Source organism: Streptomyces olivaceoviridis (genome assembly GCF_014650115.1).
Classification (GTDB): Bacteria; Actinomycetota; Actinomycetes; order Streptomycetales; family Streptomycetaceae; genus Streptomyces; species Streptomyces olivaceoviridis.
In genome coordinates this window covers 228,653-459,338 of record NZ_BMUI01000002.1, presented here as the reverse complement: position 1 = coordinate 459,338, position 230,686 = coordinate 228,653, and the positions used below count along the sequence as shown (strand labels likewise).

The following is a 230,686-nucleotide window of genomic DNA, read 5'->3' as shown; positions in this document are numbered from 1 at the left end:
GCGGGACCTCGCCCGGCTCGGCGAGAGCGAGCTGCTCCGGCTGCGCCGGGACCGGGTCGGGTTCGTGTTCCAGTCCTTCGGGCTCATCCCGATCCTCAGCGCCGCCGAGAACGTCGGCGTACCGCTGCGGCTGCGTCGTGCCGACCCGCGTGAGCGCGAGGAACGGGTCGAGCTGCTGCTCTCCCTCGTGGGGCTCGCCGGGCACGCGGCCCAGCGGCCCGGCGAGCTGTCCGGCGGCCAGCAGCAGCGGGTCGCCATCGCGCGGGCCCTCGCCAACCGGCCCGCCCTGCTCATCGCGGACGAGCCCACCGGCCAGCTCGACGCCGAGACCGGGCACGCCGTCATGGAGCTGCTGCGGGCCGTCGTCCACAGCTGGGGGCACCTCCCAGGCCCTTTGGGGCACTGGGGGAGGGTCACGGCGCTGGTCGCCACGCACGACGCGACCCTGCTGGACCTGGCCGACCGGGTGCTGGAGCTGCGCGACGGGGAGATCACCGAGGACTGAGCGCGCCGCCCGGCGGGTTCTCATCAGGGTTCCGTCAAAGTTGCCCGCCGCTCCCGCTCCCCGTTCCGTTCGCCGTGATCGCGGGCCGTAGGGTCGACGCTGCGCAGGCGACATGCACGGGAAGACAATGGGGCCATGGCACGCGGCAAGCTTCGGATCTACCTCGGTGCGGCACCGGGCGTGGGCAAGACCTACGCGATGCTCTCCGAGGCGCACCGCCGGGTCGAGCGGGGCACCGACTGCGTGGTCGCGCTGGTGGAGAGCCACGGCCGGCCGCGCACCGAGGTGATGCTGCACGGTCTGGAGCAGGTGCCGCGCAGGCAGCTGGAGTACCGGGGTGCCGTCTTCGGTGAGATGGACGTCGAGGCCGTGCTGCGCCGGGCGCCCGCCGTCGCCCTCGTGGACGAGCTGGCCCACACCAACATCCCCGGCTCCCGCAACACCAAGCGCTGGCAGGACGTGGAGGAGCTGCTGGCCGCCGGCATCGACGTGGTCTCCACCGTCAACATCCAGCACCTGGAGTCACTCGGCGACGTGGTCGAGTCGATCACCGGGGTGCGGCAGCGGGAGACCGTCCCGGACGAGGTCGTACGGCGGGCCGACGACATCGAGCTGGTCGACATGTCCCCGCAGGCGCTGCGCCGCCGCATGGCCCACGGCAACATCTACCAGCCGGACAAGGTCGACGCGGCCCTGTCCAACTACTTCCGCCCCGGCAACCTCACCGCCCTGCGCGAGCTGGCGCTGCTGTGGGTGGCCGACCGGGTCGACGCGTACCTCAACGCCTACCGCAGCGAGCACCGGGTGTCGACGATATGGGGCTCCCGCGAGCGGATCGTGGTGGGCCTGACCGGCGGCCCCGAGGGGCGCACCCTGATCCGCCGGGCCACCCGGCTCGCCGAGAAGGGCGCCGGCGGCGAGGTCATGGCCGTCTACATCGCCCGTAGCGACGGGCTGACCTCGGCCTCCCCGAAGGAGCTGGCCGTCCAGCGCACCTTGGTCGAGGACCTCGGCGGAACGTTCCACCACGTGGTCGGCGACGACGTCCCGGCCGCCCTGCTCGACTTCGCGCGCGGGGTCAACGCCACCCAGATCGTGCTCGGCTCCTCCCGCCGCAAGGCCTGGCAGTACGTCTTCGGGCCCGGCGTCGGCGCCACCGTCGCCCGGGAATCCGGCCCCGACCTGGACGTGCACATCGTCACCCACGAAGAGGTCGCCAAGGGCCGGGGGCTGCCCGTGGCCCGGGGCGGCCGGCTCGGGCGGGCCCGGATCATCTGGGGCTGGGCGGTCGGTCTGGCCGGTCCCGCGATCCTCGCGGTGCTGCTGAACACCGTCGACCTCGGCCTCGCCAACGACATGCTGCTGTTCCTGGCCGTCACCGTCGCGGCGGCCCTGCTCGGCGGCCTGCTGCCCGCGCTGGCCTCCGCGGCCTTCGGCTCCCTGCTGCTGAACTACTTCTACACACCGCCGCTGCACCGGCTGACCGTCGCCGACCCCAAGAACATCGTCGCCATCGCGATCTTCTTCGGGGTGGGGATGGCGGTCGCCTCGGTGGTCGACCTCGCCGCCCGGCGCACCCACCAGGCCGCCCGGCTGCGCGCCGAGTCCGAGATCCTCTCCTTCCTGGCCGGGAACGTGCTGCGGGGCGAGACGAGCCTGGAGGAGCTGCTGGAGCGGGTCCGCGAGACCTTCGCCATGGAGTCGGCCGCCCTGCTGGAGCGCGCGAGCGACGTGGCGCCGTGGACGTGCGCGGGCCGCGCCGGTTTCGGGCCGCCGCTGGACCGCCCCGAGGACGCCGACGTCGACGTGCCCGTCGGCGACCACATGGCGCTCGCGCTCACCGGGCGGGTGCTGCCCGCGGCGGACCGCCGGGTGCTCGCCGCGTTCGCCGCCCAGGCCGCCGTCGTGCTCGACCGCAGGCGCCTGAAGGAGGAGGCCGACCGGGCCCGCACACTCGCCGAGGGCAACCGCATCCGCACCGCCCTGCTGGCCGCCGTCAGCCACGACCTGCGCACCCCGCTGGCTGGCATCAAGGCCGCCGTGTCGTCCCTGCGCTCCGACGACGTCGCCTGGTCCGAGGAGGACCAGGCGGAGCTGCTGGAGGGCATCGAGGAGGGCGCCGACCGGCTCGACCACCTCGTGGGCAACCTCCTGGACATGTCCCGCCTCCAGACGGGCACGGTCACCCCGCTGATCCGCGAGATCGACGTCGACGAGGTCGTGCCGATGGCGCTGGGCGGCGTACCCGAGGACAGCGTGGAGCTCGACGTGCCCGAGACGCTGCCCATGGTCGCCGTCGATCCCGGACTGCTGGAGCGCTCGGTGGCCAACCTGGTGGAGAACGCCGTCAAGTACAGCCCGCAGGGGCGGCGCGTCCTGGTGGCCGCGAGCGCCATCGCCGACCGCGTGGAGGTGCGCGTGGTGGACCGCGGCCCGGGCGTCCCGGACGAGGCCAAGGACCGCATCTTCGAGCCCTTCCAGCGGTACGGTGACGCTCCGCGCGGTGCCGGCGTCGGGCTCGGCCTCGCGGTCGCCCGGGGCTTCGCCGAGGCCATGGGCGGCACCCTCACCGCCGAGGACACGCCGGGCGGCGGGCTCACCATGGTGCTGAGCCTGCGCGCCGCAGGACCGCGTCCCGAGCCCCTCCCCGCCGGGGAGTCCCGTACCGAACCGGAAAGGCAGGCCACATGGTGAGCCCGGCTGGGGGGTCCCCCCAGACCTCCACGAGGGTGCTCGTGGTCGACGACGAGCCGCAGATCGTGCGCGCCCTCGTGATCAACCTCAAGGCACGCAAATACGAGGTCGACGCGGCCCCCGACGGCAGGACCGCGCTCGAACTCGCCGCCTCCCGCCACCCCGACGTGATCGTCCTCGACCTGGGCCTGCCCGACATGGACGGCGTCGAGGTGATCAGGGGGCTGCGCGGCTGGACCCGGGTGCCGATCCTGGTGCTGTCCGCCCGCCACTCCTCCGACGAGAAGGTCGAGGCGCTCGACGCGGGCGCCGACGACTACGTGACCAAGCCGTTCGGCATGGACGAGTTGCTGGCCCGGCTGCGGGCCGCCGTCCGCCGGGCCGAGCCGGCCGGGCCGGGCGAGGACGACGTGACGACCGTGGAGACCGAGGGCTTCACCGTCGACCTCGCCGCCAAGAAGGTCAACCGGGCCGGCAAAGACGTCCGGCTCACCCCGACCGAGTGGCACCTGCTGGAGGTGCTGGTCCGCAACACCGGCCGGCTGGTCAGCCAGAAGCAGCTGCTCCAGGAGGTGTGGGGACCGTCGTACGGGACCGAGAGCAACTACCTGCGGGTGTACATGGCCCAGCTGCGGCGGAAGCTGGAGTCGGACCCGTCGCACCCGAAGCACTTCATCACCGAGCCGGGGATGGGGTACCGGTTCGAGATGTGAACCGCCCGGCGGGGAAGAGCAGCCCCCGGGGAAGAGCCGCCGCTGCGGGAGTGAGCTGCGCTACGGCCCTGTCGGCGCACCCCGGTACGCTTCAGGTATGACTGCTGTTCCTCGTTCCGAAAAGCAGGCCGGCCGGTTCCGGCGCATGCTCGACCGGCTCTCCTCGTCGCAGGAGGACCTGGAGTCCGAGGAGCTGCGCGAGGACGCGGAGACGGCCGGGTGCACGAAGATCGGTGACTGTCACGACCGACAGATCGTCACCGTAACTGGTACCTTGCGCACGGTCACCCTGCGCCCGCGCGCCGGCGTCCCGGCCCTGGAGGCCGAGCTGTTCGACGGCTCCGCCGCGCTGGACGTGGTGTGGCTCGGCAGGCGCTCCATCGTGGGGATAGAACCGGGGCGCAAGCTGATCGCATCGGGCCGGATCTCGATGAGCCGGGGCCGCCGGGTGCTGTTCAACCCGAAATACGAACTGCGACCCCTCGGACGGGAGTAGCCGGTGACGTCCCTCGACAAGCCGACCCAAGACACCGACCAGACTCAGCCCGACGACGCCCGCGCGGTGACCGAGGCGGCGCTGTTCGAGGCCTTCGGCGGGGTCCGCGGCATGGTCGAGACGGTCCTGCCGGGCCTGCTCTTCGTCGCGATCTTCACGGTCAACAAGAACCTGCACATGGCGGCGATCGCCGCGCTGGCCCTGTCGCTGATCCTGGTCGTGGTCCGGCTGGCGATGAAGGACACCGTCAAGCACGCCTTCAGCGGTGTTTTCGGCGTGGCCTTCGGCGTCGTGTTCGCGATGTTCACCGGCAACGCCAAGGACTTCTACCTCCCCGGCATGCTGTACACGCTGGGCCTGGCGCTGGCCTACATCGTCACGACGCTGGCCGGTGTGCCCCTGATCGGTGTCGTCCTCGGCCCGGTCTTCAAGGAGAACCTCTCCTGGCGCACCCGCAATCCCGGCCGCAAGAAGGCGTACGCCAAGGCCAGTTGGGCCTGGGGCCTGATCCTGCTCGCCAAGTGCGCGATCCTCTTCCCGCTGTACTGGTGGGCCGACACCGCGCAGCTCGGCTGGGTCCTGGTCATCCTGAAGATCCCGCCGTTCCTGCTGGCGGTGTGGCTGACCTGGGTCTTCCTCGCCAAGGCGCCCGCGCCCATCGACGTGTTCGCGGAGATGGAGGCGGAGGAGAAGGCGGCCGAGGAGAGGAAGGCCGCTGCCGAGGCGGCCGGCGGCCGACACCGCCGGGAGAGCTAGGCCGGCCCCTCCGGCAACTTACGACGACGAAGGGCGCCCTTGGCGGCAAGGGCGCCCTTCGTCGTCGTGCGGTCAGTCCTCCCGCCGCACCGACAGCAGGTCCTCCAGCTGCTCCTCCCGGGCCTGCGCGGCCACGAAGAGGAGTTCGTCGCCCGGCTCCAGGGAGTCCTCCTTGGAGGGCGTCAGCACCCGGGTGCCGCGGATGATCGTGACCAGGGAGGTGTCCTCCGGCCACTGCACGTCCCCGACCTGGGTGCCGGCCAGCGCCGACTCCTCCGGCAGGGTGAGCTCGACGAGGTTGGCGTCGCCGTGGCTGAAGCGGAGCAGCCGGACCAGGTCGCCGACGCTCACCGCCTCCTCGACCAGGGCGGACATCAGACGCGGGGTGGAGACGGCGACGTCGACGCCCCAGGCCTCGTTGAACAGCCACTCGTTCTTCGGGTTGTTCACCCGGGCCACGACGCGCGGAACGCCGTACTCCGTCTTGGCGAGCAGCGAGACGACCAGGTTCACCTTGTCGTCGCCGGTCGCGGCGATCACGACGTTGCAGCGCTGCAACGCCGCCTCGTCCAGCGAGGTGATCTCGCAGGCGTCGGCGAGCAGCCACTCCGCCTGCGGGACGCGCTCGACCGAGATGGCGGTCGGCGCCTTGTCGATCAGCAGGACCTCGTGGCCGTTCTCCAGCAGCTCGCCCGCGATCGAGCGGCCGACGGCGCCGGCCCCGGCAATGGCGACCCTCATCAGTGACCGCCCTCCTCTTCCGGGCCACCGGCGAACGCCGCCTCGACCTTGTCCACGTCGTCCGTCCGCATCATCACGTGCACGAGGTCGCCCTCCTGCAACACCGTCTGCGAGGTGGGCAGGATCGCCTCGCCCAGGCGGGTCAGGAACGCCACCCGGACGCCCGTCTCCTCCTGGAGCTTGCTGATCTTGTGGCCGACCCACTTCGGGGAGGCGTGCACCTCGGCGAGCTGCACCCCACCGGTGGGATCGCGCCACAGCGGCTCGGCCCCGGAGGGCAGCAGCCGGCGCAGCATCTGGTCGGCGGTCCAGCGCACCGTGGCCACGGTGGGGATGCCCAGGCGCTGGTAGACCTCGGCACGGCGGGGGTCGTAGATGCGGGCGGCCACGTTCTCCACGCCGAACATCTCGCGTGCCACGCGCGCGGAGATGATGTTGGAGTTGTCGCCGCTGGAGACGGCGGCGAAGGCGCCGGCCTCCTCGATGCCCGCCTCGCGCAGGGTGTCCTGGTCGAAGCCGACACCGGTGACCCTGCGACCCCCGAATCCCGGGCCCAGCCGACGGAAGGCGGTGGGGTCCTGGTCGATCACGGCGACCGTGTGTCCCTGTTGCTCCAGGGTCTGGGCAAGAGCGGAACCCACTCTTCCACAGCCCATGATGACGATGTGCACGACCGTCCTTCCGGTGTCCAAAAGCTACTGCTCAGCATCAGGGTCTCAGACCGACGCCCAAAGCTACACACGGGCGCCGCGCGGTGGGCACCCCCGTGCCGCGGGTGGTGGCCGGAGCCGTCGGCGAGTGATGCTGCGCACGCTGCACAGGGTCAGGATTCCGAGGCCGCCGAGGGCGAGCAGCGCCCCGATCAGCTCCGCGGTCGCGGGCATGGAACCTCCGAAGTGCGATGACAGACGGGGTTTGCCATCTAGGCACGACGGGCACACGAAGCACGGATTCCGTAGTTCCGTGCGCCCCCGATTTCACTCGTGAGGCAGATCCAGCACGCCGGGTGGGCGGGTGCCAGTTCGAAGGCTTACGATCCTCTCTCGTGTCCAAACTGACCGACGTGCCCAAACGGATCCTGATCGGGCGCGCACTGCGCAGTGACCGGCTGGGCGAAACGCTCCTGCCGAAGCGCATCGCACTCCCCGTCTTCGCTTCCGACCCGCTGTCCTCCGTCGCCTACGCGCCGGGGGAGGTCCTGCTGGTCCTGTCCATCGCGGGCGTGTCGGCGTACCACTTCAGCCCCTGGATCGCCGTCGCGGTCGTCGTGCTGATGTTCACCGTGGTCGCCTCCTACCGGCAGAACGTGCACGCCTACCCGAGCGGCGGCGGCGACTACGAGGTCGCGACCACCAACCTCGGCCCCAAGGCCGGCCTCACCGTGGCCAGCGCCCTGCTCGTGGACTACGTCCTGACCGTCGCCGTCTCCATCTCCTCCGGCATCGAGAACCTCGGTTCCGCGATCCCCTTCGTGGTCGAGCACAAGGTGTTCTGCGCGGCCGCCGTGATCGTGCTGCTGACGCTGATGAACCTGCGGGGCGTGAAGGAGTCGGGCAAGCTCTTCGCGATCCCGACCTACGTCTTCGTCGGCGGCGTCTTCATCATGATCGCCTGGGGTGCCTTCCGGGGGCTGGTCCTCGGGGACACCATGCGGGCGCCGACGGCCGACTACCACATCAAGGCCGAGCACCAGGGTCTCGCGGGCTTCGCGCTCGTCTTCCTGCTGCTGCGCGCCTTCTCCTCCGGCTGTGCCGCCCTCACCGGCGTCGAGGCCATCTCCAACGGCGTCCCGGCCTTCCGCAAGCCCAAGTCGAAGAACGCGGCCACCACGCTCGCCATGATGGGCCTGCTGGCCGTCACCATGTTCTGCGGCATCATCGCGCTCGCCATGACCACCAAGGTCCGCATGGCCGAGAGGCCGGCCACCGACCTGCTGCACAACGGCGTCCCGCTCGGCTCCGGCTACGTCCAGAACCCGGTGATCTCCCAGGTCGCCGAGGCGGTCTTCGGCAAGGGCAGCTTCCTGTTCGTCCTCCTCGCCGCCGCCACCGCGCTCGTCCTGTTCCTGGCGGCCAACACGGCGTACAACGGCTTCCCGCTGCTCGGTTCGATCCTCGCGCAGGACCGCTACCTGCCGCGCCAGCTGCACACCCGCGGCGACCGGCTCGCCTTCTCCAACGGCATCGTGCTGCTCGCCGGCGCGGCGATGCTGCTGGTCTTCATCTACGGCGCCGACTCCACCCGCCTGATCCAGCTCTACATCGTCGGCGTGTTCGTGTCCTTCACGCTCAGCCAGACCGGCATGGTCCGGCACTGGAACCGCCACCTCCGGGTCGAGAAGGACCCGGCCAAGCGCAGCCACATGATCCGCTCCCGGGCCATCAACGCGTTCGGCGCCTTCTTCACCGGCCTGGTGCTCGTCGTCGTCCTGGTCACCAAGTTCACGCACGGCGCCTGGGTGGCCCTGCTCGGCATGTGCATCTTCTACGCGACGATGACCGCGATCCGGAAGCACTACGACCGGGTCGCCGAGGAGATCGCCGCGCCCGAGGGCCCGGCCGACGACATGGTCCGCCCGTCGCGGGTGCACTCGGTGGTGCTCATCTCGAAGATCCACCGTCCGACGCTGCGCGCCCTGGCCTACGCCAAGCTGATGCGCTCGGACACCCTGGAGGCGCTGACCGTCAACGTCGACCCGGCCGAGACCAAGGCGCTGCGCGAGGAGTGGGAGCGGCGTGGGATCGACGTACCGCTCAAGGTCCTGGACTCGCCGTACCGCGAGATCACGCGGCCGATCATCGAGTACGTCAAGGGCCTGCGCAAGGAGTCCCCGCGCGACGCGGTCTCCGTGATCATCCCCGAGTACGTGGTCGGCCACTGGTACGAGCACCTGCTGCACAACCAGAGCGCGCTGCGCCTCAAGGGCCGCCTGCTGTTCACGCCCGGCGTGATGGTCACCTCCGTCCCCTACCAGCTGGCCTCCTCCGAGGCCGCCCGGGCCCGCGCCCGCAAGCGGCAGGAGTGGAACGCACCGGGCGCCGTCCGGCGCGGTCCGGCGCTGGTACGGCCGAAGGAGCCGTCGGGCAAGGACTGAGCCGCCGGGAACCGGGGCCCTCGGCGAAGTCCGGGTCGGCGTCGTCCGAGCCGGCGACGACGGGGCCCTCGGGCGCGGTCCGAGGCGGGGCGGGAAGGCCGTAGACTGGTGGGCTGTTGTCGGGCCCGCCGGTGCGGGCCGCCCCCTTTCCCCGATTTCCCGGTCTGGAGTCACCCCACCATGCAGGCAGAACCGACCAAGTCTCTGGTGGGCGAGGAGCACGAGGTCGAGATCGGCCCCGTCGCCCACGGCGGCCACTGCATCGCCCGTACCCCCGAGGGACAGGTGCTGTTCGTCCGGCACGCGCTGCCCGGCGAGCGGGTGGTGGCGAGGGTGACCGAGGGGGAGGAAGGCGCCCGCTTCCTGCGCGCGGACGCCGTACGGATCCTGGAGGCGTCCAAGGACCGCATCGAGGCCCCCTGCCCCTTCGCCGGCCCCGGCCGCTGCGGCGGCTGCGACTGGCAGCACGCCAAGCCGGGCGCCCAGCGCCGGCTGAAGGCGGAGGTGATCGCCGAACAGCTCCAGCGGCTCGCCGGCCTCACCCCCGAGGAGGCGGGCTGGGACGGCACCGTGGTCCCGGCCGAGGGCGACAAGCTGCCCGCCGGACAGGTCCCGCAGTGGCGCACCCGCGTCCAGTACGCCGTCGACGCCGAGGGCCACGCCGGTCTGCGCCGGCACCGCTCGCACGAGGTCGAGCGCATCGACCACTGCATGATCGCGGCGGCGGGCGTCAGCGAGCTGGGCATCGAGAAGCGGGACTGGACCGGCATGGAATCGGTCGAGGCCGTCGCGGCGACCGGATCCCAGGACCGCCAGGTGATCCTCACCCCGCGTCCCGGCGCCCGCCTCCCGCTGGTCGAACTGGACCGGCCGGTGTCGGTCCTGCGGGTGGACGAGAAGTCCGGCGGAGTGCACCGCGTCCACGGCCGCCCCTTCGTCCGCGAACGCGCGGACGGCCGTACGCACCGGGTGGGCAACGGCGGCTTCTGGCAGGTCCACCCGAAGGCGGCGGACACGCTCGTCACCGCCGTCATGCAAGGCCTACTGCCCCGCAAGGGCGAGACGGCCCTGGACCTCTACTGCGGTGTCGGCCTCTTCGCCGGCGCGCTCGCCGACCGTCTCGGCGAGAAGGGCGCGGTCCTCGGCATCGAGTCCGGCAAGCGGGCGGTGGAGGACGCGCGGCACAACCTGGCCGACTTCCCGCGGGTCCGAGTCGAGCAGGGCAAGGTCGAGTCGGTCCTGCCGCGCACCGGCATCACCGAGGTGGACCTGATCGTCCTCGACCCGCCCCGCGCCGGCGCCGGCCGCGACACGGTCGCCCACCTGTCCTCCCTCGGGGCCCGCCGCATCGCCTACGTCGCCTGCGATCCCGCTGCGCTGGCCCGGGACCTGGGGTACTTCCGGGAGGGCGGCTACCGGGTGCGGACGCTTCGGGCGTTCGATCTGTTTCCTATGACGCATCATGTGGAGTGCGTGGCGATTTTGGAGCCTGCCGAAAAGAGGATCTGACCAGCGGTTTCTCCGACACTTCCCGAGCCCGGCCAGAGCGCTCGACCTCGACCTGATTTCCCGGTGGAAACAGACCGAGGCGTGATGGCTTGGCCCTATGGCCACTGGCTTGGGCTCTCCCGGTGCGGTGGCTGATTGTTGCCTGGTCTGCGGCCGGGCGCCCCGGAAGCCCTGGCGCTGGAACACTCGTTCCGATACGGCCGTCGGGTGGGGTTTGCGAGGGCGGCGGCTGAATCGCTTCCGCTCCGCCCTGACCGGGCCGATCGGTTCCCCGGCCTTCAGGCCGGTCCTGACGCAACTGCCGATCACACTCGACGAGAACGCTCCGGATCGCGTCGACGACCTGGTTCTGATGTGCTTGAGGCGGTTCATCGACGAGTGCAGTCCGGCCTCCACCGACCTCGCGACTCATGCCGCGGCCGGTGCCCATCACGTCAGTGGGTTACTGGTTCGTGCGTACGCCCAGACCGGTCAAGCCGGGAGCCGTTCGGAGGCCTTCGACCTCTTGGGCGAGTTGTTGCTCCTCGGGTCGTACGGAGTGGCAGAGCGGTCACGGGCGTCGACCGCAGAGAGCAGGGACGCCCGTGTGAGGTGCGGAGTGCCAAGGTCCAATTCCCCATGCCGTCTTGGACGCGATCTCATTTGGTGAGTGCGCGGTAGCAGGTGAGGGTGCAGGTGATGCTGGTGAAGGCCAGGAAGTGCTCGGCTTTGCGCCCAGATCAAGGCCAGTCTCGACGGCTCGCGTGCACTGGTCGTCGCCGGGCTCATCGGCGACGACGCGACCCAGGCCGAACGTATGCGGGAACGCAGGGGTGGCCCAACGGGCTGAGAGTGTGAGGGGTGGGGTCGACCGTGAACCGGTGGATCCGCCCTCATCAGGGCAAGAAGCTGACTTGAGCCACCGGTCCGGGGGAGACCGGCGGGGTACCGCCGCGCAGCCGGCTCGGTCAGCGCGCTTCGGTGGCCCGCTCGGTATGACGTCCGGGCTTCGGGGAGCAATTACCGGCCGCTCCGTGGGCTGGTGATGATACAAGAGACGGGTAATCAGGTCGGTGGCCGTGCGAGTACGGTGGAATGGCCTACCAGGATGGATTTGGGGGAATTCATGAAGTTCGAGCAGGAGTGGGCCGAACTGCGCGCGTCGGCGGCCGAACGAACTGCCCTGCGGATCGACAGTGTTCCGGCCGACGGCGGCGGAGGTGGTGGCGTCGGGGACCTGGTGGTCAATCGGGACGACCTCGGCGCTATCGGCAATGACGCGTACGACCTGCTGGGCCGGCTGGGGAAGGAGGGCGACATCGCCCGTTCTTCCACGTTCGACGCGGCGACGGCACTGACCAACGGAAACTTCGTGAGCGGTTCGGCCGTGCTGAAGGTGCACGATTTCTGGCAGACGCACCTGAAGACACTGTTGGATGCCTGCGCGCAGATTTCGAACCACCTCGATTACAGCAAGGCCCGGCACGCCGAGGACGAGGCGAAGATCGAGGGAGATCTGATGCGGGTTTCCGTGCTTACGGAATACCTGAAATAGGGCTCGGGGGAGCGCACAACGTGCTGAAGTACGAGGACATCATCGACGCCCCGGTGGCGAAGCTGAAGGCCGCCGCCGACGACTGGTCGGAGATGGCGGGGAAGCTGGACAAGCTCGCCACCGACGCCGCCGACGGGATGAAGGCGAAGGCGGACAGGGCGGCCTGGGAGGGCGTCAACGCAGGGGTCACCAGAGCGTTCATCGGTAAGACGGCCAAGGAGTTCGCGGACGCCGCGGCCGAGGCCAGGGGTGTGAAGCTGATCCTGGAAGAGGGTCACGCGGCCATCAAGAAGGCCAAGGACGACCTGGTCAACATCCGGGACCACGAGGGGCCCGCGGCCGGCATCCGCGTGGACGGCAAGGGCAGGGTCACGGCGCGGAACCCGTTGTCGGAGATCCCCGCGGCGCGGCACGACCCCGACTACAGCGAACTTCTGCAGCAGGAGAAGCGGAACATCGAGTCGTGGCAGAAGAGGATCGACCTCATCGTCGACAACTGCAACGACACCGACCTTGCCCTCAAGAACACCCTGGAGGCCAACGTCACCGACCGTAAGGACTTCGGCGCTCCGACGTATACGAAGCTGGACCAGGAGGAGGCCGCCCGCGCCGCCGCTCTGGCGGCCAAGGGCCGGGACATCACCCACGCCGAACTTCAGCAGCTCAACGAGCTGCTGAAGGACAACAGTTCGTCGGTGGAGTTCTCCAAGGACTTCTACGAGAAGCTCGGCCCCGAGAAGTCGCTCGCGTTCTTCGGCCAGCTCTCCACGGACACGTACGAGTACGACAAGGTCGACCCGGAGCGTCTCAAGGACGTCCAGGAGCTCCAGAAGAACCTCGGCCTCAACCTGGCCACCGCCTCCCACGACAAGCAATTCACCGACAAGTGGGGTCCGGAGCTGCGCAAGTTGGGTACGGAGCGCATTCCGCTGGCCAAGAACGACTACGGCGGGCCGTTCGGATACCAGCTGCTCGGCGGGATCATGCGGTACGGGAACTACGACGCGAAGTTCCTCAACCCGATCGCCGAACACGTGGCGCAGCTGCACGCGAAGGACCCGTACATGTTCGCCGACAACAAGGTGGTGAACAGTCCGTTCAAGAACCCGTTCAACCCCTCCGGCGTGAACGGAGCCGGCTACGACCCGGCCACCGCCATGCTGGAAGTGCTCGGCAACAGTCCCGATGCGGCGAAGAAGTTCTTCACCGATCCCCCGACCGCGTACAACGAGGACGGCACGGTCAACCACGGCGCCACGGCCGGCCTCGGCAAGGACAAGGACGGCAAGGCGATCGACAACTACCTCGACTTCTTCAGCAACGAGAAGTGGGAGTCCTTCCCCGACGTCAACTCGCTTGACGAGAAGGAATCCAAGGCTTCGCTCGACCAGATGCCCGACGCCCTCGGCCACGCCCTGGAGGCAGCGACTCTCGGCTACCCGGCCGGGCACCCGGACGCCGGCGTGGTGCGGGACGCGGACAACGCCGCGGTCATGCAGAAGGTCATGGAGAAGTACGGTGCGGACCCGGGTCTGCTCAAGAAGCACCACGAGGCGATGGCCGACAGCCTGGGCGTCATGGGCGCCGGCTACATCGACGACATCAACTGGGCGCTGGACAAGAACGATCCGGACAGCGTGTTCGCGCCGGGCAAGAATCCGGACGGGCACCTCGACTTCGCGGACGCCGCGGACGGGAACGGGCGGAGCGTCGTCCGGGGCTTCCTCAGCACCCTGGGCCAGCACCCGGACGCCTACGCGACGGTCTCGACCGCGGAGCAGGTCTACACCCGCAGCGCGCTGGAAGAGACGGTGGGCCCGGACGGAAGGATTCACGAGGGCGCTGCCAGGGCGACCGTGCGCGTGGGCGCCGAGGTGCAGGGCATGCTCGACCAGTCCCGGGCCGACCAGGTGGAGGCGACGAACCTCAAGACCCACGAGGACTACGAGAAGGCGGTCGCCAAGCGGTCGGGCTGGGTCGAGTTCGGGGCCACTGCGGGCATCGCGGCGGGCGTCGCCTTCCTGCCCGCGACCGCGGCCGTGGGAACGGCCGCGGTGCTCATTCCGCTGGCGACCGATACCGCCAGCGGTGCCGCCGAACAGCTCATCGGCCAGCTGGTCGGCGACGTCTCCGACAACTCGGTGGATGAGCACAAGGAGAAGATGGAGGACCTCACGAGGGAGGAGAAGACCAAGGTCTACTCCGCTGGTGAGGGCATGGCCGAGGCCCCGATGGAGGAGTTCCTGGAGCGTCGCGGTGTGGGAAAGGACAGCGTTTTCAGGCAGGACCTGCACGAATCGATGCTGATCGGCTACGGGGTCGGCAACGACCGGGAGAACCAGCAGGGAAACGACCCGGAGACGGGCTGAGGCCGGTAGACGGCCGAGGACACGTGAGGATGCGGACAGTGATCAGTCGTAGGTCGGTACGCGGGGGGCTTCTCCCGGCGGCCGTGGCCGGCTCGTTGCTTCTCGGGGCCACGGGTTGTGGAGGGGGCGGAGACATGGACGGAACTCCGAAAACTCCGAAGGACTACAAGGTCGTTGCGGGGACACAACTCTGCGGCGGCGATGCCATGTCCGCTGACGCGTCCAAGGCACTGAAGGTGATGACGGGGTCGTCGCGGTTCGAGGCGTCGGCGCAGAAGTACACCGTGGCGAAGGCCGCGGCGAGCCTTGTCGGAACGTTCCCGGGCTCCACCGTGCCCAGGGACGCCTGCCGTGTCTACACGCCCATCGGTACGCCGGGCTTCGAGCTCAGAATCACCTGGGACCTGGCCGACAACGCCCCGACGGGCCCCTCGGCCCCGCAGTTCACCAAGCTGAAGATGGGGGAGCGGGCCGTGGCTGCGCCGGACAAGGCGTACGTCTTCTTCGCGTGCCGGAGCGACAGGCTGTCCGACTCGTCGGAAGTGGCCCACATCATCATCGGCGTGGAGCGCGGGGGCATGCCGAAGCCACCCGAGGGCGACGTGGAGACGTTGAAGGACGCCTACGCGACCGTGGCCCATTCCTTCTCGCTGGCCATGGCCAAGGAACTGCGCTGCGAGAAGAACGGCGGGCTTCCCGCGAAGCCCGTGCTGAATCCCGCGTAGCCGCTGACGAACGCGGAAACAAGCGTGATCAGGCGGCCCTTCTCTGTCCGGAGGAGGCGCCGCCTGCCGCTGTCCCAGTCGGCCGGAACGGTCACGCTTGCAGTGCCGGCCTGGTCGGCCCGCATGGCGTACGACTCCTCCGTGCCCCTGATGGCACGGTCACCCCTCGGAAGCGGTGACGACCGCCAACGCCCTTGGTTCGTTCGAGCGCAGTGGGAGCAAATCCACGCGATCCGCCGTGCCACCGGCGCCTGGGGTGGCGGGAAACCCGTCTGACCTGCGAGTTCTCCCACATCCTTAGCTTGTGATGTGTTTCCGATGACGCACCATGTGGAGTGCGCGGCGATCCTCGAACCGGCGGCCAAGGGCTCCTGACCTGCGGCTTCGATCAGTGCCGGGAATGCGGGCGCGTGGTGATCCCGGTCCTGGCGGGGTCCGTGCCAGGCAGTTCTGACGCACCACGAAGCGGGCGATCCGGCCGAGGTCGGGGGTCGCTGCACGGGAACCCCGTGGGGGCGCCGGCTGGCTCCACCGTCGCCGCCTCGGCGGTGCCGGATTCACCGCGGCGAGCATGGCGATCCCCGGGTCGCCGCCACCACGGCGGCGACCCGGGACCATGACGATGTCCTACCGGAGGGGCGGAAGGGGCCGCACCGTAGGCCGTCGCCGCTTCACCCCTTCGTTTGTGGCAGGTTCCGTCAGGTGCGGGTCCAGCGTTGGTTGGTGCCGTTCGAGCAGGAGTAGAGCTGAATCAGGGTGCCGTTGGCGGTTCCGCTGCCGACGGCGTCGAGGCAGAGGCCGGACTGGACGCCGACGATGGATCCGTCGGAGTTGAGGCGCCATTTCTGGTTGTCGCCGCCCCAGCAGCTGTAGATCTGGACCTTGGTGCCGTTGCCGGTGCCGGCGGCGTCCAGACACTTGTCGCCGTAGACCCTGAGTTCGCCGGCGTCGGTGTACGTCCACTGCTGGTTGGTGCCGCTGTGGCAGTCGTACAACTGAAGCTGGGTGCCGTCGGTGGTGCTGGCGTTGGGCACGTCCAGGCAACGGCCCGAACCGACACCCTTGATCTGTCCGCCACCCGAAGGGGGCGGCGTGGAGGAGCCGCCGTTGAGTGCGTTGAGGACGGCGGTGTAGGCGGCCTTCTTGCTGCCGTCGCCGTTGAACAGCAGTGGCGTGTCCCCCGATCGCCAGGAGTCGGTGTCGCGCACGCCCCAGACGGTGATGCCGAGGCAGCGGGAGACGGCCAGGCAGTCGTTGGTCACGTTGGCGTAGGTCGAGGCCGAGGCGCCCTGGATGTCGAGTTCGGTGATGGCCACGTCGACACCGAGGGCGGCGAAGTTCTGGAGGGTGGTGCGGAAGTTGCTGTTGTAGGGGCTGCCGCTGTTGAAGTGCGACTGGAAGCCGACGCAGTCGATCGGCACACCGCGCTGCTTGAAGTCCCGGACCATGGAGTACACGGCCTGGGTCTTGGCCCAGGTCCAGTCCTCGATGTTGTAGTCGTTGTAGCAGAGCTTGGCCGCCGGGTCGGCGGCGCGCGCGGTCCGGAAGGCGACCTCGATCCAGTCGTTGCCGGTGCGTTGCAGGTTGGAGTCCCGCCGGGCTCCCGAACTGCCGTCGGCGTAGGCCTCGTTCACGACGTCCCACTGGGCGATCTTGCCCTTGTAGTGGCCCATCACGCCGTTGATGTGGTCGATCATCGCCTGGCGCAGTGTGCTGCCGCTGAGGCTCTGCATCCAGCCGGGCTGCTGGGAGTGCCAGGCCAGGGTGTGGCCGCGCACCTGCTTGCCGTTCTGCACCGCCCAGTTGTAGACGCGGTCGGCGGCGGAGAAGTTGAACTGGCCCCGCTGCGGTTCGGTGGCGTCGATCTTCATCTCGTTCTCGGCCGTCACCATGTTGAACTCACGGCTCGCGATCGTCGTGTACGCCGAGTCGCCCAGCTTGCCCGAGGCGATGGCGGTGCCGAAGTAGCGGCCGCTCTGTGCCGCCGCGGCGCCGAGCGTGCTTTCGGCGGCGTGTGCGGTCGGCGGCGCGGCCAGTGCGGTGACCGCACCGAGGACGCCGACGACCAGCGTCAGCAGCAGGCCGCGGATCGTCCGGCGAATACCGGATCTGGGAAGGGCGTACGAGCCCATGAGTGTGCCTCCGGGGTAGAAATCACGGATGGACTGAAGCGCTGGGGATTGCGTCGTCCGCTCCGATGCGGCAGACGGACGGGGCGGGCCGGAGCCCCGGCAGCACGGGATCACCGGACACCGCGGTCATGGGTCGACACAGGCATGGGCTACTCCATCGCGGCTCAGCCGGGGGACCGTCACGCGGCGTCGCGGACCTCTTCGACTGCGCGAAGAGCCAGGATGCGCGGGTGCGAACCTCACCGGAACGAAACGGGGTGGCGCAGGTGCTGTGGTGCGCGGATCTGTCGTGGATCTGTCGTGCGGCTGGTCGTGGATCTGCCGTGCGGCACGGATCGTCCAAGCCGATAGGGCACGGAATCACGAACCGGGGCCGGGTTCCCAGACAGGGATGATTGAGGTGGTGACCGTGGATCGTCAATACTCCCCGCAGAAGAAATTTCCGATTGTCGCCCGAAACTTTCGGGGTGGGGCGAGTCGGATGGCGAACCCCGGTGCCGCCGTCGGTGAGTATCGGAGGTCAGGTCCGGGACCAGGGTGACCGTGCGGATTCTGATCACTCGCGGCAGGGCCGACCGAGTGCTCGACGCCGTCGGCACCTCGCTCGGTCCCGGGTCAAGTGGCGTACCGGCCGACCATTTGACCGGTGTGGCGCGCGCCGTTCGACGCGTCGGGGTGCGAAGACTTTCGGCGTTGACAGCGATTCATGCGAGAGCTATTGACGCCGTCCACCGGCTCTTTATCATTCGGGTTGCTCGACGCTTCGACGGTTTCCGTCGCAGGCACCCGTCCGTGGTGTCCGTCGCCGCCCCGGCTCAGGCGGCCTTCAGTGGCGCCTTGGGCGGCACTGATTCCGGCCGGTGTCTCGATGTGCCCCTGCAATTCCAGTTCCTCTGTCAGGGCAAGTCCCCCACCGCGGGCGGCCCTGCGACCAGTTGCCGTGGCGGCCGGCGTCCTCACCCTCCAGCGCTGAACCGACCTGTGTACCCCGCCGACGGCCGGCCCCCTGATCGGGCCGGCCGTCGGGCAGGGGCGTGAAATGAACGCGTCATAGGATGGCTCGTCCCCAACTCACCGTTGAGCTGAAGGAAACAGATGGGTAGACAGATACGGCGCTCGGCGGCACTCGCCGCCCCTCTCGCGCTCGGTGCGGCACTGCTCGCCCCGGCCACCGCTCAGGCGGAGACCGTCGTCTCCGGGAACTACACCGCGGTGTTCAACTACCCGACGCCCACGACCTACGACTCCTCGATCAACACGTCGGTCGGCAGCCTCATCGATCTCGCGGCGCCCAACTCGACGCTGTACATGGGCATGTACTGGTTCAACAGCTCGGATCTCCAGGGGAAGCTCGCCGCCGCCCAGAGCCGCGGCGTCACGCTGCGCATCATCTCGGAGTCGGCGAACCGGGCCAGCAGCAACCTGGACGGCCTCACGCTGACGGGCAACTCCAGCCTCACCTGGTGCTCCCGCGGCTGCCTGGGCAACGGCTCGGGCGACACGAACGCGATCGACCACGACAAGTACATCGTGTTCGACGCGCTCACCGACGGCCGTACGAACGTCGTCTGGCAGAGCTCGCAGAACCTCGCGGGCGGCCAGGACGGCGAGATCAACAACGCGGTCGTCGTGTCCGACAACGCGACCCTCGCCTCCCGGTACCGCGCGCACTTCAACGACCAGATCAAGCACGCCGGCGACAGCCTGCACACCACGTACGACTACACCACGGGCGACCCGAACTCTCCCGTCGAGGCGTTCTTCTTCCCCCGTAACACCGCCTCGGACGCCACCCACTACGGCAACGCCGACATCCTCGCCTCGTTCATCGACAAGGTCGACTGCTCGATCGACGGCAAGATCAGGATCTCGGCCGCCGAACTCGACCAGCGGACCACCCGCCCGGCCGTCTACGACGCCCTCCAGGCGAAGCGGTCCCAGGGGTGCAGCGTCGACGCGAACGTCCGCGACCTCAGCAACGGCGGTGGCAACGACGGCGTCAACGACCTGACCGCGCTCGACGTCGCGGCCTACGGCAACCGCCCCGGCGGATGCCGCTACAAGTCCTCGGCGACCGCCTCCTGCAACCACGGCACGACCCACTCCAAGTACCTGCTGACGGAGTGGACGAAGTCCGACGGCACCAAGGTCCAGCACGTGTACACGGGCTCCCACAACTGGACCGCGGGATCGCTGAAGACGAACGACGAGACGTTGCTGCGCATCGACGACCCGACGGTCTACCAGGCCTACGTCGCCAACTTCAGCAAGGTGCGTTCGGGCGCGGTCGACATCGACGCGTCGAAGTACGGCTCGACGTCCCAGCACTACTCCCGGGTCAACGTGCAGACCGACGGCGACCAGCACTACAGCGCCATCGCCTCCGGCGGCACCTCGTCCGTCTACACCGCCGTGGTGTACGAGCAGGGCGACCGGCACGACTCCTCGGACACCGAGCTGGGCACCGACGTGTACATCCGCATGTACAAGGACGGCGTCGCGCTGTGGAACGAGAAGCTGCTGAGCAACGGCGGCACCGCCGGGAACACGACCTGGTCGCACCAGAAGCCCGACGTCGGCGTGGACGACCAGGGCAACGCGATCGTCGCGTGGGCCAAGGACGACGACGGCAACAAGTACGCCGACATCGCCGTGGTCAAGGTGGCCCCCGACGGCACGGTGACCGCCCTGCCGCGCCCGCACGCATCCGGTAGCGGGGACCAGCTGCGGCCGACGGTCGCGGTGGCCGGCGACGGCTCCTACACCGTGGCCTGGGAGAGCACGGCCGACGGCGCCACGCTCAACCAGGTCTACGCGAGCAGTTGGTCCGGGACCGGTGCGCTGCGCTACCAGGACGTCCAGGTCAGCACGATCAACTCGGGTGCTGCCGGGTCGAACCGCCGCCCGGACGCGGCGATCGACGACGCGGGGAACACCGCGATCGTCTGGGAGGAGGACGCGGACGGCAACGGCGGCCTCAACATCGGTCTCGCGAAGCTGAACACCGCGGGCGGCTTCGCCGTGGCCCGCAAGGTGGCCAACTCCCTCACCGACGGCCAGCAGACCGTTCCCGCGGTGGCGTCGGCGGGCGACGGCCGGTTCGTCGTGGCGTGGACGGACGAGTACACCACCGGCACCGGCACGCTGGTGCGCCCGCAGCGGATCTACGACCGCGTGTTCTCCGCGACCGGCGGTGCCGCGGCGGCCGAGCAGCGGACCACCGAGGACGGCACCAGCAGCGGCCCGTACGTCGACGGCCAGCGGCCGATCTCCGACCAGGACGTCGCCGACGTCGCGGTCGCCGACGACGGCAGCTTCGTGGTCGCGTGGAAGGAGGCCTTCGACGTGAACATCGGCGGGACCGTGTACGCGGGCAAGGACGACGTGTGGGCCCGCGGCTTCAACGCGGACGGCACGACGACCGGCAGGCTGCCCGCCTACCGGATGAACGTGGTGACCGGCGGCGGCCAGGGCGGCCCGGCCGTGACCCTCGCCCCGACCGGCCGGCTCGCGCTGACGTACTCGGACGACTACGACGGCAACGGCTTCAACGAGATGCGGCTGCGGGACGCCTTCGGCAACTCCTGAGTCCGGCCTGTTTTTGGCGGCCGGGATCCGATGTGCCCCGGCCGCCTTGTTGGTTAGGGTGGCCGGTGGCTCCCGCGCGGGCCGAGTCGGACACGACGGGGGGCTCGTTCGTGGGGAGTTGGCGTGTGACGGACCGGTCGGCGCCCGCGGTGCTGCCACCGTCGCTGCGCGTGCCGCTCGGGCCGGTCGCGGCCCTCGCCGCGCTGGTGGTCGTCGTCCTCGGGGTCCTGTACGCCGGCCACGGCGAGCCCGGCACGGTGGACAGGTGGGTCGTCCGGCCGACCGCGGACAGCGTGCGGCCACCGTGGCGGTACGCCGCCCTGGCCTTGGACTTCCTGGGGGAGCCCGGGGGAGCGGTGATGCTGGTCGGGGCCGCCGTGACCGGCTGCCTGCTGCTTCGGCGTCCTCGGGGAGCGCTGCTCGTCGTCGCCGGCGCCGGTGTGGCCGTGGGGACGGCGACGCTGCTCAAGCACGTGGTGGGACGCACCATCCACGGCGACGGCAACCTGTCCTACCCGAGCGGGCACACTGCCTTCGCCACCGCGCTCGCCTGCGCGGTGGCCCTGCTCGCGGCCGGCCGGCTCCGCCTCGGCAGAGCGGCCGGCACGTCACTCGTGCTCGCCGCGGCGCTGGTGGCCGGCGCCCCCATGGGCTGGGCGCAGGTCGCCCTGGGCGCGCACTACCCGACCGACGTCCTCGGCGGCTGGTGCACCGCGCTGGCGGTGACACCGGTGACCGCGTGGCTGGTCGACCGGACGGCCGACCGACTGGCCGACCGACTGGCCGAGCGGACGGCGGACGCCGGTCGACGAGAGCGTCGCTGACCCCACGTCAGTCCGCGTCAGCACAAGCCGCGTCAGCTCAAGCCGCGTCAGCTCAAGCCGCGTCACGCCAAGCCGCGTCACGCCAAGCGGCGGAACACCGGCTTCACCGGGCGTCCGCCCAGCCAGGGGGTGGGGTCACCGGCGTCCAGTGCCTTCCGGTACACCGCACACGCCTGGGCCACCACGTCGACGGTGTGGTCGATGTCCGCTTCGCTGAGCGCGCTGCTCACCACGAACGACGGGGCCAGCACCCCGCCCATGAGGAGCCGGCGCAGGAACAGGGTGCGGTACTGCTGTGACGGCTGCCCGTTCCCGTCGAGGGTGGCGAAGACCAGGTTGCTGGCCCGGCCCCGGACGACGACGTGGTCGCCGACGCCCAGGGCGGTGGCGGCCTCGCGGACTCCGGCGGCCAGCCGTTCGCCGAGGGCGTGCAGGCGCGCGGTGACGCCCTCCTCGACGTAGGTGGTGAGCACGGCCATCGCGGCGGCCAGGGAGTGGGTCTCCGCGCCGTGCGTGGTGGACAGCAGGAACACCCGGTCGCCGGAGTGGCGCAGCCCGCCCCGCTCCATCAGCTCCCGGCGCCCGGCCAGCGCGGAGACGGCGCACCCGTTGCCCAGCGCCTTGCCGAACGTGGAGAGGTCGGGGACGACGCCGTACAGACCCTGGGCGCCCGCCTCGGACCAGCGCAGACCGGTGATCATCTCGTCGAAGACCAGGACGCAGCCGTGCCGGTCGGCCAGCTCGCGCAGGCCGGCGAGGTACCCGGGCGGCGGCTCGGTGTGGGTGGCGGGTTCGAGGATCAGGCAGGCGACCTCGTCCTGGTACCGGGTGAGCAGCTCCTCCGTGGCGGCGAGGTCGCCGTAGGGGAACGCCACGGTGAGCTCGGTGGTCGACTCCGGGATGCCGGCGGACATCGGTGTGGTGCCGATGAACCAGTCGTCGACGGAGAAGAACGGGTGGTCGGCGCAGAGGGCCACCCGCGGGCGTCCGGTGACGGCGCGGGCGAGGCGCACCGCGGCGGTGGTGACGTCGGAGCCGTTCTTCGCGAACTTCACCATCTCGGCGGTCGGCACCGTCGCCAGGAAGCGTTCCGCGGCCTCGACCTCCACGACGGACGGCCGGACGAAGTTGCCGCCGCGGTCGAGTTGCCGCCGCACCGCCTCGGTCACGCGCGGGTGGGCGTGGCCGAGGCTCACCGACCGCAGCCCGGAGCCGTACTCGACGTAGCGGTTGCCGTCGACGTCCCACACGTGGGCACCGCGGCCGTGGCTGATGACCGGGGCCAGGTTCTCGGGGTACTGGTCGTCGCCCTTGGCGTAGGTGTGCGCGCCCCCGGGAACCAGGGCGTGCAGCCGCTCGTTCGCCGCCCGCGACCTGGGCAGGTGGAACTCTTCGCTCTCCAAGCCGGCTTCACCCTTCCGTGTGCTTCAGGACCTCGGCGAGGCTCGGCGCCTCCCGGTCCCGCCGGGACGTCGATGTGACCGGCAGCGGCCACGGAATGGCGAGCTCCGGGTCGTCGAAGGCGATCGTCACGTCCTCGGCCGGATCGTGCGGGCGGTCGATCCGGTACGAGGTGTCGGCGGTTTCGGTGAGCGCCTGGAAGCCGTGCGCGCACCCCGCCGGGACGTACACGGTCGCCTGCGTCTCGCCGGACAGCTCGAAGAAGGCCCGGCCCAGGTACGTCGGCGAGTGAGGCCGCAGGTCCACGACGACGTCGAAGATCCTCCCGTACGAGCACCGCACCAGCTTGGCCTCGCCGGCGCCGGAGCGCAGGTGCAGGCCGCGGAGCACGCCCCGGACCGAGCGGGACACGCTGTCCTGGACGAAGGCGCACGGGTCGAGGCCCACCGAGCGGACCACGTCGGCGTCGAAGGTGCGGCAGAAGAAGCCGCGCTCGTCGGCGTACGGCGTCGGCTCGAACAGGTACGCGCCGGCGATCTGGGGGACTTCGGTCGCCTTCATGGAGCCTCCTGCCGGGCGTGGGCGTGGGCGTGGGCGTGGGCGTGGCCGGTCGCCGGGAACAGGGCCGTGGCCAAAGCGGTGAACTGGTGGTCGAGTTGCCGGGCGGCGGCGAGGTTCCGCTCGACGAGGGTCCGCCGCAGCCCGGCCGACCGCTTCTCCAGCGCCCGGAACTGGGCGAGCAGCCGGTCGGCGTCGAGCTCGCGCGCCGGGTGGCAGTACGCGCCGAGGCCCATCCGTTCCATGAGCGCCTCGCTCTTCGCCGCGTAGGTCACGGCGAGCGTCGGCGTCCCGGTCTTCAGCGCGCAGATCAGGTTGTGGTACCGGATCGCCACCACGGTGTCGGCAGCCGCCGTCTCCTTCATCAGGTCGGCCAGCGAGGCCGCATCCGCGGCGGTGACCAGCGGCGAGCCGACCGCGTCGAGGATCGCGGCGACCACCGGCGCGTCGCACGCGTCGCCGGTGAGCAGCCGGACCGCCCTGCCCTCCTCGACCAGCGCGCGGACGAACCGGATCGTCCCGTCCAGGTAGCGCCGGTGGATCCGCTCGGCCCGGGAGCGGTCGTCGTCGCCGCCGTGGAAGTCCATGACGCCGACACAGACCGGTCCCGGCGCGCCCGAGGGCGCGTTCGCCCCCGGCGTCGGCAGGGCGAACGCGAGGTCCGGGTAGACCTCGTCGCGCGCGGTGTCCACGCCCATCGCCCGCATCGCGTCGCGGGACTGGGCGTCCCGGTACGACCGGTACGCCGCCAGCCGCGCCGACCAGCGCACCAGGGCCCGGGTCGGCCGGTTGCCGATCGTCGCGGCGCCGACGCTGACCAGCGCGACCCGGGTGCCCAGCAGCCGGCCGCTCGCGCAGAGCAGGAACAGCGCGTACGGGAAGCCCCACGGCCGCAGCGGCAGCGTCGCCTCCAGGACGCCCATGCCCGGCACGATCACCACGTCGTGCCGGCGCACCCAGGCGGCGGTGCGGAAGACGTCGACGAGTTTGCCCAGGCCCTTCGATGCGACCGCGCCCGCACGCGACGCGGTCCGGTACTCCCCGCGGTTCCAGTGCAGCCGGGTCGCGGGGATGCCGAACCGGGCCGTGACGGCCTCGGGCCCGCCGCACAGCGCGTCCACGACCGCCTCCGGGTGCTGGGAGCGGAGGTACCCGAGCACGGCCTCCAGCGACCCGTCGTTGCCGAGGTTGCCGGAGCCGAGCAGGCCGAACAGCCCCACGCGTGGCGCGGTCCTCACGCCGGCCTCCCCTCACGGCCGGCGACCAGGGCGTCGACCGAGACGGTGAGCCCCGCCGGGTCGACCGGGGCGCGGTCCTCGACCCGCTCGCCGGCGCCCGGCCGGGCCCGGCTGGCCATCCACGCGGCCAGGTGGCGGTAGCACGCGCGCCGGTCGGCCGGGGACAACGGCGCCCGCCGGATCGCCGAGACGAAGCCCCAGACGTACTCGGCGAGCAGCCGGGGCGTCGGGTGCAGCGGGCCGGCCCGGCGCGGGTCCAGGTTGACGCACCGGGAGCGCTTGGACGGGTTCGCCCGCTCGGCGCGGGTGGGGTGGTCGCGGCGGAAGTACAGCAGCTCCGGTACCTGGTGGAAGGGCCCGTGCAGGCCGATCTCGGCGACGAACGTGCGGTCCGCGTGGTGGTAGCTGTCCATCGGTCTCACCCGGCGCAGCACGTCGGCCCGGATCACCCCGTAGAAGTCGTCGCCGCCGGGTTCGAACAGCATGCTGCGGAAGCGCTCCGGCGCGTGCGGCGAGGCCGTGGCGAGCGTGTACTCGTAGGGGACCTTCACCTGGCCGTCGCCGTCGATGACCGCCTGGTCGGCGTGGGCGAGGATCACGTGCGGCCGCTCGTCCAGCGCCTCGACGCAGCGCCGCAGCAGGTCCCGGCCGTACAGGTCGTCGTGCGAGGCCCACTTGAACAGCTCGCCGCGGCACTCGGCGAACACATGGTTGTGGTTCGGGGTGGCGCCGATGTTCCGGGGCAGGCGGATGTACCGGATGCGGGAGTCCTTCGCGGCGTACGCGCGGCAGATGTCCCGGGTCCCGTCGGTCGAGGCGTTGTCGGAGACGACCAGCTCGAAGTCCTCGTAGGTCTGGCCGAGCAGGGCGTCGAGCGACTCGGCCAGGTACTCCTCGCCGTTGTACACGGGCAGGCCGATGCTCAGCCTGGGTCGGTCGGTCATGAGGTCCTCACTTCGGGAACGGAGTCGTGGTGCTGCTCGCGCAGGGCGGACCGCAGGTGCAGCCACCACACGGCCGAGCCGCTGACGGTCGCGGTGGCGACGCCCCAGGCCGAGCCGACCGTGCCCGCGACGGCCGCCCCGCCGAGCCCGCCGCCGACATAGCAGGCGGAGGCGAACAGCTGGGAGCGCAGGCTGCGCCGGGCCGCGCCGAGCGCGCGCAGCCCGGCCGCGGCACCGGTGCCGAGGCCGGCGCCCGCGACGCTGAGGGTGATCGGCGCGATGAGCTGCGAGGCGGAGTGCCAGACGCCGCCCAGCACGAGGCCGCCGAGCCGGTCCGGCACCAGCAGCAGCGACCCGCCCCAGAGCAGCGCGCCGGCGGCCTGCCCGCCGCCCAGCAGGAGGCAGAACGTGCCGAGGCGGTGCGGGGCCTGCCGCAGCACCCGTGCCGCCTCCGGGACGGTCACCAGAGACAGTCCCATCAGTACGGCGAGGAAGGGGCCCATCAGGAGCTCGGCGCCCCGCACCGCGCCCACCGCGCCGACACCGGCGATCGCGCCGAGCCCGTACGCCCGCAACTGGCTCGCGCCGCTGAGGCTCACGTTCTCGACCAGGTACCGGTAGCCGAGGTCGCGGTGCTCGCGCAGCCACGCGCGTGCTCCGCTCACCTCGGGCCGGATCCCGGACTGGAGGCAGCCGTACGCCGCGGCCACCGCGGCGGAGGCCCCCCAGGCGAGCACGAACGCGGCCACGCTGCCCACGTGGGCCGCCAGGACCATGGCCGGGACGAGCGCGACGCACCACACGAGGTCGTTGACGAAGGCCTTCCGCCCGGCGCCGGCGGCGAAGAACGAGAACCGCCAGGCGTCCTGCAACAGCAGCCCCGGCAGCAGGACGCCGAGGCAGGCGAACGCGGGCCCCACCCGGCCGCCGAGACCGAGCCCGACCACCAGGCACACCGCGCCGATGGCGGATCCCACGCCGAGCGCGGTACCCGACGACCGGGCCACCGCCCCGCGCCAGGACGCGTCCGGCACGCCGCTGAAGCGCACCACGAGAGGGTCGGTGGCAAGGCCGCGCGAGACGTTGAGCACGACGCCGTAGGTCACCCAGGCGAGGCTGAACACGCCGAACGCGGTCACCCCCAGCGAGCGGGCCACGTAGATGCCCACCGCGAAGTTGCTGATGCTGGAGGCCGCCTGGTCGGCGAGCCCCCAGGACAGCCGGCCGGCGACGGCCCGCCTGGCGGACCTCCGGGCGTGTCCGGCCCGGGTCGCCGGTGGCGCCGTTGTCTGCGGATTCTCCCCCTCGGTGGTCATCGGCGTCATGCCTTGATCAGCCCGGCGCCGTGCAGGGCGTCGGCCGCGGCGGCGACGGTGTCGAACGGCAGCCCGGACCGCTCGGCGACGTCCAGCAGACCGTGCTCGCCGTCGGAGAGGCTGAGCACCCAGAGCATGGCCAGCTGGGCCTGCTTGGTGTCGCTGCGCCCGCCGAGCGCGTCGTACAACCCCCGTCGGCCCAGCTGCGGTTCGCCGTGCGGGCTGAGGTTGACGTACCGCCGGTCGCGGTCGAGGACGGCGAACGCCTCGCGGCACACGGCGAGCGTGTCGGCCATCGCCTCCGGGGAGACGAAGTCCAGGTCGTCCGCCGAGGTGTGGTACTCGGGATAGCCCGCGTACGGGGTCCGGGTGAGCGAGCCCACGCCCAGGTTGAACCCGGGCGAGCAGTACTGCCGCTCGTCGTAGCCGTACGGAGTGAACTCGGTGACGCGGTGCGGGCGTTCGGAAGCGGTCAGGACGTGCCGCATCACCCGGTCGATCTCCGCGTCGCCGCGCCGGCTCTGCTTGTACGTCAGCTGCCCGGGGTCGCCGGCGCAGGCCAGCACCAGGCCGTGCCTGACCCGGTCCACCCGCTCCGCGTTGCGGGCCAGCCATGTGATCGCGCCGATGGTGCCGGGCGCGAAGACGAACCGGTAGGTGTGGTACGGCGTCTGCCGGGCCAGCGCCAGGGCCAGGAACGTCGCCACGGCGATGCCGGCCAGGTTGTCGTTGGCCAGCGACGGGTGGCAGACGTGGCAGGAGACGAGCACCTCGTCGGGTACCTGCCCGGGGACCACGTGCTCGGCGTAGGTGAGGTGGCCGTCCGCGAGGGTGGAGTCGATACGGACCTCGTAGTCGCCGTCCTCCATCGCGTCCAGGGTCTCCTGGGCCAGGCAGAACCCCCAGTCCGGCTTGTAGTAACTGGTGCGGTACGGCACCCAGCCCGGGTGCTCCGGCAGGGTGTGCAGATGTCCGCGCAGTTCGGCCAGCGGCATGGTCGCCGACACCGGCACGCTGTAGCCGAGCACGTGCAGGCTGGACGCGGCGAAGTCGACGACCCGGTTCCCGGCGGTGTCGGCGATGTACGCGTCGCGGATGTTCCACTCCTGCGGCACGGTCCAGTCGAGCACCTGCGTGCCGGTCGGCACCTCGTGCCTCCGGAGCGGGATGTACTCCCCGACGATGTCCAAGGTGGCGCGCACACCGTCGCCGGTGATGCTCCGGCACAGCGGGTACATCCGCTCCACCAGCGCGTACATCTCCTCGCCGGCCCCGGTCACGGGCGCCACCGCAGGGTGTCGTCGACGGCGCCGGACTCGGACGCCGCGCGCAGCACGGCGAGGCGGGTGAAGCGCTGCTCGAAGTCCTCCCGGGTCAGGCCGAACGCCCGGTACGCGTCGGCGAGTTCGAGCGCGCCCCGCTTCACCGTCCACTCGCAGTCGAAGCCGGGCACCGCGGCGCGGAACCGGGAGAAGTCCACCCGGTACGACCGCGGATCGGCACCGGTCTCCCCGGTGATCACCACCTTCGCGCCGGACACCGCCTCGGCGACCTGCGCGGCGATCTCGGCGACGGTGACGTTGTTGACCTCGCTGCCGATGTTGAACGCACGGTCGTGCACCGCTTCCCGGGGCGCGTCCAGCGCGGCCGTGAAGGCCCGTGCGATGTCGGCGGCGTGCACCAGCGGGCGCCAGGGGGTGCCGTCGGAGAGCACGAGGACCTCGCCGGACAGCAGCGCGTGGCCCACCAGGTTGTTGAGCACGATGTCGGCGCGCAGCCGGGGCGAGTAGCCGAAGGCGGTGGCGTTGCGCATGTACACCGGGGTGAAGTCGCCGTCGGCCAGGGAGTGCAGGTCGTCCTCCACCCGCACCTTGGACTCCGCGTACGGCGTCACCGGGCGCAGCGGGGCGTCCTCGGCCACCAGCTCGTCGCCGCCGGCGGCACCGTAGACGGAGCAGGTCGACGCGTACAGGAAGCGCGCCACCCCGGCGTCGCGGGCCAGCCGGGCCAGCCGTACGGACGCATGGTGGTTGATGTCGTAGGTGAGCTCCGGCGCCAGCGATCCCAGCGGGTCGTTGGAGAGCGCGGCCAGGTGGATCACGGCGTCCACCCCGGCCAGGTGGTCGGCCGTGACGTCGCGCAGGTCCACCCGGTGCCCCCGCGGGTCGGCGGGCGCCGGGCCGAGGACGCAGTCGGCGAACAGGCCGGCGTCGAGGCCGACGACCTCGTGTCCGGCGGCCGTGAGGACCGGGGCCATGACGGTGCCCAGGTAGCCCTGGTGTCCGGTGAGCAGTACGCGCAAGGTTCATTCCCCCAGGTCGAGCGTGAGTTTGGTGACGGCGAACGCCTCGGCGTAGCGCTCGTGGCATTCGATGCCGCGGATCCGGGCCAGGCCGAGGAAGGCCTCCCGGTCGTACCAGGGCCGGTGCCGCTGCGAGGGGTAGTGCTCCTGGAGCAGCCGTACCTTCCGTTCGGCGATCTCCGGCGACAGCGGCTGGTAGGCGGACGGCCGGCCGAGATCGCCGTCCCACTTGACGATCTCGTAGCCGAGGACCAGGTGGTCGCGGAACGCGGTCGGTACCAGCCGCGCCAGACCGCGGTGGTCCTGGTGCGCGTCGTCGGTGCGCGGGGCCAGGACCAGATCCGGGTCGGTCCGCTCGCGCAGTTCCTCGACGGCGGACTTGGCCTCGTCCCAGTGCACGGGCATCCGGCCGTCCGGCAGCTTGTGCACGGTCAGCCGCAGGTCGGCGCCGGGGCAGAAGGCGGCGAGCGCGGCCCGCTCCTCCTGCTCCCGCTCGCCGCCGCCACCGGAGAGCACCAGCGCGTCGACACGGACACCCGGCCGCGCGAGGCACAGCGTCAGCAGCGTGCCGCCGGCGCCGATGGCGATGTCGTCGCAGTGCGCGCCCACCGCGACGATCCTCTCCAGGCGCCCCGCCCCGAGCCGGATCACGCGGTCACCCCCGCGCCGTCCCGTTCCCACACGGCCCACGGACGGTCGCCCCGGGCATAGGCGGCGTCGAGCGCGGCCCGCTCCTTCACGGTGTCGGTCGGCTTCCAGAAGCCGCGGTGCTGGTGCGCCACCAGCCGTCCGCGCTTGGCCAGTTCGGCGCAGCCGTCGGCGACCAGGTCCCCGTCCTCGGGGATGTGGTCGAAGACCTCCTGGCGGAGCACGAAGTAGCCGCCGTTCTCCCACAGCGGCAGTTCGCTCACCGCCGTGATGCCCCCCACCAGGCCGCCCTCGCCCAGCTCCACGCAGTGGAACGACGACTGCGGCGGCACCACCATCATCGAGGCACCGGCGTCGCGCCGGGCGAAGTTCTCGACCATCTCGGGCAGCGGGGCGTCGGTGAGCACGTCGGCGTAGTTGGCGAGGAACATCTCGTCGCCGTCCAGGTGGTGCCGCACCCGGCGCAGCCGCTCACCGATCGGCGACTCGATGCCGGTCTGCGCGAACGTGATCGTCCAGTCCGAGATGTCGGTGGACAGCAGCTCGGTCCGCCCGCCCCGCAGCACGAAGTCGTTGGACGTCGTCTCCTCGTAGGTGAGGAAGAAGTTCTTGATGTGATGGGCCCCGTACCCGAGGCACAGGATGAACTCCGTGTGGCCGAAGTGCGCGTAGTAGCGCATGACGTGCCAGATCAGCGGTCTGGGGCCGACCATCGCCATCGGCTTGGGCACGTCGTCCGCGGCACCGCTGCGCATCCGCATCCCGTAACCGCCGCAGAACAGAACGACCTTCATGCTGTGACCTTTCGGGACGCGACCTCGACGACGCTCAGTTCCGGGATGGGAAAGACCAGCCGGCCGCCCCAGTCGTGCACGTAGGACAGCTGCTCGACGAGCTCGGCCCGCAGGTTCCACGGGAGGACGAGCACGTAGTCCGGCTTGTCGGCGGCGATCCGCTCGGGCGGCAGGATCGGGATGCGGGTGCCCGGGGTGAACCTGCCGTGCTTGTAGGGGTTGCGGTCGACCGTGTACGCGAGCAGGTCGGGGCGGATGCCGCAGTGGTTGAGCAGGGTGTTGCCCTTGCCCGGGGCCCCGTAGCCGACGACCGTCTCGCCGCGCTCGGCCGCCTCGATCAGGAACGTGAGGAGGTCCCGGCGCACCTTGGCCACCCGGGCGGAGAACTCGGCGTACCCGGACAGCTCCTGGAGCCCGGCGGCCTTCTCCCGGTCCAGCACGTCGGCCACCCGCCGGGCCGGCTCGCCGGCCACCTCGGCCGGCCGGGCCCACAGCCGGATGGAACCGCCGTGCGTGGGCAGCAACTCGACGTCCACGAGCGCGAGTCCGCCGCTCGCCAGGGCCCGGATCGCGGAGGCGACCGTGTAGTACTGGAAGTGCTCGTGGTAGATCGTGTCGTACTGGTTCTCCTCGATCAGGGTCAGCAGGTGCTGCACCTCGATGGAGACCCAGCCGTCGTCGGCGACCAGGGCGCGCAGCCCCCGGGTGAACCCGACGACGTCGGGGATGTGCGCGTACACGTTGTTGGCCACGACCAGGTTCGCCGGGCCGTGCTCGTCGCGCACGGCCGCGCCGGTGTCCGGGCTCAGGAACTCCGTGAGCGTGGGCACACCCGCGTCGCGTGCCGCGGCGCCGACGTTCTCCGACGGCTCGATGCCGAGGCAGCGGATCCCCCGGTCCACCACGTGCTTCAGCAGGTATCCGTCGTTGCTCGCGACCTCGACCACGAAGGCGTCCGGGCCGAGCCCCGCCCGCCGCACGGCATCGGCGACGAACGTGCGCGCGTGCTCCACCCAGGACGTCGAGTACGAGGAGAAGTACGCGTACTCCGTGAACGTCTCCTCCGGCGTGATCAGCGGCGGGATCTGCGCGAGCCAGCAGTCGGTGCAGACCCGCAGGTGCAGCGGGTACGCGGGCTCCGGCCGGTCCAGTTGGTCCGCGGCGAGAAAGCTCTCGCACGGCGGCGTCGCCCCCAGGTCGACGACGCTCGCCAGTGTCGCCGAGCCGCAGAGTCGGCATCGTGTCATCTAGTGCCCCCCATTGATTCCGTCCCCCCTTGGTTGCGTCCGCCCCGCGAGCGCGGCGCGGTACTCCTCCTCCAGGCGCTGAAGCCCGACGGCCGGGCTGAAGCCCTTCTCGTAACGGCGCCGGGCCGCCTCGCCCATCTCCCGGCCCAGCTCCGGCCGGGCCGCGATCCGGCGTACGCACTGCGCGAGCGAGGCGGACTCGCCCGGCCGGTGCAGCAGCCCGGTCACCCCGTCCTCCACGAGTTCGACGAAGGCGCCGTGACCGGCGGCGACAGCGGGCACCCCCGCCGCCATCGCCTCCGCGACCACCAGGCCGAACGTCTCCATGGCCACCGACGGAGCCACCACGGCGACCGACCGCGCGACGGCCTGCCGGACCTGGGCCGGGTCGAGCAGGCCGGCGTAGCGCACGTCGTCCCGGCCCGCCGCCCACGCGGTCACCTCCCGCTCCAGGGGCCCCGCGCCGGCGAGCACGAGCGGCACGCCCACACCGCCCTCCGCCGCGATGTCGTCCCACGCGGCCATGAGCAGCCGCACCCCCTTGGCCTCCGCGAGCCGGCCGAGGAAGAGCACCTGCTCCCCGTCGCCCACCCGGCGGGCGCCGGGGTCGGGGACGAAGTTGTGCTTCACCGTCAGCAGCCCGGCCGGCATACCCGCGCGCACCAGGACGTCGCGCTGCGCCTCGGAGATGCAGAAGAACCGCTCCACGCCCGACCACCACCGCCGCCGGTTGACCGACAGGCTCACCGCGAGCGGCACCGTCGCGAGACGGGAGCCCCGGTAGCAGCCGTGCCGGACGGCGGGCAGCGGCGCCGCCGGGCCGACGCACTCGGTGCACAGCCGGCCGTCCCGCCGCAGCGTGCCGGGCGGGCAGATCTGGGTGTAGTTGTGCAGCGTGGCGACCACGGGCACACCGGCGTCGGCGCAGGCGGCGAGGACCGCGGGCGACAGGAGCGGGAAGACGTTGTGGACGTGCACCACATCCGGCCGCTCGGCACGGAGCCTGGCGGTGAGCTCCCTGCGGACCGCTGGATTCCACGGCACGAGCAGCGGCACCGCGACCTTGCCGGGCAGGGACCGGCCGGCGATGTCGTCGCTGCGCCGCTCGAACACCTCGACCCGGTGGCCGGCCGAGCGCAGCAGTTCCACCTCCTCGTCGACGACCCGGTTCTCGCCGCTCGGCTGCGCCGAGGAGTAGCGGTTGTGCACCACGAGGACGTGCATGGTCAGCTCACCTCCCGGTCCCGGGCCCAGCGCGGGACACCTGGTCGGGGGAGTGGGGGTGCCGGCAGCGGTGTGGCGGCGGCGGGGGCCGCGAGCAGCGAGGCGGCCAGGGCCAGGTGCAGCAGGTACGGCGAGGCGTCGCCGAGGCCGGCCTCGGTGTACGACGAGATCGCGACGTAGCTGATCAGGAAGATCGCACAGGCCCTCGGCAGCGACGGCGGCCGGAGCAGAGCGACGCCGCCGAGCACGAGGAGGACGGCCGCCACGAGGCAGACGCCGATCAGTCCCTGCTCGTTGTAGACGGCCAGCCAGCTGTTGTCGATCGGCAGCCCGCCGAACGACTTGTCGCCCAGGCCCACGCCGAAGAACCGCTCCCCGGTCGTCCGGGGCGCCGCCAGCAGGGCGTCCCACACCTTGGCCCGGCCGGTGAGGCTGGAGAAGTTCTCCTTGCTCTGCCCGCGCAGGAACCACGCCTGGAGCGCGGAGGCGAACCCCACGGCGGCCACCGTGGCGGACAGCACCGCCCAGGTGAAGAAGCGGCGGGCGGCGGCGCTGGTCAGCAGGAGCGAGCCGACCGCCAGCGCCAGCCCGACGAGCAGGCCGACGGTGGCCGTGCGGGTGTGGGTGAGCGCGAGGAGGACGAGTGACGGGACGATGACCACCGCCGCGCTGGTCCTGTCGACCTGGCGGCCCAGGAGGAGCAGCACGGTCAGCCCGGTGATCACCGCCGTGTACTGCCCGATCTGCGGCGGGGTGAGCGGCCACAGCGCGCCGACGAGGCGCCCGCCGTAGAGGTCGGGCATGGCCGCGCCCGGTGAGATGGCGAGGCCCGCGGCCACCGACACGAGTACCGCGAAGTACATCCGGATGTGGTGGCGGACGAACGTCACACCGCCGTCCCACCAGCGGCTCACCAGCCACAGCGTGCCGACGAAGAGGGTCAGCCGGGTGCAGCGGAACAGCGCGCCGAACCCGGACTCCAGGTGCACGCTGGAGATCACGCTGGGCACCAGCAGCAGGGTGAGCAGGAACACGAAGGCGTTGGGTCTGATGCGCAGCCGCGCATTGAGCGCCAGCGCCAGCGCGAACGCGACGACGAGCGAGCCCATGGTGACCAGCTGGATGAGGGAGCGGGGCAGCTGGACGATGGTCTTCGCCCCGGCGGAGCCGAGCGTGTTGAGGCCGAGCAGCAGCCAGACGATCCCGACGGCCTTCGGTGGGGTGGCGGGGGAACGGTCCATCTCAACCACCGGCCCGTTTCGTCGCGAAGGTGCTGCCCGCGTCCTGCCGGTACGGCGGGCCCTGCCACTGCCACCGGTCGAGCACCTGGCCCGGGTCCTGGACGACGAACTGCCACGGTCCGCGGTAGGCGTTGTCGTGCCAGCGGTTGTGCTGCTCGAAGGTGATCGCCTCGGCCACCCGCTTGCCCTTGTACGGCGACCAGTCCGGATAGGTGCCGTAGTTGGCGAGCACCGCCATGCGGTCGCACTTCTCGGTGCACTTGACGACGGACTTGTCCAGGACGAAGCGGTTGTCGTGGATGTCCACGCGCTGCGTCTTCCACCGGCAGTCGGCGTACAGCGGTGCCTTGTCGATCGCCGGTTCCACGCACCGGTCCTTGTCCTTCACCAGCAGCGTGCAGTCGCCGGACGAGGTGTTGGCCGGGCTGTTGCAGAACCGGTCGGCGTTCTCCCAGAGGGTGATCCCGTTCCAGTTGTTCTCCAGCAGGTTCCGGTAGATGTCGATCTTGTCCGTGCGGGCCGCGACCCGTGGTTCGCCGCCGGCCTCGGACAGGTAGACGGTCGCGAACGGGAAGTCATCGCCGCGCGTCGCGGACCTGCGGCCCTCGACCCAGTTGTTCCGCCGGATCGTGTTGTTCCGGATGACCGCGTTGTAGCTGATCTCGTAGATCAGCGCGGCGCCGTCGTTCTCTTCGATGAGGTTGTCCTCGATGCGGAAGTCGTTGTTGTCGGTGTCCGCCCACAACCCGGCTCCGCGGTTGCCGTGCACCCAGTTGCCCCGGATCTCGGCGCCGTCGACGGCCCAGAACTTGACGCCCCCGGTGCAGCCGCAGCCGGGCTTGCGCCGCTCCCAGTCGCCGGTGTTGTTGCCGGCGATCTCGTTGCCCTCGACCACCAGGTCGCGGATGGTGTTGCCGGTCTTGTACGCGTTCATCCCGTACTGGCCGTTGTCGCGCAAGCAGTTGGCGCGGACCCGCTGGCGGGCACCGGCCATCAGTCCGGCGCCGTCGTTGTCCTGGATCGTGGCGTGCTCGATGACCCACCCGTCGGCCATGTCGTGGTTGACCACGCCCTCGTCGGTCGGTGCGACGAAGCGCTGCACGGTCAGGTAGCGGATGGTGACATCGGGGGCGGTGCCGCTGAACGCGTACGCGTTCTTCTTCCCGCCGTCGAGCACCGCGCCCGGAGCGCCGACGTAGCGGTCCCCCTTCTTGGGCATGACCTGGGCGTAGCGCTCCGGATCGAGCCGATGCGTGCCCGGTCGCAGCCAGAACGTGGTGCCCGGGGGGTTGTTCTTCGTCTTCTCGGCCAGGTCACCGACCACGTCGGGGTCGACCGTCACCGCGCCCGCCGGCGCCTTCGCGGGCCCGGCCGCGGGCCTGGCGCACACCCGGGCCACGGCGGACGCGGCCCCGGACCCGGACGGCGCGGCGGCCGGTTTCCCCGGTGCGTCCGGCGAGCTCGTACAGCCGGTCGCCGCCAGCAGGGCCAGCGCCAGCGGTGCCGCCGGTAACGCCCAACGCCGGCACGTGATCCCCACGGGTCCCCTCCCCCCTAGCCGCGGAACGTCAGTACGGTGGTGAACCCCCGCACGCCGTCGGCGACACCGCTGCCGACCAGCGTGGTGGTGGGTTCCTTGCGCCCGAATCCCGCGGAGTACCAGCCCAGCGGCGGCTCGGTCTCGCCGCGATGCGCGCGCCAGGACAGTTCCCCTGGCAGGACGAGCAGCGCGGAGCGGTCCTCGCCGTCCCGGCTCCAGGTGAGCTCCGCCCGGTTGCCCTCCAGGTCCGCGCTGATCGCCGGGCCGAGGTGGAACGCCAGCCGCACGGCCCGGCGCGGACCGCGCACCTCGTCGACCACCCTCAACTCCCGCGTGGCCGCCGTCAGTTCCACCCGGCGGCGGTGGGCGGAGGGCCGGTAACCGTCGTGCTCGGCACACCAGCGGGCCGTCCCCCCGGAGGAGGCGCCGGAGGTGTCCACGGCCAGGACGTGGCTCTTGGCATGCCGGGTCCACAGGAACGGGCCGCCGGAGACGGACTGGTCACCGCCGTCCAGCTGCACGGTGTTGTGGCCGAGCGTCGACCGGAAGTACCGCCGCCACTCGGGCTGCCCGTGGTAGCAGTACGTCCCCGGGTCGGCGAGCACGTCGACCCCGTCGTGCCGGACCTCCACGGACAGCGCGTCCGCGTGGGCGTGCGCGGCGATGGACAGGAAGCCGTGCGGACCGCCGTCGCAGCGGCACCAGATCTCCGCCGGACCGCGCAGGATCGTCATGCCCGCGTCGGCGAAGTGGGCCGGGCGGCTCGCCGGGCGGGACACGGACGGTTCGGCGGGTTCGAGGAGCGCGGCCAGCAGCGGGGTGCGCACATCGGTGCCGGTCACCACCGGCCACCAGGCGAGCCGGCCGAACACGGCGTCCCCGGTGGCCAGCAGCGAGGCCCAGCGGTCGGTGCCCGCGCCGTCCACGACCAGACCGTGCCCGTCGTCCGCGTCCCCCTGGCGCGGCGGTCGCAGCCGGCCGTCCACGACGGCCGCGAGCGCGTCGGTCATCCGCAGCAGCACCAGCCGGACGGACGCGGGCACCGGCACGCCCGCGGCGTCCGCCTCGGCGACCGCGGCCAGGCCGAGTTCCAGTACCAGGCCGTGGTACTCGGAGGCCAGCTCGCGGTTGAGACCGGAGGGGAAGGTGTTGCCGCGCAGGTGCCGCTGAAGCGACCGCAGCGCGTCGGCCCGCCAGCGCGCCGAGGAGGGGAACCAGCCGAACGCGCAGGCCGCGGCGAACTGCCCGGCGGCCTCGGCGATGACGTGGTTGTTCGCCGAGGACCCCCGGCTGGGGAAGGCCGCCAGCCAGCGCTGGTGGTGCCAGATCTGGTTCAGCGCCACCGGGTCGCCCTCGAACAGCCCGGCCGCGCCCGGCCAGCCGTCGAGCAGCCGGCGGACCCACACCCAGGACAGCAGCCGGATGCCCAGCTCGATGCCGCTGGTCCAGTGCACCCCGCGCAACGGCGGGTTGGCCGCCCACCACGACCGCAGGTGCCCGGCCACGCGCTCGGCGTACCGCTCGTTCCCGGTGATCGCGTAGGCGGCGGCGAGCACGGTGAGGTACTGGTGCCGGGACAGCTCCCAGATCTGCTTGATGTCCCCGACCGCGTCCTCGTCCCGGTAGGGCACGTCGAAGGCGTAGCCCCGCGGAGCGCGGCGCCCGGTCTTCGGGTCGTACCACCAGTCCGGGTCGGCCAGGTCGTCGCGGACCACCCCGAAATACTCGGCGTGCCCGTCCATCAGCCGGTCCGCCTCGGCGACGAGCCGCTTGGCGGCGTCCGGCGGCACCGCGGCGATCGTCCCCGCGGGCAGGACCGCGGTGAACCGGGCGCCGGTCACGCTCGGGCAGTCCGGCAGCGCCGAGCGCCACCGCCGTCTGCGCACCGCGTCGCCCGCCCGGCCCGCGACCTCCCGCGGTCCCATCCGGGACAGCCGCCGCAGGTACCAGCCCGCGCTCATGGTCATCGTGCCCGCTCCAACGCCACCGGCACACCGCCGGCCAGGCCGGTCCGGACGGCGAGGGTGGCCGCCGTGGTGGCCACCAGGGACTCAAGCGGCACCGGCATCGGCCCGCCGGTCCGCACGGCCCTGACGAACGCGGCCAGCTCGGCGTTCTGGCCCTTGTCACGGGCCTTGGGCAGCCGCGAACTGACCCACCGCTTGCGGTCGTACACCGTGGCCCGGACGAAGTCGTCGAGCCGCAGCGCCTTGCCGTCCGCGACCAGGTCCAGCGTCTCCTTGGGGAAGCCGGCCGGGCCGCTGGTGACGTAGCTGATGGCGGCGGTGGACCCGTCCGGGTAGCGCAGCACGACCTGGAGGTCCTCGTTGCCGGGCGAGGCGACCGCGTACACCGAGACCGGGTCGGCGTCGAGCAGCCAGCTCGCCGTGTCGATGAAGTGCCCGCCCTCGCCGGCGAACCGCGAGCCCTCGGTGCCCTGCTGGAGGTACCAGCTGGTGTGGTCGAGACGCCCCGCGTTGACCAGGTAACGCAGGTGCGCCGGACCGGTCCGGGCGCCGAACCGCGTCCTGGCCTCCCGCAGCAGCGGCGCGAACCGGCGGTTGAAGCCCACCTGCAACCGGTCGTTGCCGGACTCCTCCACCGCCGCGAGCACCCCGGCCAGCTCCTCCTCGGTGAGCGCCAACGGCTTCTCGACGAACACGGCCTTGCCGGCCAGCAGCGCCCTGCGGGTCAGTTCGGCGTGCGAGCTGTGCCGGGTGACGACGAACACCGCGTCGATGGACGTGTCGCCGAGCACGGCGTCGAGATCGGTCGTCGCCTCGGCGAAGCCGAACTTCCGCTGCGCGTTGGCCGCGGACAGCGCCGTCGTGGTGACGACGGTCGACAGCTCGACGCCGTCGCGCTGCGCCAGGTGCGGCAGCAGCATCGACGTCGCGTAGTTGCCCGCGCCGACGAACGCCAGCCGCACCGACGTGTTGGCCACCCGGGCCGGACTCCGCCGCACGTTCACCGCGGGCACGGCCACCACCGGGGCCGCCGATTTCGCCGCCTCCCCCTCCTGCCGGGGGTACCGGAACAGGACGGCCACCGCCTTCAGGTCGCCGTCCTTCAGGCGCTGGTACGTCTCGACGGCGTCGTCGAAGTCGGCGACGTGGGAGATCAAGGGCTCGACGTCGACGCTGCCGCGGGCGAGGAGATCGAGGAAGCACGCCAGGTTGCGGCGCTCGGTCCAGCGCACGTAGCCGATCGGGTAGTCCCGCCCCTGAAGCTCGTACTCCGGGTCGTAGCGCCCGGGCCCGTAACTGCGGGAGAACCGGACGTCCAGCTCCTTCTCGTAGTACGCGTTCCACGGCAGGTCCAGGCGGCACTTGCCGATGTCGACGACCCGGCCGCGGTCCCGGCAGAGCCGGGCGGCCAGCTCGACGGGCTGGTTGCTGCCGCCGCCCGCGGCCAGGTACACCTGGTCCACGCCCAGGCCGCCGGTGAGTTCGGCGACGGCGGCTTCCACGGCCGCGGACGCGGGGTCTCCGCAGGCCGCGGCGCCCAGACGCCCGGCCAGCTCGCAGCGCACCGGGTCGGGGTCGACCCCGACGACGCGCACGCCCGAGGCGGCCAGGAGCTGCACCACCAGCTGCCCGATCAGCCCGAGGCCGATGACCAGTGCCACTTCGCCGAGCTGGGGCCCGCCCTGGCGGACGCCCTGCATGGCGATCGACCCGACGGTGCCGAAGGCCGCGTGCCGGGGCGCGAGGCCGTCCGGCACCGGGACGTAGAGGTTCTTCGGCACCCAGTTCAGCTCGGCGTGCAACGCGTGCTCGTTGCCCGCGCAGGCCACGAGGTCGCCGACCTTCACCTCGTCTATCCCGGCGCCGACCTGCTCGACCACCCCGCACAGCGAGTAGCCCAGCGGCGTGTAGGAGTCCAGCTTGCCCATCACCTTGCGGTAGGTGGCGGGCACCCCGTTGGTGGCCACGCTCTGCATGACCTTGGCCACCTGGTCCGGCCGGGAGCGGGCCTTGCCCAGCATCGACATGCCGGCCTCGGACACCTTCATGAGCTCGGTCCCGGTGGAGATCAGCGAGTAGGCGCTGCGGACCAGCACACCGCCCGGCTTGCACTCCGGCACCGGCACGTCGAGCACCGCCAGCTCGCCGCTCTTGTAGTTCTGCACAACCTGTTTCACCCGAACTCCTCTGATTCCCAAGCCGTTTGCCGAGTGCTCTGGCCGGACCCAGAGATCGCGTCGCGATACCAGTACTCAAGCGTCAGCACGTGCCACAGATGCTTGGAGAAGTCCCGCTGCCCGGCGGCGTCCTCGGCGACCATCCGCGTCAGCGCGTCACGGCGCAGGAACCCGGAACGGACGAGCTCCCCGTCGTTGACCACCTCACGCACCAGCGGCGCCAGATCCCGGCTCATCCAGGCCCGCAGCGGGGCGCTGAACAGGCCCTTGGGCCGGTACACGATCTCCCGGGGCAGGACCGAGACGGCCGCTTCCTTGAGGACGGCCTTGCCCTGCCGTCCGACGATCTTGCGGTCGCCGGGCACGGCGAACGCCGCCTTGACCACCTCGACGTCGACGTACGGCACCCGCACCTCGGTCGACGCGGCCATGCTGGAGCGGTCCGTGTACGCGAGGTTCAGACCCGGCAGGAACATCCGGGCGTCGCCCAGGCACATGCGGTTGACGAAGTCGTCGAGCTCGTTGTCCTGGTAGATGTCCGCGTGCTCCGTCAGCACGTCCCCGACCGCCCCGGCCAGATCCGGATCGACCAGGGCGAGCAGCTCGTCCCGGTCGTACATCGTGTAGCTGCGCCGGAACGCGGTCTCCTCCGGCAGATCGGCGAAGGAGAGGAACCGCTTCGCGAAGCGCACCGAGCGGTACCCCCGGCGGCTCGTCGCGACCGGCAGCCGGTCCACGGCCGCGGACAGCCCGCGCCGCAGGGGCCGCGGGACGCGCTGGTAGCGCAGCGCGAGCAGGTTGGCCAGGTGCTTGCGGTACCCGGCGAACAGCTCGTCGGCGCCCATCCCCGAGAGCAGCACCTTGACCCCGGCCTCCCGGGCGGCCGAGCAGATCAGGAACGTGTTGATCGCGGCGGGGTCGCCGATCGGCTCGTCCAGGTGGTACGTCATCCGCGGCAGCAGGTCGAGCACGTCCGGGGCGATCTCGATCTCCCGCAGGTCGACGCCGAACCGCTCGGCCACCCGCCGGGCGTAGCGCAGGTCGTCCGGCATCGCCTCGAACCTGGCGTCCTCGGCGCGGAACCCGATCGTGTAAGCGGGGATCCCGGGCCGGTCGCGGGCCGCCAGCGCGGTCAGGTAGCTGGAGTCCAGCCCGCCGGAGAGGAAGGTCGCCACGGGTACGTCGGAGAGCAGGTGGCGCCGGGCCGACTCCTCGACGACGGCGGCGATGTCCGGCCGCTCGCCGGCCCGGGCCCGCTCCCGGCCCTCGGCGGCGACGTCCTTCAGGTTCCAGAACCGGCCGCGCCGCACCGAGCCGTCGGCCCGGCACCGCAGCCAGCTCCCCGGCGGCAGCTTCTCCGCCTCGCGGAACGCGCACCGCGAGTCCGGCACCCAGTAGTACAGCAGGGAGGCCACCAGCGCCGCATGGTCCACCTCCAGCGGGCCGCCGGTCACGGCGGCGAGCGCCTTGAGCTCGGAGGCGAACACCAGACCCTCGCCGCGCCGGAGCAGGAACAGCGGCTTGATGCCGAGCTGGTCCCGGGCGAGCACCAGGTCACCGGTGCGCTCGTCGAAGATGCCGAACGCGAACATGCCGCGCAGCCGGGGCAGGCAGTCGGTGCCCCAGCGCCGCCAGGCCTCCAGCAGCACCTCGGTGTCGGAGGTGCCGCGGAAGCGCACCCCGGCGGCTGCCAGTTCGGCGCGCAGCTCGGGCGCGTTGTACAGCTCGCCGTTGTACGTCAGGGCGAGGCCGCCCGAGACCATCGGCTGGGCGCCGGTCCCGGACAGGTCGATGACGGCCAGCCGGCGGTGCCCGAGGTGCACCTCGCCGTCACCGGCGGGGTGGCTGTACCGGCCCGCCGCGTCCGGACCGCGGTGGGCGAGGGTGTCGGTGAGCCGGTCGGTCACGATCTTGCCGTCCGGCCAGCGGTACGTACCTGCGATGCCACACATGTGCTACCGGGCCTCCTGGTCGTTGTCCGCGCCCCGTGCGGCCCACATCGGCTGCCGCTCCGTCCGCCGCCGGCCCGGCTGCTGGGCCGGCCGCTCGCTGCGTCCGCGGAGCGCGGTGTGCAGCCCGTCCCACAACGTGCCGTCGGTGCGGTCCCGTGGATCGGGGTCGATCAGCACCACACCGATCACCGCGATGTGCTGGTCCGCGAGCTGCCGCGCCACGGTGTGCAGCCATGCGGCACTGCCGTGGCCGGCACGCACGACGAGCACGGTCTGCGTGCCGAGGTACCGCAGGTCGGTCCACGCCGTGCCCGGCGCCACCGAACCGACGCCGAGCCGGCGCTCCTGGGGCGACACGGCCGCGGCACGCTCGCCGCCGACCACGGTCGGGTCCCCGGGCTTCGGGCGGCGGTCCGAGAGCTGCGGGCCGGGCAGACCGTCGATGACGGTCACCGTCCCCTCCGCCGCCATCGCCCTGGCGAGGTCGAGGGCGATCACGCTCGCGCCGCGCGCGCAGCCGAGTTCCAGCAGCGACACCGGTTCCGTGGAGCCGCGCACGGTGCGGGCGAGGTGCGCGGTGAGCCGTTCGCGTGCCACCCGGGTCCGCCGGCGCCTGCCCGACCGGCGGGGCAGCTCCGCGATGACCGAGGCGCCGAGGTTCGCCGCGATGTCCCGGCGCAGCACGGGGCGGTCCGCGACCACGACACCGACCGCGGCGAGGGCGAGCCCGAGGACGAGGCCGAGGACGAGCCCGATCGCGGCGTCGGTGGCGGCGGCCTTGGCCAGGGAGTGCTTCACCGGGCGCGGGGCGTCCACGATCTGTGTGCCGGCGACGACCTGGGGCGTGCCGACACGCGCCTCCTCGGCGCGCTGGTTGAAGTCGGCGACACGGGTGGTGAGTTCGGCCCGGCGGGCGAAGAGCGACTCGATGCCCGCCGACTCCTGCGGGTCGGTCTCCGTCTGCGGTGACCGGCCCCCGATGTCCTTGTTGACCTGGGCGAGCTCGTCCTTCATCCGGTCACGCTGGTCGAGCAGGGCCTTGGCCTCGGCGTCCGCGGTCGCCCGCATCCTTTGCACGTGGTCCGCGATGAACGCGTCGGCCAGCGCTTCGGCCCGGGACACCGCTTCCGCGTCGCTGCCACCCGTCACAGTGATCTTCAGCAGGTTGTTGGTGACGCCGGTGCCCCGGTAGTCCCGCAGGAAGTCCTCGGGGTCCGCGGAGGAGTGGAGGGACCGCAGGGCCTTCTCGGCGATCCGCGTGGTTCCCAACACCTCGACATCGGTGCGGATCAGCGTTCCGGTGTCGTTGGGCTGGTCCTCCTTGTGCGCGACCAGCACCTCGGTGACCGCGGTCGGCGGCGGTGGCATCAGGACCGCCACGGCCGCGCCGGCCAGCAGCCCGAGGAGCGCCATGGCGTACCACAGGCGGCGGCGCCTGCGGACCGCGACCACCAGCGCCTGTAGGTCGAGGAGCGGGGTGGTGGCCGACGAATCCGGTGTCGTGCTCGTCGTCACGCCGAGCCTCCCGTCGCGTGGCCGGGGACCGCGAGCGCCAACGTGGCCTCGTCCGGAGGACGGCCGTCCGTCCTCGTCGGACGGGTCCGGACCATGCCGGCGACGACGATGCCGACGACCTCGTGCATGCCGTCCGCGCACGCCTCGGCGAGGCCGGCGAGCTCCTCCGCGGTCCAGCTCCCCGCGCTGAGGACGACCAGGGCGCCGGACTCGGTGTCGCGGTCCGGCACGACCGGCCGGTCCACCGACACCTGCACCACCCGGAGCTGCGGGTCGCTCTTGGCCTCGGCGGCGAGCTGTTCGGCGGCCCGGCGGGCGATCTCGTCGCCGTCCGGTACGACGGCCAACAGTCGCCTCGGCGAGGGCAGTTGGGTGCGGAGTCGGGCGCACACCCGCCGGTAGCGGATCCGTCGGCCGGCCTCGTCGCCGGATGCCTGCGGGGCCGGGAGGTCCCACCGGGTGTCGATGCCGAGGAGCCGGCGCATCCGGGCCCGTGGGCCGCGGTCTGCCGGCCGGTGCCCGCCGCGCCGGTCGGCGGGCACGTCGACGGTGCCGAGAAGCGCCGAGCCCAGCGCCGCGGCGATCTCCGGTTCGGTGCGCAGCCGGCGGTTCGCCCGCGCGGCGACGAGATGGCCGATGACCGCGAGCAGGAAGAACAGCAGCGCCCCGGCGACGACGAGCTGCGTCCTGGTCGGCGGCGCCTCGCCGGTGGGGCGGGCCGCCGGCCCCATGACGACCATGCCGGCCACGGGGTCCGCCGGGTCGGCCTGCTCCAGCTTCGTCATGGCCTCTTCCAGCGATGTGCGCAGCTTCTCCAGCTCGGTGCGGGCCTGCACGCTCTCCACGGTCTGTCCCGGGTCGGCCGCACCGGCCAGTTCGCTGATGCGGCGGTTGGTCTCCTCGACCTTCTTCCGCAGCGCCTCGGGACCCGTGGCCGCCTTGGAGTCGGTGCTGCCGCCCGCGATCCGCGCCGCGAACCTGACGAACTGGTCGGCCACCTGGTCGGCGAGCCGCTGCGCGCGTTCCGGGGTGTCGGCCGTGCCCGAGATCTTGATGATGTTCCCGTCGGCTGCCTTGGCGGACACGTGGTCCCGCAGCTCGGCGCCGCTGACGCCCGGCCAGTCGAGCGCGGCGGCGGCGCGGTCGACCACCGTCGAACTGGTCGCGATGTCCACCTGGGTGAGCAGTTCGCGCTCTTCCCACTGTCCGGGCAGCAGGACCGAGGCGGACGTCGTGTACCGCGGCGGGAACAGCACGGAGGCGCCGTAGCCGACGAGTGCCCCCACCATGGCGAGGACGGCGAGGAACCGCCGCCGCCGCCGGAGTATCCGCCCGATCGTGACCAGGCGTATCGTGTCATCGCTCAACGGCGCGGCCTCTTCCTTGCCCGGCCCGGGTCGCCCGCCGACACCGGAGCGTGGTCGCGGCAGGCGGCGTCGTAGGCGGCGAGCAGTGACGCTTGTGAGTGCCGCCAGGAGAGCGGCCCGCTGATCCGCTCCTGGCCGAGCTTGCCCATCCGGGCCCGCTGCTCCGGATCGTCCAGCAGCAGCGCGATGAGCCCCGCGAACTCGGCCTCGTCGTTGGCGCGCGCGTAGACGGCGGCGTCACCGGCGGAGACCCGCGCCTCCTTCAGGTCGAACGAGACGATCGGCCGGCCCATCACCATGTACTCCAGGACCTTGTTCATGGTGGACACGTCGTTGAGCGGATTGAGCGGGTCGGGGGAGAGGCACACGTCCGCGGTGGACAGGTAGCGCACCAGGTCGGCGTCCGGAACGCGCCCGGTGAACTCCACATGCTCCGCGAGACCGAGCCGCCGGGACAGCTCCACCATCGCGTCGAAGGTGTCGCCGGCGCCGACGAACACCGCGTGCCAGTCGGTCCGTCCGAGCTCGTCGCGCAGCTTCGCCAGGGCCCGCAAGGCGTAGTCGACGCCGTCCTGCGGGCCCATGACGCCCAGGTAGCACAGCAGATGAGGCGCGCCGCGCTTCAGTTCCGGCTCGGGCGGTACGGGGTGGAACCGGTCGGTGTCGGGGGCGCTGCGCACCACGAAGACGTCCTCCGGCCGCCGGCCGCCACGGCGCACCGCGACGCCCCGGTAGCTCTCGTTCGTGGCGAGCACGACATCCGCGGCCCGGTACGTCAGCCGTTCCAGCGCGCACACGGCGCGGTAGAGCAGGTCCTTGCCCCGGTCGAACCGGGAGAGGTACAGCTCGGGTACCAGGTCGTGCTGGTCGAACACGAACCGCGCCCCGCGCCGCTTCAGCCACAGGGCCGGCAGGAACAGCAGGTCGGGCGGGTTGCAGGCGTGGACCACGTCCACCGGGCCCACCTTCCGGGCCAGCCGGACCGTGTGCCACAGCGCCGATCCGTACTCCCGCAGGTAGCCGGCCGGACCTCCGGTGGCCGCGCGCAACGGGTAGCGGTGGATCCGCACCCCGTCGATCACCGCCTCCGGCTCCGTGTCCCGCTTGGTCCCCCGGGGACAGATGACGTGCACCTCCCAGCCGGCGTCGCGCAGTGTCGTGCACTCCTGCCACACCCGCCGGTCGAACGGCACGGACAGGTTCTCCACCAGGATCAGCGCGCGCCGGGCCGGCCCGGCGTCGCCGGTCGCGTCACCACGCAAGGCCCACGTACCCCGGTTCGGCCCGGCGCGCCTCGGCGTCGGGGAGGCGGACGAGGTCCACGAGCACCGGGCCGTCGCCCTGGGGCAGCGCCGACAGCACGGCCGGATCCCTGGTCCCGACCAGGCACACCTCGGCGTGCTCCAGCACCTCGCCGACGGAGTTCGCGAGCAGCTGCGCGAGGTGCGGCAGCCGGTCCTCGATGTACTCGCGGTTCGCGCCGATCAGCCGGGAGAGGTTCACGTTGGCGTCGTAGATCCGCAGGTCGTACCCCTTGCCGAAGAGCCTCTCCGCCAGTTCGACGAGCGGGCTCTCGCGGAGGTCGTCGGTGCCGGGCTTGAACGAGAGCCCGAACATGCCTATGCGTCTCTTGCCGGTGCGCTCGACCAGGTCCACCGCGCGTTGCAGATGGTCGGAGTTGGAGGGCAGCACGTGGGCGAGGATGGGCACCGAGACGTCGGCCCGCTGCGCCGCGTGGACCAGGCTGCGCAGGTCCTTGGGCAGGCAGGAGCCCCCGAAGGCGAAGCCGGGCCGCAGGTAGGCGGGGCTGATGTTCAGCTTGCGGTCGGCCAGGAAGACGTCCATCACCTGGTGCGAGTCCACCCCGAGCGCCTGGCACACCGCGCCCAGCTCGTTCGCGAAGCCGATCTTGAGGCCGTGGAACGCGTTGTCCGCGTACTTGATCGCCTCGGCCGTCGGGACCGGGACCCGGAACACCTCCCCGGGCAGGCCGTCGTACAGCGCCAGCACCGCGTCGCCGCTCGCCGGGTCGAGCTCGCCGATGACCGTCTTGGGCGGGTCGAAGAAGTCCCGCACGCTCGTGCCCTCGCGCAGGAACTCCGGGTTGACCGCGACCCCGATGTCCACGCCGGCCGTGCCGCCGACGTACTTCTCCAGGATCGGCACCAGCAGGTTCAGACAGGTGCCCGGGAGCATGGTGCTGCGGAAGACGACGGTGTGCCGCCCGCCGCGCTCGGCCAGCGCCGCGCCGATCTGCTCGGTGACCCGCTCCAGGTACGTGGTGCACAGGCTGCCGTTGGGTTCCGACGGCGTGCCCACGCAGACCAGCGACACCTCGCTGTTCCCGATCGCCTCGCGGACGTCACCGGTGGCGCGCAACGCCCCGATCCGCACGACCTCGGCGGTGAGCTCGCCGATCCGTTCCTCGACCACCGGGGCCTTGCCGTCGTTGACCAGGTCGACCTTCACCTGGTTGACGTCCACCCCGATGACCTCGTGCCCCATGCTGGCCAGGCACGCGGCCGACACGCAGCCCACGTAGCCGAGCCCGAAAACGCTGACTCTCATGACGCGTTCCTCCCCCCAGGCAGGCCCCGTGGCCTGCGGTCCGCACGTCCGGCCGTACGACGGCCCCCGCGCATCAGTAGGCGCCCTGCCCGTAGAGCACCGCACGCAGCGTCTTCCACAAGATCACTGTGTCCAGGGCGAGCGACCAGTCCTCCACGTACCGCAGGTCCAGGCGGACCGCTTCCTCCCACGACAGGTCGCTGCGTCCGCTGATCTGCCACAGGCCGGTGAGACCGGGCTTGACCAGCAGCCGCCGCCGGATGTCCGGGTCGTACGCGGCGCACTCCTCCGGCAGCGGAGGCCGTGGACCGACGAGCGACATCGAGCCGGTGAGCACGTTGAACAGCTGCGGGAGCTCGTCGAGCGAGTACCGGCGCAGCACCGTTCCGACCCGGGTCACGCGCGGGTCCCGGCGGAGCTTGAACAGCGGGCCGGAGCCCTCGTTGCGGTGGGCCAGCTGGGCACGTGCCCCGTCGGCCCCGACGACCATGGTGCGGAACTTGTACATGGTGAACTCGTGGCCGTCCTTGCCGACCCGGCGCTGGCGGTAGAACGCCCCGCCCCGGCTGTCCGCCACCACGAGCAGCCCGACGAACACCATCAGCGGTGCGAACAGCAGCAGCAGGAGCGACGCTCCCATCCGGTCGACGACGCCCTTGACCGCCCGGCGGCCCCCGGTGAAAGTGGGCATGCTGACCCGCAGCAGCGGGATGCCGAGCACCGCGTCGACGTGCAGCCGCGGACCGGCCACCTCCATCAGCACGGGGGCCACGACCATCTCGGCGTCGCTGCCCTCAAGGTTCCAGGCCAGCCGCTGGAGCCGGTCCGGTGACCAGTGCGGGTCCGGTGTGACCGCGACGACACGGTAGCCGTCGTGGCTGACGTGCTTGGCGACGTCCGCCAGTTGGCCGACGACCGGCACTCCGTCCAGTTCGTCACCGTCGAGACCGAGACCGTCCGTCGTGCACACCGCGTCCACGCGCCAGCCGAGGTGCGGGAACTTGCGGGTCCGGTGGATCAGGTCGCGCACGGTGGCCACGCTCCCGGCGGCGAGCACCGGTCGCAGGCACCGCCCCTCCTTGCGCTGTTTGTGCAGCCACAGGCGCAGCAGGTACCGCGCGGTCATGGCGACGAGCGCGATCGCGGGGATCGCGACGAAGATCCAGAGCTTGATGTTGCGTGAGGTGAGGGCGATCCCGCCGAGCGCGAGTACGACGGTCGCCATGAACAGGGAGCGTCCGAGCCGCCGGAACTCCTCGGCTCCCTGGCCGAGCACGGCCGGGGCCCAGGCCCGGCTCACCGCGAGGGCCCCCAGCACCAGCACCTCGGTGCCGAAGGCGAGTATCCCCCACTTCTCGTGCCAGTTGGCCGCGTCCCGGGCCCCGAAGAAGTTGCCGATCGCCGCCACCACGAAGGCGGTGGCCAGGGTGTCGCTGATGATCACGGTACGGCGGTACCGCTGCTCCCAGTCGATCGTGGGCCGGCTGATCGCCCCGTTCGCCAGACGCTCGCGCGCCGACGGGAACGGGCTGACAAGTCCCCCTTGCCGCACAGAACCCCCCCAGGTCCCAGTGGTTCGACGTGTTCGCCCAACACTGTTCCTCCCCCTCGGGAGGCCCCCGCCTCCCGCACTGTTCCTCCCCCCGGGAGGCCCCCGCCCCCCCGTGCACGCCGTCCCGGCGCATGCCGTTCCGGCTGTTTCGGAACCCCCTGGTGCTCCCCGCGCCCAAGGCCCCGTTTCGGGCTCCCGGAATTGATCATGAATTCGTCTGGCACCGGGGACGCGACTGCCGGCTTTCCGTAGCGCCGGACTTGAAGATCGTTATTGGTCGCCTCATGCCCGAACAGCTGAAGCACGGTCAATCTAGACCATCGAAGCCGATCTGAAGAGAGGATGTGTGGAATTTGTGCTCAAGCTTTTGAGGCTTGGTCCATCGATCGGTGACCGCCCATGGGCGCCTTTGCGCCACCGCGCGCCCCAGCGGCTCATCCGGCCCCGGGTGCGGCTTCCACACGACGTGATCGTGTGCGTAGAGGTCCTCTGACCTGCGCTTCCGTCAGTGACTGGGGAAGGAGGGGGCTGCGCCGATCACCGCGACGGCGGCCATGGGTGCCGCCGGCTGGCCGCGCGACGGGCGGCCGGTGTGATCGAAACCCGCGTGCTGCGGTATGGCCGGTCCTTACCGGTTATCGGCAGCCCCACACACAACTTGAACAACTGACGTTCACATCTTCGCGCGCTTGTTCGCGTTGTGCCCTTCCCTCGATTCGCCGGACCGGACAACGCGAGTTCATTCCGCGGAAGGGATTCCCGGCGCCGTACGGCCTTCGAAAGCCGCCAGGATGCGTTCCGCCGCCAGTGTGGCCGTCAGGCGGCCCTCCCTGACCTGCTGTTCGAGGTCGGGCGCCGTCGCGCGGACCGCCGGGTCGGCGTGCAGTCGGCCGAGGAGTTCGTCGCGGACCATCGCCCAGGTCCAGCCGACCTGCTGGTCCCGGCGCTTGGCGGCCAGCCGGCCGGTGGAGTCGAGCAGGGTGCGGTGCTGTTCCAGACGCTCCCAGACCGTGTCGAGGCCGGTCGACTCGCGGGCGCTGCAATGCAGCACCGGCGGGGTCCAGAAGGCGTCCTTGCCGTGCATCAGGCGCAGCGCGCCCGCCAACTCCCGTGCCGCCGCCCGCGCGTCGCGCTCGTGCGGGCCGTCCGCCTTGTTGACGGCGATCACGTCGGCCAGCTCCAGGACGCCCTTCTTGATGCCCTGCAACTGGTCACCGGTGCGGGCCAGCGTCAGCAGCAGGAAGGAGTCGACCATCTCGGCGACCGTCGTCTCGGACTGGCCGACGCCGACGGTCTCGACCAGGATCACGTCGTAGCCCGCCGCCTCCATCACCACCATCGACTCCCGGGTGGCCTTCGCGACCCCGCCCAGCGTGCCCGCGCTGGGGGAGGGGCGGACGAAGGCCGCGGGGTCGACCGCCAGGCGCTCCATCCTGGTCTTGTCGCCCAGGATGGAGCCGCCCGTGCGGGTGGAGGACGGGTCGACGGCGAGGACCGCCACCCGGTGGCCCAGCGAGGTCAGCATCGTGCCGAACGCGTCGATGAACGTCGACTTGCCGACACCCGGCACCCCGCTGACGCCGATCCGCCGCGCCCGGCCGCTGTGCGGCAGCAGTTCGGTGAGCAACTGCTGTGCCAGCGCCCGGTGTTGCGGCCGGGTGGACTCGACGAGCGTGATGGCGCGGGCCACCAGGGCCCGCTTCCCGTCGAGCACACCCTTCACATAGGTGTCCAGATCGATCGCGGCCATCGCGGCCCTACAGCTCGTGGCCGAGGTCGGCCGACAGACGCTTCACCAGGTCGTGGGCGGCGTCCGGGATCACGGTCCCCGGCAGGAACACCTCCGCCGCGCCCATCTCCCGCAGGGCCGGCACGTCCTGCGGCGGGATCACCCCGCCGACCACGATCATGATGTCCTCGCGGCCCTCCTCGGCGAGCTTCTCGCGCAGCGCCGGGACGAGCGTGAGGTGACCGGCCGCCAGCGAGGAGACCCCGACCACGTGCACGTCCGCCTCGACGGCCTGCCGGGCGACCTCGTCCGGCGTCTGGAACAGCGGGCCGACGTCGACGTCGAACCCGAGGTCGGCGAAGGCGGTCGCGATCACCTTCTGGCCGCGGTCGTGGCCGTCCTGGCCCATCTTGGCGACCAGGATGCGCGGCCGGCGCCCCTCGGCCTCCTCGAACGCGTCCACCAGCGCCCGGGTGCGGTCCACGGACGGGGACTGGCCTGCTTCGTTGCGGTACACGCCGGAGATCGTACGGATCTGGCTCGCGTGCCGCCCGTACACCTTCTCCAGGGCGTCGGAGATCTCACCGACCGTCGCCTTGGCGCGGGCCGCGCGCACGGCCAGCTCCAGCAGGTTCTCCGTGCCGTCGGCCGCCCGGGTGAGCGCGTCCAGCGCGTCCCGGCAGGCCTGCTCGTCCCGCTCCGCCCGCAGCCGGCGCAGCTTCTCGATCTGCTGGGCGCGCACCGAGGAGTTGTCGACCTTGAGGACCTCGATCTGCTCGTCGCTGTCGACGCGGTACTTGTTGACGCCGATCACCGGCTGCCGACCGGAGTCGATGCGGGCCTGGGTGCGGGCCGCCGCCTCCTCCACGCGCAGCTTGGGGATGCCCGCGTCGATGGCCTGCGCCATGCCGCCCGCCTGCTCGACCTCCTGGATGTGCGCCCATGCCTTGCGGGCGAGGTCGTACGTCAGCCGCTCCACGTAGGCGCTGCCGCCCCACGGGTCGATGACCCGGGTGGTGCCCGACTCCTGCTGGATGAGCAGCTGGGTGTTGCGGGCGATGCGCGCCGAGAAGTCGGTCGGCAGCGCCAGGGCCTCGTCGAGGGCGTTGGTGTGCAGCGACTGGGTGTGGCCCTGGGTCGCCGCCATCGCCTCCACGGCCGTACGCGTGACGTTGTTGAACACGTCCTGCGCGGTCAGCGACCAGCCCGAGGTCTGCGAATGGGTGCGCAGGGAGAGGGACTTGGTGTTCTTCGGGTCGAACTGCCGCACCAGCTTCGCCCACAGCAGCCGGGCCGCGCGCAGCTTGGCGATCTCCATGAAGAAGTTCATGCCGATCGCCCAGAAGAACGACAGCCGGGGCGCGAACGCGTCGACGTCCAGGCCCGCTTCCCGGCCCGCGCGGATGTACTCGACGCCGTCCGCGAGCGTGTACGCCAGCTCCAGGTCGGCCGTCGCGCCCGCTTCCTGGATGTGGTAGCCGGAGATGGAGATGGAGTTGTAGCGGGGCATCCGCTGCGAGGTGTACGCGAAGATGTCGGAGATGATCCGCATCGACGGCTTCGGCGGATAGATGTAGGTGTTGCGGACCATGAACTCCTTCAGGATGTCGTTCTGAATGGTCCCGGCCAGCTTCTCGGGCGGTACGCCCTGTTCCTCCGCCGCCACGATGTACAGCGCCAGCACCGGCAGCACCGCGCCGTTCATCGTCATCGACACCGTCATCCTGTCCAGCGGGATGCCGTCGAAGAGCCGGCGCATGTCGTAGATCGAGTCGATGGCCACGCCCGCCATCCCGACATCCCCGGTCACGCGCGGGTGGTCGCTGTCGTAGCCCCGGTGCGTGGGCAGGTCGAAGGCGACCGACAGGCCCTTCTGGCCGGCCGCCAGATTGCGCCGGTAGAAGGCGTTGGACTCCTCGGCGGTGGAGAAGCCCGCGTACTGGCGGATCGTCCAGGGCTGGTTGACGTACATCGTCGGGTACGGGCCGCGCAGGTACGGCGCGATGCCCGGGTAGGTGCCCAGGAAGTCCAGGCCCTCCAGGTCACGGCCGGTGTACAGCGGCTTGACCCCGATGCCCTCCGGGGTCTCCCACAGCGGTTCGGCGCTCCCGGTGGCCCGCTCCAGGGCCGCACGCCACTCGCTCTCGGTGGCGCCGGCGGCCGGGGTCCCCAGCTCGATGCCGGAGAAGTCGGGGATTCCCATCAGGACACTCCCATGCGGTCGAGGGTCGCGGACAGGACGTCCACGGCGTCACAGCCCGCGAAGACGTACGAGTCGATGCCGGCGTGGTCGCCCCGGCCCGCCAGGAACACGTGCCGGGCACCGGCCGCGCGCAGCGCCTTCGCGGTCTCCTCGGCCTGTTCGGCGTAGAGCGCGTCGCTGGAGCACAGCACGGCCTCGGTGGCGCCGCTGTCCTCGAAGCGGCCCTCGGTGACCGGCTCGATGCCGCCGGCCTGGAAGAGGTTGGCGGCGAAGGACGAGCGGGCGGTGTACTCGGCGGCGGAGCCGATCGTGGCGAGGAAGACGCGCGGCCGGGCGCCGGTCGCCGCCAAGTGGGCGTCGGAGCGGGCGCGCAGCTCCTCGTACGCCTCGTCGCGGCGCACGCTCGGCAGCCCGCCGGACGGCGGCTCGGGCGCGGGCGCGCGCTCCACCGGCTTCTCGGCCAGCAGCGGGAACTCGCTGACGCCGGTGATGGGTTCGCGCCGCTTGGCGAGCCGCTTGGAGCGCTCGGCCCAGGTCGTCGCCAGGTCGGTGCGCAGCCGACCGGAGCGCAGGACGGCCGCCTGGCCGCCGTCGCGCTCGATCGACCGGAAGAACTGCCAGGCGGCCTCGGCGAGTTCGGCCGTCAGCCGCTCGACGTACCAGGAGCCGCCCGCCGGGTCGACGACCCGGGCCAGGTGGGACTCCTCGATCAGGATGGAGGAGGTGTTGCGGGCGATCCGGCGCGCGAACGCGTCCGGGAGGCCGAGCGCGTGGTCGAACGGCAGCACGGTCACGGAGTCCGCGCCGCCCACCCCCGCGGCGAGCGCCGCGACCGTCGTGCGCAGCATGTTCACCCAGGGGTCGCGGCGGGTCATCATCACCGGCGACGTCACCACGTGCTGCACCTGCGCGCCCGCGGCCGGCGCCCCGCACACCTCGGCGACCCGCGCCCACAGCCGGCGGGCCGCGCGCAGCTTGGCGATGGTCAGGAACTGGTCGGCGGTGGCCGCGTAGCGGAACTCCAGCTGGGCGGCGGCCCGGTCGACGCCGAGCCCGGCCTCGGTCAGCTCCCGCAGGTAGGCCACGCCGGTGGCCAGCGAGGCGCCCAGCTCCTGCGCGGCGGAGCCGCCCGCCTCGTGGTAGGGCAGCGCGTCCACGGTCAGCGCGCGCAGGCCCGGGTACCGCTCGGCGCAGCGGACCGCCAGGGCGGCGAAGGGGGTGAAGTCCAGGGCGGTGCCGGTGCGGGCCTCGTACCCGAGCGGGTCGCCGCCCAGGGTGCCGCGGGCGGCCTTCGGGTCGACGCCCTTGTCGTCGTACAGCCGCAGCAGTGCCTCGGCGGCGGCCTCGGTGTCGCGGCCCGCGTCCAGGGCGACCGGTGCCAGGTCGAGGTAGACGCCGTCGAGGGCGCGGCCCAGCTCGGAGACCGGGATGCCGCCCTCGCCCAGCACCAGCCACAGGGAGGTGCCGCCGTTCTCCAGGTCGGCGAGCACGGCGTCGGCCGTGCCGTCGGCGAGTGCCGTGTGCCGCTGCCGTACGTCCCAGCCGCTCGTGCTGGTGCCCTCCGGGCGGCTGCCCCGCACGAAGGGGGCGAAGCCCGGCAGGCCGGGGTCGGGCGCGCTGTCGCGCGCGGTGTACAGGGGCCGGGTGCGCAGCCCGTCCTCCAGCGTCGTGGACAGGGCGTCCTCGGCTGCCGCGCCGGTCAGTTCCTTGCCCGACTTGCGCAGGACGCCCTCGACCAGGCGTTGCCACTGCTCATGTGTCGCGTCAGGGAACTCGGCGGCCAGTGAGAGCCCGTCGTCAGGCAGGACCGTCATGGCTCGGATGCTAGGGCAGGGCGTCGGAGCCAGGGCGGAGCACGGGCTGTGAGGTTTCTCTTCTTGCGGTGGTGACCTGTGTCTCTCCGGGCCCGGCGGCTCAGCGGGTCTCGGTCTCCAGGTCCGGGACGAGCGAGCACATGGCGGCTCGCTGCTCGGGGCCCATGGAGTCGGCGAGGGCCTGGCGGACGGTTCCGGCGAGCAGGGCGGAGGTCTCGCGCAGCAGGTCGCGGGCCTTGTCGGTGAGGGCGACCTGCACACCCCGCTTGTCGCCGCACACGGATCTGCGGCTGACGAGACCGGCCCGCTGGAGACAGGCGATCTGGTAGGTGAGGCGGGTCTTGGGGCGGCCGAGGAGATCGGCGACCTGGGTCATCCGCAGTCCGGTACGCGGCTGCTCGGCCAGCAGGCACAGGATCAGGAACTCGTCGTGGGAGACGTCGAGGGTCTCCTTCACGACCGACCGCAGCCGCTGCTCCACGGCGCCGGTCGCGGCCAGCAGGACCATCCAGGCGCGCAGCTCGTCCGGGAGCAGCCCGTCGCCGTGCGCGAGGGGACAGGAGGGCTGGTCGGCGGTGTGCGCGTCGGAGGCGGACATGTGTCGAGTCTACCTGTTGTCCAAATTTGTACGAGTCGTGCGAGTGCGGGCAGGTGCTTGTTGTTCAAATTTGGATGAGGGGCTAGCGTGAGGTCATCCAGTCATCCAAATTTGAATCATCTGGAGTACGACCATGACCGTCGCCGTGGAAACAGGCCGCTGGCAGCTCGACCCGACCGCGTCCACCGTGGGCCTGCGGCACAAGACCATGTGGGGCCTGGTCACCGTGAAGGGCACCTTCACCGGCGTCGGCGGCACCGGCGAGGTCCGGCCCGACGGCACGGCCACCGGCACCGTGACCCTGGACGCGGCCTCCCTCGACACGAAGAACGCCAAGCGGGACGTGCACCTGCGCTCGGCCGATTTCTTCGACGCCGAGCGCCACCCGGAGATCACCTTCACCGTGCGCGGCGCGGACCGGCTCGACGGCGACACGGTCCGGGTCGCCGGACAGCTGACCGTCCGGGGCGTCAGCCGGCCCCTGTCCCTCACCGCCCGCCTGACCGGCGTGAGCGCCGGCGCGCTGACCCTGGAGACGGAGTTCGGCGTCGACCGCGAGCAGTTCGACATGGGCTGGAACCAACTCGGCATGATCCGCGGCCTGACCACGATCACGGCCGCGCTCCGCTTCACCCGCGCGGCGGACTGAGGCCCAGCTCCGCCCGGCGCACGTCCCGGGTGGACAGCGTCTGCGGGTCCGCCGTGAAGGCGCGCAGCCGGAGCCCGGCACCCGGCTTCGCCGGCACCTGGAAACCGCCGGTCGGCGCCCAGAGTTCGACGCTCACCGTGCGGTGTGCGGGAATCGTCGCCGGGCCGCGCGCCAGCGACCAGTACCGGCTCATGCCCTGGCCGACGCTGAGCATGTAGTGCGGGGTGAGCGCGGTGCCGCCCGTGTTGGTGACCCGCAGGGTCAGCCGGGACAGGGCCCGTGCCGAGGTGTGCCGGGCCGCCGTGACGTCCATCCGCAGCGGCGGGGTCCCCGTCGCCGCCAGGGCCGCGCTCACCAGCGCGGGCGTGATCAGCGCGACCGCGGCCACGGCCAGTGCCGCCCGGCGGCGCGGGCCGGTGAACGGGCGGGGCCGCGGTTGCCAGGCCTGGGCGAACTCCGGCAGGGGCGCGGTGATGGCCGCCGCCAGCCACAGCGGGGTCATCATCAGGTAGTAGCCGTCCTGGGAGCGGGTCGCCAGATAGAACGCGCACCAGGGCAGCACCGTCGCGGCCGGCCCGAGCCGCCGGACGAACAGCACGAACACCGCCAGCAGGGCGGCGGCGAGCAGCACGCTCGCCCGGCCGTACCAGCCGAGGCGGTCGCTGCCGTGGGTGAAGTACAGCGAGACGTCCACCAGTCCCTGGCCGTGCAGCACCGCGCCCTGGGTCAGCGGCAGGGCGATGCCCCGCAGCCACCGGCCGGGCTCGCTCACGACGAAGTACACGTTGATCAGCAGCCAGGTGAGCACCGCGGTCCCCGCGATCCGCAGCACCACCCGCGCCGCCGCCCGGCCGCCCATTTCCCCGCGCCGCACGGCGTAGATGCCGGCCAGCAGGAACGGCGTGACGAACCACGGCAGTTGCTGGGCGGCGCACGCGGCGCCGAGACACGCGGCCCGCGCGATCCCGGCCGCGCCCAGCCGGCCGCGCGCGCCGAGCCGGGGCCAGCGCACCACCACCGGCAGCAGCAGGGCCAGACCGATGATCGCCGGATAGCCCTGGCGGGCGTACGTCGGCAGGAAGCCGAAGCCGAGGCAGACCATCGTCGCCGCCGAGCGCCAGGGCACCGGGAGCAGCCGCCACAGCACCACCGCGCCCACGACCAGCGCGACCGTCGCCGCCGCCGTCGCCGGGGCGCCGCCGTGACCCAGCCACAGCAGGGGCGCGGTGAGCAGCGGGGCCAGTGGGGGATAGCCGTAGGTGAAGTCGTATCCGCCGTCCATCGTCGGTGTCAGCGCGACGCCCTCGGCGTGGAACAGCCAGGGCCAGGGCTGCTCGTACACCGGGTTCCCGGCGACGAGTTCCCGCGCGGCCTGGGTGGTGAGGACCGCCTCGTCGCCGCCGCCGTGGTTCAGCGCCCAGGCGCACAGGGCGAGGGTGACCGCGGTCGCCAGCACCACCAGGTCCAGGCGGGCCAGCGAGCGCGTCCGGCGGACGGTGAGGGCGAGCGCGCCGGTCACCAGGATCGAGGCGTAGCAGACCGAGATGACTCCCGCGAGGACCAGCCGGTGCGTGGCCGCCTGGGTCCACACCGAGCGCGTGCCGATGAACAGGCTCACGTCGGCGAGCAGCGTCAGTACGCGGTGCCACTGCGCGGGGCCGTCCGGCACCGCCGCGCGGGCCCCCGGATCGGCGGACACCACCGACGGTGTCCGCCGGCCGGGTGTCACCTGCTGTGTCTCTGCCAAGTGCACGGCACGCGACGCTAGCGGGGAGGGGTGAGCGGGGTGCGCAGGCCGATGAAGAGTCGGGTATGAGCCCGGTAAGAAGCGGATGTATCAGTGCATTTGGCGCGGGATGTGACGCGCGAGATACGGCTGGTGCGGTCGCGCACCGTGTCGTTGTTGGGCCGAACGGGTGACTTGGCGTAAGAATTGGCTGGTGCAGGGATTGAGTGCGAGTCAGATCAGGGGGAGCCGGTGAGCCGTTACGACGTCACCGATGAACAGTGGGAAGGGCTCGCCCAGGTCGTGCCGCTGCGGGGCCGGGACGCCTGGCCGTCCGCGGTGAACCACCGCTCGCTGCCCGACGCCGAGACCGAGACCCGGCGCCGGTTCGTGGTCCTGCGTGTCAACGTCTTCGCGGACGCCCGGGAAGTCGCCGAGACGCTGATGGCCGGGGCGCCGGTGCTGCTCGACCTGTCCGGTGCGGAGGGCGACGTCGCCAAGCGCGTCCTCGACTTCAGCACGGGCGTCGTCTTCGGCCTGGGCAGCGGCATGCACCGCGTGGACCGCAACGTCTTCCTCCTCACCCCGCCCGGGACGGAGGTCAGCGGACTCATGGAGGGCGCGGCGATCTCGGGCGGCTGAGCGCCCGCCACAAGGACGGGCAGCGGCGCCCAGGGCAGGATGGCGGGCAGATGGCGCGTGGGCACGGGGACGGCGCCGCGGGTGGCGGCAGCGGCGAAGAGCGAGAAGGCCGGACCGCCGGAGACGGCGCGCGCCCGGCCGCTGACGAGCAGCAGGCTCGGCGCGCTGGAGCAGATCACCCGGCAGCGCTCCGCTCCCGCGTCGGTCAGCCAGGGAACGTCCGCTTCCCACAGCGCCCGTATGTGCGCCAGCACCTCTTCGGGAGCCGCGTGTTCCAGCGCCCTGCGCACCGCCGGGAGGAGCGCCTCGCGGTCCGGCGCGCCGGTGGCCGCGGCCCGCAGCACGGCGCGCGGTTCCTCGGGCAGATCCGGTACGGCCGAGAGTTCGTCCAGCAGGCCGTGCACGGCGGTGACGGCATCCCCGGTCACGCCCAGCCAGGCTCACTTGCGGCGCAGGAAGCCGCTGACCGCCGTGCGGTCGCGGGACTCGCGCCGCTCACGGTCGCGGGCCAGCCGGTCCTTCTCCGCGGCGATCGCCGCACGCCTGCGCGCCGCGGGATCGCCCCTCTCGAACTGCTCGTACACCCCGGCAGAGTAACGGTGAGCACCGACAACGACCACAAGACCGTCATCTTCCGCGACATTCGTGGTCTGCGCGGGATGTCGGCTGCCGTCAGGTCCCCCGATCGTAGGAACGTCCCGGCAGTGAAACGGTTCGGCGTACGGGCGGAGCCCTACGGTCCGCATATGGCCGTGCCCTCCGTGTCCGCTGAGCCGCCGGCGGCCGACGCGTCCGCCGCCACCGTCCCCGCGCACTCCCGCCCGCCCCTCGACCGTCCGCCCCTCGACATCCGCTCCCGGATCACCGAACTGCGGCTGTCGGCCTTCGCCGGGCACCGGCGGGCCGGGTTCCCGCTCGGCGCGGTCACCGTGTTCGCGGGGCCCAGCGGGGCCGGCAAGACCACCGCGCTCACCGCGTACGAGGCGCTGGCACGGCTCGGCGGCGGTGCCCCGCTCGGTGAGGCGTTCCCGGACCCGGTCGCCTGCGTGCCGGAGCGGGCCCGCCCCGACGCCGAGGGGCGGCGGGGATTCCGGATCGGCTGTACGGCCGACGGCGCCGAGGGCCCGGTCCGGCTCGACCTCGCCGTCCAGGCCGAACCGTACCTGCGGATCGTGGGGGAGCGGCTGACCGCGCGCGGAGTCGTCCTGCTGGAGACCGCCCTGCGCGACCCCGGACGCCGGACCGTCCAGGCCGCCTGGCACACCGCCGGCTCCGCCCCGGTCACCCGCGCCCCGCTCCCCGACGACCTCCTGGGCACCGCCCTGCTGCCGCTGCGCGTGGCCGGCAAGACGGACGGTCAGCGCCATGTGCTCGCGGCGGCCGAGCAGATGGTCGTCGCCCTGCGCTCCGTCTTCCCCTGCGATCCGCGCCCCGAGCACATGCGCGCCCCCGTCCCCACCGGCTCGGGCCGGCTGCTGCGCGGCTGCGACAACCTCGCCGACGTGCTGTGGCGCACGCGCGCGGAGTGCGGCCGGCGGCACGGCCTGCTGGTCGAGACGCTGCGCGCGGGCTGCGCCGGGCGGGTGACCGACCTGGTCGCCGAGCCGCTGGCCGACGGCACGGTACGGGCGCTGCTCGACCGCGGCGACGGCTTCCGCAGCGAACTCGCCCGGCTGGGCGACGGCGAACTGCGCTACCTCGCGCTCACCCTGGTGCTGCTGACCGGGCCGGGCGTGCTCGACGTGGACACCCCCGGCGAGGTGCCCGACGCGCTGCGAACCCTCACCGTCCTCGCCGACGGCTTCGACCGCGGCCTGGATCCGTGCCAGCGCCGGGAGTTGCTGCGGACGGCCGCGCGGATGGGCGAGCGGGGGCACATCCGCTGTGTGGCCGCGGTGAGCGACGCCTCGTGGGCCGCCAGGACCCCCGGTGTCACGGTGGTACACCTGAACCCGTGACCGAACACCCCGATCCCGGCCTGGCCCGACTCCAGCGCAGACTCGCCGAGTTCGCCGCCGCGCGGAACTGGCAGCCCTACCACACGCCCAAGAATCTCGTCGCCGCCCTCTCGGTGGAGGCCTCCGAACTGGTCGAGATCTTCCAGTGGCTGACGCCCGAGGAGTCGGCCCGGGTCATGGACGATCCCGGGACCGCCCACCGCGTGACGGACGAGGTCGCCGACGTGCTGGCCTATCTGCTCCAGCTCTGCGAGGTCCTCGGCGTCGATCCGCTCGCCGCGCTGGCCGCGAAGATCGACCGCAACGAACGCCGGTTCCCGCTGCCCGGTGCGGAGGACCGGGACCGGGGCCGGGGCCGGGACCGGGGCCGGGATCAGGACCGGGGCCGGGACCAACAATCGGAGCACTGAGCTCCGTTATTACTCTCCGGAGTCAAACTCTCGGCCGAATCCGAATTGTTGTCCACAGATTTCGGTCTTCCTCTGGCTTTTCGCCCCAAGGTCCCTCACGCTGGGTAGTGAACAAGGGAGTTCGGGCAGCCGCGTGAGGTGACGCGGCGGAGGGACGGGGGCACGGTATGGATGCGGTACGGCTCATTCTCACGAGCAGGCGGGCCCTGGCGGGTGGCGCCGACGCGGCGGAGATGATGGCGGAGGTCTGGCAGGCGCAGGCCCTCGCGCAGGCGATCGGGAGCCGCCTCGCGGTCTCCGGGCCGCCGGAACTGCGCGGCGAGGCACTGGGGCTGACGGAGCTGGCGGGCCGGGGCTGCGGAGTCCTGGACCCGCCCGAACTCGACCTCGGCGACCTGCGCGCCGCCCAGCTCACGAAGCTGGACGACGCCCGCGAGACGCTGCTCTGCCTCGGCGGTCTGCTCGGCGAGGTCGGCATAGCCCTGGTCGGCATGGCCAGCGCCGCGGCCGACGAGACGACGTACTGGCAGTGCATGGAGGCGATCGACGCCGCCGACGAGTCCCGCGACCGCGTCCTGGAGATGCTGCGCAAGCTGGCGGCCCGGGAGGAGGTAATGCCGGGCGGCATCCAGGACAGCCCGTCGGGCGTGTGAGCGGGGTTCCCCTGCGGGGCGGCACGGCAGGGGCGGTGGGTGCGGGTGGACGCGTTCGGTTCGGCCCGCGTTCGGGTGAGGGCCGTGCGCGAGCGGCGGGTGGTGTGGTGCGCGTTGACGGCTGTTCGGTGCGGGGTGCGGCGGGGTGCCGTTGGCTGGGCTCGGCTCAGGGCGGGGGTGCCCGCCTCGGATCGGTCCTGTCCGCTGGTCGGCCGCGGCCGTGCGCGTGGTTCAGTGCTCGTGGCGGTCGGCGCGCTGAGGCGCCACCCCACGCGCTGCCCCGGCCGTCGGCCTCATTCCGTCTCGTCGGCCGCGCCCGGCGCCGGCCCCCCGGCCTGGAGGTCCGCCAGGGCCGACAGGTCCGCGTTCAGTGCCGCCATCAGCTCCTCCATCTGCTCCAGCAACCCCTTCGGCCGGCCGGCGGGGCCTCCCTGCTGGGGAACGGACTCTTCGGACATGACAGCCTCCTCGGCCCCCGGCCCGCCGGGGCCGGCGCGGGCGCCGGACGGTCCGGCTCCGACCGCCCAACGATCATCACCGGGGCCGGTCACCGGCCCGGAGCGACGCCCGCGCGCGGGGTGGAGGAATTTCACCCGACCGGGGACAGCCGTGCCGGACGGTACCGGCGCGATTGACGCGGGCGGCGCCGTGCAGGATAGATGTATGGACCTTCGAATCTTCACCGAGCCCCAGCAGGGTGCCACCTACGACACCCTGCTCGCCGTGGCCAAGGCCACCGAGGACCTGGGCTTCGACGCCTTCTTCCGTTCCGACCACTACCTCCGCATGGGCAGCGTGGACGGCCTTCCCGGCCCGACGGACGCCTGGATCACCCTGGCCGGCCTCGCCCGCGAGACCAAGCGCATCCGTCTCGGCACGCTGATGACCGCCGGCACCTTCCGCCTGCCCGGCGTGCTCGCCATCCAGGTCGCCCAGGTCGACCAGATGTCCGGCGGCCGGGTCGAACTCGGCCTCGGCGCGGGCTGGTTCGAGGAGGAGCACAAGGCGTACGGCATCCCCTTCCCGAAGGAGAAGTTCGCGCGGCTGGAGGAGCAGCTCGCGATCGTCACCGGGCTGTGGGCGACCGAGGCCGGCAAGACCTTCGACTTCCACGGCACGTTCTACGACCTCACCGACTCGCCGGCGCTGCCCAAGCCCGCCCAGAAGAAGGTCCCGGTGCTGATCGGCGGCCATGGCGCGACCCGGACCCCGCGGCTCGCCGCCCGGTACGCCGACGAGTTCAACATCCCGTTCGCCTCGATCGAGGACAGTGAGCGGCAGTTCGGCCGGGTGCGGGCCGCCGCGGTGGAGGCGGGCCGCGACGCGGACGACCTGACGTACTCCAACGCGCTCGTCGTCTGCGTCGGCAAGGACGACCAGGAGGTGGCGCGGCGCGCCGCCGCGATCGGCCGTGAGGCGGACGAGCTGAAGGCCAACGGGCTGGCCGGTTCCCCGGCGGAGGTCGTCGACAAGATCGGCCGGTACGCCGAGATCGGTTCCCAGCGGATCTACCTCCAGGTGCTGGACCTCGGCGATCTGGACCACCTGGAACTGATCTCCAGCCAGGTCCAGTCCCAGCTGTCGTAACCACCCGACGCCCCACCCCCGGTCCCGGGGCCCAGCCCCACGAGCCCCGGGACCCCGCCCCGGGCCCGCCCCGAAGCCCCGGCCGTGCGCTCCCGACGCCCAGCCCACCGGTCCCGCCCCACGGGTTCGGTCCAGCGGTCCACCCGCCCCGGGCCCCGGGTCCCGGCCATCGGTTCGCCCGCCCCGGGTTCCGGCCATCGGTCCACCTGCCCCGGTCCCAGGGTCCCGGCCATCGGTCGGCCGCTGTCTGGGGTGCTCGGCTCGCGGGGCCGGCCCGTCGGCCCACCCGTCCCGGGTTCCGGCCAGCGGCTCACCCGTCCCGGAGCCCGGCCATCGGTCCACCCGTCCGGGGTGCCAGGCCAGCGGGTCCCGCCCATCGGTCCCTCCTCCCGGCACCCGTCCCACGCGTCCCGGGGCCCAGCCCGCGAGCCACCACTCCCGAGGCCCGCCCAAGAACCGCGCCCCGCCTCCTTTCAGAGCCCGCCCCATAGCCCACCCCCCTCCCCAATCCCGCCTAATAGCGCCACCCCTCCCAAGGCCCCACGCCCTCCCAACACCCCGCCCCCAGCCCCCCCGTGACGAGGCTGTGACCGGAACTGTGGCTTCCGTCACGGTCGGGGTGGAGCGGTCCTGCTGGGATCAGCCGATGGACGACGACTCCGCGCTCGGCATCCTCTTCGGCTTCCTGCTCTTCCCGGCCGTTCTCGCGATTCCCGCCTGGGTGATCGCCGTCATCGTCAAGCTCCTGTCCGTGGCGATGCCCGGCAGGCGCCCGGACTGGCGGCTGGACCTGGTGCGCTGGTCGGCGTGGATGGCGGGCTGGGCCGCGGTGGTCCTCTATTTCCTGGGCGCGGGATCGGTCGCGCTCTCCGTGCACGAGTCCTCCTCCGGCGCGGACTCCACACCGGCCCACGAGTGCCGCGACGACTTCCCGCCCGGTGTGCTCGTCGGCCAGCAGGCCTCCTGGGTGCCGCTCCGCTTCGACTGCGTCCTGGCCGACGGCAGCACCCGCCCCAGCAGCCCCGGCTACTTCTGGGTCAACACCGGTGTCGTCGGTCTCGGCCTCGCCGCCGTGACCCTCGGCATCCTCGCCGGAGCGGTCTCCGAGCGCCGGCCGGAGCCGGGTGGGCCGGTCACAGATCCCGGGTCAGAAGACGCTCGCCGTCCGGGGTGAGGAGGAGCAGGTTCCAGGCGACGCCGGTCTCCCCGTCGTCGCCGTCCCACCACTCGGCGAACGCGTCGGCCAGGTCCGCCGCGCCCGCCGCGCGGTCGCCGGCGTCGTAGGCACCGGTCAGTTCGACGTCGTAGTCGCGGTCGCCGAGGTGGACCAGGACGACCCGGGTCGCCCTCGACGCGGAGTCCCGCGCGCCGTGCCGCGCGGCCCAGGAGCGGAAGTCGGCCAGGAGACCGGGATCCGGTTCACGGCGGGTCAGGGGGCGGGCGGGGCGCCGGTGCGGTGCGCCACGGACCCCGTGGCGGCAGCCGCGCACCCAGGCACCGCGGTCCCGGTCCACGACCTCCCGTGGCCGGGCCGTGAGCGAGCGGCGCACACAGCCGCCCCACACCACTTCGCGGATCGCCGCGCCCTTGCCGCCGGAGTCGTGGATCTCCTTACCGGTCCGCCAGCCGGCGTCATAGGCGGCGACCCGGGCCGGTGCGGTCGGGTGCGCGGCGGCCGCCGGCCGCCGCGCGCCGGCGTCGCAGGACACCGTCAGCAGCGCGAGCAGTCCCAGCGCGGCCGGCGCCCACGCCCGCCGTCCGCCCCTCCGGTCGGTCACGAGCACGGTGCGTCCCCCTTCACGGTCCCTGCCCGGCCTGTCCCTGCCCGGCCTGTCCGCCCGGTGAGAGGGTTCTCGTGCCGGAAGGGTTGCCCGCGTGGCCCGGACGGACCTGACCCGGCCGGGGTGCCGGGGGGACCCGTGGATCCCCCCGGGCCGGCTCAGCCGCGCTGGGTGAAGCCGTAGTCCAGGATCTTCGCCGCGTCCTTGAAGCGCTGGTCCGCCGACGTGTCCGCGAGAATCGTGCCCACGACCGTCCTCGCACCACGGGTGGCCGCGAACACCAGGCAGAACTTCGCCTCCGGACCGGAGCCGGTCTTCACGCCGAACGCGCCCCGGTAGGAGGTGAGGAGCTTGTTCGAGTTGTTCCACGGCTTCATGGCGTGCGTTCCGCCGCCGGGCCGGTACGACTGCATGTCGTCGTAGACCTTCGTGCCGACGACCTTCTTGAACGCCTTGTTCTTCAGCGCGACCCCGGCCAGCTTGGCCAGGTCGCGCGGCGAGGAGTAGTTCTTCCCGTTGGACACCCCGTCGAAGGAGTCGAAGTGGGTGTTCTTCAGGCCGAGTTCGCGCGCCTTGGCGTTCATCTTGCCGATGAACGACTTGGTCCGCTGGGCCGTCGTCGAGCCCGTGCCGTAGGTGTCCGCGAGCGCGTAGGCCGCGTCGCAGCCCGACGGCAGCAGCAGGCCGTACAGCAGGTCGCCCGTCTTCATCGAGTCGCCGAGGATCAGATTGGCGCTCGAATAGCGCTGGACGTGCGTCACCGGGTCGATGACGTAGTCGGTGTACTCCCTCTTGATCTTCACCTTCTTCCCGAGGTCCACGTTCCGCTGCGACAGCACCACGAGCGCCGTCATGATCTTCGTCGTGGAGCCGGTCCGCAGCCGTCCGTCCGGCGCCTTGCCGAAGAGCTGCTTGCCGGTCGCCGGGTTCATGGCGTACGCGCCCTGCGCCGACACCTGCGGCGCCGCGGCGGCGGAGCGCTGGGCGGTGGCCGCGGCCGGCGCCGTGGCCGCCTGGGCGGGAGCGGTCGCGAGGACGCCCGCACCGAGGACGGCACCGGCCGCCACGGCGACGGCGGCTCTGCCGTGTACCCGGGTTCCCTGGCCGTTGGTCATGGTTCCCCCTTCTGTCAGTGGTCAGTTGACGAGGGCTCACTCCATCAGACGTGCGGCCGGGGCGGCCGTAACGGAGATCACATGGGTCTCCTGTGAACACCGTGTGCCGGAACTGTGGCTTCCATCACAGCGCGCATGATCCGTGCCTGGTCATATGACGGCGTGCGTAAAATCCTCCCCCTTGCTCTCACCGGCCTGCTCGCCGTGTCGGCGTGCCAGTTCGTCGGCGACGACGACCCCGGCGACGAGGCCCGCCGCCTCAACACCATGAAGGCGTTCCCGCTGAACGCCTACATACCGGACGCGACGACCCGCGACGGCAAGGCCGTCGGCACGGCACAGTGGATCCTCGCCAAGCGGTGCATGGTCCGGCTCGGGTTCACCGGTTTCAAGACGCTCGACATCAGGACCGTCGAGTCGACCTACCCGGTGCGGCAGGGCACCCTCGCGGGCGGCAGCAAGGTCGGGGACGACAGCCCGTACGGCGTGGACGACCCCGACCTGGCGGCCGAGCACGGCTACCACAACGCGGTGCGGGACGAGTCCGACGACCAGCCCATGGAGTGGCCCGCCGACCAGTACGCGGCCCTCACCGGCACGTTCGAGTCCGGGGACAGCCACCAGTCGCACGGCCACCCCATTCCCGCGAAGGGGTGCATGGGCGAGGCGGTCCGGAAGATCTACGGCCCCGAGCCCAAGCCGACGAAGATCGGCGGCGTGCGGCTCAGCGGCTACTACTCGCTCCCCGTGCAGTACTGGTACCAGGCGCACAAGCAGGCGCGGAAGGACCCCGCGTGGAAGAAGGCCGAGCGCGCGTGGTCGGACTGCATGAAGGACGAGGGCTTCCGCTACTCCGACCCGGACCAGGCGTCCACCGACTCCGACTGGTTCCGCGGTGACGAGCCGTCGAAGAAGGAGAAGGAGACCGCCGCCGCGGACGCCCGGTGCAAGCTCGACACCGGCTTCATCCAGGCCGTGCACGCCGTCGAGAGCCGCGCGCAGAAGACCGCCATCAGCAAGAACAAGAAGGCACTGGACGCACGACGCGCCGACGACCGGCGGGCCATGGCGAAGGCGCGGAAGATCGTCGACGACGAGTCCTGAGCGGGCAGGCCCGGCCGCGCGGCCGGGCCGGGGTCCCGCAGGCCACCGTCGCACGGGTCGGGCCGGCCGCAGCCGCGCGGAAAACCTGTGGTCGGCGGGGTTCCGGCCGGGGAGACTCGACAGCATGTTCGTGACGATCTCCACCACCGGCACGGCCGGGAACCCGGCCACCGACCTGGGGTACCTGCTGCACAAGCACCCCGACAAGGCGCAGGCGTTCTCCACGTCGTACGGCACGGCGCACGTCTTCTACCCCGAGGCGGACGCCGAACGCTGCGCGGCCGCCCTGCTGCTGGAGACCGACACGCTCGCGCTGGTCCGCCGGGGCAAGGGCAAGGGCCGCGGCGGCGCCCCCGACGCGGCCCTCGCGCAGTACGTCAACGACCGCCCCTACGCGGCCTCCTCGCTCCTCGCGGTCGCGCTGAGCACCGTCTTCTCCAGCGCCCTGCGCGGGGTGTGCGATGCCCGCCCGGAGCGGGCGGCGGCCCCGCTGCCGCTGCGCGTCGAGGTCCCGGCGCTGCCCGCCCGCGGCGGGGCCGGCCTCGTACACCGGCTCTTCGCACCGCTCGGCTGGACGGTCACCGCCGACCCCGTCCCGCTCGACACCGCGTTCCCGGAATGGGGCGACTCGCGGTACGTCCGGCTCGTGCTGGAGTCGGACCGGCTGACCCTCGCCGAGGCGCTGCGCCACCTGTACGTCCTGCTGCCGGTGCTGGACGACGCCAAGCACTACTGGGTCTCCGCCGACGAGGTCGACAAGCTGCTGCGCGCCGGTGAGGGCTGGCTGGCCGGCCACCCGGAGCAGCAGCTGATCACCAGCCGCTATCTGTCCCGGCGCTGGTCGCTGACCCGGCAGGCGCGCGAGCGGCTGGAGCTGGTGCGGCTGGCCGAGGCCGACGACAGCGAGGTCGAGGACATCGACAACGCGGTCGCGGAGGAGACCGAGGCGGAGGAGAAGCCGACCCCGCTCGCCGAGCAGCGCCGGGCGGCGATCCTCACCGCGCTGCACGCGTCCGATGCCGCGCGCGTCCTCGACCTGGGCTGCGGGCAGGGCCAGTTGGTGCGGGCGCTGCTCAAGGACGCCCGGTTCACCGAGATCGTCGGCGTCGACGTGTCCGTACGGGCCCTGGCCATCGCGGAGCGGCGGCTCCGGCTCGACCGGATGGGGGAGCGGCAGGCGGCCCGCGTCCGGCTCGTCCAGGGCTCCCTCGCCTACGCCGACAACCGGCTCAAGGGGTACGACGCCGCCGTGCTCAGCGAGGTGATCGAACACCTCGACCTGCCCCGGCTGCCCGCCCTGGAGTACGCCGTGTTCGGGCACGCGCGCCCGCGCACGGTCGTCGTGACCACCCCGAACGTGGAGTACAACGTCCGCTGGGAGAGCCTGCCCGCCGGACACGCCCGGCACGGCGACCACCGCTTCGAGTGGACCCGCGAGGAGTTCCGCGCCTGGGCGGCGACCGTGGCCGGACGCCACGGCTACGACGTCGGGTTCGTCCCCGTCGGCCCGGACGACCCCGAGGTCGGCCCACCCACCCAGATGGCCGTGTTCCACCGCGACGACACCGAGAAGGAGGCGAAGGCCGCGTGAGCGGAACCCGCGAGCCGGGACGGGAACTCCCCGTCACCGACCTGTCCCTCGTCGTCCTCGTCGGTGCCTCCGGCTCCGGCAAGTCCACGTTCGCCCGGCGGCACTTCAAGCCCACCGAGGTGATCTCCTCCGACTTCTGCCGCGGTCTGGTCGCCGACGACGAGAACGACCAGAGCGCCAGCCGGGACGCCTTCGACGTCCTGCACTACATCGCCGGCAAGCGGCTGGCCGCCGGCCGCCGCACCGTCGTCGACGCCACCAGCGTGCAGCAGGACGGCCGGCGTCAGCTGATCGACCTGGCCAAGCGGTACGACGTGCTGCCCATCGCCATCGTGCTGGACGTGCCGGAGGAGGTGTGCGCCGAGCGCAACGCGGCCCGCACCGACCGCGCCGACATGCCCCGCCGGGTGATCCAGCGGCACATCCGCGAACTGCGCCGCTCGCTGCGCCACCTGGAGCGCGAGGGCTTCCGCAAGGTGCACGTCCTGCGCGGGGTGCGGGAGGTGGAGAACGCCACCGTCGTCACCGAGAAGCGCTACAACGACCTGACCCACCTCACCGGCCCGTTCGACATCGTCGGCGACATCCACGGCTGCTCCGCCGAACTGGAGGCGCTGCTCGCCGAGCTGGGCTACGTGGACGGGGTGCACCCGCGGGGCCGTACCGCCGTGTTCGTCGGCGACCTGGTCGACCGCGGCCCGGACAGCCCCGGCGTGCTGCGCCGGGTGATGTCCATGGTGAACTCGGGCAACGCCCTCTGCGTCCCCGGCAACCACGAGAACAAGTACGGCCGCCACCTCAAGGGCCGCAGGGTCCAGCCCACCCACGGGCTCGCCGAGACCATCGCGCAGATGGAGGGCGAGAGCGAGGAGTTCCGGGCCGAGGTGCGGGAGTTCATCGACGGACTGGTCAGCCACTACGTCCTGGACGGCGGCCGGCTCGTGGTCTGCCACGCCGGCCTGCCGGAGAAGTACCACGGCCGCACCTCCGGCCGGGTCCGCTCGCACGCCCTGTACGGGGAGACCACCGGCGAGACCGACGAGTTCGGGCTGCCGGTGCGCTACCCGTGGGCGGAGGACTACCGGGGCCGGGCCGCGGTGGTCTACGGCCACACGCCCGTGCCCGAGGCCACCTGGCTCAACAACACCATCTGTCTGGACACCGGTGCCGTCTTCGGCGGCAAGCTGACCGCGCTGCGCTGGCCGGAGCGCGAGCTGGTCGACGTACCGGCCGAGCGGGTCTGGTACGAGCCGGCGAAGCCGCTGCGCACCGAGGCGCCCGGTGGGCACGACGGCCGGCCGCTGGACCTGGCGGACGTGTACGGCCGCCGGGCCGTGGAGACCCGGCACGCGGGCAGGGTGGCCGTCCGCGAGGAGAACGCGGCGGCGGCCCTTGAGGTCATGAGCCGCTTCGCGACCGACCCGCGCCTGCTGCCGTACCTGCCGCCGACCATGGCGCCGACGGCCACCTCGCAGGCGGAGGCCCGTGGCGGAGCCGCTGATGGACACTTCCTGGAGCACCCTGAGGAGGCGTTCGCGCAGTACGCGCGGGACGGCGTCGCGCGGGTGGTGTGCGAGGAGAAGCACATGGGCTCCCGGGCGGTGGCCCTGGTCTGCCGGGACGCGGAGACGGCACGGAAGCGGTTCGGTGTGCAGGGCCCCACGGGTTCGCTCTACACCCGTACCGGGCGGCCGTTCTTCGACGACGCGGAGGTGACCGAGGAGATCCTCGGCCGGCTGCGCTCGGCGGTCGGGGACGCCGGTCTCTGGGACGAACTCGACACGGACTGGCTGCTGCTGGACGCCGAGCTGATGCCGTGGTCGCTGAAGGCCACGGGGCTGCTGCGCGGCCAGTACGCGGCCGTCGGTGCCGCGTCCGGCGCGGTGTTCCCGGGCGCGCTCGCCGCTCTGGAAGCCGCGGCTGCGCGCGGTGCCGACGTGGGCGGCCTGCTCACCCGGCAGCGTGAACGCGCCGCCGACGCCCGGGCGTTCACCGCCGCCTACCGCCGCTACTGCTGGACCACCGAGGGACTGGACGGGGTCCGGCTGGCCCCCTTCCAGCTCCTCGCCGTCCAGGGCCGCAGCCTCGCCGCGCTCCCGCACGACGAACAACTGGCCCTGATCGACCGGCTGGTGGAACACGACGGCACCGGACTGCTCCAGACCACCCGGCGGCTGTACGTCGACACCGGCGACCCGGAGTCGGTCCGCGCGGGCGTCGACTGGTGGCTGGAGATGACCGGCCGGGGCGGCGAGGGCATGGTCGTCAAGCCGGTGGACGCGCTGGTCCGCACCCCCGAGGGGCGGCTGGTGCAGCCCGGCATCAAGTGCCGGGGCCGCGAGTACCTGCGGATCATCTACGGTCCCGAGTACACCCGGCCGGACAACCTGGCCCGGCTGCGGCGGCGGTTCCTGAACCACAAGCGGTCCCTGGCGCTGCGCGAGTACGCCCTCGGCCTGGAGGCCCTGGACCGGCTGGCCGGCGGGGAGCCGCTGTGGCGGGTGCACGAGGCGGTGTTCGGCGTGCTGGCACTGGAGTCGGAGCCGGTGGACCCGCGGCTGTAGGCACCGCCGGGCCCACGCTCCTCGCGGCACCGGCACACGCCTTCTCGACGCGCCGGTCGCACAACGCCCTTGTGTCGCGCACACACCTGTCCATATGGTGGACAGCCGTGCGGCGCAAGGGCGTTGGCGTGCCATGAGGGGAGTGGCGAGCGTGGAGATCAAGAAGACCGTGGTCCGCGAGGACCAGGGGAGCACCACCCGCCGGCCGGCGATCCTGGAGAAGCGGCCGACCCGCTGAGCATGCGCGTCCACCTGGTCACGATGCCGTGGCACCCGCTCGACCTGCCCTCGCTGCAACTGGGCCTGCTCCGGGAGATCGTGCGGCGGGCCCGTCCCGGCGACGAGGTGAGCGAGTTCCACGGCTCGCTGCGCTGGGCGGAGTTCCTGCTGGAGCGCTCCGGCGGCCGGCTCCGGCCGGGCGACTACGTCGCGGTCGGCAGCGACGCCATCTTCCACGGCCTCGGCGACTGGGTCTTCTCCGGCGTCCTGTACGACGATCCCGGCTGGGGCGAGGCCCGGCTGAAGGAGTACGCGGCCGAGCGGGACGTCCCCCTCGACACGGCCCTCGCGATGCGCCCGTACGCGGCCGGCTTCATCGACGCCTGCGCCACCGAGATCCTGGCGGCCGGACCGGACGTGGTCGGGTTCACCAGCACCTTCATGCAGAACGTGCCGTCCCTCGCCCTCGCCCGCGAACTCAAGCGGAGGCGCCCCGAGGTGACGGTCGTCCTCGGCGGCAGCAACTGCGACGGCCCGATGGGTCACGCCCTGCACCGCAACCACCCCTTCGTCGACCACGTGGTCCGCGGCGAGGCCGAGTACGCCCTCCCCGCGCTCTTGCGCCACCTGGACGCCCGGACCGCCCCGGCGGACGTCCCCGGACTGTGCTGGTGGGACGGCACGGTGTCCCGGGCCAACACGGAAACCCGGCGGACCGTGGCCCCGGCCGACATACCCTCGCCCGACTACGACCAGTGGCAGGCCGCCCTGGACGCCTCCCCGGTCCAGGAGCACATCCATCCGAAGCTCGTCGTGGAGGGCGCCCGGGGCTGCTGGTGGGGCGAGAAGCACCACTGCACCTTCTGCGGGCTGAACGGCACGGCCATGGCCTTCCGCGCCAAGCCGGGGAAGCGGCTGTGGACGGAGGTCGACCGGCTGGTGCGCCGCCACCGCCTCCTCGACGTGGTCACCGTCGACAACATCATCGACATGGCCTACTTCCGTGACTTCCTGCCCCGCGTGAGTGAGAGCGGCTGGGACCTGCGGCTGCACTACGAGGTCAAGTCCAACCTCACCCCCGACCAGCTGGCACTCCTCGGCGCCTCCGGCACCGTGCACATCCAGCCCGGTATCGAGAGCCTGGGCAGCCGCGTCCTGGACCTCATGGACAAGGGCGTCACCGGCGCCCGTAACGTCCGGACCCTGCGCGAGTGCGAGAACCACGCCCTGACCTGCTCCTGGAACCTGCTGTACGGCTTCCCCGGCGAGAGCGCGGACGACTACACACCCGTCATCGACCAGCTGCCCGCGCTGGTCCACCTCCAGCCGCCGAGCGGCGCCCACCGCATCCAGCTGGAACGGTTCAGCCCGCACTTCACCGACCCCGGGCTCGGCTTCGGCGAGCGCCGCCCGGCCGCGATGTACCAGCACGTCTACGACCTGCCCGAGGCCGAACTCGCCGACCTGGTCTATCTGTTCGACACCGAGCCGGCCGGCATCGGCGGCCCGGTGGAGCGGCGGCTGAAGGAGGCGGTGGCCGCCTGGCGGGCCGGGCACGCGGACTCCCGGCTGCTGTTCGAGGAGGACGGCGCGGGGCTGCTGGTGCACGACCGCCGGTACGGCCGCCCGCCCGCCACCCACCGCTTCACCGGCTGGCGGGCCGCGGCCCTGCGCCGGCTGGAGGACGGCCGGACCGTTCCCGCGCTGCGCCGCCTGCTGACCACCGACGGCCACGCGGTGCCGGCGCGGGCCCTGGAGGCATGGGTCGACCACGCGTTCTCGCTGGGCCTGCTGTTCCGCGACGGCGCCACGTACGTCTCCCTGCCGACCTGGGGCGAGCCGGTCCGGCTGCCCGAGGGAGCCGGATGAGCGGGCCGACCGGGCTGTCCGGGCTGACCGGCACCGTTCCGCACCGGCGCGCCGGGCGCCGCGTCGAAGCCGCCGGGCCCCTGGATCTGAGCGGCACGGGCCGTGCGACGGCGGAGGCGGTGCGGTTCCTGCGCGAGTGCCAGGGCCTGGGCCTCGGTGTGAGCTGGCGGGCGACGGGCACACCGTCGTACGACCCCCGCCTGCTGCACCACCTCCCGCCGCCCACCGAACTGCCCGGCGGACCGGGCGTGTTGGCGTCCTGGCGGACCGGTCACGCCCACGGCACCCTCTACCACCGCCGCGGCCCGGACTTCGTCACCGTCCTGGACCGCAGGGAGCGGGGCACCGCCGTCCGCCTGACCCTGGACCACCCCGCGCTGCACGCCACGTTCCTCCGGCTGCTGGAGCCCACGCCCGTCGCCGAGCTGGACGCGACCGAGCGGGAGGCGCTGGGACTGCTCACGGCCGAGCGGCTGGTGCTCACCTGCGGTGGCTGGGCCGTGGCCCTGCCCCCGCGCATCCGGCAGTGGCCGGTGCCCTGCACCGCGATCTGAACACCTGTCCGACCCACCCGCCCGCGTGTCGGGATCGGAAGCGCATCGGAAGTGCGAAACCGGCGCCCGCCCGACGGATGTCGGGCAGAGTGACTGTCGTCATACCGACGGAACGAGCGAGGTCCCGGCCGTCTGCCGGGAGTTGCGAGGACCCATGAACCACACCTACGACCCGCCGAGCCTCTTACCCGCCGGCGGTAGGGAGCGGACGTACGCACTGCTCATCGGTGGTGTCCCCCTTCTGCTGATCCTGCTCATGGGCATCGTGCCCCACCTGGGCTCGGAGGACGGCGGCTACTCCGACAGCTACTCGGACGGCTACTCCGGCGGTTACGACCCGTCGTCCCCGGACACACCGGCGCCGGGCGTCGCCACGGCGTACGAGACGCCGACCGAGCTGTCCACCGACAGCGCCGACCCCACGGACACCGCTGCCGGCCCGGCCGGCACCGAGAGCCCCGAGGCGGCCGACAGCCCCTCCGGCACGGTGACGCGTTTCTTCGAGGCCATCAACGAACACGACTTCCAGACCGCCTGGGACCTGGGCGGCAAGAACCTCGACGCGTCCTACAGCTCCTTCGTGTCGGGCTTCGCCACCACCGAGCGGGACTACGTCACCATCCAGTCCGTCCAGGACGAGACGGTCTGGGTGGATCTCCTCGCCCGGCAGACCGACGGCACGCAGAAGTCGTACAGCGGCCGGTACACCGTGGTCGACGGTGTCATCACCGACGCCTCCATGAACCCCACCGGCTGAGCAGAGCGGAGCGAGAAGACAATGGCGAGCGACTTCCTCACCGTGCCCGCTCCGCCGCCGGAACCGGACCGGCCGGCCGGGGCCCGCCCGGCCGCGGACGCGACGAGCAACGCCACCCGGCTGCTGTGCGCGGGCACCTACCTCGACCCGGTCTACCGCGCCGGTGTCATCCGTGAGTTGCTGACCCACCGGTACCGGGTGGTGGCGCCGTCGTACGGGTACGACGCGGTGCCCGTGCTCGCGCACGCCCTGGCGGCGCGCCGGCTCCAGCGCATCCGGCTGGCCGTGTTCGCCGCGGGCGCCGCCCTCACGTTCGTCCTCCTGGTCACCGGCGCGCTCAGCGGGTTCACCGCGCTGCTGGCCGTGCTGTGGCTGCTGTGGGTCACCGCCTTCCTGCGGCGGGTCGTCACCCTCCAGACGCTGACGCGCCGGCTCGCCCCCGGGGCCGGCCGGGGGTTCGACGGTTCGTACCCCGAGCACCCGGAGCTGACCTCCCAACTGGTCGACAAGATCAAGCGGGAGCAGACCTCGGACGGCACGGTGGTCCGCTACGGCGGCTACAAGCCGTTCGTCGGCGCGGGCACGCCGGTGCGCCGCTGGTCCAACGCGGAACTGCTGATCGGCGCGCCGCTCGGGGTGTTCGACGGCCGGTCCGGCGCGGGCCCCTCCGCGGCACCCGGCGCCGCCGGCCAGGAGCCCAAGCGCAAGGAGGTCGTCCCCTTCACCGTCGAGGAGCTGACCGCCTACGTCGCCGACCGCATGACCGCCCGGCTGCGCGCCCAGGCCCGCCCGGCGCAGCGGATCGAGGGCCTCGCCGTCGAGCGCAGCACCTTCACCACGGCCGTCACGACGCTCCGGGGTGTGGCGGAGCCGACCCCCGAGCAGCTCGACGGCGACTGGCGGGACGTCCACGACACCGGACGCAACTACCTGTGCATCCGGGTGGGGTCCTGGGACCAGGAGCTGGTCACCACGGCGTTCGTGGGCTTCGACCTCAAGGGGAACACCCTGCACACCGAGTTCTACTCGTACGTGCTGGCGCCGATCCGGGCGAGCTTCCAGCTGGTGGACCGGCTCCCCGCCGCCCTGGACGAGCGGCTGCTGCTCAAGCTGGCCTGGCACACCCTGCGCGGCACGCCCCACTCCACGGTCCGGTCGGCCGCCGCCAAGGCGGCGGGGGCCCGGCTGCTCCCGCGGCTGCCGTGGACCAAGGAGCGGATCCGGGTGCCGCAGCCGGCCGACACCAGCGAGTTCGGCCTCGGCCGCTACGCGGACGCCCTGCTCAACCGCGGGGCGGTCACCAGCGTCCGGGAGATGGCGACCAGCCCCCACTTCCACGTCTTCTTCCAGGAGACCGACACCATCAAGTACACGCAGATCGTGGAGCGCCAGTTCCTCCACGTCGTCCGTGACTTCCTGTACGAGCACAACGTGGACCTCACGGAGCACGAGGCCCGCCAGACGAACATCCTCAACAACTACGGGCACAACAACAGCTTCGTGCACGGCGACAACAACACCACCAACTCGGGCACACAGAACTTCGGCGGCCCGAGCGGCGGTCAGGGGGCGGGATCCGCATGACGCACACCTCCACGGGCGGCAACAGCAGCGACTACGGGAGCCGGAACGACTTCGGGCGCCACAACAGCTTCGTCACGGGGAACAACAACACCACCAACTCGGGCACGCAGAACTACTACGGCGCCCCTCCCGCCGCCGCCCGCGACACCGGCCCGGACCAGGACGGCCCCGCCCCGGACCGCCGCCGCAACGTCTTCGTCGTCCACGGGCGGGACGAGGAGGTGCGCCTGCGGATGTTCGACCTGTTGCGCCTGCTCGATCTGCGTCCGCTGGAGTGGGAGGCCCTGGTCAACGCCACCGGCAAGACGGCGCCGTTCCTCGGCGAGGTCGTCGCCGGGGCCCCCGAGCTGGCCCAGGCGGCCCTCGTGCTGCTCACCCCGGACGACGTCGCCCAGCTCCACCCGGACCTGCGCGGCCGCAACGAACCGCCGTACGAGACCGAGCCCACCGGTCAGCCCCGGCCCAACGTGCTCATCGAGCTGGGCATGGTGCTGATGGCCTACCCGGAGCGCACCCTGATGGTGGAGGTCGGACAGCTGCGCCCGATCGCCGACATCGCCGGCCGGAACGTCATCCGGTTCGACGGCACGGAGACCGCCCTGCGCAAGATCGCCGAGCGGCTGAAGCTGGCGGGCTGCGCGGTCGACGACACCCGCTCCGACTGGCTCCAGACCTGGCCGTACCGCCATCTGCCGGCGTACGGCCGCACCGGGCGGGCGGCACCGCCGGCCCGCTGAGCCGCGGTACGGGCCCGGTGGTCGTCCACGGTCGGGGGACGGGCCCGTACCGCCCGGCGCCCGGCGTCAGACATGGCGCCGGGCGCCCGCCGCCAGGCCGGCCAGGAAGGCGCCGGTCTCCGGCAGGTCGATCCGCCCCAGCTCACCGGGGCGGACCAGCACGTGCAGTTCGCGGCAGACCGGCCGCTCCCAGGAGTGCACGACGAAGGACAGCAGGATCAGCCGCAGCAGGCTGTCCTCGTCCAGGTCGTGCAGCCGGGCCAGGCCCGCGCCGGTCAACGGCATGGTGAGGCGTTCGAGCTGGCCGTGCCGGTGGACGGCGTCCCACAGCCGGTCCAGGCCGAGCCACAGGTCCTGGACCTTGGAGGAGGCGACGCAGTCGTTGCCCATCCGGCTGTAGGCGACGGCGAAGACCAGGTCGGGCCGGGTGCCGAGGACGGCGACCGTGCCGACCGGGTACCGGGCGCGCTTGCCCCGCGGCTTGTCCCGCGCGCTCTCCCACGCCACCGGGGTCACCCCCGCGAGGGCGGCGGCCAGCTCCGCGTCCAGCCGCCGGGCGTCCCCGGCGTAGCGGCGCGCGAGCAACTGCCCTTGCACGCTTGCGTCGTTGATGACGACACCGTCGTCCACGACGGTGTCGAACGTGTCGGTGAACCCCACCACCAGCTGGCCGGGCTGCTCGAAGAGGTCGCCCTCCTCGACCACCACCGTCATCCCGGGACGGGTGAACTCCTGCCGTACGGCGGCCTGCGGACGCGCCCGGACGAGCCCCCAGGCCAGGCACAGGGCCACCGAGCCGGCCAGCACCAGTCCGGGCCGGGACACGGCGCGGGGGAAGAGCTGGCCGGCGAACTGCACGACGGCCGACACCCCGCCGAAGGCCGCCAGCACGCTGCCCGCGAACACCCGTCGTTCGCGCCACGACCGCAGCAGCCGCGGCCACCCGGGCCGTGGCGAAGGGCGGGGACCGGTCAACCGCATGCTTCCCTCCAGGCCACCTTGGTACGCTGACGGCACTGTCGACGGGACGTCACGCGGCGGAGGGGGCGAGGCGCGTGCAGACCCGTGCACCGTGCATACGGGTGAGCGTTCTGGGCCCCGTCCGGCTGGACGTGAACGGCGCCGCCGTACGCCTCACCCCGCTCACCGCCCGGCTGCTGCTCCGGCTGGTCGCCGCCGACGGCGAGGCCGTCACCGCGCGCCGGCTGTACGAGGACGTCTGGCAGCCGACCGTGGAACTGCCGCACCAGGACCTGCGCAACCGCAACGAGGTGCAGAAACGGATCCTGGAGCTGCGGCGCGCGTTCGACCGGGCCGGCCCCGGACACGGCGCCCGGATCGTGCGCACCGGCCGGCTGCCGACCGCGCGCGGCGCCGAGAGCACCTACCGGCTCGACCTCGCCGACGACGAGCTGGACAGCGCCGCCTTCACCCGCCTGGTGGGCGACGCGCTGCGCGCGGCACCGGCCTCCGCCGTCCGGCTGCTCACCGACGCCCTGCGGCTGTGGCGCGGCCGGCCGCTGACCGAGGTGCGGGACGAGGAGTTCGCGCGCGCCCCGGTCCGTCGGCTGACCCAGCTCAGGGAGACCGCGCTGCGGGAACTGATCGCCGGCCACACCGCGCTGGGCCGTTACGACCTCGCCCTGCCGGTGGCCGAGCAGACCGCCCGGGAACGCCCGGACGACCCGGAGGCCGCCGCCGCCCTCGCCCGTCTGAACGCCCGGCTGCGCGAGCGGCACGGCGACGAACTGCTGCGCCACACCCTGCGCGGGCTGCGGGTCGACGTCGTCGTGGTGCGCGGCGACCTGTTCGACCAGGAGGACGCCAACCTGGTCGTGGGGTTCTCCGACACCTTCGACACCTCCACCGACGACATCGTCATCAGCCGGGAGAGCGTGCAGGGGCAGCTCGTCGACCGTCTCTTCGAGGGCCGGCACCGGTTGCTGGACGACCAGCTGCGCCGCGGGCTCAGGGAGGTCACCCCGCTGGCCACCGAGAGCGTCCGGGCCAAGCCGCGCGGCCGGCGCACCCGCTACCCGATCGGCACGGCCGTGCCGGTCCCCGTGGGCAACCGCCGGGTCTTCGCCCTCGCCTACTCCCGGCTGGGCAACGACCTGCGCGCCCGGTCCGCCCCGGCCGACCTGCGGCTGAGCCTGGAGCGCCTGTGGCCGTCGGTCGCCCTGCACGGCCTGTTCAGACCGGTGGCGATACCGCTCATCGGCGCCGGCCTGTCCCGCATCGTCGAACTCGACCACACCCAGCTGCTGTCGCTGATCGTCGAGACCTTCACCGAGAGCCTGCGCCAGGACCCGGCCGTCTGCCCCGAGCTGCGGATCGTCGTCCGGGACGAGGAGCTGGGGCGGACCGACCTCTCGGCGGCCGAGGCGTTCCTGCGCGACGCGGACGAGCGGGGCCCGGTACTCCCGCCCGCCGGCACGGTCTGAGCTGTTCACGCCCCCAGCAAAGCTCCGCAGCCGCTTCCGCCGACAGTCACCGTCCGCTTCCGGAACGCTTCCGCCGGAGCGCCGGCCGCCGCCGGGCGCGGAAACCGGCGGGCGCGGAAACCGCCGAGCAGAGGGTGAAGCGGGGCCCCGGTGGTCAGGATGGAGGCATGGGATTCCATGTCGACTCCGAGGCCGGGCGGCTGCGCCGCGTCATCCTGCACCGGCCGGATCTGGAGCTCAAGAGGCTCACCCCCAGCAACAAGGACGCCCTGCTCTTCGACGACGTGCTCTGGGTGCGCCGGGCGCGCGCCGAGCACGACGGCTTCGCCGACGTCCTGCGCGACCGTGGGGTCGAGGTGCACCTCTTCGGGGACCTGCTCGCCGAGACCCTGGCGCTCCCCGAGGCCCGCGCGCTCGTCCTGGACCGGGTCTTCGACGAGAAGGAGTACGGCCCCCTCGCCACCGACCACCTGCGCGCCGCCTTCGACCGGATGACCCCGGGCGAGCTGGCCGAGGCCCTGGTCGGCGGCATGACCAAGCGGGAGTTCCTGGCGGAGCACGCGGAACCGGCCTCGGTCCGCTTCCACGTCATGGAACTGGACGACTTCCTGCTCCGCCCGCTGCCCAACCACCTCTTCACCCGCGACACCTCGGCGTGGATCTACGACGGCGTCTCCATCAACGCCATGCGCTGGCCCGCCCGGCAACGGGAGACCGTCCACTTCGAGGCGATCTACCGCCACCACCCGCTGTTCCGAGACGAAACGTTCCACGTGTGGTCCCGGGGGCAGGCCGACTACCCCTCCACCATCGAGGGCGGCGACGTGCTGGTGATCGGCAACGGCGCCGTGCTGATCGGCATGAGCGAGCGCACCACCCCGCAGGCCGTGGAGATGCTGGCGCACAAGCTGTTCGCGGCCGGTTCCGCGCGCACGATCGTCGCGCTCGACATGCCCAAGCGGCGCGCCTTCATGCACCTCGACACGGTGATGACCATGGTCGACGGCGACACCTTCACCCAGTACGCCGGCCTCGGCATGCTCCGGTCGTACACCATCGAACCGGGCGTCGGCGAACGCGAGCTGAAGGTCACCGACCATCCGCCGGAGCACATGCACCGCGCGATCGCCGCCGCGCTCGGCCTCGGGGAGATCCGGGTGCTGACCGCCACACAGGACGTGCACGCGGCCGAACGCGAGCAGTGGGACGACGGCTGCAACGTCCTCGCCGTCGAGCCCGGGGTCGTCGTCGCCTACGAACGCAACTCCACCACCAACACGCATCTGCGCAAGCAGGGCATCGAGGTGATCGAGATCCCGGGCAGCGAGCTGGGCAGGGGCCGGGGCGGCCCCCGGTGCATGAGCTGTCCGGTGGAGCGGGACCCCGTATGAGATCGCACAGCGAGGTGGACCGCATAGAAATGTGAAGGATCGTATAGACTTCCAGAGTCCCCTGTAGTCATACATCTGGAGCGCCCCCCATGGCGACAGTCCCGACCGCCCTCGCCGGCCGCCACTTCCTCAAGGAGCTCGACTTCACCGAGGAGGAGTTCCGCGGCCTGGTCGAGCTGGCCGCCGAGCTGAAGGCCGCCAAGAAGGCCGGGACCGAGACGCCGTACCTGCGGGGCAGGAACATCGCGCTGATCTTCGAGAAGACCTCGACGCGCACCCGCTGCGCGTTCGAGGTCGCCGCCGCCGACCAGGGCGCCCACACGACCTACCTCGACCCCTCGGGCTCGCAGATCGGGCACAAGGAGTCGGTCAAGGACACCGCGCGCGTGCTGGGCCGGATGTTCGACGGCATCGAGTACCGGGGCGACAGCCAGGCCAAGATCGAGGAGATGGCCGCGTACGCCGGCGTGCCCGTCTACAACGGCCTCACCGACGACTGGCACCCCACCCAGATGCTCGCCGACGTGCTCACCATGACCGAGCACAGCGCCAAGCCGCTGCGGAAGATCGCCTTCGCCTACCTCGGCGACGCCCGCTTCAACATGGGCAACTCCTACCTGGTCACCGGCGCCCTGCTCGGCATGGACGTACGGATCGTCGCCCCGAAGTCCTACTGGCCCGCCCCGGAGATCATCGAGCGCGCCCGCGCGCTCGCCGAGACCAGCGGTGCCCGCGTCACCCTCACCGAGGACATCGCCGAGGGCGTCCTGGGCGCGGACTTCGTCGCCACCGACGTCTGGGTCTCCATGGGGGAGCCCAAGGAGGTGTGGGACGAGCGGATCACGGCCCTCGCCCCCTACGCCGTGACCATGGACGTGCTCCACGCCACCGGCAACCCGGACGTGAAGTTCCTGCACTGCCTGCCGGCCTTCCACGACCTCGGCACCACCGTGGGGCAGCGGATCCACGAGACCCACGGCCTGGCGTCGCTGGAGGTGACGGACGAGGTCTTCGAGTCCGCCCACTCGATCGTCTTCGACGAGGCCGAGAACCGCCTGCACACCATCAAGGCCGTGCTGGTCGCAACCCTCGGCCGGGACATCCTTGCCTGACCCGCCTCACCAGGCCTTATCCTGACCGGCGGCCCGAGCCACCCCTTCTCGGAGCCGACGCCGCGCCCCTACGACGGGCGCCCGCACCACCAGAAACGAGCACCACCCGCATGCCCGCTCCCCGCATCAAGTCCCCGCACCTGCTCGTCGCCGAATCCGGAGCCGACCGCGAGGGACACGGCCTGAAGCGCACCATGGGCCTCTTCCAGCTCATCTGCTTCGGGGTCGGCGCCATCGTCGGCACCGGCATCTTCGTCGGTCTCTCCGACTCCGTCGCCCAGGCCGGTCCCGCCGTCGTCATCTCCTTCGTCCTCGCCGCGCTGACCTGCGTCTTCACCGCCTTCTCCTTCGCGGAGCTGGGCGGCGCCATCCCGGTCTCCGGCTCCTCGTACTCCTTCGCCTACGCGGGCCTCGGCGAGTCCACCGCCTTCCTGGTCGGCTGGTGCCTGCTGCTGGAGTACGGCATCTCCATCTCGGCCGTCGCGGTCGGCTGGAGCGAGTACGTCAACGAACTGCTGCACAGTCTCACCGGCCTCCAGCTTCCGGCCGCCCTGTCCGCCGGCCCCGGCGACGGCGGCCTCGTCAACCTCCCCGCCGTGCTCGTCATCGCCATGGCCTCCGTGCTGCTGGTGCGCGGGGTGCGGGAGAGCGCCCGGGCCACCGCGGCCATGGCCGCCGTGAAGCTCGCGATCCTCCTCGCCTTCTGCGCCATCGGCTACAGCGCCTTCAAGGACGGCAACCTCACCCCGTTCTCCCCGGCCGGCCTCGGCGGCATCGGCGCGGGCACCACCGCCGCGTTCTTCTCCTACATCGGCTTCGACGCGATCACCACCGCCGGCGAGGAGGCGAAGAACCCCCGCCGGGACATCCCGGTCGCGATCATGGTGTGCATGGGCCTGGTGACCCTGCTGTACTGCGCGGTCGCGCTCGCGGCGATCGGCGCCATCGGCGGCGACCGGGTCGCCGGGCACCCCGCCGCCCTCTCCTACGTCGTCAACGAGGTCACCGGCTCCACCGTCGGCGGCGGTGTCATCGCCTTCGGCGCGGTCGTCGCCATCGCCTCCGTGGTCCTCGCCGTGATGTACGGCCAGACCCGCATCCTGATGTCGATGTCCCGGGACGGCCTGATCCCGCGGGTCTTCGAGAAGGTCAGCCCGAAGACCTCCACACCGGTCGCCGGCACCCTGATCGTCGCGGTGGTCTTCGCGCTCCCGGCGGCCTTCGCCTCCCTGGACGCCGTGATGAACCTGTGCACCATCGGCACGCTCGCCATCATGGCCGTCGTCAACATCGTGGTGATCGCCCTGCGCCGGCGCGAACCGGGCCTCGCCCGCAGCTTCCGGGTGCCGCTGTACCCGGTGGCCCCGCTGCTCGGCGTCGCCTTCTGCCTGTACCTGATGTACGAGACGGGCTGGCGGACCTGGCTCCAGTTCGCCGTGTTCCTCGCGGTGGGCCTGCTGGTCTACGGCGTCTACGGCCGCCGGCACTCCACGCTGGCGCGGCCGGCCGCCGAGGTCACGCCGGCCGGCGCTGAGCGGGAATCACAGGCAGTCTGAACCACACCGCCTTGCCCGACGGGGTGGGGCGGTGCCCGCAGGACGAGCTGAGGGCGCGGATCAGCAGCAGCCCGCGCCCGCCCTCCTGCCAGACGTCGGGCTCCTCGATCACGGGCTGGGTCAGGTGCCCGGGCGGCGCCGGGTCCGGGTCGTGCACCTCGACCTGGCAACCGGTCGGCGCCAGCTCCACCACCAGCTCTATCGGGCCGCGCCCGGCGGTGTGCTCCACCGCGTTGGCCACCAGCTCGGCCGTGAGCAGTTCCGCCGTGTCGCAGTCGGCCACGTGCTCCACCTCGGTGAGGGCCGTGCGCACCAGGGCACGCGCCACGGGCACCGCCGCTGCGGTGTGCGGCAGCGCGATGCGCCAGGAGGCCGATTCGGCGGGGCGTTCGTGCAAGGCGAGTCCGTTCATGGAGCAGGCTGTCCTGCTTTCGACTGTACGAATGGTACGGGCCCGGCCATCCAAGGCCGTCGCCGGGCTTCGTCCGGGACCCCCTCGGGCCCCGGCACCAGGCGGCCTACCCAGGTGAACGGCCCGCCTCGCCCGCGCGTCCGCACTGTTACGGCGCTGTCGACAACCGGTGACCGATGCGATGGGATCCGGCCATCCGCGGCAGGCGTGTCGGCGGGCAGGCGGCGCCGATGTCGCGCCCTGGTGACGACAGTCACAAACAGGTGATAACTTCATGGGGTAGAGCAACGTACGGCACCGCCGCGCTAGGAGGCCGCACGTCATGAGTCCCTTCACCGGCTCCGCCCCCCGCACCGCCGACTGGGCCCACCTGCGGGTCGGGATCGCCGACGGGGTGGCCACCGTCACCCTCGCCCGCCCCGACAAACTCAACGCGCTCACCTTCGGCGCCTACGCCGACCTGCGCGACCTGCTCGCCGAGCTGTCCCGGGAGCGCTCGGTGCGCGCCCTCGTCCTGGCCGGCGAGGGCCGCGGCTTCTGCTCCGGCGGCGACGTGGACGAGATCATCGGCGCCACGCTGGCCATGGACACGGCCCAGCTGCTCGACTTCAACCGGATGACCGGCCAGGTCGTCCGGGCGATCCGCGAATGCCCGTTCCCGGTGATCGCGGCGGTGCACGGCGTGGCGGCCGGCGCGGGCGCGGTCCTCGCCCTGGCGGCCGACTTCCGGATCGCGGACCCCTCGGCCCGCTTCGCCTTCCTCTTCACCCGGGTCGGCCTGTCCGGCGGCGACATGGGCGCGGCCTACCTGCTGCCCCGGGTCGTCGGCCTCGGCCACGCCACCCGCCTGCTGATGCTGGGCGAGCCGGTGCGGGCCCCCGAGGCCGAGCGCATCGGCCTGATCAGCGAGCTGGCGGAGGAGGGCCGGGCGGACGAGACGGCCGCCGGGCTGGCCCGCCGCCTCGCCGACGGCCCGGCCCTCGCCCACGCCCAGACCAAGGCGCTGCTCACGGCCGAGCTCGACATGCCCCTGGCGGCGGCGGTGGAACTGGACGCCTCGACCCAGGCCCTGCTGATGAACGGCGAGGACTACGCGGAGTTCCACGCGGCCTTCACGGAGAAGCGCCCGCCGAAGTGGCGGGGGAGGTGAGGTCCGGTGCGCGTGGCGATCATCGGCGGAGGCCCCGGTGGCCTCTACGCCGCCGCCCTGCTGAAACGCCTCGACCCCGCCCGCCACGTCACCGTCTGGGAACGCAACGCCCCCGATGAGACCTTCGGCTTCGGCGTGGTCCTCTCCGACGAGACCCTCGGCGGCATCGAACACGCCGACCCCGTCGTCTACGAAGCCCTGCGGCGCGACTTCGTGCGCTGGGACGACATCGACATCGTGCGCCGCGGCATACGGCACCGCTCCGGCGGCCACGGATTCGCCGCGCTCGGCCGGCACCGGCTGCTGGAGATCCTGCACACCCGCTGCCGCTCCCTGGGCGTGGAACTGCGGTTCTCCACCGAGGCGCCGCCCGTCGACCGGCTCTCGGAGGACCACGACCTCGTCATCGCCGCCGACGGTGTCCACAGCACCACCCGCGAGACCTACTCGACCGTGTTCCGCCCCCAGGTGACCGAACACCGCTGCCGCTACATCTGGCTCGCCGCCGACTTCCCCTTCGACGCCTTCCGCTTCGAGATCGCCGAGACCGAACACGGCGTGATGCAACTGCACGGCTACCCCTACGCGGCGGATTCGTCCACCGTCATCATCGAGATGCGCGAGGAGGTCTGGCGGGCGGCGGGATACGACGCACTCACCCCCCAGGAGTCCGTCGAACGCTGCGCCAAGGTCTTCGCCGACGCGCTCGGCGGACGCCCCCTGCGCTCCAACAAGTCCGCCTGGACCACCTTCCGTACCGTGGTCAACGACCGCTGGTCGCACGGCAACGTCGTCCTCCTCGGCGACGCCGCCCACACCGCCCACTTCTCCATCGGCTCCGGCACCAAGCTCGCCGTCGAGGACGCCCTCGCCCTGGCCGCCTGCCTGACGGAACAGCCGGACGTGCCCGGCGCGCTGGCGGCCTACGAGGAGGAGCGCAAGCCGGTCGTCGCCTCCACCCAGCGGGCCGCCCGGGCCAGCCTGGAGTGGTTCGAGAACCTGCGGCTGTACCTGGGCCAGCCGCCCCGCCAGTTCGCCTTCAACCTGCTCACCCGCAGCCGCCGGGTCACCCACGACAACCTCCGGCTGCGCGACGCCCGCTTCACCGCGGCCGTGGAGCGCGAGTTCGGCTGCCCGCCCGGCACGCCCCCGATGTTCACGCCGTTCCGGCTGCGCGGCCTGACCCTGCGCAACCGGGTCGTCGTCTCACCGATGGACATGTACTCCGCCACCGACGGGGTCCCCGGCGACTTCCACCTCGTCCACCTGGGCGCACGGGCCCTCGGCGGGGCCGGCCTCGTGATGACCGAGATGGCGTGCGTCAGCGAGGAGGGCCGGATCACCCCCGGCTGCGCCGGCCTCTACGCCGGGCGGCAGGCCGAGGCGTGGCGGCGCGTCACCGACTTCGTGCACCGCCAGGCCCCGGGCGCCGCGATCGGCGTACAGCTCGGGCACTCCGGCCGCAAGGGCTCCACGAAGCTGATGTGGGAGGGCATCGACGAGCCGCTGCCCAGCGGCAACTGGCCCGTCCTCGCCCCCTCCCCGCTGCCGTACAAGCCGGGCAGCCAGATCCCGCGCCAACTCTCCCGCGCCCAGCTCACCGACATCCGCGAGCAGTTCGCGGCAGCCGCCTGGCGGGCCGCCCGGGCCGGCTTCGACCTGCTCGAACTGCACTGCGCCCACGGCTATCTGCTCTCCGGCTTCCTCTCCCCGCTCACCAACCACCGCACCGACGCCTACGGCGGCTCCCTGGACAAGCGGCTGCGGTTCCCGCTGGAGGTCTTCGACGCCGTCCGCGCGGTGTGGCCGGCCGAGCGGCCGATGACCGTCCGGATCTCGGCGACCGACTGGGCGGACGGCGGCACGACCGCCGAGGACGCCGTCGAGATCGCCCGCGCCTTCGCCGTGCACGGCGCCGACGCCATCGACGTCTCGACCGGGCAGGTGGTGGCCGAGGAGCGGCCGGAGTTCGGGCGGTCGTACCAGACCCCGTTCGCCGACCGGATCCGGCAGGAGGTCCGCGTCCCGGTGATCGCGGTCGGCGCGATCTCCTCGTGGGACGACGTCAACTCGCTGATCCTGGCGGGCCGCGTCGACCTGTGCGCGCTGGCCCGGCCGCACCTGTACGACCCGCACTGGACCCTGCACGCGGCGGCCGAACAGGGCTACGAGGGACCCGGCGCTCTCTGGCCCGCCCCCTACCGCGCGGGCAGCCGGCGCCCGCGCACCGGCCGCACGGACGCCCCACGCCCCCGGCTCTCCCTCAGCCTCGACCGCTAGGCACGCAGCGGGGTCACAGCCCCGCGAACTCCGCGCCCGCGTCGCGCAGCCGTTCGTGCAGGCGGCGGAAGACCTGGGCCGAGCGGACGCCCGGCCAGTTCGCCGGGAGGAGGTGGGTGGGCAGGCCCGGGTCGGTGTAGGGGAGGTGGCGCCAGGAGTCGAGGGCGAGGAGGTAGTCGTGGTACGCCTCCTGGGGCGGGGTGTCCGGCCGCCGTTCCCAGGTCTGGAGCACGGGCGCGTGCGCGTCCAGGAAACGTTCGTGCTCCTTGGCGATCGCGGCCAGGTCCCACCAGCGGCCCACCGCCTCGGCCGTGGCCGCGAAGCCCAGGTGTTCGCCGCGGAAGAAGTCCACGTACGCGTCCAGGCGCAGCCGCCGCAGGGTGTGTTCCGTCTCCTCGTACAGCCGGGCCGGGGCGATCCACACCCCCGGGGCCGCGGTGCCGAAGCCCAGGCCGGCCAGCCGGGAGCGCAGCACGTGCCGCTTCTGCCGCTCCGACTCCGGGACCGAGAACACCGCGAGCACCCAGCCCTCGTCCGCGACGGGCGCGCCGGCGTAGATGCGCCGGTCGCCGTCCTCCAGCAACTGCCGTGCCTCGGCGGAGAGTCCGTATCCCGCGGCGCCGGACTCGGTGCGGGCCGGCGACAGCAGACCCCGCCGTTTGAGCCGGGACACCGAGGACCGTACGGAGGGAGCGTCCACGCCGACCGCGGCCAGGAGCCGGATCAGCTCGGCGACGGGCACCGGGCCGGGCATGTAGCGGCCGTACGCCCCGTAGAGCGTGACGATGAGGGACCTGGGGGCGTGCTGCTCGGACACGTTGATCATTTTAGGTCGTCGTCATCACTGCTGGTCACCCGCGGTGCGCAGCCGGAACCGCTGCAACTTGCCGGTGGCCGTGCGGGGCAGCGCGTCGAGGAAGACGAACTCGCGCGGGCACTTGTAGGGCGCCAGCTGGGAGGTGAGGAACGCGCGCAGCGCCGCCGCGTCGCGCGGGGCCCCGGCGCGCAGCACCGTGTAGGCGATCGCGACCTGGCCGCGGGCCTCGTCGGGTCGGCCGACGACCGCCGTCTCGGTCACGTCCGGATGGCGCAGCAGTGCCTCCTCCACCTCCGGGCCCGCGATGTTGTACCCGGCGGAGATGATCATGTCGTCGGCGCGGGCCACGTAGCGGAAGTAGCCGTCGGCGTCGCGGACGTAGGTGTCGCCGGTGATGTTCCAGCCGCCTCGGACGTAGTCCCGCTGCCGGGGATCGGCGAGGTAACGGCAGCCGACCGGGCCGCGTACGGCCAGCAGGCCGGGCTCGCCGTCGGGTACCGGCCTGCCGTCGGCGTCCTGGACGCGCGCCTGCCATCCCGGCACCGGCAGGCCCGTGGTCCCGGGCCGGATCCGCTCGTCGGCGGCGGAGACGAAGATGTGCAGCAGTTCCGTGGCGCCGATGCCGTTGATGACGCGCAGGCCCGTGCGCTCGTGCCAGGCCCGCCAGGTGGCCGTCGGCAGGTTCTCGCCGGCCGACACACAGCGCCGCAGGGACGAGACGTCGTACGTGTCCAGCTCCTCCAGCATGGTGCGGTAGGCGGTCGGCGCGGTGAAGAGGACGGAGACGCGGTGCTCGGCTATCGCGGGGAGCAGTTGCCGGGGACCCGCCTGTTCCAGGAGCAGGGCGCTGGCGCCGGCCCGCAGCGGGAAGACCACCAGCCCGCCGAGGCCGAAGGTGAAGCCCAGCGGGGGACTGCCGGTGAAGACGTCGTCCCCCCGGGGGCGCACCACGTGCCGTGAGAACGTGTCGGCTATCGCCAGCACATCCCGGTGGAAGTGCATGCACCCTTTCGGGCGACCCGTCGTGCCCGAGGTGAACGCGATCAGGGCGACATCGTCGGAGGCGGTGTCGACCGCCGGGTAGGGGGCGGCGGGGGCCGGCCGGCGCAGCAGGTCGTCGGGGGTGTCACCGCCGTACGTCGTGATCCGCAGCCCGGGTACCGCGGCCTTCGCCAGGTCGTCCACCACGCGGATGTCGCACAGCGCGTGCCCGACCCGGGCGATCTCGCACAGGGTCGCCAGCTCGTACGGGCGCTGCTGGGCCAGCACGGTGACCGCGACCGCGCCCGCCTTCAGCACGGCCAGCCAGCAGGCGGCGAGCCAGGGCGTGGTCGGGCCGCGCAGCAGCACCCGGTTGCCCGGGACCACGCCCAGGGTGCCGGTGAGCACGTGCGCGATGCGGTCGACCCGCGCGCGCAGCTCCCCGTAGGTCCAGGTGGGGCCGTCCGGGGTGTGGAACACCGGGCGGGCCGGGTCGGCGTGGTCCAGGAGTTCGGCGGCGCAGTTGAGCCGGTCGGGGTACCGCAGCTCCGGCAGGTCGAACCGCAGCTCGGGCCATTCGTGCGGCGGGGGCAGATGGTCGCGCGCGAAGGTGTCGACGTGGGCCGAGCGATGCATGGCGGTCCGCCCCCTTGCCGTGACAGAGGTCCGCGACATCCGGGACGGATGTCCGAACGGGCTTCCTGGTGGGCTCGCGCTCCCCCGGAGGGGGGACCCCCAGCGTATCGTGTTGGTGACGGCAGTCAACTGTGCGCGATAACGTCACGAGGTGGGTAGGGAAGGGCGTGGGGACGGCCACGGGCCCGCCCCGGAGGGAGGACCGGCTGTGTCCGTATTCTCACTCGGACCGGAGCAGACCGCCTGGTGCGCCGAGCTGCGCGAGCTGGCCGCCGGACGGCTGCGCCCGGTCGCCGTTCGAGGGGAACCCGGCCGCGTCAACCGGCCGCTCCTCGCCGAACTCGGCCGGCTCGGCCTGCTCGCGCGACTGTTCGACTCCGGTGCGCTGGACCTGTGCCTGATGCGGGAGTCCCTGGCCCGGTCCTGCACCGAGGCCGAGACCGCCCTCGCCCTCCAGGGGCTCGGCGCCCACCCGGTGCACGCCCACGGCACCCCCGCCCAGCGGGAGCGCTGGCTGCCGCGGGTCGCCGACGGCAGCGCGGTCGCCGCCTTCGCGCTCAGCGAGCCCGGCGCCGGCTCGGACGCGGCGGCGCTCACCCTCGCTGCCGAGCCGGACGGCGACGGCTGGCGGCTCACCGGCGCCAAGTGCTGGATCTCCAACGCCCCCGAGGCCGACTTCTACACCGTCTTCGCCCGCACCACGCCCGGCGCCGGCGCCCGTGGGGTGAGCGCCTTCCTCGTCCCCGCCGACCGGCCCGGACTCACCGGCGACCCGCTGGAGATGATCTCGCCGCACCCCATCGGCGCCCTCGACTTCGACGCCGTGCCCGTCACCGCCGCCGATCTGCTCGGCGAGCCCGACCGCGGCTTCGCCGTCGCCATGGGCACCCTCAACCTCTTCCGCCCCAGCGTCGGCGCCTTCGCGGTCGGCATGGCCCAGGCCGCGCTGGACGCCACCGTGGACCACACCAGCCGGCGCGAGGCCTTCCACGGCAGGCTGATGGACCTTCAGGCCGTGTCCCACCAGGTCGCCGAGATGGCCCTGCGCACCGAGGCGGCCCGGCTCATGGTGTACGCGGCGGCGGCGGCGTACGACGCCGGGGCCGCCGACGTGCCCCGGCGCGCCGCGATGGCCAAGCTGCTCGCCACCGAGACCGCGCAGTACGTCGTCGACACCGCCGTCCAACTGCACGGCGCCCGCGCCCTGCGCCGTGGCCACCTCCTCGAACACCTCTACCGCGAGGTGCGCGCGCCCCGCATCTACGAGGGCGCCAGCGAGGTCCAACGCGGCATCATCGCCAAGGAGTTGTACACCACGGCACAGAAGGAGGCACGGTGACGACCGAACGCGTCAACCCGCCCGGGCTGTCCCCGCCCACGGGCTTCTCGCACGCCGTCGTCGCGGCCGGCTCCCGCGTGGTGTTCCTCGCCGGGCAGACCGCGCTGGACGCCGACGGCAAGATCACCGGTGACACGCTGCCCGAGCAGTTCGCGAAGGCCCTCGGCAACCTCCTCACCGCCCTGCGCGCGGCCGGCGGCACCCCCGCCGACCTCGCCCGGGTCACCGTCTACGCCACGGACGTCGCCGCGTACCGCGCCCACGCACGGCAACTCGGCCGGATCTGGCGGGAGTCGGCGGGCCGCGACTACCCGGCGATGGCCGTCGTGGAGGTCGTACGGCTGTGGGACGAGCGGGCGCTGGTGGAGCTGGACGGGTTCGCCGTACTGCCGTAGTCGCCCGGCGCCCTCCGGCGGCGACCCGCGTGACCTGGCCCGTTCGGTTTCATGACGCGCCACCGATGGGGTGACGGTCAGGTCCGCCGGTCCGGCCGCCCGGTACCAGTGGAAGCCCTCGCACCTCTGGAACCGGGAGGTACCCCATGCCCGTACGCCGCCCCCTCCTCGCCGCGGCCCTCGGTGCCGCGGCCCTGCTGGGCGCCGCCGTCGCCCCGGCCTGCGCCGACCCCTCCGAGCTGATCACCGTCGACCCCGTCGGCCGGATCGCGCCCGACGGCACGGTGACGCTGTCCGGCACCTACCGCTGCACCGGCGGCACCGGCCCGGTGTTCGTCAGTTCCTCGGTCGGCCAGGGCGACGCCCGTCTCCGGCACGGCGTCGGCGGCGGCACCGCCCGGTGCGACGGCGCGGAGCACCGCTGGGAGAACTCCGGCAAGGTCACGGCCGGGGCGCTGAAGGCGGGGACGGCACGGGTGGAGGCCACGCTCACGGAACTGCGTCCCTCGGGCATCCTCCTGCTGCCGGCGTTCCACGCGATGACGGACCGGACCGTCACGCTCACCCAGGAGTGACGCCGGGCGCGGCGTCCCGTCAGGCGCGGCCGGTCCCGTCCGGGTCCGGCGGAGCCGTCCTGCGCCGGACCACCGGGGCGCCCGGCCGGCGCAGGGCGGCGACGAACTTGTAGCGGGAACCCCGGTACACCGAGCGCACCCACTCCACCGGAGTGCCCGCCGCGTCCCGCGAGTGCCGGGACAGCAGCAGCATCGGCAGCCCGACGTCGGTGCCGAGCAGTTGTGCCTCGCGCGGGGTCGACAGCGAGGTCTCGATGGTCTCGTCGGCCTCGGCGAGATGGACGCCGTACACCTCGGCGAGCGCCGTGTAGAGCGACGGGTAAGTGGCAAGGGACCGGCGCAGTCCGGGGAAGCGGCGTACGGACAGATGGGTCGTCTCGATCGCCATCGGGTCGCCGCTGGCCAGCCGCAGCCGCTCGATGCGCAGCACCTTCTCGCCGATCCCGATGTCCAGCAGGCCCGCCAGCTTCTCGTCCGCCGGGACCTCCCCGATGTCGAGCGTCTGCGAGGCGGGCGTGAGGCCCTGGGCCCTCATGTCCTCGGTGTGGGACGTGAGGTGCAGTGTGCGGTACAGCTTGGGCTGGGCGACGAAGGTGCCCTTGCCCTGGATCCGGTCGAGCCGGCCCTCGCCCACGAGTTCCTGGAGCGCCTGCCGGACGGTGGTCCGCGAGGTGTCGAACCGGACGGCGAGCAGACGTTCCGCGGGCATGGCCGAACCGGGTTGCAGCGCCTCGGCCATGGAGAGCAGCTGCTGCTTGATCCGGTAGTACTTCGGCACGCGCGCGGTGCGGCCGGACGCTCCCCTGTGCGGCTGGGCGCTGCTGACGTCGGTGGTCATGCCTGCCTTCCCGGCTGTGTCGATGGGCTCCCGTTATAGCGACCAACTGTCCTATGGTCTAGTCCAACTGAACGGTCCGGGCGAAAGGGCCGGAATGCGGACGGACGCGCTCCGGTGACTTTCTCGTAACGGCCCGGACCGGCTTCCCGGACCACCCTTGACACTCCAAAAGGTCTAGGCCAAGCTCCACCGTACTGGTCTACACCATTAGTGGCCAGGTCCCGAGCCCTACGTGCAACAGCGTCGTACGCAGGTCACCGCCGAGGGCGTGGGGGGTTAGTGGCATCCCTGAGGAGGGTGGCGTGAAGCGCAAGCTTGCGGCCGCGATCGTGATCGCGGGCATGATGGTCTCCGTGTCGGCGTGCGGCGGGGACGACGGCGACGACAGCGGCAAGAACGCGGGACCGGACAGCTTCAAGGGCCAGACCCTGACGGTCTGGGCGATGGACGGCTCCACGCCGGACCAGTGGGTCAAGGACGTCACGGCCGCGTTCGAGAAGAAGACCGGCGCCAAGCTGAAGTTCGAGACGCAGAAGTGGGACGGGATCCAGCAGAAGATCACCACCGCGCTCTCCGAGTCCACCCCGCCGGACGTGCTGGAGGTCGGCAACACCCAGACCCCGGCCTACGCGGCCACCGGCGGCCTCGCCGACCTGAGCGACCTGAAGAAGGAGATCGGCGCCGACTGGACGCCGTCGGTCTCGCAGTCCTCCGTCTACGACGGCAAGCAGTACGCCGCGCCCTGGTACTTCACCAGCCGCGTCGTCATCTACAACAAGAAGATCTGGGCCAAGGCCGGCATCAAGGACACCCCGAAGACCCGGGACGAGTTCTTCAAGGACCTGGAGACCATCGGCAAGAAGACCGACGCCGAGCCGATCTACCTGCCCGGCCAGAACTGGTACTTCTTCGACGGCCTCACCATCGGCCAGGGCGCCGACCTGGTGAAGAAGGACGGCGGCAAGTACGTCTCCAACCTCGGTGACCCCAAGGTCGCCAAGGCCATGGAGGTCTACAAGAAGTACCAGTCCTACTCCAAGGCCCCCAAGGACAAGGACGAGGCCACCCCGCAGCAGGCCGAGGTCTTCGCCAAGGGCAAGACCGGCGCCTTCATCGGCATGGGCTGGGAGGCCGGTACGGCCGTCACCGCCAACAAGGCCATCGAGAAGGACCTCGGCTACTTCCCCATCCCCGGCGAGAGCGCGGACAAGCCCGAGAGCGTCTTCCTCGGCGGCTCCAACCTCGCCGTCGCCGAGGGCAGCAAGAAGCAGGCCCTGGCCAAGGAGTTCCTGAAGATCGCCCTGTCCGACCAGTACGAGGGCGAACTGGCCAAGCTCAACGGCGTCATCCCGAACAAGAAGTCCCTGGAGACCAACCTCAAGGGCAACGTCGTCGCCGAGGCCATCGCTCCGGGTGCCGCGGTCGGTGGCACCACCCCGCTGATCCCCGAGTGGGGCGCGGTGGAGAACAACCCGAACCCGATCAAGTCGTACATGACGGCCGTGCTCAACGGCAAGTCCCCGGCGGACGCCGCCAAGCAGGTCGAGGGCGAGATCAACAAGCGCCTGGCCCAGCAGAACTGATGACCGCGCCGGGGGCGCCGCGCTCGCGCCCCCGGCTCACCAGTGTCGTCCGTACGGCCACGGAAGAGATGGCAACTCATGTCAGTGCAGACCGAAGGCACGGACACGGCCGGGGAGCCCGCTGTCCGCAAGGCCCGGGTGCCGGCCCCGCCGCGCGGTGACAGCCGCACCACCGGCGCCCCGTCCCGGCGCGGAGCCGCCGCCCCCTACCTGCTCCTGCTGCCCGCGCTGCTGGCCACCGCGGTGCTGCTCGGCTGGCCCCTGGTCAAGAACGGCGTGCTGTCGTTCCAGAACCTCAACCCGCGCCAGCTCATCCAGCACCTCACGGAGTGGAACGGCGTCGACAACTACCAGGAGGTGCTGAGCGGCGGCGACTTCTGGCGCGTCGTCGAGCGCTCCGTCCTCTTCACCGCCGTCAACGTCGTACTGATCATGGTGTTCGGCACCCTGGTCGGCCTGCTGCTGGCCCGCCTCGGCGCGAAGATGCGGCTGCTGCTGATGGTCGGTCTCGTCCTCGCCTGGGCCATGCCGGTCATCGCGGCCACCACCGTCTACCAGTGGCTGTTCGCCCAGCGCTTCGGCGTCGTCAACTGGGTGCTGGACAAGCTCGGCTGGCACTCCATGGCCGACCATAACTGGCTCCAGACCCAGTTCTCCACCTTCGCCGTGATCACCCTGCTCCTCGTCTGGCAGTCCATACCCTTCGTGGCGATCAACCTCTACGCCGCGACCACCACGATCCCCCGGGAGCTGTACGAGGCGGCCTCCCTGGACGGCGCCGGAGCGTGGAAGAGCTTCACCTCGGTGACCCTGCCCTTCCTGCGGCCCTTCCTGTACGCCACGACCTTCCTCGAAGTGATCTGGATCTTCAAGGCGTTCCCGCAGATCTTCGCGATGAACGAGGGCGGCCCCGACCACCTCACCGAGACCCTGCCGATCTACGCCTACGTCGAAGGCGTCGGTAACCAGCACTTCGGAGTCGGCGCCGCCATCTCCTTCCTGACCATCCTGGTCCTGCTCGTCATCACCTCGTACTACCTGCGCATGGTGCTCAAGCAAGAGGAGGACGAGCTGTGAAGCGCTCGCTCTTCGGCCGCTTCTGGCCCAACGCGACCGCCGTCGTCCTCTTCGTCGGCTTCGTGTTCCCCGTGTACTGGATGTTCGCCACGGCCTTCAAGCCGACCGGCGACATCATCTCCGAGGACCCGGTGTGGTTCCCGACCGACGCCACCCTCGAACACTTCAAGAAGGCCGTCGACGCCGACCACTTCTGGACCCTGGTCGTCAACTCCGTCACCGTCACGGTCCTGTCGGTCGTCTTCTCGCTCGTCATCGCCCTGCTCGCCGCCTTCGCCCTCGCACGGATGCGGTTCAAGGGCCGGCGCGGCCTCATCGTGACGTTCATGCTGGCGCAGATGGCCCCCTGGGAGGTCATGATCATCGCCATCTACCTGATCGTCCGGGACAACGACATGCTCAACAGTCTGGTCCCGCTCACCGTCTTCTACACGATGATGGTGCTGCCGCTGACCCTCCTCACGCTGCGCGGCTATGTCGCCGCCGTGCCCAAGGAGCTGGAGGAGTCGGCGATGGTCGACGGCTGCACCCGCACCCAGGCCTTCGTCAAGGTGATCTTCCCGCTGCTCGCACCCGGTCTGATGGCGACCTCGCTGTTCGGCTTCGTCACCGCCTGGAACGAGTTCCCGCTCGTCCTGATCCTCAACAAGGACATCGAGAAGCAGACCCTGCCGCTGTGGCTGTCCCAGTTCCAGACCGCCTTCGGCGACGACTGGGGCGCCACCATGGCCGCCTCGTCCCTGTTCGCGCTGCCCATCCTGATCCTCTTCATCTTCCTGCAACGCAAGGCTGTCAGCGGTCTGACCGACGGCGCCGTGAAGGGATGACGCCCCCGATGACCACCATCGCCACCACCGCGTCCGGCGGCGGCTCCGCCGCGGGCGACGCCCTGACCCGGGACGCCCTCGCGGTGCTGCAACCGGGGTTCGACGGCACCACCGCGCCCGACTGGGTGCGCCGCCGCATCGGCGAGGGCCTCGCCTCCGTCGCCCTGTTCGGCCGCAACGTCGTCAGCGAGGAGCAGGTCACCGCCCTCACCGGGCAGCTGCGAGCGGAACGCGACGACCTGCTGGTCGCCATCGACGAGGAGAGCGGCGACGTCACCCGCCTCGACGTGCGCACCGGCTCCTCCTTCCCCGGCAACCACGCCCTCGGCGCCGTCGACGACCCCGACCTCACCCGGGCCGTCTCCCGCGAACTCGGCCGGCGCCTGGCCGCCTGCGGCGTCACCTTCGACTGGGCGCCCTCCGCCGACGTCAACGCCAACCCCGACAACCCCGTCATCGGTGTCCGCTCCTTCGGCGCGAGCCCCGACCTGGTGGCCCGGCACACCGCGGCCTGGGTCGAGGGCCTCCAGTCCACCGGCGTCGCCGCCTGCACCAAGCACTTCCCCGGCCACGGCGACACCAACGTCGACTCCCACCACGCCGTACCCCGCATCGACGTCGACGCCGACACCCTGTACGCGCGGGAACTGCCCCCGTTCCGCGCGGCCATCGCCGCCGGCACCCGGGCGATCATGAGCGCCCACATCCTCGTCCCCGCCCTGGACCCCGACCGCCCCGGCACCCTGTCCCGGCGCGTCCTCACCGACCTGCTGCGCGGCGAACTCGGCTACCAGGGCCTCATCGTCACCGACGGCATGGAGATGCGGGCGATCGCCGGCACCTACGGCCTGGAGCACGGCGTGGTCCTCGCCATCGCGGCCGGTGCCGACGCCATCTGCGTGGGCGGCGGACTGTGCGACGAGGGCACCGTGCTGAAGCTCCGGGACGCGCTCGTGGCCGCCGTACGCTCCGGTGAACTGCCCGGGGAACGGCTCGCCGACGCGGCGGCCCGGGTCCGCGACCTGGCCGCCTGGACCGTCGCGGCCCGCGGCGACGCGGAGAGGACCCCGGCCGACCCGCAGATCGGCCTGGTCGCGGCCCGCCGCGCGCTGAGCGTGACCCGCACGGGCGCCGCCGCACCGGTCACCGCACCGGTGTACGTCGCCCAGTTCAACCCCGCGCCGAACATCGCCGTCGGCGACCAGACCCCCTGGGGCGTCGCCGACGAACTGGAGCGGCGGCTGCCCGGCAGCACCTCCGGCTCCTTCACCGGAGACGGCGCCGGTGCCGCCGTCCTCGCCGCGGCCGAGGGCCGACGGATCGTCGCCGTGGTCCGCGACGAACACCGGCACGACTGGATGCGCTCCGCGCTCGACACCCTGCTCGCCGCCCGGCCCGACACCGTCGTGGTCGAGATGGGCCTGCCCCAGGCCCCGCCGCGCGGTGCCCTGCACATCGCCACCTACGGCGCCGCCCGGGTCTGCGGTGTCGCGGCGGCCGAAGCCGTCGTCGCGGGCTGACCCACGGGCTCACCGGCCGCCCGCCGCAGCGGGCGGCCCACTCGATCGTGCTCTTTTCCCGGATCTCCACCGCACTACTTCGTGCTTCAGTTCCAGAGGAATCGCATGCAGACGCCCCACCCCTTCCTGCACCGCGCGGCGACGGGCCGCCCCTACTTCAGCGCGGACGGCGAGACCTACCTCGCCCCGACCCCGCTGCGCGAGCTGAAGAAGACCCAGCCGCTGCGCGTGCTCTCCGAGGAGGACTTCGCCTTCTGGCAGACGTACGGCTACGTCGTCGTGCGCGAGGCCATCACGCCCGGCGAGGCCAAGGAACTCCTCGACTTCGCCTGGCAGTTCCAGGGACTCGATCCCGACCGCCCCGACACCTGGTACGAGGAGCCGGAGTTCCGCTCCGAACTCGACCGCCACCTCTTCATCTACGGCTTCGTCGAGGCCTACCACCACCAGCTCATCTGGGACAGCCGGCAGAACCAGCGCGTCTACGACGCCTTCGTGGACGTCTGGGACAGCCCGGAACTGTGGGTCACCCTGGACCGCCTCAACCTCAACCCGCCCAATGTCCGCACCCGTTCCCGCTCCCTGATCGAAGCCACCGACGAGGGCTTCGACATCGAACTGCACTGGGACGTCGACACCACCCTCGCCGTCCTGCCGCAGCGCGTGCAGGGCATCATCGCCCTCACCGACACCCGCCCCGAACTCGGCGGCTTCCAGTGCGCGCCCGAACTCTTCCGCCGCTTCGAGGAATGGCGCGTCGCCCAGCCGGCCGGCCGCGACCCGGTCCGCCCGAACACCGACCGCGCCGAGTTCCCGGTGGTCCACCCCGACCTCCAGGCCGGCGACCTGCTGATCTTCAACGGACTGCTCGCCCACGGCGTGGCGCCCAACCTCTCCGACCACGCTGTCCGAGCCGTCCAGTACCTGTCGATGATGCCCGCGCTGGAGGAGCACACGGCTCTGCGCGACTCCCGCACGGAGTCCTGGCGCACCCTCGCCACCCCCGACTGGAACGCCACCCTGCTCGGCGACGCCCGCGCGCCCGAAGCCCTCCGCTACGGCCCCGCCGCACTGAACGACCTGGGGCGCAAGCTGCTCGGCCTCGACTCCTGGGCCGCCGCGGAAGGTGCCCGGTGAACCGCGTCTGCCTCACCCTGCCCACCAACCGGGCCTGCTCCGCCACCATCACCGCCCTGCACGCCGAAGCCGCCTACGCCGCCCGGCAGTTCGGCGCCGACGTCCGGCTGCTGATCCTGGACTCCGCCGACGACCGCACCCGGACCGAGCACACCCGCACGGTCGCCGCCCTGCCCGCACACCAGGGCGTGACCGTCCACCACTACGACGAGGAGGCCCAGCGGGACTTCCTGCGCCGGGTCATCCGGAAGGCGGACCTGCCCGAGCCGGACCGCCTGCTCCGCCTCATGCTCCCGCCCGCCGTCTCCTACGGCGCCTGCACCAACCGCGCCTTCCTGCTGGCCGCCGCCCTCGGCTGCCACTCGGTGCACCGCCGCGACTCCGACAGCACCTACCAACTCCACGCCGGCCGACCGGTGTTCCCCGTCCACCACGAGCTGCCCTGGCTCGGCCGCCCCGCCGCCGCGGCCTCGGCCGCCGTCACCCGCGCCGACCTCGACCCGGCACTGGCCCACCGCCCGGTCTCCCTGGCCGGAGCCTCCTTCATCGGCGAACTCTCCGTGGACATCGAGGAGATACGACGCCTGGACGAGGCGGTCTACCACGACGTGGTCGGCCTCTGGGCGCCCGGTGACTGGCCGGAGGACCGCAGACGCGCGCTGGTCGAGGAGTCCTTCACCGGCGCGGGCACCGCCGCCTTCACCGGGGACCACTCCACCCTCACCCTGGTCGACCCCATGCGCGTCGACATGTGCAACGTCGCCTTCGACCGCACGGTGTACGAGCGCGTCCCCCTCCCGCCCGCCACCGACACCATCGGCAGCGACTACTTCCTCCTCCACCTCGTCCACGACGCGCGCCTGCCCGGCATCCTCCACAATCGCCACATCGAGAACTTCCACACCCCCGAACGCCGCACCGACACCGGCTTCCCGGCCTACCAGCGCCGGTTCGTGAAGTTCCTGCTGTCGATGCTGTACTTCCACGACGTGTACGACCGGATGGCGGCCGAGGGCGCGGGTCTGCTGGACGAGCGGCAGCGAGTCCGGCCCGACCGGGTCGTGGAGTTGCTCCGCGGGAGCACGGGTCTGGACCGTGCCGAGAACATCTGGCGCCTGGACCGGGTCGACACCGCCTACCGCAAACTGGGCGGCCGGTACGCGACCTTCGCGGACCGACTCTGGGCGGAGCGGGGAGGGTTGCTCGACCAGGCCGAACGGGATATCGAGGACTTCGCCCACCTGACCGAATGCTGGCCGGTACTGATCAAGGCGGCCCGGACATGAGCGCCCCGAAGGGGCGCGGGGAACGGCGCGCCCAACCCCAATGGGCCGACAGCCGCACGACTGCACTCCGTCGCACCCCGGACCGCCTCCTCTACGACCTCACCGGCATAGAGCGCCAATACGACACCCTGCTCGAAGAACTGCCCGGAACCCGGGTCCGCTTCGCACTCAAGGCCTGCCCGGTCGACGAAGTCCTCCGCACCCTGGTCACCGCGGGCGCCGGCTTCGACGCGGCCGGCCCCGCCGAGATCGAGCAAGCCCTCCGCGCCGGTGCGCACCCGGACCACATCCACTACGGCAACACCATCAAATCGGACCAGGACATCGCCAAGGCCCACCGCCTCGGTGTCCGCACGTTCGCCACCGACAGCGTCGAGGACGTCACCGCCGTCGCCGCGCACGCGCCCCGGGCCCGCGTGTTCTGCCGCCTCGCCACCAGCGGCGACGGCGCCCTGTGGGGCCTGAACCGCAAGTTCGGATGCGCACCGGACGACGCCGTCCGCGTCCTGAGCACGGCCCGCGCCGCCGGCCTCGTCCCGGCGGGCCTGTCCGTGCACGTCGGCTCGCAGCAGATGACCGGCGAGGCCTGGCAGCAGGCCCTGGACACCCTCGCCGGGACCCTGACGGCGCTGGCCGGGCGGGGGATCGTCCCCGACCATGTGAACCTCGGCGGCGGGCTGCCCGCGCTCGGCTATCTCGACCGGCGCGGCAACCCCCTCGACCCGCCGCTGGACAAGATCTTCACCGTGCTCCGCGAGGGCATGGAACACCTGAACGCGCTGGCCGCCGCCCCGCTCGACTTCGTGCTGGAGCCGGGGCGCCACCTGGTGGCCGATCACGGCGTGATCCACGCCCACGTGGTCCGGCTGACCGAACGGACACAGCCGGACGGCGGGCGGACCCGCTGGCTGTACCTGAGCGTGGGCAAGTACAACGGCCTGTACGAGATGGACCAGGTCACCCACCCGCTGGTCTTCCCGGGACGGGAGACGGAGGAGCACGTCCCCGCGATCGTCGCCGGACCCACCTGTGACAGCGACGACGCCTACGGCGGCGGCCGGTACCCGGTACGCGTGCCCCGGTCCGTCCGCTCCGGCGACCCGGTCCGGATCCTCGCCGTCGGCGCCTATGCCAGCAGCTACATGACCCAGGGGTTCAACGGCGTCCGCCCGCTGCCGGCCGAGTGCACCCGCGAGGAAGGACACCACTGAGATGACAGGCCTCATACGGGGCATCACCGAGGCCGACTGGCCCCAGGTCGCCGCCCTGGAGGCCGGGGCGTACACGGACACCTCGCTCACGGAGGGCGAGGCCGGACTGCGGTCCCGGGCCTCGGCGGGCACCAGCTTCGTCCTGGACCTCGACGGCCGGATCGCGGGCTACGTCCTCGCCCTGCCGTATCCGCGGCTCCACTGTCCCGACCTGTCCCGCCCGGAACAGGTCGCCCACCACGCCACCAACCTCCACCTGCACGACCTGGTCGTCAGCGCGCCGCTGCGGCGCCGGGGCCTGGGCACCCGTCTGGTCGGGCACCTCACGGACGCCGCCCGCGCCCGCGGCTTCGCGACCATGTCGCTGGTCGCGCTCGCCGGCAAGGAACCCTTCTGGCAGGCCAACGGCTACCGCCCCCACCACGAGGCGCGCGTGCCGGCCGGCTACGGCAGCGGCGCGGTCTACATGTCGGCTCGGGTCGCCGTCCTGCGGAAGGCGAGCTGATGACCGCACCCACCGCACCCACCGCACCCTCCTTCCGGCGCGCCAAGTGGTCGATCGCGGCGCTGTTCTGCTTCCTCGGCTTCCAGTACGGCACCTGGGTGTCCCGGCTGCCCGCGCTCAAGACACGGCTGGACCTGGGCGCCGGCGAGGTGGGCCTGCTGCTGATGGCCTGCGGGGCCGGCGCGGCGGCCTCCTTCCCGCTGGTCGCCGTCCTGATGCGGCGGCTCGGCTCCCGTCTGCTGTCGCTCGTCTCCGCCGCGGCCCTGATCGCGGTCCTGGCCGCCCTGTCCGCCGTACCGGACTACCCGCTCGCGCTGCTGGCGGTGTGCGCCGACGGTGTCGCGGTCGGCTGCCTCAACGTGGCCATGAACGCGCAGGGCGCCGCGCTGGAGAGCGCCCACGGGCGTACGGCCATGTCCCAGCTGCACGCCACCTTCAGCGGCGGGCTGCTCGCCGCCGCCCTGCTGGCCTCCGGCGTGACCACCCTGACCGCGTCCGTTACGGCGCACTTCGCCGTGGCCGGGGCCCTGTTGCTGCTCCTGCTCGGCGGCGCCCGGCCGGGCCTGCTGACGCACCGGGAGCCGGACCCCTCGGCCCCGGACGGGCCGAAGCGCCGTGGCCGCCGTGGCCTGCTCTCCGGCACGACCCTCCTGATGGGCTGCGCCATGGCCTTCGGCACGATCACCGAGGGCGCGATGAACGACTGGTCGACGCTCTACCTGAAGGACGTCGTGAAGGCGTCGGCGACGGTCGCCCCGCTCGGCATCGCGGTCGTCTCCGTGATGATGCTGCTGGCCCGCGCCTGGGCGGACCGCTGGCGCACCCGCTGGGGCGACGGACCCGTGGTGCGGGCCGGCAGCGCGGTGGCCGCCGTGGGCCTCGCCCTCGCGCTGCTCGCCGGGGGAGTGGTGCCCACGCTGCTCGGCTTCGCCTGCGTCGGCCTCGGCGCGGCGGCCGTCACCCCGTGCGTGTACGTGGCGGCGGCCGGCCATGGCGCGGACGCGCTGGCGCTGGTCGCCGCGATGGGCACCATCGGCCTGCTGGCCGGTCCCGCCCTGATCGGCTTCGTCGCCGGCGCGGCGAACCTGACCGTGGGCATGGCCACGGTGGCGGCCTGCGCCCTGATCGTCACGGCGACCGCCTTCCGGATCCCGTGGCGGGCCCGCACCCCGGAACCGGTCGGCTGAACCCGATCGGCCATGTGCCGGCCGACGCCGCCGCCCCGGGGTGACGAGGGCGGCGCCGTACTTCCGCTGAACCGTCCCTTCTCATCTACGCCCTGCGGCGGCGCCCCGGCGCGCGTGACGCGGAGTTCTCCTCCCAGGCGGTGTACATCTGGGCGGAGTCCAGCAGGTGCTCGCCGTAGAGATCCTGGAGCCAGTTGCTCTGGTAGATGGTGTCGAGGTAGCGCTCGCCGAGGTCGGGGGCTATCGCCACCGCCGTGAGGTCACGGGTGCCGTGCCGGGCCAGCCAGTCCGTCGCGGCGCTCACCACGGTGCCCGTGGAGCCGCCGAACAGGAAGCCCCGTCGGGCCAGGCGGTGGCAGGTGCGGATGGTGTCCGCCTCCTCCACCCGGACCACCTCGTCCACGTACTCCTCGTCGAGCAGCGGGGGGCGCATGCTCATGCCCAGGCCGGGGATCATCCGGCGGCCGGGCGTGCCGCCGAAGGCCACCGAGCCCACGCTGTCCACGGCGACGATCCGCACCGGCCGGTGCCACTTGCGGAAGTAGCGGGCGCAGCCCATCAGCGTCCCGGCGGTGCCCGTCCCGAGGAACAGCACGTCCAGGCGCGGGAAGTGGACGGCGATCTCCGGCGCCGTCGTGCGGAAGTGCGCCCGCCAGTTGCCCGCGTTGGTGTACTGGCTGAGCCACACGTAGCGGTCGTCGGACGCGCACAGGGAGCGGACGTATTCGAGCCGTGTGCCCAGGAAGCCGCCGCCCGCGTCCAGGTCGGTCACGACGTGCACATGGCTGCCGAGCGCTTCCATCAGCAGTTTCGTCGACAGGTTGCACCGGGGGTCCGTCACGCACAGGAACCGGTAGCCCTTGCTGGCGGCGATCATGCTGAGCGCTACGCCCAGGTTTCCGGACGAGGACTCCACGAGGATGGAATCGGGCGTCAGGGATCCTTCCCGCTCGGCGCTCTCCACCATCTCCTTCGCGGCCTTCAACTTGATGGAGCCGGCGAAGTTGAAGCCCTCGCACTTGAGGTAGAGGCGGTGTCCGAAAATCGACTCTAGGTCGACGAAGAGACTTCCTTCGTTGAAGGCGTGGGGAGCGGAGATGACGGGCACGGCAGGCCTCCTGGTCCCAGGGCTGAGGGCAACGGCCTCAGCCGTACCGGCGCAGATCGTGGAAGAAGTCGTCGATGAGGCGGAGTTCTCCCGCCCTGGCCACTTGGTCGTAGACGTACTTGCCGACAGCCAGGTCGAGGACGCCCAGGCCGAAGGGCGAGAAGATCACCGGCTGGTCGTGGGGCGGGGCGGCCCGTCCTTGCAGCACGTCGTACAGGGTCCCGTTGAGGAAGTCGCGGTTCCCGGTGCGCTGCTCGACCAGGTGCGGGGAGGTGTCCGCCTTCAGACAGTGCTCCACGTCGTCCACGAAGTTGGCCGAGGCGAGCAGGACCTCGGGCGCGAGGTCGCGCAGCGACACGTGCAGCACCAGGGGGTTGTGGGCGAACCAGCCGGGGGCCGTGACATGGGGCCGGCCGGCGACGGTGGCGAAGACCACGAGGTCGCTGGAGCGGACGAGGTCCTCGGCGCTGTCGTGGACGGTGACCTGACCGGTGGCGCCCGCCTGGCGCAGGTAGCCGCAGAAGCCCGCGGTGCTGTCGGGGGACACGTCGTGCACGCCGACGGCGTCGAAGGTCCAGCCGGAGCCGGCCAGGAACGTGTGGATGTACCGGGCGATCAGCCCGGTGCCGAAGAACCCGACGCGGCGGGGGCGGCTCCGGGTGCGGCTGAGCCAGTCGGCCGCCAGGGCCGCGGAGGCCGCGGTCCGGGTGGCGCTGATGACGGAACTCTCCAGGCACGCGAACGGGTATCCGGTGTCGTGGTCGTTGAGGATCAGCACCGCGGAGGCCCGGGGCAGCCCGGTCCGCACGTTGTCGGGGAAGCTGGAGATCCACTTCAGGCCGTCCACCCGCGCCGGGCCGCCGATGGAGGCGGGCAGCGCGATGATCCGGGCCGTCGGACGGTCGGGGAAGCGCAGGAAGTACGAGGGCGGGTTGACCGAGTCCCCGGCACCGTGCAGCCGGTAGGTGGCCTCCACCAGGTCCACCAGCTCCTTCTCGCGCCCGCCGAGGGCCTGCTCCACCTGCTTGCCGGAGATCACCGCGAAGGAGGGCACGGATCCCGCGTGGGGCGTGTCCGGTTCGGTGGCGGTCGACAGCATGTCGGTCATCGACGGCTCGCCTCCTCCGTGGGAAGGGAATCGGCCGGGCGCAGCGGCTCGGCCAGGCCGACCAGCACCTGCCGGTCGCCGGTGAACGCCTCCCGGCTGTGCGCCGAGCCGATGTTGTCCACGAGCATCAGGTCACCCGCCTGCCAGGGTTCACGCCGGGTGTGCTCCTCGTAGGTGGCGTTCAGCAGCTGGACGACGTCCTCGCCGATCGGGCTGCCGTCGCCGTACCGGGTGTTGAACGGCAGGCTGTCGGCGCCGTACTCGTCCACCAGGTACTCGCGCACCTCCGGGGCCAGCGTCCATTCGTTGAGGAACGCGATCTGGTTGAACCAGCACCGCCTGCCGGTGACCGGGTGCCGTACGACGGCGCGGCGGCGCTGCTCGGTGCGCAGCGACCCGTCCTGCTGCCAGTGGAAGTCGATGGCGTTGGCCCGGCAGTACTGCTCGATCCCGGCACGGTCGTCGGTGCCGAACGACTCCGCCAGGGACGCCCCGATCTCCTCGTTGTAGCTGCGGGTCAGCAGCCAGCCCTCCCGCTCGAACCGCTCGGTCAGCTCGGCCGGCAGGGCCTCAAGGACTCGCTCGGCGTCGGCGACCGCGGTCGCCCCGCCCTGTTCGGGCGCGGTCAGACACGCGAACAGCAGCAGGCCGGGCACCTCCAGCGGGTAACTCAGCTCGTGGTGCATGCACATCGGCTGGTTGGCCGGCCAGGGCGTGGAGGAGTACAGGCCGTGGCCGTGGTCCTGCCGGGGGGCGAAGGCCTCCCGCTCCGGCATGAGCGTCCCGGCCAGCCGCGCGAAGACGGCACCGACCTGGTCCGCGTCCTTCAGGCCGAGCCCGCGCACGAGCAGCGCCCCGTGCTCGGTGACCTGCGCCCGCAACGCCTCGCGGTGTTCGGCCGCCCAGCTCGCGGCGTCGGCGGGCCGGTCCACGCGCACCAGCGCGGGTCTGTCCGGCCGCAGCTCCACGTCGAGCGGTGCTGCCAGGGATGAGGACGGCATCTCGGTTTCCTTTCGGTCGCCCGTCGCGTGGACGTACGGGTCAGGTGGAGGCCAGGGGGACGGTCGCGCTCACAACGGCGTGCGCGGCCTCGGCCGGGCGGGTGCGGAGGAAGTAGTGGCCCCCGTCGGCCACTACGTGCAGGTCCACGTGCTCCGCCAGGAGCAGCCAGTCGCGGTGGTGGTCGGCGTGGCCGGCCGTGTGCGGGTCGTCGGCGGCGACCACCACCGAGACCGGCGCGGCCAGCTTCACCGGCGGCGGGTCGTGCAGGACCGCCTGGAAGTAGCGGTGGGCGGACACGCAGTCGTGCCGGTAGGCGGCACCGATGTGCTCGGCGTGCCGCGCGTTCAGTTCGGCGAGCTCGGTGTAGCCGCCGTCCCCGGCCAGCCGCGCCGCGATCTGCGCGTCGCTCAGGCTCGTCAGCTCGGCCACGGCGGCAGCGCGGTCCTCGGCCGTGCCGAGCAGTTGCGCTCCGAGGAACACCCGAGTGACCCGCACACCGCGTTCCTGGAGCGTCCTCGCCGTCTCCAGGGCCGCCGCGGCGCCCGAGGAGTGGCCCCACAGCATGACCCGGGTCAGGCCGCGCCCCGTGATCTCGTCGGCGACCCGCGCCGCGACGTCCGCGATCGACGCGAACGGCTCCTGGCGCGCCGCCAGGTCGTGGCCGGGCAGGTCCACCGCGAGGACCGCCGGGCCGCCGCCCGCCAGCGCCGCCGCCATCGGCCGGTAGTTCACCGCGTTGCCGCCCGCGTACGGGAAGCAGACCAGCGCGCACTCCGGGGCGCCGTCCGCCTCCGACAGCGGCTGGAGCAGCTCCGGGCGCTGCCGGGCGGCGCCGTCGAGGAGGGCGGCCAGGTCGGCGAGCACGGGGTGCCGGGTGATGTCCCGCAGGGAGACCGCGCGGTCGAGCGCGATGCTGAGCTTGACGGCCGACAGGGAGGTGCCGCCCGAGTCGAAGAAGTGGTCCGTCCGGCCGATCCGGTGCTCGGACACACCCAGCAGTTCGGCCCAGGCCGCCGCCAGCCGCCGCTCGGTCGGGCTGAGCGCGTCCCGGTCCGCGCTCTCCGCCGCTTCGGGTTCGGCGCCCGTCCGCGCGGCCTCGGCGGTCAGGGCCTTGCGGTCGATCTTGCCGTTGGCGGTCAGCGGCAGGCTCTCCCGCCAGTGGAAGGCCGCCGGGACCATATAGGCGGGCAGCGCCGCCGCGAGCGCCTCGCGCAGCACGTCCGGCTCGTGACGCCGGCCGGAGTGGAAGGCGATCAGCTGCGTGTTCCCGCCGCCCCGCTCGACCACGACCACCGCACCGTCGCGCACCCCGTCCACCCGCAGCAGGGTGTTCTCGATCTCGCCGATCTCGATCCGGAAGCCGCGGATCTTGACCTGGCTGTCCCGGCGGCCGAGGAACTCCAGCTTGCCGCCGGGGTGCCAGCGCCCCCAGTCACCGCCCAGGTACAGCCGCTCCCCGGGCCGGTAGGGGTCCGTCCGGTAGGCCTCCCGGGTCCGCTCGGGATCGTTGACGTACCCCCGGCCCACACAGACCCCGGAGAACGCGATCAGCCCGGGAGCGCCCAGGGGCACCAGCGCGAGCTGCTCGTCCACGACGTACACGCGCACGTTGTTGACCGCGCGCCCCAGCAGCACGCGGTCGGGGACGCCGGCCAGGACCTCGTGGTTGGTGTCGTCCGAGGTCTCCGTCAGCCCGTAGGCGTTGAGCAGCCCGATGCCCGGCTGGAGCGCGAACCAGCGCTGCGCCAGCTCCCGTTTCAGCGCCTCGCCGGTCACCGACACCCACCGCAGGTCCGGCAGCGCCCGCGGGCGCTGTTCCAGGTACGAGACCACGACCTCCAGGTAGGAGGGCACGAGCTGGGTCACGGAGACCCGGCCCCGCACCAGCGTGTCGACGAACCGCTCCACGTCCACGACCACGTCCTGGCCGATCAGCAGGGTCCGCCCGCCGACCAGCAGCGCGGACACCAGCTGCCACAGGGAGATGTCGAAGCACTGCGGGGCGGTCTGCGCCACCACGGACCCCTCGCCGATCCCCAGGTCGTCGATCTTGGCGTACAGGTGGTTGAGCAGGCCCGCGTGCTCGCACATCGCGCCCTTCGGCTCGCCGGTGGAGCCGGAGGTGAAGAAGATGTAGGCGAGCTGGCCGGGGTCGACCCGCACCCCGAGGTCGTCGTCGGCGTGCGGTTCCGCGTACGCCGTCTCCACCGGCAGCTTCTCGGCGCCCGGTACGGTGGCCAGCGCCTCGTCGAGGGTCCCGGTGCTGCCGGACTCGGTGAGGACCAGCCGGCACCCCGCCCGCGACAGCGTCGCCGCGATACGGCCGGCCGGGAAGTGCGGCTCGATCGGCAGGTACGCCCCGCCCGCCTTGAACACCGCCAGCGTCGCCGCCAGCCAGTCGAGGTTCCGCTCGGTGACGACGGCGACCACGTCCTCCCGGCCCACCCCGCGGGCCAGCAGCGCCCGCGCCAGCCGGTTGGCCCGCGCGTTCAGCTCTCCGTACGTCCACTCCCGCTCGCCGTGCACCGCGGCCACCGCCTGCGGGTGCGCCCGCACCCGCTGCTCGAACAGCTCGTGAGCGCGTGCGTCCGGCAGCGCCCGGTGCGGCCCCGCCAGCCCTTCCAGCTGCTCCCGCACCTCCACGGCCGACAGCAGGCTCTGCTGGGTGTGGTCGGCGTCCGGATCGGCCGCCAGCAGCCGCAGCGCCTTCAGGTGGTAGCCGCCGATACGGTCCGCGCTCTCCGCGTCCAGCACGTCCGTGCGGTACCGCACGCGCAGCTTCAGCCGACCGCCCAGGTCGCACCAGCGCACCTGGAGCACACCGTCGTCGTGGTGGTCCTCCTCGGCGTCCATGGGGCCGAACACCACCTCGTACGACGGCTCGGTGACCCCCAGTTCCCGCCGCAGTTCCGGCACCGGGAACTCCCGGTGCGCCAGCACCTCCGCCTCGGCGCGCTCGGCGGCCGACACCAGGGCCCGCCAGGAGCCCGGGGGCACGGTCAGCCGGCACGGCAGCGGCTCGCCGCGCACTCCGGCGGCGTACCCCGTGACCACCTCGCGCTCGCCGGACAGCGCGGCCAGCACCTTGGCGTGCGCCGCCAGCAGCAGCGCGCTCAGCGGCAGTCCCGACCGCCGCACCAGTGCGCGCACGGAGGTCACCACGTCGTCCGGGACCGGCGTCTCCTGCTCCGACGCTCCCGGCACCGGCTCCCTGACCCACCGCGGCACGGCGGTGCTGCCGCCTGCGGTCAGCACACGGCGCCAGAACTCCCGGTCCGCTCGCACCGCTTCCACGCGCGTATCCATCGAATGGCCTTCCTCACCTCGTGACGGACGCGGGGGCGTCGGTCGCTTCCAGGGCCCGGACCGTGCCGCCGGGCCGGGCGCCGGCCCCGGGCATGTCCACGGCCGGGTTGCCGCCCCACTGAGCGTTCGGGGGAACTTCCTCGCCTTTCATGAGGAAGGAGTCGGCTGCCAGCACCGAGCCGTCGCCCATGGTCACGCCGTAGTGCACATGGGCGCCGACGCCCAGCGTGCAGCCGACGCCGAGCGTGGTGCCGTCGGACTTGAACGTGCCGTCCTCCTGGGAGTGGCACTGGATCTTGCTCCCGGCGTTGAGGGTGCACTCGTCGCCGACGGTGGCCAGGGTGCGTTCGGTGATGTAGCAGCCGTCGTCGAACACCCGGCGGCCGATGCGCACTCCCAGCAGTCGCCAGACCAGGGCCTTGAAAGGAGTCCCGTTGAAGATGTTGAGGTAATGGCTCGGCATTTTCCACACGCGCTCGTGCCACCAGAAAACCGGGTGGTAGATGGAACACAATTGGGGGGTGAGCGCGCGGAACCTCAGCAGGCAGCGCTCCACGAGGATGTAATAGCCGGTGGAGAACGCGAGCGTGATGGCCAGATACAGGGCGATCACCACGTGCCCGACCACGCCGTACAGGTCCACGGAGATGAGCCCGAACAGGGTGAGCGCGAAGACGAGGAACCAGCGCATGCACAACATCAGGGCCATCGAGCGCAGGTTGTAGCGGTTCTTCGCGCTGAGCTGGCGGCGCAGTTCGTCGCCTTCCCGCAGATGGTCGAACCGGGCGTCCCGGTCCACCGAGCGGGGAATCTCGAAACACGGCGAACCGAGCAGTCCCACGCCTTCCCGTACCTCGCCGTCGAGAGGAATCATCACCTTGGTGGCGAGCAGGCAGTTCTCACCCGTCCTGCCCCCCACGGGATAGGCGATGTTGTTCCCCAGGAAACTGCGCGGCCCGATCTCCACCCGGGACACCCGGAAGGACGTGCTGGAATAGTCGGCGTTGATGACCGAGAGCCCGTCGGCCACCATCGTTCCGCTGCCGACCCTGACCATGAAAGGCGTCTCGTGCTGCATCTCGGTGCCGAAATTGGAACCGGTCTGCTCCACCCGTGACAGGTCGTAGCCGAGCCCGCGCAGATAATGCACGATGTACGAACTGTCACCGAAGAACCAGGCGAAGAACTTGATGTTCGTCATGCGCGCCGCCGTCCGGTGCAGGGTGTAGTGGAATCCGTAGAGCGGATACACCCGGTCGGGTTTGACGAACAGACCCAGCAGACGGGGAACGGTGTACAGGGCGACGAGGCCCAGGACGAGGAAGCCGGAGAACAGGGCCAGCGAGACGCCGAGCGCGTCCGGGATCAGTTCCGGCCGGGTCAGCACCGCCGTCTGCGGGTCGAGCCGCTTGCCGATCGCCGGGACCTCGGTGAACAGCATGTACACGCCGCCGAGGGTGAGCGGCAGGTACAGGAAGATCGTCTGCGCCAGCGTGACTCCACCGAACCAGAACCGGCGCGCGGTGCCGCACCTGGCCGACGGGACCCGCAGGTAGTCGACCTGGGTGGGCTCCGCCGGGGAGCCGTGCCAGTGCTCGCCGTCCGGCACCGCCTGGCCGCTGTGCAGCGCGGAGGAGTGGCCCAGTTGCGCGCCGTCGCCCAGCGAGGTGTCGATGTCCAGGACGGTCTTCTCGCCGACGTACACGTCCCGGCCCAGCGTGACCCGGCCGGTCTGGAGCCGCCCGGCGTGCGCCCGGTAGCAGAGGAAGAACGCGTCCTTGCGGATCACCGTCCCGGCGCCGACCGTCAGCAGGTCGGTGCAGACCGGGACGGAGCGGGAGAGGATCGTGACGCCCTTGCCGATCCGCGCGCCCAGCGCCCGCAGGTACAGCACGTACAGGGGGGTCCCGACGAAGAACACCATCGGATTCGCGTGCAGCAGCACCTTCACGAACCAGAAGCGCAGATACGCCGGCCCCCAGAGCGGGAACTCATCCGGTTTCCAGCGGCCGACGAGCAGCCATTTCGCGATGACCGGAAATATGCACAGGACGAGGAAACCTATGCTGCCGAAAAGCAGCGCCCGCACATAGATGCCGACGAATCCGGAACCGGCGGCGATCCACTCGTACCCCCGGGCGGTGACGAATCCCCAGACCAGGGAATACACCAGGAAGATCAGCAGCTGAGCCGTCCCGCACAGCAGATGGTGGGCGGGGTTCGTGCGCGTCACCGGAGCGGGGGACCGCGTGGGTTCCGGCGAGGGCGCGGCCGTGTCGGCGGGAGCGGTCTGTACGAGGGCCGCCGTCAGGCTCCGAATCGTGGGGTGCCGGTAGATGTCCCGCATGGACGGCGAGGGAAGATCCGGTATTTTCCGCAGCCGCGCGCAGAACTGGGCCATCACCAGGGAATTCGCACCAAGGTCGTTGAAGAAGTTACTTTCGGCCGGAACGTCGTCGCAGCCGGTGACCTCGGCCAGTGTTTCCGCGAGTTTCCGCTCGGTCCGCACCCTGTCGGACCCGATGTCGCTCAGGGTGACGGCAGGATCGTCGGGCCGGGATATGGGGACCTCGGAGGACTGCTCCACCATTACATCTCCTGAGGACGTATGGATCGCCAATGGCCGGCCGGATGGCTCCTGATCAGGAACCACCGGTTTCAGTTTGGCGAGGTGCACAGCAGGCTGCCACTTCGCACCGTTCCATTCCCTCCGCCCCGAAGCGCGGATGCGTCCGTATTCCTTGGTTTCCGTGCGGCGCGGCCCCCGTCACACCTCACCCGAACGGCGGCGCCCCGGCCGATCCAGCCACCCTCCGGAGCGCCGCCGAGGGCTGTCCCGCGGCGGTGACCCGCGTCACACGCGGCTCCTGTCAGAAAGAGGGACGCGGTCTCGTTCAAGGGGCACGCGAACGAGACAGGAGCAACGCCATGAAGCACCGCATCGTCGTACTCGGCGCCGGATATGCCGGGGCCCTCGCCGCCGGGAACCCGGCCCGCCGGCTTTCCCCCGCCGACACCGGGATCACCGTCGTCAACGCCGGGCCGGACTTCGTCGAGCGGATGCGGCTCCACCAGCTCGCGATCGGCCGGGACCTCACGTCCCGCAGGCTGTCCGACGTGTTCGCCGGCACCGGGGTACGGCTGCGTCTGGCGCGCGTCACCGGCGTCGACCCCGAGCGCGGGACCGTCGCCGTGACGGGCGAGGACGGCGACGGCGAGCTCGCGTAAGTGGGTGTCGGCCACCGGGCCCGCCTCGGGCGAGGAGCGGGTACTGGCCGCGTCCGTGCCCCTGTTCGCCGCAGCGTCCTCCCACTACGCGAGCGCGGGCGGCGCGCACGCCCCACGCCTGGTCATCCTCGACGAGGCGCTCGCCGGCGTCGACGACGACTCCCGCGCCGAGCGCCTCGGGCTGCTGCGCGCCTTCGACCTCGACGTCGTCATGACCAGCGAACGCGAATGGGCCTGCTACCCCCCGGTGCCGGGCATCCCCATCGCCCAGCTCGCGCGCGTCGACGACATCGAGGCCGGGGAACGTCCCGGGGACGCACCATGTGGAATCGCGCGGCGACCGGAAGCCTTCGGTCTCAGACGAAATCCTCGGAGAAGTCCCACAGGCGCCCCCTGCCAACGCCACCCCGGAAAGCCCCAGGGAACTCCCCTTGCTCACGGCCGACCACCCTTCAAGCTCTGGAACGGGCAAGGCCAAGGCCGAGACCTGGCACTCGCCCACATCGGCCATGCGGGCTGGAATCGCCCTCTTTTCAGGTGCTCCGCGATGAAAGGACCCTGACGTGAAGGGATGCGCACGGACGGTGTCGAGGGGGAGCCGCGATGTCCGGACCGCTCTATGTTCCCGTTCTGCCGACGAAGCCGCACGCGGCCGGGGCCTTCCGGCGCCTCTGGCCGGAAGTCAGGGCCGCGATCAGGCCGCTGTGGAACCTCCCTCCGTTGCCCGGGGTGGCCCCGGAGACGCTGGCCACGGTGGTCGGCACGTACGTCGATCCGGTGAGTGCCGTGAGCCGACACGGCGGATGGATCGACGCTCCCTTCGGCGAGGACGCCCAGACCGCCGCCCTCGCCGAAGCGCTGCTCGTCTATTGCGAGTTGGGACGGCTGCGGCCGGTCACCGGGCCGGAGAGGACCGAGGCGCAGCAGGCGGCGGCCGTGGAGACGGCCCGGCACTGCCCGCGCGGACTGGGTGTCCGGGTGCGGGTCACGGGGGAGTGGGACGGTCGCCTCGGGGAGGAGGTCCGGGGGCTGCTGGCCCGGACCGGCCCGGAGGTGCCGGTGGATCTGCTGCTCGACATGGGCGCGGTCCTCGACGACCGGCCCGGCGCGGGCAAGGAGGCGCTGCGAGCGCTCGACGCGCTGGTGCCCTTGGCGGAATGGCGGACCACCACTCTGCTCGGGGGAGGCTTCCCCCGGGCCACCGCGGACATGCTGGTGGAAGGGGCGTACGAGGAGTCGCGGGCGGAGTGGCGCATGTGGCACGAGGTGCGTGCCACGGGCAGGGCCTATGCTCCGCCGCTCGGTTACGGCGACTACGGGGTGCAGCCTCCGAGTGCCCTTGCGCAGGCCCCGGCACCCGGGAGGAAGGGCGGCCCGCCCTGGGGTGTGCTCCGCTACACCACCGGCAGCTCGTACGTCCTCGTCAGGACGATGACCCGGGGGCGCGACCGGATCGCCGTCAACCGCGCTGCGGCCCGCCTGATCACCGAACTGCCCGAGTTCCGGGGAGCGCGGGCCGGACAGGGCGAGGAATGGCTGAGCGACTGTGCGAACGGCCCGCTCTCGGACAGCGCGGGTACGGGCGGGCCCACGGAGTGGCTGCGGGCGGGCAACCTCCAGCACATGACATACGTCGTACGAAGCCTGCCCGGCGGCTGAGCGGGACGCCCGAGCCCGGCCGTCCCGCCCACGGTTCAGCCGAACAGCGGCGCCAGTGCGGTCTCGCCCGCCAGGATCCGCCAAGCGGGCACCCGCACCGTCCGGCTCACCGGGCCGGGCTTGGCCCCGTGGCCCCCGGAGGGCAGCCCGGTGAGCAGGTCGCCCCGCGCGTGGGTGAGCCGAAGGTGCCGCGCGGGATCTTCGCCGGGCCTCGGGCCCGGGTCGATCAGCACCGCCGTGTTCTCGCCGGCGTCGGTGAACAGCAGGTCCACCAGGTGTCCGCCGACCAGCACGGCCCGCTCCAGGTCGGTGATGCCGTGTCCGGCGAGGTAACGCTGCAGGCGGTCCGCGAGGTCTTCGCGGGCCTCGGTCACCGGGCCGGGCGTGCCGGCCTCGGCCCTCGTGCCGTCGTCGCCCGCCCCCAGCGGTGCCGAGCGTGCGGCGAGGACCGCCGGCAGGCCGCTCTGCTCCTGCCAGAAGGCGTGTCCGCCCACGGTGACCAGTTGCGACCTGGCCCGGGTGACCGCCACGTTCCACAGGTTGACCTGGCTCGCGACCCAGTGCGTGGTCCGGGGCGGAGTGTTGGGCGCCGCCACGGGGCTGAGCACCATCACGTCACGCTGTCCGCCCTGGAACGTGTGGACGGTGCCGACCCGGACCCGGTCGTCGTCCCGCCACATCCGGGCCAGTGTCTCCTTCTGCGCCCGGAACGGCGTGACCACCCCCACCGTCGCGTCCGGCGGGAGTCCCGCCAGCAGTCCGTCGACCACGTGCCGCACGGTCTCCGCCTCCGCCGCGTTCCGCCAGGACCGCCCGTCGCCGCCGCGCGCCGATGCCCCGGACGGTACGTCGACCCAGCCGAGCACCGGCGCGGGGTCGGCCGCTCCCACCGGGTCGTGCGCCGGTACCTGCCGCCGCACGTCGGTCAGCACCCGCAATCGGCCGCCGTAGCAGTGGCCGTTGACGACGTCCGCGATCCGCGGGTGGCAGCGGTAGTGCTCGTCGAGGAGCAGCGCGCCGTCGCCGTGCTGTTCGGCGGCGTGGTACGAGGAGTACACGTGGTAGGCGAGGCGCTGGTGCTCCAGCTGCGCGGCGCTCAGCCCGGCTCGCGTCCGTGCCTGCCGCTCCTGCTGGGGTGACACTCCGGGGATGTGCCCGAGCTGCATGGGGTCACCGATGATCAGTGCCCGGCGGGCCCGGAACAGCAGCGGCAGCACCGACGGGATGGAGCACTGGCTGGCCTCGTCGATGACGACGAGGTCGAACAGCTTCGGGGCGAGTTCGAGCTGCCGCACCGAGTGGGTGCTGACGGCCCATCCCTTGATGTGCGTCATCAGGTTCTTCTGGCTGCGCTGGTAGCCGGAGCGGCGGCGCAGGGCCTGCAGCCGCTGGTTCATGAGCCCGGTGGCCCGGTCGAGGGCCTCGGCGGACAAGGCGCGGGACAGTTCCGCCGCCAGGCCGGACAGTCCCTCCGCCGTCGCCAGCCGGGACGCCTTGAGGTCTTCCTCGTCCCAGTCCTTCTGCCCGCGGACGAGTTCGCGCACCTCCCGCTCCACGGTCACGATCCCGGCCAGGGACTCCAGCAACTCGGGCGGCACCGGTCGTCCCGTCGTCCACTGGGGCCACGCCGCTCCGACCTCCTCGGGCTGCTCCGCCCCCGCCGAGACCAGTGCGGCGAGCGCGCGCCCACGCCGCCATGCCCCCAGCTGCCACCAGCGGGCCCCGGCTGTCTTCCGTGCCCGGTCCGCCCACCGGCCCAGCGCTGCCGGGCCGTCCGCGTCCGTCGCCCAGGCTCCTTCGAGGAGGGGCAGGGCCAGCTTCAGTCCGGCCGCCCGCTCCTCCCGGTCGCGGAGCAGTTCCAGCAGCCGCGTCTCCTCACCGACACGGTGTGCCGCCTGTGCCCGCAGCCGGTCCGCCGTACCCCGCGTGTTGCGCAACTCGCCGCCGATGGTGGCCGATCCGCGTCGCGGCGCCGCGACCGGTGCGGCGAGCAGCCGTTGAAGTTTGGCCGCCTCCCGCTCCAGCGCCTCCGCATTGCCCGTCCGCATCAGCAGGCCGGGCGCGATGTCGTCGCAGCGCTCGGCGACGACGTTCACGGCCTCGTTGTTCGTGGAGGCGACCAGCACCGACTGTCCCGCGGCGACGCAGGTGGTGACGACCGCCGTGACGACCTCGCTCTTACCCGTGCCGGGCGGCCCCGTCGCCACCGTCAGCGGCTGGGTCATCGCCGAGGAGATCACCTGTTCCTGGCTCTCGTTGCACGGTCCCGGAGCGACGGGAGTCACCACGTTCGCCGAGGCCGCCGTCGTGGCCGGCGCCTGCCGGGCTCCGCCGACGAGCAGCGCGTCCAGGGCGGTGCCCGGGATCTGCGCGGTCCGGGTGGAGATCTGCAGCAGGTTGTCCACCAGCGCCTGGGTGGCCATGGCCTCCGCACCCGAGGGCACCAGCAGCACGGCCGCGTTGTGCGCGCCGGGCCGCAGTGCCTGCATGACCGTGCGGTCGCTGAGCGCGGACGGGTCCAGCGGTTCGAGTTCCGGCAGGTCCAGCACGTCCAGCAGCTCCCGCACGGCGCGGAGCATCTGGGCGTCGTTGCCTTCCTGCCAGGCCGGCTGCCAGCGGGCGACCAGGTCGGCGGCGTCGCCCGCGTCGAGGAGTTCGGAGACGACGCCGCTGTGCAGGGACGGCACGCCGTTGGGCCGGAGCACGTCCCGGCCGTTCTCGTCCGGCGCCAGTTCCATCTGCTGGATGAGCAGCGGCGCCAGCTCGACCGTCGCGCGCCGTCCCCGGCCGCCGTCCCGCGCGGGAAGTGTGATCGCCGGATACCCGTACCAGTACTCCTGCCGCGTCCCCGTCTCGCTGCCCGAGCCGGACCGCCCGTCCTGGGGCCTGGGCAGTGCTGCGGGCGCGACGATGTGCGGTCCGCGGCCCGACTGGATGGTCTCCTCGCCCTGGGCGAGCAGGAAGTACTTCGTGTTCCTGCCGGAGTCCCGGTCGGGCCGCATTCCGGCCGCCGCCTGCGCGGTGAGGCAGTCCGCGTAGTACCGCAGCAGCCGCTGCGGGTCGACACCGTCCCGCTCGTCCGCCTCGGCCAGCGCCCGGGCCTTCAGCAGCGCGGGGGAGCGCCGGGCGGCTTCGGTGGCGTCGTGGGGCAGCGCGGGAAGGTGTACGGGCCGTGCCACCGACCGGGCGAAGGGGAGGCTGCGGGTGGCCCTGATCGTGGACTTGGTGGGCCGCTGCTCCTCCGGGACGCCGTCGCGGGTCATCTGGGCGGTCAGGTAGTCGAAGAGGTCGTCCGGGGTGATCCAGCCGCCGTCCTTGATCCGGCCGTTGCGCAGCCCCTCGACGATCTCCCCGGTGAACCGGGAGGTGCCCAGACTCGACCCCGGCGGCGCCATCGCGGAGGCCGCCTGGAGGGCGTCGGAGGCGGTGATGAAGTACACGCCGGTCGGCTTCAGCAGGGTGCTCGCCGTGGGCCGGTCCGGTTCCCCCGACGGCCCCTTGGCGGTCCAGCCCTGGACGACGGAACCGCTGGAGCAGCAGTCCAGCAGGACCAGTTTGGAGGCGGCCCGGCAGGACTGGAGCATCCGCTCCAGGAACTCCGCCGGCACGGCCGTGCCCGGCAGGTCGGCGGGATCGGTGTCCCGGGTGAGGAAGTACAGCTGGCCGTCCTGCTCGCAGTACTCCCCGTGCCCGCTGAAGTAGAGCAGCGCGGTCTCACTGGGCTGCCGTGCCTCCAGGAACGTCTCGACGGCGTGCAGCATCTCCGCGCGCGTCGGCTCGGCGGCCACGGCGCACTCGTTGTACATCCCGATCTCGGTGTTCTCCAGCACCGCCCGCATGTAGTGCAGGTCGGCCCGTACGGCCGAGAGGTTCTGGTACGCCTCGCTGTCGTACGTGGAGACACCGACGAGCAACGCGTGGCGGTCGTTGTCGGTCATCGGCGCTCAGCCCGCCGTCGTGCCGTCGCCGCCGTCGTCCGCGAGGAACCGCTCGATCAGCGTGTCGTCCTCGCGGGCCTCCTTGCCGGTGATGTGCAGGACCGCCCCGTCGGGCCGCTTGACCACGATGGTGCGCTGCGGGATCCGCGCCAGCCACACCTGCACGAGGGCGGCGACGAACGACCCGGCGTTCAGCAGCAGCCCGACGGTCTCGGTGGACGGGCCGCCCTTGTCGAAGGATCCCGCCAGGCTTCCGGGCGCGGGCAGGTCCAGCCTGGCGGTGGAATCCGCCTCGGCGAGCGCGGCGAGCAGTTCGCGTGCGTCCTTGCGGGCGCGCAGCGGGTCCTCGTCGACGACGGAGATCTGGTATCCGGTGTGGTTGTCGTGCATGGCGTTCTCGTGCTCCCCGTGGGTTCAGCCGCTCCTTGCCGGGCGAACGACACTAGCGCCCGCCACTGACAGCGACGGGCCAATGCGCCTGGCCTGCAAGGCCGTTGGCGTGAACCTGGTGGCCCATGGCCGAGTCCCGCGCGTCTGACGCGAGGTCGAGTTCCGCCCAGACCGTCGTGCCCGGCGCGCCCTCGCGCGGGGCGACCGTCCACCGCGTCGCCGGCGGGGAGGAGGTGAAGGCCATCGCGAACTCGTGGCGGGGGCGGACGGTTTCGGCCCCGGCGCCGGGGACGTGCACCTGTGGGGTGGAGATCGGGCTGTTCATGTGGCTCACGGTGCCGGTGTCGATGCGGTCCTGGCGTGACCGGATACGGCGCGCACGCGGAGGGTCGCTGTAACACCTGAGCAAAGTCCCGGAGGCGCCGCCACGCCCCCTCTTTCCCTGCGTTCGCGCAGCTCAGAAGGGGTGTGACGGCGTCTTTCCTGAAGGATTTCAGATGTCCCGGAAGATCTCGATCTGCGCCCCGACCGAGTTCAGGCGCTCGGCCAGGTCCTCGTAGCCGCGGTTGATGACGTACACGTTGCGCAGCACCGACGTGCCCTCGGCCGCCATCATCGCCAGCAGTACGACCACCGCGGGGCGCAGGGCCGGCGGGCACATCATCTCGGCGGCGCGCCAGCGGGTCGGGCCCTCGACGAGCACCCGGTGCGGGTCCAGCAGCTGGAGCCGTCCGCCGAGGCGGTTGAGGTCGGTCAGGTAGATCGCCCGGTTGTCGTACACCCAGTCGTGGATGAGGGTCTTACCCTGCGCCGACGCGGCGATGGCCGCGAAGAACGGGACGTTGTCGATGTTCAGGCCGGGGAACGGCATCGGGTGGATCTTGTCGATCGGCGCCTCCAGCTTGGAGGGGCGGACCGTGAGGTCGACCAGGCGGGTGCGGCCGTTGTCCGCGGAGTACTCCGGCGACCGGTCGTGGTCGAGGCCCATCTCCTCCAGGACCGCCAGCTCGATCTCCAGGAACTCGATGGGCACCCGGCGCACCGTCAGCTCCGACTCGGTGACCACGGCGGCGGCCAGCAGGCTCATCGCCTCGACCGGGTCCTCGGAGGGGGAGTAGTCGACGTCCACGTCGATGTTCGGCACACCGTGCACGGTGAGCGTGGTGGTGCCGATGCCCTCCACCTTGACGCCCAGCGCCTCCAGGAAGAAGCACAGGTCCTGGACCATGTAGTTGGAGGAGGCGTTGCGGATGACCGTGACGCCGTCGTGCCGGGCGGCGGCCAGCAGCGCGTTCTCGGTCACGGTGTCGCCGCGCTCGGTCAGCACGATCGGCCGGGCGGGACGGACGGAGCGGTCCACCCGGGCGTGGTACTGGCCCTCGGTGGCCGCGATGTCCAGGCCGAACCGGCGCAGCGCGATCATGTGCGGCTCGATGGTCCGCGTACCCAGGTCGCAGCCGCCGGCGTACGGCAGCTTGAAGCCGTCCATGCGGTGCAGCAGCGGGCCCAGGAACATGATGATCGAGCGGGTGCGGACGGCGGCCTCCGCGTCGATCGCGTCCATCTCCAGCTCGGCGGGCGGGACGAGTTCGAGGTCGACGCCGTCGTTGATCCAGCGGGTGCGCACGCCGATGGAGTTGAGCACCTCCAGCAGGCGGTACACCTCCTCGATCCGGGCCACCCGGCGCAGCACCGTGCGCCCCTTGTTCAGCAGCGAGGCGCACAGCAGCGCCACGCACGCGTTCTTGCTGGTCTTGACGTCGATGGCGCCGGACAGACGGCGACCGCCGACCACGCGCAGATGCATCGGACCCGCGTAGCCCAGCGACACGATCTCGCTGTCCAGGGCTTCACCGATTCGGGCGATCATCTCAAGGCTGATGTTCTGGTTGCCGCGCTCGATGCGGTTGACGGCGCTCTGGCTGGTTCCGAGCGCCTCCGCGAGCTGCGTCTGTGTCCAGCCCCGGTGTTGCCGGGCGTCACGGATGAGCTTGCCGATGCGTACGAGGTAGTCGTCTGACATGAGGTTGAGGCTATCTCAGATATGAGATGACGCCCGTCAGGGGGTCCATTCGGGTGACACCGGTGACGGGCTGTCAGGACCGGTGGGCCGAACGCATGCTGTGTACCCGTAAAGATCGTGACAAATCCATCGATGTCGCCCGGATGTGGGTTCGGCGTGAGCCATGCGCGGCGGGTGTGCGCCTCGGTCGACGGGGACTCGCCGGCCGGGAGCGGCCGCGACCGTGCTGCGGCGGGTGACGTAGCGGCGCCCCGGGGTCGGGTCGGGCATGACCGGGCCGCGCCCATGTACTAGAGTTATCTCGACATCGAGATATCTGCCGAGGCGCACCGTAGCCGCCACTCCGGTAAGGCATGCCTAACTTAGCCTGACCTTACTGGTTCGGCCAAGTCGGCGTGGCGGCACGATTGACGGTGGTACGCGCACATCAATGAAGGAGACTGTCGTGTCGGCGAACAGCTTCGACGCCCGCAGCACGCTGCAGGTGGGCGACGAGTCGTACGAGATCTTCCGGCTGGACAAGGTGGAGGGCTCGGCCCGCCTTCCGTACAGCCTCAAGGTCCTGCTGGAGAACCTGCTCCGCACGGAGGACGGCGCGAACATCACCGCCGACCACATCCGCGCCCTCGGCACCTGGGACTCCCAGGCCCAGCCCTCCCAGGAGATCCAGTTCACGCCGGCCCGCGTGATCATGCAGGACTTCACCGGCGTGCCCTGTGTCGTGGACCTCGCCACGATGCGTGAGGCCGTGAAGGAGCTGGGCGGCGACCCGGCCAAGATCAACCCGCTGGCGCCGGCCGAGCTGGTCATCGACCACTCCGTCATCGCCGACAAGTTCGGCACGAACGACGCCTTCAAGCAGAACGTCGAGCTGGAGTACGGCCGCAACAAGGAGCGCTACCAGTTCCTGCGCTGGGGCCAGACCGCCTTCGACGAGTTCAAGGTCGTCCCGCCGGGCACCGGCATCGTCCACCAGGTGAACATCGAGCACCTGGCCCGTGTCGTGATGGTCCGCGACGGCAAGGCCTACCCGGACACCCTGGTCGGCACCGACTCGCACACCACCATGGTCAACGGCCTCGGCGTCCTCGGCTGGGGCGTCGGCGGCATCGAGGCCGAGGCCGCCATGCTCGGCCAGCCGGTCTCCATGCTGATCCCGCGCGTCGTCGGCTTCAAGCTCACCGGTGAGCTCCAGCCCGGCACCACCGCCACCGACCTCGTGCTCACCATCACCGAGATGCTGCGCAAGCACGGCGTCGTCGGCAAGTTCGTCGAGTTCTACGGCGAGGGCGTCGCCGCCACCTCGCTCGCCAACCGCGCCACCATCGGCAACATGTCGCCGGAGTTCGGCTCCACCGCCGCGATCTTCCCGATCGACGACGAGACCCTGAACTACCTGCGCCTGACCGGCCGCTCCGCCCAGCAGGTCGCCCTGGTGGAGGCCTACGCCAAGGAGCAGGGCCTCTGGCTGGACCCGGCCGCCGAGCCCGACTTCTCCGAGAAGCTGGAGCTGGACCTCTCCACCGTCGTCCCGTCCATCGCCGGCCCGAAGCGCCCGCAGGACCGCATCGTCCTCGCGAACGCCGCCGAGCAGTTCAAGCAGGACGTCCGCAACTACGTGGACAGCGTGGACGAGGCGGGCCAGGAGTCCTTCCCGGCCTCCGACGCCCCGGCCGTCGCCCCGAACGGCGCGCCGAGCAACCCGGTCCCGGTGACCGCCCCCGACGGCACCACCTACGAGCTGGACCACGGTGCGGTGACGGTCGCGGCCATCACCTCCTGCACCAACACCTCCAACCCGTACGTCATGATCGGCGCCGCCCTGGTCGCCAAGAAGGCGGTCGAGAAGGGCCTCACCCGCAAGCCGTGGGTCAAGTCCACCCTCGCCCCGGGTTCGAAGGTCGTCACCGACTACTTCGAGAAGGCCGGCCTCACGCCGTACCTGGACAAGCTGGGCTTCAACCTCGTCGGCTACGGCTGCACCACCTGCATCGGCAACTCCGGCCCGCTGCCGGAGGAGGTCTCCAAGGCCGTCAACGACCACGACCTCGCGGTCACCTCGGTCCTCTCCGGCAACCGGAACTTCGAGGGCCGCATCAACCCCGACGTCAAGATGAACTACCTGGCGTCCCCGCCGCTGGTCGTCGCGTACGCCATCGCGGGCTCCATGAAGGTGGACATCACCCGGGACGCCCTCGGCACCGACCAGGACGGCAACCCGGTCTACCTGAAGGACATCTGGCCGACCGAGGCCGAGGTCAACGACGTCGTCGCCAACGCCATCGGCGAGGACATGTTCGCCAAGTCCTACGCGGACGTCTTCGCCGGCGACGCCCAGTGGCAGTCGCTGCCGGTCCCCACGGGCAACACCTTCGAGTGGGACCCGCAGTCCACCTACGTCCGCAAGCCCCCGTACTTCGAGGGCATGGGCATGGAGCCGGCCCCGGTCGAGGACATCTCCGGCGCCCGCGTCCTCGCCAAGCTGGGCGACTCGGTCACCACCGACCACATCTCCCCGGCCGGTGCCATCAAGGCCGACACCCCGGCCGGCAAGTACCTCACGGAGCACGGCGTCGAGCGCCGCGACTTCAACAGCTACGGCTCCCGCCGCGGCAACCACGAGGTCATGATCCGCGGTACGTTCGCCAACATCCGCCTGCGCAACCAGATCGCGCCGGGCACCGAGGGCGGCTACACCCGCGACTTCACGCAGGACGGCGCCCCGGTCTCCTTCATCTACGACGCCTCGCAGAACTACCAGGCCGCCGGCATCCCGCTGGTCGTCCTGGCCGGCAAGGAGTACGGCTCCGGCTCGTCCCGCGACTGGGCGGCCAAGGGCACCGCGCTGCTCGGCGTCAAGGCCGTCATCGCCGAGTCCTACGAGCGCATCCACCGCTCCAACCTCATCGGCATGGGCGTGCTCCCGCTCCAGTTCCCGGAGGGCGCCTCGGCCCAGTCCCTCGGCCTGACCGGTGAGGAGACCTTCTCGTTCTCCGGCGTCACCGAGCTGAACGAGGGCCGTACGCCGCGCACGGTCAAGGTCACCACCGACACCGGTGTCGAGTTCGACGCGGTCGTCCGCATCGACACCCCCGGTGAGGCCGACTACTACCGCAACGGCGGCATCATGCAGTACGTGCTGCGCAGCCTGATCCGCAAGTAAGCGGTAACGGCCCCGGCCGTTCAGGGCCGTATCCCCGGCACCGGGGGTACGGCCCTTCGCCGTACCCGTGGCCGTCCCCGTGGCCGTACCGGCGCGCCGGCCGGGGCGCCTCCCGCGCCCGTGCGGGCATCGTCGAGGGGCAGGGCTCGGGCTGAACCGTCAGCCCCCGAGATCCCCGAGGTCCCCGAGATCCCCGAGATCCTCCAGGTCCGTGAAGTCCCCGATCAGCCGCGTGAGGTCCGGAGCCGTCAGCTCCGCCCAGATGACCTTGCCCTGGGGCGTGTAGCGGGTGCCCCAGCGCTCGGCCAGCTGGGAGACCAGGAACAGACCCCGGCCGCCCTCGTCGGTCGTCGCCGCGTACCGCAGATGCGGTGAGGTGCTGCTGCCGTCGGCCACCTCGCAGATCAGCGTGCGGTCATGGATGAGCCGCACATGGATCGGGTCGGAGCCGTACCGGATGGCGTTGGTGATCAGCTCGCTCAGCACCAGCTCCGTCCCGAAGTCCAGCTCGGACAGACCCCACTCGGCCAGCTTGGCCGAGACCGCCCCGCGCATCGCCGACACGGCGGCCGGGTCGCGCGGCACGTCCCAGTCGGCGACCCGGTCGGCCGGCAGGGCCCGGGTGCGCGCGACGAGCAGGGCGACGTCGTCACCGGGACGCTCGGGCAGCAGGCGCTCCAGCACCGCCTGGCAGCTCTCCTCCGGCGACCGGCCGGGGTGACCCGCCAGCGCCCGGCGCAGCAGCTCCATGCCCTCGTCCAGGTCGCGCCTGCGGTCCTCGATCAGACCGTCGGTGTACAGGACGAGCTGGCTGCCCTCGGGCAGCTCCAGCTCGGCCGTCTGGAACGGCAGACCGCCCAGGCCCAGCGGGGGCCCGGCCGGCACATCGGGGTAGGTGACACTGCCGTCGGGACGGACCAGCGCGGGCGCGAGATGTCCGGCCCGGGCCATCACACAGCGGCGCGTCACCGGGTCGTAGATCGCGTACAGGCAGGTGGCGCCGACGATCTCGCCGGACTTCTCCGGGCAGGGCTCGTCCTGGTCGAGGCGGCCGACCAGGTCGTCCACGTGCTGGAGCAGCTCGTCGGGCGGCAGGTCGAGCGTCGAGAAGTTGTGCACCGCCGTCCGCAGCCGGCCCATCGTCGCGGCGGCGTGCAGACCGTGCCCCACCACGTCACCGACGGCCAGCGCCACGCGGCTGCCCGACAGCGGGATCACGTCGAACCAGTCCCCGCTCACCCCGGACTGCGCCGGCAGATAGCGGTAGCCGACGTCGAGGGCGCTCTGCTCGGGCAGGGCCCGGGGCAGCAGACTGCGCTGGAGGGTGACCGCGAGGGCGTGCTCGCGGGTGTACCGGCGGGCGTTGTCGATGCTGACCGCGGCCCGGGCCACCAGCTCCTCCGCCAAGGTCAGCTCCTCCGCGTCGAAGGGCTCCCGCTTGGACCGCCAGAAGGTGGCCATGCCCAGGACGACACCGCGCGCCCGGATGGGAGCGGCGATGAGCGAATGGATGCCGTAGTCCAGGATCTGCCGGCTCCGCTCGGGGTCCTGCGCCCTCCAGCCCTCGGCCCTGGTCAGGTCGGTCACCAGCTCGGAGCGTCCGGCGCCGTAGCCGCGCGCCTGCGGGGTGGAGGGCAGGAAGTCGATCAGCCGGCCCAGCTCGTAGAGGGGGTGGTCGTCCTGGATGCCGCTCACGGCGACGCGGCGGATGTCGTGCGCCGTCGGCGCCGGTTCCTCGCCGTGCAGGACGGCGTCGGCCAGGTCGACGGTGACGAAGTCGGCGAACCGGGGGACGGCGACCCGCGCCAGTTCGTCGGCCGTGCGGACCACGTCCAGGGTGCTGCCGATGCACAGCCCCGCGTCGTACAGCAGCTCCAGCCGCTCGCGGGCGGCCTCGGCCCGGCCGGACACCGCCTGGAGCTCGGTGGAGTCGCGGAGCGTCACGACGGTGCCCCGGGGGCCGCCCGCGTACTGCGTGGGCCGCTGGTTGACCGCCAGCAGACGCCCCTTGGCGAAGTGCACCTCGTCGCTGGCCTCGCGCCCGGAGGCGAGCAGCTCCACCGTCGCCGGGTCGAGTTCCGGCAGCTCCCGCACCGTGCGGCCCTCGGCGTCGGAGGGCAGTTCCAGCAGGCGCCGGGCCTCGTCGTTGGCGAGCAGCAGCCGGCCGTCGGCACCGATGATGAGGACGCCCTCGCGCACCGAGTGCAGGACCGCGTCGTGGTGCTCGTACATGCGGGTCATCTCGTCCGGGCCCAGGCCGCGGGTCTGCCGCCGCAGCCTGCGGCCGACCAGGGCCGTGCCGCCGGTCGACACCACGAGCGCGCCGCCCCCGGCGGCGAGGATGATCGGCAGCTGCCGGTGCAGCTCGCCGGTGACGTGCTTGACCTTCAGTCCGGCGGAGACGAGGGCGACCACCTTGCCGTGGGTGTCGTCCACGGGCACGGTGGCCTGGACCTCGTGGCCCAGCGGGCCCTGGACGCTCTCGGTGTAGACCTTCCCGGCCAGCGACGGCCCTATGGTGCCGACGAACCGCCCGCCGATCCGGCTGGGTATGGGGTGGGTGTAGCGGTTGCCGTGGGTGTCCATGACGACGATGAAGTCCACCCCGGCCGATCTGCGTCCCGCCTCGGTCAGCGGCTGGAGGACATGGGACGGGTCGGGGCCCTTCAGGGAGCGCAGCAGGCCCGGGGCGTGGGCGAAGGTCTGCGCGACGGCTATGGACCGACGCCTTGCCTCCGTGTCGGTGTCCCGTTTCGACTGGAGCACGAGGGCGACGACGGCGCAGAGCACGAGCAGCATCACCAGCGCCACCTGGAGCAGGAAGACCTGTCCGGCGACGCTGCGGGGGCTCTTGCCGATCACAGTGCGCCACGAGAAGCGCCTGAATCGGACTGATGCGTCCGACATGCGGCATTTGTAGCACCGCGTTCCGCCGGGTGGCTATGGTCCGTCCACGAGATGGACACGGGTTTCCGGCCCGGCGGCGGCCGTGCCGGGGCCGGGGCGGCGGATGAGGCGGGTCTGGGGTGGTCCGTGAGCCGGGCCGGTCTCGTGGGCTGGCGGCCACGGTGGCACCACGGTCACTGGCCGGACGGGTCGGCGCGGGCGGCATGTGGCGTTCAGCGTCCCGTCGGCCGGGCGGGCTACGGCGGGTTCGTCCTCGGGTGGCTACGGTCGCCCCGTGTGCCGTCGGCCGTGCCGGGGGCGTGGGCGGCGGATGAGGCGGGTCTGGGGTGGTCCGTCAGCCGGGCCGGTCTCGCGGGCTGGCGGTCACGGTGGCACCACGGTCACTGGCCGGACCGGGTCCGCACTCGCAGAACGCGGCGGCGCAGTGTCCCGCCGGCCGAGCGGGGGTCGCCCCGGGTGGACACGGCGGGCCCGCTGTCACCCGTCAGCCGGGTCGCCCACCCGCTTCCGGATCACCACTCCGCCTCCGACTCCCGTCCCGCCTCGGGCACCGCCCCGCCCCACCTCCGAACCGCCCGCCCCACCTCCGAACCGCCCGCCCCGCCTGCACGCCCCCGCGCTCGGGCGGCCCCCGCCCTCGGAGTCGCGGCGGTCCGGTCACCGTCAACCGTTCGGTACCCGCCCCCGCCCAACGCGGTCACCGCGGCCCGGCCGCCCCCGCGTGCGGGCCGCCCCCATCCCCGGGTCACCGGCGGCCCGGTCGCCGTCACCCGGCTCGGTACCCTCCTCCCCATCTCGGGGTCACCGCGGCCCGGTCGCCGTCACCCGGTCCGGTACCCTCGCCCCGCCTCGGGGTCACCGCGGCCCCGGTCGCCGTTGCCTGGTTCGCCCCCCGCCCGCCCAACGGCGTCACGGTGGCCCGGTCACCGTGACGTGGGCGGGGCGTAGGAGGCGGTCGCCGAGGCGGTAGCCGGGGCGGAGGATCTCCGCGCAGACCAGCCGCCGCGCGCCCGGCGTCGTACGGTGCACGATCGCCTCGTGGCACGCCGGGTCGAACGGCTCGCCCTCCTCCCCGAACGCCTGTAGCCCCAGCGAGCCCAGCTGGGTCCGCAGCGTGTCGGCGATGTCCTTCAGGCCGGGGGTCAGCGGCTCGTGCGCGCACGCCCGGTCCACGGCGTCCACCACCGGCAGGAGCGCCGTCAGCACGTTGGTGACGGCGATCTCCCGCACGGCCATGCGGTCCCGCCGCACCCGCTTGCGGTAGTTGTCGTACTCCGCCTTCACCCGCTGGAGATCGGCGGTGCGCTCGCGCAGCAGGCGCTCCACCTCGTCCGAGCTCCGCGTCCGCGCCCCGTCCATCGTCAGCCCGCCTCCGGCTTGTCATCGTCGACGATCTCGGCGTCCACCACCTCGTCGTCCCCGCCGGAGCCCGCCGAACCACCGGCACCGGCCTGGCCGGCCTGGCCTGCCTGCCCGCTCTGCCCGGCCTGCTCGCTCCGCGACCGCTCGTACAGGGCCGTACCGATCTTCTGCGCGGCCTGCGCGGCATGGTCCAGGGCCTGCCGGATCGCCGCCGTGTCCTGCGACTTCAGCTTCTCCTTCAGCTCGGCCAGCGCCGTCTGGGTCTCGGACTTCGCGTCGGCCGGGATCTTGTCGCCGTTCTCCCTGATCAGCTTCTCGGTGGAGTAGACGAGCTGCTCGGCCTGGTTCCGGGTCTCCGCGGCCTCCCGCCGGGTGCGGTCCTCCTCCGCGTGCTGCTCCGCCTCCCGGACCATCCGGTCGATGTCGTCGCGGGGCAGCGCCGAACCACCGGTCACCGTCATCTTCTGCTCCTTGCCGGTGCCGAGGTCCTTCGCCGAGACGTGCATGATGCCGTTGGCGTCGATGTCGAACGCCACCTCGACCTGCGGCACCCCGCGCGGAGCGGGCGCGATGCCGGTCAGCTCGAACATGCCGAGCTTCTTGTTGTACGCGGCGATCTCCCGCTCGCCCTGGTAGACCTGCACGGTCACCGAGGGCTGGTTGTCCTCGGCCGTCGTGAAGATCTCCGCACGCCGGGTCGGGATCGTCGTGTTCCGCTCGATGAGCTTGGTCATGATGCCGCCCTTGGTCTCGATGCCGAGGGACAGCGGGGTGACGTCGAGCAGCAGGACGTCCTTGACCTCGCCCTTGAGCACACCGGCCTGGAGGCTGGCGCCGACGGCCACCACCTCGTCCGGGTTCACGCCCTTGTGCGGCTCCTTGCCGGTCAGCTCCTTCACCAGCTCGGTGACGGCCGGCATCCGCGTCGAACCGCCCACCAGGACCACGTGGTCGATGTCGGACACCTTGATCCCGGCATCCTTGATCGCGTTGTGGAACGGTGCCTTGCAGCGCTCCAGCAGATCCGCGGTGAGCTGCTGGAACTGCGCGCGCGTCAGCTTCTCGTCCAGGTGCAGCGGGCCCTCGGCGGACGCGGTGATGTACGGCAGGTTGATCGAGGTCTCGCTGGACGACGACAGCTCGATCTTCGCCCGCTCCGCCGCCTCCCGCAGCCGCTGCACGGCCATCTTGTCCTTGGCCAGATCGACGCCGTAGTTGTTCCTGAACTGCGTGACCAGGTGGTCCACGACCCGCTGGTCCCAGTCGTCGCCGCCGAGACGCGTGTCGCCGTTGGTGGCCTTCACCTCGATGACGCCCTCGCCCATCTCCAGCAGCGACACGTCGAAGGTGCCGCCGCCCAGGTCGAAGACGAGGACGGTCTGCTCGTTGCCCTTGTCCAGCCCGTACGCCAGTGCCGCCGCCGTCGGCTCGTTGATGATCCGCAGGACGTTCAGGCCCGCGATCTCACCGGCCTCCTTGGTGGCCTGCCGCTGGGCGTCGTCGAAGTACGCGGGCACGGTGATCACCGCGTCGGTGACGTCCTCGCCGAGGTACGCCTCCGCGTCCCGCTTCAGCTTCTGCAACACGCGCGCGGAGATCTCCTGCGCGGTGTACCGCTTGCCGTCGATGTCCCCCTGGTCGGGGAACCGCCACGAGTGGTCCCCCATATGCCGCTTGACCGAGCGCGCGGTGCGCTCCACGTTCGTCACGGCCTGCCGCTTGGCGACCTCGCCGACCAGTACCTCGCCGTTCTTGGCGAACGCGACGACCGACGGCGTGGTCCGTGCGCCCTCCGTGTTGGTGATGACGGTGGGCTCGCCGCCCTCCAGGACGGAGACCACCGAGTTCGTCGTACCGAGATCGATTCCGACCGGACGCGCCATCTGCGTGCTCCCTCTTCCTCGTCGGCCCGAGTGCCCTACGGCCGCTCACCGGGTTCCCAGTGCACCGGTCCCGCGCGCAGCGGCGGCTCGGGAGCCGCACCGCCCGGCACGAAGAGGTACCGGAGGCGGGACAGCGGGCTCGCCGCGGCGGCGCCGGACGGGGCGCGGTGCCGGGACGACCGCTCGCAGGCCCGGTCGTAGACCGCGCGCCGCACCGGGTCCCGGAGCGTCTCGTACGCCGTACGCACCTCGTCGAACCGGGCCGCGGTGACCGCGTCCACCCGGGTGTCCGGCCGCAGTTCCCACGCCCTGCGGCGGAAGGCGGAGGTGATCGCCCCGGCCGTGGCGGACGGCGCCACACCGAGCACCGCGTACAGGTCAGGCTCCACCGTGCGGGTCACCTCCTCACCCACCACGAGCCGCGCGTTCGAACCGAATTGCCTATCAATCGGGATAAAACTTGAGTGGACTTGTGTCAAGGGTGGCCGGACGCCGGGGCCGGCCGCTCCGGCACCCTGTGTCGCCGCAGGTTTCCGAGCAGCTCGCCTGCCTCCTCGGGCGGCACCGAGACCGCGACCCGTGAGAGGTGTGCGGTGGAGGGGGTGGGCCACAGCTCGACGACAACGGCCGGGTACCCACTCCGCAGCGCGACGAAGTCCCGTCCGCGCGGATGCCTCCATTCGCCCAGGGGGCGGGCGGGCCGTCGTCGGCCGTGTTCCGGCACTCCCCGCAGCGCGCGCCACCAGTCGGGCTCGGACCACGCGTCCTTGATCACCGCGCCCGGCAGCCGGACCTCCCGGCGGCGCACCCGGAGCCGCTCGCCCCAGGACAGCCGCACCACCAGGTCGTCGCCGTCGATCAGCAGCCGTGCCACGGAGACCTCCCGAGAGCGGAACTCCCGTACTTCCCTCCCCGTCGGGTTCCCCGCTCCGGGCCGCCGACCGAGGCGGGAGGGGGGGAGAGGGGCCGCCGGCCCCGGTGGCTCGTACGTGGGCCAGCGGGAGGGAGAGAGGGACTGCCGACCCCGGCGGCTCGGACGTGGGCCCGGCGGGAGGGAGAGAGGGACTGCCGGCCCCCGCGGCTCGGACGCGGGCCGGCTCCCGCACCGCGGGCTCATCGCCGCGGGTGTCCGGAGCGGGCCGGCCTCGGCGCCCCGGCCTCGGCGCCTCTCCCTCGAACAGCGCGGCGCTCACGAGGCCGTACCGCGTCGACGTGATCACGGGCGCGCCGACACCGATGAACCCCCTCCGGCTCGGCCGGGCCGCTCTGGGCGGACCCGGTGGATTTCGCACCGGGTCCGCGAGCCGGGCAGGCGAGGGGGGTGGGCTGCCTGTCCGGAGGGAAATGGCCTGTAACCGCGTGGCTTGTGCGGCGAGATGGCGAGCGACATCGTTGTCAATCGTCGTGCACATGACTCTACCGCCTCAACCGACAACGATGTCAAGCCATTTGGCCGGCCCGGCCGGGTGATGAGGGCGTGCGCCTCCCGGCGCGTACGCGGTCTTCCGTGGTACCGGTGGCGCACGTTACTGTCCCTGCGGCTTGTGCGACCTGTGGTGCGCGACCCGTCCGTTAGGAGGAAGGGCCGCGTCATGCGTTTCAGACCCACGTCCCTGCTGCTGGCCGCGCTCCTCGCGACCGCCGGCACCGCAACTCCCGCCCTGGCGGCGCCCGCCGCGCCCCCCGGCCTCGTCAAGGACCCGACCCCGTACGTCGACCCGCTGATCGGCACCAGGAACGGCGGCGACGTCTTCCCGGGCGCCGTCGTGCCGTTCGGCATGCTCTCCTGGAGCCCGGAGAACACCCGCGGCGACGCCACGAGAACCGCCGCGCCGGGCGGCTACCAGTACGACGCCACCCGCATCCGCGGTTTCAGCCTCACCCACATGTCCGGCACCGGCTGCGCCGGCGGCAGCGGGGACATCCCGTTCTTCCCGTACGCCGGCGAGGTCACCTCCTCCCCGGCGAGCGACACCAAGGACGCCGTCTACGCCTCCGACTTCCGCCACGCCGACGAGACCGCCGAGCCCGGCCACTACAAGGTCGGCCTGGCCTCCGGCGTCACCGCCGACCTCACCGCCACCGCGCGCACCGGCTCGGCCCGCTTCACCTACCCGGCCGGCAAGCCCGCCTCCCTGCTGGTGCGCACCGCCAACTCCGAGGTGGGTTCGCAGGACTCGACGGTCACGATCGACCCGGACACCCGGACCATCTCCGGCTCGGTCACCTCCGGGAACTTCTGCGGCTACCTCGACCCCGAGGGCCAGCGCGCCTACTACACCCTCTACTTCACCGCCCGCTTCGACCGCGCCTTCCAGGCCACCGGCACCTGGCACGACGACCGGCTCGACCCCGGCTCCCGCGAGGCGTCCGGCGGCACCGGCGGCTTCTCGCACGGCGGGCGGCCGGTCGCCGGGAAGGGCGCGGGCGGGTACGTACGGTTCGCGCCCGGCGACGGCCCGGTCAACGTCAAGGTCGGCATCTCCTACGTCAGCCGGGAGGCGGCCGAGGCCAACCTGACCGCCGAGAATCCGCCGGGGCGGTCCTTCGACGCCGTCCGGGAGGCGGCCCGCCGGGCCTGGCGGGAGCGGCTGGGAGCCATCCGGGTCGGCGGCGGTACGGACGCCGAGCGCACCACCTTCTACACCGCGCTCTACCACGCGCTGCTGCATCCCAACGTCATCAGCGACGCCGACGGCAGGTACCGGGGCGCCGACGGACGCGTGCACACGGTCGACCGGCGGCGGCACGCCCAGTACGGCACCTTCTCCGGCTGGGACGTCTACCGCGACCAGGTCCAGCTGCTGACGCTGCTCGACCCGCGCACGGGCTCGGACATCGCGCAGTCCCTGTACGAGCTGGCCCGGCAGAACGACGGCGTCTGGGACCGCTGGCTGCACGGCGCGAGCGGCACCCACGTCATGAACGGCGACCCCTCGCCGGCCGCGCTCGCCGGCATCCGCGCCTTCGGCGGCACGGACTTCGACCTCAAGGGCGCCCTGAAGTCCCTCGTGCGGGCGGCCACCGTCCCCACACCGCAGGACCTGTCCCCGGCCGGCAAGCCCGTGCTGTCGGTGGGCCAGCGCCCCTCCCTCGACAAGTACCTCAAGCTGCACTACATGCCGAGCGTGTCCAACGCCTGGGGCGGGGCCGCCGAGACCCTGGAGATGTCCACCGCGGACTTCGCGATCTCCCAACTCGCTCGCGAGGCGGGGGAGAAGGACACGGCGGACACCTTCGCCCACCGCGCCCAGTGGTGGCAGAACAACTTCAACGTCGCCGCCGCGCCGGACGGCGGCTACATCGCGGGCCGCAAGGCCGACGGCAGCTGGGTCACCGGCTTCACCCCGGACACCGGCAACGGCTTCGTCGAGGGCACGGCCGCCCAGTACACCTGGATGGTCCCGCACGACCCGGCGGGCCTCTTCGCCGCGCTGGGCGGCCGGGAGGCGGCGCTCGCCCGGCTGGACGACTTCTTCCACGACGCCGACGGCGGCTGGGCCTTCACCGGCAACGGCGGCACCAAGTCCGAACTGGACAACGAGCCGTCGATCAACGTCCCCTACCTGTACGACTACGCCGGCGCCCCCTACAAGACACAGGAGACCGTCCGCGCGGCGATGCGGCAGCTGTGGTCCACCGAGCCCGGCGGCATCCCCGGCAACGACGACCTCGGCGCGATGTCCGCCTGGTACGTCTTCTCCGCCCTCGGCATGTACCCGCAGGTGCCGTCCCGTGCCGAACTGGTCCTCGCCTCACCGCTGTTCGAGCGGATCGAGATCGACCGCCCGCACGGCAACGACATCTCCGTGCGCGCCACGGGAGCGGCGGCCGACGCGCCGTACGTCCGGTCGCTGAAGGTGAACGGCCGCAGCGGCGACCGGCCGTGGCTGCCCGCGTCCTTCGTCCGCGACGGCGGCCGGCTCGACTACACGCTGTCCGCCACCCCGGACCACGACTGGGGCGCGAGCAGCCCGCCGCCGTCCTTCCGGGAGGGCGAGCAGCCGTACCAGATCGGCGTCGGGCCCACCACGGCCACCCTCGCCCCCGGTGACAGCACGACCGTCGGCGTCCGCGCGCTGTCACTGACCGGCGGCACCGGTCCCGAGGTCCGCTTCCGGGTCCAGACCCCGGCCGGGGTGACGGCCACGCCCGCCGAGGGCACGGTCACCGACGGCGCCCAGGAGATCACACTCACGGCGGCGCGGGACGCCGAGCAGGGCTTCGCCGAGGTCCGGGTCACGGTGACCTCGGGCGACTCCTCCTACGAGCAGCCGGTGGCGCTCACCGTGGCCGCCCCGGGCACCCTGCTCGCCGCCTACAACAGCACCGGCGTCTCCGACGACGACGGCGACCACGACGAGGCCGACTACGACGGCGGCGGCTGGAGCTACTCCCGGCAGGCCCTCGCGGCGGCCGGCCTCACCCCGGGCAAGCAGGCGACGGCCGGCGGTCTCGCCTTCACCTGGCCCGCCTCACCCGCCGGCCGCCCCGACAACGCCTCGGCGTCCGGCCAGACCGTCCTGCTGAACAGCCCGGCGGACGCCCTGTCCTTCATCGGCAGCGCCGTCAACGGCAACCAGCAGACCAAGGCGACCGTCACCTACACCGACGGCACCACCGGCACCGTCGACCTGTCCTTCACCGACTGGACCGTGGGCGGCGGTGGCGGCTCCGTCCAGTACGGCAACGAGGTCGTCGCCAAGACCGCGTACCGCAATGTCGCCGGCGCGGACAAGGACCCGGTGGCGACGTACGTCTTCGCCACCAAGCCGTACCAGGCTCCGGCGGGCAAGCAGATCAAGAGCGTCACGCTCCCGCGCGACACGGACCTGCACGTGTTCACCCTCGCCACGGGCTGACACCGGCGGTGCGGGGCGCACCCACACGGACTCCGCGCTCCGCACCGTGCCGGTGCACCTTCGTCACGCCCTGGCCGGCGGCTCGCCTCACCCCAGCTGGCGGAGCAGTTCCCGCACCGTGGCGAGCAAATCGTCCGGCACGAGTCCGTCCTCCTCGTACACCGCCACGACGCGTCGAAGCTGCCGTCTGGCTGCCGCGTCGGCGTCGAGCTGCGACTGGGCGAAGGCCAGATTCGACCGCGCGATCAGGGAGTCCCGGTGGCTGCGGCCCAGGGCGGCGTCCAACGGATCGACGAGCGCCACGAGTTGTCTGGCCGCGAGAGCCGTGTGTCCCTGGCGCAGCAGGACGGCCGCCAGAGCCTGGCGGGCCTGGAGGGTCTCCGCGTGGTCGGCCCCCAGGTCCCGGCTCTTCGCGGCGACGATCCGGCGGAGTTCGTCCTCCGCCTCGGCGTCCCGGCCCAGCTCGAAGCAGATGTCGGCCAGTTTCCGGCGAGCCGCGAGGAGGCGGGGCCCCTCGCCGTCGGCCGTATCCACCAAGGCTCCCACGACGGCACGGAGCAGGGCTTCCGCGTCCGCGTGCCGGTTCAACCGGTGCAGGGACTCCGCATGGTTGAGCCGGGCGTCGACGGTCTCGCGATGGCCGGCGCCGAAGATCCGCTCCAGCGCGAGGGCCGCTGTCCGCAGCAGCTTCTCCCCTTCGGCCGCCCGGCCGGTCGTGGCGAGCAGACCGCCGAGGGCCCCGCGCGTGACCAGTGCCATGGGGTGAGCCCCCTCACCGATGCGCTCCCACGCGGCGAGCGTCTCGCACAGCTCCGCCTCGGCCTCGTCGAGCCGTCCGAGTTCGACGAGGGCGCGGCTGAGGTTGTTCCTGGTGACCAGGGTGCTGGGGTGGCCGGGGCCCTGGGTCCGGTCTTCCAGCGCCAGGATCTCCGTGAAGGCGGCATGGGCCTGTTCCACCTCGCCGAGTTCGAGGAGCAGGTCAGCGAGTTCATGACGGGTCACGAGCGTCGGCAGTGCCGCCTCGCCCAGGGAGTCCGTCTTGACGCCGACCACCTGCTCGAACAGGGACCGGGCCCCGGCCAGGTCGCCTCGGGCGCGCAGGGTGCGGCCGAGCTCGTGCCGAGCCGCCAGGGTGACCGGGTGGTCGGGTCCCAGCACCTCCGCCGTGCGGGAGACGACGACGGACAGCTCGGCATGGGCGTAGGCGACGTCCCCGCGGTCCAGACGGAGCCTGGCCAGTTCATGGCGTGCCGCCAGGGTGGTCCGGTGATCCGGGCCGAGGGTCTTCAACGCCGATTCCAGGACGTGGGCGAGCTCCGCCTCGGCCTCGTCATAACGTCCTTGATCGTGCCGGAGGTAGGCCAGGTTGTGCCGTGTCGCCACGATGCGCGGCGCGTCCGCGGGAAGGCAGTGCCCGAGGGCGTCCAACGCGTGGCGGAGCTGCTCCTCCGCCAGCGCCCACACACCGGCCGTGTGAGCGTACGCGGCGGTCAGCGCGGCGAGGTCACCGCGGACCATCCACTCCTCCCCGGCCGCGTGGGAGGTGTCGGACGCGGCCCACGTGCAGTGCGGTGCGAGCAGACGCCACAGCGGCCACGTCGACGTGTCGTCGCTCGGCAGCCCGCCGGCCACCTTCGTCAGCAGCACCACGGCCAGGGTCGTGTACTCGGGTGCGCCCGCGACGGCGTCCGGCTGCATGCGCGTGATCTCACGGACGAGCGGGTGGACGACCAGGGTGTCCACCGTCGTACCGTCCGCCTCGATCCGGCGGCGGTTCAGCAGCCCGCAGCCGAGGAGACCGCGCACGGCCTCCTCCAGGCCGGTCGCCGACAGCCCGGCGAACACGCTCGCCCGCGCCAGCACGCTGCCGATGAGCAGCACGACCGGCAGGGGATCGGGCGCGAAGAAGGAGATGAGCCGGAACAGCGGCCGTGCGACGACGGCCCCTTTCGCCTCCAGCAGATCCAGGGACATCTCCCAGGTCCGCGTGAGCGGACCGGACGGGTCGTGCGACAGGGCCGAGACGGTTTCGGGGAACTCCCGGTCGAGCGCCGCCCGGTACGCGGCGAACGAGCGCGGCGTGTGCGACTCCGGAAGCACCGGGTCGTCACCGGTCATGGCGAGGTACCTGCCCACCAGCAGCAGGGCGAGCGGCAGTCCGCCGAGCCGCCGGGACAGGCTCCGGGCCTCCTCCTCCGTCCCGGCCCGCGGGGCGAGTTCCCGGAGCATCGCGGCGCCGTGCGCCTCGCCGATCGGGTCGACGGTGTGCACGGCCGCCTGCCTCCACCAGGCGGCGGGCCGTTGCTCCCGGCTGGTGACCAACACGGTGCTCCCCGGCCGGGGTGCCCTGATCCAGTCGCGCACCGCCGACGGGTCGTCGGCGTTGTCGACGACCAGCAGCCATCGCCCCGTGGCCGGGTCGTCCAGCGCGCGCCACAGTACGTCCCGGGCGGCCTCCCGCCGTGACCACACCTCGCGGGCCTCCGCGCGGGACACACCCGCCTGCACGGCGACCTCGCGCAACCCCTCCTCGAAGGTGCTGCGGGTCGCGGCGTCGACCCACCACACCTGCAACCCGGCGGTGCGGCCCCGGCGGGCGAGCGCCAGCGCCACCGTGCTCTTGCCGCAGCCGCCGACCCCGCACAGCACCACCCGGTCGCCGCCACGCGTCATCTGCTCCGCCAGCTCGGCCAGCAGCGCGTCCCGGCCGCGGATGTGGTGTTCGATCGCGTCCTCGGGCACCGCGACCGACAGGTCTCCCGCGGGCTCACCGCCCATGCCCGGGAGCGAGGGCAGCCCCAGGTGCCGCTGGGCCAGGTGGACCAGGTCCGGCGCGGTGAGGAAGTCGGCGAGGGCGACCGCGTCGAAGACGTCCAGCTCGACGTCGTGGACCTCCCGCGCCTCACGTTGCAGCGCGTGCCGTGTGGCCACCGGCACGGGGGCGACGGTGAAGTACAGGACACGGTCCACGGCGCCGCCCTGTCCGTTGATCGCTGCCAGATCCTTCCTGACCTTGGCCGGGACGTTGGTCCTCTGGATGGTGCAGGCCAGGACGACCCGCTGCGGCGACGCGAGAGCGGCGAACTCCGAGGCCGGGGGGTGCGGCGGGTGGACCAGGGCCGTCCAGAAGCTCTCGCCGTCCCGTCCCTGGTCGCCCCCGCTGCTCACCGGTCCGGTGGCCAGCAGCAGGTTGCTGACCAGACGCCGGCGGGCGACCTCCAGGCAGAGCCGCTCGAACTCGTGGTGCGCGTTGCGCTCGCCCATCGTGTGCAGCGCGAAGCGCACCAGCTCACCGATGTCCACGGGAGCGTGCATCGGTCGACCCCCCTCGTCGTACGCGGTGCGTGACAGGAGTCGATTCTGCCTCGGCGCACTGACAGAGGTGGGCGGGGCCGACCGGATCACCCTGGCGTGCGGGCACGGCCCGGGTACGTCGAACACCGAGCCCGGCGACGACGTCGTACGGCCCCGGGGGACGCCTCGTGTTCGGCGGCCCCCGGGGCCTCATGTCATCGCGGGCGAGCCGCTGTTCAACCCAGCAGTTCCACCTCCGCCAGGGTCGACTCGCCGTCCAGGACCAGGCGGTACTTGGTGTAGGTGCCCGGTGCGGCGATGGTGAAGGCGCGGGTCTGGCGGTCCCACGTGAACGTTTCCCCGGAGCGGTGGTCCAGGGTCCGCCAGGTCGTGCCGTCGGTGGAGCCCTCCAGGGTCCAGCCGGTCGGTGCCTTCGTGCGGTCGGCTCCCGAGGTCAGCGTGTACTGCACCGGCCGTACATCGCCCTTGGCCGGGAGGTCCGCCGAGGTGAGCGTCGCGCTCGTCGCCGAGGTGTCGTCGAAGAGCGGGCCGTCACCCTTCAGCACGTCCGCGCGGGGCGTCGGCACCTTGTCGTCCTGGGTGACGGAGACCGGCGCCGCGTCCTTCCCGGTGCCCCACGCCGACGGCTTGGAGCCCATGAAGAAGTCCAGCACCCCGCCCTTGGACAGCAGCGAGTGCGGGAGCGACGTCGACTTCCAGGGGCGGCCGTTGACCATGACGCCCTGGACGTAGACGTTCTTCGCGCTGTTCCCCGGCGCCCGCACCACCAGGTCCCGGCCGTTCTCCAGGTGCACGGTGACCTTCTTGAACAGCGGGGAGCCGATGGAGTACTCGCCGCTGCCCATCGCCAGCGGGTAGAAGCCGAGCGCGGAGAAGAGGTACCAGGCCGACTGCTCGCCGTTGTCCTCGTCGCCGTGGTAGCCCTGCCCGATCTCGCTGCCGGTGTAGAGCCGGGACAGCGCCTCACGGACGTACGCCTGCGCCTTCCACGGTTCGCCGGCCGCGTCGTACATGTAGATGACGTGGTGCGCGACCTGGTTGGAGTGGCCGTACATGCCCATCCGGACGTCCCGCGCCTCGGTCATCTCGTGGATGACACCGCCGTAGGATCCGACGTGGTCGGGGGAGGCCGTCTCCGGGGTGGCGAAGTACTCGTCCAGCTTGTCCGCCAGGCCCTGCCGGCCGCCGTACAGGTTGGCCAGGCCCCGGCTGTCCTGCGGGGCGGTGAAGGCGTAGCCCCAGCCGTTGGTCTCCGTGTAGTCGTACCCCCACACGCGCGGGTCGTACTTCGCGGAGTCCACGCGCCAGTCGCCCTTGTCGTCGCGCCCCTGGAAGAAGCCCGCCTTGGCGTCGAACAGGTTCACGTAGTCGCGGGCCCGGTTGAGGAAGTACTCCGACTCCTCCCGGTAGCGCTTCTCGCCGGTCTTCTTGTAGAGCGCCTCACCCATCTTCGCGATGCCGTAGTCGTTGACGTAGCCCTCCATCGCCCACGACAGGCCCTCGTGCGTGTCGGTCGAGGTGTAGCCGAGGAAGGGCGAGGTGGACATGCCCTTGCGGCCCACGCCCGACATCGGCGGGACGACGGTCGCGTTCTTCACGGCCGCGTCGTACGCCGCCTTCGCGTCGAACTTCACGCCCTTGACGTAGGCGTCGGCGAACGCCACGTCCGAGGAGGTGCCGGTCATCAGGTCGGCGTAGCCGGGGGAGGACCAACGGGAGGTCCAGCCGCCGTCCTTGTACTGCTGCACGAACCCGTCGACCATCTCGCCCGCCTGGGAGGGGGTGAGGAACGAGTACGCGGGCCAGGTGGTCCGGTAGGTGTCCCAGAAGCCGTTGTTGACGTACACCTTGCCGTCCACGATCTTCGCGCCGGTGTGCGTCGGGGTGTCCGGGCCCGGCATCGCGGAGAACGGCGAGGCGTACCGGTCCTTGCCGTCGACCCGCTCGAAGCCCGAGTTGGGGTACAGGTAGAGCCGGTACATGCCGGAGTACAGCGTGGTGAGCTGGTCCGGGGTCGCGCCCTCCACCTCGACCTTGCCGAGCAGCTTGTCCCAGACCTGCTGGGCACGCCCCTTGACCGTGTCGAAGGAGGTGCCGTCCGGGATCTCCTGGCGCAGGTTGTCCTTGGCCTGGTCGACGCTGATGAGCGAGGTCGCCAGGCGCAGGGTCACGGTGTGGTCGGCGCCCGCGTCGAAGCGCAGGAAGCCCTTCACCCCGCTGGAGGCGCCGTCGGTGACCGGCTTGTCGAACTCGCCGTACACGAACAGCCGGGTCGCGCCCGTCGACAGGCCCGACTTCACGTCCGAGTAGCCGGTGACGGTCCCGTGCTCCTTGTCGAGCGTGAGTCCGGCCTGCTCGGTGACGTTGTCGAACAGCACGCTCGCGTCGTCACCGGGGTAGGTGAAGCGCAGGGCGGCGGCGTGGTCGGTCGGGGCCATCTCGGCCTTGAGGCCGTTCTCGAACCGGACGCCGTAGTAGTACGGCCGCGCGGTCTCGTTCTCGTGCCGGAAGGGCAGTTCCCGCGCCTCGCGGCCGGTGTCCGGGGTGCCGGACGCGGCCGACGGCATCAACTGGAAGGTCTGCCGGTCGCCCATCCAGGGGCTCGGCTCATGGCTCGCGCTGAACGCCTGGATCGTCGGCAGGTTGTCCGCGTTGTTCGCCCGTGCGTACTCGTACAGCCAGCTCAGCGAGGACGCGTTGGTCACCGGGGTCCAGAAGTTGAAGCCGTGCGGCAGGGCCGTCGCCGGGAAGTTGTTGCCGCGCGAGAAGCTGCCGCTGGAGTTGGTGCCGCGGGTGGTCAGCGCGTAGTCCGACAGGTGCGCCTTCGGCTTCTCGGGCGCCACCGGCTTCAGGGCCACGTCGTCCAGCCAGCCGCGGAACTTCGCCGGGCCGTCGGGGGAGTCGTACGCCACCAGGATGCGGTCGACGGTCTTGCCGGCCGCGACCGAGCCGATCCGCGCGGCCACGTTGTTCCACTGGTTGACGTACAGGGCCTTCGACGCGCCCTGCCCGCGCGGGGTGAGCGGGAAGCCGTGCTGGTCCAGCGCGCCCAGGCCGCTCAGGTAGGTGCCGTCGGTGAAGGCCAGGTCGACGGAGACGTTGGTGGCGTCGTAGTCGCGGTCGCCGTCGGCCATCGACGGGAAGACGCGGTACGACAGCTCGGTGTCGCCGCCGACCTTGACGTTCACGTCGAAGACCTTGTTGTACGAGTAGGCCCGGCCGGCCGCCGTGTGCCGGCCGGCGTAGCGCAGGGCACGCTTCCCGGTGAACCCGGCGCGCGCCTTGGCGGTCGGGGAGCCGCTCGGGCCCTTGTCGACCAGGGTCAGCATGTCCTGCGGCACCGGACCGCCGCCGCTGCCGGTGGAGAACTGCACGTCGGCGAGCTGGAGGATGTCCGGCGCGCCCGCGTTCTTCGTCACCTCCAGCCGGAAGTGCTGGTACTCGGCCGGCTCGGCGAGGTCGTACGACTTCGTCTGGAACCGCTCGGCGAAGTTCTCGCCCGAGCGGGTGTCGACCGTCGTCCAGTCCTTGCCGTCGGTGGAGCCCTTCAGGGTCCAGTCCTCGGGGTCGCGCTCGCCGAAGTCATTGGCCGAGGTGAGCGCGTACGTCGTTATCTTCACGGGCTTGTCCAGGTCGAACTCCACCCAGCCGGTGGGCTCGAAGGTCAGCCACTTGGTGCCGGGCTCACCGTCGGCGAGGTTCTCCGCGACCTCGCCGGCGCCGGTGTTCTCGCCGCTGGCCCGGACTTCGGCGACATGGTCGGTGACATTGCCCGGAATGCCCGTGCTGTAGCCGCCGTCCACGCCCGAGGCGCGCTTGGTGCCGTCCCGTCCGGTGTCGACGGTGTTCAGCCAGTCCGGTGCCGGGTCGCCCGCCTCGAACGAGGACGCGAACTCCCGGTCGGCCGCCGGAGCCTTGCCGGGCAGGGCGACCGCCGCGCCCTGCGCGCCGACGGCCATGACAAAGGCGGCCGTGAGGACGACCGCCGGGCCCCATCTGTGCCGCGTTCTGCGCTGCATCTACCGATTTCCCCTCCTGCACCCCCTCCGGACAACGTTGTCAGCTACGGGGCGCAGGAACCAGTAGGTGGTCAAGTGGCCCGTGATGTCAAGGGTGTTGGCTGTGGCATTCAGGGAGTTATGTCGCGACTTTTTCCGGCGGGCCGTTCCGGGGGCCTTCATATTTCCGCGAGGTCTCAACTCGGAAAAGACCCCACGCGAACCCTGCATTCGATCTTGCCCAGTTGGCGGGAAGTGGACTATACCTGTCGGCGTTTCCAGCACGAGCCAGCACTACCCGACAGCGGTGCCGGGGAGGATCCGGTTCACCGCCTGAGTCCTGGAGAAGGCGAGGACTTGAGCATGGGATCCACTGCGCACCACGGCGTCGAAGGTGTGGGCCGTCGTGACCTGATCAAGCGGTCCGCGGCGCTCGGCCTGGTCGCGGCCCCGGGAATGGGCCTGTTGTCCGCCTGTGCCAGCGGGGGCGGTGACGGACAGGACAAGGCGAAGGCGGGCAAGAAGACCTCGAAGAACCCCCTCGGCGTCAACGACACCGCTGGCATGGAGTTCGTCCTCTTCGACGGCGGCTTCGGCAAGGAATACGCCCAGGACGCCGTAAAGGTCTACGGGAAGGACTTCCCCGAGGCCAAGGTGAAGTTCGCCACCACCCAGAAGATCCAGTCCACCTTGCAGCCCCGCTTCAACCAGGGCAACCCGCCGGACCTCATCGACAACTCCGGGGCCGAGCAGATGGACATGGGGGTGCTCGTCGGCAAGAACCAGCTGGCCGACCTCACCCCGCTGCTGGACGCGCCGTCGTACGACGACCCGGACAAGAAGGTCCGCGACACGCTGCGCCCCGGCATCGTGGAGATGGGCCAGTTCGACGGCAAGCCGGTCTGGGTCCTGTACTACGCCTACACGGTCTACGGCGTCTGGTACTCGCAGAAGGCCCTCGACTCGCTGGACGCGCAGTACCCGCAGACCTGGGACGAGATGCTGGCGGTCTGCGCGAAGGCCAAGCAGAAGGGCATGGCGGGCTGGACGTACGCGGGCAAGTACCCGTACTACATCCCCTTCTCGCTCTACCCGATGATCGCCAAGGTGGGCGGTCGCGAGGTCCTCGACGCCATCGACAACCTGGAGCCGAACGCCTGGAAGCACCCCGCGGTCAAGGCCTGCTTCGAGGCCTACTACGAGCTGTACAAGAAGGGTTACGTCCTCAAGGGCACCCCGGGCCTGGACCACATCCAGTCCCAGACCGCCTGGGCCAAGGGCGAGGCGCTGTTCATCCCGAACGGCTCCTGGGTGGAGAACGAGTCGGCCAACGTCATCCCGGCCGACTTCGACCTCGCCGTGTCCGCGCCCACCGGCATCGACTCCTCCGACAAGCTGCCGTTCGGGACCATCTGGGCCTCCGGCGGTGAGCCCTTCATCGTGCCGGCCAAGGCGAAGAACACCGAGGGCGGCATGGAGCAACTGCGCATCCTGCTCTCCGAGGCGTCCTCGAAGAACTTCACCACCAAGGTGAAGTCACTGACCGCGTACAACGGAGGCACCAGCGGCATCAGCCTCACCCCGGGTCTGAAGTCGGGCGTGGCGGCGCTGGACAAGGCAGGGTCCAACGTGGTGAATCCGCGTCTTCAGGACTGGTACGTGCAGTTGCAGAAGGAGAAGATCGGCGTGTCCGGTCTCGGCGAGATGATGGCCGGACGGCTCACCCCGGCCGAGGCCATCAAGAAGATCCAGGGCTTTGCCGACGAGGCGGCGAAGGACACCTCGATCAAGCACTACAAGCACCAGTAATCCAGCACCCTGACAGCACCGGAGTGGCGATGCAACACGGCAAGTACCGGTTCATCGTGGGGTTTCTGGCACTGCCCCTCGGACTGTACGCGCTCTTCGTGGTGTGGCCGTTCATCCAGTCCATCTACTACTCGTTCACGGACTGGACGGGCCTCAGCCCCGAATTCGAAATGGTCGGCTTCGACAACTACAAGAGGATGCTCGACGACGACATCTTCTGGAAGTCGCTGGAGCACAGTCTGCTGTTCGCCCTGGTGCTGCCGGTGGTGACGATCAGTCTCGCGCTGTTCCTCGCCTTCATGATCAATGTGGGCGGACGGCGCAGAAGGGGCGGCCCCGTGATCTCCGGGGTCCGGGGCTCGTCCTTCTACAAGATCGTCTATTTCTTCCCGCAGGTGCTGTCGATCGCGATCGTCGCGCTGCTGTTCGCCTTCGCCTACAACCCGGACAGCGGCGCGATCAACTCGCTCCTGCGCGGCATCGGCCTCGACGGCGTGCAGCCGCTGTGGCTGGGCGACCCGAGCCTCGCCCTGTGGTGCGTGATGGCGGTGCTCGTGTGGTCCACGGTCGGCTTCTTCGTGGTGCTGTTCTCCGCGGGCATGGCCTCGATCCCGGCCGAGCTGTACGAGGCGGCGCTGCTGGACGGCGCCGGCCGCTTCACCACCTTCTTCCGCGTCACCCTGCCGCTGCTGTGGGACACCGTCCAGTCCGGCTGGGTGTACATGGGCATCCTCGCGCTCGGCGCCGAGTCGTTCGCAGTCGTACAGATCATGACGACCGGACCGGGTGGTCCCGACTACTCGACCACGGTGATGGTCCTGTACGTGTACCAGAAGGCGTTCCGGGACGGTCAGGCCGCCTACGCCACCACCATCGGCGTCGCCCTGCTCGTCGTCACGCTCGCGTTCGCCGCGATCGTGATGAGGCTGGGCCGTCGCGAGCGGCTGGAGTACTGAAGCGATGAAGACGACCGAGACCCCCGCGCCGCTGCCGGCCGAGTCCGGCGCCGGCGTCTCCAAGGTGGACGTGCCGCCCACCGGGCGGCCCGCCGTGCGCAGGAGGGAGGGCAACGTCCTCAACGTCTTCTCCCACGGCATCCTGGTCATCTGGGCGATCATGGTGGTCCTGCCGCTGGTGTGGGCGGTGATGACGTCCTTCAAGGACGACAGCTCCATCTTCGGTTCACCCTGGTCCCTGCCCGACAGCCTGCACTTCGACAACTGGGCGCGGGCGTGGACCGACGCCAACATGAGCGACTACTTCCTGAACACCGTGCTGGTGGTCGGCGGCTCGCTGATCGGCACCCTGGTGCTCGGCTCCATGGCGGCGTACGTGCTGGCCCGCTTCGACTTCCCCGGCAACCGCTTCGTCTACTACCTGTTCGTCGGTGGCATGAGCTTCCCGATCATGCTCGCGCTGGTCCCGCTGTTCTACGTCGTCAACAACATGGGGCTGCTGAACACGATCCACGGCCTGATCCTGGTCTACATCGCCTACTCGCTGCCGTTCACGGTCTTCTTCCTCACGGCGTTCTTCCGCACCCTGCCGACCTCGGTGGCGGAGGCGGCCTTCGTCGACGGCGCCTCGCACGCGCGGACGTTCTTCCAGATCATGCTGCCCATGGCGAAGCCGGGTCTGATCAGCGTCGGCATCTTCAACTTCCTGGGCCAGTGGAACCAGTACATGCTGCCCACGGTGCTCAACACCGACCCCGACAAGAAGGTCCTCACCCAGGGACTGGTCCAGCTGGCGGCCAGCCAGGGCTACAAGGGTGACTGGTCGGGACTGTTCGCGGGCCTGGTCATGGCGATGCTGCCGGTGCTCGCGGCGTACATCGTCTTCCAGCGCCAGGTGGTCCAGGGGCTGACCGCGGGGGCGCTCAAATAGGGGCTGCGACCCGGCGGGGCAGTCCCGCGGCCGTCCCGAGACGCACACCGTCCCGTCGCCCGGGAGGGTGTGCGTCGTGGTGTCCATGTACCCGGAAACGGTTCAACCTCTTGACGGGAGTCACCCCGAACGGCTCAGCTTAGAGTTCACTAGTTGGACATACACGGGGCCTCGCCGAAGCGGCCCCGCGCTCAGGAGGTCGTCGTGGAGACTCCAGGGTCGCAGTCGTCACTGCACCGAGCCAACCTGGAGCGGGTGGTCCGGGCCGTACGGCTGGCCGGGTCCCTCACGCAGGCGGAGATCGCGCGGACCACCGGGCTGTCCGCCGCGACCGTCTCCAACATCGTGCGGGAGCTGAAGGACGGCGGAACCGTCGAGGTCACGCCCACCTCGGCCGGCGGGCGGCGGGCCCGCAGCGTCAGCCTGAGCGGGGACGCCGGCATCGTGATCGGGGTCGACTTCGGGCACACCCACCTACGGGTCGCGGTCGGGAACCTCGCCCATCAGGTGCTGGCCGAGGAGGCCGAGCCGCTGGACGTCGACGCCTCCGCCGACCAGGGCTTCGACCGGGCGGAACAGCTGGTCAACCGGCTGATCGCGGCGACGGGCGTGGACCGGGCCAAGGTGGCCGGCGTGGGGCTCGGCGTGCCGGGTCCGATCGACGTCGAGTCGGGCACGCTCGGCTCGACCGCGATCCTGCCGGGGTGGGGCGGCACCAAGCCCGCCGAGGAACTGCGCGAACGGCTCGGCGTGCCGGTGCACGTGGACAACGACGCCAACCTCGGCGCCCTGGGCGAGCTGGTCTGGGGCAGCGGCAAGGGCGTCCGGGACCTGGCGTACATCAAGGTCGCGAGCGGTGTCGGCGCCGGTCTGGTGATCGACGGGAAGATCTATCGCGGCCCGGGCGGCACAGCGGGCGAGATCGGGCACATTACACTCGATGAATCCGGCCCGGTCTGCCGCTGCGGAAACCGCGGCTGCCTGGAGACGTTCGCGTCGGCGCGCTATGTGCTCCCGCTGCTCCAGCCCAGCCACGGCTCCAGCCTGACGATGGAAGGCGTCGTACGGCTGGCCAGGGACGGTGACCCGGGCTGTCGTCGGGTGATCGCCGACATCGGCCGCCACATCGGAAGCGGAGTGGCCAATCTCTGCAATCTGCTGAACCCGAGCCGGGTGGTCCTCGGTGGTGATCTCGCCGAGGCCGGTGAGCTGGTGCTCGGACCGATCAGGGAGTCCGTCGGCCGCTACGCCATTCCCAGCGCGGCGCGCCAACTGTCTGTTCTCCCGGGGGCACTTGGTGGCCGCGCGGAGGTGCTCGGAGCGCTCGCCCTCGCGCTCAGCGAGATGGGCGATTCGACCCTTTTGGAGGGTGCGCTGTCCGTGGCGGCCCCTGTCTTCACTTAGAGAACGGATGGCACCGTTGCCATCTCGTTAAGGATTTACTTCTTGACGTCGCACGTGTGGCCGAGTTGACTTCCAGCCACCTCGGCCGCAACGACGCGGCCTCGTCAGGGAGGTTTGAAGAGTGAACAAGCGCATGCGTCGTGCTGCCTTTGCTTTCTGTGCCACCGCAATGACCGTCTCGCTCGCCGCCTGCGGCAGCGCGAAGGAGTCCGGCGGCAACGGTGACAGCGGGAAGACGACCACCCACAAGGGTGACGACATCACCGTCGGTCTGCTCCTGCCGGAGAACCAGACCGCCCGCTACGAGCAGTTCGACAAGCCCATCATCGAGAAGCAGATCAAGGATCTGACGAACGGCAAGGGCAAGGTCGACTACCTCAACGCCAAGCAGGACGCGACCCTCCAGTCGCAGCAGATCGACACGATGATCACCAAGAAGGTCGACGTGCTGATCCTGGACGCGGTCGACTACAAGGCGGTGGCGCAGGGCGTCAAGAAGGCCAAGGACGCGGGCATCCCGGTCGTCGCCTACGACCGTCTCGCCGAGGGCCCCATCTCCGCCTACACCTCGTTCGACAACGTCGAGGTCGGCAAGACGCAGGGTGAGGCCCTGCTGAAGGCCCTGGGCGGCAAGGCCAAGTCCGGCAAGATCGTCATGATGAACGGCTCCGTGACCGACCCGAATGCCGCGCAGTTCAAGAAGGGCGCGCACGAGGTCCTCGACGGCAAGGTGAACATCGGCAAGGAGTACGACACCAAGGAGTGGAAGCCGGAGAACGCCAACGCCAACATGGAGGGCGCCATCTCCGCCCTCGGCAAGGACAAGATCGTCGGCGTGTACTCCGCCAACGACGGCATGGCGGGCGGCATCATCACCGCTCTCAAGGGCGCGGGCCTCAAGACGCTTCCCCCGGTCACCGGCCAGGACGCCGAGCTCGCGGGCGTGCAGCGCATCGTGGCGAACGAGCAGTACATGAGCGTCTTCAAGTCCTACCCGCAGGAGGCCGAGACCGTCGCCAAGATGGCCGTCTCGATCGTCAAGACCGGCAAGGTCGACGGCTCGCTCGATGCCACCACCGTCGACAGCGGCACCGAGAAGGGCATTCCGTCCGTCATCGTCCCGGTAGTCTCGCTGACGAAGGACAACGTCAAGGACACGGTCATCAAGCAGGGTTACTACACGGTCGAGCAGATCTGCACGGCCAAGTACAAGGCCGCCTGCGACAAGATCGGCCTCAAGTAACACCCCCCGGGGCCGCCTCGGCGGCGGCTCCGCCGGCCTGCACGGCAGGCGCGCGCCCACTGTCCGCGCGCCCCGTGCCGGCACGTCCGGCGCCCCGCCGCCGACAGCCCCGCAGCACAACGGCGGGGCGCCGGACGGAACGCCCCTCACTCTTCATGTTCAACCTCCCGCCGGGGTCAGGCTCGGGCGGCGAAGGAGATGGTTCACGTGTCCGCTACGCCCGTGCTGGCGTTGCGCGGGGTCTCCAAGCGATTCGGTGCCGTTCAGGCGCTCACCGACGTAGAGCTTGAGGTCCACGCCGGAGAGGTGGTTGCCCTCGTCGGCGACAACGGCGCCGGCAAGTCCACCCTTGTCAAGACGATCGCGGGTGTGCACCCCATCGATGACGGTGTCATCGAGTGGGAGGGCAGCCCCGTCACGGTCAACCGGCCGCACGACGCCCAGAACCTGGGCATCGCGACGGTCTACCAGGACCTCGCCCTGTGCGACAACATCGACGTCGTGGGCAACCTGTTCCTCGGCCGTGAGATCAAGCGCCGCGGTGTCCTGGACGAGGTCGAGATGGAGCGCCGCTCGCGCGAGCTGCTCCAGACGCTCTCCATCCGCATCCCCAGCGTGCGCATCCCGATCGCGTCGCTCTCCGGCGGTCAGCGCCAGGTCGTGGCCATCGCCCGCTCCATGCTCGGCGAGCCCAAGCTGGTCATCCTCGACGAGCCGACGGCCGCCCTCGGCGTCGAGCAGACCGCCCAGGTCCTCGACCTCGTCGAGCGGCTGCGCGAGCGCGGCCTCGCGGTCATCCTCATCAGCCACAACATGGCCGACGTGAAGGCCGTCGCCGACAAGGTCGCCGTCCTGCGGCTCGGTCGCAACAACGGCGTGTTCGAGGTCAAGACCACCTCGCAGGAAGAGATCATCTCCGCCATCACCGGCGCCACGGACAACGCCGTGACCCGTCGTGCGGCGCGCACCACCGCGGAGGCTCAGAAGTGAGCATCGACAAGACCCAGGCCGAGCCCGTCGACGCGCCCGCCGTCGCGGCCGACGCCGCCCCCGCCGTCGACCCCCGCCTGCTCGTGCGCGAGCAGGGCTTCGCGGGCTACGTCACCGAGTTCAAGCGCAAGATGCGCGCCGGCGACCTCGGCGCCCTGCCGGTCGTGGTCGGCCTCATCGCCATCTGCGCGATCTTCCAGAGCCTGAACTCCGCCTTCCTCGGCGCGGAGAACCTCAACAACATCTTCGTCGCCATGGTGGCCACCGGCATGATGTCGGTCGGCATCATCTTCGTGCTGCTGCTCGGCGAGATCGACCTCTCCGTCGGCTCCGTCTCCGGTGTCTCCTCGGCGATCACCGCCGTGATGAGCGTCACGCACGGCGTCAACGAGTGGCTCGCCGTCCTCGCCGCCCTCGCGGCCGGCGCGGTCATCGGTGCCCTGCACGGCTTCTTCTTCGCCCGGATCGGCGCGCCCGCGTTCGCGGTGACCCTGGCCGGCCTGCTGTTCTGGAACGGCTTCATGCTCCAGATCCTGGGCTCGAACGGCACGATCAACATCGACGGCGACGGCGTGGTCGGCAAGCTCACCACGTACTACTTCTCGGACGTGGCCGCCGCCTACCTCCTGGCCTTCGTCGCGGTCGCCGGATACTTCCTGTCGGCCTTCCTCGGCAACCGCCGCCGCGCGCTCGCGGGCATCCCGTCCCGCCCGCTCAGCGACATCGTGCTGCGCACCGTGCTGCTCGCGGTCGCCGCGTTCGGCGTCGCGGTCATGTTCAACCAGTACAAGGGTCTGCCGCTCGCGGTGCTGCTCTTCGCGATCGTCCTGGTCGGCAGCGACTTCGTGCTGCGCCGCACCGCGTACGGCCGCAAGGTCTTCGCGCTCGGCGGCAGCGTGGAGGCGTCCCGCCGCGCCGGTATCAACGTCACCCTGGTGCGCGTCTCGGTCTTCGCCATCGCGGGCTTCTTCGCCTCGGTCGGCGGTCTGTTCTGGGCCTCCAAGATCGCTGCCGCCAACCAGAGCGCCGGCTCCGGCGACCTGCTGATGAACGTCATCGCCGCGGCCGTCATCGGCGGCACCAGCCTCTTCGGCGGCCGGGGCCGCACCTGGAACGCGCTGCTCGGTGTCCTCGTGATCACGTCGATCCAGTACGGCCTCGCCCTCCAGGGCATCGCCACCCCGATCCAGTACATGATCACCGGTGGCGTGCTCCTCGCCACGGTCGTCATCGACTCGATCACCCGCAAGACCCAGAAGTCGGCCGGCCGCGCCTGAGCGCACCCGACGCACCACCCTTGCCCGGCACCGTCCCACGGTGCCGGGCAAGGGCGTGTCCGGGCCGGCCACACGGGTACAGCCGTTCGCGTGAGTCATGACCCCCCGCCCGGCCATCGGGCGTGCGGACGGAACATTAGACTCGTCCAAGCCCGGCAACAGCTCGATCAGCTCTACTGCAAGGAGGCACGGGTGCCGCTGCTGACCCGAATCAGGGGACCGCGCGATCTGGACCGGCTCAGCCTGGAGGAGCTGGACCAGCTGGCGGAGGAGATCCGGACCTTCCTCGTCCAGGAGGTCTCCAAGACCGGCGGGCACCTGGGCCCCAACCTCGGTGTGGTGGAGCTGACCATCGCCCTGCACCGGGTCTTCGAGTCCCCGAAGGACAAGGTGCTGTGGGACACCGGCCACCAGTCCTACGTGCACAAGCTGCTCACCGGCCGGCAGGACTTCTCCCGGCTGAAGATGAAGGGCGGCCTGTCGGGCTACCCCTCGCAGGCCGAGTCCGAGCACGACGTCATCGAGAACAGCCACGCCTCCACCGTGCTCGGCTGGGCCGACGGCATCGCCAAGGCCAACCAGCTGCGCCGACGGGACAGCCATGTCGTCGCCGTCATCGGTGACGGGGCCCTGACAGGCGGTATGGCCTGGGAGGCGCTCAACAACATCGCCGAGGCCAGGGACCGGCCGCTGGTCATCGTCGTCAACGACAACGAGCGGTCGTACGCCCCCACCATCGGCGGGCTCGCCAACCACCTGGCCACCCTGCGCACCACCGACGGCTACGAGCGCTTCCTGGCGCGGACGAAGGACATCCTCGACCGCACCCCGGTCGTCGGCAAACCGCTGTACGAGACCCTGCACGGCGCCAAGAAGGGGCTGAAGGACTTCATCGCCCCGCAGGGCATGTTCGAGGACCTCGGCCTGAAGTACGTCGGCCCGATCGACGGCCACGACATCGAGGCGCTGGAGTCGGCGCTGGCCCGGGCCAAGCGCTTCGGCGGGCCGGTGATCGTGCACTGCCTGACCGAGAAGGGCCGCGGCTACCAGCCCGCCCTCCAGGACGAGGCCGACCGGTTCCACGCCGTCGGCAAGATCCACCCCGACACCGGGCTGCCGATCGCCTCCTCCGGCGCCGACTGGACCTCGGTCTTCGGCGAGGAGATGGTCAGGCTCGGCGAGGAGCGCGAGGACGTCGTCGCCATCACGGCGGCCATGCTCCAGCCCGTGGGCCTCGACAAGTTCGCCAAGCGGTTCCCCGAGCGGGTGTACGACGTCGGGATCGCCGAGCAGCACGGCGCCGTCTCCGCCGCCGGCCTCGCCTACGCCGGGCTCCACCCGGTCTTCGCCGTGTACGCCACCTTCCTCAACCGCGCCTTCGACCAGGTCCTCATGGACGTGGCCCTGCACAAGTGCGGTGTCACCTTCGTGCTCGACCGGGCCGGCGTCACCGGCACCGACGGCGCCTCGCACAACGGCATGTGGGACATGTCGATCCTCCAGGTGGTGCCGGGGCTGCGGCTCGCCGCGCCGCGCGACGCCGACCAGGTGCGGGCCCAGTTGCGCGAGGCCGTCGCCGTCGACGACGCGCCGACCGTGGTGCGCTTCTCCAAGGGCGCCGTCGGCCCCGCCGTACCCGCCGTGGGCCGGATCGGCGGCATGGACGTGCTCCGGGAGCCGGGCACCGACCGGCCGGACGTGCTGCTGGTCTCCGTCGGCGCGCTCGCCCCGATGTGCCTGGAGATCGCGGAACTGCTGAACAAGCAGGGCATCTCCACCACCGTGGTCGACCCCCGCTGGGTCAAGCCCGTCGACGAGGCCATGGCCCCGCTTGCCGAACGGCACCGGGTCGTCGTCACCGTCGAGGACAACAGCCGAGTCGGCGGTGTCGGCTCCGCCGTCGCCCAGGCCCTCAGGGACGCGGGCGTGGACGTGCCGCTGCGCGACTTCGGCATCCCGCCGCGCTTCCTCGACCACGCCTCCCGCGCCGAGGTCATGGCCGAGATCGGGCTGACCGCGCCCGACATCGCCCGACAGGTCACCGGGCTCGTCTCCAAGCTGGACGGGCGGTTCGACCGTACGGCGGGTGCCGTGGACTCCGTGGAGCCCGCGCGCGACTAGAAACCGCCTCCACGGGCCGGTTCCGCCGCTTCTCCCGGTGGCGGAAGCGGCCCGTTTGCGTGAACCTGCCTGTGCCGGGGAATACGCTCCCAGGCCCTCTCGATCATGTTGAGCCATATCGAGGTCTCACAAGCGTGGGAGGTAGGTACGTGAGCAACGCGCTGTTCCGGACGAAAAACGTCGAGCAGTCCATCCTGGACACCGAGGAACCCGAACACTCGCTCAAGAAGTCGCTGACCGCCCTCGATCTGACCGTGTTCGGCGTCGGTGTCATCATCGGCACCGGCATCTTCGTCCTCACCGGCACGGCGGCGAAGAACACCGCCGGCCCCGCCGTGTCGCTGTCCTTCGTCGTGGCCGGTGTCGTCTGCGCGCTCGCCGCCCTCTGCTACGCCGAGTTCGCCTCCACCGTCCCCGTGGCGGGCTCCGCCTACACCTTCTCCTACGCCTCGCTCGGCGAACTCCCCGCCTGGATCATCGGCTGGGACCTCGTCCTGGAACTGGCGCTCGGCACGGCCGTGGTCGCGGTCGGATGGTCCGGCTACATAGCCTCGCTGCTCGACAACGCGGGCTGGCACCTGCCCGAGGCCCTCTCCGGCCGGGACGGCGCCACCGGCTTCGGCTTCGACATCCTCGCCGCGGCCCTCGTCCTGGTGCTCACCGCCATCCTCGTCATCGGCATGAAGCTGTCCGCACGGGTCACCTCCGTGGTCGTCGCGGTCAAGGTGGCCGTCGTCCTCGTCGTGATCATCGCGGGTGCCTTCTTCGTGAAGAGCGGGAACTACGACCCCTTCATCCCGAAGGCGCAGTCCGCCGAGGCGGGCGGGAACCTCAAGGCCCCCCTGATCCAGCTGATGATCGGCTGGGCGCCCTCGCACTTCGGCGTCATGGGCATCTTCACCGCGGCCTCCGTGGTCTTCTTCGCGTTCATCGGCTTCGACGTCGTCGCCACCGCCGCCGAGGAGACCCGCAACCCGCAGCGCGACGTCCCGCGCGGCATCCTCGGCTCCCTGATCATCTGCACCGCCCTGTACGTCGCCGTGTCGATCGTCGTCACCGGCATGCAGAAGTACAGCGCGCTGTCCGTGAAGGCGCCCCTCGCCGACGCGTTCAAGGCCACCGGGCACCCCTGGTACGCGGGCCTGATCAGCTTCGGCGCCGCCGTCGGCCTGACCACGGTGTGCATGATCCTGCTGCTCGGCCAGTCCCGGGTCTTCTTCGCCATGAGCCGCGACGGGCTGTTGCCCCGCTTCTTCTCGCACACCCACCCGCGGTTCCGCACCCCGTACCGGTCCACCATCCTGCTCGGCGGCGTCATCGCGATCGTCGCGGGCTTCACCAGCCTCAGCGAACTCGCCGAACTGGTGAACATCGGCACGCTGTTCGCGTTCATCGTCGTCGCCCTCAGCGTCATCATCCTGCGCAAGTCCCGCCCGGACCTGCACCGCGCCTTCCGCACCCCGTGGGTCCCGGTCGTCCCGATCCTGTCCGTGTGCGCCTCGCTGTGGCTGATGCTCAACCTGCCCGCCGAGACCTGGATCCGGTTCGCCGTCTGGATGGTCATCGGCTTCTTCGTCTACTTCCTCTACGGCCGCTCGCACAGCCGCCTCGCCCGGCGCGAGGGGACCACGGCCGGCGAGGCCGCGCGCCCGCCGAAGGCGACCGGGTAACCCGCACACTCGCGCCCCGGTCCCGTATGTCCCGCTTCGGCTGGGACGGCGGGGCCGGATAGCGTGCGGACCATGCTCGCCGCCCCGCTCGCCCCCGCACGGACCACGGTCACCCGGACGGCGTACTGGGCGCGGCTGCTGCCCCTCCTGGCGACCCTGGCCTGCGTCACCCGGATCCCCTCCTTCCGCCGACCGCTGTGGAACCCGGACGAGGGCTTCCTCGCCGTACAGGCGCGGCTGCTCGCCCAGGGCGGGGAGCTGTACGACACGGTCGTCGACCGCAAGCCGCCGCTGCTGCCCTGGCTCTACCAGGCCGCGTTCGCGCTCTGCGGCTCCGGCTCCCTGACCCCGCTGCGGGTGCTCGCCGTCCTCGCCCAGCTGCTCACCGCCGTCCTGCTGGCCTCCCTGGCCCGCCGCCGCTGGGGCGAGCGCGCCGGCCGCACCGCCGGGGTGCTGTACCTGCTGGTCTCCGTCGGGCTCAACCCCGAGGACGCGCAGGCCGCCACCTTCGAGGTCTTCATGCTGCCCTGGACGGTCGCCGCCCTGTGGTGTGCCGACCGGGGGCGCTGGGGCGCCGCCGGGGTCGCCGTCGCCGCCGCGTTCCTCACCAAGCAGACCGGCGGTGCGGTGCTGCTGCCGGTGGCCTGGCTGCTGCACCAGCGGGGCGGCACCCGCGCGGGCCTGCCACGGCTCGCGGCCGGCTGCGCCCTGCCCGTGCTCGGCGCGGCCCTGGCGACGGACCCGGCCGGCTTCCTGTTCTGGACGGTGACCGGCTCCACCGCCTACGCCTCCGTCACCGGCTCCGAACTCCACGTCCTGGTCCGCGCGCTGACCAACACCGCGATCCTGGCGGTGGCGTCGGCGGGGCTGCTCCCGCCGGTCGTACGGGCCCTGCGGGGTGCCCGCGCCAAAGCGGCCGACGTGTGGCTCTGGCTGTGGCTGGCCTCCTCGGCGGTCGCCGTGGCCCTCGGCTGCCACTTCTTCGGCCACTACTACCTGCAACTCACCCCGCCGCTCGCCCTGCTGGCCACCGCCGCGCTGCACGTCCTGCCCCGGGACGGGCACCCGGCCGCCGTACTCACCTCGGCCTGCTGCTGCGCCCTCTTCGTCGGCTGGGGCCTGTTCGCCCCGCGCCCCGACCTCGCGCACGCCGAACGGCTGGCGGCGGCCCTCGCGCACCGCACGGCACCCGCCGACCGGGTCCTCGTCTGGGGGATACACCCGGAGACGTACTGGCTGGCCGGCCGCACCCCCGCCACCCGCTACCTCACCGCGGGCCTGCTCACCAACTACAGCGGCGGCCGGGACGGCCCCCAGGTCGGCGAGAAGTACGCCGTCGCCGGTGCCTGGCCGGTCTTCCGGCGCGAGATGACCGCGCACGCCCCCGCCCTGGTCGTCGACGACTCCCGCGGCAAGCCGTACGCCCCCGCCCGACTGCCCACCCTGCACCGCCTGCTGACGGCGGGTTACACCGAGGTGGCCCGGGTGGACGGCGCGGTCCTGTACGCCCGGGTGCCGGAGGGCTGACGGCGAGGCCGCTGTGCCGACGGGACGGCGGTGGCCCTGCGGGCGCCGGGGGCGGGTGCCGGCGGACGGCTCCCTGGTCCCGTGAACGGGTGGTGCCGCTCAGTCCAGGACCGCGCGGGGGCCCGTCACCTCCGCGCCCAGGGCCGTCACGCGGCGGCGCAGTTCGCGGTCGGCGGTCACCACCAGACGGGACCGGCCGGCGTGCTCGGCGGTCAGCTCCACGATCCGGTCGTCCCCGCTGCCCGGCGCCGACTCCACCCGCACGCCCGGTACGGACGCCACGCCCCGGGCCGCGCCCTCGACCACGAGCACGATCTCCACGGGCCCCGGGTGCCCGGGCAGGCCCTCGTTCGCCAGCCGGTCCCGCAGCCGCTCGGCCGCCCCCTTGCGGTCCCGCCACCAGCCGTCGGGCCGCGACCCGACGACGTTCGCGCCGTCCACCACGACGAGCAGGGGGGAGGGGGCGGGGGAACCGGGGCCGAGGGGGTCGGTCATGCACCCCAGGGTCCCATGACCGTGGCCGGGGGCCGGGCCCCGGGGCCGGTACCGAGCGGCTTAAAGTGAACCGGTGAACGGCGACTGGCTCCTCCGCGGCCGAGACGGCCGGCTCAGTGTCTACCAGCTGTCGGGCGACGCCGTCCTGTGCCGGGCGGAGCGCGGCCCCCGCGGCCCCTGGTCCGCCCCGCGCAAGGTCGGCGGCGAACAGGAACTGCACACCGTCCTGGCGGTCGGCCAGGGCGCCGACGGTTACGCCCACCTGGTCTCCTGGCGGCCCACCGTCCAGGGCGAGTCCGGGCTGGTGCACTCCACGCACTTCCGCCCGCACCTGGCGGCCCTGGACTGGCACCCGGTCGGCCACCCGGACAAGAAGGGCGACCGCACCGGCACGCCCGCCGTCGCGGTGGACGCCCAGGGCCGCGCCCATGTCTTCGTCCGCAACAAGGGCGGCGGGGTCGGCATGCTCGCCCAGAAGGAGAAGGGCGGCTGGGACCCCTGGCGGGACCTCAAGGGCAAGGAGGTCCAGGACGGACTCGCGGCGGTCACCGGGGAGTCCGGCCGGGTCGAGCTGTACGCGGCCGTCCCGCAGGGCCTGCTGTACTGGCGTCAGGAGGAGCCGGGCACCCAGCCCGTGCTCCAGGAGGCGCTGAAGGCACCGGTCCGCCCGGGCACCCTGCGCGCCCTGGCCACCTCCCCGGAGCGTACGACCGTCTTCTACACCGGCACCTCCGGCGACCTGTGCGCCTGGCGTCCGGGCGGCGAGCCGGTCACCCTGCTGCCCGCGGCCGGCCCCGGCCCGGTGTCGGCGGTCCGCTGCGACCTGGACGGCCTCGACTGCACCCTGCTGGTCCAGCGGACCGAGAGCCGCCGCGTCGCCTTCGCCGCGTATCCGACCGAGATGGAGTCGGCGGGCGCCTGGTGGACCGAGTCGGGCCCCGAACTCCCGCTGGACGCGCTGGTGTCCCTCACGACGGACGAGGAGGACCGGGTGGTGGCGGCAACGTTGTCCCCGTCGACCGGACGGCTCCTGCTGACCCGGCGCAAGGACGAGCCGGGGCTGGCGCTGGAGGCGTGGCGGGAGGTCTGAGCGCGCCATGATGGGATGGCCGTCGTGGACACCGAGACACTCATCGACGCCTGGCGGCGTCTCCTCGCCGGATCCGGAAAACCGTGGGTGCTGTTCGAGCACGGCACGTGCGTGGTGCTGGAGGAGCCCGGGGGAGGGCTCGCCGACCGGGCCACCGAGATCCTGCGGGCGTACGGCCCCGTGAGCGTGGGCGGTCCGGCGGGCGACTTCCGTGTGCTCGAACTGAAGAACGGCGAGGGCTGGCTGGTGACGGGCCACCATCCGGACGTCGTCACCTTCGTCGCCCTTGAGGAGTCCGAGGACCCCTCGCACCTGGCCGTGGGCATGCTCGGGCGTTCCCGCCGCGACCGGGACGGCAGGGACCTCCACGTCGTCCACGTCGAGGACGGCCGGCCCCAGACCTGAGCCCCGGCCGACACCCGGAAACGGCGGGTGCCCGCACCCCGGCAGGAGTGCGGGCACCCGGCGGTCACCGGCGGAGCGTCACGCAGGGACGCTCGCCACGCCCGGAGCGAGGAACCGCTTGCCGTTGACGCGCTCGCTGACGCCCTCACGGTCCAGGTACGGCGTGATGCCGCCCAGGTGGAAGGGCCAGCCGGCGCCCGTGATCAGGCACAGGTCGATGTCCTGGGCCTCGGCGACGACGCCCTCGTCGAGCATGAGCCCGATCTCCTGCGCCACCGCGTCCAGCACCCGCGCCCGCACCTGCTCCTCGGTCAGCACGACATCGCCCTGCTTGAGCAGCGCGGCGACCTCCGGGTCCAGCTCCGGCTTGCCGCTGTCGTAGACGTAGAAGCCGCGCTTGCCCGCCTCCACGACCGCCTTGAGGTTCGGGGAGACAGTGAAGCGGTCCGGGAACGCGCCGTGCAGCGTCTCGGAGACGTGCAGACCGATGGCGGGGCCGACCAGCTCCAGCAGCACCAGCGGGGACATCGGCAGACCGAGCGGCTCGACGGCCTTCTCGGCGACCTCGACCGGGGTGCCCTCGTCGATGACGTTCTGGATCTCGCCCATGAAACGGGTCAGGATGCGGTTCACGACGAACGCCGGGGCGTCCTTGACCAGCACCGCGGTCTTCTTCAGCTTCTTGGCGACGGCGAACGCGGTCGCCAGGGACGCGTCGTCGGTCTTCTCGCCGCGGACGATCTCCAGCAGCGGGAGGACGGCCACCGGGTTGAAGAAGTGGAAGCCCACGACCCGCTCGGGGTGCTTGAGCTTCGACGCCATCTCCGTCACCGACAGGGACGAGGTGTTGGTGGCGAGGATCGCGTGCGCCGGGGCGACCGCCTCGACCTCCGCGAACACCTGCTGCTTGACACCGATCTCCTCGAACACGGCCTCGATGACGAAGTCCGCGTCGGAGAAGCCCTCCGCCTTGTCCAGGACACCGGTCACCAGCGCCTTGAGGCGGTTGGCCTTGTCCTGGTTGATCCGGCCCTTGCCGAGCAGCTTGTCGATCTCGGCGTGGACGTAGCCCACACCCTTGTCGACCCGCTCCTGGTCGATGTCGGTCAGCACGACCGGCACCTCCAGGCGGCGCAGGAAGAGGAGCGCGAGCTGCGAGGCCATGAGGCCCGCGCCGACCACGCCCACCTTGGTGACCGGGCGTGCCAGGTTCTTGTCCGGAGCGCCGGCCGGACGCTTGCCGCGCTTCTGCACCAGGTTGAAGGCGTAGATGCCGGCGCGCAGTTCACCGCCCATGATCAGGTCGGCGAGGGCCTGGTCCTCGGCGTCGAAGCCCTGCTGGAGGTCCTCGTTCTTCGCGGCGGCGATGATGTCGAGGGCGCGGTAGGCGGCCGGGGCCGCGCCGTGCACCTTGGAGTCCGCGATGAACCGGCCCTTGGCGACGGCCTGGTCCCAGGTCTCGCCGCGGTCGATCACCGGGCGCTCGACCTTGACGTCGCCCTTGAGCACCTGGGCGGTCCAGATCAGCGACTGCTCCAGGAAGTCGGCGCCCTCGAAGAGCGCGTCCGCGATCCCGAGGTCGAAGACCTGCTGGCCCTTGAGCTGCTTGTTCTGGTTGAGCGAGTTCTCGATGATGACCGAGACGGCCTTCTCGGGGCCGATCAGGTTCGGCAGCAGCGTGCAGCCGCCCCAGCCGGGCACCAGGCCGAGGAAGACCTCGGGCAGCGAGAACGCCGGGATCGCCTTGGAGACGGTGCGGTAGGCGCAGTGCAGCCCGACCTCGACGCCGCCGCCCATGGCGGCACCGTTGTAGTAGGCGAAGGTCGGCACGGCCAGGCCCGAGAGGCGCTTGAAGACCTCGTGGCCGCCCTTGCCGATGGCGAGCGCGTGCTCGTGCTCCTTCAGCAGTTCGACGCCCTTGAGGTCGGCGCCGACCGCGAAGATGAACGGCTTGCCGGTGATGCCGACACCGACGATCTCGCCGTCCGCGGCCTCCTTCTCGACCTGGTCGATGGCGGTGTTCAGGTTCGCCAGCGAGGCCGGGCCGAAGGTGGTCGGCTTGGTGTGGTCCAGGCCGTTGTCCAGCGTGATCAGCGCGAAGCGGCCGGCGCCGGCGGGGAGGTCGAAGTGGCGTACGTGCGCGCTGGTGACGACCTCGTCGGGGAACAGGTCCGAGGCCTGCTTCAGAAGCTCGGCGGTGGTGCTCACTTGTCCCCCTCGAAGTGCGGGTTCTCCCAGATGACCGTCGCGCCCATGCCGAAGCCGACGCACATGGTGGTCAGGCCGTAGCGGACCTGCGGCTGCTCCTCGAACTGGCGGGCCAGCTGCGTCATCAGGCGGACGCCGGAGGAGGCCAGCGGGTGGCCGAAGGCGATGGCGCCGCCGTACTGGTTGACGCGCTCGTCGTCGTCCGCGATGCCGTAGTGGTCGAGGAAGGCCAGCACCTGCACGGCGAAGGCCTCGTTGATCTCGAACAGGCCGATGTCGGAGATGGACAGGCCCGCCTTGGCGAGGGCCTTCTCCGTGGCCGGGATCGGGCCGTAGCCCATGACCTCCGGCTCGACGCCCGCGAAGGCGTACGACACCAGGCGCATCTTGACCGGCAGGCCGTTCTCGCGGGCGAAGTCCTCGCTCGCGATGATCGACGCGGTGGCGCCGTCGTTCAGACCGGCCGCGTTGCCGGCGGTGACCCGGCCGTGCACACGGAACGGCGTCTTGAGGTTCGCCAGGTTCTCCAGGGTGGTCCCCGGGCGCATCGGCTCGTCGGCGGTGACCAGGCCCCAGCCGGTCTCCCCGCCCTCCGGGCTGGTCCGGCGCACCGAGATCGGCACCAGGTCCTGCTGGATCTTGCCGTTGGCGTACGCCTTGGCGGCCTTCTCCTGGGAGCGCACGGCGTACTCGTCGGCGCGCAGCTTGGTGATGTGCGGGAAGCGGTCGTGCAGGTTCTCCGCGGTCATGCCCATGAACAGGGCCGACTCGTCCACCAGCTTCTCGCTCACGAACCGCGGGTTCGGGTCGACGCCCTCGCCCATCGGGTGGCGGCCCATGTGCTCGACGCCACCGGCGATGACGGCGTCGTAGGCGCCGAAGGCGATCGAACCGGCGGTGGTCGTCACGGCGGTCAGCGCGCCGGCGCACATGCGGTCGATGGAGTAACCGGGCACGGACTGCGGCAGACCCGCGAGGATGCCGGCGGTACGGCCCAGGGTCAGGCCCTGGTCACCGATCTGGGTGGTCGCCGCGATGGCGACCTCGTCGATCTTCTTCGGGTCCAGACCGGGGTTGCGGCGCAGCAGCTCCCGGATCGCCTTCACGACAAGGTCGTCGGCGCGGGTCTCGTGGTAGATGCCCTTCGGGCCCGCCTTGCCGAACGGGGTACGGACGCCGTCGACGAAGACGACGTCCCTGACGGTACGAGGCACGATGGCTCTCCTCCTGTGCGGATGGCACTGCTGCGTTGCGCTGAGCGCGCGCTCAGAACCATGCTACTTATGAGTAACGTAGCTGCACAGTCCGGGAGGCGGGAGCGGTGAAGGTCACATCCCCCGGGGCTCACCGAGGCGGCGCCGTGGACCATCACAGGGGAGGGTCCGGGCTCGCGCCCCGTGCCCATGCCGGTACTGACGCCCCGAGCCGGCGATCGCCACGGTGGTGATCGTGAAGGGGGCAGCCGTCTCCAACGACTTCTCCATCCCCTTCCTCGCCATGCCCTCCCAGGATCTTGGCGTGATCTCGACGTACCTGTTCCGCTTCCGCGGCCCCTACGGCGCCCAGGGGGCGGTCCTGCCGACCCTGATCGTCCAGCGGTTCGTCCACAACGGCTTCATGCGTGGAGCGACCCGGTGACGACTCCTCAGCCCCGCACCGACAGCGCGTCGACCAGCACCGGCGTGACCAGCTCGATCTGCCAGGGCCGCGCGCCGTGCCCGGCCAGCGCGGCACCCACGGACTCCTCGTCGACAGACGCCGGCGGCTCCCAGCAGATCCGCCGCACCGTGTCCGGGGAGATCACGTTCTCCTGAGGCATGGTGAGCCGCTCGGCCAGCGCGGTCACCCCCGCCCGGGCGGCGGACAGCCGGGCCGCGGCGGCCGGATCCTTGTCGGCCCAGGCGCGCGGCGGCGGAGGCCCCGTCACCGGCTGCCCCGGCTGTGGCAGCGCACTGTCGGGAAGGGCCTTGGCCCGGTCCACCGCGGCCTGCCACTGCTCAAGCTGCCGTCGCCCCATCCGGTGCCCGAACCCGTTCAGCCCGGCGAGGACGTGCACATTGCCCGGCAGGGCCAGCGCCGCCTCCACGATGGCCGTGTCGCTCAGCACCTTCCCCGGCGACACGTCCCGCCGCTGCGCGATCCGGTCCCGCGTCTGCCAGAGCTCGCGCACGACCGCGAGCTGCCGGCGCCGGCGCACCTTGTGCATCCCGGACGTGCGGCGCCAGGGGTCCTTGCGCGGCTCGGCCGGCGGCGCCGACGCGATGGCGTCGAACTCCTGAAGAGCCCACTCCAGCTTGCCCTGCCGGTCCAGCTCCTTCTCCAGGGCGTCCCGCAGGTCGACGAGCAGTTCGACGTCGAGCGCCGCGTACCGCAGCCAGGGCTCGGGCAGCGGCCGGGTCGACCAGTCGACGGCGGAGTGGCCCTTCTCCAGGACGAAGCCGAGGACGCCCTCCACCATGGCGCCGAGACCGACCCGGGGGAAGCCCGCGAGCCGGCCGGCCAGGGACCATGCCTATCTCGCGCAGGCACGGCAGGTCCTGGGTGGCCGCGTGCAGCACCCACTCCACGCCGGACAGGGCCTCGCCGAGGCCGGACAGGTCGGGGCAGGCGACGGGGTCGATCAGCGCGGTCCCGGCGCCCTCGCGGCGCAGCTGGACCAGGTAGGCGCGCTGCCCGTAGCGGTAGCCGGAGGCGCGCTCGGCGTCCACGGCGACCGGGCCGGTGCCGGCGGCGAAGGCGGCGATCACCCGGTCGAGGGCAGCCGCGTCGGCGATCACGGGCGGAATGCCCTCGCGCGGTTCGAGCAAAGGAGTCGGCGCCCCCATCACAGAAGAACCTGCGTCGTCCGGAGGGGTGCCCCCGGTGGTGCGCAGGGAACTGTCTGCTGCGGTGTCTTGGGCGTCGGTCACCTGTCAAGGGTATCCGTGTGTGGACCGCGTCCGTCGACGGAACGTTCCGTCGACGGACGCGAGAGGGGCGTAAACCAGTCAGCTCGGGGCAAGGGCTGGTTCACATGGGTGAAGGCCGGATCCGCCGAAGGGGGCGTCCGGTGGTTCAGTGGATGATCCCGGTACGCAGGGCCACGGCCACCATGCCGGCCCGATCGCCCGTTCCCAGCTTGCGGGCGATGCGGGCCAGGTGGCTCTTCACGGTCAGGGCGGACAGGCCCATGGAGACGCCGATCGCCTTGTTCGACTGGCCCTCCGCGACCAGCCGCAGCACCTCGACCTCGCGTCCGGACAGCTCTCGGTAGCCGCCCGGGTGGCTCGGGGCACCCGGGGGGCGGCGGTGCATACGGGCGGCGGCGCCGAGGGGAGCGGCGCCGGGCCGGGCGGGGAGCCCGATGTTGGTGCGGGTGCCGGTGACGACGTAGCCCTTGACGCCGCCGGCCAGTGCGTTGCGGACGGCGCCGATGTCGTCGGCGGCGGAGAGGGCGAGTCCGTTGGGCCAGCCCGCGGCGCGGGTCTCGGACAGCAGGGTGAGGCCGGAGCCGTCGGGGAGGTGGACGTCGGCGACGCAGATGTCGCGCGGGTTGCCGATGCGGGGACGAGCCTCCGCGATGGACGAGGCTTCGATGACATCGCGCACGCCGAGCGCCCACAGATGGCGGGTGACGGTGGAGCGGACGCGCGGGTCGGCCACGACCACCATGGCGGTCGGCTTGTTCGGGCGGTAGGCGACCAGGCTTGCGGGTTGCTCGAGGAGAACGGACACCAGGCCTCCTGGGTGGGGGGACGGGGCCGGCTTGTGGGGAGGAAGCCGGGACGAACCGTGCTTTCAAGGTCACAGTCGTCTTCGGCAGCAAACTCGTCCGCCTTTAGAGAATGATCACGATCTAGTGAGTAACAATCTGGGCAATTCGGACACGCGATCGATCATCCGAAGATCAAGTCGGTTCGAGCCGGTGCGATTCGAGTACGGAAAATGGCCGTATCGACAAAGAGACGGTCAATGAAGGGTCCGGCGCCGACCGGTCACCGGGGCTGCGGGCCCCTGCGCTGCGGCAGGGTCACCACCGAGGCGTCCCCCGGCCCGGCCGGCGGCAGGCCCGCGACCTGCGCCAGCAGATCGCACCAGGAGGCCAGGTGGGCGGCCGTGTCCGGCACCCCGCCCAGGCCCTCCCGGGGCGTCCAGGACGCCCGGATCTCGATCTGCGAGGCGGCCGGCCGCTCGGCCAGCCCGCCGAAGTAGTGCGAACTGGCCCGCGTGATCGTGCCGCTCGGCTCGCCGTAGCCCAGCCCGCGCGCCGCCAGCGCCCCGGTCAGCCACGACCAGCACACCTCGGGCAGCAGCGGATCGGCCGCCATCTCCGGCTCCAGCTCCGCGCGCACCAGCGTCACCAGCCGGAACGTGCCCCGCCAGGCGTCGTGCCCGGCCGGGTCGTGCAGCAGCACCAGCCGCCCGTCGGCCAGCTCCTGCTCGCCGTCCACCACCACCGCCTCGACCGCGTACGCGTAGGGGGCGAGCCGCTGCGGGGCGGGCGTCGGCTCCACCTCGACCTGGGGCCGCAGCCGGCTGCCGCGCAGGGCCTCGACCGCGGTGCGGAAAGCCGGCGGACCCGAGGCACCGGGGTGCCCGTCCGTCTCCTCGGTGTCCTTCACGTCGCCCGTTCCGTCAGCGCTGTCCGACATTCGTCCGTGAGCCGCAGCCATGCGGGGAAGAGTAAGGGGAACCGGGGCATCGTGCAGGGCAAGACACCCCCCTGCGGCCTACGCGGCTGAGCCCGCCCGGCGGGACACCGGCCAGGTCCCTGTCCGACGGCATGCGAAACTTGCCTCGTGACCGCCAATGACACCCCGCAGCCGACAGCGACGTACGACAGCGCCTTCCTCAAGGCGTGCAGGCGCGAACCCGTGCCGCACACCCCGGTGTGGTTCATGCGCCAGGCCGGCCGCTCCCTGCCGGAGTACCGCAAGGTGCGCGAGGGCATCCCCATGCTGGAGTCCTGCACGCGTCCCGAGCTGGTCACCGAGATCACCCTCCAGCCGGTACGGCGGCTCGGCGTGGACGCGGCGGTCTTCTACAGCGACATCGTCGTCCCGCTGAAGGCCATCGGCATCGACCTCGACATCAAGCCCGGCGTCGGCCCGGTCGTCGAACAGCCGATCCGCACCCGCGCCGACCTCGCCCGGCTGCGCGACCTCACCCCCGAGGACGTCTCCTACGTCACCGAGGCCATCGGCCTGCTCACCCGCGAGCTGGGCGCCACCCCGCTGATCGGATTCGCGGGCGCGCCTTTCACCCTCGCGAGCTACCTGGTCGAGGGCGGTCCCTCGCGCACGTACGAGAACGCCAAGGCGATGATGTACGGCGACCCCGAGCTGTGGGCCGACCTGCTGGACCGGCTCGCCGACATCACGGCCGCCTTCCTGAAGGTGCAGATCGAGGCCGGCGCGAGCGCCGTCCAGCTCTTCGACTCCTGGGCCGGAGCCCTGGCCCCCGCCGACTACCGGAAGTCGGTCATGCCGGCCTCCGTGAAGGTCTTCGACGCGGTCGCCGGGTACGGCGTCCCGCGCATCCACTTCGGCGTCGGCACCGGTGAGCTGCTGAGGCTCATGGGCGAGGCCGGCGCGGACGTCGTCGGCGTCGACTGGCGCGTCCCGCTGGACGAGGCCGCCCGCCGCGTCGGCCCCGGCAAGGCGCTCCAGGGCAACCTGGACCCGACCGTCCTGTTCACGGACAAGGACACCCTCGCCGCCAAGGCCCGCGAGGTGCTCGATGCCGCCGCCGGCCTGGAGGGGCACGTCTTCAACCTCGGCCACGGCGTCATGCCGAACACCGACCCGGACGCGCTGACCCGGCTCGTGGAGTACGTCCACACCGCCACCGCGCGCTGAGCCGCCGGCCGGCTCACCAGGAGTAGTGGGGCCGCGCGCGCCTGCCGAACAGCAGGCCGGGCGGCTCCGGCGGGGGCGGCGTGCCGGGCTTGAGCGGCCAGGCCAGCAGCATGCCCGCCACGAAGCCGACCACGTGCGCCGCGTACGCCACCGTGCCGGTGCCGGACACCCCGTGCCCCGACGAGTACACCGCCTGGAGCCCGAACCAGAAGCCCAGCACCAGCCAGGCGGGCAGCCTGAGCGGCAGGAAGACCAGGAACGGCACCAGGACCCACACCCTGGCCCTCGGGTAGAGGACCAGATAGGCGCCGAGGACGCCGGCGATCGCGCCGGACGCGCCGATCAGGGGCTCCGAGGAGGTGGCGTTCAGCAGCGCGAAGCCGTAGCCGGCCGCGTAGCCGCAGACGACGTAGAAGAGGAAGAAGCGGATGTGGCCCATCCGGTCCTCGACGTTGTTGCCGAAGATCAGCAGGAAGAGCATGTTGCCCAGCAGGTGCAGCCAGCCGCCGTGCAGGAACATCGCCGTGAACACCGACAGCGGCGGGGACTTGTCGTAGCCGGGCGGCCCGACGACGCAGCCCGGTCCGCCGGGGCCCAAACCGACCTCCCCGGTCGGCACGACCCGGGGCATCTGATGGTGGATCAGTTCCCGGGGGACCGCCGCGTAGTGGTCCATGAAGGCCTGAAGATGGCACAGCTGCGCCAGCTCGCTGCTGCCGGCCACGGAACCGGCTATGCCGGGCGTGGTGATGAACACGAGCACGTTGGCGGCGATGAGGGCGTACGTCACCCAGGGGGTGCGGCGCACGGGGTTCACGTCATGGACGGGGATGACCACACAGAAGTAGTGCCCGCGATCGGGCGTACGAATCGGTGAACGCCGCCGGGCGCGTGTGCGTATCCCTCCTCAACCGACGTGAGGAACAGGCGATGACGAACGCTCCGCAGGTTACGGCGATGCACGCTCTGCCCGACGGTGAGGCGGAGATCTCTCTGGTCGTACGGCTCCCCTGGGAGGACGTCGCGCGGCTCGGTCAGGAGGCGGGCCGGCTCGCCTCGCAGATGCAGCGGCCCGTGACACTGGACGAGGCGGTGAGCTACCGGCTGCGGTCCACCCGGCCGCCGGCGTCCCACGCGAAGCCCTCCGGGGAGCAGCCGGCGGCGGTCTCGGCCCTGCCGCGGATCACCGGCACGGCGTAGGCGCGTCGCGGGGTGCGGCGCCGTTGTGGCCGGTCGCGCGGTTCCCCGCGCCCCTTCGGCCGGTCAGCCTGCCCGTACCTTCGAGACGGCCTTCCTCGCCGCCACCAGGATCGGGTCCCACACCGGTGAGAACGGCGGGGCGTAGCCCAGGTCCAGGGCCGTCATCTGTTCCACCGTCATCTGCGCGGTCAGCGCCACCGCCGCGATGTCGACCCGCTTCGCCGCCCCCTCCCTGCCGACGATCTGCACGCCCAGCAACCGGCCCGTGCGCGACTCGGCGAGCATCTTGACCGTCATGGGGGCGGCACCGGGGTAGTAGCCGGCGCGGCTGGTCGACTCGATGGTGACCGTCTCGAAGCGCAGACCCACCCGGCGGGCGTCCTTCTCCCGCAGTCCGGTGCGGGCGATCTCCAGGTCGCAGACCTTGCTGACCGCCGTACCGACGACACCGGGGAAGGTGGCGTAGCCGCCGCCGGCGTTGGTGCCGATGACCTGGCCGTGCTTGTTGGCGTGGGTGCCGAGCGGGACGTACTGCTCCTGCCCGGAGACCAGGTTCAGCACCTCCACGCAGTCGCCGCCCGCCCAGATGTTCTCGTGCCCGCGCACCCGCATCGCGAGGTCGGTGAGCAGCCCGCCGTGCGCGCCGAGCGGGAGGCCGGCCGCCCGGGCGAGGGCGGTCTCCGGGCGGACGCCGATGCCCAGGACCACCAGGTCGGCCGGGTACTCGGCGTGCTCGGTGGCCACCGCGCGCACCCGGCCGTCCTCCCCGGAGAGGATCTTGGTGACCTCCGCGTTGTTCACCATGGTGATGCCGAGGCCCTGCATGGCCCGGTGCACCATCCGGCCCATGTCCGGGTCGAGCGTCGACATGGGCTCCTTGCCGCGGTTGACGACCGTCACCTCGAAGCCCCGGTTGATCAGCGCCTCGGCCATCTCGACGCCGATGTAGCCGGCCCCGACGACCACCGCCCTGCGGCCACGCGTGCGGGCCAGCGTGTCCAGCAGGGCCTGGCCGTCGTCCAGGGTCTGGACGCCGTGCACGCCGGGGGCGTCCACACCGGGCAGGTCCGGACGGACCGGGCGGGCGCCGGTGGCGATGACGAGCCGGTCGTACGGCGTCCAGGACTCCGCGCCGGAATCGACGTCACGCGCGCGTACCCGCTGTCCCGGCACGTCGATCTCCGTGACCTCGGTGCGCAGCCGCAGATCGATCCCGCGGGCCCGGTGCTCCTCGGGCGTCCGGGCGATGAGCCGGTCCCGCTCGGGGACCTCGCCGCCCACCCAGTACGGGATGCCGCACGCCGAGAAGGAGGTGGAGTGGCCGCGTTCGAAGGCCACGATCTCCAGTTCCTCGGGGCCCCTCAGCCGTCGCGCCTGCGACGCCGCGGACATGCCCGCGGCGTCGCCGCCGATCACGACCAGCCGTTCCCTGCCGCCGCTGCCCCGCTCACCGCTCATGCTCATGGGAACACGCTACGGGGCGCGGTTCCTCCCGTCCCGGCCGCCCTCCCGGGCTCCGTCCGGGCTCAGTCCCCGTCGTCCCGCTCGGCCGCCCCGGCGGAGCCCGGTGCGGGGCGGGCCGACGGCGGCGGGCCGAGCGCGGTCGTCGCGGGCGCGGGCTCCGCGCGGCAGCCGGGGCCGTACGACCCGCGGCCACAGCGGCACCAGCAGCGCGGCGAGCGCCACGAACGGCAGGGCCGCGCCGAGCGCCGGCGCGATCCAGCGCAGCACGCCGACGAACGCGTGCCGGCCGCCCGCCAGCGCGTCCGTGAAGCCCGGCGAGTCGTCCGCCTGCCGCACCGGGGTCTCGGACAGCGACAGGGTGATGGTGGCCAGGCTCGTCCGGTCCCTCAGGGACGCCTGCCGGGCCGGCAGCGCCTCCGGATCGGCCTGGCGGTGCTCGGCTCCCCCTCCAGGGCGACGACGTCGCTCGGCTTGGCCGCCCGGTCCATCAGCGCGCGGATCCCGGCCACGCCGGCCCGCTGTGACCTCGCCCGGCCGTCCACGTCCACGACCTGGTCGGTGACGTGGACCGCCTTGGCCGTGCGGTCGCCCCCCGGCCCGTTCCCCGGAGGCCGGTGAGGACCTCGTCGTACTTCCCGGTGGGCACGCGCGGCACGACCCGGTCCGCTCGTGCCCGTCGGTGTCCCGGCTCGTCGTCTCGTCGCCGACGTGACCGCCCGCGTCCCGCGCGGTCGTCCGGGCCGCCTCCAGGGCCCCCGGCACGTCCTTGACCTCGACGGTGAGGGACGCGGTGCGGATGATCGCGTCCGGGGCGAGCTTCGGCGTCCCGCGCGCGACCCCGGCGCCGGCCGCCTTGCCGCCGTCGGCCGTGCCCCGGAGGCGCCGGCCGCCTCGGCCTCGCTGCCCGAGGCGGCCTTGCTCTCAGAGGTGGCCTTGGAGGAGCCGCCCATGTCGTCGGCGCCGCCGCACCCGGCGAGCGCGAGACGGGCGGCGAGCAGGACCCCGGCCGAGGCCCGGCGGCGGCGTGCGGTGCGTGGTGTGCGCATGGGCGGTCCCCCCGAGGGCTGTGCGCTGTGACGGCCCTTCGACGGCAGACCGTGCGGAAACGTCGGGCGGCGCCGGTGCCGATGCGGTCACGGTCCGGACTCGCCTGGGACACCGCCTCCCGGCGGGAGTGTCGGTGGGGTCTGAGAGAGTGGGGGCATGAGCGCAACGGGTAGCAGCGCGCCGGGCGGGAGCCCGGGGCACGTCGTCGTCATCGGGGCCGGCATCGCCGGGCTGGCCGCAGCGCACCGGCTGCTGGGGCGCGGAGCGCGGGTGACCGTGCTGGAGGCCGGCGACCGCGTCGGCGGCAAGCTGCTGCCCGGCGAGATCGCCGGCGTGCGCGTCGACCTGGGCGCCGAGTCCATGCTCGCCCGCCGCCCCGAAGCGGTGGCCCTCGCGCGCGAGGCCGGCCTCGGCGAGCTGCTCCAGCCGCCCGCCACCGCGACCGCCTCGATCTGGACCCGGGGCGCCCTGCGGCCCATGCCCAAGGGCCATGTGATGGGCGTGCCCGGCTCCGCCGCCGCCCTGGCCGGCATCCTGTCGGACGAGGGCCTGGCCCGCATCGAGCGCGACGCCGACCTGCCCCGCACCGAGGTCGGCGACGACGTGGCCGTGGGGGAGTACGTGGCGGCCCGGATCGGCCGCGAGGTCGTCGACCGGCTCGTCGAACCCCTGCTCGGCGGGGTGTACGCGGGCGACGCCTACCGCATCTCGATGCGCTCCGCCGTCCCCCAGCTCTTCCAGGCCGCCCGCACCCACGCCTCCCTCACGGAGGGCGTCCGCGAGATCCAGGCGAAGGCCGCCGCCCAGCAGCAGACCGGGCCGGTCTTCATGGGCATCGCCGGCGGGGTCGGGCGGCTGCCGCCGGCGGTCGCCGACTCGGTGCGCGCGCGGGGCGGCGAGATCCTGACCGGCACGCCCGCGCGTGAACTGCGCCGGGAGGCGGCCGGCGGCTGGCGGATCACCGCCGGGGAGCGCGTGCTGCGCGCCGACGCCGTGATCGTCGCCGTACCCGCCCCGGCCGCCGCCGCCCTGCTGCGCGCCGAGGCCCCGGGAGCCGCCGCCGAGCTGGCCGCCGTCGAGTACGCCTCGATGGCCCTGATCACCCTCGCCTACCGGCGCGCCGACCTGAACCTGCCCGAGGGCAGCGGCTTCCTGGTGCCGCCCGTCGACGGCCGCACCATCAAGGCCTCGACCTTCGCCTCCCGGAAGTGGGGCTGGATCGCCGAGGAGGACCCGGACGTGGCCGTCCTGCGCACGTCCGTGGGCCGCCACGGCGAGACGGAGGTCCTCGGCCGGGACGACGCCGACCTGGTGGAGGTCTCCCGGCACGACCTGCGGGAGGCCACCGGCCTGGCCGCCGTGCCCCTGCGGACCCGGGTCACCCGCTGGACCGACGGCCTGCCGCAGTACCCGGTCGGGCACCACGCGCGCGTGGCCCGCGTCCGCGAGCAGATCGCCAAGCTCCCGGGGCTCGCGGTGTGCGGCGCCCAGTACGACGGCGTCGGCATCCCGGCCTGCATCGCGAGCGCGTACGCGGCGGTGGACCAGCTCGGCGGCGACCTCACCGGGGTCCGGGAGCTCACGGCCAACCCGGTGCAGAGCCTGCACGGCGGAGCGGGAGAATAGGGACCATGAGTGACGACGCCCCCACCACCGAGTCCGGCAGGATCCCGAACAAGGGCAAGCTGGCCAAGGACCTCAACGAGGTCATCCGCTACACCCTCTGGTCCGTCTTCAAGCTGAAGGACGTGCTCCCGCAGGACCGCGCGGGTTACGCCGACGAGGTCCAGGAGCTGTTCGACCAGCTCGCCGCCAAGGACGTGACGATCCGCGGCACCTACGACGTCTCCGGCCTGCGCGCCGACGCCGACGTCATGATCTGGTGGCACGCCGAGACCAGCGACCAGCTCCAGGAGGCGTACAACCTCTTCCGCCGCACCAGGCTGGGCCGCGCGCTCACGCCCGTGTGGTCGAACATGGCGCTGCACCGCCCCGCCGAGTTCAACCGCTCGCACATCCCGGCGTTCCTCGCCGACGAGACGCCCCGCAACTACGTGAGCGTCTACCCGTTCGTCCGCTCCTACGACTGGTACCTGCTGCCCGACGAGGACCGCCGCCGCATGCTCGCCGACCACGGCAAGATGGCCCGCGGCTACCCGGACGTGCGCGCCAACACGGTCGCCTCGTTCTCCCTCGGCGACTACGAGTGGATCCTGGCCTTCGAGGCCGACGAGCTGTACCGCATCGTCGACCTCATGCGCCACCTGCGCGCCTCCGAGGCCCGCATGCACGTCCGCGAGGAGGTCCCGTTCTTCACGGGCCGCCGCAAGGACATCGGCGAACTGGTGGCGGACCTCGCCTGAAGCGCCCCGAAGGGGCGCGGGGAACGGCGAGATCAGGCACGAACCCGCAGCCGACCGACGGCCTGAGCAGGCACCCCGGTAGTCGCGCCTAACGCCGGTCGGCTTTCCCCTTGAGCGCGTCCCGCCGAACGCTGTCGTCGGCCGGACCGCCGGAGGCGACCGGTTCGGGGCGCGGCGCGCACGACGCGTGCCGCGCCGGGACACGGCCCTCCAGCAGGTACGCCTCCAGGTACCCGTTGACGCACCTGTTGGGCCCGCCCCCGACGCCGTGGGTGCCCGCGTCCCGCTCGGTCACCAGCACCGAGCCGGCCAGCCGCCGGTTCATCTCCAGCGCGCCCTGGTACGGGGCGGCGGCGTCCCGCTCGGCCGCCAGGACCAGCACCGGCGGCAGCTCACCGAGCCCGGTCCGCACGTCCAGCGGCCGTTGCCGGGGCGCCGGCCAGTAGGCGCACGGCAGGTTCATCCACGCGTTGTCCCAGGTCTCGAAGGGCGCGACCCGGGCGAGGCGCGTGTTGTCCCGGTCCCACACCGCCCAGTCCGTCGGCCAGGGCGCGTCGTTGCACTCCACGGCCGTGTACACCGCGCTGCCGTTCTCCGCCTCCGCGGCGCTCTCCGGGCTCGGCGTGGCCAGCCGGACCAGCGGCTTCGGGTCGCCGCGCAGATACGCCGAGAGCGCCGCCGCGCGGCTCGGCCAGAAGTCGTCGTAGTACCCGGCCGCCAGGAAGACGTTCTGCAACTGGCCGGGACCGACCGTCCCGCCCGCCGCCTTCCCGGCCAGCCGTTCGCGCGCGGTGTCGTAGCTGCGCTGCACCCGCGCGGGCGTGGCACCGAGCCGGTACGCGTCGTCGTGCCGGGCGATCCAGTCACGGAAGTCCGCCCAGCGCTCCTCGAACGCCACCGACTGGTCCAGGTTGCTGCGGTACCAGATCTTCTGCGGGTCCGGGTTCACCGCCGAGTCCAGCACCATGCGCCGCACGTGGGAGGGGAACATCGTCGCGTAGAGCGCGCCGAAGTAGGTGCCGTACGACGCGCCCATGAAGGTCAGCCGGTCCTCGCCCAGCGCGGCCCGCAGGACGTCCAGGTCACGGGCGTTGTTGAGCGAGTTGTAGAACCGCAGCCCGCTCCCGGACCGCTGGGCGCAGCCGCGCGCGTACGCCTTCGCCTGCGCGATGCGCTGCCGCTTGTACGCCTCCGACGGGTGCGTCGGTGACGCGGTGGGCGCCTTGAAGAAGCGCTTCGGGTCCTCGCAGGACAGCGGCGCCGACCGGCCCACTCCGCGCGGGGCGTAGCCGACGAGGTCATAGGCGGCGGCGATCCGCTGCCACGCCGGGATCGTCCCGATGAGCGGGAAGTACATGCCGGAGGCGCCGGGGCCGCCCGGGTTGAAGACCAGGGCGCCCTGCCGGGGGACCCTGCGCTTGCTGTTGCGCGGGTCCTTGTGGGTGGCCTGGGCGCGGCTGACGGTCAGCCGGATCCGCTTGCCGTTCGGGTGCGCGTAGTCCAGCGGGACGCTCACCGTGCCGCACCGCACGCCGGCCGGTGCCTCCGGGACGTCGGCGGCAGCGCAGGGACCGAAGTCGATCCCGGCCGCCCGGGCGCGGGCCACGGCCACCGCGGTGCCGCGCAGCTCGGCCGCGCCGGGGGCGCCCACCGTGTCGGGGGTGCCGGTCGTGCCGCCCGCCGGGGCCGCGGCCAGGGTGGTCAGGAGCAAGGAACCGGCGGCCGAGTAGAGGGCGGCAGCTTTCATCGCGTATCCCTTCGGTGCGCGGCGGCGATGGCGGCTGCCATGGCCCGGCGACGACAGAAGGGATATTTCGGTCGACTGTGGGGGAAGGCAAGCACCGTCGGGCCGGTGTCGGCCCCAATGCCCCCTATGCGCCCCCGGAAGCCGCCTCTGGAAGCCGCCCCCCGGAAGCGGCTCCCGGTGGCCGCCCCCGACGCCGCCCTCGCTCCGCCGGATTCCGCCCGGGGGTTCTCACTCCCGCCAGGGCTGGTCGCGGTGGGTGAAGGCCGCGCGCAGCCCCGGTTCGCCTATCGCGCGGATGCCGCGGACGGCGACGGAGGTGAGGAACGACCGCTCGTCACCGGCCGGCTTACCGGCCAGCGCGCTCAGCAGCCGCTGCCCGGCAGGGGAGGCCCAGCGCGAGTACGGATGCACCTCGAACCGGGCGATGGCCAGACAGCTCAGCGCCAGGGTGAGGGGCAGGGCGAACCACAGGCCCACCAGCAGGCGGGGCGTCCCGGTCTGGACGGGCAGCAGTAGCGCGGTCACGCTCAGCGCGGCCACGGCGAGCACGGCGGCGCGTACCTGGCGGACGGCGGCGCCCACGGTCGTCCCCGTGCCCTCGGGCACCGCGAGACCCGCGCGGACCAGCCCGTCGGCCAATCGGCGCACGGCCTCGGCCCCGGCCGCCCGGGCCCGTACCGGCGCGATCCGCGACTGCCCCTCCGGCCCTATGGCTCCTATGACGGACCGCTCCATCTCGTCCCGCCCGCGCGGGTCCACGACCGTGGCCCAGCCGGTGTGCGCGAGCAGCAGCCGGCGCTGGCGGGCCATGGAGACCAGGGTCACATCGGCGACCCGCGCGGGACCGCCGGAGAGGAAGGCCGCCTCGTACAGCGTCAGATCACGCTCCCCGTCCGTCGGCGCGTCACGCACGTCCGTGGCTGCCGCGCGGACGGCCGTCAGGCACAGCCGGGTGCAGGCCGTACCGGCGAAACCCCAGGCCAGGAGCAGGAGAAGGACCCAGAACATGACGTGTTTCTATGTCAGAGGACCGGGCGGACGCCATGCCCATTTCACGATCCGGACGCAGTGTTGCCGGTCTGTGACGTTCCGCTTTCCGGGCTGGTCAGGGGTCCTGTGACGCTTGGTCCTGTGACGCCCGGCCCGCTGACGGATCGGCCGGTGACGGCTCGACCGGTGACGGCTCGACCGGTACGGCCGCGCTCGGGTCGACCTCTGCCGGGGTCGGCACCGGGGAGGCGGAGGCCGTCAGATCCCTGGCCAGCGCGGCGAAGTCGACGTACCCGGTCGCCTCCAGGACCTTGATGTGGTCCAGAACCGTCGCGTTGGCGTCGTCGGCGAGATCGCGGACCAGGGAGTTCTGGGTGCCGGCCCGGATCTGCGCGACCAGGGAGAACACCCGGCCGTGGGCGAGCCGGAGGAGGCCGGCGAACTGTCGGTCGAAGTCCTGGCCCTCGGCCGTGTCCAGGGTGGCGAGCCACTGCTTCTGCTGCTCGTTCGGCTCGTTGGGCAGGGCGATGCCGAGCTGGGTGGCAACCGTCCGGACGTGCGCGTCGAGGGAGGTGTGGCCGTCGACGAGGTGCCGGCCGGCCGTGCGGACGGCGGGCGTGGTCCCCTTCCGCTGCGCCAGCTCTCCGGCGGGCAGCTCCCACAGCCCGGCCAGCCGGACCCTGGTGACGAAGTCCCGGTCCTGCGCGGACAGCGGGCCGTACGGCGTCGTCACCGTCCGCGCGCTGAGCACGCTCGCGCTCGCCGGGCCGTCCTGCCGGTCGGCGTACGACCACAGCGGGACGAGCAGCGCGACGACCGTCGCCGCCAGGGCGGTGACGATGAGCCCGGTGCCGCTGAATATGCCTCGGCCGTTGACCGGGGGTCGCGGTCGCGGTCGCATGATGCCTCCTGCGCCGCACGCCGGGGGGTGCCTGGGGGTGGGTGCGGGGTTGGCATATTACTGGGGGGTCCGAAGGGGCATTCGGCTGCGGGGTGCGAGTCGCGGGGGCCGGTTCGCGGTGCCGCCGGGGTGGTCGCGGTGCCGTCGGCGAGTGCGGGTGCGTTGTGGCTGGTCGCATGGTTCCCCGCGCCCCTGGGGCGCTGTCGTGCCGTCGGCCGTCGGGGCGCCGTACCCGCTTGGCTAGGCGGGCACGCTTCAGACTCCGCGTCGCAGCACCCGCTCCACAAGCCCCCGTCTGCGCGGTGCCGGGCCCGAGCGGTGCAGCCACCAGTCCCGCAGTTCGCGCCGTGCCCCCGCGTCGGCCGGCCTGCCCAGCTTCAGCAGGTGGCCGGCGAAGTCCAGCGCGTCCAGCCGGTACCCCCCGCGCATCGGCCGCTGCCGTGCGTACTCCAGGAACGTCTCCCGGTACCCCGCCCCCAGGATCACCGGCAGCTCGGGCGCCACCTTCGCCACGACCCCCGCCCGCTTCGCCGCGAGCGCCCGCGCTTGCACCCCCATCCGCACCCGGTCGAACCCCTCGGGCACCGGCGTCCCCGCCACCAGGGACGACAGCACGGCGGTCTGCGCGACCCCGACCCGCTCGCGCACGCCCGTCACCGGCCCCGTCACCGGCCGCGCCAGGACACCGACACCCCCGGCCCGGGCGGCACCAGCGAGGGCCGGTGTCCGCGCCGTACCCCCCACCGCGCCCTCCGCCGCGTGCCCGACCGTCACCGCTTCCCGGATCGCGTCCAACTCCCGCTCCAGCTCCGCCGGTTCCGGGAAGTTCTCGTCCCGCTCCAGGAGCACCCCCGGCGGCGCGACCCGGGCGGCGAGGCCGGTCAGGATGTCGAGGACCGGACGCGGCACGGGATGCGCATGACTGTCGTGCCAGACGCCGTCGCGCTCGAAGCCGCCCGCGACATGGACGTAGGCGATCGCCTCAAGGGGCAGCGCGGCCAGCGCCTCGGCGGGGTCCTCGCCCCGGTTGACGTGGTTGGTGTGCAGGTTGGCCACGTCGATCAGCAGCCGTACGCCGGTCCGCTCGACCAGCTCGGACAGGAACTGGCCCTCGGTCAGCTCCTCGCCCGGCCAGGAGAACAGCGCGGCGATGTTCTCCAGGGCCAGCGGCACCGGCAGCGCGTCCTGCGCGATGCGGACGTTCTCGCACAGCACGTCCAGCGCGTCCCGGGTGCGCGGCACGGGCAGCAGATGGCCGGCCTCCAGGCGCGGGGAGGCGGTGAGCACGCCGCCCGCCCGGACGAAGGCGATGTGCTCGGTGACCAGCGGCGAGCCGAGCGCCTCCGCCCGCTCGGCGAGTGCCGTCAGCCGCCCCTCGTCGGGCCGGTCGGCGCCGCCGAGACCCAGGGAGACGCCGTGCGGGACCACCGTCACACCGCGCTCGCGCAGCCGCAGCAGCGACTCGGGCAGGTGCCCGGGGCAGACGTTCTCCGCCACGACCTCCACCCAGTCGATGCCGGGCATGCGCTCCACGGCATCCGCGATCTCCGGCCGCCACCCGATCCCGGTCCCCAGTCGCCGCATGGTGCTTCCCCCTCCTCGGCCCGTGCTGCTGCGTCGAGTGACGGGGATATGGCCCCGGCGACCGCCCTCGAACCCCCTCCTGTCGCGTTCAGAGCAACATTTGAGGTTGCGACCGGCCCGCCTCCGACCGCGCCGGCCTCCCCGGTCAGCGCAGGGCCGGGTGCTCCGCCACCACCGTGCAGGAGCCCGGGGCGATCTCCGTGAAACCGGCGTCGCGGACCACGGGCAGGCCGCTCGTGGTCAGGCGGGGCCAGGCGGCCGGGGCGGCCGTGCGGACAGAGAGGGGGAAGCCGGCGTCGCGCCAGGCGGTGCGGGCGGTGTCCGGCAGGGCCCACCAGGCCAGTTGGGCACCGTGGCCGGCCTGGGCCATCGCCTTGCCGGCCGACATCTCCAGGTCCGGGTTCAGCCAGAGCACGGGCCGGTCGGCCGGGTCGGCGGGCGCCGGCGGTTCGGGGTCGTCCAGCTCGGTGCCCGAGACCTGGAGCTTCGCCAGGTCCTTCGGCCAGCCGTCCAGCGGGATCGGCGGGAAGACCCGGACCTCCGCGGAGGCGCCGTGCACCGTGATCCCGGGCAGCGCCTCGGCGCGCCGCCACTCGGCGCCACGGGCCCGGCGGACCACCTTCCGGATCCGGGCGTCCTCCCAGTCGCGTACCGCCTCGGCCCACTCGCCGTCGCCGTGCGCCCGCTCGTCGCCGAGCAGGGTCAGGACGGCCCGGGCGGCGGTCTCCAGCGCGTCGGTACGGGCCGGCGGGGCGCCCCGCTCGATGCGTACCACCAGCGGCAGGACGAACTGGGGCGCCTCGTCACGCGGATCGCGTGCGGGCTCGACCGGGCTGTCGGCGGCGGGGGCGGCGGGGGCGGGAACGTGGCTCACGGGAACCCAGCCTACGAAGCCCCGGTCGGACCGATCAACGCGCGGGCGGGACGAGAGGCTCACGCGGGCGGGACGAGAGGGCCCGCGCGGCGAATTTTCCTGCGACGCCGGTGAACCGGCTGACTACGCTCACCCCTCTTGATCGAATGAAGGGACCGGAGGGGGAGTGCCATGAGTCAGTACTTCGACATCGGCGACGAGACGCTGTGGAACCCGTCCAACGGGGCCGCCCGGCTCTTTCTGCGGCAGGTGGAGGTCTTCGAGGCCGAGCTGGGGCTGCCGTCCGGCATCGGGCCGATGCGGAACGACGAGTGCCAGATCGATCCGGACGCCTTCGGGGTCTTCGTGCACGCCCTGCTCGCCCGGCACCGGCGGACCGGCCACACCATCATCCTGGCCCTCTCCGAAGGCTTCGTCGGCACCGTCGTCGCCCTCGCCCAGCGCGCCGGGACCGACATCGACTGGGGCCGGCTCGAAGCCTCCCCGGCCGGTCCGCTGTCCGACGTGCAGGTCTCGGCGACCGGGGCGTCCGCGCCGCCGGGGGACGGAGGACCCTGGGCAGCGGCGGTGCGGGCCGGGGCCGCCGAGCTGAGCCGGGGCATGGCCCGCTGAGTCCGGCCGGCGCGGCGAGCGCCGAGCGCCGTACCGGACGGCCCCGCACCGGATCCCCTGCAACAGAATGACCCCCATGCACCGTGACCTGCGCCTGACCGCCGTGGGCCGTCGTTACGGCTTCCGTGGCCCCTGGGTGCTGCGAGGCGTCGACCTCGTCGTCGCCCCCGGCACCCTCACCCGGATCGAAGGGGCGAACGGCACCGGGAAGTCCACCCTGCTCCGGCTGCTCGCCCGGCTCGACGCGCCCAGCGAGGGCCGGATCAGCGGTCGCCCGCGCACGGCGTACGTGCCGGAGCGGTTCCCGTCCGCCCTGCCCTTCACGGCCGCCGGCTACCTCGCCCACCTCGGCACCGTCCACGGCCTCGGCCGGGAGGCCGCCGCACGCGCCGCGGACACCTGGCTGGAGCGGTTCGGGGCGGGCGCGTACGCCGGTACGCCGATGGCCCGGCTGTCCAAGGGCAGCAGCCAGAAGGTCGCCGTCGCGCAGGCCCTGCTCGCCGACCCGGAGCTGCTGGTGCTGGACGAGGCCTGGACCGGGCTCGACGCGGCGGCGCGGACCGAGCTGGAGCGGGCGGTGGCCGAGCGTACGGCGGCCGGGGGTGCCGTGGTCTTCGTGGACCACGACCCGCGCCGGCTCGCCGGGGCCCCGGACGCGGCCTACGCGGTGATCGACGGGGGTCTGGAACGCCGTACCGATCCGCCGGGGGCGCCCACCGGACCGGTCACGGTCGTCACCGTGCGGGGGGCGCCGGGCGGGCGGCTGCCGCCGGACGCGGTGCGGATCGCGGTGTCCGCCGAGGAGACCGCCCCCGGCAGCCACCGGCTCGCCGTCCCCGCGTCCCGCTCCGACATCCTGCTGCGCACCCTGCTCACGGCCCGCCCGCCCTGGCACGTGGTCCGCGTCGAACCGCCGTTCCCCGACCCGCTGTCCCCCGACTCCGGAAGCCGCCCATGACCGCGCTCCTGCGCTACCAGGCCGACCTGCTGCTGCGCTCCCAGCGCTGGCTGCCCCCGGTGATCCTGTACGTCGCGTTCCTGGGCGTCGGCGTGCAGAGCGGTCAGCCGGTGCTGGGCTCGCTCGGCTACACGGCCGCCGGTCTGCTGCCGGTGGCCGCCTGGCTGGTACGGATCTGTGTCACCGCGGAGCCGCCCGCGGCCCGGGCCTGCGTCGCCGCCGCCCGCGGCCCCGCCCGGGCACACCTCGCCTGCCTGCTCACCGCGCTGCTCGTGGCCGTGCTGCTCGGGGTGGCGGCCACCGTGGTGGTGACGCTGATCAGCGACCCGGCGAGCAACGGCCACCGGGTCCACGTGCCCCGGCCGCGGGCCGCCGCCGCGGGACTGCCGGCCACCCTCGCCTGCGCCCTGCTCGGTGCGGCCGTCGGCGCGCTCACCAGCCGGCCGGTGCTGCGGTCCAGGGGGCGTGCGGTACCGGCGACGCTGCTGGGCGCGCTGCTGGCAGTGGTGCCGGCCGGTTCCCCGGCACAGGCGGCGGTCAGCGGTCTGGTCATCGGCTCGCAGACCGGCCGGGCACCGGTGCCGCTGCTGCCGCTGGCGGGCGCCGCCCTGCTCACGGCCGCCGCCTTCGCCGCGACCGGCCGGCCGGTCGCGCGTCGCTCACCCTGAGCAGGCGGTGCGCTGTGCCTCCTGCCACTCGCAGACGGGGCACAGCGTGATGCCCTTGTACGACTCCGGGTACTCCGTCGGCTCCCGGCACAGCACGCACTCCGCGTACGGCGGTCCGTCGGCCTTCGCCGGCTTCACCGTCTCGGCGATCGTGCAGTAGTCCTCGTCGCTCATGCCTTCAGCGTAGGACGTCAGCGGCCGTTGCCCGCCTGGCCGATCAGTTCGGAGACCTTCACGAACCGGTAGCCGCGCTCGCGCAGCTCCGGTACGACCGTGCGGACGACCCGCTCGGTCGTCGGGGCGGCGCTGCGGGTGCAGTGCATGACGACCACCGAGCCCGGCTTGACCCCGTCGAGCACCTGCTTGACCACCGCGTCGGCGTCCGTGGCGAAGGCGTCTCCGCTGATCACGTCCCACTGCACCGCGGTCACCCCGAGCCCGCTCAGCGCGCGCAGCGCCCGCTGGTCGTAGCAGCCGCCGGGGAAGCGGAAGTACGGCATCGCGTGGGGCACGCCGGCCGCGCGGAGGGATTCGTACGCGCGCTGCACGTCCGCCCGCATCCCGTCGGCCTCGACGGTCGGCAGGCCGTAGCAGTCGGCGGTGAACGCGTAGTGGCTCCAGGAGTGGTTGGCCACCTCGAACTGCGGGTCGTGGCCCAGGGCGCGGGCCTCGGCCGGGTACTCGTCGGCCCACCGACCGGTCATGAAGACGGTCGCCGGCACCTTCAGCGTGCGCAGGGCGTCGATCAGGCCCGGGTTGTCGAAGTGCTCGCCGGAGGCCGCGCGGGGTCCCTCGTCGGCGGTCATGTCGGCGTCGAAGGTGAGCGCGACGGTCTTGCCCCGGGTGCGCGGGCCGTGCTCGAAGACCGGGGTCAGCCCGCCGGGGCCGGGTGTGAGCACGGGCGGACGGGTGGCAGAAGGGGACGCGGAGCCGCGGGAGGCGGCCGGGGCGGGCCGCTCACCGCCCGCGGTGCCGCAGGCGGTGAGCGCCGCGCCCAGGAGGCAGACGGCGATGAGATGACGTGGTCGTGGGATCACCGTACGAACGTAGGACTGAATATGAGTTTGTATGGTGATATATTCCGCGGCGCGGCGGTACGGTCACCCGCGCGGCGGCGACTGGTCCCCGCCGGGGTCGGCCGCAGACCGGTCCAGCTCGCGCCGCTCCAGCGGTGTGACCGCCGGGCCCTGGAGCACCGTGCCGTCGACGGCGAACCGCGAGCCGTGGCAGGGGCACTCCCAGGCGCGCTCGGCGCGGTTGAACGAGACCAGGCAGCCGAGGTGGGTGCAGCGGGCCGACACGGCGTGCAGGGCGCCCTCCGCGTCGCGGTGGACCGCCAGCCGTTCCCCGCCGGACCGGACCAGCGCGCCGTCGCCCGGTGCCAGGTCGTCCACCGAGACCGGCGGCTTCAGTCGGTCGCCGACGAAGTGCCGGGCCACCTCGGCCTGGGTCTTCAGCAGCGACGGCGCCTCGCGCACCACCGACTTCAGCCGGCGCGGGTCGTACAGCTCCTGCCAGGCGCGGTCATGGCCGGTGATCAGCGCGCTCAGCAGCAGCCCGGCCATGATGCCGCTGCTCAGGCCCCAGCCGCCGAAGCCGGTGGCGACGTAGGCGTGCCGTGCGCCGGGGTGCAGGGGGCCGACCAGCGGGACGGTGTCGGTGGACTCGTTGTCCTGCGTGGCCCAGGCAAGGTCCAGCTCCACCCCGGGGAAGTTCACCTCGGCCCAGCCGGCGAGCCGCTCGAAGCCCGCCTGCGGGTCGCCGGTGCCGGGCGTGAAGTGCTCACCGGTGACGACCAGCAGCCGCTGCCCGTCCGGGCCGTACGGCGCCGTGCGCACCGAGCGGGTGTTCTCGTCCGGCGTGATGTACATGCCGTGCGGGTCCGTCCCGTCGCCCAGCGGCCCGGCGACGACCAGTTCCCGGCGCGGGGAGAGCCGGGTGAACAGCAGGGCGCGGTCGAACAGCGGATAGTGGGTGGCGACCACGACGTCCCGGGCCGTCACCGTGGCGCCCGCCTCCGTCGTCAGCCGGCACGGCTCGCCCTCCGACAGACCGGTGACCCGCGTCCGCTCGTACACCTCGCCGCCGCGCGCGAGCAGATCGGCGGTGACCGCCCGCAGGTACTTGACCGGGTGGAACTGCGCCTGCCCGGTCACCCGGACCGCACCCGCCACCGGGAAGGGCAGCCCGGTCTCCGTGGTGAACACGGCCGGCAGCCCCGCCTCCCGGGCGGCCTCCGCCTCCGCGCGCACCTCGGCCACCCGTGACCGGTCCCGGACGTAGGTGTAGGCGTCCCGGGTCTCCCACTCGCAGTCGACGCCCAGCTCGGCCGCCAGCGCCGCCGCGTGCTCGATCGCCTCCGACTGCGAACGCGCGTACAGCCGCGCCCCCTCCGCTCCCCGGGTGCGCCGGAGCCGGTCGTAGACCAGGGTGTGCTGCGCGGTCAGCTTGGCGGTGGTGTAGCCGGTGACACCGGCCGCGACCCGCCCCGCCTCCAGCACCGCCACCCGCCGCCCGGCCCGGGCCAGCTCATGGGCGGTGCTCAGCCCGGCGATGCCCGCGCCGACGACGGCCACGTCCACGTCGAGATCCCCGTCCAGGGCGGGATGGGACGGCCCCGGGGCGGTCCGCAGCCAGTACGAATCGGTGACCTTCCGCTGCTCGCGCATGCCCGCCGGGTACCCCTACGGCCCCGGCTCACGTCTGCCTGAACCGGACCCCCGCCCCGGCCGACGTGCGCCCGCGCCGGAATGCGACACCGGTTCACGTCCGCCCGCGCCGGAATCCGGACCCCGGGCTGACGTCCGCCCGTGCCGCCCCGCACGTCCCGCTCACGTCTCCTTCAGCAGGCGCTCCCGGCAGTCCGCCACGTCGAAGTCCGCCTCCGGGTACCGGGGGTCCAGGTCCCGCAGCCGCTCCAGCAGGAGCCGGCTGATGGCCCAGTCGCGGTACCACTTGCGGTCCGCCGGGACCAGGTACCAGGGCGCGTACGGCGCCGCGCAGCGCTCCAGGGCCAGTTCGTACGCCTCCTGGTAGGCGGGCCACAGGGCGCGTTCGTCGATGTCGCCCGGGGCGAACTTCCAGTGCTTGTCGGGACGGTCCAGCCGGCGCAGCAGACGGCGCCGCTGCTCGTCGTAGGAGAGGTGCAGGAAGCACTTGACGAAGGTCACGCCGTCCTCGGCGAGGGAGCGCTCGAAGTCGTTGATCAGGCCGTAGCGGCTGCCGATCTCGGCCGGCCGGGCGAGATGCCGGACGCGGGCGATGAGCACGTCCTCGTAGTGCGAGCGGTCGAAGATGCCGATCTCGCCCGGCTCCGGCAGCGCCCGCCGCACCCGCCACAGGAAGTCGTGCTCCCGCTCCTCCTCGGTGGGTGCCTTGAACGCCGTGATCCGGCACCCCGACGGGTTGAGCTGGCCGATCACATGTTTGACCGTGCCGCCCTTGCCGCTGGTGTCCATGCCCTGGAGGACCAGCAGCACCCGGCGGTGGTCGCCCGCGGTGGCCGCCGCCCACAGCCGTTCCTGGAGCCGGGCCAGTTGCTTGCCCATGCGGTCCGCCGCCGCCCGCGTCGCCTGCTTGCCGTCCGGGGCGCCGGGGGTGGCCCGGGCGTCGTACCTGGACAGGTCGACCCGCTCGCCCGGGGGCAGCCGCAGCAGTTCCTGGAGCTTCCTGGCCGGCTTGTTCCGCACACGCGCTCCTTCCGTCCGGGCCGGGGTGGCTCAGGTGCCCGTCAGCCGGGATGCGGTCCGCCGTCGGTGTGCGCCGCGGGCTCCCGGTCCTGCTCCTCCTTCTCCTCCTTCTCCTCCTTCTCCGGCTTCTCCGGCTTCTCCGTCAGCGAGGGCTGCCCGCCCCGCTCCAGGAAGTGCAGCAGTTCCACCGGGATGGGCAGGACCAGCGTCGAGTTCTTCTCGGCGGCCACCGCCATCACCGTCTGCAACAGCCGCAGCTGGAGCGCGGCCGGGGTCCCCGACATCTGCTGGGCGGCCTCGGCGAGCTTCTTGGAGGCCTGGAGTTCCGCGTCGGCGTTGATGATCCGGGCCCGGCGCTCACGGTCCGCCTCGGCCTGGCGGGCCATCGACCGCTTCATCGTGTCCGGAAGGGACACGTCCTTGATCTCGACCCGGTCGACCTGGATGCCCCAGCCCACCGCCGGACTGTCGATCATCAGCTCCAGGCCCTGGTTGAGCTTCTCGCGGTTGGAGAGCAGGTCGTCCAGATCGCTCTTGCCGATGATCGACCGGAGGGACGTCTGGGCCATCTGCGACACCGCGAACTTGTAGTCCTCGACCTTGATCAGGGCGCTCGACGCGTCGACCACGCGGAAGTAGACCACCGCGTCCACCCGGACCGTGACGTTGTCGCGGGTGATGCCCTCCTGGGCCGGGATCGGCAGGGTCACGATCTGCATGTTGACCTTCTGCAACCGGTCCACGAAGGGGATGATCAGATTCAGGCCCGGCGACCGTACCTCCCCCGCCACCCGGCCGAGCCGGAACAGCACACCGCGCTCGTACTGCTTGACCACCCGCGCCGCCATCGCCAGGTACACCACACCGGCGGAGCCCGCCGCCGCCAGGGTCACCACAAGGTCCTCGACCATGGTGACCTCCTCATCCAGAGGCCGGTTTGTCTGCTGTTGCCACGATAGGCCCGTGGGGCCGGGATGCCGAGAGGTCCCGGCGCCCCGGCCCCACGGGCGGGCCGTCAGGCGGCCGTGACCAGCTTCACCGGCTCCGTGCCCGCCGCGCTGTGCCGCGCGGCCCAGTTCTCCAGGGCCGTACGGCAGGCGTGGTCCAGATGGTGCAGCCCGGACAGGTCGAGCCGGACCGGGCGGTCCTGGGGCAGCGCTTCCAGGCTGTCGAGGATCTTCGGCAGCCGCAGGAAGGTCGCGTTCCCGGACAAGTGCGCCTCGATCGGTCCCGCGCCCTTGTCCACGATCTCCAGCTTGACGTGCGAGGCCTCCCAGGCGGTCTTCACCACCGCCAGCGCGAGGCCGATGAGCACGCCCTCGAACATGCTGACCGCCACGATGGAGACGGCCGTGGTGGCGAGGACCAGCGCCTCCCCGCGATGCTCGCGCCACAGCACGGTCAGGGCCCGGAGCGGGACCAGCTTGGCGCCCGCGTGGATCAGGATGCCCGCGAGGGCCGGGATGGGGATGTAGGCCAGCACGTCGGGCAGCAGCGCCGCGAACAGCAGCAGCCAGACGCCGTGCATGACCCGGGAGGCCTTCGTGCGGGCACCGGCCTGCACATTGGCCGCGCTGCGCACGATCACCGCGGTCATCGGCAGCGCGCCGAGCACCCCGCACACCACGTTGCCGGCGCCCTGGGCGACGAGCTCCTTGTTGTACTGGGTGCGCGGACCGGAGTGCAGCCGGTCCACGGCCGCCGCGCTGAACAGCGACTCGGCGGAGGCGATCAGGGTGAAGGCGACGACCGTGCCCAGCAGCCCCACGCCGGCCAGCTCGCCGAAGGCGCTCAGCGGCGGGGGCTGGACCGAGCCGAGCAGACCCCGCACCTCCACGGTGGCCACCGGCAGGTCCAGCGCGAACGCGGCCAGCGTGGCGAGCCCGACCGCGGCGAGCGGGCCGGGCACCGCCCGCACCCTCGCCGGGGTGTGCTTCCACAGCAGCAGCACCGCGACCGTGCCCGCGGCCACCGCGAGCGAGGCGAGGGCGCCGGTGTCGCCGAGGGCGTCCAGGAACGCGCCGGGCACCCCGGCGATCTTGCCCAGCCCGGAGTCGGGGGCCTTCGCCGCCAGCGCCGGGTACAGCTGCCCGGCGATGATCACCAGGCCGATTCCGGCCAGCATGCCCTCGACGACGGAGACGGAGATGGCGCGGAAGTAACGGCCCAGCCGCAGCAGGCCCATGGCCACCTGGAGCACTCCGGCCATGAGCACGATCACGCCGAGCACCGGCAGCCCGAACTCCTTGACCGCCTCGAAGACGAGCACGGTCATGCCGGCCGCCGGTCCCGACACCTGGAGACTGCTGCCGCGCATCAGCCCGGTGACGATGCCGCCCACGATGCCGGTGACCAGGCCGAGTTCGGCCGGCACCCCGGAGGCGACGGCCACGCCCACGCACAGCGGCAGCGCGACCAGGAAGACCACCAGGGAGGCGGCGAAGTCCTGCTTGAGGTAGGGGAAACGGGATATGAGGGTGCGGTTGTCGGTCATGGGCGCGCTCACAGGGCCTCGAAGGTGTCGGTCTGCGGGCGGTGCGTCCGTACGGCGCCGGTGTGCACCTCGTAGTACCAGGCGTGCAGGGCCAGCTGATCCTCCTTCAGCCTGCGCTCCACGCAGGGGTACGAGCGCAGTCGCAGCAGCTGGGTCAGCACGTGGCTCTGCACGCCCTCGGCGACCTCCGGGTCCTCTGCCGCGCCGGCCGGGCGCGGGGTGGCGGACGCCAGCCAGTCACGCACGGCCGGTACGGCGGTCAGGTCGTCACCGCGCACCAGCGCGCCGACGGCGCCGCAGTGCGAGTGGCCGCAGACCACGATGTCGCGGACGCCGAGCACCTCCACGGCGTACTCGATGGTGGCCGCCTCGCTGGTGGGGTGCTCGGAGGCGTGGGGCGGGACGATGTTGCCCGCGGTGCGCAGCTCGAACAGCTCGCCGGGGCGGGCGCCCGTGATCAGGGCCGGGACGACCCGGGAGTCGGAGCAGGTGATGAACAGCACCTGCGGGGACTGGCCTTCGGCGAGTTTGGCGAACTCCTCAGGGCGCTGTCCGAAGGTACGGGCGTTGTCGATGAGGGGCTGCATGTGTGTGGGTTCCTCCTGGCGCGCCTGCCTGGCGCGTCGGACTTGAACGACGGTTGTGTGTGGGGGAGAGAGCTGCCCGTCCGTCAGCAGCGGAAGACCTGGAGCGCTGCCGGAGTGTGGGTTCTGGAGGCTCTCGGGGTGGGGTGGTGCGGTCCGCCGGAGGGCTCCGACGGGCCCGTTTCGGCCATCCGGCCGGATATGAGGGCGCGCTCCTGCGCGCAGCCGGAGGCCGGGCCGCGCTGCCGGTCGCGGACGTGCGGGATGCCCGCGGGGTCACCTGGGCAGCCGGGGGCGCGGACCTTGTCCGCCGCCCCTTCGCGCACCGGCAGTGCGGAGGGGATGGTTCCGGTCTCGGCCTTGGCCAGCACCTGACTGAATGTGTGCGCGGGTGCGAAGGATCCCGCGGGAGTGAAGAACTGGAAGGCGAGCAGCGTCACGCCGAGGAGGGTGAGCAGCGTCCGAACGGTCGTACCTCGGAACATGAGCCCCCCTCCGCCGCGTTCACGTTTCTTGTCCAGACCAAAGGTTGGTCAATGGATGGTCAAGAAACACGTTAACCCTGCAAAGTCCTTTGCAGGGTTAACTGCGCGTTAAGCGCGCAAGAGAGCGTGAAAAGTGCGGGTGGTGTGGCGTGAACCCGCCCTTGACCCGCAGGGTTTGATCGACTATGGGACGGCCGGGGAGGGGGCGGCTAGGCGCCGACCAGTCCCTTCGCGTCCCGTGCCAGCGCGGTGAGCCGGGATATCGCGCGGAAGTACTTCTTGCGGTAGCCGCCGTTCAGCATCTCCTCGCTGAACAGCCGGTCGAACGGCAGCCCCGAGGCCAGCACCGGGACCTCGCGGTCGTAGAGCCGGTCCGCGAGCACCACCAGGCGCAGCGCCGTCGACTGGTCCGGCACCGGCTTCACCCCGGTCAGGCACACCGCCCGCACCCCGTCGGTGAGTGCGCCGTACCGGCTCGGGTGCACCTTCGCCAGGTGCTCCAGCAGACCCGCGAAGTCGTCCAGCGAGGCGCCCTCGGTGGCGAACGCCGTCTTCATGACGTCCTCGTCCGAGAAGGGTGCCGGGGCCTCGGGCAGGCCGCGGTGCCGGTAGTCCTCGCCGTCGATGCGCAGGGTGCGGAAGCGGGCCGACAGGCCCTGGATCTCGCGCAGGAAGTCGGCGGCGGCGAACCGCCCCTCGCCCAGCTTGCCGGGCAGCGTGTTGGAGGTGGCGGCGAGCGCCACGCCCGCCTCGACCAGCTTGCCGAGCAGCGTCGACACCAGGACCGTGTCGCCGGGGTCGTCCAGCTCGAACTCGTCGATGCACAGCAGCCTGTGCTCGGAGAGCGTCCGTACCGTCTGCTGGAAGCCGAGCGCGCCGACCAGGTTGGTCAGCTCCACGAAGGTGCCGAACGCCTTGCGGGACGGGTCGGCCGGGGTCGCGTGCCACAGGGAGGCGAGCAGGTGGGTCTTGCCGACGCCGTAACCGCCGTCCAGGTACACCCCGCGCGGGCCGGCCGGGGTCTTGGGCGCCTTGGCCCGGCCGAAGCCGAAGAGGCCGCGCCGGCCGGCGCCGGAGGCGTGCGCCCCGCCGAGCCCGGCCGCGAAGCCCTCCAGGACCCGGACGGCCTCGGTCTGGCTGGGCTGGTTCGGGTCCGGGATGTACGTGGCGAAGCGGACCGAGTCGAAGCGCGGCGGCGGCACCATCTCGGCGACCAGCCGCTCCGCGGGCACGTGCGGCTCACGGGCGCACAGGGACAGGGGGCCGGCTTCCGGCAGCGGGCTGGAACCGGGGGCGGCGGTGGAGGACGACACAGTTCTCCATGCTAAGCGCCGTGTCACACTGCACGGCATGCGACGCCTGTTCCCTGTGACCGAAGAAACAGCAGCCCAGGCCCCCGCAGGGGGTGCTCGGACCCTCGGGCGCAGCCCCGAGGGGGAGGTGGGCCCGGCAGGTCAGGACGGTGCGGCCGGGGCGCGTGGTGCCGCCGGAGCCGGCCCGGCAGGTGGCGTGGTCCGCCCGCCCGTCGGGGGGCCCGTCGGGGCCGCCGCGGTCGTGGACCGGGAGTGGAGCCTCGCCGAGCTGGCCGCCGCGTACGCCTACCCGGAGCCCGCGCCGGGCGCCCCGCGGCCGTGGCTGCGGGCCAACATGGTCTCCTCGCTCGACGGCGCCGCCCAGCACGAGGGCCGCTCGCAGCCCATCTCCAGCGCCACCGACATGCGGATCTTCGGCACCCTGCGGGCGCTCGCGGACGTCGTCGTGGTCGGTGCGGAGACGGTACGCCAGGAGGGGTACCGGCCCGCCCGGGTGCGGGACGAGTTCGCCGGGGCCCGCGCCGCCGCCGGACAGACCCCGGTCCCGGCGATCGCGATCGTCACCGCGAGCCTGGAGCTGGACTTCACGCTGCCGCTGTTCACCTCGCCCCTGGTGCCGACGCTGATCCTCACCGGCGCCGCGGCCGCCCCCGACCGGATCGCCGCCGCCGAGCGGGCCGGCGCCCAGGTGGTGATCGCCGGCGAGGGCATGGGCGTCGAGCCCGCCCGCGCGGTCCAGGCCCTGGCCGGCCTCGGCCACACCCGGCTGCTCACCGAGGGCGGGCCCCGGCTGCTCGGCCAGCTGATCGCCGCGGAGGCGCTGGACGAGCTGTGCCTGACCCTCTCGCCGACGCTCACCGCGGGGAACGCGCAGCGGATCGCCGGGGGGCCGTCGGTGGCCGTTCCGCACCGGTTCGGACTCGCGTCCCTGCTGGAGCAGGACGGATTTCTGTTCGGTCGTTACTGTCGGTCCTGACGCCACCGTTGGTGCTGACGTCACTGTCAGTCCTGATATCGGCGGAATTGATCGTTCCGGTTAGCTTCCGGCGGGCAGACTTGGACCGGCAGCACCCGTGCGATCACGGGGAAGGATGGTTTCCGCACGGGCCCTGCCGGGCCCTCCGAGGAGAGAGGCGCCTGGTGTTCACAAGCGTTCTGATGATCGAGAAGGCCCTGACGTCCGCCGACGTGGAGTTCGTCACCACCTTGCACGGGGACGAGCCCGTCTCCTTCCACGTCCTGCTCCAGCCGCGCGGCGAGCAGGCGGACCGGCTGCTGCGGGCCATCGACGACATCGCGCTCGGCGAACTCGACGAGGCGGTGCGGGAAGGGGAGACGCCCGAGGGGCAGGAGGCCCGGAGCGTGGGGCAGCAGGCCCTCGACGTGTCGCTCCAGGCGCTGCGCTCCGCGGGGAGCCGGGCGGAGGGGCGGCTGGTCGAGGACCACCCGTTGGACGCGCTGAGGTCGCTGGTGGCCGAGGTGGGCGCCGACGAGGTGATCGTGCTGACGGACCCGCACTACGTGGAGGAGTTCTTCCACCGGGACTGGGCCTCCCGGGCCCGGCACAAGGTGGGCGTGCCGGTGCTGAAGCTGTTCTCGCACAGCAAGGCGTAGCCGCTGCGCCGGGCCGGCCGGTGAGCGCCGTTCGGGTCGCGGCGCGTCCGCGGGGCGCGGGTGCGCGCGAGGCGCCCGGTGCCCGAGCGCATAGGCTAGCCCTGCTCTAGCCCGTACCGTCTCTGGGGAGAAACGCATGGCACCCGGCCTTCCTGACGCCATGGACCGACCGCACTTCATCGGCATCGGCGGCGCCGGGATGTCGGGGATCGCCAAGATCCTGGCCCAGCGCGGGGCCGAGGTGGCCGGCAGCGACGCCAAGGAGTCGGCGACCGCCGAGGCGCTGCGGGCGCTGGGCGCGACCGTGCACATCGGGCACGCCGCCGAGCACCTCGCCGACGACGCCAGCTGTGTCGTCGTGTCGTCGGCGATCCGGAAGGACAACCCCGAGCTGGCCCGCGCCGCCGAGCTGGGCATCCCGGTGGTGCACCGCTCCGACGCGCTGGCCGCGCTGATGGAGGGGCTGCGGCCGATCGCCGTGGCGGGCACGCACGGCAAGACCACCACCACCTCCATGCTGGCGGTCTCGCTCACCGAGCTGGGCCTGGAGCCGTCGTACGCCATCGGCGGCGACCTGGACGCGCCCGGCTCCAACGCGCTGCACGGCGACGGCGACATCTTCGTCGCCGAGGCCGACGAGTCGGACCGCAGCTTCCACAAGTACGCGCCCGAGGTCGCCATCGTCCTCAACGTCGAGCTGGACCACCACGCCAACTACGCCTCGATCGACGAGATCTACGAGTCCTTCGAGACGTTCGTGGACCGGATCACCGAGGGCGGCACGCTGGTCGTCTCCGCCGACCACGAGGGCGCCCGCGAGCTGACCCGGCGCGTGCGGGGCCGCGACGTGCGGATCGTGACCTACGGCGAGGCGGCCGACGCCGACGTCCGCGTCCTGGCGGTGGTCCCGCAGGGGCTGAAGAGCCAGGTCACCGCGGTGCTGGACGGGCAGGAGCTGACCTTCGAGGTGTCCGTGCCGGGCCGGCACTACGCCCTGAACGCGGTCGCCGCACTCGCCGCCGGCGCCGCCCTCGGCATCCCGGCCGCCGAGCTGGCGCCCGCGCTCGCCGCCTACACCGGCGTCAAGCGGCGCCTCCAGCTCAAGGGCGAGGCGGCCGGCGTCCAGGTGATCGACTCCTACGCCCACCACCCGACCGAGATGACGGCCGACCTGGAGGCCATGCGCGCCGCCGCCGGTGACGCCCGCATCCTCGTCGTCTTCCAGCCGCACCTCTTCTCCCGCACCCAGGAACTGGGCAAGGAGATGGGGCAGGCGCTGGCCCTCGCCGACGCCTCGCTGGTCCTCGACATCTACCCGGCCCGCGAGGACCCGATCCCCGGTGTCACCAGCGAGCTGATCATCGAGGCCGCGCGCGTGGCCGGCGCCGACGTCACGGCCGTGTCCGACAAGGCGGAGATCCCCGCGGTGGTCGCGGGAATGGCGAAGCCCGGTGATCTCGTTCTCACCATGGGCGCGGGCGACGTGACCGACCTGGGCCCGCTGATCCTGGAACGCCTGTCGCAGTAAAGGGGCTGAGAACTGATGTCGTACGACGTCGAGAAGCCGGACGAGCAGTGGCGCGCGGAGCTGACCTCCGCCGAGTACGCCGTACTGCGCCAGGCCGCCACCGAGCCGGCCTTCACCGGTGAGTACACCGACACCAAGACCAAGGGCGTCTACTCCTGTCGGGCCTGTGGCGCCGAGCTGTTCACCTCCGACACCAAGTTCGAGTCGCACTGCGGCTGGCCGTCCTTCTACGACCCGAAGGACACCGACGCCGTGGAACTGGTCGCGGACCGCTCGTACGGCATGGTCCGCACCGAGGTGCGGTGCGCCCGCTGCGGCTCCCACCTCGGGCACGTCTTCGAGGGTGAGGGGTACCCGACCCCCACCGACCAGCGGTACTGCATCAACTCCATCTCCCTGCGGCTGGAGCCCCAGGAGGGCTGAGCCCCCGCGCGGGACCGCCGGGGCGGCCGGGGCTGGTGCCCCGGCCGCCCCGTTTTGAGATCCTGTGAGGGTGTGGGGTGTGGCGCGGTGGATCCGGTCCCGTCGCGGGCCCCTGCCCGTCGAGCGGGCGCGCCGCCGGGGCGGCGGCCCGGGCGAGGCCGAGCGGCCCGCGCGGGCCGGCGCACGGCTGGCCGACCTGCGGGAGACCCTGGCCGGGATCGGTACGACCCTCGACGCGGCCACCACCCGCACCGAGCTGACCCGGGCCGCCGTGCTGCTGGCCGGGGGAGCCGCCGCCGTGATGGGCCGCACCCCGGACACCGCCTCCCGCTACGCCGCGGTCACCGGGGACGCCGGACTGCTGCCCGACGTCCGGTGGGCCGCCGCGGCGGCCCGCGAGGCGCACGTCCCGGCCGCCGGTGCGGCGCCGGACCCCTGGCTGGAGTACCCGGGCACCACCGGGGGCGCCGGTCTGTGTGCCCCGCTGACCAGCGGGGACGAAGTGTACGGCGTCCTGGTGTGGGCGCGGCCCGAAGGAGCGCTGCGGCGTGCCGAGGCCGAAGTGCTCGCCCTGCTCGCCGAGCGGGCCGCCTCCCACCTGCGGCACGCTCGCGTCCACGAGCAGGTCAGCCGTACCGCCGGTGACCTCCAGCGTGCCCTGCTCGCCGAGCCCGGCCGGCCGCACCCCAACCTGGACATCGCGATCCGCTATCTGCCGGTGGGCCGGAGCGCCCTGGTCGGCGGCGACTGGTGCGAGACCGTCCGGCTGCACTTCGGCCGGACCCTGCTGGTCGTCGGTGACGTCATGGGACACGGCCTGGAGTCCGCCGTCGACATGAGCGCCTACCGCTCCTCCCTGCGCTACATCGCCTCCGCCGACCTCCCCCCGCACCGGGTGCTGCGGCAGATGGACGACATCGCCTCCGCGGAGGCCGAGCGCAGGCCCGCGACCTGTCTGCTCGCCCGCGTCGACCCCGGCCGGGGCCAGGTCACGCTCGCCGGCGCCGGCCACCTGCCGCCCGCGCTGATCGACCAGGACGGCGCGACCGGCCTGCTGCCCGTGCCGGTAGGGCCGCCGCTGGGCACCGGGCTCGGCGGGTACGAGTCGGCCACGCACCGGCTGGCGCCCGGCCAGACACTGGTGGCGTTCACCGACGGGCTCGTGGAACGCCGCGGCGAGGACATCGACCGCTCCCTGGCCCGGCTGGCCGCCTTGCGCTTCGCCGCCGGGGACGCCCTCGACGCGGTCCTGGACACCATCCTCAGCCGCCTGGACGTCCGGCACGCCGAAGACGACGTCGCGATCCTGGCGGCACGCCCGCACACGCGCCAGGGAGGTCCGGCGGGGGCGGGTGCCGGGGTGCGGGGGTGAACGCGCGGGCGGCGCGAGGCGGCGTGGCACCTACAAACTGGCCATGCGGCAGCGCCACTTGCCATCCCGGTCGACGAGTGGCGGGCGCGCCGGCCATGGTGCCGCCAAAGTGCCGAAACACTGGCGGTCTAGACTCTCCCCGCATCAGCCCAGGATCGGTCGCCCGAAGGGTACGCGGCGTTTTGATACGGATAGATTCAGTCACGAAGCGGTATCCGGACGGCACGGTCGCGGTCGACCGGCTGTCGTTGGACATACCGGACCGCGCGATCACCGTCCTCGTCGGGCCCTCAGGCTGCGGCAAGACGACGACCCTGCGGATGATCAACCGGATGGTGGAGCCCAGCGAGGGCAGCATCCTCCTCGACGGCCGAGACATCCGGCAGCAGCCGGTCAACACCCTGCGCCGGTCGATGGGTTACGTCATCCAGAACGCCGGGCTCTTCCAGCACCGCACCATCCTCGACAACATCGCCACCGTGCCCCGCCTGCTCGGCTGGACCAAGCAGCGGGCGCGGGCCCGGGCCGCCGAGCTGATGGAACGGGTGGGGCTCGACTCCGCGCTGGCCAAGCGGTACCCGTACCAGCTCTCCGGCGGCCAGCAGCAGCGCGTCGGCGTGGCCCGCGCCCTCGCCGCCGACCCGCCGGTGCTGCTGATGGACGAGCCGTTCTCCGCCGTCGACCCCGTCGTCCGCAAGGGACTCCAGGACGAACTCCTGCGCATCCAGGACGAGCTGGGCAAGACCATCGTCTTCGTCACGCACGACATCGACGAGGCGATCAAGCTGGGCACCAAGGTCGCCGTGCTGCGCACCGGTGGCCGGCTCGCCCAGTTCGCGCCGCCCGCCGAACTGCTCAGCGCGCCCGCCGACCCCTTCGTGGAGGACTTCCTCGGCGCCGACCGCGGCATCCGCCGGCTCTCCTTCTTCCCGTCCACCGGGCTGGAGTTGCAGACCGGGCCCGTCGTCCCGATCGACGCCGACGCCGGCAAGCTCGCCGCGCGGGCGGCCACGGCCCCCTACCTCCTCGTCACCGACCTCGACGGCAGGCCGCTCGGCTGGAGCGAACCGGACCGGCTCACCGCCGGTGCCATCGACCGGGAGCGACTCCTCGACCACGGGCGGCCGTTCGTGCCCGGCACCGACTCGCTGCGCACCGCGCTCGACGGGGCCGTGCTCTCGCCGACCGGCTGGGCCGTCGCGGTGGACGGCGAGGGACGCGCGGTCGGTGTCGTCTCCCAGCAGGTCATCGGCGAGGCGATCCGCGCCGCCCACGGCGAGGTGGCGGAGCACGCCGACGCGAAGGCCGGGCGATGAGCGGCTTCTTCGACCTCCCGAGCGACCTCCAGCACAGCTACGCCGGTCTCATCGGGCTGCATCTGCGCGAGGCCCTGCTGCCGGTGCTGGCCGGACTGCTCGTCTCGCTGCCGATCGCCCAGCTGTGCGTGCGGTTCCGCTGGATCTACCCGCCCGTCCTCGGCATCACCACCGTCCTCTACGCCATCCCGTCGCTCGCCTTCTTCGTCGTCCTCATCGACTACTTCGGGCAGAGCGAGACGACGGTGATGATCCCGCTCGCGCTCTACAGCCTGGTGGTGCTCGTCCCGGCGATCGTGGACGGCGTGCGCTCGGTGCCGCCGGAGACCCTGGCCGCCGCCCAGGCCATGGGGTTCGGGGCCGTACGCCGGTACTTCCAGGTCCAGTTGCCCATCGCCGTGCCCGCGATCATCGCCGGGCTGCGGGTGGCCACCGTCTCCAGCATCTCCCTGGTCAGCGTCGGCATGCTCATCGGCAACCAGGGCGCCCTCGGCAACATGCTCTACGACGCCCAGACCTACCACCGGCCCGCCCTGGCCGTGAACTCGGTCCTGACCATCGCGGTGCTGGGCATCCTCGCCGACGCCGCGCTGGTCCTCGTCCGCCTCCTGCTCACCCCCTGGATGCCGCGGAAGGGTGCCACCCGGTGAACGTCCTGAACTTCGCGCACGCCTTCTTCAGCGACAGCGCCCACTGGCACGGCTACGACGGCATCCCCACCCGGTTCGCCGAGCACATCAAGTACTCCCTGGAAGCCCTGCTGATCGCCACCGCGATCGGGCTGCCCGTCGGCCTGTTCACCGGCCACACCGGGCGCGGCGGCAACGCCCTCGCGTTCATCGCCACCGCCGGCCGCGCGCTGCCCAGCTTCGGCCTGCTCGTGCTGATGTTCATCTGGATCGGCTTCGGTCTGCTGCCGGTGATGATCCCGCTGGTCGTGCTCGCCGTACCGCCGATCCTGGTCACCACCTACGAGGCGGTCCGCTCCGTCGATCCCTCCCCGGTGGACGCGGCCCGGGGCATGGGCATGCCCGAGGCGCGCGTGCTGCTCCAGGTGGAGGTGCCGGTCGCGCTCCCGCTGATCCTCAGCGGACTGCGCACGGCGGCCATCCAGATCGTCTCCACCGCCACCATCGCGGCCTACGTCAGCCTCGGCGGCCTCGGCCGCTACATCATCGACGGCCTCTACCAGAAGAACTACGAGAAGGTCGTCGGCGGTGCCACGCTCGTCGCCGGCCTCGCCCTCGCGACCCTCGCCGTGTTCTGGGCGGCGTCCCGGATCACGGTGTCGCAGGGGGTACGCCGCAGCGCCTGACGGTCACTGCCCGGTGCGGGCCAGCGCGAGTTCGAGTACGACGAGCAGCGCGTCCCGCACCGAGCCCCGCTCCCGGGCGTCGAACACCACGACCGGCACGCCCTCGGAGACGTCCAGCGCCCAGCGGACGTCCTCCAGCGTGTGCTCCACCCGGCCGTCGAAGGCGTTCACCGCGACGGCGAACGGGATGTCCTTGTGCTCGAAGTAGTCCACGGCCGCGTAGCAGTCGTCCAGCCGGCGGGTGTCGACGATGACGAGCCCGCCGACCGCGCCCTCCACGATGTCGTCCCACATGAACCCGAACCGTTCCTGTCCGGGCGTGCCGAACAGGTACAGCTTCAACGTCGGGTCGATGGTGATGCAGCCGAAGTCCATCGCGACGGTCGTCGTGGTCTTGCCCGGAGTGTGCGTCAGGTCGTCCACGCCGGCCGCGACCTCGGTGATCGACGCCTCGGTGGTCAGCGGCTCGATCTCCGAGATCGCGCCGACGGCCGTGGTCTTGCCCACGCCGAAACCGCCCGCGATCACCATCTTCACCGGCAGCGGCGGCCGTACCGCCACACGCGCGGCCGGGCCCCGGGCCAGGAGCGGTTCAGTCGGTGTCACTCGGTACCCCTCGGGAGTCGGGGATGGCCCGCAGGCCATCGATAACCCTGCGCAGGACGGACGCGTCGTGGGTGGCCTCGGCGTCCGGCACGTACACCGCCAACTGGCCCGCCTCGCGCAGGTCTTCGGCCAGGACGCGGACCACGTTGAGATGCAGCCGCAGCCGGGCCGCGAGTTCCGCGAGGGACTGCGGCAGCCGGCAGGCGGCCACGATGTCGTGCTGCTCGAAGGAGAGCCGGCCGAGCGCGTCGAGACCGCCGGCGGTGGACACCACCTGGGTCTCCACGGGCAGCGCCCGGCCGGAGGCGGCGTCCGCGACCCGGCCGGCGGTGACCAGGTACGGCCGTACGGCGGGGACGGGGCCGACCGGGTCCGGGCCCGGGGGCGGAATGCCGTCCGCCATGCCGTCCGCCATGGAAACCTTCTCCTTCTCAGCCGGCCGCCGCCGCGCCCACGCTGTTCTTCAGCTCCAGCACGAGCTGCGGGCTCAGCGCGGCACCGGCGCGGTTGGCGAACAGCGTCATCTCGTAGGCGATGTTGCCGAGTTTCGCCTCCTTGTCGGTGACGACACCGAGCACGGCGCCGCTGCCGATCGCGGAGACGATGACGTGACCGCCCTCCAGATCGATGATGACCTTGTTCAGTCCGCCGAGGCCGTAGTTGCCGGAGGCGCCCGCGGCCAGGCTGGTGATGCCGGACACGATCGCCGCGAGCCGCTCGGAGTCGGCGTGCTCGCGCAGCTGTGACACCGCGATCAGCAGGCCGTCGGAGGACACGGCGATGGCGTCGACGACGCCGGCGGTCTCGGTCGCGAAGCGGTTCAGCAGCCAGGTGAAGTCGGCCGCGGCTGCCCGCAGGTCGGTCGGCGTGTTGCCGCCCGTCGGGCTGTCACCTGTCGACGTGCTCACTGCTCGGCTCCTTCCGGAAGGTGGTTCGGGTCGTGCGGCGGGGTGGCCGGGGGTGTGGGGGCGGTGGCCGCGGGCGTGGGGCGTTCGGGGGAGGGGTGCGGTGGGGGGTCGGTAGCCGGGGTGTCGTCGGCGTGTGGCGGGGCGTCCTCCGGGTGCGATGGGCGCGTGGCTTCCCCGGTGGCGTCCGGGTGGGACGGGCGGGCGGCTCCGGCGGCGCCGTCCGGGCGGGGCCGGTGCGCTGCCGTCGGCACGGCGTCCTCGCGCGTCGCCGTGGCCGTGCCGCTCTCGCGAGGAGCCGTACCGGTGCTCGCCGGGCGGGCGAAGCTGCCCGTGTCACTGTCCCGCCGGGCGCGTTCCACGGCGTCCTCGAACTCCTCCAGCGCGTCGCGGACGGCCTCGGCGTCCAGCGGCCGTACGGTCTTCGGCACCGTCGGCGCGGCGCCCGCGGTGGTGCGCAGCGTGGCTCCGCGCACCCGGCGGCGCAGCGGGCGCGCGGTCTGTTCGGCGTCGCCGCGCGTCTGCTCCCCCGAAGGGGCCTGCGTGCCGGTGCCCTGCGGTGCGCGGCGGGGGATCCGGCGGGGGAGCGGGCCGCCGTGTTCCGCGCGGACGGGCTCGTCCGGTGCGGTGCCGTCGGCCGGTGCCTTCTCGTGGGCGGTGTCCGGCGGCAGCGCGCCCCGCGCGGGTACCGGGCCGGACGCCCCGGCCACCGGCGCGGGCGCCGCCGCCACCGGAGCCTGCGACCCCGCGCCCGGCGCGAGCAGCAGCGAGGCCGGCAGCGTCACCTCGGCCGTCACACCACCGCCCGGTGTGCGGGTCAGTTCGACCCCGATCTCCCAGCGGCGGGCCAGCGCGCCCACCACGAACAGGCCCAGCACCTTGGTCGGCACCAGGTCCAGCCGTTCCCGGCGGATCAGCCGGGCGTTCTCCTCGGCGAGCCGTTCGGCGCTCATGCCGAGGCCGTGGTCGGTGACCACGACGTGCGTGCCCTCGGCCCCGGAGCGGACGGTGACCTCGACGGGGCTGCCCTCGGGCGAGAACGACACCGCGTTCTCCAGCAGTTCGGCCACCATCAGCGTGAGGTCACCGATGATGTCCGGCTCGACCAAGGCGTCCGACGCGGCGTACAGCCGTACCCGCTGGTAGCCCTCGATCTGCCCGAGCGCGGCCCGTACGACGGTCGACAGCGCCGTCGGGCCCGCGTCCAGCACCGTCTCACGGATGCCGGCCAGCAGCATCAGGCTGTCGGCGTTGCGGCGCAGCCGCACGGCGATGTGGTCGATGGAGTACAGCCGTTCCAGCAGCGCGGGGTCGGTCTCCCCCCGCTCCACCGCGTCGATGAGCGCGAGTTGCCGGGTGGTCAGGTTGCTGACCCGGCGGCCCACGTTGCCGAACATCTCCGCGGTGTTGCGCCGGCTGAGCACCTGGCGTTCCAGCAGCGCGGCGGCGGTGGTCTGCACCCGGTTGAACGCCTCCGCCAGGTCACCGATCTCGTCGCGGGCCGTGACCGGCATGTCCCGCAGGCGGGGCGGTCCGTCGTCCTCGGCGTCGTCGTCGGCCACCCGGGCCAGTTCCCGCCCGGCGACCTCGGCGACCTCCCGCGCGGCTCCGGTGAGCGCCTGCACGGGCCGGACCACCGAGCGGCGCACCAGCACCGCGAAGGCGATCCACAGCGCGAAGGCGATCAGCGCGCCGCTCAGCAGCAGGCCGGCCCGCCACCGGGCGCTGTCGGCGGCGCCGTCGGCCCGGTCGGCGATCTGGCCGATCAGCGCGGTGGTGATCTTCAGCCGGGCGGCGGCCTGCTCGGGGTAGGCGGGGTAGTCGGTCAGCGCGTCCTGCACCGCCTGCCGCAGCCGCCCCTTGTCGTTCGTCTCCAGCCGGCCGACACCGACCTGGAGTTCGGCGTACGCCTCGGCGATCTCGCGCTGCGCCCGCGTGTGTTCGATGCCGGAGAACCGCTCGGCCTGCGCCTCGGTGGCGAACCGGGCGAAGCGCGCGGCCTGGTGGGTGTACACCTCGTACGCGCCGACCGCGCTGGTGAACTCGATCTGCGCGTTGGTGTCGCCCGTGGTGGCGGCGAACACGTTGGTCTCGAAGGCGCCGTGGGCGGCGTCGGCGCGCAGCAGGGAGTCCAGCAGGCTGCCGGTGAAGGTCTCGGCGAGGTCGGCGTCGCGGTCGAGGCCGAGGCCGTCGATGAGGCTCTGGGCGGCGCCCGCGTAGGCCGGGTCGATGTTGTCGGCGGGCAGGTACGACTGCTCCACCGAGGTGCGAAGGCTGGTGAGGCCCTCGACCCCGCGCAGGGCCTGCGCCTCGCTCTCCGGCAGCCGGTCACCGAAGGCCTCGCGCACCGTGGCCACCTGGGAGTCGACCGCGCGCTGCGCCGCGCGGTAGGCGGACGTCGTCGGCTTCGCGTCCCCGGACTCGTAGCGCGTCGAGAGCAGGATGGCCTGCTGGTGCTCGGCCTCCACCCGGTCCACCAGGCGCGCCACCTGTGCGCTGTCGCGCACCATCCGGGCCGCCGAGCCGGCGCTGGACGACTGCCGCACCAGGTCGGTGAAGAGGTACGCCAGCAGAACCGCGATGACCGCGAGGGGGATGCCGACGAGCAGATTGAGCTTGCGCCGGAAGGGCCAGCGGTCGGCGAATCCCCGTGCTCCGCCCCGCGTGGGGGCGTGCCGGGCGGGCGCGTCCACCTGGTTCGTGGACACCGGGCCTCCTTCGTGGGTGTCTTGTCCGGGGGAGCGGTCACTCCCGGACCTGAGGGCCGTGTCGCCCCCGGAACGCCTGCGTCACGACACCGAAGCGGGCCCCGCGCACCGCTGTGGTCGATACCAACGCAGGTGAGAGTACAGGCCCCTTGAGGTGTGGATCAGCTCACCTTTCATCAAGAATCCGTTACAAAGAGACTGCACTGTGTGCACGGGTGATCGCGGATCGAGGCCAATCGGTGATCTGATTCCCTTGACTGACCGAGAACTGGCTGGATTGGATCAGTCCGTGACTTCCACAACCCACATCAGCAGGTCCATCCGGAGGAACCGAGGCGCGGCGGCGGTCGCCCTCGCGGCGGCGACGGTTCTGCTGGCGGGCTGTTCCTCCAACGACGGCAAGGCCGACAACCCCCTGTCGGACAACAGCAAGGCCGGCGGCGACACCGTCGTCGTCGGATCCAACAACTTCCCCGAGAGCACCCTGCTCGCCGACATCTACGGCGAGGCACTCAAGGCCAAGGGGATCAAGGTCACGTACAAGCCGAACATCGGCAGCCGTGAGACCACCTACGGGCTGATCAAGAACGGTTCCGTATCGGTCCTGCCCGAGTACAACGGGGCGCTGCTGGCCTACCTCGACCCGAAGGCCGCACCGAAGACCCTCGCGGAGACCACGGACGCCATCAGCGCCAAGCTGGACTCCAAGCTCACGCTGCTCGACCCGGCGCCGGCGCAGGACAAGGACTCGATCACGGTCAACGCGGCGACCGCGAAGAAGTACCAGCTCACCGAGAAGTCCTCCATCGCCGACCTGAAGGACATCGCCAAGGACCTGGTCATCGGCGCCTCGCCGGAGTTCCAGACCCGGCAGCAGGGCCTGGTGGGCCTGAAGACCGTCTACGGCCTGGAGTTCAAGTCCTTCAAGGCGCTGGACGCGGGCGGCCCGCTCACGCTGGCGGCGCTGAAGAAGGACGCCGTGCAGGCGGCGGACATCTTCACCACGGACCCGAACATCTCCAAGGAGAAGTTCGTCGTCCTCCAGGACCCGAAGAACCTGTTCGGCTTCGAGAACATCCAGCCGCTCGCCTACAAGGGCGCGCTGTCCAAGGAGGGCGTCGACGCGCTCAACGCCGTCTCCGCCAAGCTCGACACCGCGACCCTGCTGGACCTGGACACCCAGGTGCAGGCCCAGAACAAGGACCCGCTGGACGTCGCGAAGGCGTGGCTGAAGTCGGCGGGGCTGGGCTGAGGCCGGACCACTCGGAAGGGCCTGGGCGGGGAGGCCGGGTGACCGGGATCGCCGGGACGGCCCGGTGACCGGCACGGACGGAACGGTCAGGTGACCGGAACGCCGGGACTGCTGCAACGGCCCGGAGTGACCGGACGACTGGAACAACCGGAACGACCGGAACGACCGGAACGACTAGAACAACCGGAACGACCAGGAACTGTCAGGAACGACCGTGGACGTGCCCACGCGGGTGCCCCCGCAGCCAGGGGACACCCGCGTCCCGCTCGACGGCGGCGGCCTCACCCTCCCCGCCCTGATCCGGCTCGCGGACGGTACGGCCGTGCCCGCCGTCGACCCCGGCGCTCTGGACCGGGTCCGCCGTGCCCGGGAGACGGCCGACCGGCTCGCCGCCACGGGCCGCTGGTACGGCCGGGGCACCGGCGTCGGCGCGCACCGCTCGGTCGCCGTCGACCCGGCCGAGGAGACCGCCCACGGCCTGCGTCTGCTGCGCAGCCACGCGGGCGGGGCCGGTCCGCCGCTGCCGGCCCGCACGGTTCGCGCGATGCTCGCGATCCGCGCCAACCAGCTCCTCGCCGGCGGCTCCGGCATCCACCCGTCCTTCGTCACCGCCCTCACCGACGCCCTCCGTCTCGGCGTTCACCCGGCGGTCAACGAGTACGGCGGCGTGGGCACCGGCGACCTCACGGCCCTGGCCCAGACCGGCCTGACCCTCCTCGGCGAACGCCCGTGGCTGACACCGGACGACCCGACGACCCCACCTCGCGCGGACGGCACCGTGCCGGTGGGCGAGCGGGCCGGGGCCGGGCCGGGTGCTGGTCCGGCGAGTGGGGGCGTGGGCACCGCGGAGCGGGCGACGGTCGGACCGGGCGGTGTGCTGGAGGAGCCGCCGGGTGGGGGTGTGCTCAGCGGGGAACGGCCGCCTTCCGGCGCCGGGCCCCTCGGTGGTGTCGGCGTCGGTGCGGAGCAAGCGGCCCAGACGGCGGCGGACCTGACCGGGACGGTCGACGGTGTGCACGTCGGCGAGGCCCGCCCCCGGGGAGTCGGCGAGGCCCGCCCCCGGAGAGTCGGCGAGGGAGACCGGGCCGCCGGTGCGCTGCCCGCTCCGGTCACCCTGCGGGCCGGCGACGCCCTCGCGCTGCTCAGCAGCAACGCCCTCGCCCTCGCACAGGCCGCCCTCGCCGGGCACGGGACCGAGCTGCTGCTGCGGGCCACGCACGTGGTCGCGGCACTGTCCCTCGCCGCCGTGTCGGGCTCGCCGGAGGCGTACGCCGCGCCGGTGCACGCCCTGCGGCCCTACCCCGGCCCGGCCCGTGCCGCCGCCGAGGTACGGCGTCTGCTCGGCCTGCCCGACGACCCGGCGACGGACGTGGACAACGAGCTCCCCGCAGCCGGCCGGCGGATCCAGGACCCGTACGGATTCCGCGCGTTCCCGCAGGTGCACGGCGCCGCCCTCGAGGCCTCGGCCGCGCTGCGCCGGATCGTCGAGACCGAGGTCAACTGCCCCTCGGAGAACCCCGTCCTGACCCCGGACGGCCACCTCTACCACCACGGCGGCTTCTTCGCCGCCCCGCTCGCGCTGGCGCTGGACGGCCTGAACCTCGCCCTGCTGAAGACCGCGCAGCTCTCCGCCGCACGCCTGTCCGCGCTGAGCCGCCCCGACCTCACCGGCCTGCCCGCGTTTCTCGCCACCGGCCCGGCCGGCAGCTCCGGCACGATGATCCTGGAGTACACCGCCAACTCGGCGCTCGCGGAGCTGCGCTCCAGCGCCGCCGCGCCGGCCTCGGCCGGGCACGCCGTCCTCTCCCACGGCCTGGAGGAGGCCGCCGGCTTCGCCGGGCAGGCGGCCCGCCAGACGGAACGGGCCCGCGCCGCCTACGCCACCGTCCTCGCCTGCGAACTGGTGTCCGCCGTCCGGGCCCTGCGTCTCCACCCGGCACCGCCGGCCCTCCCCGCCCTCACCCTCGCCGCCGCCGTGCTCCCCACCGGCCTGGAGGACCGCCCGCTGACCGGGGACATCGAGACGGCGACGGCACTGCTGCCCCGCCTCGCGGAGTTGTGAGCGAAGGAGGGTGAGCGCGGGAGCGCCGAGCACCGTTCGATGCGCACGTGGACGAGGGCACGGTCGAGGTCTTCGCGCGTGCCCTCATCCACGCGCTCCACAGGAGGCTCAGAGGTCGAACTCGTGCGGCGGCAGGTCCAGCGCGTAGCACGCCTCACGCACCACGGCCTGCTCGTCCTTGTCGAAGTCGCCGTCCGCGCCACCGATGACGATGCCGATCTGGATGACGGCCCGCGCCTCGGCGGGCTTCTTCTTCGCCTTGGCGATCTCCTGCAACACGCTCACCTTGCCGAAGGCGAAGTCCGTCGTCAGCTTGTTCAAGTTCTCCTCGAAGCGCCGACGGAGGTCGTCCGCCGGGAAGTTCTGCAACACCTCGTTGGTGGCGATGAGCTGAGCCACCCGCTGCCGCTCCGACGGATCCACCGTCCCGTCGGCCGCGGCCACCAGCGCGCACATCGCCATGCTCGCATCGCGGAACGCGCCGCTCTTCAGGTCGTTCTTCTTCGCCACCAACTGCGTCTGCATCTGCGACGCCGAATCCTTGATGCGGTCCCACAGGGCCATGCGTACTCCTCGTATCGTCCGCCGGCTGCTTCCGGCAGTCCGACGTTAACTTCTACAGCAACGTAGAAACTAATGGGGCGGCCGGGAAGTTCCGGAGATCTACACTGAGTCCGCGAGCGCGGCGGACACAGCCGGAACACAGCCGGAACACAGCCGGAACACAGTCGGAACGCAGCGGCGAACCCACGACGAACCCAGCGGAGGAAGGCGACAGTGGCGACAGCGTCCGGCACCGGCCACCAGGACCCCTCCGCCGAGGTGCTCGCCGAGGCCGCCGCCGCCTTCGGACTGCTCGCCACGCCCGCCCGGCTGCACATCGTGTGGGCGCTGACCCAGGGCGAGAGCGACGTGACCGGCCTCGCCGCACGGGTCGGCGGCGCCCTGCCCGCCGTCAGCCAGCACCTGACCAAGCTCAAACTCGCCGGCCTCGTCCGCTCCCGCCGCGAGGGCCGCCGCCAGGTCTACTTCGTCGACACCGCCGAACAGGCCCCCGTGGTCGACGTCGTACGCCTCCTCGTCGGCCGGCTCGCCGAGCGGGAGGCACCCGCCACCGTCCCGGCCCGCCGGCTCCGCGGCCTCTGATTCCGGCGCCGGCACCGTCCTCCGGAAGCTCCGGCCTCTGGACACCGGCCCGCGCGGACCCACCGACGCCGAGGCCGCCGCCCGGCTCACCGCCCCCGGCGAGAACACCCCGCCCCGCCCGCGCGCCCCTTGCCTGGCCGCCCCCCCCGCTGCACGGCCTGTGCGCCCCTTTCACCGCCGCGCTGCTCACCCTCGGTCGGTCTCGGGCGGGCGGGCGACCACGGCGACGTCAACCTCGGCGGGTGCTGCCGTCGGCGACTTCCGTGCGTCGCCTCCTGGGGCACCGCCGCCGTGAATCTCGTGCTGGTCGTCGTCGGCTGTGTGCTGCGCGCGGACGGCGAGCGCCGGGCCGACCGCGCCCTGGCGGCCCCGCACGAGCCGGTCACCGGTACGGCCACCGTGCTGCGCCGCACCGACGACACCGCCGCACCGACGACACCGCCGCACCGCACGCCCACGAGGTGCCGGTGGCCGATCGCGCACCCGGCGACGTCATCCGGCTCGGCCCCGGCGGCCTCGCCCCCGCCGCCGCACGGCTGCCGCGCACTCACGGGCCGACCATGCGCCGGGCCGCCCTCACGAGCGGACCGCACGCCCCCGACGCCCCGGAGGACCAGGCCCTGCTCCACTCAGCCTGGTTCACCGAGACCTGCTCGCCCAGGCCCTGGTCATGTCGGCCCTGGCCTCCGGGGCGGCGAAGGCCCGCCGCGACCGGCGTGGGCGGTAGCCCGGGTCGGCCCGGGCAGGCCCGCCACGACCGGCGTGTGCCGTCGCCCGGCCAGGCCGGGCCAGGGAGACCCCCTTCCCCAGGGCGGGTGAGCGCTCTCCCGCCCCAGGCCGGGTTGTACAGTTGCGCAATACGGCAAACGTTGCCGCATAGTGAGACAAGCGAGACGAAGAAGGGGGCGGTCATGCTCCGCAACGGACTTGAGCCCTGGCATCTGCTGATCGTCGCGGTCGTGTTCCTCCTGCTGTTCGGGGCCCGGAAGCTCCCCGACACCGCTCGGGCGCTGGGCAAGTCCATGCGCATCCTCAAGAGCGAGGCCAAGGCGATGAAGGAGGAGGACGGTACGCAGGGCTCCGCCGGCTGAGCGGCCCCCCCTCCTCCTGCTCCTCTCCTAGCCTTCGTCGCCTTCGTCCTCCTCTCCCTCGAAGAAGTCCCCGATCTCGTCGACGACTTCCGCGGCCACCATGCCGCCCACGACCCCTACGGCGAGGCCCGCCGCGCCGGCGGCCACGGCCGTGCCCAGGCCCGGGCCGGAGCGGTGGGCCTCGGGGGAGTGGAGACCGGGCTGGTGCGCGCCGCCGTGGCCGTACGCCGCATGGCTGTCGTAGGCGTCGCGGTGCTCGGTCACCTGGCGGATCCAGCCGTCCACCTCTCTCTGCCAGTCGAGGGTCGGCGCGTCCTCGTGGCGCACGGTGAAGCGGGTCAGGGCGTCATGCCCCGACGACCACAGTCCGCCGCGCTTGTCCGCCTCCAGGACCACCTCGACGCCCATGGGGGAGGCGAGGAAGGTCAGCTCGATCTCGTTCACCGCGTGCGCGTACTGGGGGGCCGGGGTCAGCTCGATCTCCTGGTAGAACGGCAACTGCTGGCCCGTACCGCCGATGCGGCCGTACTCCAGGTCGGCCGAGCGGAAGCCGAAGCCCAGTGCGCCGAGGGCCTCCAGCACGGCCTCCTGCACGGGCAGGGGGCGGACGGCGAGCGGGTCCAGGTCGCCCTTGTCCCGGGCGCCGGCCACCGCGACCTCGGTGCGCACGCCCAGCACGATGCCGAGCGGCTGTCCGTACAGTTCGGTCACCGGCGTCTCCCAGGGGAGCGGGACACTGAACGCCAGCTCGCGTTCCTCATGTTCACCGAGCCGGAAACCGCCGCCGACGGTGAACCGCTCGAAGGCGACCGTGCCCTCGCTCTCTCCGTCCGCGTGCTCCGCCTCCACGCGGGCGATCAGCTCCAGGCCGATGTGTTCGACCTCCACGGCCGTCGCACCGCCCCGCAGCAGCACCCGCCCCGCCAGGGCCCCGCCGGGCAGCGCCGCGCCGCCGTCGAGCACCGTGTCCACGGAGGGGCCGCCGACCCCGATCGCGCCCAGCAGCCTCTTGAACACCATGCCGTAGCTCCTTCGTTCATCACGTCACCCGGACGGCACTCCACGGCCGCCCGACTGCCCGATGAACTCCCGGCAAGCGCAAAGAAGTTCCCAAGTCACCTGTTCGGGGGACCCCTGGCTTGTGATCCGGCCCGGTCCGGCCTCCTCCGCTCCGCCGAACCAAGCAGGGGCCCGGCCCCTCGCCGCCGGGGCACGGCGGTCTCGGCCGCCCGACGCAGGGCGCACGACCGCGGCCCGGTTACCCCCTACCGAGGGGCGGGCGCACCACGGCCACTGCGCCCCGGCTGGGTTCGCTCCCCGGCCGTCGAGTGCCCGGCGCGGCACCGCCACTACGTCACCGAGGCCCGGCGCGCCGAGGCCACGGCGCCATCGAGACCCGGCGCGCCGAGGCCACGGCGCCATCAAGTCCCGGAGCGCCAGGGCCACTCCACCACCGAGGCCCGGCAGCGCCGACCCGCTCCACCACCGACACCCGGCGCGGTCAGCCCGGCGTCAAGGATGGCCCTGCGCGAAGAACGGTCCCGGCGTCAAGGATGGCCCCGCGCGAAGTCCCGGCGCCAAGGACACCCCGGCACATACCGAGACCGCACCGAGCCGGCACCGAGACCGCACCGAGCCCGCACCGAGCCCGCCTCACCGCCCAGGTCCCGGCTCAGGCCGCGCCCGCCTCCTCCGACGTCAATGCGTGAGCCTCGGCCCGCTTCCGCTCCCGCTTCCGCTCCCGCTTCCGCTCGCGTCGTTCGCGGCGGCTGACGCGTGGTTCCTGGTCCGGGAGCCAGCCGAAGGTGAGGCAGCTGCCGATGGCGCCGAGGAGCAGGCCGATGAAGAAACCGCCCAGGTTGGAGGTGAGCCAGCTGCCCAGGGAGAGCAGGATGCCGGTGATGGAGTAGAAGAGCCGCTGGGAGGGATTGAAGAGGATCAGCAGGCCCAGCAGCACCATGAGGGTCGGCAGCAGATAGCCGGCCAGGCCCTGCATGCCGATGTGCAGCACGACCTTCAGCGAAGCCTTCTCGGTCAGCAGGATCTCGCCGCCGCCGAGGGCGAGCAGCAGCCCGCCCCAGAACGGCCGGCGGGCCCGCCATCCGCGGAAGGCGAGCCTCGGTCCCGGGCGTGGACGGTCCGGCACGGTGATCAGCAACCCGAGTCGCTGAAGCGCAGTTTGAGACCTGGCAGCTTGAACACGCCAGCGGTCGTCGCGTAGTTGGTCTGCCGCAGATGGGCGATCCGCACGGTGTCGGCCTGCTGGCTGAAGACGCCGATCGGACCCTTCACGCCCGCCTTGGTCAGCGTGCTGGCGTCGTTGCCGATCTCGATGTTGTTGAACGCCGCGTCACCCGACAGCTCGGTGGAGTCGGTGGTCAGGTCGGTCGCGCTGACCTTCTCGGACCCGCTGCCCGCGGTGATCAGCAGGTTGGTGCCGCCCAGGTCGACGCTCTGGCACAGCTTGGTGAGCGTGGCGTGCTTGATCGCGGAGGTGATGACGAGCACCTGACCGCCGGTGTCCCCGGCATTGGGGCTGCCCTCCGCCATGTTGTCGAGCCCGCCGAACTGCTCGAATCCGGTGCCGTTGAGTTCCGTGGCGGTGACCGTGAACGGCATGCCGGAGATGGAGAACTGCACACCCAGCGCTCCCTGTGCGGTGAGGACCGCGAGGCCGGCGGCGACCAGGGTGGCGGGCACGGCCATCACGGCGGCGCGGCGGGCCCGGACCCGGCCGCGCCGTGCGCCGGCGGTGGTCCCGGCGGCGTTCTGGGCTTCGGGCGGGGTGGCGCTTCCCGGGGTGTCGGGGGTGTTGCCGGCGGACGGGACGTCCGGGGACGAGGCCATGTCTGCTCCCGTGGGCGCGGATCAATGGGGCGCGGATCAATGGAGCGCGGATCAATGCGGGTTGGGCTTCAGTGGCGCGGTGTCCTGGCGCGGACAGCGGATGCCGCGCACGCCTCCTCGCAACTCCCGGAGGGCGCGAGGGATTTCTCGTTACGCGGCAGTAGCCTTCGAGGAAGTTACCGCCGGTTACTTTCAAGGGTCAAGGGAGATGTGAAAAAAGGGTGTCGGATGTGCACGGACCGCAACTGGGCAGGCCCAACTACCCTTCGACCACTTGACCCTGACGGTTGATCAGGTCTACAACTTCCCCTGTTTCCCCGGATCCGTGGCGCCGGATCCAGCAAGCGGCACCCGTTCGCGTCAGACGTGGCATCCGCCGCGTCCCTCCTGCGGCACCGGCCGCGTTCCCGGCCCTGTCACGGCAACCGCTCCACCTCTCAGTGCGGCTCCGGCACGGTCACTTCCCTCGTTCTCTCCGTGCCAGGCCGCCCCTGTACCCGGCCCGGCCGGAGGTCTTCCCCCGAGGCCTTCGGCCGGTGTCCGGTGTGCCGCCGTCGCGGGTCCGCCGCGTACGGAGAAGGCGTGACGGCCCCGCGCCGGCGGCATCCGTACCGATCGCACACCGATCGCACCCCCCACCGCACCTCGTCTGTCCCCCCCACTTCGGAAGAGAGGCACCCCCATGCGTACGCGTTCCCTCCTCGCTCTTGCCGGCACCGCCACGGCGCTCGCCCTCACGTGGGCCGCCCCGGCCTCCGCGGCCGGCGCGGTCCTCACCACCGGCAGCACCGGCGGCACCGCGGTCGCCGTCGGTGACACCCTCACCGCGCCGCTGGCCTCCGGCACCTCCGCCACCTTCTATTCCAGCGCTACCGGCACCAGCGGGATCAAGTGCACCGGCTCGCAGTTCACCGCCAAGGTCACCGGCAACCCGACCGCACCCGGCACGGCCACCGAGTCCGTCACCGCGCACACCTTCGACAACACCACCTGCACCAGCAACGTCACCGGTGTCCTCGGCGTCAACGGCATCACCATCAACAACCTGCCCTACTCGGCGACGATCACCTCGGCAGGCACCCTCACCGTCTCGCCCCCGAGCGGCTCCGTCATCCAGGCCACCGTCCAGCTGCGCACCCTGCTGGGCACCGTGAGCTGTGTGTACCAGGCGCCCGGGCTGACCGGTAAGGCCGACAACGCCGACAGCAGCATCACCTTCACCAACCAGCAGTTCACCAGGACCTCCGGTTCGTCGCTGTGCTTCGCCAACGGCTACTTCACGGCGAAGTACGCCCCCGTCACCGACGCGGGAGCCCGGGTCTACGTCAACTGACCGACCGGATCGCGCGCTTCAGCGTCGTCGTAGACGCCGTAGCCGCAGAGTGAGGGCGGCGCCCCCGGTGAGCAGCAGCACCGCGGCGGCGCCGCCCGCCAGTAGCGGCGCCGAGGGGCCCGACCCGCCGTGCGTGGTCTGTGCGACCGGCGTTCCGCCGTGCACGGCAGCCTCGGCCCGGTCACCGCCGTCGCTCGTCGACCGGCCGGTCGAACCCGCCACCGGGGAACCCGGCTCCGATGGGGCCGGTGCGGCCGACGCACCAGATGCGGCCTGCGTATCCGGTGAACTCGCCGTCGGTGCGGGCCGAGCGGACCTCGCCGCCCCGGCGGATTTCGCGCGCTCCGGGAAGACCACGTCGGAGCACGCGTAGTACGTGTCCGGCGTGCTGCTGTTCTGCCAGACGGTGTAGAGCACCTGACGGCCCGTCCGGTCCGCGGGGAGCGTCGCGTTCAGGCGGTACGCCCCGTTCCGCAGCGGCGGGTCCGTGACCTCGGCGAAGGGTCGCGCGGGCAGGTCGGACCACGTCAGCGGCCGTGAGGGATCGTAACCCGGCTTGGTCAGGTACAGCTTGAACGTGCCCGTGTGCGCGATGGTCGACGCGTAGGTCAGTGTCAGGTGGCCGCCCGGTGTCAGCCGCGTCGCCGGCCAGTCCCGCCGGGCCAGGTCCAGGCCCCGGTACGCCGGCAGGTTCCCGCTGCACAGTCCGCCGTCCGGGATCACCTGCCGGTCGCGGCCCGCCACCCCCGCCACACGCAGGTTGTCCCAGGCGGTGAACGGACCGCCGTTCGCCGCGATCGCCGCGCGGCAGGCCGGCGTCCGGGCGGCGCCCCCCTCGGGCGAGCAGGCGTAGACCCGGCTGACCGGGTCCGTGGGGGCTCCGTGCGCCTGGGCGGGCCCCGCCGCCCACGGCAGGAGCAGGAGCGGTGCCGTCGCGGCGGCCGTCCTGACGCCCAGGCGGGCGGTCGTTCGAGTCATCCGAGTCATCCGGGCGTCTCCTCGACGGGCGCGGGGAACGGGGCTTGCGCGTCCAGTACGGCCCCGCCGGCCGCCGTGTTCAGCCGGTCCGGCGCACCCGCGCGCGGGGGGCGTGAAAGCACCGACCGGTTCGGCTGTTTTGCGCCTGCTTCCACATCCCATTGAGGAGTCGGCCGTCCGCCTCGTATCGTGGCGATCATGGGGCGGCGCCCGCCGCCCCGGGGCTCCCGGACAGCGGCCGGCGACGAAGGGGAAACCATGAGGTCTCGCCCGTTGAAGAGGTGCGGAGCACCCGGCCGGCGGCGAGCGGGGCGATGACACGTGTCGTACCGCGCGCGTGGTCCGCCGGACTCCCGTTGCCTCTCGGTGAGTTATCGTATGCAACGAGTCAGAAACAAACCGCATGTCCTGTTCTTTTTGAGCGCGAGGAGGGAGTCCAGGATGCCAAGGCAGTTACGTGCCGAACAGACCCGGGCGACGATCATCACGGCCGCCGCCGATCTGATCGACCGGCACGGATACGAGTCCACCAGCCTGAGCGACATCGTCGCACACGCGAAGGTCACCAAGGGCGCCCTGTACTTCCACTTCGCCGCCAAGGAGGATCTCGCCCACGCCATCCTGGAACTCCAGGACAAGGCCGCGCGGCAGCTCGTGGCCGACGTCGAGAGCCGTGGCGGCTCCTCGCTGGAGGCCCTGATGCGCACCACGTTCGGGATCGCCCGGCTCGCCGTGGAGGACCCGGTACCGCGCGCCGGACTCCGCCTGGCCGCCGCGGACATCGCCGTACGGCCGCCGCTGCGGCACCCGTTCACCGAGTGGCTCGACTTCGCCACCCGCAAGTTCACCGGAGCCGTCCGGGAAGCCGACGTGCACGGCGATCTCGACGTCGGCGTCGTCGCCCACTCCCTCGTCTGCTTCTTCATCGGCACCCGGGTCGCCGGCCGCTCGCTCGAACCGGTCGGACGGCTGCCGCGCAGGGTCGCCGAGATGTGGCACCTCATGGTCCGCGGACTCGTCCCGGTGCACCGCCGCCCCCGCTATGTCACCCTCGCCACGCAGCTGGAGCGGGAGATCCGCATCGCCTGACGCCCGCGATACGGTGACGGACATGCCCGACATCCCCTTCGCACCCGTGATCCTCGGCAACGAACCCGGTTCGTTCCCGCACAGCGTGCTGGCCGAACGGCACCCCGCGATCATCCGGCAGGTACGGGACGCCTTCCCGTACGGCCCCGGGCAGCACACGGCGCTGGACGAGCTGCTGAAGAGCTGCACCGAGGGGACCGTCGAACCGCTGCCCGCCGACGCCCCGGACCGGGACCGGTGGCACGACTGGGGCCTCGCCGAGTACGCCGGGCGGTCCTGGTACGACGTGCCCTGGCTGTGGGCCGAGAGCTACTTCTACCGCCGGCTGCTTGACGCCGCCGGCTGGTTCGGGCCGGGCGCCTGGCAGGGCATCGACCCCTTCCGCCCCTTCAAACGCGCCGAACTCGACGCCCCGGAGACCGACGAGGAACTGGCCGCCCTGGACGGCCTGCGGGACCTGCCGGAGAACGAGCGGGCGCGCGCCCTGCTGCACGGCTCGCTCTGGGGCAACCGCGCCGACCTCGGCTTCCGGCTCTCCGCCGCGGGCGCCCAGGCCCGCGAACCCGCCCCCGCGCTGGTCGCCGACGACAGCGAGACCCTGTGGTCGCTGCTGCCGCCCGCCGGAACCGGCACGCTCGTGCTCGTCGCGGACAACGCGGGCCGCGAACTCGTCCCCGACCTCCTGCTGATCGCCCATCTCCTCGCCGAGGGCCGGACCGCCCGAGCGGTGCTGCACGTCAAGCCGTACCCGTACTACGTCTCCGACGCCACCACCGCCGACGTGGTCGACGCGCTGCACCGGCTGCGCGCGGCCCACGGGACGGCCGCCGACTACGGGCGCCTGCTCTGGTCGGCCATGGCCGACGGCCGGCTCACCGTCCGCGCCCACCCCTTCTCCTGCGCCCCGCTGCCGTACGCGGCCATGCCGGAGGACCTGCGCGCCGAGTTCGCCGCGGCCACGCTGACCATCGTCAAGGGCGACCTCAACTACCGCCGCCTGGTGGGCGACCGGCTCTGGCCGCCCACCACGCCCTTCCGGGAGACGACCGCGTACTTCCCCGGTCCGGTCGCCGCCCTGCGCACCCTCAAGTCCGATGTGATCACCGGCCTGTCCGCGACGACCGAGGCCGAACTGGTGGCGGCCGAGGGACAGAGCTGGCGGACCAGGGGCACGCACGCGCTGATCCAGACCGACCCGAAGGGTGTCGGGAAAGAGCCGGTCAGGTGAGGTGCAGCGGCAGCGACTTGATGCCGTTGATGAAGTTCGACACCAGCCGCCCGGGCGGCCCGGCGAGACGCGGCGGTCCGGGCAGGACGCGCAGTACCTCCTCGTGGAGCAGCCGCAGTTGCAGCCGGGCGAAGTGAGCGCCGAGGCACACGTGCGGGCCGTCCCCGAAGGAGACGTGCGGATTGGGGGAGCGGGTGAGATCGAGCCGGTCGGGAGCGGCGAAGACGCGCTCGTCGCGGTTGGCCGAGGCGTGGAACACCACGACCTTGTCGCCCGCCCGGATCGCGCGGCCCGCCAGCTCGGTGTCCCGCACGGCCGTCCGGCGGAAGGTCAGCACGGGCGGATGCCAGCGCAGCAACTCGTCGACGGCGGACGGCACGGCCGCCTTCCCGGCGCGCAGCGGCTCGTACGCCTCCGGGTGCTCCGCCAGCGCCAGCAGCCCGCCCGGGGCCGCGCCGCGCACGGTGTCGTTGCCCGCCACGGTGAGCAGGAAGAAGAACATCTCCAGCTCGGCTTCGGCGAGTTCGGCGTCGTGGGCGAGTGTCGTCATGATGTCGTCCGCGGGATACCGCCTCTTGTACGCGGCCAACTGTCCGGCGTAGGCGAACATGTCCGCCAGCATCGCCGGTGACCGCGGGTTCACCGGTCTGCCCGCCCCGTCCAGCACCGGGGGACCGGCCTCGTCCGGGTCCTGGTAGCCGATGACCCGCTGCGTCCAGCGCAGCAGCAGCCGCCGGTCGCTCTCCGGGACGCCCAGCAGATCCGCCAGATTCAGCAGGGCGTACTCGTCGGTGACGGCGGACACCAGGTCCACCGTGCCGTCCCCCGCCCGTGCCGCCTCCAGGGCGCCCGCGAGCAGCGTGCGCGCCCGCTCCCGGGCGACCGCCGCGAACCGGTCCACGCGCCCCGGCGTGAAGGCGCGGCTCACCAGCCGCCGCAGCCGCCCGTGCCCCGGCGGGTCCTGGTTGAGCATCATCCGCCGGATGAACGGCAGGTCCCCGGGGTCCGGGTCGCGGATCTGGGTCGCGCCGACGTACGACGAGTACGTCCCCGCGTCCTTCAGCACGCGCACGACATCCGCGTGCCGGGTCACCGCCCAGAACCCGGGCCCGGCCGGCCAGCCCAGCACCTCCGGTTCCTCCTGCCAGGCCACCGGATGGTGGTCGCGCAGCACGCGGTAGTCGTCGTGGGGCACCCCGTCGGCGTACCGGCGCGGATCGAAGACGTCCGGGACCGGTGGCGCCTCCCGCACGCTCACGCCGCCCCGCCCGCCCGGGGGTCACCCGCGTCGTCGGCCCGCAGGAAGTCCTCGACGGCACGGACCAGGTCCAGCGGGGCCTCGTCCATCGCGTAGTGACCGGCGCCCGGCAGCACGGTCAGCTCCGCGCGGGGGTACCAGGACAGCCAGGTCTGCCGCATGACCTCCGGGGACAGCGCCGGATCCAGCGCGCCGGCCACGGCCAGCGCCGGTACCTCGCTGCCCACGACGTCGGCGGTGAAGTCCTCGCCCGCCCACGACTCCAGCCAGGCCCGGAACGCCTTCGGGTCGCTGCGCTCCAGCGAGCGGGCGACCATCCGGTCCAGCCAGGCGGCGGGCCGGCGGCCCCCGGTGGTGACGTCGATGATCGCGCGCCGGTTCTCCGCCCGGTGCGCCGCGTCCGCGAACAGCGCGGCCTGCTCGCCGGCCAGCGGCATTCCGGAGGCCGGCACGGGGGAGACGCCGGCGATCCGGCGCAGGCGGTGCGGGGCGACGGCGAGCAGCCGCTGCGCCACCGCGCCCCCCATCGAGTGCCCGACCACCGAGAACCGGTCCCAGCCGAGCCGGTCCGCCAGCTCCACCAGGTCCACGGCCGCCTCGGCCGTCGTGTACGAGCCCGTGGCGTCCCGGGCCTCGCCGTAACCCCGCAGGTCCACCAGCGCATAGCTGAAGGACACGCGGTCCAGGTCCGGCAGGACGGCCGCGTAGGCGGACCGGTCGGCGAACCAGCCGTGCACGGCGAACACCTTGTGGGCGCCGTCGCCGTGCACCTCATGGGGCAGCACGAAGGAGGTCATGCGCCTACCGTGGCCCCCGCGCGCGGACACGGCAAGGCGCCCAACGCCACAACCGCCCACCGGAGTTCCCGGTTTCGTGAGCGGTTCACGCGATGGTGTGATCATGTGCCGCCGGCTGGATGGGCGTCCGGGGCCGCGGGTAGGGCCCGGCCATGACGCAGCCGTTCGAACTCCCGCGCTTCTACATGCCGTATCCCGCGCGGCTCAACCCGCACCTGGACGAGGCCCGGGCCCACTCGACCCGGTGGGCACGCGACATGGGCATGCTGGAGGGCTCCGGGATCTGGGAACAGGCCGACCTGGAGGCGCACGACTACGGCCTCCTGTGCGCCTACACCCATCCCGACTGCGACGGACCCGCTCTCTCCCTGATCACCGACTGGTACGTGTGGGTGTTCTTCTTCGACGACCACTTCCTGGACATGTACAAGCGCACCCCGGACCGGGCCGCCGGGAAGGCCCACCTGGACCGCCTGCCGCTGTTCATGCCGCTCGACCTCGCCACCACCGTGCCGGAGCCGGAGAACCCGGTGGAGGCCGGGCTGAAGGACCTGTGGGCGCGGACGGTGCCGTCGATGTCCGTGGACTGGCGCCGCCGCTTCTCCGTCGCCACCGAGCACCTGCTCAACGAGTCGATGTGGGAACTGTCCAACATCAACGAGGGGCGCGTCGCCAACCCCGTCGAGTACATCGAGATGCGCCGCAAGGTCGGCGGCGCCCCCTGGTCGGCCGGGCTCGTGGAGTACGCGACCGCGGAGGTGCCCGCCGCCGTCGCCGGCACCCGGCCGCTGCGCGTCCTCATGGAGACCTTCTCCGACGCCGTCCACCTGCGCAACGACCTGTTCTCCTACCAGCGCGAGGTCGAGGACGAGGGCGAGAACAGCAACGGCGTGCTGGTCCTGGAGAGGTTCTTCGGCTGCACCACCCAGGAGGCCGCCGACACCGTCAACGACGTCCTCACCTCCCGGCTGCACCAGTTCGAGCACACCGCGTTCACCGAAGTCCCCGCCGTCGCCCTGGAGAAGGGCCTCACGCCCGCCGAGGTCGCCGCGGTCGCCGCCTACACCAAGGGGCTCCAGGACTGGCAGTCCGGCGGTCACGAGTGGCACATGCGTTCCAGCCGCTACATGAACAAGGGCGCGCGCCCCAGCTCGCCCTGGCAGCTCCCCAGCGGCCCCGGGACCTCCGCCGCCGACGTCGGCGCGCTGCTCGCCTCCGCCGCGCAGGACCGGCTGCGTGCCTACTCCCACGTGCCGTACCAGAAGGTCGGCCCGTCCCGCATCCCCGACCTCTACATGCCCTTCGAGCTCCAGCTCAGCCCCCACCTGGACCGGGCCCGCGGCAACCTCGTCGACTGGTGCCACCGGATGGGCGTCCTCCAGGAGGGCGTCTGGGACGAGGACAAGCTCGCCGCCTACGACCTCGCGCTGTGCTCCGCCGGCCTGGACCCGGACGCCACCCCGGAGGCCCTCGACCTCAGCGCGCAGTGGCTCGCCTGGGGCACCTACGGCGACGACTACTACCCCCTGGTGTACGGCCACCGCCGGGACCTCGCCGCCGCCCGGCTGACCACGGCCCGGCTGTCGCGGTGCATGGCGGTGGAGGGCGCGCCGGCGGTCGTTCCCGCCGACGCCATGGAACGCGGGCTGATCGACCTGTGGACGCGCACCACGGCCGACATGACCGCCGACCAGCGGCGCACCCTCAAGACGTCCGTGGACAAGATGACCGAGAGCTGGGTCTGGGAGCTCTCCAACCAGGTGCAGAACCGCGTCCCCGACCCGGTCGACTACCTGGAGATGCGGCGCTCCACCTTCGGCTCGGACCTCACCCTGAGCCTGTGCCGGATGGGCAACGGCCCGGCGATCCCCGCCGAGGTCTACGCCAGCGGTCCGGTGCGCTCCCTGGAGAACGCCGCCATCGACTACGCCTGCCTCCTCAACGACGTCTTCTCCTACCAGAAGGAGATCGAGTACGAGGGCGAGATCCACAACTCGGTCCTGGTCGTGCAGAACTTCTTCGGCGTGGACTATCCGGCCGCGCTCGGCGTCGTCCACGATCTGATGACCCAGCGCATGCAGCAGTTCGAGCATGTGATCGCCCACGAACTGCCGGTGCTGTACGACGACTTCGAGCTGTCCGCCGAGGCCCGCACGCTCATGGACGCGTATGTGCGGGACCTGCGGAACTGGCTGGCCGGCATCCTCAACTGGCACCGGGAGGTCGACCGGTACAAGGCCGCATGGCTCGGCCGCCGCGCCCATGGCTTCCTGCCCGACCGCGCGCCCGCCCTGTCGCTCGGCTGACGGTCGCCGAATCTCCGCGTACGGAATCGGGCATTCAGGGAACTTCGGTGAGTCCTCGGGAGTCTTGTGGAGTAAGGGGAACAACAGAGCCAGAACACACGGGGGTGTTCTACCTTGACCGAGACCATCGAGAGGCTCACCGGACGGACCACGGGCGAGCAGGCACCGGCGGCCCGCGAACTGACGCCGTACATGGCGCCGTTGACCGTGCCGCCGGTCCTGCGGCCCGCCGCGGACGACGTCCTGCGCGAGACCGAGATCGCCCTGCGCCCGACCTGGGTGCGCCTGCACCCGCAACTGCCGCCGACCCTGATGTGGGGCTACGACGGACACGTGCCGGGCCCGACCATCGAGGTGCGCCGGGGACAGCGCGTCCGCATCGCCTGGACCAACCGCATCCCCAAGGACAGCGAGTACCCGGTCACCTCGGTGGAGGTGCCGCTGCGCACGGACGGCCGCCCGCAGGCCACCACCGAGCCCGGCCGCGAGGGCGTCGAGCCGAACAAGGACGTCGCCGCCCTGCCCGCCTGGTCGGTGACCCATCTGCACGGCGCGCAGACCGGCGGCGGCAACGACGGCTGGGCGGACAACGCCGTCGGCCACGGCGACGCCCAGCTGTCGGAGTACCCGAACGACCACCAGGCGGTGCAGTGGTGGTACCACGACCACGCCATGAACATCACCCGGTGGAACGTGATGGCGGGCCTGTACGGCACCTACCTCGTCCGGGACGACGAGGAGGACGCGCTCCACCTGCCGTCCGGCGAGCGGGAGATCCCGCTCATCGTCGCCGACCGCAACCTCGACACCGACGAGGACGGCCGCCTCAACGGCCGGCTGCTGCACAAGACGGTGATCGTCCAGCAGCGCAACCCGGAGACGGGCAACCCGGTCTCCATACCCTTCACCGGCCCGTACACCACGGTCAACGGCCGCATCTGGCCGTACGCCGACGTGGACCCGGCGTGGCACCGGTTCCGGCTGGTCAACGCCTCCAACGCGCGCATCTTCGAACTCGTCCTCATCGACGAGGACGACCAGCCGGTGCCGGGGATCGTCCACCAGATCGGCAGCGACGGCGGACTGCTGCCGCGCCCGGTGCCGGTCGACTTCGACGCGGAGCTGCCGACCCTGACCGCCGCGCCCGCCGAGCGGTTCGACCTGCTGGTGGACTTCCGCGGACTCGCGGGCCGGACCCTGCGCCTGGTGAACAAGGGCCCCGGCCGGCCGGCGGGCGTGCCCGACCCGGCCGGAGACGTGCCCTGTCCGGCTGTGCTGGAGTTCCGGGTCCGGGAGAGCTGTGCGGAGGACACCTTCGAACTGCCCGAGGTGCTCTCCGGGTCCTTCCGCCGACTCACCCACGACACCCCCCACGGCCACCGGCTCGTCCTGCTCACCCCGCCCGCCACCAAGGGGGCCGGCGGCCACCCGGAGATCTGGGAGATGACCGAGGTCGAGGACCCGAGCGGCCTGACGTTCCCGGCCGAGGGCATCGTCCAGGTCACCGGACCCGACGGCACCACGAAGACGTACCGGCGCACCGCACGGACGTTCAACGACGGGCTCGGCTTCACGATCGGCGAGGGCAGCCACGAGCAGTGGAGCTTCCTCAACCTCGCGCCCATCGTGCACCCCATGCACATCCACCTGGCCGACTTCCAGCTGCTCGGCCGGGACGCGTACGACGTCTCCGGCTTCGACCCGGCGGTGGGCGGCACCCGCACCCCGATCCGGTACGACGCCGGCCGGGAGATACCGCTCGCGCCCAACGAGCGGGGCCACAAGGACGTCTTCCGGGTGCCGGGCGACCAGATGCTGCGGGTCATGGGCCGCTTCGACGGCGCGTACGGCCGGTTCATGTACCACTGCCATCTGCTGGAGCACGAGGACATGGGCATGATGCGGCCCTTCGTCGTCATGCCGCCCGAGGCCCTGAGGTTCGACCACGGCGGGGCGCACGGCGGCCACGGCGAGGGCCACACGGGCTGAGAGGGCGGGCCGAAAGGGTGCGCTGAACGCGTCGGCGTGACGGCTATGACTACCCTCCGTCGCCCTCCGGGCATTCTCACCCTTTCGTGTCTCGTCGCGGTCCACCGCCCCGGGTAGAGCACCACCCGGAGGCGAGCGAACCATGGAACAGACTGCGTTGCGTCCCAAGCCGATGCCCGGTCAGGACCGGCGGGAGGACGACACCCCCGACCCCGCCCACCGCCCGCACGCCGTGCCCCGGCGCGGACGGCGGCTGCGGACCCTGCTGTGCGGCCTGTGCGCCGGCACCGCGCTGGTACTAGCCGGCGTCGGCATCGGTACGGTCGGCGCCACGGTGATCGGCATGAGCAGACTCGCCGAGCCGCGACGCCAGGCCCCGCCGCCCGCGCCGGCGCCCTCGGCCAGGGCCACGCCCCCGCCGGCGCCCGTCCCCGCCCCGCCCGGCCCGGTCCTGGGCGTGGATGCCGCCGACGCGGAGAAGGCGGGCGCCCTCGTGGTGGGCGTGCACGTGCCCGGCCCCGGCTACGCGGCGGGCCTGGTCCGCGGGGACGTCGTCCTCCAGTGGGGCCAGGCCCGTGTGGACACCGCCGCCGACCTCGCCCGAGCCGTCGGACGGGCCCGCCCCGGCACGGCGGTGCTCCTCACCGTGCGCCACGCGAGCGGCGGCTACCAGCAGTTGACGGTGACGCCGGCGGTGGTGATCTGACCCGGTCCGGGCCAGCCACCGCCGCCGCCCCGGTCACGCCAGGAAACCCCTTGGTCACCGTCCGTCCCGCACGTCATCATGGACCCATGCCGAGTGCCCCCTGGACGGACCGCGGGACGTCGGTCCGCGGGGCCGGCTCGCGTGGGTCCGTGCGGGCGGGCAGGATGCTGCCCGAGACGCCCTCACCCCGTTTCCTCACCCGCACCGGAGGCCCGGATGACCGGTAGTACGCCCGCGCCCTTCACCGCCGCCGACTACAGGGCCCGTATGGAGCGTGCCGTGCGCTCCGCCGACGACGCCGGCCTCGCGGGGCTGCTCGTGGCGCCGGGACCGGACATGGTGTGGCTCACCGGCTACACGCCCACAGCGGTCACGGAGCGGCTGACCCTGCTGGTCCTCGCGCCCGGCCGGGACCCCGTGCTCGTCGTGCCCACCCTGGAGGCCCCGGACGCCGAGCAGGCGGCCGGCGCCACCGCGCTCACGCTGCGCGACTGGACCGACGGCAAGGACCCCTACGCCGTCACCGCCGGCCTCCTCGACGACCGCGGCCGGTTCGGCATCAGCGACAACACCTGGGCGATGCACCTGCTGGGCCTCCAGCGGGCCCTGCCCGGCACCTCCTACGCCGCCCTCACCGAGGCCCTGCCCATGCTGCGCGCGGTGAAGGACGCGGCCGAACTGGAACTCCTGGCAGCCGCGGGCGCGGCTGCCGACCTCGCGTTCGAGGAGATCCGGAAGGTCCCCTTCGCCGGCCGCCGCGAGTCCGACGTCGGCCAGGACCTCGCCGGCCTGCTGCGCCGCTTCGGCCACTCCCAGGTCGACTTCACGATCGTCGGTTCCGGACCGAACGGCGCCAACCCCCACCACGAGGTCGGCGACCGCGTCATCCGGTCCGGCGACATGGTCGTCCTCGACTTCGGCGGCCTGAAGGACGGCTACGGCTCCGACACCACCCGCACGGTCCACGTCGGCGAGCCGACCGAGGAGGAGCGCCGGGTCCACGACGTGGTGCGCGCCGCCCAGGAGGCCGGTTTCCAGGCCGTGCGCCCGCAAGTGGCCTGCCAGGAGGTCGACCGCGCCGCCCGCGCGGTGATCACGGACGCCGGGTACGGCGAGTACTTCATCCACCGCACCGGCCACGGCATCGGCGTCACCACGCACGAGCCGCCGTACATGATCGAGGGCGAGGAACAGCCGCTCGTGCCCGGCATGTGCTTCTCCGTGGAGCCCGGCATCTACCTGCCCGGCCGCTTCGGGGTGCGCATCGAGGACATCGTCACGGTCACCGGTGACGGCGGCCGGCGCCTCAACGACACCACCCGTGAGATGGTCATAGTGGAGTGAGAGACCCGAGGAGACCCACTCCCGACGACACCCGGAACGGCGACGCACGACCCATGACCCAGGCACCGACACCCACCGCGGACACCGTCCGCAGACTGGTCCGCTCGCTGCTCAAGGAGGGCGGCGACGGCACGGGGGGACCTGATGTGCGGCCCGTGACGGAGGAGCGCGAGCACACCTGGTGGGTCGGCAGCCGCCATGTGCTGCGCCTCGCGCCCGACCGGGAGGCCTCCGTCCGCCGCCGCCGCGAACTGCGCCTGCGCGAGCTGGTCCGCCCGCAGGTGCCCGTCGCCGTCCCGACCAGCGTCGCGCACGGCGACTGGGCGCCCGGCCTCGCCTACACCCTCGACACCCGGGTGCCCGGCGGCACGGCCGACGAGCACGACGTCTCCGCCGTCGGCGAGGCCGACCTCGCCGGGCTGCTCAGCGGGCTGCGCACGGTGCCGGCCCGGCAGGCCGAGGCGCTCGGCGTGCCGCGCACCGCCCCGCGCTCGCTGGAGGCGCTGCGCCGGATGGCCGTGCACGCGGCCGAACGGCTCGCCGCCGCCGACGAGTTCGACGCGGCACGGCTGCACCAGCTGACCCCGTCCGGCGCGGCCCAGCTCGCCGCGCAGCCCGGTTCCGCCGTCCTCACCCACCACGGGCTGACCGGCGCGCACGTGCTGGTCAGCGCCGACGGACGGGTGCGCGGCATCCTGGACTGGACCGCGGCGTCCGTCGGCGACCCCGCCGAGGACATCGCCGGGCTCGCCGTCGCCGTCGGCTCCCCGCCGGCCGTGCGCGCCGCCACCCTCGCCGGCTACGGCGCCCGCCCCTGTCTGCGCGGCCTGTGGCTGGCCCGCTGCGACTCCGTCCTCCGCCTCACCGACCGCCTGGAAGGCCGTACGACCGGTTCCCTGCCCCTGCTGCGGACCCAGCTGCGGCGCGCCTGGGAGCCGATCCTGCTGGAGCGGGTGACCGACTTCCAGGAGGACGAGCCGGAGCCCTGACGGGACCGCCAGGGCCCCTCAGGGCTGTCCCGGCGCCCCTTCTCAGGGCTGCGTCAGCACCACGCACGACTCGCCGGGTACCTGGAGCAGCCCGTCCGGGCCCGGCGTCCCCACCGGGTCCCAGGCCGCGAGGACCTCCACCCGGCCGGTGCCCAGCGGGATCGCCGCCGGCTCCTTGCCCAGGTTCACCGCCACCCGTACGTCACCGCGCCGGAAGGCCAGCCAGCGGGCGTCCTCGTCGTACGCGACCTTCGTGTCGGCGAGGTCCGGGTCGGTGAGGTCGGGCTGGGCGTGGCGCAGCGCGATCAGCTGCCGGTACCAGGCCAGCACGCGCGCGTGGGGCTCGCGTTCCGGCTCCGACCAGTCCAGGCAGGACCGCTCGCGGGTCGCCGGGTCCTGCGGGTCGGGCACGTCCTCCTCGGCCCACCCGTGCGCGGCGAACTCCCGGCGCCTGCCCTGCCGTACCGCCTCGGCCAGCTCGGGGTCGGTGTGGTCGGTGAAGAACTGCCAGGGCGTGCCCGCCGCCCACTCCTCGCCCATGAACAGCATCGGCGTGAACGGCGCGGTCAGGGTCAGCACGGCCGCACAGGCCAGCAGACCGGGGGAGAGGTGCGCGGAGAGCCGGTCGCCCTGGGCGCGGTTGCCGACCTGGTCGTGGGTCTGGCTGTAGCCGAGCAGCCGGTGCCCGGCCACGCGCGCGCGGTCCAGCGGCCGGCCGTGACCGCGGCCCCGGAAGCTGGAGTACGTGCCGTCGTGGAACCAGCCGCCGGTGAGCGTCTTGGCGAGCGCGGCGAAGGGATCACGCGCGAAGTCGGCGTAGTAGCCCTGGGACTCACCGGTCAGCGTGGTGTGCAGGGCGTGATGGAAGTCGTCGTTCCACTGCGCGTGCAGTCCGAGGCCGTTCTCCGCGCGCGGGGTGATGAAGCGCGGGTTGTTCATGTCCGACTCGGCGATCAGGAACAGCGGCCTGCCCACCTCCTCGGCGAGGCCGTCGACCGCCGCCGACAGCTCCTCCAGGAAGTGGCACGCGCGCGTGTCGTACAGCGTGTGCACCGCGTCCAGCCGCAGACCGTCGATCCGGTAGTCCCGCAGCCACGCCAGCGCGCTGCCCACGAGGAAGGCGCGCACCTCGTCCGAGCCGGGCGCGTCCAGGTTCACCGCCGAACCCCACGGCGTGGTGTGCGTGTCCGTGAAGTACGGCCCGAACCTCGGCAGATGGTTCCCGGTGGGCCCCAAGTGGTTGTGCACGACGTCCAGGACGACGCCCAGACCGAGTTCGTGCGCCCGGTCCACGAAGCGCTTCAGTGCCTCGGGACCGCCGTACGGCTCGTGCACCGCCCACAGCGACACACCCTCGTAGCCCCAGCCGTGCCGCCCCGGGAAAGGACACAGCGGCATCAACTCCACGTGTGTCACGCCCAGTTCCACCAGGTGGTCCAGGCGTGCGGCGGCGGCGTCCAGGGTGCCCTCCCGGGTGTACGTGCCCACGTGCAGCTCGTACAGCACCGCGCCCGGCAGCCCGCGCCCCGCCCACGACGCCCGCCACGCGTACCGCTCGTGGTCCACGACCGCGCTCAACCCGTCCGGGCCGTCCGGCTGGCGGCGCGAGCGCGGGTCGGGCAGCACCGGTCCGTCGTCCAGCGCGAACCCGTACCGGGCGCCGTCCCCGGCCTCCGCCTCGCCCGTCCACCACCCGCCGCGCGCGGGATCGCGCGCCAACGCGCGCGTGCCGCCCTCGCAATGGAGCGTCACTCGGTCTGCCTGCGGTGCCCACACCTCGAACTGCACGGACGGTTCCCCTTCGTCTGCTCACCGTGATGTCCCGCGTCTCCATCGTGCCGCCCCGGACGATCAATCCGCTCTCGAATCGGCCCTTTGCCGGGAGGTGTCGCGGAAGTACCCATGGATCGGCACCGATTCCGTGAATTCTGGACACCCGGGGTTCACTGCCCGACAATCACCAGCGTGACGTCGTCCTTCGAGTTCTCCACCTATCCCGCGCGACTGTCCGACGCGGAGCGCGACCAGGCGCTGCGGGTGCTGCGCGACGGCGTCGCCATGGGCCGGCTCTCGCACGACACGTTCGTGCGCCGGATGGAACTGGCGCTCACCGCGCGCCGCTCCGACGAACTCGCCGCCCTCGTCGCCGACCTGCCCCGGGAGAACCGCTTCTCCCGCGCGGTCCTCGGCACGGTGGAGGCCGTCTCCGGGTTCACGGTACGACTGCGGCGGGCCTGGCAGGCCGAGCGGCTGCCCAAGCTACAGCTGCCGCACCCGGCGCACACCCATCCGCTGCGCATCGGCCGCGATCCCGCGAACGGGCTGCGTCTGAACCACGAGACCGTCTCCCGCGTGCACGCCGAACTCCGCCACCAGGGCGGCCTGTGGGTCCTGAGGGACCTGGGCTCGACCAACGGCACCACCGTCAACGGCCGCCGGGTGATCGGGGCGGTCGTCGTCCGCGAGGGCGACCAGGTCGCCTTCGGCAGGATGGCGTTCCGGCTCGCGGCGAGCTGAGCCCTGCCCGGCCGGTCCTGTACGAACGGGCGCGCAGCCACGCGCGCGCGTGCGGTGCCGATCGGGTGAGCCGCACTGCGGAAGACGGGCCGCCGTGCCGATGCAACGGGGCATGACGTACATCACCAGAGCGGCAGCGGCGGCCGGCGCCCTGCTGACCGCGGCCGGCCTCCTCACCGCGGGTCCGGCCCAGGCGGCCTCCCGTGACGGGTTTTCGGGCAACTGGCTCTACCTCACGGTCACCAAGGGCGACGCCCGGTCCAGCGACACCCGCGGCACGCTGCTGCTGTGCGGGCCGCCCCAGGGACACGCGCGCGCGTCCGAGGCCTGCGCGGAACTGACCGCCGCCGGCGGTGCCATCGACCGCATCCCGGCCAAGCAGGTCTTCTGTCCGATGATCTTCGCCCCGGTGACGGTCCACGCGCGCGGGCGGTGGGACGGGCGGTCGGTCGACTTCCAGGACACGTACACCAGCGCGTGTGTGATGCGGGCGCGGACGGGGTCCGTGTTCGCCCTGGACGGCTGACGGGCGGCCTACGAACAGGCGGGGCGGGCCGACGCGCCCGGGTGGCGTGAGACGGCGCCTGGGGTGGCGTGGGCGGCGCCGGGGTGGTGCCTGGGGTCGGGTGCGGGCCAGGGCGGGGCAGGCGTGGGCGGTGCTCGGAGTGCCGTGGGCCGGCCTGGGGTCGGCGCGGGCGGCGCCCGGCTCACGCCCCCTCCGGTCAGTGCGCCCGGTTTCGCGCGCCCGCTCCGCGCGCCGGCTCACGCCGCCTGGTCGCGGGCCTGCTGTGCCGCCACCAGCACCGTCCGGGACTGGTGCTCCACCTGGTGCTCCAACGGCACCCAGCGGGCCCGGAACCGTTCCGCGAAGGCGTCGCACCAGGTGGCGACGAGCTGTTCCAGACGCGGCGCCGCCCGGTCGTCCGCCTCCCGCAGCACCCGCAGCAGCATCGCCGCGGCCCGCAGCGGCAGCCGCCGTCCGAACGCGTCGACACTGCCGACGTACGCCATCGTCGTGCCCGCCGGAGACGTGTGGGTCCAGTCCTCCGCGAGGCCCGGGATCAGCTCCAGGGCCCACTGCGCGGCCCGCAGCAGCGGCCCGTCCACGCCCTCCAGCCGGGGCAGCGCCTCGGCGAGGATCCGCTCGACCTCCCGGGAGTCCCGCAGCAGCCGCGTGGCGAGGCGCCGCATGGCCGCCGCCGGTGCCGGGTGCGGCGCCGGGTCGTCAACCAGGTCGCTCGCCCACATCGGCACCTCCACCACGGCCGTCAGACCGCCGTACCGGTGCGCGTGGTACCAGGTGCTGTGCCGGGCGTCGTCCGGCAGGCTCGGGTAGGCCACGCCCGTCTCCGGGCCGGGCATCACATGCACACCGGGACCGGAGGCGGGCCAGCCCGCCGCGTCCGAGGCCCCCGTCTCCACCGGGATGTGCAGTTCCGCCGCGGACTTGGCGAACGGCTCGGCGAGGCCCGGCACGTCCTTGGTCAACTGCACCCAGCTGCCGCCCAGATCGGTGCCGTGCAAGGTCACCTGGAGGTACGGGCGCAGTTCGTCTATGACCCCGGTCAGCGTCCGTGTCTCGGGCGGCAGCCGGTCCGGCGGCAGCACCGACGGCGACCACTCCGGTTGCTCCGCACCCGTCGGCCGGTAGAAGCCGAGGTGGTAGTCGAGCAGGCTGCGCGGCGCCGGGGTGACATGCAGACTCGCGCCGTCGGGGTCCGCGCACAGAAGGAAGTGCCAGGAGGTGTCCGCCCGCAACTCGCGTTCCGCCAGCACCCTTTCGGCGAGCACCCGCAGGGTGGAGCCGCCCGTCGGCTCGTTGGCGTGCGCGCCCGCCACCACGAGCACCGCACGGCGGGCGTGTCCCACCGACAGCAGGTGCAGGGGTCTTCCCGCGCGCGAGACGCCCACCTCACGCAGCGCGCACAGCCCGGGTTCCCGAGCCGCCAGCGCCTGAGCGGCGGCGACCAGTTCGGGAACGCTGGGATAGCGCAGCTCCGGCAGAGGACTCACCCCCGACTTGTCCGCCCGGCTTCGCACCTCCCAGTCCCCCACGCGAAGGGTGAACTGTCAAGCATCCGGCGGGGGAGGCTCCCGGGGGCGCCCGGACGCGGGGGCCCGCCCCCGTCCGGGCCCCCGCGTGCCGTGGGCTCACTGCTGGTGCAGACCGCGTCCCGCGAGCGTCAGGAACACCTCGCCCACCGCCTCCGACAGGGTGGGGTGCGCGTGCACATGCCGGGCCACGTCCGAGGGCTCGGCGTCCCAGCCCACGATCAGCTGGCTCTCGGCGATCATCTCCGACACGTTCGGGCCGACGAGGTGGACGCCGAGCACCTGCCCGCCGCCGGCCTCCGCCACGACCTTCACCATGCCGCCCTGGCCGTGCACCATCCCCTTGGCGACGGCGGTCAGCGGCATCGTGCCGACGTCGACCTCGTGCCCACGCGCGCGTGCCTCGGCCTCGCTCAGCCCCACCGAGGCGGTCTGCGGCGAGGAGTACGTCACCCGGGGCACGGCCGCGTAGTCCACCGGCGGCGACTCCAGTCCGGCCACGGTCTCGGCCACCAGCAGGCCTTCCGCGAACGAGGCGTGGGCGAGGCCGAGCGAGGGCGGCGGCAGCAGGTCGCCGACGACGTGGACGCCCGGCACGGCCGTCTCCAGCCGGCCCCAGTCCTCCGGTACGACGAACCCCCGCTCGTCCGTCGTCAGCCCGGCCGCGTCCAGGCCCAGGCCCTCGGTGACCGGAGCCCGGCCGACGGCCACCAGCAGCCGCTCCGCCGTCACCGTTCGGGTCTCTCCCCGCGCGGTGCGCACACGCGCGCGTACGCCGTTCTCCAGCAGCTCCGCGTCCAGCAGCCGCGCGCCCGCCTGCACATCGATCCCGCGCTTCTTCAGACCGCGCGTCAGATGCCGGCTGACGTCGGCGTCCTCCAGCGGCACGATCCGGTCGGCGGCCTCCACCAGGGTGACCTCGGCGCCCATGGACCGGTGGAAGGAGGCGTACTCCGCCCCGATCGCGCCCCCGCCCAGCACCAGGACCGACGCGGGGAGCCCCGGCGCGAACAGGGCGTCGTCGCTCGTCACCACGCGCCGCCCGTCCGGATCGAGCCCCGGGAGCGTGCGCGGGCGGGAGCCGGTCGCGAGGACCAGCGCACGGCGCGCGGTGAGGTCCTGCACGCCCGGCGCACTCTCCGTACCCGCGCTCTCCACCCGTACCGTGCGTGCCCCGGTCAACCGTGCGCTGCCCCGCACCACCCGCACGCCGGCGTGCGCGAGATGTGCCTCGACCCCCTTGTGGTTGCGCGCCACGATGTCGTCGCGCGTGGCCACCAGCGCACCCCAGTCGACGGAGTCCACGGTCGCCTTCACGCCCCAGCGCTCGCGGGCCTCGGCGATCCCGTCGACCAGCTCGGCGGCGTGCAGCATCGCCTTGCTGGGGATGCAACCCCGGTGCAGGCACGTTCCGCCGACCTTGTCGCGTTCGACGAGGGTGACGTCCAGCCCCAGGCCGGCCGCGCGCAGGGCGGTGCTGTAGCCGCCGGTGCCGCCGCCGACGACGATCACGTCGGGTGTATTGATGCCTGTGTCGATGGTCATGGCATCCACCCTCCGTCCACCCCTTGTCATGAGTCCAAGGCAATGTTCTTGTGGACTCCATGCACGATCTTCATGGGAGGACGGGGAGGGGGCCGGGGACGTGAGCCTGCGCCAGATGGAGTACTTCGTGACGGTCGTCCAGGAGGCGTCGTTCACGCGCGCGGCGGACGCCCTGCACGTCACCCAGCCCGCGCTCTCGCACCAGATCAAGGCACTGGAGAAGTCGGTCGGCGGCGCCCTGCTGGAGCGCCTGCCCCGGGGCGTGCGCCTCACCCCGATGGGCCGCGCCTTCCTGCCCCACGCCGAACTCGCCGTCCGCAGCGCGGCCCAGGCCCGCCGCGCGGCCCGCGCCACCGTCGGCGCCGAGGGCGGCGAACTGCATGTCGCGGCCCTGCACTCCCTCGCGGTCGGCACTCTGCCCGACGTCTTCGCCCGCTGGCGCGCGGCTCACCCCAGGGTCCTGCTGCGCCTGCACGAGTACGCCACCGCCGAGGCCCTGGAGGAGGCGGTGCAGCGGGGCACCGCCGACCTCGCCGTCGGCCCCGAGCCGTCCGGGCGGCCCGGCACCGTCGTGCCCGTCGGCGAGGAGGAGGTCGTCCTCGTCGTGCCCTTCGACGACCGGCTCGCGGGGCGTACGACGGTCACGCTCCCGGAACTCGCCGACCACGCCTGGATCCGCTGCGCCATGGAACCCGTCGTGCACGGCGAACGCTTCCTGGACCGGGCCTGCGCGAGCGCCGGGTTCCGGCCCCGGACCGCCGTGTGGACCGAGCACACCTCGACGGCCGTCCGCATGGCCGCCGCCGGCGTCGGGGTGTGCGCCGCGCCCGCCCACATCGTGCGGGGTG

180 protein-coding genes and 6 pseudogenes (2 of these 186 cut by a window edge) are annotated in these 230,686 nt (G+C 72.3%); 93 read left to right on the top strand and 93 right to left on the bottom strand.

Features of this window, described 5'->3' with window-relative positions; translation table 11 throughout:
* The 5 genes from IE273_RS05820 to IE273_RS05800 form a co-directional block, all read left to right on the top strand.
* Positions 1–505, top strand: the 3' portion of a protein-coding gene (locus IE273_RS05820) for an ABC transporter ATP-binding protein (RefSeq protein WP_189814048.1). The gene continues 224 nt to the left of window position 1, outside the view; 505 of the gene's 729 nt are visible here — the last part of the coding sequence; its start codon lies beyond the left edge, outside the window; its stop codon occupies positions 503–505.
* A 135-nt stretch (positions 506–640) separates the two neighbouring features.
* The gene (locus IE273_RS05815) at positions 641–3,199 is read left to right on the top strand and encodes an ATP-binding protein (RefSeq protein WP_189814047.1); all 2,559 of its coding nucleotides are present in this window, start codon (positions 641–643) and stop codon (positions 3,197–3,199) included.
* Positions 3,193–3,912 carry a response regulator gene (locus IE273_RS05810; RefSeq protein ID WP_189814046.1) on the top strand — a complete coding sequence of 240 codons (720 nt, stop codon included), beginning with the start codon at positions 3,193–3,195 and terminating at the stop codon, positions 3,910–3,912. The genes IE273_RS05815 and IE273_RS05810 overlap by 7 nt, the downstream gene beginning before the upstream one ends.
* A 97-nt stretch (positions 3,913–4,009) precedes the next feature.
* Positions 4,010–4,408 carry an OB-fold nucleic acid binding domain-containing protein gene (locus IE273_RS05805; RefSeq protein WP_079082424.1) on the top strand — a complete coding sequence of 133 codons (399 nt, stop codon included), beginning with the start codon at positions 4,010–4,012 and terminating at the stop codon, positions 4,406–4,408.
* Between the two features lie 3 nt (positions 4,409–4,411).
* Entirely contained in the window at positions 4,412–5,164 is a 753-nt protein-coding gene (locus IE273_RS05800) for a DUF3159 domain-containing protein (protein WP_189814045.1), read from the top strand.
* Positions 5,165–5,236: 72 nt separating this feature from the next.
* On the opposite strand, the gene IE273_RS05795 is transcribed toward IE273_RS05800, so the two are convergent.
* Both IE273_RS05795 and IE273_RS05790 read right to left on the bottom strand, forming a co-directional pair.
* The gene (locus IE273_RS05795) at positions 5,237–5,905 is read right to left on the bottom strand and encodes a potassium channel family protein (RefSeq protein ID WP_014675525.1); all 669 of its coding nucleotides are present in this window, start codon (positions 5,903–5,905) and stop codon (positions 5,237–5,239) included.
* Positions 5,905–6,576 carry a potassium channel family protein gene (locus tag IE273_RS05790; RefSeq protein WP_014675526.1) on the bottom strand — a complete coding sequence of 224 codons (672 nt, stop codon included), beginning with the start codon at positions 6,574–6,576 and terminating at the stop codon, positions 5,905–5,907. Before IE273_RS05790 ends, IE273_RS05795 begins: the two co-directional genes overlap by 1 nt.
* Before the next feature lie 374 nt (positions 6,577–6,950).
* Between IE273_RS05790 and IE273_RS05785 the strand changes: the two genes are divergently transcribed.
* The 5 genes from IE273_RS05785 (at position 6,951) to IE273_RS05765 (ending at position 15,136) form a co-directional block, all read left to right on the top strand.
* Positions 6,951–8,999 (top strand): APC family permease, encoded by a 2,049-nt coding sequence (locus IE273_RS05785; RefSeq protein ID WP_189814044.1) that lies wholly within the window; start codon positions 6,951–6,953, stop codon positions 8,997–8,999.
* A 180-nt stretch (positions 9,000–9,179) separates the two neighbouring features.
* A complete protein-coding gene (locus IE273_RS05780) occupies positions 9,180–10,508 on the top strand; it encodes a class I SAM-dependent RNA methyltransferase (RefSeq protein ID WP_189814043.1) in 1,329 nt (442 codons plus the stop codon).
* A 1,105-nt stretch (positions 10,509–11,613) separates the two neighbouring features.
* Entirely contained in the window at positions 11,614–12,042 is a 429-nt protein-coding gene (locus tag IE273_RS05775; protein ID WP_189814042.1) for a hypothetical protein, read from the top strand.
* Between the two features lie 20 nt (positions 12,043–12,062).
* Positions 12,063–14,411: a hypothetical protein gene (locus IE273_RS05770; protein ID WP_189814041.1), complete on the top strand. Its 2,349-nt coding sequence runs from the start codon at positions 12,063–12,065 to the stop codon at positions 14,409–14,411.
* A 206-nt stretch (positions 14,412–14,617) separates the two neighbouring features.
* Complete coding sequence (locus IE273_RS05765) at positions 14,618–15,136, top strand: hypothetical protein (RefSeq protein ID WP_189814040.1); 519 nt, start codon at positions 14,618–14,620, stop codon at positions 15,134–15,136.
* Positions 15,137–15,834: 698 nt separating this feature from the next.
* On the opposite strand, the gene IE273_RS05760 is transcribed toward IE273_RS05765, so the two are convergent.
* Entirely contained in the window at positions 15,835–17,268 is a 1,434-nt protein-coding gene (locus IE273_RS05760) for an endo-1,4-beta-xylanase (RefSeq protein WP_189814039.1), read from the bottom strand.
* A gap of 1,095 nt (positions 17,269–18,363) precedes the next feature.
* On the opposite strand from IE273_RS05760, the gene IE273_RS05755 reads away from it, so the two are divergent.
* Together IE273_RS05755 and IE273_RS05750 are read left to right on the top strand one after the other, a co-directional pair.
* A complete protein-coding gene (locus IE273_RS05755; RefSeq protein ID WP_189814038.1) occupies positions 18,364–20,856 on the top strand; it encodes a phospholipase D-like domain-containing protein in 2,493 nt (830 codons plus the stop codon).
* A gap of 125 nt (positions 20,857–20,981) precedes the next feature.
* The gene (locus IE273_RS05750; RefSeq protein WP_189814037.1) at positions 20,982–21,680 is read left to right on the top strand and encodes a phosphatase PAP2 family protein; all 699 of its coding nucleotides are present in this window, start codon (positions 20,982–20,984) and stop codon (positions 21,678–21,680) included.
* A 77-nt stretch (positions 21,681–21,757) separates the two neighbouring features.
* On the opposite strand, the gene IE273_RS05745 is transcribed toward IE273_RS05750, so the two are convergent.
* From IE273_RS05745 to IE273_RS05625, 25 genes are all read right to left on the bottom strand, one after another.
* Entirely contained in the window at positions 21,758–23,083 is a 1,326-nt protein-coding gene (locus IE273_RS05745; protein WP_189814036.1) for a glutamate-1-semialdehyde 2,1-aminomutase, read from the bottom strand.
* 7 nt (positions 23,084–23,090) lie between these two features.
* On the bottom strand, positions 23,091–23,642 hold the full coding sequence (locus IE273_RS05740; RefSeq protein WP_189814035.1) for a dTDP-4-dehydrorhamnose 3,5-epimerase family protein: 552 nt from the start codon (positions 23,640–23,642) through the stop codon (positions 23,091–23,093).
* Complete coding sequence (locus IE273_RS05735) at positions 23,639–24,859, bottom strand: polysaccharide pyruvyl transferase family protein (RefSeq protein ID WP_189814187.1); 1,221 nt, start codon at positions 24,857–24,859, stop codon at positions 23,639–23,641. Before IE273_RS05735 ends, IE273_RS05740 begins: the two co-directional genes overlap by 4 nt.
* Positions 24,860–24,873: 14 nt before the next feature.
* Entirely contained in the window at positions 24,874–25,821 is a 948-nt protein-coding gene (locus IE273_RS05730; RefSeq protein ID WP_189814034.1) for a glycosyltransferase family 2 protein, read from the bottom strand.
* A complete protein-coding gene (locus IE273_RS05725) occupies positions 25,818–27,137 on the bottom strand; it encodes an MATE family efflux transporter (protein ID WP_189814186.1) in 1,320 nt (439 codons plus the stop codon). Before IE273_RS05725 ends, IE273_RS05730 begins: the two co-directional genes overlap by 4 nt.
* A 5-nt stretch (positions 27,138–27,142) precedes the next feature.
* Positions 27,143–28,426 (bottom strand): DUF4910 domain-containing protein, encoded by a 1,284-nt coding sequence (locus IE273_RS05720; RefSeq protein WP_189814033.1) that lies wholly within the window; start codon positions 28,424–28,426, stop codon positions 27,143–27,145.
* Positions 28,414–29,439, bottom strand: coding sequence for an NAD-dependent epimerase/dehydratase family protein (locus tag IE273_RS05715; RefSeq protein WP_189814032.1), 1,026 nt, complete (start codon positions 29,437–29,439; stop codon positions 28,414–28,416). Before IE273_RS05715 ends, IE273_RS05720 begins: the two co-directional genes overlap by 13 nt.
* Positions 29,440–29,442: 3 nt before the next feature.
* On the bottom strand, positions 29,443–30,090 hold the full coding sequence (locus tag IE273_RS05710; protein WP_189814031.1) for a PIG-L deacetylase family protein: 648 nt from the start codon (positions 30,088–30,090) through the stop codon (positions 29,443–29,445).
* Complete coding sequence (locus tag IE273_RS05705) at positions 30,087–30,881, bottom strand: glycosyltransferase family protein (protein WP_189814030.1); 795 nt, start codon at positions 30,879–30,881, stop codon at positions 30,087–30,089. The genes IE273_RS05710 and IE273_RS05705 overlap by 4 nt, the downstream gene beginning before the upstream one ends.
* Positions 30,878–32,128 (bottom strand): class I SAM-dependent methyltransferase, encoded by a 1,251-nt coding sequence (locus IE273_RS05700; protein WP_189814029.1) that lies wholly within the window; start codon positions 32,126–32,128, stop codon positions 30,878–30,880. Before IE273_RS05700 ends, IE273_RS05705 begins: the two co-directional genes overlap by 4 nt.
* Positions 32,129–33,352 carry a glycosyltransferase gene (locus IE273_RS05695; RefSeq protein WP_189814028.1) on the bottom strand — a complete coding sequence of 408 codons (1,224 nt, stop codon included), beginning with the start codon at positions 33,350–33,352 and terminating at the stop codon, positions 32,129–32,131.
* Positions 33,353–33,354: 2 nt separating this feature from the next.
* On the bottom strand, positions 33,355–34,593 hold the full coding sequence (locus tag IE273_RS05690; protein ID WP_189814027.1) for an O-antigen ligase family protein: 1,239 nt from the start codon (positions 34,591–34,593) through the stop codon (positions 33,355–33,357).
* 1 nt (position 34,594) lies between these two features.
* Complete coding sequence (locus IE273_RS05685) at positions 34,595–36,133, bottom strand: right-handed parallel beta-helix repeat-containing protein (RefSeq protein WP_189814026.1); 1,539 nt, start codon at positions 36,131–36,133, stop codon at positions 34,595–34,597.
* A gap of 14 nt (positions 36,134–36,147) precedes the next feature.
* Complete coding sequence (locus tag IE273_RS05680; protein ID WP_189814025.1) at positions 36,148–38,100, bottom strand: heparinase II/III family protein; 1,953 nt, start codon at positions 38,098–38,100, stop codon at positions 36,148–36,150.
* Positions 38,097–40,277 carry a bi-domain-containing oxidoreductase gene (locus tag IE273_RS05675; RefSeq protein WP_189814024.1) on the bottom strand — a complete coding sequence of 727 codons (2,181 nt, stop codon included), beginning with the start codon at positions 40,275–40,277 and terminating at the stop codon, positions 38,097–38,099. Before IE273_RS05675 ends, IE273_RS05680 begins: the two co-directional genes overlap by 4 nt.
* Positions 40,274–42,229: an asparagine synthase (glutamine-hydrolyzing) gene (gene asnB / locus IE273_RS05670; protein WP_189814023.1), complete on the bottom strand. Its 1,956-nt coding sequence runs from the start codon at positions 42,227–42,229 to the stop codon at positions 40,274–40,276. Before asnB ends, IE273_RS05675 begins: the two co-directional genes overlap by 4 nt.
* A gap of 3 nt (positions 42,230–42,232) precedes the next feature.
* The gene (locus IE273_RS05665) at positions 42,233–43,744 is read right to left on the bottom strand and encodes a Wzz/FepE/Etk N-terminal domain-containing protein (protein WP_189814022.1); all 1,512 of its coding nucleotides are present in this window, start codon (positions 43,742–43,744) and stop codon (positions 42,233–42,235) included.
* Positions 43,741–45,111, bottom strand: coding sequence for a Wzz/FepE/Etk N-terminal domain-containing protein (locus IE273_RS05660; RefSeq protein ID WP_189814021.1), 1,371 nt, complete (start codon positions 45,109–45,111; stop codon positions 43,741–43,743). Before IE273_RS05660 ends, IE273_RS05665 begins: the two co-directional genes overlap by 4 nt.
* Entirely contained in the window at positions 45,108–46,373 is a 1,266-nt protein-coding gene (locus IE273_RS05655) for a glycosyltransferase family 4 protein (protein ID WP_189814020.1), read from the bottom strand. Before IE273_RS05655 ends, IE273_RS05660 begins: the two co-directional genes overlap by 4 nt.
* Positions 46,363–47,679 carry a nucleotide sugar dehydrogenase gene (locus tag IE273_RS05650; protein ID WP_189814019.1) on the bottom strand — a complete coding sequence of 439 codons (1,317 nt, stop codon included), beginning with the start codon at positions 47,677–47,679 and terminating at the stop codon, positions 46,363–46,365. Before IE273_RS05650 ends, IE273_RS05655 begins: the two co-directional genes overlap by 11 nt.
* 73 nt (positions 47,680–47,752) lie before the next feature.
* Complete coding sequence (locus IE273_RS05645) at positions 47,753–49,231, bottom strand: sugar transferase (RefSeq protein ID WP_189814018.1); 1,479 nt, start codon at positions 49,229–49,231, stop codon at positions 47,753–47,755.
* A gap of 739 nt (positions 49,232–49,970) precedes the next feature.
* Positions 49,971–50,981, bottom strand: coding sequence for a methylmalonyl Co-A mutase-associated GTPase MeaB (gene meaB, locus IE273_RS05640; RefSeq protein WP_189814017.1), 1,011 nt, complete (start codon positions 50,979–50,981; stop codon positions 49,971–49,973).
* A 7-nt stretch (positions 50,982–50,988) separates the two neighbouring features.
* Positions 50,989–53,163, bottom strand: coding sequence for a methylmalonyl-CoA mutase (scpA, locus tag IE273_RS05635; RefSeq protein ID WP_189814016.1), 2,175 nt, complete (start codon positions 53,161–53,163; stop codon positions 50,989–50,991).
* Positions 53,163–54,977, bottom strand: a complete 1,815-nt coding sequence (locus IE273_RS05630) for a methylmalonyl-CoA mutase family protein (RefSeq protein WP_189814015.1) — start codon at positions 54,975–54,977, stop codon at positions 53,163–53,165. Before IE273_RS05630 ends, scpA begins: the two co-directional genes overlap by 1 nt.
* Positions 54,978–55,077: 100 nt before the next feature.
* A complete protein-coding gene (locus IE273_RS05625) occupies positions 55,078–55,575 on the bottom strand; it encodes a MarR family winged helix-turn-helix transcriptional regulator (protein WP_189814014.1) in 498 nt (165 codons plus the stop codon).
* 133 nt (positions 55,576–55,708) lie between these two features.
* Between IE273_RS05625 and IE273_RS05620 the strand changes: the two genes are divergently transcribed.
* Positions 55,709–56,224 carry a YceI family protein gene (locus tag IE273_RS05620; RefSeq protein ID WP_189814013.1) on the top strand — a complete coding sequence of 172 codons (516 nt, stop codon included), beginning with the start codon at positions 55,709–55,711 and terminating at the stop codon, positions 56,222–56,224.
* On the opposite strand, the gene IE273_RS05615 is transcribed toward IE273_RS05620, so the two are convergent.
* On the bottom strand, positions 56,205–57,926 hold the full coding sequence (locus IE273_RS05615; protein ID WP_189814185.1) for a hypothetical protein: 1,722 nt from the start codon (positions 57,924–57,926) through the stop codon (positions 56,205–56,207). The two genes, IE273_RS05620 and IE273_RS05615, sit on opposite strands and share 20 nt — an antisense overlap.
* Positions 57,927–58,202: 276 nt before the next feature.
* Here IE273_RS05615 and IE273_RS05610 point away from each other — a divergent pair, with 276 nt between their 5' ends.
* Positions 58,203–58,592: a cell division protein SepF gene (locus tag IE273_RS05610; protein WP_014675566.1), complete on the top strand. Its 390-nt coding sequence runs from the start codon at positions 58,203–58,205 to the stop codon at positions 58,590–58,592.
* A gap of 440 nt (positions 58,593–59,032) precedes the next feature.
* Here IE273_RS05610 and IE273_RS43340 read toward each other — a convergent pair whose 3' ends face one another.
* Entirely contained in the window at positions 59,033–59,176 is a 144-nt protein-coding gene (locus IE273_RS43340; RefSeq protein ID WP_229887095.1) for a hypothetical protein, read from the bottom strand.
* A 162-nt stretch (positions 59,177–59,338) separates the two neighbouring features.
* Here IE273_RS43340 and IE273_RS05600 point away from each other — a divergent pair, with 162 nt between their 5' ends.
* The 3 genes from IE273_RS05600 to IE273_RS05590 all read left to right on the top strand — a co-directional run bounded on the left by IE273_RS05600 (position 59,339) and on the right by IE273_RS05590 (position 61,613).
* Positions 59,339–60,550 (top strand): AAA family ATPase, encoded by a 1,212-nt coding sequence (locus IE273_RS05600; RefSeq protein ID WP_189814012.1) that lies wholly within the window; start codon positions 59,339–59,341, stop codon positions 60,548–60,550.
* Complete coding sequence (locus IE273_RS05595) at positions 60,547–60,960, top strand: nucleotide pyrophosphohydrolase (protein ID WP_229887094.1); 414 nt, start codon at positions 60,547–60,549, stop codon at positions 60,958–60,960. Before IE273_RS05600 ends, IE273_RS05595 begins: the two co-directional genes overlap by 4 nt.
* Before the next feature lie 167 nt (positions 60,961–61,127).
* Positions 61,128–61,613 (top strand): DUF6099 family protein, encoded by a 486-nt coding sequence (locus tag IE273_RS05590; RefSeq protein ID WP_189814011.1) that lies wholly within the window; start codon positions 61,128–61,130, stop codon positions 61,611–61,613.
* A 293-nt stretch (positions 61,614–61,906) separates the two neighbouring features.
* Here IE273_RS05590 and IE273_RS05585 read toward each other — a convergent pair whose 3' ends face one another.
* Positions 61,907–62,071 (bottom strand): hypothetical protein, encoded by a 165-nt coding sequence (locus IE273_RS05585; protein ID WP_014675573.1) that lies wholly within the window; start codon positions 62,069–62,071, stop codon positions 61,907–61,909.
* A 205-nt stretch (positions 62,072–62,276) separates the two neighbouring features.
* Between IE273_RS05585 and IE273_RS05580 the strand changes: the two genes are divergently transcribed.
* Complete coding sequence (locus tag IE273_RS05580; protein WP_189814010.1) at positions 62,277–63,200, top strand: LLM class F420-dependent oxidoreductase; 924 nt, start codon at positions 62,277–62,279, stop codon at positions 63,198–63,200.
* Positions 63,201–63,846: 646 nt separating this feature from the next.
* Positions 63,847–64,374, top strand: coding sequence for a hypothetical protein (locus tag IE273_RS05575; RefSeq protein ID WP_189814009.1), 528 nt, complete (start codon positions 63,847–63,849; stop codon positions 64,372–64,374).
* On the opposite strand, the gene IE273_RS05570 is transcribed toward IE273_RS05575, so the two are convergent.
* Positions 64,334–64,984: a hypothetical protein gene (locus tag IE273_RS05570; RefSeq protein WP_189814008.1), complete on the bottom strand. Its 651-nt coding sequence runs from the start codon at positions 64,982–64,984 to the stop codon at positions 64,334–64,336. The genes IE273_RS05575 and IE273_RS05570 overlap by 41 nt on opposite strands.
* A gap of 155 nt (positions 64,985–65,139) precedes the next feature.
* On the bottom strand, positions 65,140–66,096 hold the full coding sequence (locus tag IE273_RS05565; RefSeq protein WP_189814007.1) for a D-alanyl-D-alanine carboxypeptidase family protein: 957 nt from the start codon (positions 66,094–66,096) through the stop codon (positions 65,140–65,142).
* Between the two features lie 162 nt (positions 66,097–66,258).
* Between IE273_RS05565 and IE273_RS05560 the strand changes: the two genes are divergently transcribed.
* The 8 genes from IE273_RS05560 to IE273_RS05525 all read left to right on the top strand — a co-directional run bounded on the left by IE273_RS05560 (position 66,259) and on the right by IE273_RS05525 (position 77,075).
* Positions 66,259–67,200: a hypothetical protein gene (locus IE273_RS05560; protein ID WP_189814006.1), complete on the top strand. Its 942-nt coding sequence runs from the start codon at positions 66,259–66,261 to the stop codon at positions 67,198–67,200.
* Between the two features lie 124 nt (positions 67,201–67,324).
* The gene (locus IE273_RS05555; RefSeq protein WP_189814005.1) at positions 67,325–68,791 is read left to right on the top strand and encodes a 3' terminal RNA ribose 2'-O-methyltransferase Hen1; all 1,467 of its coding nucleotides are present in this window, start codon (positions 67,325–67,327) and stop codon (positions 68,789–68,791) included.
* Positions 68,788–71,355: a polynucleotide kinase-phosphatase gene (locus IE273_RS05550; protein WP_189814004.1), complete on the top strand. Its 2,568-nt coding sequence runs from the start codon at positions 68,788–68,790 to the stop codon at positions 71,353–71,355. The genes IE273_RS05555 and IE273_RS05550 overlap by 4 nt, the downstream gene beginning before the upstream one ends.
* 240 nt (positions 71,356–71,595) lie before the next feature.
* Positions 71,596–73,443 carry a RiPP maturation radical SAM C-methyltransferase gene (locus IE273_RS05545; RefSeq protein WP_189814003.1) on the top strand — a complete coding sequence of 616 codons (1,848 nt, stop codon included), beginning with the start codon at positions 71,596–71,598 and terminating at the stop codon, positions 73,441–73,443.
* Positions 73,440–73,997, top strand: a complete 558-nt coding sequence (locus tag IE273_RS05540) for a DUF5825 family protein (RefSeq protein WP_189814002.1) — start codon at positions 73,440–73,442, stop codon at positions 73,995–73,997. Before IE273_RS05545 ends, IE273_RS05540 begins: the two co-directional genes overlap by 4 nt.
* Positions 73,998–74,151: 154 nt before the next feature.
* A complete protein-coding gene (locus IE273_RS05535; RefSeq protein ID WP_189814001.1) occupies positions 74,152–74,754 on the top strand; it encodes a hypothetical protein in 603 nt (200 codons plus the stop codon).
* A 21-nt stretch (positions 74,755–74,775) separates the two neighbouring features.
* On the top strand, positions 74,776–76,338 hold the full coding sequence (locus IE273_RS05530) for an AbeC-like domain-containing protein (RefSeq protein ID WP_189814000.1): 1,563 nt from the start codon (positions 74,776–74,778) through the stop codon (positions 76,336–76,338).
* The gene (locus IE273_RS05525) at positions 76,335–77,075 is read left to right on the top strand and encodes a TIR domain-containing protein (RefSeq protein ID WP_189813999.1); all 741 of its coding nucleotides are present in this window, start codon (positions 76,335–76,337) and stop codon (positions 77,073–77,075) included. The genes IE273_RS05530 and IE273_RS05525 overlap by 4 nt, the downstream gene beginning before the upstream one ends.
* 66 nt (positions 77,076–77,141) lie before the next feature.
* Here the strand turns inward: IE273_RS05525 and IE273_RS05520 are convergent, their stop codons facing one another.
* Positions 77,142–78,056 (bottom strand): macro domain-containing protein, encoded by a 915-nt coding sequence (locus IE273_RS05520; protein WP_229887093.1) that lies wholly within the window; start codon positions 78,054–78,056, stop codon positions 77,142–77,144.
* Positions 78,057–78,157: 101 nt separating this feature from the next.
* On the opposite strand from IE273_RS05520, the gene IE273_RS05515 reads away from it, so the two are divergent.
* From IE273_RS05515 to IE273_RS05500, 4 genes are all read left to right on the top strand, one after another.
* Positions 78,158–79,519, top strand: coding sequence for an AfsR/SARP family transcriptional regulator (locus IE273_RS05515; RefSeq protein WP_229887092.1), 1,362 nt, complete (start codon positions 78,158–78,160; stop codon positions 79,517–79,519).
* A 167-nt stretch (positions 79,520–79,686) separates the two neighbouring features.
* Positions 79,687–80,910 carry an arginine deiminase gene (locus tag IE273_RS05510; RefSeq protein WP_189813998.1) on the top strand — a complete coding sequence of 408 codons (1,224 nt, stop codon included), beginning with the start codon at positions 79,687–79,689 and terminating at the stop codon, positions 80,908–80,910.
* Positions 80,911–80,999: 89 nt separating this feature from the next.
* Complete coding sequence (argF, locus tag IE273_RS05505; protein ID WP_189813997.1) at positions 81,000–82,022, top strand: ornithine carbamoyltransferase; 1,023 nt, start codon at positions 81,000–81,002, stop codon at positions 82,020–82,022.
* A gap of 110 nt (positions 82,023–82,132) precedes the next feature.
* Positions 82,133–83,578: an amino acid permease gene (locus IE273_RS05500; RefSeq protein ID WP_189813996.1), complete on the top strand. Its 1,446-nt coding sequence runs from the start codon at positions 82,133–82,135 to the stop codon at positions 83,576–83,578.
* On the opposite strand, the gene IE273_RS05495 is transcribed toward IE273_RS05500, so the two are convergent.
* The gene (locus tag IE273_RS05495; RefSeq protein WP_189813995.1) at positions 83,538–83,990 is read right to left on the bottom strand and encodes an ATP-binding protein; all 453 of its coding nucleotides are present in this window, start codon (positions 83,988–83,990) and stop codon (positions 83,538–83,540) included. The two genes, IE273_RS05500 and IE273_RS05495, sit on opposite strands and share 41 nt — an antisense overlap.
* 322 nt (positions 83,991–84,312) lie before the next feature.
* Between IE273_RS05495 and IE273_RS05490 the strand changes: the two genes are divergently transcribed.
* The gene (locus IE273_RS05490) at positions 84,313–85,140 is read left to right on the top strand and encodes an enoyl-CoA hydratase family protein (RefSeq protein ID WP_189813994.1); all 828 of its coding nucleotides are present in this window, start codon (positions 84,313–84,315) and stop codon (positions 85,138–85,140) included.
* A 6-nt stretch (positions 85,141–85,146) separates the two neighbouring features.
* Entirely contained in the window at positions 85,147–87,420 is a 2,274-nt protein-coding gene (locus IE273_RS05485) for a bifunctional salicylyl-CoA 5-hydroxylase/oxidoreductase (protein ID WP_189813993.1), read from the top strand.
* 13 nt (positions 87,421–87,433) lie between these two features.
* On the opposite strand, the gene IE273_RS05480 is transcribed toward IE273_RS05485, so the two are convergent.
* Positions 87,434–88,246, bottom strand: a complete 813-nt coding sequence (locus IE273_RS05480; protein WP_189813992.1) for a PaaX family transcriptional regulator — start codon at positions 88,244–88,246, stop codon at positions 87,434–87,436.
* A gap of 15 nt (positions 88,247–88,261) precedes the next feature.
* On the bottom strand, positions 88,262–89,854 hold the full coding sequence (locus tag IE273_RS05475) for an AMP-binding protein (protein ID WP_189813991.1): 1,593 nt from the start codon (positions 89,852–89,854) through the stop codon (positions 88,262–88,264).
* A 208-nt stretch (positions 89,855–90,062) separates the two neighbouring features.
* Between IE273_RS05475 and IE273_RS05470 the strand changes: the two genes are divergently transcribed.
* The 3 genes from IE273_RS05470 to IE273_RS05460 all read left to right on the top strand — a co-directional run bounded on the left by IE273_RS05470 (position 90,063) and on the right by IE273_RS05460 (position 92,163).
* The gene (locus IE273_RS05470; RefSeq protein WP_189813990.1) at positions 90,063–91,193 is read left to right on the top strand and encodes an acyl-CoA dehydrogenase family protein; all 1,131 of its coding nucleotides are present in this window, start codon (positions 90,063–90,065) and stop codon (positions 91,191–91,193) included.
* Complete coding sequence (locus tag IE273_RS05465) at positions 91,190–91,588, top strand: RidA family protein (protein ID WP_189813989.1); 399 nt, start codon at positions 91,190–91,192, stop codon at positions 91,586–91,588. Before IE273_RS05470 ends, IE273_RS05465 begins: the two co-directional genes overlap by 4 nt.
* A 146-nt stretch (positions 91,589–91,734) precedes the next feature.
* Complete coding sequence (locus IE273_RS05460) at positions 91,735–92,163, top strand: DUF6299 family protein (RefSeq protein WP_189813988.1); 429 nt, start codon at positions 91,735–91,737, stop codon at positions 92,161–92,163.
* Between the two features lie 19 nt (positions 92,164–92,182).
* On the opposite strand, the gene IE273_RS05455 is transcribed toward IE273_RS05460, so the two are convergent.
* Positions 92,183–93,001 (bottom strand): GntR family transcriptional regulator, encoded by an 819-nt coding sequence (locus IE273_RS05455; protein WP_189813987.1) that lies wholly within the window; start codon positions 92,999–93,001, stop codon positions 92,183–92,185.
* Positions 93,002–93,303: 302 nt separating this feature from the next.
* Here IE273_RS05455 and IE273_RS05450 point away from each other — a divergent pair, with 302 nt between their 5' ends.
* From IE273_RS05450 to IE273_RS05410, 9 genes are all read left to right on the top strand, one after another.
* Positions 93,304–94,584, top strand: a complete 1,281-nt coding sequence (locus IE273_RS05450) for an extracellular solute-binding protein (protein WP_189813986.1) — start codon at positions 93,304–93,306, stop codon at positions 94,582–94,584.
* Between the two features lie 78 nt (positions 94,585–94,662).
* Positions 94,663–95,661 (top strand): carbohydrate ABC transporter permease, encoded by a 999-nt coding sequence (locus tag IE273_RS05445; RefSeq protein WP_189813985.1) that lies wholly within the window; start codon positions 94,663–94,665, stop codon positions 95,659–95,661.
* On the top strand, positions 95,658–96,488 hold the full coding sequence (locus IE273_RS05440; RefSeq protein ID WP_014675604.1) for a carbohydrate ABC transporter permease: 831 nt from the start codon (positions 95,658–95,660) through the stop codon (positions 96,486–96,488). Before IE273_RS05445 ends, IE273_RS05440 begins: the two co-directional genes overlap by 4 nt.
* 8 nt (positions 96,489–96,496) lie before the next feature.
* Positions 96,497–98,008, top strand: a complete 1,512-nt coding sequence (locus IE273_RS05435) for a glycoside hydrolase family 3 protein (RefSeq protein WP_189813984.1) — start codon at positions 96,497–96,499, stop codon at positions 98,006–98,008.
* 105 nt (positions 98,009–98,113) lie between these two features.
* On the top strand, positions 98,114–99,145 hold the full coding sequence (locus IE273_RS05430) for a phytanoyl-CoA dioxygenase family protein (RefSeq protein ID WP_189813983.1): 1,032 nt from the start codon (positions 98,114–98,116) through the stop codon (positions 99,143–99,145).
* A complete protein-coding gene (locus IE273_RS05425) occupies positions 99,142–100,431 on the top strand; it encodes a DUF6271 family protein (protein ID WP_189813982.1) in 1,290 nt (429 codons plus the stop codon). The genes IE273_RS05430 and IE273_RS05425 overlap by 4 nt, the downstream gene beginning before the upstream one ends.
* Positions 100,428–101,642 (top strand): type III PLP-dependent enzyme, encoded by a 1,215-nt coding sequence (locus IE273_RS05420; RefSeq protein ID WP_189813981.1) that lies wholly within the window; start codon positions 100,428–100,430, stop codon positions 101,640–101,642. The genes IE273_RS05425 and IE273_RS05420 overlap by 4 nt, the downstream gene beginning before the upstream one ends.
* A 1-nt stretch (position 101,643) precedes the next feature.
* Positions 101,644–102,147: a GNAT family N-acetyltransferase gene (locus IE273_RS05415; RefSeq protein WP_189813980.1), complete on the top strand. Its 504-nt coding sequence runs from the start codon at positions 101,644–101,646 to the stop codon at positions 102,145–102,147.
* Complete coding sequence (locus IE273_RS05410) at positions 102,147–103,334, top strand: MFS transporter (RefSeq protein WP_189813979.1); 1,188 nt, start codon at positions 102,147–102,149, stop codon at positions 103,332–103,334. The genes IE273_RS05415 and IE273_RS05410 overlap by 1 nt, the downstream gene beginning before the upstream one ends.
* Before the next feature lie 85 nt (positions 103,335–103,419).
* On the opposite strand, the gene sbnA is transcribed toward IE273_RS05410, so the two are convergent.
* From sbnA to IE273_RS05385, 5 genes are read right to left on the bottom strand one after another with little or no spacing between them, the layout of a single operon-like run.
* Positions 103,420–104,442 (bottom strand): 2,3-diaminopropionate biosynthesis protein SbnA, encoded by a 1,023-nt coding sequence (gene sbnA / locus IE273_RS05405; protein ID WP_189813978.1) that lies wholly within the window; start codon positions 104,440–104,442, stop codon positions 103,420–103,422.
* Between the two features lie 37 nt (positions 104,443–104,479).
* The gene (gene sbnB / locus IE273_RS05400; RefSeq protein ID WP_014675612.1) at positions 104,480–105,550 is read right to left on the bottom strand and encodes a 2,3-diaminopropionate biosynthesis protein SbnB; all 1,071 of its coding nucleotides are present in this window, start codon (positions 105,548–105,550) and stop codon (positions 104,480–104,482) included.
* Complete coding sequence (locus tag IE273_RS05395; protein WP_189813977.1) at positions 105,547–106,551, bottom strand: TauD/TfdA family dioxygenase; 1,005 nt, start codon at positions 106,549–106,551, stop codon at positions 105,547–105,549. Before IE273_RS05395 ends, sbnB begins: the two co-directional genes overlap by 4 nt.
* Positions 106,552–106,591: 40 nt before the next feature.
* The gene (locus IE273_RS05390) at positions 106,592–109,858 is read right to left on the bottom strand and encodes a non-ribosomal peptide synthetase (RefSeq protein ID WP_189813976.1); all 3,267 of its coding nucleotides are present in this window, start codon (positions 109,856–109,858) and stop codon (positions 106,592–106,594) included.
* A 13-nt stretch (positions 109,859–109,871) separates the two neighbouring features.
* Positions 109,872–112,448, bottom strand: coding sequence for a Pls/PosA family non-ribosomal peptide synthetase (locus IE273_RS05385; protein WP_189813975.1), 2,577 nt, complete (start codon positions 112,446–112,448; stop codon positions 109,872–109,874).
* A 338-nt stretch (positions 112,449–112,786) separates the two neighbouring features.
* On the opposite strand from IE273_RS05385, the pseudogene IE273_RS05380 reads away from it, so the two are divergent.
* The 3 genes and pseudogenes from IE273_RS05380 to IE273_RS05370 form a co-directional block, all read left to right on the top strand.
* Positions 112,787–113,083: pseudogene (locus tag IE273_RS05380) on the top strand (oxidoreductase); the annotation flags it as partial.
* 7 nt (positions 113,084–113,090) lie between these two features.
* On the top strand, positions 113,091–113,648 hold the full coding sequence (locus IE273_RS43335; RefSeq protein WP_229887091.1) for an SbcC/MukB-like Walker B domain-containing protein: 558 nt from the start codon (positions 113,091–113,093) through the stop codon (positions 113,646–113,648).
* A gap of 41 nt (positions 113,649–113,689) precedes the next feature.
* Positions 113,690–114,745: a beta family protein gene (locus tag IE273_RS05370; protein ID WP_189813974.1), complete on the top strand. Its 1,056-nt coding sequence runs from the start codon at positions 113,690–113,692 to the stop codon at positions 114,743–114,745.
* Between the two features lie 35 nt (positions 114,746–114,780).
* Here the strand turns inward: IE273_RS05370 and IE273_RS05365 are convergent, their stop codons facing one another.
* The 4 genes from IE273_RS05365 to IE273_RS05350 form a co-directional block, all read right to left on the bottom strand.
* Positions 114,781–118,683 carry a caspase, EACC1-associated type gene (locus IE273_RS05365; RefSeq protein WP_189813973.1) on the bottom strand — a complete coding sequence of 1,301 codons (3,903 nt, stop codon included), beginning with the start codon at positions 118,681–118,683 and terminating at the stop codon, positions 114,781–114,783.
* Between the two features lie 6 nt (positions 118,684–118,689).
* A complete protein-coding gene (locus tag IE273_RS05360) occupies positions 118,690–119,073 on the bottom strand; it encodes an effector-associated constant component EACC1 (protein ID WP_189813972.1) in 384 nt (127 codons plus the stop codon).
* Between the two features lie 52 nt (positions 119,074–119,125).
* Positions 119,126–119,398 (bottom strand): hypothetical protein, encoded by a 273-nt coding sequence (locus IE273_RS05355; RefSeq protein ID WP_189813971.1) that lies wholly within the window; start codon positions 119,396–119,398, stop codon positions 119,126–119,128.
* A gap of 168 nt (positions 119,399–119,566) precedes the next feature.
* Positions 119,567–121,096: a helix-turn-helix domain-containing protein gene (locus IE273_RS05350; protein ID WP_189813970.1), complete on the bottom strand. Its 1,530-nt coding sequence runs from the start codon at positions 121,094–121,096 to the stop codon at positions 119,567–119,569.
* A 445-nt stretch (positions 121,097–121,541) separates the two neighbouring features.
* Between IE273_RS05350 and acnA the strand changes: the two genes are divergently transcribed.
* Complete coding sequence (gene acnA, locus IE273_RS05345) at positions 121,542–124,259, top strand: aconitate hydratase AcnA (protein WP_189813969.1); 2,718 nt, start codon at positions 121,542–121,544, stop codon at positions 124,257–124,259.
* Between the two features lie 159 nt (positions 124,260–124,418).
* Here acnA and IE273_RS05340 read toward each other — a convergent pair whose 3' ends face one another.
* The 5 genes from IE273_RS05340 to IE273_RS05320 form a co-directional block, all read right to left on the bottom strand.
* The gene (locus IE273_RS05340; protein WP_229887089.1) at positions 124,419–127,166 is read right to left on the bottom strand and encodes a SpoIIE family protein phosphatase; all 2,748 of its coding nucleotides are present in this window, start codon (positions 127,164–127,166) and stop codon (positions 124,419–124,421) included.
* Between the two features lie 909 nt (positions 127,167–128,075).
* Entirely contained in the window at positions 128,076–128,525 is a 450-nt protein-coding gene (gene grpE / locus IE273_RS05335) for a nucleotide exchange factor GrpE (RefSeq protein ID WP_189813968.1), read from the bottom strand.
* 2 nt (positions 128,526–128,527) lie between these two features.
* Entirely contained in the window at positions 128,528–130,411 is a 1,884-nt protein-coding gene (gene dnaK / locus IE273_RS05330; RefSeq protein WP_189813967.1) for a molecular chaperone DnaK, read from the bottom strand.
* 35 nt (positions 130,412–130,446) lie between these two features.
* Complete coding sequence (locus IE273_RS05325) at positions 130,447–130,800, bottom strand: J domain-containing protein (RefSeq protein WP_229887088.1); 354 nt, start codon at positions 130,798–130,800, stop codon at positions 130,447–130,449.
* 86 nt (positions 130,801–130,886) lie between these two features.
* Positions 130,887–131,285: a hypothetical protein gene (locus IE273_RS05320; protein ID WP_189813966.1), complete on the bottom strand. Its 399-nt coding sequence runs from the start codon at positions 131,283–131,285 to the stop codon at positions 130,887–130,889.
* A gap of 718 nt (positions 131,286–132,003) precedes the next feature.
* Here IE273_RS05320 and IE273_RS05315 point away from each other — a divergent pair.
* Positions 132,004–135,273, top strand: coding sequence for a GH92 family glycosyl hydrolase (locus tag IE273_RS05315; protein WP_189813965.1), 3,270 nt, complete (start codon positions 132,004–132,006; stop codon positions 135,271–135,273).
* Between the two features lie 87 nt (positions 135,274–135,360).
* Here the strand turns inward: IE273_RS05315 and IE273_RS05310 are convergent, their stop codons facing one another.
* Positions 135,361–138,588 (bottom strand): tetratricopeptide repeat protein, encoded by a 3,228-nt coding sequence (locus IE273_RS05310; RefSeq protein ID WP_189813964.1) that lies wholly within the window; start codon positions 138,586–138,588, stop codon positions 135,361–135,363.
* A 215-nt stretch (positions 138,589–138,803) separates the two neighbouring features.
* Positions 138,804–142,607, bottom strand: a complete 3,804-nt coding sequence (locus IE273_RS05305) for a GH92 family glycosyl hydrolase (protein WP_229887087.1) — start codon at positions 142,605–142,607, stop codon at positions 138,804–138,806.
* 342 nt (positions 142,608–142,949) lie between these two features.
* Here IE273_RS05305 and ngcE point away from each other — a divergent pair, with 342 nt between their 5' ends.
* The 10 genes from ngcE to IE273_RS05255 all read left to right on the top strand — a co-directional run bounded on the left by ngcE (position 142,950) and on the right by IE273_RS05255 (position 156,514).
* Entirely contained in the window at positions 142,950–144,395 is a 1,446-nt protein-coding gene (ngcE, locus tag IE273_RS05300) for an N-acetylglucosamine/diacetylchitobiose ABC transporter substrate-binding protein (protein ID WP_189813963.1), read from the top strand.
* A 29-nt stretch (positions 144,396–144,424) separates the two neighbouring features.
* A complete protein-coding gene (locus IE273_RS05295) occupies positions 144,425–145,351 on the top strand; it encodes a carbohydrate ABC transporter permease (RefSeq protein WP_189813962.1) in 927 nt (308 codons plus the stop codon).
* A gap of 4 nt (positions 145,352–145,355) precedes the next feature.
* On the top strand, positions 145,356–146,282 hold the full coding sequence (locus IE273_RS05290; protein WP_189813961.1) for a carbohydrate ABC transporter permease: 927 nt from the start codon (positions 145,356–145,358) through the stop codon (positions 146,280–146,282).
* A 204-nt stretch (positions 146,283–146,486) separates the two neighbouring features.
* Complete coding sequence (locus IE273_RS05285; protein WP_189813960.1) at positions 146,487–147,686, top strand: ROK family transcriptional regulator; 1,200 nt, start codon at positions 146,487–146,489, stop codon at positions 147,684–147,686.
* A gap of 169 nt (positions 147,687–147,855) precedes the next feature.
* Positions 147,856–148,929 (top strand): sugar ABC transporter substrate-binding protein, encoded by a 1,074-nt coding sequence (locus IE273_RS05280; RefSeq protein ID WP_229887086.1) that lies wholly within the window; start codon positions 147,856–147,858, stop codon positions 148,927–148,929.
* A 198-nt stretch (positions 148,930–149,127) separates the two neighbouring features.
* Positions 149,128–149,919, top strand: coding sequence for an ATP-binding cassette domain-containing protein (locus IE273_RS05275; RefSeq protein ID WP_189813958.1), 792 nt, complete (start codon positions 149,128–149,130; stop codon positions 149,917–149,919).
* Positions 149,916–151,196, top strand: a complete 1,281-nt coding sequence (locus IE273_RS05270; protein ID WP_189813957.1) for a sugar ABC transporter permease — start codon at positions 149,916–149,918, stop codon at positions 151,194–151,196. Before IE273_RS05275 ends, IE273_RS05270 begins: the two co-directional genes overlap by 4 nt.
* Positions 151,197–151,388: 192 nt before the next feature.
* On the top strand, positions 151,389–153,317 hold the full coding sequence (dxs, locus tag IE273_RS05265; RefSeq protein WP_189813956.1) for a 1-deoxy-D-xylulose-5-phosphate synthase: 1,929 nt from the start codon (positions 151,389–151,391) through the stop codon (positions 153,315–153,317).
* A gap of 149 nt (positions 153,318–153,466) precedes the next feature.
* On the top strand, positions 153,467–154,987 hold the full coding sequence (locus IE273_RS05260; RefSeq protein ID WP_189813955.1) for an amino acid permease: 1,521 nt from the start codon (positions 153,467–153,469) through the stop codon (positions 154,985–154,987).
* Between the two features lie 72 nt (positions 154,988–155,059).
* Entirely contained in the window at positions 155,060–156,514 is a 1,455-nt protein-coding gene (locus IE273_RS05255; protein ID WP_189813954.1) for an ArnT family glycosyltransferase, read from the top strand.
* A 99-nt stretch (positions 156,515–156,613) separates the two neighbouring features.
* Here the strand turns inward: IE273_RS05255 and IE273_RS05250 are convergent, their stop codons facing one another.
* Positions 156,614–157,009 carry a PIN domain-containing protein gene (locus tag IE273_RS05250; protein WP_189813953.1) on the bottom strand — a complete coding sequence of 132 codons (396 nt, stop codon included), beginning with the start codon at positions 157,007–157,009 and terminating at the stop codon, positions 156,614–156,616.
* A gap of 73 nt (positions 157,010–157,082) precedes the next feature.
* Here IE273_RS05250 and IE273_RS05245 point away from each other — a divergent pair, with 73 nt between their 5' ends.
* Both IE273_RS05245 and IE273_RS05240 read left to right on the top strand, forming a co-directional pair.
* A complete protein-coding gene (locus IE273_RS05245; RefSeq protein ID WP_189813952.1) occupies positions 157,083–158,099 on the top strand; it encodes a PLL family lectin in 1,017 nt (338 codons plus the stop codon).
* A gap of 15 nt (positions 158,100–158,114) precedes the next feature.
* Complete coding sequence (locus IE273_RS05240; RefSeq protein ID WP_189813951.1) at positions 158,115–158,504, top strand: hypothetical protein; 390 nt, start codon at positions 158,115–158,117, stop codon at positions 158,502–158,504.
* A 78-nt stretch (positions 158,505–158,582) separates the two neighbouring features.
* On the opposite strand, the gene IE273_RS05235 is transcribed toward IE273_RS05240, so the two are convergent.
* A complete protein-coding gene (locus IE273_RS05235; RefSeq protein ID WP_189813950.1) occupies positions 158,583–160,712 on the bottom strand; it encodes a 3-hydroxyacyl-CoA dehydrogenase NAD-binding domain-containing protein in 2,130 nt (709 codons plus the stop codon).
* Positions 160,709–161,926, bottom strand: coding sequence for a thiolase family protein (locus IE273_RS05230; protein ID WP_189813949.1), 1,218 nt, complete (start codon positions 161,924–161,926; stop codon positions 160,709–160,711). The genes IE273_RS05235 and IE273_RS05230 overlap by 4 nt, the downstream gene beginning before the upstream one ends.
* Positions 161,927–162,134: 208 nt before the next feature.
* On the opposite strand from IE273_RS05230, the pseudogene IE273_RS05225 reads away from it, so the two are divergent.
* Positions 162,135–162,350 (top strand): annotated as a pseudogene (locus IE273_RS05225) (carbohydrate ABC transporter permease); the annotation flags it as partial.
* A 7-nt stretch (positions 162,351–162,357) separates the two neighbouring features.
* On the opposite strand, the pseudogene IE273_RS05220 reads toward IE273_RS05225, so the two are convergent.
* From IE273_RS05220 to IE273_RS05210, 3 genes and pseudogenes are all read right to left on the bottom strand, one after another.
* Positions 162,358–163,621: pseudogene (locus tag IE273_RS05220) on the bottom strand (HRDC domain-containing protein).
* A 145-nt stretch (positions 163,622–163,766) separates the two neighbouring features.
* Complete coding sequence (locus IE273_RS05215; RefSeq protein WP_014675646.1) at positions 163,767–164,426, bottom strand: response regulator transcription factor; 660 nt, start codon at positions 164,424–164,426, stop codon at positions 163,767–163,769.
* Between the two features lie 260 nt (positions 164,427–164,686).
* Positions 164,687–165,364: a DUF3000 domain-containing protein gene (locus IE273_RS05210; RefSeq protein ID WP_189813948.1), complete on the bottom strand. Its 678-nt coding sequence runs from the start codon at positions 165,362–165,364 to the stop codon at positions 164,687–164,689.
* 126 nt (positions 165,365–165,490) lie between these two features.
* Between IE273_RS05210 and hemE the strand changes: the two genes are divergently transcribed.
* Positions 165,491–166,549, top strand: coding sequence for a uroporphyrinogen decarboxylase (gene hemE, locus IE273_RS05205; RefSeq protein WP_189813947.1), 1,059 nt, complete (start codon positions 165,491–165,493; stop codon positions 166,547–166,549).
* A 13-nt stretch (positions 166,550–166,562) separates the two neighbouring features.
* Here hemE and IE273_RS05200 read toward each other — a convergent pair whose 3' ends face one another.
* Positions 166,563–167,387, bottom strand: coding sequence for a rhomboid family intramembrane serine protease (locus IE273_RS05200; protein ID WP_189813946.1), 825 nt, complete (start codon positions 167,385–167,387; stop codon positions 166,563–166,565).
* A gap of 119 nt (positions 167,388–167,506) precedes the next feature.
* On the opposite strand from IE273_RS05200, the gene IE273_RS05195 reads away from it, so the two are divergent.
* Positions 167,507–167,749, top strand: coding sequence for a hypothetical protein (locus tag IE273_RS05195; RefSeq protein ID WP_189814179.1), 243 nt, complete (start codon positions 167,507–167,509; stop codon positions 167,747–167,749).
* Positions 167,750–167,812: 63 nt separating this feature from the next.
* On the opposite strand, the gene IE273_RS05190 is transcribed toward IE273_RS05195, so the two are convergent.
* From IE273_RS05190 to IE273_RS44900, 4 genes and pseudogenes are all read right to left on the bottom strand, one after another.
* Positions 167,813–169,213 carry an FAD-dependent oxidoreductase gene (locus IE273_RS05190; RefSeq protein ID WP_189813945.1) on the bottom strand — a complete coding sequence of 467 codons (1,401 nt, stop codon included), beginning with the start codon at positions 169,211–169,213 and terminating at the stop codon, positions 167,813–167,815.
* A 9-nt stretch (positions 169,214–169,222) separates the two neighbouring features.
* Positions 169,223–169,588 (bottom strand): annotated as a pseudogene (locus IE273_RS44910) (DUF4349 domain-containing protein); the annotation flags it as partial.
* An 11-nt stretch (positions 169,589–169,599) separates the two neighbouring features.
* A complete protein-coding gene (locus IE273_RS44905; protein ID WP_308437025.1) occupies positions 169,600–169,755 on the bottom strand; it encodes a hypothetical protein in 156 nt (51 codons plus the stop codon).
* A gap of 175 nt (positions 169,756–169,930) precedes the next feature.
* Positions 169,931–169,975, bottom strand: a pseudogene (locus IE273_RS44900) (hypothetical protein); the annotation flags it as partial.
* A 441-nt stretch (positions 169,976–170,416) separates the two neighbouring features.
* On the opposite strand from IE273_RS44900, the gene hemG reads away from it, so the two are divergent.
* Both hemG and hemQ read left to right on the top strand, forming a co-directional pair.
* The gene (gene hemG, locus IE273_RS05180; RefSeq protein ID WP_189813944.1) at positions 170,417–171,886 is read left to right on the top strand and encodes a protoporphyrinogen oxidase; all 1,470 of its coding nucleotides are present in this window, start codon (positions 170,417–170,419) and stop codon (positions 171,884–171,886) included.
* Between the two features lie 5 nt (positions 171,887–171,891).
* Positions 171,892–172,623, top strand: coding sequence for a hydrogen peroxide-dependent heme synthase (hemQ, locus tag IE273_RS05175; protein ID WP_189813943.1), 732 nt, complete (start codon positions 171,892–171,894; stop codon positions 172,621–172,623).
* An 88-nt stretch (positions 172,624–172,711) separates the two neighbouring features.
* On the opposite strand, the gene IE273_RS05170 is transcribed toward hemQ, so the two are convergent.
* From IE273_RS05170 to IE273_RS05150, 5 genes are all read right to left on the bottom strand, one after another.
* Positions 172,712–174,370, bottom strand: a complete 1,659-nt coding sequence (locus tag IE273_RS05170; protein ID WP_189813942.1) for an alpha/beta hydrolase — start codon at positions 174,368–174,370, stop codon at positions 172,712–172,714.
* Positions 174,371–174,598: 228 nt separating this feature from the next.
* Positions 174,599–175,378 carry a TIGR04222 domain-containing membrane protein gene (locus IE273_RS05165; protein WP_189813941.1) on the bottom strand — a complete coding sequence of 260 codons (780 nt, stop codon included), beginning with the start codon at positions 175,376–175,378 and terminating at the stop codon, positions 174,599–174,601.
* 97 nt (positions 175,379–175,475) lie between these two features.
* Positions 175,476–176,261 carry a DUF4142 domain-containing protein gene (locus tag IE273_RS05160; protein ID WP_189813940.1) on the bottom strand — a complete coding sequence of 262 codons (786 nt, stop codon included), beginning with the start codon at positions 176,259–176,261 and terminating at the stop codon, positions 175,476–175,478.
* A gap of 255 nt (positions 176,262–176,516) precedes the next feature.
* Positions 176,517–177,845: an MbnB/TglH/ChrH family RiPP precursor modification enzyme gene (locus IE273_RS05155; RefSeq protein WP_189813939.1), complete on the bottom strand. Its 1,329-nt coding sequence runs from the start codon at positions 177,843–177,845 to the stop codon at positions 176,517–176,519.
* A 145-nt stretch (positions 177,846–177,990) separates the two neighbouring features.
* The gene (locus tag IE273_RS05150) at positions 177,991–178,719 is read right to left on the bottom strand and encodes an aminoacyl-tRNA hydrolase (protein WP_189813938.1); all 729 of its coding nucleotides are present in this window, start codon (positions 178,717–178,719) and stop codon (positions 177,991–177,993) included.
* A gap of 171 nt (positions 178,720–178,890) precedes the next feature.
* On the opposite strand from IE273_RS05150, the gene IE273_RS05145 reads away from it, so the two are divergent.
* From IE273_RS05145 to IE273_RS05135, 3 genes are all read left to right on the top strand, one after another.
* A complete protein-coding gene (locus IE273_RS05145; RefSeq protein ID WP_189813937.1) occupies positions 178,891–179,331 on the top strand; it encodes a DUF6086 family protein in 441 nt (146 codons plus the stop codon).
* Between the two features lie 76 nt (positions 179,332–179,407).
* Positions 179,408–180,289, top strand: coding sequence for an ABC transporter ATP-binding protein (locus IE273_RS05140; protein ID WP_189813936.1), 882 nt, complete (start codon positions 179,408–179,410; stop codon positions 180,287–180,289).
* Complete coding sequence (locus IE273_RS05135) at positions 180,286–180,957, top strand: ABC transporter (RefSeq protein ID WP_189813935.1); 672 nt, start codon at positions 180,286–180,288, stop codon at positions 180,955–180,957. Before IE273_RS05140 ends, IE273_RS05135 begins: the two co-directional genes overlap by 4 nt.
* On the opposite strand, the gene IE273_RS05130 is transcribed toward IE273_RS05135, so the two are convergent.
* The 9 genes from IE273_RS05130 to zapE all read right to left on the bottom strand — a co-directional run bounded on the left by IE273_RS05130 (position 180,949) and on the right by zapE (position 189,522).
* Entirely contained in the window at positions 180,949–181,131 is a 183-nt protein-coding gene (locus tag IE273_RS05130; RefSeq protein ID WP_014675663.1) for a hypothetical protein, read from the bottom strand. The two genes, IE273_RS05135 and IE273_RS05130, sit on opposite strands and share 9 nt — an antisense overlap.
* Before the next feature lie 17 nt (positions 181,132–181,148).
* Positions 181,149–181,994, bottom strand: coding sequence for a polysaccharide deacetylase family protein (locus tag IE273_RS05125; RefSeq protein ID WP_189813934.1), 846 nt, complete (start codon positions 181,992–181,994; stop codon positions 181,149–181,151).
* 63 nt (positions 181,995–182,057) lie between these two features.
* Positions 182,058–183,626, bottom strand: coding sequence for an FAD-dependent oxidoreductase (locus tag IE273_RS05120; protein WP_189813933.1), 1,569 nt, complete (start codon positions 183,624–183,626; stop codon positions 182,058–182,060).
* A 162-nt stretch (positions 183,627–183,788) separates the two neighbouring features.
* A complete protein-coding gene (locus IE273_RS05115) occupies positions 183,789–184,646 on the bottom strand; it encodes a PPK2 family polyphosphate kinase (RefSeq protein WP_189813932.1) in 858 nt (285 codons plus the stop codon).
* A 41-nt stretch (positions 184,647–184,687) separates the two neighbouring features.
* Positions 184,688–185,557 carry a slipin family protein gene (locus tag IE273_RS05110; RefSeq protein ID WP_189813931.1) on the bottom strand — a complete coding sequence of 290 codons (870 nt, stop codon included), beginning with the start codon at positions 185,555–185,557 and terminating at the stop codon, positions 184,688–184,690.
* A 104-nt stretch (positions 185,558–185,661) separates the two neighbouring features.
* Positions 185,662–187,140: a SulP family inorganic anion transporter gene (locus tag IE273_RS05105; protein ID WP_189813930.1), complete on the bottom strand. Its 1,479-nt coding sequence runs from the start codon at positions 187,138–187,140 to the stop codon at positions 185,662–185,664.
* A gap of 8 nt (positions 187,141–187,148) precedes the next feature.
* Entirely contained in the window at positions 187,149–187,727 is a 579-nt protein-coding gene (locus tag IE273_RS05100) for a carbonic anhydrase (protein ID WP_189813929.1), read from the bottom strand.
* A gap of 83 nt (positions 187,728–187,810) precedes the next feature.
* Positions 187,811–188,209 (bottom strand): hypothetical protein, encoded by a 399-nt coding sequence (locus IE273_RS05095; RefSeq protein WP_189813928.1) that lies wholly within the window; start codon positions 188,207–188,209, stop codon positions 187,811–187,813.
* 209 nt (positions 188,210–188,418) lie between these two features.
* A complete protein-coding gene (gene zapE, locus IE273_RS05090; protein ID WP_189813927.1) occupies positions 188,419–189,522 on the bottom strand; it encodes a cell division protein ZapE in 1,104 nt (367 codons plus the stop codon).
* 37 nt (positions 189,523–189,559) lie between these two features.
* On the opposite strand from zapE, the gene IE273_RS05085 reads away from it, so the two are divergent.
* The 8 genes from IE273_RS05085 (at position 189,560) to IE273_RS05050 (ending at position 197,090) form a co-directional block, all read left to right on the top strand.
* The gene (locus IE273_RS05085) at positions 189,560–190,498 is read left to right on the top strand and encodes a pyrimidine reductase family protein (RefSeq protein WP_373309304.1); all 939 of its coding nucleotides are present in this window, start codon (positions 189,560–189,562) and stop codon (positions 190,496–190,498) included.
* Positions 190,499–190,662: 164 nt separating this feature from the next.
* A complete protein-coding gene (locus IE273_RS05080) occupies positions 190,663–191,136 on the top strand; it encodes an indole-3-glycerol phosphate synthase (protein ID WP_189813925.1) in 474 nt (157 codons plus the stop codon).
* A 136-nt stretch (positions 191,137–191,272) separates the two neighbouring features.
* Complete coding sequence (gene murC / locus IE273_RS05075; protein WP_189813924.1) at positions 191,273–192,664, top strand: UDP-N-acetylmuramate--L-alanine ligase; 1,392 nt, start codon at positions 191,273–191,275, stop codon at positions 192,662–192,664.
* A 15-nt stretch (positions 192,665–192,679) separates the two neighbouring features.
* The gene (gene msrB / locus IE273_RS05070) at positions 192,680–193,087 is read left to right on the top strand and encodes a peptide-methionine (R)-S-oxide reductase MsrB (protein ID WP_189813923.1); all 408 of its coding nucleotides are present in this window, start codon (positions 192,680–192,682) and stop codon (positions 193,085–193,087) included.
* A gap of 70 nt (positions 193,088–193,157) precedes the next feature.
* Positions 193,158–194,459 (top strand): PP2C family protein-serine/threonine phosphatase, encoded by a 1,302-nt coding sequence (locus tag IE273_RS05065; protein ID WP_189813922.1) that lies wholly within the window; start codon positions 193,158–193,160, stop codon positions 194,457–194,459.
* A 182-nt stretch (positions 194,460–194,641) separates the two neighbouring features.
* Positions 194,642–195,775: an ABC transporter ATP-binding protein gene (locus IE273_RS05060; protein ID WP_189813921.1), complete on the top strand. Its 1,134-nt coding sequence runs from the start codon at positions 194,642–194,644 to the stop codon at positions 195,773–195,775.
* The gene (locus IE273_RS05055) at positions 195,772–196,425 is read left to right on the top strand and encodes an ABC transporter permease (protein ID WP_189813920.1); all 654 of its coding nucleotides are present in this window, start codon (positions 195,772–195,774) and stop codon (positions 196,423–196,425) included. Before IE273_RS05060 ends, IE273_RS05055 begins: the two co-directional genes overlap by 4 nt.
* A complete protein-coding gene (locus IE273_RS05050; RefSeq protein ID WP_189813919.1) occupies positions 196,422–197,090 on the top strand; it encodes an ABC transporter permease in 669 nt (222 codons plus the stop codon). The genes IE273_RS05055 and IE273_RS05050 overlap by 4 nt, the downstream gene beginning before the upstream one ends.
* A 3-nt stretch (positions 197,091–197,093) precedes the next feature.
* Here the strand turns inward: IE273_RS05050 and IE273_RS05045 are convergent, their stop codons facing one another.
* The 4 genes from IE273_RS05045 to IE273_RS05030 are packed head-to-tail and all read right to left on the bottom strand — an operon-like array spanning position 197,094 to position 201,309.
* Positions 197,094–197,696 (bottom strand): GTP-binding protein, encoded by a 603-nt coding sequence (locus IE273_RS05045; protein ID WP_189813918.1) that lies wholly within the window; start codon positions 197,694–197,696, stop codon positions 197,094–197,096.
* Complete coding sequence (locus tag IE273_RS05040; protein WP_189814178.1) at positions 197,683–198,099, bottom strand: DUF742 domain-containing protein; 417 nt, start codon at positions 198,097–198,099, stop codon at positions 197,683–197,685. Before IE273_RS05040 ends, IE273_RS05045 begins: the two co-directional genes overlap by 14 nt.
* A 28-nt stretch (positions 198,100–198,127) precedes the next feature.
* A complete protein-coding gene (locus tag IE273_RS05035) occupies positions 198,128–198,604 on the bottom strand; it encodes a roadblock/LC7 domain-containing protein (protein ID WP_189813917.1) in 477 nt (158 codons plus the stop codon).
* Positions 198,601–201,309, bottom strand: a complete 2,709-nt coding sequence (locus IE273_RS05030) for a HAMP domain-containing histidine kinase (RefSeq protein ID WP_189813916.1) — start codon at positions 201,307–201,309, stop codon at positions 198,601–198,603. The genes IE273_RS05035 and IE273_RS05030 overlap by 4 nt, the downstream gene beginning before the upstream one ends.
* 289 nt (positions 201,310–201,598) lie before the next feature.
* On the opposite strand from IE273_RS05030, the gene IE273_RS05025 reads away from it, so the two are divergent.
* Both IE273_RS05025 and IE273_RS05020 read left to right on the top strand, forming a co-directional pair.
* Positions 201,599–202,561 carry an ABC transporter substrate-binding protein gene (locus IE273_RS05025; RefSeq protein WP_189813915.1) on the top strand — a complete coding sequence of 321 codons (963 nt, stop codon included), beginning with the start codon at positions 201,599–201,601 and terminating at the stop codon, positions 202,559–202,561.
* Between the two features lie 214 nt (positions 202,562–202,775).
* Complete coding sequence (locus IE273_RS05020) at positions 202,776–204,623, top strand: aromatic amino acid lyase (protein ID WP_189813914.1); 1,848 nt, start codon at positions 202,776–202,778, stop codon at positions 204,621–204,623.
* 108 nt (positions 204,624–204,731) lie between these two features.
* On the opposite strand, the gene IE273_RS05015 is transcribed toward IE273_RS05020, so the two are convergent.
* Entirely contained in the window at positions 204,732–205,187 is a 456-nt protein-coding gene (locus IE273_RS05015) for a tellurite resistance TerB family protein (protein WP_030984917.1), read from the bottom strand.
* Positions 205,188–205,400: 213 nt separating this feature from the next.
* Here IE273_RS05015 and IE273_RS05010 point away from each other — a divergent pair, with 213 nt between their 5' ends.
* Positions 205,401–205,769, top strand: coding sequence for an ArsR/SmtB family transcription factor (locus IE273_RS05010; protein WP_189813913.1), 369 nt, complete (start codon positions 205,401–205,403; stop codon positions 205,767–205,769).
* Between the two features lie 911 nt (positions 205,770–206,680).
* Positions 206,681–206,854, top strand: a pseudogene (gene tatA, locus IE273_RS05005) (Sec-independent protein translocase subunit TatA); the annotation flags it as partial.
* A 33-nt stretch (positions 206,855–206,887) separates the two neighbouring features.
* Here the strand turns inward: tatA and IE273_RS05000 are convergent.
* From IE273_RS05000 to IE273_RS04990, 3 genes are all read right to left on the bottom strand, one after another.
* Positions 206,888–207,880, bottom strand: coding sequence for a sporulation protein (locus IE273_RS05000; protein ID WP_189813911.1), 993 nt, complete (start codon positions 207,878–207,880; stop codon positions 206,888–206,890).
* Between the two features lie 652 nt (positions 207,881–208,532).
* A complete protein-coding gene (locus IE273_RS04995; RefSeq protein WP_229887083.1) occupies positions 208,533–209,006 on the bottom strand; it encodes a DUF6114 domain-containing protein in 474 nt (157 codons plus the stop codon).
* A 5-nt stretch (positions 209,007–209,011) separates the two neighbouring features.
* The gene (locus IE273_RS04990) at positions 209,012–209,707 is read right to left on the bottom strand and encodes a DUF6230 family protein (protein WP_189813909.1); all 696 of its coding nucleotides are present in this window, start codon (positions 209,705–209,707) and stop codon (positions 209,012–209,014) included.
* A 682-nt stretch (positions 209,708–210,389) separates the two neighbouring features.
* On the opposite strand from IE273_RS04990, the gene IE273_RS04985 reads away from it, so the two are divergent.
* Positions 210,390–211,040, top strand: coding sequence for a Tat pathway signal sequence domain protein (locus IE273_RS04985; RefSeq protein ID WP_189813908.1), 651 nt, complete (start codon positions 210,390–210,392; stop codon positions 211,038–211,040).
* An 18-nt stretch (positions 211,041–211,058) separates the two neighbouring features.
* Here IE273_RS04985 and IE273_RS04980 read toward each other — a convergent pair whose 3' ends face one another.
* Positions 211,059–212,018 carry a lytic polysaccharide monooxygenase auxiliary activity family 9 protein gene (locus IE273_RS04980; RefSeq protein ID WP_373309303.1) on the bottom strand — a complete coding sequence of 320 codons (960 nt, stop codon included), beginning with the start codon at positions 212,016–212,018 and terminating at the stop codon, positions 211,059–211,061.
* Between the two features lie 441 nt (positions 212,019–212,459).
* On the opposite strand from IE273_RS04980, the gene IE273_RS04975 reads away from it, so the two are divergent.
* Positions 212,460–213,107 (top strand): ScbR family autoregulator-binding transcription factor, encoded by a 648-nt coding sequence (locus IE273_RS04975; RefSeq protein WP_189813906.1) that lies wholly within the window; start codon positions 212,460–212,462, stop codon positions 213,105–213,107.
* Between the two features lie 22 nt (positions 213,108–213,129).
* Positions 213,130–214,335 carry a damage-control phosphatase ARMT1 family protein gene (locus IE273_RS04970; protein ID WP_189813905.1) on the top strand — a complete coding sequence of 402 codons (1,206 nt, stop codon included), beginning with the start codon at positions 213,130–213,132 and terminating at the stop codon, positions 214,333–214,335.
* Here IE273_RS04970 and IE273_RS04965 read toward each other — a convergent pair.
* On the bottom strand, positions 214,328–215,593 hold the full coding sequence (locus tag IE273_RS04965) for a cytochrome P450 (RefSeq protein ID WP_189813904.1): 1,266 nt from the start codon (positions 215,591–215,593) through the stop codon (positions 214,328–214,330). The two genes, IE273_RS04970 and IE273_RS04965, sit on opposite strands and share 8 nt — an antisense overlap.
* Positions 215,590–216,390: an alpha/beta fold hydrolase gene (locus IE273_RS04960; protein WP_189813903.1), complete on the bottom strand. Its 801-nt coding sequence runs from the start codon at positions 216,388–216,390 to the stop codon at positions 215,590–215,592. The genes IE273_RS04965 and IE273_RS04960 overlap by 4 nt, the downstream gene beginning before the upstream one ends.
* 152 nt (positions 216,391–216,542) lie before the next feature.
* Here IE273_RS04960 and cyc2 point away from each other — a divergent pair, with 152 nt between their 5' ends.
* The 5 genes from cyc2 (at position 216,543) to IE273_RS04935 (ending at position 223,724) form a co-directional block, all read left to right on the top strand.
* Entirely contained in the window at positions 216,543–218,696 is a 2,154-nt protein-coding gene (gene cyc2, locus IE273_RS04955) for a germacradienol/geosmin synthase Cyc2 (RefSeq protein ID WP_189813902.1), read from the top strand.
* A gap of 114 nt (positions 218,697–218,810) precedes the next feature.
* On the top strand, positions 218,811–220,685 hold the full coding sequence (gene phsA / locus IE273_RS04950) for an O-aminophenol oxidase PhsA (protein WP_189813901.1): 1,875 nt from the start codon (positions 218,811–218,813) through the stop codon (positions 220,683–220,685).
* Between the two features lie 142 nt (positions 220,686–220,827).
* Positions 220,828–221,391: a PDZ domain-containing protein gene (locus IE273_RS04945; protein ID WP_189813900.1), complete on the top strand. Its 564-nt coding sequence runs from the start codon at positions 220,828–220,830 to the stop codon at positions 221,389–221,391.
* A gap of 216 nt (positions 221,392–221,607) precedes the next feature.
* A complete protein-coding gene (locus IE273_RS04940) occupies positions 221,608–222,735 on the top strand; it encodes an aminopeptidase P family protein (protein WP_189813899.1) in 1,128 nt (375 codons plus the stop codon).
* Positions 222,736–222,788: 53 nt separating this feature from the next.
* Positions 222,789–223,724, top strand: a complete 936-nt coding sequence (locus IE273_RS04935; protein ID WP_189813898.1) for a phosphotransferase — start codon at positions 222,789–222,791, stop codon at positions 223,722–223,724.
* Between the two features lie 42 nt (positions 223,725–223,766).
* Here IE273_RS04935 and treZ read toward each other — a convergent pair whose 3' ends face one another.
* Positions 223,767–225,512, bottom strand: coding sequence for a malto-oligosyltrehalose trehalohydrolase (gene treZ, locus IE273_RS04930; protein ID WP_189813897.1), 1,746 nt, complete (start codon positions 225,510–225,512; stop codon positions 223,767–223,769).
* Positions 225,513–225,689: 177 nt separating this feature from the next.
* Here treZ and IE273_RS04925 point away from each other — a divergent pair, with 177 nt between their 5' ends.
* Together IE273_RS04925 and IE273_RS04920 are read left to right on the top strand one after the other, a co-directional pair.
* Positions 225,690–226,241, top strand: coding sequence for an FHA domain-containing protein (locus IE273_RS04925; protein WP_189813896.1), 552 nt, complete (start codon positions 225,690–225,692; stop codon positions 226,239–226,241).
* Between the two features lie 112 nt (positions 226,242–226,353).
* Positions 226,354–226,767 (top strand): SSI family serine proteinase inhibitor, encoded by a 414-nt coding sequence (locus tag IE273_RS04920; protein ID WP_189813895.1) that lies wholly within the window; start codon positions 226,354–226,356, stop codon positions 226,765–226,767.
* A gap of 236 nt (positions 226,768–227,003) precedes the next feature.
* Here the strand turns inward: IE273_RS04920 and IE273_RS04915 are convergent, their stop codons facing one another.
* Positions 227,004–228,254 carry a M14 family zinc carboxypeptidase gene (locus tag IE273_RS04915; protein WP_189813894.1) on the bottom strand — a complete coding sequence of 417 codons (1,251 nt, stop codon included), beginning with the start codon at positions 228,252–228,254 and terminating at the stop codon, positions 227,004–227,006.
* A gap of 138 nt (positions 228,255–228,392) precedes the next feature.
* Positions 228,393–229,838, bottom strand: a complete 1,446-nt coding sequence (lpdA, locus tag IE273_RS04910) for a dihydrolipoyl dehydrogenase (protein WP_189813893.1) — start codon at positions 229,836–229,838, stop codon at positions 228,393–228,395.
* A gap of 100 nt (positions 229,839–229,938) precedes the next feature.
* Here lpdA and IE273_RS04905 point away from each other — a divergent pair, with 100 nt between their 5' ends.
* Positions 229,939–230,686: the 5' portion of a LysR family transcriptional regulator gene (locus IE273_RS04905; protein WP_189813892.1), read on the top strand. It continues 179 nt past the right edge of the window; the window shows 748 of its 927 coding nt (coding positions 1–748); it begins with the start codon at positions 229,939–229,941; its stop codon lies off the right edge, out of view.

Bases quoted from the DNA above. Each gene is read 5' to 3' on its own strand.
- IE273_RS05815 (WP_189814047.1), top strand. From the start codon at position 641: ATGGCACGCGGCAAGCTTCGGATCTACCTCGGTGCGGCACCGGGCGTG.
- IE273_RS05810 (WP_189814046.1), top strand. From the start codon at position 3,193: ATGGTGAGCCCGGCTGGGGGGTCCCCCCAGACCTCCACGAGGGTGCTC.
- IE273_RS05805 (WP_079082424.1), top strand. From the start codon at position 4,010: ATGACTGCTGTTCCTCGTTCCGAAAAGCAGGCCGGCCGGTTCCGGCGC.
- IE273_RS05795 (WP_014675525.1), bottom strand. From the start codon at position 5,905: ATGAGGGTCGCCATTGCCGGGGCCGGCGCCGTCGGCCGCTCGATCGCG.
- IE273_RS05780 (WP_189814043.1), top strand. From the start codon at position 9,180: ATGCAGGCAGAACCGACCAAGTCTCTGGTGGGCGAGGAGCACGAGGTC.
- IE273_RS05775 (WP_189814042.1), top strand. From the start codon at position 11,614: ATGAAGTTCGAGCAGGAGTGGGCCGAACTGCGCGCGTCGGCGGCCGAA.
- IE273_RS05765 (WP_189814040.1), top strand. From the start codon at position 14,618: ATGTCCGCTGACGCGTCCAAGGCACTGAAGGTGATGACGGGGTCGTCG.
- IE273_RS05760 (WP_189814039.1), bottom strand. From the start codon at position 17,268: ATGGGCTCGTACGCCCTTCCCAGATCCGGTATTCGCCGGACGATCCGC.
- IE273_RS05755 (WP_189814038.1), top strand. From the start codon at position 18,364: ATGGGTAGACAGATACGGCGCTCGGCGGCACTCGCCGCCCCTCTCGCG.
- IE273_RS05740 (WP_189814035.1), bottom strand. From the start codon at position 23,642: ATGAAGGCGACCGAAGTCCCCCAGATCGCCGGCGCGTACCTGTTCGAG.
- IE273_RS05730 (WP_189814034.1), bottom strand. From the start codon at position 25,821: ATGACCGACCGACCCAGGCTGAGCATCGGCCTGCCCGTGTACAACGGC.
- IE273_RS05725 (WP_189814186.1), bottom strand. From the start codon at position 27,137: ATGACCACCGAGGGGGAGAATCCGCAGACAACGGCGCCACCGGCGACC.
- IE273_RS05705 (WP_189814030.1), bottom strand. From the start codon at position 30,881: ATGAAGGTCGTTCTGTTCTGCGGCGGTTACGGGATGCGGATGCGCAGC.
- IE273_RS05700 (WP_189814029.1), bottom strand. From the start codon at position 32,128: ATGACACGATGCCGACTCTGCGGCTCGGCGACACTGGCGAGCGTCGTC.
- IE273_RS05695 (WP_189814028.1), bottom strand. From the start codon at position 33,352: ATGCACGTCCTCGTGGTGCACAACCGCTACTCCTCGGCGCAGCCGAGC.
- IE273_RS05690 (WP_189814027.1), bottom strand. From the start codon at position 34,593: ATGGACCGTTCCCCCGCCACCCCACCGAAGGCCGTCGGGATCGTCTGG.
- IE273_RS05680 (WP_189814025.1), bottom strand. From the start codon at position 38,100: ATGACCATGAGCGCGGGCTGGTACCTGCGGCGGCTGTCCCGGATGGGA.
- asnB (WP_189814023.1), bottom strand. From the start codon at position 42,229: ATGTGTGGCATCGCAGGTACGTACCGCTGGCCGGACGGCAAGATCGTG.
- IE273_RS05650 (WP_189814019.1), bottom strand. From the start codon at position 47,679: ATGAGAGTCAGCGTTTTCGGGCTCGGCTACGTGGGCTGCGTGTCGGCC.
- meaB (WP_189814017.1), bottom strand. From the start codon at position 50,981: ATGGCCGCGATCGATCTGGACACCTATGTGAAGGGTGTGCTCGACGGG.
- scpA (WP_189814016.1), bottom strand. From the start codon at position 53,163: ATGGGAATCCCCGACTTCTCCGGCATCGAGCTGGGGACCCCGGCCGCC.
- IE273_RS05630 (WP_189814015.1), bottom strand. From the start codon at position 54,977: ATGACGGTCCTGCCTGACGACGGGCTCTCACTGGCCGCCGAGTTCCCT.
- IE273_RS05625 (WP_189814014.1), bottom strand. From the start codon at position 55,575: ATGTCCGCCTCCGACGCGCACACCGCCGACCAGCCCTCCTGTCCCCTC.
- IE273_RS05620 (WP_189814013.1), top strand. From the start codon at position 55,709: ATGACCGTCGCCGTGGAAACAGGCCGCTGGCAGCTCGACCCGACCGCG.
- IE273_RS05600 (WP_189814012.1), top strand. From the start codon at position 59,339: ATGGCCGTGCCCTCCGTGTCCGCTGAGCCGCCGGCGGCCGACGCGTCC.
- IE273_RS05590 (WP_189814011.1), top strand. From the start codon at position 61,128: ATGGATGCGGTACGGCTCATTCTCACGAGCAGGCGGGCCCTGGCGGGT.
- IE273_RS05585 (WP_014675573.1), bottom strand. From the start codon at position 62,071: ATGTCCGAAGAGTCCGTTCCCCAGCAGGGAGGCCCCGCCGGCCGGCCG.
- IE273_RS05580 (WP_189814010.1), top strand. From the start codon at position 62,277: ATGGACCTTCGAATCTTCACCGAGCCCCAGCAGGGTGCCACCTACGAC.
- IE273_RS05575 (WP_189814009.1), top strand. From the start codon at position 63,847: ATGGACGACGACTCCGCGCTCGGCATCCTCTTCGGCTTCCTGCTCTTC.
- IE273_RS05565 (WP_189814007.1), bottom strand. From the start codon at position 66,096: ATGACCAACGGCCAGGGAACCCGGGTACACGGCAGAGCCGCCGTCGCC.
- IE273_RS05555 (WP_189814005.1), top strand. From the start codon at position 67,325: ATGTTCGTGACGATCTCCACCACCGGCACGGCCGGGAACCCGGCCACC.
- IE273_RS05545 (WP_189814003.1), top strand. From the start codon at position 71,596: ATGCGCGTCCACCTGGTCACGATGCCGTGGCACCCGCTCGACCTGCCC.
- IE273_RS05540 (WP_189814002.1), top strand. From the start codon at position 73,440: ATGAGCGGGCCGACCGGGCTGTCCGGGCTGACCGGCACCGTTCCGCAC.
- IE273_RS05535 (WP_189814001.1), top strand. From the start codon at position 74,152: ATGAACCACACCTACGACCCGCCGAGCCTCTTACCCGCCGGCGGTAGG.
- IE273_RS05530 (WP_189814000.1), top strand. From the start codon at position 74,776: ATGGCGAGCGACTTCCTCACCGTGCCCGCTCCGCCGCCGGAACCGGAC.
- IE273_RS05525 (WP_189813999.1), top strand. From the start codon at position 76,335: ATGACGCACACCTCCACGGGCGGCAACAGCAGCGACTACGGGAGCCGG.
- IE273_RS05520 (WP_229887093.1), bottom strand. From the start codon at position 78,056: ATGCGGTTGACCGGTCCCCGCCCTTCGCCACGGCCCGGGTGGCCGCGG.
- IE273_RS05510 (WP_189813998.1), top strand. From the start codon at position 79,687: ATGGGATTCCATGTCGACTCCGAGGCCGGGCGGCTGCGCCGCGTCATC.
- argF (WP_189813997.1), top strand. From the start codon at position 81,000: ATGGCGACAGTCCCGACCGCCCTCGCCGGCCGCCACTTCCTCAAGGAG.
- IE273_RS05500 (WP_189813996.1), top strand. From the start codon at position 82,133: ATGCCCGCTCCCCGCATCAAGTCCCCGCACCTGCTCGTCGCCGAATCC.
- IE273_RS05495 (WP_189813995.1), bottom strand. From the start codon at position 83,990: ATGAACGGACTCGCCTTGCACGAACGCCCCGCCGAATCGGCCTCCTGG.
- IE273_RS05490 (WP_189813994.1), top strand. From the start codon at position 84,313: ATGAGTCCCTTCACCGGCTCCGCCCCCCGCACCGCCGACTGGGCCCAC.
- IE273_RS05480 (WP_189813992.1), bottom strand. From the start codon at position 88,246: ATGATCAACGTGTCCGAGCAGCACGCCCCCAGGTCCCTCATCGTCACG.
- IE273_RS05475 (WP_189813991.1), bottom strand. From the start codon at position 89,854: ATGCATCGCTCGGCCCACGTCGACACCTTCGCGCGCGACCATCTGCCC.
- IE273_RS05460 (WP_189813988.1), top strand. From the start codon at position 91,735: ATGCCCGTACGCCGCCCCCTCCTCGCCGCGGCCCTCGGTGCCGCGGCC.
- IE273_RS05455 (WP_189813987.1), bottom strand. From the start codon at position 93,001: ATGACCACCGACGTCAGCAGCGCCCAGCCGCACAGGGGAGCGTCCGGC.
- IE273_RS05445 (WP_189813985.1), top strand. From the start codon at position 94,663: ATGTCAGTGCAGACCGAAGGCACGGACACGGCCGGGGAGCCCGCTGTC.
- IE273_RS05435 (WP_189813984.1), top strand. From the start codon at position 96,497: ATGACCACCATCGCCACCACCGCGTCCGGCGGCGGCTCCGCCGCGGGC.
- IE273_RS05430 (WP_189813983.1), top strand. From the start codon at position 98,114: ATGCAGACGCCCCACCCCTTCCTGCACCGCGCGGCGACGGGCCGCCCC.
- IE273_RS05420 (WP_189813981.1), top strand. From the start codon at position 100,428: ATGAGCGCCCCGAAGGGGCGCGGGGAACGGCGCGCCCAACCCCAATGG.
- IE273_RS05415 (WP_189813980.1), top strand. From the start codon at position 101,644: ATGACAGGCCTCATACGGGGCATCACCGAGGCCGACTGGCCCCAGGTC.
- IE273_RS05410 (WP_189813979.1), top strand. From the start codon at position 102,147: ATGACCGCACCCACCGCACCCACCGCACCCTCCTTCCGGCGCGCCAAG.
- sbnB (WP_014675612.1), bottom strand. From the start codon at position 105,550: ATGACCGACATGCTGTCGACCGCCACCGAACCGGACACGCCCCACGCG.
- IE273_RS05395 (WP_189813977.1), bottom strand. From the start codon at position 106,551: ATGCCGTCCTCATCCCTGGCAGCACCGCTCGACGTGGAGCTGCGGCCG.
- IE273_RS05390 (WP_189813976.1), bottom strand. From the start codon at position 109,858: ATGGATACGCGCGTGGAAGCGGTGCGAGCGGACCGGGAGTTCTGGCGC.
- IE273_RS05385 (WP_189813975.1), bottom strand. From the start codon at position 112,448: ATGGTGGAGCAGTCCTCCGAGGTCCCCATATCCCGGCCCGACGATCCT.
- IE273_RS05370 (WP_189813974.1), top strand. From the start codon at position 113,690: ATGTCCGGACCGCTCTATGTTCCCGTTCTGCCGACGAAGCCGCACGCG.
- IE273_RS05365 (WP_189813973.1), bottom strand. From the start codon at position 118,683: ATGACCGACAACGACCGCCACGCGTTGCTCGTCGGTGTCTCCACGTAC.
- IE273_RS05360 (WP_189813972.1), bottom strand. From the start codon at position 119,073: ATGCACGACAACCACACCGGATACCAGATCTCCGTCGTCGACGAGGAC.
- IE273_RS05355 (WP_189813971.1), bottom strand. From the start codon at position 119,398: ATGAACAGCCCGATCTCCACCCCACAGGTGCACGTCCCCGGCGCCGGG.
- IE273_RS05350 (WP_189813970.1), bottom strand. From the start codon at position 121,096: ATGTCAGACGACTACCTCGTACGCATCGGCAAGCTCATCCGTGACGCC.
- IE273_RS05340 (WP_229887089.1), bottom strand. From the start codon at position 127,166: ATGTCGGACGCATCAGTCCGATTCAGGCGCTTCTCGTGGCGCACTGTG.
- grpE (WP_189813968.1), bottom strand. From the start codon at position 128,525: ATGGACGGGGCGCGGACGCGGAGCTCGGACGAGGTGGAGCGCCTGCTG.
- dnaK (WP_189813967.1), bottom strand. From the start codon at position 130,411: ATGGCGCGTCCGGTCGGAATCGATCTCGGTACGACGAACTCGGTGGTC.
- IE273_RS05315 (WP_189813965.1), top strand. From the start codon at position 132,004: ATGCGTTTCAGACCCACGTCCCTGCTGCTGGCCGCGCTCCTCGCGACC.
- IE273_RS05310 (WP_189813964.1), bottom strand. From the start codon at position 138,588: ATGCACGCTCCCGTGGACATCGGTGAGCTGGTGCGCTTCGCGCTGCAC.
- IE273_RS05305 (WP_229887087.1), bottom strand. From the start codon at position 142,607: ATGCAGCGCAGAACGCGGCACAGATGGGGCCCGGCGGTCGTCCTCACG.
- ngcE (WP_189813963.1), top strand. From the start codon at position 142,950: ATGGGATCCACTGCGCACCACGGCGTCGAAGGTGTGGGCCGTCGTGAC.
- IE273_RS05295 (WP_189813962.1), top strand. From the start codon at position 144,425: ATGCAACACGGCAAGTACCGGTTCATCGTGGGGTTTCTGGCACTGCCC.
- IE273_RS05290 (WP_189813961.1), top strand. From the start codon at position 145,356: ATGAAGACGACCGAGACCCCCGCGCCGCTGCCGGCCGAGTCCGGCGCC.
- IE273_RS05280 (WP_229887086.1), top strand. From the start codon at position 147,856: ATGACCGTCTCGCTCGCCGCCTGCGGCAGCGCGAAGGAGTCCGGCGGC.
- IE273_RS05275 (WP_189813958.1), top strand. From the start codon at position 149,128: ATGGTTCACGTGTCCGCTACGCCCGTGCTGGCGTTGCGCGGGGTCTCC.
- IE273_RS05255 (WP_189813954.1), top strand. From the start codon at position 155,060: ATGCTCGCCGCCCCGCTCGCCCCCGCACGGACCACGGTCACCCGGACG.
- IE273_RS05250 (WP_189813953.1), bottom strand. From the start codon at position 157,009: ATGACCGACCCCCTCGGCCCCGGTTCCCCCGCCCCCTCCCCCCTGCTC.
- IE273_RS05240 (WP_189813951.1), top strand. From the start codon at position 158,115: ATGGCCGTCGTGGACACCGAGACACTCATCGACGCCTGGCGGCGTCTC.
- IE273_RS05210 (WP_189813948.1), bottom strand. From the start codon at position 165,364: ATGGCTGCGGCTCACGGACGAATGTCGGACAGCGCTGACGGAACGGGC.
- IE273_RS05195 (WP_189814179.1), top strand. From the start codon at position 167,507: ATGCACGCTCTGCCCGACGGTGAGGCGGAGATCTCTCTGGTCGTACGG.
- IE273_RS05190 (WP_189813945.1), bottom strand. From the start codon at position 169,213: ATGAGCATGAGCGGTGAGCGGGGCAGCGGCGGCAGGGAACGGCTGGTC.
- hemG (WP_189813944.1), top strand. From the start codon at position 170,417: ATGAGCGCAACGGGTAGCAGCGCGCCGGGCGGGAGCCCGGGGCACGTC.
- hemQ (WP_189813943.1), top strand. From the start codon at position 171,892: ATGAGTGACGACGCCCCCACCACCGAGTCCGGCAGGATCCCGAACAAG.
- IE273_RS05170 (WP_189813942.1), bottom strand. From the start codon at position 174,370: ATGAAAGCTGCCGCCCTCTACTCGGCCGCCGGTTCCTTGCTCCTGACC.
- IE273_RS05165 (WP_189813941.1), bottom strand. From the start codon at position 175,378: ATGTTCTGGGTCCTTCTCCTGCTCCTGGCCTGGGGTTTCGCCGGTACG.
- IE273_RS05160 (WP_189813940.1), bottom strand. From the start codon at position 176,261: ATGCGACCGCGACCGCGACCCCCGGTCAACGGCCGAGGCATATTCAGC.
- IE273_RS05155 (WP_189813939.1), bottom strand. From the start codon at position 177,845: ATGCGGCGACTGGGGACCGGGATCGGGTGGCGGCCGGAGATCGCGGAT.
- IE273_RS05145 (WP_189813937.1), top strand. From the start codon at position 178,891: ATGAGTCAGTACTTCGACATCGGCGACGAGACGCTGTGGAACCCGTCC.
- IE273_RS05140 (WP_189813936.1), top strand. From the start codon at position 179,408: ATGCACCGTGACCTGCGCCTGACCGCCGTGGGCCGTCGTTACGGCTTC.
- IE273_RS05135 (WP_189813935.1), top strand. From the start codon at position 180,286: ATGACCGCGCTCCTGCGCTACCAGGCCGACCTGCTGCTGCGCTCCCAG.
- IE273_RS05130 (WP_014675663.1), bottom strand. From the start codon at position 181,131: ATGAGCGACGAGGACTACTGCACGATCGCCGAGACGGTGAAGCCGGCG.
- IE273_RS05120 (WP_189813933.1), bottom strand. From the start codon at position 183,626: ATGCGCGAGCAGCGGAAGGTCACCGATTCGTACTGGCTGCGGACCGCC.
- IE273_RS05110 (WP_189813931.1), bottom strand. From the start codon at position 185,557: ATGGTCGAGGACCTTGTGGTGACCCTGGCGGCGGCGGGCTCCGCCGGT.
- IE273_RS05105 (WP_189813930.1), bottom strand. From the start codon at position 187,140: ATGACCGACAACCGCACCCTCATATCCCGTTTCCCCTACCTCAAGCAG.
- IE273_RS05100 (WP_189813929.1), bottom strand. From the start codon at position 187,727: ATGCAGCCCCTCATCGACAACGCCCGTACCTTCGGACAGCGCCCTGAG.
- IE273_RS05095 (WP_189813928.1), bottom strand. From the start codon at position 188,209: ATGTTCCGAGGTACGACCGTTCGGACGCTGCTCACCCTCCTCGGCGTG.
- IE273_RS05085 (WP_373309304.1), top strand. From the start codon at position 189,560: ATGCGACGCCTGTTCCCTGTGACCGAAGAAACAGCAGCCCAGGCCCCC.
- murC (WP_189813924.1), top strand. From the start codon at position 191,273: ATGGCACCCGGCCTTCCTGACGCCATGGACCGACCGCACTTCATCGGC.
- msrB (WP_189813923.1), top strand. From the start codon at position 192,680: ATGTCGTACGACGTCGAGAAGCCGGACGAGCAGTGGCGCGCGGAGCTG.
- IE273_RS05055 (WP_189813920.1), top strand. From the start codon at position 195,772: ATGAGCGGCTTCTTCGACCTCCCGAGCGACCTCCAGCACAGCTACGCC.
- IE273_RS05040 (WP_189814178.1), bottom strand. From the start codon at position 198,099: ATGGCGGACGGCATTCCGCCCCCGGGCCCGGACCCGGTCGGCCCCGTC.
- IE273_RS05015 (WP_030984917.1), bottom strand. From the start codon at position 205,187: ATGGCCCTGTGGGACCGCATCAAGGATTCGGCGTCGCAGATGCAGACG.
- IE273_RS05000 (WP_189813911.1), bottom strand. From the start codon at position 207,880: ATGGTGTTCAAGAGGCTGCTGGGCGCGATCGGGGTCGGCGGCCCCTCC.
- IE273_RS04990 (WP_189813909.1), bottom strand. From the start codon at position 209,707: ATGGCCTCGTCCCCGGACGTCCCGTCCGCCGGCAACACCCCCGACACC.
- IE273_RS04985 (WP_189813908.1), top strand. From the start codon at position 210,390: ATGCGTACGCGTTCCCTCCTCGCTCTTGCCGGCACCGCCACGGCGCTC.
- IE273_RS04980 (WP_373309303.1), bottom strand. From the start codon at position 212,018: ATGACTCGAACGACCGCCCGCCTGGGCGTCAGGACGGCCGCCGCGACG.
- IE273_RS04975 (WP_189813906.1), top strand. From the start codon at position 212,460: ATGCCAAGGCAGTTACGTGCCGAACAGACCCGGGCGACGATCATCACG.
- IE273_RS04970 (WP_189813905.1), top strand. From the start codon at position 213,130: ATGCCCGACATCCCCTTCGCACCCGTGATCCTCGGCAACGAACCCGGT.
- IE273_RS04960 (WP_189813903.1), bottom strand. From the start codon at position 216,390: ATGACCTCCTTCGTGCTGCCCCATGAGGTGCACGGCGACGGCGCCCAC.
- cyc2 (WP_189813902.1), top strand. From the start codon at position 216,543: ATGACGCAGCCGTTCGAACTCCCGCGCTTCTACATGCCGTATCCCGCG.
- IE273_RS04945 (WP_189813900.1), top strand. From the start codon at position 220,828: ATGGAACAGACTGCGTTGCGTCCCAAGCCGATGCCCGGTCAGGACCGG.
- IE273_RS04940 (WP_189813899.1), top strand. From the start codon at position 221,608: ATGACCGGTAGTACGCCCGCGCCCTTCACCGCCGCCGACTACAGGGCC.
- IE273_RS04935 (WP_189813898.1), top strand. From the start codon at position 222,789: ATGACCCAGGCACCGACACCCACCGCGGACACCGTCCGCAGACTGGTC.
- IE273_RS04920 (WP_189813895.1), top strand. From the start codon at position 226,354: ATGACGTACATCACCAGAGCGGCAGCGGCGGCCGGCGCCCTGCTGACC.
- lpdA (WP_189813893.1), bottom strand. From the start codon at position 229,838: ATGACCATCGACACAGGCATCAATACACCCGACGTGATCGTCGTCGGC.